This window comes from Cobetia sp. 1CM21F (assembly GCF_023161745.1).
In the GTDB taxonomy this organism is placed as follows: domain Bacteria; phylum Pseudomonadota; class Gammaproteobacteria; order Pseudomonadales; family Halomonadaceae; genus Cobetia; species Cobetia amphilecti.
Window position 1 is genome coordinate 57,672 of the sequence record NZ_JALNTQ010000004.1, and the last position, 229,420, is coordinate 287,091.

204 protein-coding genes and 1 other RNA gene (2 of these 205 only partly in view) are annotated in these 229,420 nt (G+C 63.5%); 95 read left to right on the forward strand and 110 right to left on the reverse strand.

The genetic code is table 11. From position 1 onward, the window contains the following. Window positions 1-11, reverse strand: the 5' end (the start) of a protein-coding gene (gene pyrE, locus MSG32_RS13465; RefSeq protein ID WP_107335804.1) for an orotate phosphoribosyltransferase. 664 nt of this gene lie to the left of the window's left edge; 11 of the gene's 675 nt are visible here — the first part of the coding sequence; its start codon is at window positions 9-11; the stop codon falls past the left edge of the window. A gap of 86 nt (window positions 12-97) precedes the next feature. On the opposite strand from pyrE, the gene MSG32_RS13470 reads away from it, so the two are divergent. Next, a complete protein-coding gene (locus tag MSG32_RS13470; RefSeq protein WP_043331765.1) occupies window positions 98-865 on the forward strand; it encodes an exodeoxyribonuclease III in 768 nt (255 codons plus the stop codon). 213 nt (window positions 866-1,078) lie between these two features. Here MSG32_RS13470 and rph read toward each other — a convergent pair whose 3' ends face one another. Next, a complete protein-coding gene (gene rph / locus MSG32_RS13475; protein WP_043331764.1) occupies window positions 1,079-1,825 on the reverse strand; it encodes a ribonuclease PH in 747 nt (248 codons plus the stop codon). A 195-nt stretch (window positions 1,826-2,020) separates the two neighbouring features. On the opposite strand from rph, the gene MSG32_RS13480 reads away from it, so the two are divergent. The 3 genes from MSG32_RS13480 (at window position 2,021) to MSG32_RS13490 (ending at window position 4,294) form a co-directional block, all read left to right on the forward strand. Further along, complete coding sequence (locus tag MSG32_RS13480) at window positions 2,021-2,884, forward strand: YicC/YloC family endoribonuclease (RefSeq protein WP_248380235.1); 864 nt, start codon at window positions 2,021-2,023, stop codon at window positions 2,882-2,884. 24 nt (window positions 2,885-2,908) lie between these two features. After that, window positions 2,909-3,766, forward strand: a complete 858-nt coding sequence (locus tag MSG32_RS13485; RefSeq protein WP_248380237.1) for a DUF3883 domain-containing protein — start codon at window positions 2,909-2,911, stop codon at window positions 3,764-3,766. Window positions 3,767-3,865: 99 nt separating this feature from the next. Then, window positions 3,866-4,294 (forward strand): organic hydroperoxide resistance protein, encoded by a 429-nt coding sequence (locus MSG32_RS13490; RefSeq protein ID WP_054556341.1) that lies wholly within the window; start codon window positions 3,866-3,868, stop codon window positions 4,292-4,294. 93 nt (window positions 4,295-4,387) lie between these two features. On the opposite strand, the gene MSG32_RS13495 is transcribed toward MSG32_RS13490, so the two are convergent. Then, window positions 4,388-5,968 carry a BCCT family transporter gene (locus tag MSG32_RS13495; protein ID WP_153636711.1) on the reverse strand — a complete coding sequence of 527 codons (1,581 nt, stop codon included), beginning with the start codon at window positions 5,966-5,968 and terminating at the stop codon, window positions 4,388-4,390. A 254-nt stretch (window positions 5,969-6,222) separates the two neighbouring features. Beyond that, window positions 6,223-7,878, reverse strand: a complete 1,656-nt coding sequence (locus tag MSG32_RS13500) for a BCCT family transporter (protein ID WP_248380238.1) — start codon at window positions 7,876-7,878, stop codon at window positions 6,223-6,225. 265 nt (window positions 7,879-8,143) lie between these two features. Here MSG32_RS13500 and MSG32_RS13505 point away from each other — a divergent pair, with 265 nt between their 5' ends. Further along, entirely contained in the window at window positions 8,144-9,181 is a 1,038-nt protein-coding gene (locus tag MSG32_RS13505) for a GlxA family transcriptional regulator (RefSeq protein WP_248380239.1), read from the forward strand. 136 nt (window positions 9,182-9,317) lie between these two features. Here MSG32_RS13505 and MSG32_RS13510 read toward each other — a convergent pair whose 3' ends face one another. Further along, window positions 9,318-10,505, reverse strand: a complete 1,188-nt coding sequence (locus tag MSG32_RS13510) for an MFS transporter (protein WP_043331757.1) — start codon at window positions 10,503-10,505, stop codon at window positions 9,318-9,320. 610 nt (window positions 10,506-11,115) lie between these two features. On the opposite strand from MSG32_RS13510, the gene gmk reads away from it, so the two are divergent. The 4 genes from gmk (at window position 11,116) to MSG32_RS13530 (ending at window position 15,404) form a co-directional block, all read left to right on the forward strand. Continuing rightward, window positions 11,116-11,772 (forward strand): guanylate kinase, encoded by a 657-nt coding sequence (gene gmk, locus MSG32_RS13515; RefSeq protein ID WP_052384319.1) that lies wholly within the window; start codon window positions 11,116-11,118, stop codon window positions 11,770-11,772. A 421-nt stretch (window positions 11,773-12,193) separates the two neighbouring features. Beyond that, a complete protein-coding gene (gene rpoZ, locus MSG32_RS13520) occupies window positions 12,194-12,445 on the forward strand; it encodes a DNA-directed RNA polymerase subunit omega (RefSeq protein ID WP_043331755.1) in 252 nt (83 codons plus the stop codon). A gap of 112 nt (window positions 12,446-12,557) precedes the next feature. Then, complete coding sequence (locus tag MSG32_RS13525; protein WP_248380240.1) at window positions 12,558-14,723, forward strand: bifunctional (p)ppGpp synthetase/guanosine-3',5'-bis(diphosphate) 3'-pyrophosphohydrolase; 2,166 nt, start codon at window positions 12,558-12,560, stop codon at window positions 14,721-14,723. 291 nt (window positions 14,724-15,014) lie between these two features. Then, window positions 15,015-15,404, forward strand: coding sequence for a RidA family protein (locus MSG32_RS13530; protein WP_043331752.1), 390 nt, complete (start codon window positions 15,015-15,017; stop codon window positions 15,402-15,404). Between the two features lie 239 nt (window positions 15,405-15,643). Here the strand turns inward: MSG32_RS13530 and MSG32_RS13535 are convergent, their stop codons facing one another. Continuing rightward, the gene (locus MSG32_RS13535; RefSeq protein WP_043331750.1) at window positions 15,644-16,531 is read right to left on the reverse strand and encodes an SDR family oxidoreductase; all 888 of its coding nucleotides are present in this window, start codon (window positions 16,529-16,531) and stop codon (window positions 15,644-15,646) included. A gap of 71 nt (window positions 16,532-16,602) precedes the next feature. Between MSG32_RS13535 and MSG32_RS13540 the strand changes: the two genes are divergently transcribed. Further along, entirely contained in the window at window positions 16,603-17,568 is a 966-nt protein-coding gene (locus MSG32_RS13540) for a hydrogen peroxide-inducible genes activator (RefSeq protein ID WP_052384315.1), read from the forward strand. Beyond that, entirely contained in the window at window positions 17,565-19,706 is a 2,142-nt protein-coding gene (recG, locus tag MSG32_RS13545) for an ATP-dependent DNA helicase RecG (protein ID WP_248380241.1), read from the forward strand. The genes MSG32_RS13540 and recG overlap by 4 nt, the downstream gene beginning before the upstream one ends. Window positions 19,707-19,855: 149 nt before the next feature. Here recG and yccS read toward each other — a convergent pair whose 3' ends face one another. Next, window positions 19,856-22,108, reverse strand: coding sequence for a YccS family putative transporter (yccS, locus tag MSG32_RS13550; RefSeq protein WP_248380242.1), 2,253 nt, complete (start codon window positions 22,106-22,108; stop codon window positions 19,856-19,858). 190 nt (window positions 22,109-22,298) lie between these two features. Between yccS and MSG32_RS13555 the strand changes: the two genes are divergently transcribed. Further along, window positions 22,299-22,715, forward strand: a complete 417-nt coding sequence (locus tag MSG32_RS13555; protein WP_054556347.1) for a DUF2780 domain-containing protein — start codon at window positions 22,299-22,301, stop codon at window positions 22,713-22,715. Window positions 22,716-22,855: 140 nt separating this feature from the next. Here MSG32_RS13555 and MSG32_RS13560 read toward each other — a convergent pair whose 3' ends face one another. The 3 genes from MSG32_RS13560 to MSG32_RS13570 form a co-directional block, all read right to left on the reverse strand. Next, window positions 22,856-23,212: a hypothetical protein gene (locus MSG32_RS13560; protein WP_054556348.1), complete on the reverse strand. Its 357-nt coding sequence runs from the start codon at window positions 23,210-23,212 to the stop codon at window positions 22,856-22,858. A 173-nt stretch (window positions 23,213-23,385) separates the two neighbouring features. Next, window positions 23,386-23,661, reverse strand: coding sequence for an HU family DNA-binding protein (locus MSG32_RS13565; protein WP_024952843.1), 276 nt, complete (start codon window positions 23,659-23,661; stop codon window positions 23,386-23,388). Between the two features lie 250 nt (window positions 23,662-23,911). Beyond that, entirely contained in the window at window positions 23,912-25,111 is a 1,200-nt protein-coding gene (locus MSG32_RS13570; protein WP_248380243.1) for an FAD-dependent oxidoreductase, read from the reverse strand. Window positions 25,112-25,429: 318 nt separating this feature from the next. Here MSG32_RS13570 and MSG32_RS13575 point away from each other — a divergent pair, with 318 nt between their 5' ends. From MSG32_RS13575 to phoR, 4 genes are all read left to right on the forward strand, one after another. Then, window positions 25,430-26,008 carry a chorismate lyase gene (locus MSG32_RS13575; RefSeq protein ID WP_248380244.1) on the forward strand — a complete coding sequence of 193 codons (579 nt, stop codon included), beginning with the start codon at window positions 25,430-25,432 and terminating at the stop codon, window positions 26,006-26,008. A 67-nt stretch (window positions 26,009-26,075) separates the two neighbouring features. Continuing rightward, window positions 26,076-26,966 carry a 4-hydroxybenzoate octaprenyltransferase gene (gene ubiA, locus MSG32_RS13580; RefSeq protein WP_175088885.1) on the forward strand — a complete coding sequence of 297 codons (891 nt, stop codon included), beginning with the start codon at window positions 26,076-26,078 and terminating at the stop codon, window positions 26,964-26,966. Window positions 26,967-27,189: 223 nt separating this feature from the next. Next, window positions 27,190-27,879 carry a phosphate regulon transcriptional regulator PhoB gene (gene phoB, locus MSG32_RS13585; protein WP_248380245.1) on the forward strand — a complete coding sequence of 230 codons (690 nt, stop codon included), beginning with the start codon at window positions 27,190-27,192 and terminating at the stop codon, window positions 27,877-27,879. Between the two features lie 7 nt (window positions 27,880-27,886). Beyond that, window positions 27,887-29,209, forward strand: coding sequence for a phosphate regulon sensor histidine kinase PhoR (phoR, locus tag MSG32_RS13590; protein ID WP_043331740.1), 1,323 nt, complete (start codon window positions 27,887-27,889; stop codon window positions 29,207-29,209). A gap of 202 nt (window positions 29,210-29,411) precedes the next feature. On the opposite strand, the gene cysZ is transcribed toward phoR, so the two are convergent. From cysZ to MSG32_RS13620, 6 genes are all read right to left on the reverse strand, one after another. Next, on the reverse strand, window positions 29,412-30,140 hold the full coding sequence (cysZ, locus tag MSG32_RS13595; protein ID WP_107335789.1) for a sulfate transporter CysZ: 729 nt from the start codon (window positions 30,138-30,140) through the stop codon (window positions 29,412-29,414). Between the two features lie 196 nt (window positions 30,141-30,336). Then, window positions 30,337-31,062, reverse strand: a complete 726-nt coding sequence (phoU, locus tag MSG32_RS13600; RefSeq protein ID WP_043331737.1) for a phosphate signaling complex protein PhoU — start codon at window positions 31,060-31,062, stop codon at window positions 30,337-30,339. Between the two features lie 219 nt (window positions 31,063-31,281). Then, window positions 31,282-32,127, reverse strand: coding sequence for a phosphate ABC transporter ATP-binding protein PstB (gene pstB, locus MSG32_RS13605; protein WP_248380247.1), 846 nt, complete (start codon window positions 32,125-32,127; stop codon window positions 31,282-31,284). Continuing rightward, window positions 32,124-33,920 (reverse strand): phosphate ABC transporter permease PstA, encoded by a 1,797-nt coding sequence (gene pstA, locus MSG32_RS13610; RefSeq protein ID WP_248380250.1) that lies wholly within the window; start codon window positions 33,918-33,920, stop codon window positions 32,124-32,126. Before pstA ends, pstB begins: the two co-directional genes overlap by 4 nt. Further along, the gene (locus tag MSG32_RS13615) at window positions 33,917-36,193 is read right to left on the reverse strand and encodes an ABC transporter permease subunit (RefSeq protein ID WP_248380252.1); all 2,277 of its coding nucleotides are present in this window, start codon (window positions 36,191-36,193) and stop codon (window positions 33,917-33,919) included. Before MSG32_RS13615 ends, pstA begins: the two co-directional genes overlap by 4 nt. Before the next feature lie 113 nt (window positions 36,194-36,306). After that, entirely contained in the window at window positions 36,307-37,320 is a 1,014-nt protein-coding gene (locus MSG32_RS13620; RefSeq protein WP_248380254.1) for a phosphate ABC transporter substrate-binding protein, read from the reverse strand. Between the two features lie 541 nt (window positions 37,321-37,861). Here MSG32_RS13620 and MSG32_RS13625 point away from each other — a divergent pair. Further along, window positions 37,862-38,296 (forward strand): acyl-CoA thioesterase, encoded by a 435-nt coding sequence (locus MSG32_RS13625; RefSeq protein ID WP_054556356.1) that lies wholly within the window; start codon window positions 37,862-37,864, stop codon window positions 38,294-38,296. A gap of 142 nt (window positions 38,297-38,438) precedes the next feature. Here the strand turns inward: MSG32_RS13625 and MSG32_RS13630 are convergent, their stop codons facing one another. The 3 genes from MSG32_RS13630 to hexR all read right to left on the reverse strand — a co-directional run bounded on the left by MSG32_RS13630 (window position 38,439) and on the right by hexR (window position 43,005). Further along, a complete protein-coding gene (locus MSG32_RS13630; RefSeq protein WP_043331733.1) occupies window positions 38,439-39,539 on the reverse strand; it encodes a TRAP transporter substrate-binding protein in 1,101 nt (366 codons plus the stop codon). A gap of 203 nt (window positions 39,540-39,742) precedes the next feature. Then, window positions 39,743-41,965, reverse strand: coding sequence for a DNA helicase II (gene uvrD, locus MSG32_RS13635; protein ID WP_043331731.1), 2,223 nt, complete (start codon window positions 41,963-41,965; stop codon window positions 39,743-39,745). Between the two features lie 173 nt (window positions 41,966-42,138). Then, a complete protein-coding gene (gene hexR / locus MSG32_RS13640) occupies window positions 42,139-43,005 on the reverse strand; it encodes a transcriptional regulator HexR (RefSeq protein WP_043331730.1) in 867 nt (288 codons plus the stop codon). 167 nt (window positions 43,006-43,172) lie between these two features. Here hexR and MSG32_RS13645 point away from each other — a divergent pair, with 167 nt between their 5' ends. After that, window positions 43,173-43,397: a hypothetical protein gene (locus MSG32_RS13645; RefSeq protein ID WP_043331728.1), complete on the forward strand. Its 225-nt coding sequence runs from the start codon at window positions 43,173-43,175 to the stop codon at window positions 43,395-43,397. A 611-nt stretch (window positions 43,398-44,008) separates the two neighbouring features. Here MSG32_RS13645 and MSG32_RS13650 read toward each other — a convergent pair. Both MSG32_RS13650 and MSG32_RS13655 read right to left on the reverse strand, forming a co-directional pair. Continuing rightward, complete coding sequence (locus tag MSG32_RS13650; protein WP_248380256.1) at window positions 44,009-45,376, reverse strand: sodium-dependent transporter; 1,368 nt, start codon at window positions 45,374-45,376, stop codon at window positions 44,009-44,011. A gap of 350 nt (window positions 45,377-45,726) precedes the next feature. Next, the gene (locus MSG32_RS13655) at window positions 45,727-46,629 is read right to left on the reverse strand and encodes a DUF72 domain-containing protein (RefSeq protein WP_248380258.1); all 903 of its coding nucleotides are present in this window, start codon (window positions 46,627-46,629) and stop codon (window positions 45,727-45,729) included. A 230-nt stretch (window positions 46,630-46,859) separates the two neighbouring features. On the opposite strand from MSG32_RS13655, the gene MSG32_RS13660 reads away from it, so the two are divergent. Next, the gene (locus MSG32_RS13660; RefSeq protein WP_082388683.1) at window positions 46,860-47,546 is read left to right on the forward strand and encodes a YitT family protein; all 687 of its coding nucleotides are present in this window, start codon (window positions 46,860-46,862) and stop codon (window positions 47,544-47,546) included. Here MSG32_RS13660 and rluF read toward each other — a convergent pair. From rluF to argC, 23 genes are all read right to left on the reverse strand, one after another. Next, complete coding sequence (rluF, locus tag MSG32_RS13665) at window positions 47,543-48,898, reverse strand: 23S rRNA pseudouridine(2604) synthase RluF (RefSeq protein ID WP_248380260.1); 1,356 nt, start codon at window positions 48,896-48,898, stop codon at window positions 47,543-47,545. The genes MSG32_RS13660 and rluF overlap by 4 nt on opposite strands. A gap of 169 nt (window positions 48,899-49,067) precedes the next feature. Continuing rightward, window positions 49,068-50,915: a glutamine--fructose-6-phosphate transaminase (isomerizing) gene (gene glmS / locus MSG32_RS13670; RefSeq protein ID WP_043331725.1), complete on the reverse strand. Its 1,848-nt coding sequence runs from the start codon at window positions 50,913-50,915 to the stop codon at window positions 49,068-49,070. Between the two features lie 11 nt (window positions 50,916-50,926). After that, window positions 50,927-51,706: a DeoR family transcriptional regulator gene (locus MSG32_RS13675; RefSeq protein WP_043331724.1), complete on the reverse strand. Its 780-nt coding sequence runs from the start codon at window positions 51,704-51,706 to the stop codon at window positions 50,927-50,929. Between the two features lie 221 nt (window positions 51,707-51,927). Beyond that, the gene (gene glmU, locus MSG32_RS13680; RefSeq protein WP_248380262.1) at window positions 51,928-53,298 is read right to left on the reverse strand and encodes a bifunctional UDP-N-acetylglucosamine diphosphorylase/glucosamine-1-phosphate N-acetyltransferase GlmU; all 1,371 of its coding nucleotides are present in this window, start codon (window positions 53,296-53,298) and stop codon (window positions 51,928-51,930) included. Window positions 53,299-53,625: 327 nt separating this feature from the next. After that, a complete protein-coding gene (locus tag MSG32_RS13685) occupies window positions 53,626-54,048 on the reverse strand; it encodes a F0F1 ATP synthase subunit epsilon (RefSeq protein WP_054556360.1) in 423 nt (140 codons plus the stop codon). Window positions 54,049-54,077: 29 nt separating this feature from the next. Continuing rightward, window positions 54,078-55,451 carry a F0F1 ATP synthase subunit beta gene (gene atpD / locus MSG32_RS13690; RefSeq protein WP_175088900.1) on the reverse strand — a complete coding sequence of 458 codons (1,374 nt, stop codon included), beginning with the start codon at window positions 55,449-55,451 and terminating at the stop codon, window positions 54,078-54,080. A gap of 56 nt (window positions 55,452-55,507) precedes the next feature. Next, window positions 55,508-56,374 carry a F0F1 ATP synthase subunit gamma gene (atpG, locus tag MSG32_RS13695; protein WP_043331714.1) on the reverse strand — a complete coding sequence of 289 codons (867 nt, stop codon included), beginning with the start codon at window positions 56,372-56,374 and terminating at the stop codon, window positions 55,508-55,510. A gap of 67 nt (window positions 56,375-56,441) precedes the next feature. Then, on the reverse strand, window positions 56,442-57,986 hold the full coding sequence (gene atpA / locus MSG32_RS13700; RefSeq protein ID WP_043331712.1) for a F0F1 ATP synthase subunit alpha: 1,545 nt from the start codon (window positions 57,984-57,986) through the stop codon (window positions 56,442-56,444). A gap of 16 nt (window positions 57,987-58,002) precedes the next feature. Then, complete coding sequence (locus tag MSG32_RS13705; RefSeq protein ID WP_043331710.1) at window positions 58,003-58,545, reverse strand: F0F1 ATP synthase subunit delta; 543 nt, start codon at window positions 58,543-58,545, stop codon at window positions 58,003-58,005. Between the two features lie 13 nt (window positions 58,546-58,558). Then, on the reverse strand, window positions 58,559-59,029 hold the full coding sequence (locus MSG32_RS13710) for a F0F1 ATP synthase subunit B (protein WP_043331708.1): 471 nt from the start codon (window positions 59,027-59,029) through the stop codon (window positions 58,559-58,561). 64 nt (window positions 59,030-59,093) lie between these two features. Beyond that, entirely contained in the window at window positions 59,094-59,342 is a 249-nt protein-coding gene (gene atpE, locus MSG32_RS13715) for a F0F1 ATP synthase subunit C (RefSeq protein ID WP_011508579.1), read from the reverse strand. Between the two features lie 101 nt (window positions 59,343-59,443). Continuing rightward, entirely contained in the window at window positions 59,444-60,307 is an 864-nt protein-coding gene (gene atpB / locus MSG32_RS13720) for a F0F1 ATP synthase subunit A (RefSeq protein WP_043331706.1), read from the reverse strand. Window positions 60,308-60,316: 9 nt separating this feature from the next. Then, window positions 60,317-60,721, reverse strand: coding sequence for an ATP synthase subunit I (locus tag MSG32_RS13725; protein ID WP_043331819.1), 405 nt, complete (start codon window positions 60,719-60,721; stop codon window positions 60,317-60,319). Between the two features lie 405 nt (window positions 60,722-61,126). Then, window positions 61,127-62,074: a ParB/RepB/Spo0J family partition protein gene (locus MSG32_RS13730; protein WP_043331703.1), complete on the reverse strand. Its 948-nt coding sequence runs from the start codon at window positions 62,072-62,074 to the stop codon at window positions 61,127-61,129. An 18-nt stretch (window positions 62,075-62,092) separates the two neighbouring features. Beyond that, a complete protein-coding gene (locus MSG32_RS13735; RefSeq protein WP_043331702.1) occupies window positions 62,093-62,860 on the reverse strand; it encodes a ParA family protein in 768 nt (255 codons plus the stop codon). Between the two features lie 149 nt (window positions 62,861-63,009). Further along, window positions 63,010-63,660 (reverse strand): 16S rRNA (guanine(527)-N(7))-methyltransferase RsmG, encoded by a 651-nt coding sequence (gene rsmG, locus MSG32_RS13740; protein WP_043331700.1) that lies wholly within the window; start codon window positions 63,658-63,660, stop codon window positions 63,010-63,012. Then, complete coding sequence (gene mnmG, locus MSG32_RS13745; RefSeq protein WP_054556362.1) at window positions 63,657-65,579, reverse strand: tRNA uridine-5-carboxymethylaminomethyl(34) synthesis enzyme MnmG; 1,923 nt, start codon at window positions 65,577-65,579, stop codon at window positions 63,657-63,659. Before mnmG ends, rsmG begins: the two co-directional genes overlap by 4 nt. Window positions 65,580-65,596: 17 nt before the next feature. Continuing rightward, window positions 65,597-65,881 carry a hypothetical protein gene (locus MSG32_RS13750; RefSeq protein ID WP_248380264.1) on the reverse strand — a complete coding sequence of 95 codons (285 nt, stop codon included), beginning with the start codon at window positions 65,879-65,881 and terminating at the stop codon, window positions 65,597-65,599. A 1,075-nt stretch (window positions 65,882-66,956) separates the two neighbouring features. Further along, a complete protein-coding gene (locus MSG32_RS13755) occupies window positions 66,957-67,703 on the reverse strand; it encodes an amino acid ABC transporter ATP-binding protein (protein WP_282460374.1) in 747 nt (248 codons plus the stop codon). A 109-nt stretch (window positions 67,704-67,812) separates the two neighbouring features. Continuing rightward, window positions 67,813-68,484 (reverse strand): amino acid ABC transporter permease, encoded by a 672-nt coding sequence (locus tag MSG32_RS13760; RefSeq protein WP_043331697.1) that lies wholly within the window; start codon window positions 68,482-68,484, stop codon window positions 67,813-67,815. A 150-nt stretch (window positions 68,485-68,634) separates the two neighbouring features. After that, window positions 68,635-69,342, reverse strand: coding sequence for a transporter substrate-binding domain-containing protein (locus tag MSG32_RS13765; protein WP_248380463.1), 708 nt, complete (start codon window positions 69,340-69,342; stop codon window positions 68,635-68,637). A gap of 304 nt (window positions 69,343-69,646) precedes the next feature. After that, the gene (gene erpA, locus MSG32_RS13770; RefSeq protein ID WP_043331693.1) at window positions 69,647-70,000 is read right to left on the reverse strand and encodes an iron-sulfur cluster insertion protein ErpA; all 354 of its coding nucleotides are present in this window, start codon (window positions 69,998-70,000) and stop codon (window positions 69,647-69,649) included. Window positions 70,001-70,146: 146 nt separating this feature from the next. Continuing rightward, window positions 70,147-71,190, reverse strand: coding sequence for an N-acetyl-gamma-glutamyl-phosphate reductase (gene argC / locus MSG32_RS13775; protein WP_248380266.1), 1,044 nt, complete (start codon window positions 71,188-71,190; stop codon window positions 70,147-70,149). Between the two features lie 253 nt (window positions 71,191-71,443). On the opposite strand from argC, the gene MSG32_RS13780 reads away from it, so the two are divergent. The 6 genes from MSG32_RS13780 to MSG32_RS13805 all read left to right on the forward strand — a co-directional run bounded on the left by MSG32_RS13780 (window position 71,444) and on the right by MSG32_RS13805 (window position 78,481). Beyond that, entirely contained in the window at window positions 71,444-73,195 is a 1,752-nt protein-coding gene (locus MSG32_RS13780) for a chloride channel protein (protein WP_152965405.1), read from the forward strand. Between the two features lie 169 nt (window positions 73,196-73,364). After that, window positions 73,365-73,796, forward strand: coding sequence for a protoporphyrinogen oxidase HemJ (hemJ, locus tag MSG32_RS13785; protein ID WP_248380268.1), 432 nt, complete (start codon window positions 73,365-73,367; stop codon window positions 73,794-73,796). A gap of 14 nt (window positions 73,797-73,810) precedes the next feature. Next, window positions 73,811-74,671, forward strand: coding sequence for a hydroxymethylpyrimidine/phosphomethylpyrimidine kinase (locus MSG32_RS13790; RefSeq protein ID WP_248380270.1), 861 nt, complete (start codon window positions 73,811-73,813; stop codon window positions 74,669-74,671). Between the two features lie 250 nt (window positions 74,672-74,921). Further along, window positions 74,922-76,214: a glutamate-1-semialdehyde 2,1-aminomutase gene (hemL, locus tag MSG32_RS13795; RefSeq protein WP_043331681.1), complete on the forward strand. Its 1,293-nt coding sequence runs from the start codon at window positions 74,922-74,924 to the stop codon at window positions 76,212-76,214. A gap of 211 nt (window positions 76,215-76,425) precedes the next feature. Further along, window positions 76,426-77,946 (forward strand): bifunctional aminoglycoside phosphotransferase/ATP-binding protein, encoded by a 1,521-nt coding sequence (locus MSG32_RS13800; protein ID WP_248380272.1) that lies wholly within the window; start codon window positions 76,426-76,428, stop codon window positions 77,944-77,946. A gap of 124 nt (window positions 77,947-78,070) precedes the next feature. Next, window positions 78,071-78,481, forward strand: a complete 411-nt coding sequence (locus MSG32_RS13805) for a hypothetical protein (protein WP_043331675.1) — start codon at window positions 78,071-78,073, stop codon at window positions 78,479-78,481. Window positions 78,482-78,631: 150 nt separating this feature from the next. On the opposite strand, the gene MSG32_RS13810 is transcribed toward MSG32_RS13805, so the two are convergent. The 7 genes from MSG32_RS13810 to MSG32_RS13840 all read right to left on the reverse strand — a co-directional run bounded on the left by MSG32_RS13810 (window position 78,632) and on the right by MSG32_RS13840 (window position 84,665). Beyond that, window positions 78,632-79,738: a hypothetical protein gene (locus MSG32_RS13810; RefSeq protein WP_248380274.1), complete on the reverse strand. Its 1,107-nt coding sequence runs from the start codon at window positions 79,736-79,738 to the stop codon at window positions 78,632-78,634. A gap of 312 nt (window positions 79,739-80,050) precedes the next feature. Next, on the reverse strand, window positions 80,051-80,539 hold the full coding sequence (locus MSG32_RS13815) for a hypothetical protein (RefSeq protein ID WP_248380276.1): 489 nt from the start codon (window positions 80,537-80,539) through the stop codon (window positions 80,051-80,053). Window positions 80,540-80,896: 357 nt separating this feature from the next. Continuing rightward, entirely contained in the window at window positions 80,897-81,730 is an 834-nt protein-coding gene (locus tag MSG32_RS13820; protein WP_054556370.1) for a CsgG/HfaB family protein, read from the reverse strand. A gap of 26 nt (window positions 81,731-81,756) precedes the next feature. Further along, window positions 81,757-82,170 carry a curli assembly protein CsgF gene (locus MSG32_RS13825; protein ID WP_054556371.1) on the reverse strand — a complete coding sequence of 138 codons (414 nt, stop codon included), beginning with the start codon at window positions 82,168-82,170 and terminating at the stop codon, window positions 81,757-81,759. Window positions 82,171-82,246: 76 nt separating this feature from the next. Continuing rightward, on the reverse strand, window positions 82,247-82,750 hold the full coding sequence (locus tag MSG32_RS13830) for a CsgE family curli-type amyloid fiber assembly protein (protein WP_043331669.1): 504 nt from the start codon (window positions 82,748-82,750) through the stop codon (window positions 82,247-82,249). A gap of 11 nt (window positions 82,751-82,761) precedes the next feature. Next, on the reverse strand, window positions 82,762-83,445 hold the full coding sequence (locus tag MSG32_RS13835; RefSeq protein WP_043331668.1) for a LuxR C-terminal-related transcriptional regulator: 684 nt from the start codon (window positions 83,443-83,445) through the stop codon (window positions 82,762-82,764). Window positions 83,446-84,026: 581 nt separating this feature from the next. Further along, window positions 84,027-84,665, reverse strand: a complete 639-nt coding sequence (locus tag MSG32_RS13840) for a LuxR C-terminal-related transcriptional regulator (RefSeq protein WP_052384307.1) — start codon at window positions 84,663-84,665, stop codon at window positions 84,027-84,029. Between the two features lie 482 nt (window positions 84,666-85,147). Here MSG32_RS13840 and rdgB point away from each other — a divergent pair, with 482 nt between their 5' ends. The 4 genes from rdgB to rlmJ all read left to right on the forward strand — a co-directional run bounded on the left by rdgB (window position 85,148) and on the right by rlmJ (window position 89,651). Next, a complete protein-coding gene (gene rdgB, locus MSG32_RS13845) occupies window positions 85,148-85,768 on the forward strand; it encodes an RdgB/HAM1 family non-canonical purine NTP pyrophosphatase (RefSeq protein ID WP_248380278.1) in 621 nt (206 codons plus the stop codon). Further along, on the forward strand, window positions 85,768-86,967 hold the full coding sequence (gene hemW, locus MSG32_RS13850; RefSeq protein ID WP_043331665.1) for a radical SAM family heme chaperone HemW: 1,200 nt from the start codon (window positions 85,768-85,770) through the stop codon (window positions 86,965-86,967). Before rdgB ends, hemW begins: the two co-directional genes overlap by 1 nt. Window positions 86,968-87,052: 85 nt before the next feature. After that, window positions 87,053-87,715 carry an OmpA family protein gene (locus MSG32_RS13855; RefSeq protein ID WP_043331663.1) on the forward strand — a complete coding sequence of 221 codons (663 nt, stop codon included), beginning with the start codon at window positions 87,053-87,055 and terminating at the stop codon, window positions 87,713-87,715. A gap of 226 nt (window positions 87,716-87,941) precedes the next feature. Further along, window positions 87,942-89,651, forward strand: coding sequence for a 23S rRNA (adenine(2030)-N(6))-methyltransferase RlmJ (gene rlmJ, locus MSG32_RS13860; RefSeq protein ID WP_248380279.1), 1,710 nt, complete (start codon window positions 87,942-87,944; stop codon window positions 89,649-89,651). A 175-nt stretch (window positions 89,652-89,826) separates the two neighbouring features. Here the strand turns inward: rlmJ and MSG32_RS13865 are convergent, their stop codons facing one another. The 6 genes from MSG32_RS13865 to rpmH all read right to left on the reverse strand — a co-directional run bounded on the left by MSG32_RS13865 (window position 89,827) and on the right by rpmH (window position 97,636). Then, window positions 89,827-91,644 carry an ABC transporter transmembrane domain-containing protein gene (locus tag MSG32_RS13865; RefSeq protein ID WP_248380280.1) on the reverse strand — a complete coding sequence of 606 codons (1,818 nt, stop codon included), beginning with the start codon at window positions 91,642-91,644 and terminating at the stop codon, window positions 89,827-89,829. Continuing rightward, window positions 91,641-93,536, reverse strand: a complete 1,896-nt coding sequence (locus MSG32_RS13870) for an ABC transporter transmembrane domain-containing protein (protein ID WP_248380281.1) — start codon at window positions 93,534-93,536, stop codon at window positions 91,641-91,643. The genes MSG32_RS13865 and MSG32_RS13870 overlap by 4 nt, the downstream gene beginning before the upstream one ends. Window positions 93,537-93,687: 151 nt before the next feature. Beyond that, on the reverse strand, window positions 93,688-95,106 hold the full coding sequence (gene mnmE, locus MSG32_RS13875; protein ID WP_248380282.1) for a tRNA uridine-5-carboxymethylaminomethyl(34) synthesis GTPase MnmE: 1,419 nt from the start codon (window positions 95,104-95,106) through the stop codon (window positions 93,688-93,690). Window positions 95,107-95,316: 210 nt separating this feature from the next. Continuing rightward, window positions 95,317-96,981: a membrane protein insertase YidC gene (gene yidC / locus MSG32_RS13880; protein WP_248380283.1), complete on the reverse strand. Its 1,665-nt coding sequence runs from the start codon at window positions 96,979-96,981 to the stop codon at window positions 95,317-95,319. A 119-nt stretch (window positions 96,982-97,100) separates the two neighbouring features. After that, on the reverse strand, window positions 97,101-97,490 hold the full coding sequence (rnpA, locus tag MSG32_RS13885; protein WP_052384306.1) for a ribonuclease P protein component: 390 nt from the start codon (window positions 97,488-97,490) through the stop codon (window positions 97,101-97,103). 11 nt (window positions 97,491-97,501) lie between these two features. Next, window positions 97,502-97,636 (reverse strand): 50S ribosomal protein L34, encoded by a 135-nt coding sequence (gene rpmH, locus MSG32_RS13890; protein WP_043331656.1) that lies wholly within the window; start codon window positions 97,634-97,636, stop codon window positions 97,502-97,504. An 887-nt stretch (window positions 97,637-98,523) separates the two neighbouring features. On the opposite strand from rpmH, the gene dnaA reads away from it, so the two are divergent. From dnaA to gyrB, 4 genes are all read left to right on the forward strand, one after another. Further along, complete coding sequence (dnaA, locus tag MSG32_RS13895; RefSeq protein WP_043331654.1) at window positions 98,524-100,011, forward strand: chromosomal replication initiator protein DnaA; 1,488 nt, start codon at window positions 98,524-98,526, stop codon at window positions 100,009-100,011. Window positions 100,012-100,156: 145 nt separating this feature from the next. Continuing rightward, window positions 100,157-101,260 carry a DNA polymerase III subunit beta gene (gene dnaN / locus MSG32_RS13900; protein WP_043331653.1) on the forward strand — a complete coding sequence of 368 codons (1,104 nt, stop codon included), beginning with the start codon at window positions 100,157-100,159 and terminating at the stop codon, window positions 101,258-101,260. Between the two features lie 176 nt (window positions 101,261-101,436). Continuing rightward, on the forward strand, window positions 101,437-102,522 hold the full coding sequence (gene recF / locus MSG32_RS13905) for a DNA replication/repair protein RecF (RefSeq protein WP_153636738.1): 1,086 nt from the start codon (window positions 101,437-101,439) through the stop codon (window positions 102,520-102,522). Window positions 102,523-102,541: 19 nt separating this feature from the next. After that, complete coding sequence (gene gyrB / locus MSG32_RS13910; RefSeq protein ID WP_153634997.1) at window positions 102,542-104,959, forward strand: DNA topoisomerase (ATP-hydrolyzing) subunit B; 2,418 nt, start codon at window positions 102,542-102,544, stop codon at window positions 104,957-104,959. Window positions 104,960-105,118: 159 nt separating this feature from the next. Here gyrB and MSG32_RS13915 read toward each other — a convergent pair whose 3' ends face one another. The 5 genes from MSG32_RS13915 to glyQ all read right to left on the reverse strand — a co-directional run bounded on the left by MSG32_RS13915 (window position 105,119) and on the right by glyQ (window position 110,906). After that, the gene (locus MSG32_RS13915) at window positions 105,119-106,066 is read right to left on the reverse strand and encodes an alpha/beta fold hydrolase (protein WP_248380284.1); all 948 of its coding nucleotides are present in this window, start codon (window positions 106,064-106,066) and stop codon (window positions 105,119-105,121) included. Between the two features lie 155 nt (window positions 106,067-106,221). Then, window positions 106,222-106,734: an S-ribosylhomocysteine lyase gene (gene luxS, locus MSG32_RS13920; RefSeq protein ID WP_043331647.1), complete on the reverse strand. Its 513-nt coding sequence runs from the start codon at window positions 106,732-106,734 to the stop codon at window positions 106,222-106,224. A 137-nt stretch (window positions 106,735-106,871) separates the two neighbouring features. After that, window positions 106,872-107,501 carry a D-glycero-beta-D-manno-heptose 1,7-bisphosphate 7-phosphatase gene (gmhB, locus tag MSG32_RS13925; RefSeq protein WP_153634999.1) on the reverse strand — a complete coding sequence of 210 codons (630 nt, stop codon included), beginning with the start codon at window positions 107,499-107,501 and terminating at the stop codon, window positions 106,872-106,874. Window positions 107,502-107,877: 376 nt separating this feature from the next. Continuing rightward, entirely contained in the window at window positions 107,878-109,947 is a 2,070-nt protein-coding gene (gene glyS / locus MSG32_RS13930) for a glycine--tRNA ligase subunit beta (RefSeq protein ID WP_107335757.1), read from the reverse strand. A gap of 2 nt (window positions 109,948-109,949) precedes the next feature. After that, the gene (glyQ, locus tag MSG32_RS13935) at window positions 109,950-110,906 is read right to left on the reverse strand and encodes a glycine--tRNA ligase subunit alpha (RefSeq protein ID WP_107335756.1); all 957 of its coding nucleotides are present in this window, start codon (window positions 110,904-110,906) and stop codon (window positions 109,950-109,952) included. 169 nt (window positions 110,907-111,075) lie between these two features. Here glyQ and rfaD point away from each other — a divergent pair, with 169 nt between their 5' ends. From rfaD to MSG32_RS13950, 3 genes are all read left to right on the forward strand, one after another. After that, window positions 111,076-112,032, forward strand: coding sequence for an ADP-glyceromanno-heptose 6-epimerase (gene rfaD / locus MSG32_RS13940; RefSeq protein WP_248380285.1), 957 nt, complete (start codon window positions 111,076-111,078; stop codon window positions 112,030-112,032). Between the two features lie 162 nt (window positions 112,033-112,194). After that, on the forward strand, window positions 112,195-113,214 hold the full coding sequence (waaF, locus tag MSG32_RS13945; RefSeq protein WP_248380286.1) for a lipopolysaccharide heptosyltransferase II: 1,020 nt from the start codon (window positions 112,195-112,197) through the stop codon (window positions 113,212-113,214). Continuing rightward, complete coding sequence (locus MSG32_RS13950) at window positions 113,211-114,122, forward strand: hypothetical protein (RefSeq protein ID WP_248380288.1); 912 nt, start codon at window positions 113,211-113,213, stop codon at window positions 114,120-114,122. Before waaF ends, MSG32_RS13950 begins: the two co-directional genes overlap by 4 nt. Window positions 114,123-114,299: 177 nt before the next feature. Here the strand turns inward: MSG32_RS13950 and MSG32_RS13955 are convergent, their stop codons facing one another. The 4 genes from MSG32_RS13955 to MSG32_RS13970 all read right to left on the reverse strand — a co-directional run bounded on the left by MSG32_RS13955 (window position 114,300) and on the right by MSG32_RS13970 (window position 119,325). After that, window positions 114,300-115,433 (reverse strand): glycosyltransferase family 4 protein, encoded by a 1,134-nt coding sequence (locus MSG32_RS13955; RefSeq protein WP_248380290.1) that lies wholly within the window; start codon window positions 115,431-115,433, stop codon window positions 114,300-114,302. A gap of 2 nt (window positions 115,434-115,435) precedes the next feature. Further along, window positions 115,436-116,281, reverse strand: a complete 846-nt coding sequence (locus MSG32_RS13960; RefSeq protein WP_248380292.1) for a glycosyltransferase family 2 protein — start codon at window positions 116,279-116,281, stop codon at window positions 115,436-115,438. Window positions 116,282-116,353: 72 nt separating this feature from the next. Next, window positions 116,354-118,360: a DUF3413 domain-containing protein gene (locus MSG32_RS13965; RefSeq protein WP_248380301.1), complete on the reverse strand. Its 2,007-nt coding sequence runs from the start codon at window positions 118,358-118,360 to the stop codon at window positions 116,354-116,356. A gap of 176 nt (window positions 118,361-118,536) precedes the next feature. Further along, the gene (locus MSG32_RS13970; RefSeq protein ID WP_248380303.1) at window positions 118,537-119,325 is read right to left on the reverse strand and encodes a 3-deoxy-D-manno-octulosonic acid kinase; all 789 of its coding nucleotides are present in this window, start codon (window positions 119,323-119,325) and stop codon (window positions 118,537-118,539) included. Between MSG32_RS13970 and MSG32_RS13975 the strand changes: the two genes are divergently transcribed. Genes MSG32_RS13975 through waaA form a run of 3 tightly spaced genes read left to right on the forward strand, consistent with a single transcriptional unit; the run spans window position 119,324 to window position 123,242 of the window. After that, complete coding sequence (locus MSG32_RS13975; protein ID WP_248380305.1) at window positions 119,324-120,487, forward strand: glycosyltransferase family 9 protein; 1,164 nt, start codon at window positions 119,324-119,326, stop codon at window positions 120,485-120,487. The two genes, MSG32_RS13970 and MSG32_RS13975, sit on opposite strands and share 2 nt — an antisense overlap. Further along, window positions 120,487-121,917, forward strand: coding sequence for a bifunctional D-glycero-beta-D-manno-heptose-7-phosphate kinase/D-glycero-beta-D-manno-heptose 1-phosphate adenylyltransferase HldE (hldE, locus tag MSG32_RS13980; protein ID WP_043331637.1), 1,431 nt, complete (start codon window positions 120,487-120,489; stop codon window positions 121,915-121,917). The genes MSG32_RS13975 and hldE overlap by 1 nt, the downstream gene beginning before the upstream one ends. Window positions 121,918-121,919: 2 nt before the next feature. Continuing rightward, window positions 121,920-123,242: a lipid IV(A) 3-deoxy-D-manno-octulosonic acid transferase gene (gene waaA / locus MSG32_RS13985; protein WP_248380314.1), complete on the forward strand. Its 1,323-nt coding sequence runs from the start codon at window positions 121,920-121,922 to the stop codon at window positions 123,240-123,242. A 150-nt stretch (window positions 123,243-123,392) separates the two neighbouring features. On the opposite strand, the gene MSG32_RS13990 is transcribed toward waaA, so the two are convergent. Then, the gene (locus MSG32_RS13990) at window positions 123,393-124,169 is read right to left on the reverse strand and encodes a DeoR/GlpR family DNA-binding transcription regulator (RefSeq protein WP_054556386.1); all 777 of its coding nucleotides are present in this window, start codon (window positions 124,167-124,169) and stop codon (window positions 123,393-123,395) included. Between the two features lie 319 nt (window positions 124,170-124,488). Here MSG32_RS13990 and MSG32_RS13995 point away from each other — a divergent pair, with 319 nt between their 5' ends. Then, entirely contained in the window at window positions 124,489-125,757 is a 1,269-nt protein-coding gene (locus tag MSG32_RS13995; RefSeq protein ID WP_043331634.1) for a NupC/NupG family nucleoside CNT transporter, read from the forward strand. A gap of 350 nt (window positions 125,758-126,107) precedes the next feature. Next, window positions 126,108-126,962, forward strand: a complete 855-nt coding sequence (locus tag MSG32_RS14000; protein WP_082388693.1) for an outer membrane protein OmpK — start codon at window positions 126,108-126,110, stop codon at window positions 126,960-126,962. 133 nt (window positions 126,963-127,095) lie between these two features. On the opposite strand, the gene MSG32_RS14005 is transcribed toward MSG32_RS14000, so the two are convergent. Then, a complete protein-coding gene (locus MSG32_RS14005; protein ID WP_248380316.1) occupies window positions 127,096-127,806 on the reverse strand; it encodes a DUF3157 family protein in 711 nt (236 codons plus the stop codon). 9 nt (window positions 127,807-127,815) lie between these two features. Continuing rightward, window positions 127,816-128,487 carry a ribose-5-phosphate isomerase RpiA gene (gene rpiA, locus MSG32_RS14010; RefSeq protein ID WP_054556388.1) on the reverse strand — a complete coding sequence of 224 codons (672 nt, stop codon included), beginning with the start codon at window positions 128,485-128,487 and terminating at the stop codon, window positions 127,816-127,818. A 237-nt stretch (window positions 128,488-128,724) separates the two neighbouring features. On the opposite strand from rpiA, the gene ilvA reads away from it, so the two are divergent. Beyond that, window positions 128,725-130,248: a threonine ammonia-lyase, biosynthetic gene (ilvA, locus tag MSG32_RS14015; RefSeq protein WP_263643043.1), complete on the forward strand. Its 1,524-nt coding sequence runs from the start codon at window positions 128,725-128,727 to the stop codon at window positions 130,246-130,248. A gap of 780 nt (window positions 130,249-131,028) precedes the next feature. Here ilvA and MSG32_RS14020 read toward each other — a convergent pair. The 3 genes from MSG32_RS14020 to MSG32_RS14030 all read right to left on the reverse strand — a co-directional run bounded on the left by MSG32_RS14020 (window position 131,029) and on the right by MSG32_RS14030 (window position 132,401). Beyond that, a complete protein-coding gene (locus MSG32_RS14020; RefSeq protein WP_248380318.1) occupies window positions 131,029-131,745 on the reverse strand; it encodes a 5-formyltetrahydrofolate cyclo-ligase in 717 nt (238 codons plus the stop codon). A 22-nt stretch (window positions 131,746-131,767) separates the two neighbouring features. Continuing rightward, window positions 131,768-131,950: non-coding RNA, 6S RNA (ssrS, locus tag MSG32_RS14025), on the reverse strand. Between the two features lie 73 nt (window positions 131,951-132,023). Further along, entirely contained in the window at window positions 132,024-132,401 is a 378-nt protein-coding gene (locus tag MSG32_RS14030; RefSeq protein WP_064503224.1) for a cell division protein ZapA, read from the reverse strand. 260 nt (window positions 132,402-132,661) lie between these two features. Between MSG32_RS14030 and MSG32_RS14035 the strand changes: the two genes are divergently transcribed. From MSG32_RS14035 to MSG32_RS14050, 4 genes are all read left to right on the forward strand, one after another. After that, on the forward strand, window positions 132,662-133,303 hold the full coding sequence (locus tag MSG32_RS14035; RefSeq protein ID WP_064503223.1) for a UPF0149 family protein: 642 nt from the start codon (window positions 132,662-132,664) through the stop codon (window positions 133,301-133,303). A 179-nt stretch (window positions 133,304-133,482) separates the two neighbouring features. Beyond that, entirely contained in the window at window positions 133,483-134,826 is a 1,344-nt protein-coding gene (gene pepP, locus MSG32_RS14040; RefSeq protein WP_248380320.1) for a Xaa-Pro aminopeptidase, read from the forward strand. Window positions 134,827-134,830: 4 nt separating this feature from the next. Further along, on the forward strand, window positions 134,831-136,093 hold the full coding sequence (gene ubiH / locus MSG32_RS14045; RefSeq protein ID WP_248380322.1) for a 2-octaprenyl-6-methoxyphenyl hydroxylase: 1,263 nt from the start codon (window positions 134,831-134,833) through the stop codon (window positions 136,091-136,093). Window positions 136,094-136,259: 166 nt separating this feature from the next. Then, window positions 136,260-137,585 carry a UbiH/UbiF/VisC/COQ6 family ubiquinone biosynthesis hydroxylase gene (locus tag MSG32_RS14050; RefSeq protein ID WP_248380324.1) on the forward strand — a complete coding sequence of 442 codons (1,326 nt, stop codon included), beginning with the start codon at window positions 136,260-136,262 and terminating at the stop codon, window positions 137,583-137,585. Window positions 137,586-137,774: 189 nt separating this feature from the next. Here MSG32_RS14050 and MSG32_RS14055 read toward each other — a convergent pair whose 3' ends face one another. The 3 genes from MSG32_RS14055 to gpmI form a co-directional block, all read right to left on the reverse strand. After that, the gene (locus MSG32_RS14055) at window positions 137,775-139,169 is read right to left on the reverse strand and encodes a S41 family peptidase (RefSeq protein WP_282460376.1); all 1,395 of its coding nucleotides are present in this window, start codon (window positions 139,167-139,169) and stop codon (window positions 137,775-137,777) included. A 227-nt stretch (window positions 139,170-139,396) separates the two neighbouring features. After that, the gene (locus tag MSG32_RS14060; RefSeq protein ID WP_248380326.1) at window positions 139,397-140,566 is read right to left on the reverse strand and encodes a peptidoglycan DD-metalloendopeptidase family protein; all 1,170 of its coding nucleotides are present in this window, start codon (window positions 140,564-140,566) and stop codon (window positions 139,397-139,399) included. A gap of 118 nt (window positions 140,567-140,684) precedes the next feature. Next, a complete protein-coding gene (gene gpmI / locus MSG32_RS14065; RefSeq protein WP_043331623.1) occupies window positions 140,685-142,247 on the reverse strand; it encodes a 2,3-bisphosphoglycerate-independent phosphoglycerate mutase in 1,563 nt (520 codons plus the stop codon). 444 nt (window positions 142,248-142,691) lie between these two features. On the opposite strand from gpmI, the gene MSG32_RS14070 reads away from it, so the two are divergent. From MSG32_RS14070 to MSG32_RS14120, 11 genes are all read left to right on the forward strand, one after another. After that, window positions 142,692-143,111: a rhodanese-like domain-containing protein gene (locus tag MSG32_RS14070; protein WP_043331622.1), complete on the forward strand. Its 420-nt coding sequence runs from the start codon at window positions 142,692-142,694 to the stop codon at window positions 143,109-143,111. A 118-nt stretch (window positions 143,112-143,229) separates the two neighbouring features. Next, entirely contained in the window at window positions 143,230-143,733 is a 504-nt protein-coding gene (gene secB, locus MSG32_RS14075) for a protein-export chaperone SecB (protein WP_043331620.1), read from the forward strand. A 165-nt stretch (window positions 143,734-143,898) separates the two neighbouring features. After that, the gene (locus MSG32_RS14080; RefSeq protein WP_084589228.1) at window positions 143,899-144,645 is read left to right on the forward strand and encodes a 16S rRNA (uracil(1498)-N(3))-methyltransferase; all 747 of its coding nucleotides are present in this window, start codon (window positions 143,899-143,901) and stop codon (window positions 144,643-144,645) included. A gap of 212 nt (window positions 144,646-144,857) precedes the next feature. Continuing rightward, complete coding sequence (gene gshB, locus MSG32_RS14085; protein WP_248380328.1) at window positions 144,858-145,829, forward strand: glutathione synthase; 972 nt, start codon at window positions 144,858-144,860, stop codon at window positions 145,827-145,829. A gap of 107 nt (window positions 145,830-145,936) precedes the next feature. Further along, entirely contained in the window at window positions 145,937-146,851 is a 915-nt protein-coding gene (locus tag MSG32_RS14090; RefSeq protein ID WP_248380330.1) for a TonB family protein, read from the forward strand. A gap of 15 nt (window positions 146,852-146,866) precedes the next feature. Continuing rightward, on the forward strand, window positions 146,867-147,424 hold the full coding sequence (locus MSG32_RS14095; protein ID WP_043331610.1) for a YqgE/AlgH family protein: 558 nt from the start codon (window positions 146,867-146,869) through the stop codon (window positions 147,422-147,424). Then, window positions 147,417-147,872 carry a Holliday junction resolvase RuvX gene (gene ruvX / locus MSG32_RS14100; protein ID WP_054556397.1) on the forward strand — a complete coding sequence of 152 codons (456 nt, stop codon included), beginning with the start codon at window positions 147,417-147,419 and terminating at the stop codon, window positions 147,870-147,872. Before MSG32_RS14095 ends, ruvX begins: the two co-directional genes overlap by 8 nt. Before the next feature lie 98 nt (window positions 147,873-147,970). Further along, on the forward strand, window positions 147,971-148,504 hold the full coding sequence (gene pyrR / locus MSG32_RS14105; RefSeq protein ID WP_248380332.1) for a bifunctional pyr operon transcriptional regulator/uracil phosphoribosyltransferase PyrR: 534 nt from the start codon (window positions 147,971-147,973) through the stop codon (window positions 148,502-148,504). Beyond that, the gene (locus MSG32_RS14110) at window positions 148,501-149,553 is read left to right on the forward strand and encodes an aspartate carbamoyltransferase catalytic subunit (RefSeq protein ID WP_248380334.1); all 1,053 of its coding nucleotides are present in this window, start codon (window positions 148,501-148,503) and stop codon (window positions 149,551-149,553) included. The genes pyrR and MSG32_RS14110 overlap by 4 nt, the downstream gene beginning before the upstream one ends. Next, window positions 149,550-150,815, forward strand: a complete 1,266-nt coding sequence (locus MSG32_RS14115; protein WP_248380336.1) for a dihydroorotase — start codon at window positions 149,550-149,552, stop codon at window positions 150,813-150,815. Before MSG32_RS14110 ends, MSG32_RS14115 begins: the two co-directional genes overlap by 4 nt. Window positions 150,816-151,129: 314 nt before the next feature. Next, window positions 151,130-151,315, forward strand: coding sequence for a tautomerase family protein (locus tag MSG32_RS14120; RefSeq protein ID WP_043331603.1), 186 nt, complete (start codon window positions 151,130-151,132; stop codon window positions 151,313-151,315). Window positions 151,316-151,606: 291 nt separating this feature from the next. Here MSG32_RS14120 and serA read toward each other — a convergent pair whose 3' ends face one another. After that, window positions 151,607-152,857 carry a phosphoglycerate dehydrogenase gene (serA, locus tag MSG32_RS14125; RefSeq protein ID WP_043331602.1) on the reverse strand — a complete coding sequence of 417 codons (1,251 nt, stop codon included), beginning with the start codon at window positions 152,855-152,857 and terminating at the stop codon, window positions 151,607-151,609. 321 nt (window positions 152,858-153,178) lie between these two features. On the opposite strand from serA, the gene xseB reads away from it, so the two are divergent. The 5 genes from xseB (at window position 153,179) to MSG32_RS14150 (ending at window position 159,171) form a co-directional block, all read left to right on the forward strand. Beyond that, window positions 153,179-153,463: an exodeoxyribonuclease VII small subunit gene (gene xseB / locus MSG32_RS14130; RefSeq protein WP_043331600.1), complete on the forward strand. Its 285-nt coding sequence runs from the start codon at window positions 153,179-153,181 to the stop codon at window positions 153,461-153,463. Further along, window positions 153,463-154,395 (forward strand): farnesyl diphosphate synthase, encoded by a 933-nt coding sequence (locus MSG32_RS14135; protein ID WP_054556401.1) that lies wholly within the window; start codon window positions 153,463-153,465, stop codon window positions 154,393-154,395. The genes xseB and MSG32_RS14135 overlap by 1 nt, the downstream gene beginning before the upstream one ends. A gap of 12 nt (window positions 154,396-154,407) precedes the next feature. Then, entirely contained in the window at window positions 154,408-156,330 is a 1,923-nt protein-coding gene (gene dxs, locus MSG32_RS14140) for a 1-deoxy-D-xylulose-5-phosphate synthase (protein WP_248380338.1), read from the forward strand. Window positions 156,331-156,569: 239 nt separating this feature from the next. Then, window positions 156,570-157,199 carry a glutathione S-transferase family protein gene (locus tag MSG32_RS14145; RefSeq protein WP_248380340.1) on the forward strand — a complete coding sequence of 210 codons (630 nt, stop codon included), beginning with the start codon at window positions 156,570-156,572 and terminating at the stop codon, window positions 157,197-157,199. Window positions 157,200-157,869: 670 nt separating this feature from the next. Then, the gene (locus MSG32_RS14150; protein ID WP_282460377.1) at window positions 157,870-159,171 is read left to right on the forward strand and encodes a DUF4172 domain-containing protein; all 1,302 of its coding nucleotides are present in this window, start codon (window positions 157,870-157,872) and stop codon (window positions 159,169-159,171) included. Window positions 159,172-159,329: 158 nt separating this feature from the next. Here MSG32_RS14150 and MSG32_RS14155 read toward each other — a convergent pair whose 3' ends face one another. Beyond that, window positions 159,330-160,139, reverse strand: a complete 810-nt coding sequence (locus MSG32_RS14155; protein WP_248380353.1) for a hemolysin III family protein — start codon at window positions 160,137-160,139, stop codon at window positions 159,330-159,332. A gap of 134 nt (window positions 160,140-160,273) precedes the next feature. Continuing rightward, entirely contained in the window at window positions 160,274-160,909 is a 636-nt protein-coding gene (ribA, locus tag MSG32_RS14160) for a GTP cyclohydrolase II (RefSeq protein ID WP_043331593.1), read from the reverse strand. Window positions 160,910-161,233: 324 nt separating this feature from the next. Between ribA and hemE the strand changes: the two genes are divergently transcribed. The 7 genes from hemE (at window position 161,234) to MSG32_RS14195 (ending at window position 168,866) form a co-directional block, all read left to right on the forward strand. After that, the gene (gene hemE / locus MSG32_RS14165) at window positions 161,234-162,331 is read left to right on the forward strand and encodes a uroporphyrinogen decarboxylase (protein ID WP_248380355.1); all 1,098 of its coding nucleotides are present in this window, start codon (window positions 161,234-161,236) and stop codon (window positions 162,329-162,331) included. A 154-nt stretch (window positions 162,332-162,485) separates the two neighbouring features. Further along, window positions 162,486-162,872 (forward strand): VanZ family protein, encoded by a 387-nt coding sequence (locus MSG32_RS14170; protein ID WP_248380357.1) that lies wholly within the window; start codon window positions 162,486-162,488, stop codon window positions 162,870-162,872. 287 nt (window positions 162,873-163,159) lie between these two features. Next, window positions 163,160-164,023: a polyamine aminopropyltransferase gene (gene speE, locus MSG32_RS14175; protein ID WP_043331591.1), complete on the forward strand. Its 864-nt coding sequence runs from the start codon at window positions 163,160-163,162 to the stop codon at window positions 164,021-164,023. Window positions 164,024-164,452: 429 nt separating this feature from the next. Next, window positions 164,453-165,478 carry an amino acid ABC transporter substrate-binding protein gene (locus MSG32_RS14180; RefSeq protein WP_153635024.1) on the forward strand — a complete coding sequence of 342 codons (1,026 nt, stop codon included), beginning with the start codon at window positions 164,453-164,455 and terminating at the stop codon, window positions 165,476-165,478. Window positions 165,479-165,733: 255 nt separating this feature from the next. After that, on the forward strand, window positions 165,734-166,924 hold the full coding sequence (locus MSG32_RS14185) for an amino acid ABC transporter permease (RefSeq protein WP_043331589.1): 1,191 nt from the start codon (window positions 165,734-165,736) through the stop codon (window positions 166,922-166,924). Between the two features lie 10 nt (window positions 166,925-166,934). Beyond that, window positions 166,935-168,059: an amino acid ABC transporter permease gene (locus MSG32_RS14190; RefSeq protein WP_043331588.1), complete on the forward strand. Its 1,125-nt coding sequence runs from the start codon at window positions 166,935-166,937 to the stop codon at window positions 168,057-168,059. 78 nt (window positions 168,060-168,137) lie between these two features. Further along, window positions 168,138-168,866, forward strand: a complete 729-nt coding sequence (locus tag MSG32_RS14195; protein WP_043331784.1) for an amino acid ABC transporter ATP-binding protein — start codon at window positions 168,138-168,140, stop codon at window positions 168,864-168,866. 143 nt (window positions 168,867-169,009) lie between these two features. On the opposite strand, the gene MSG32_RS14200 is transcribed toward MSG32_RS14195, so the two are convergent. After that, entirely contained in the window at window positions 169,010-169,558 is a 549-nt protein-coding gene (locus MSG32_RS14200) for a hypothetical protein (RefSeq protein ID WP_248380359.1), read from the reverse strand. Window positions 169,559-169,893: 335 nt separating this feature from the next. Here MSG32_RS14200 and MSG32_RS14205 point away from each other — a divergent pair, with 335 nt between their 5' ends. Beyond that, complete coding sequence (locus tag MSG32_RS14205) at window positions 169,894-171,837, forward strand: methyl-accepting chemotaxis protein (protein ID WP_248380360.1); 1,944 nt, start codon at window positions 169,894-169,896, stop codon at window positions 171,835-171,837. A 256-nt stretch (window positions 171,838-172,093) separates the two neighbouring features. After that, window positions 172,094-172,522 (forward strand): host attachment protein, encoded by a 429-nt coding sequence (locus tag MSG32_RS14210; protein ID WP_043331587.1) that lies wholly within the window; start codon window positions 172,094-172,096, stop codon window positions 172,520-172,522. Window positions 172,523-172,668: 146 nt separating this feature from the next. Here MSG32_RS14210 and MSG32_RS14215 read toward each other — a convergent pair whose 3' ends face one another. Next, window positions 172,669-173,616: a LysR family transcriptional regulator gene (locus MSG32_RS14215; RefSeq protein WP_107335730.1), complete on the reverse strand. Its 948-nt coding sequence runs from the start codon at window positions 173,614-173,616 to the stop codon at window positions 172,669-172,671. Window positions 173,617-173,902: 286 nt separating this feature from the next. Between MSG32_RS14215 and MSG32_RS14220 the strand changes: the two genes are divergently transcribed. Beyond that, complete coding sequence (locus MSG32_RS14220; RefSeq protein WP_043331585.1) at window positions 173,903-174,679, forward strand: ferredoxin--NADP reductase; 777 nt, start codon at window positions 173,903-173,905, stop codon at window positions 174,677-174,679. Window positions 174,680-174,840: 161 nt separating this feature from the next. Here the strand turns inward: MSG32_RS14220 and glnK are convergent, their stop codons facing one another. The 3 genes from glnK to MSG32_RS14235 all read right to left on the reverse strand — a co-directional run bounded on the left by glnK (window position 174,841) and on the right by MSG32_RS14235 (window position 176,946). Continuing rightward, window positions 174,841-175,179, reverse strand: a complete 339-nt coding sequence (glnK, locus tag MSG32_RS14225) for a P-II family nitrogen regulator (RefSeq protein ID WP_024951507.1) — start codon at window positions 175,177-175,179, stop codon at window positions 174,841-174,843. Between the two features lie 149 nt (window positions 175,180-175,328). Continuing rightward, complete coding sequence (locus MSG32_RS14230) at window positions 175,329-176,576, reverse strand: ammonium transporter (protein ID WP_043331583.1); 1,248 nt, start codon at window positions 176,574-176,576, stop codon at window positions 175,329-175,331. A 31-nt stretch (window positions 176,577-176,607) separates the two neighbouring features. Then, complete coding sequence (locus tag MSG32_RS14235; RefSeq protein ID WP_043331582.1) at window positions 176,608-176,946, reverse strand: P-II family nitrogen regulator; 339 nt, start codon at window positions 176,944-176,946, stop codon at window positions 176,608-176,610. Window positions 176,947-177,383: 437 nt separating this feature from the next. On the opposite strand from MSG32_RS14235, the gene MSG32_RS14240 reads away from it, so the two are divergent. After that, window positions 177,384-177,758 (forward strand): accessory factor UbiK family protein, encoded by a 375-nt coding sequence (locus MSG32_RS14240; protein ID WP_107335729.1) that lies wholly within the window; start codon window positions 177,384-177,386, stop codon window positions 177,756-177,758. A 94-nt stretch (window positions 177,759-177,852) separates the two neighbouring features. Here MSG32_RS14240 and MSG32_RS14245 read toward each other — a convergent pair whose 3' ends face one another. Further along, window positions 177,853-178,131 (reverse strand): hypothetical protein, encoded by a 279-nt coding sequence (locus tag MSG32_RS14245; protein WP_197738695.1) that lies wholly within the window; start codon window positions 178,129-178,131, stop codon window positions 177,853-177,855. Window positions 178,132-179,304: 1,173 nt separating this feature from the next. Here MSG32_RS14245 and MSG32_RS14250 point away from each other — a divergent pair. After that, complete coding sequence (locus MSG32_RS14250; protein WP_131431108.1) at window positions 179,305-180,849, forward strand: YifB family Mg chelatase-like AAA ATPase; 1,545 nt, start codon at window positions 179,305-179,307, stop codon at window positions 180,847-180,849. A 34-nt stretch (window positions 180,850-180,883) separates the two neighbouring features. On the opposite strand, the gene MSG32_RS14255 is transcribed toward MSG32_RS14250, so the two are convergent. From MSG32_RS14255 to MSG32_RS14270, 4 genes are all read right to left on the reverse strand, one after another. Next, window positions 180,884-181,969, reverse strand: a complete 1,086-nt coding sequence (locus MSG32_RS14255; RefSeq protein ID WP_248380362.1) for a DUF4105 domain-containing protein — start codon at window positions 181,967-181,969, stop codon at window positions 180,884-180,886. Between the two features lie 24 nt (window positions 181,970-181,993). Then, window positions 181,994-183,145, reverse strand: coding sequence for an aminotransferase class I/II-fold pyridoxal phosphate-dependent enzyme (locus tag MSG32_RS14260; RefSeq protein WP_213114154.1), 1,152 nt, complete (start codon window positions 183,143-183,145; stop codon window positions 181,994-181,996). A 98-nt stretch (window positions 183,146-183,243) separates the two neighbouring features. Beyond that, the gene (locus MSG32_RS14265) at window positions 183,244-183,771 is read right to left on the reverse strand and encodes a hypothetical protein (protein ID WP_248380364.1); all 528 of its coding nucleotides are present in this window, start codon (window positions 183,769-183,771) and stop codon (window positions 183,244-183,246) included. Further along, a complete protein-coding gene (locus tag MSG32_RS14270) occupies window positions 183,768-184,706 on the reverse strand; it encodes an alpha/beta hydrolase (RefSeq protein WP_225348087.1) in 939 nt (312 codons plus the stop codon). The genes MSG32_RS14265 and MSG32_RS14270 overlap by 4 nt, the downstream gene beginning before the upstream one ends. A 462-nt stretch (window positions 184,707-185,168) precedes the next feature. On the opposite strand from MSG32_RS14270, the gene MSG32_RS14275 reads away from it, so the two are divergent. Continuing rightward, window positions 185,169-187,349, forward strand: coding sequence for a malate synthase G (locus tag MSG32_RS14275; RefSeq protein WP_248380366.1), 2,181 nt, complete (start codon window positions 185,169-185,171; stop codon window positions 187,347-187,349). A 197-nt stretch (window positions 187,350-187,546) separates the two neighbouring features. Then, window positions 187,547-187,963: a PaaI family thioesterase gene (locus tag MSG32_RS14280; protein WP_043336979.1), complete on the forward strand. Its 417-nt coding sequence runs from the start codon at window positions 187,547-187,549 to the stop codon at window positions 187,961-187,963. Between the two features lie 38 nt (window positions 187,964-188,001). Here MSG32_RS14280 and MSG32_RS14285 read toward each other — a convergent pair whose 3' ends face one another. Then, the gene (locus MSG32_RS14285) at window positions 188,002-188,421 is read right to left on the reverse strand and encodes a DUF423 domain-containing protein (RefSeq protein ID WP_043336980.1); all 420 of its coding nucleotides are present in this window, start codon (window positions 188,419-188,421) and stop codon (window positions 188,002-188,004) included. 99 nt (window positions 188,422-188,520) lie between these two features. On the opposite strand from MSG32_RS14285, the gene thiS reads away from it, so the two are divergent. From thiS to MSG32_RS14305, 4 genes are all read left to right on the forward strand, one after another. Continuing rightward, window positions 188,521-188,721, forward strand: coding sequence for a sulfur carrier protein ThiS (thiS, locus tag MSG32_RS14290; protein WP_175088996.1), 201 nt, complete (start codon window positions 188,521-188,523; stop codon window positions 188,719-188,721). A 79-nt stretch (window positions 188,722-188,800) separates the two neighbouring features. Further along, window positions 188,801-189,634 carry a thiazole synthase gene (locus MSG32_RS14295; RefSeq protein ID WP_052384900.1) on the forward strand — a complete coding sequence of 278 codons (834 nt, stop codon included), beginning with the start codon at window positions 188,801-188,803 and terminating at the stop codon, window positions 189,632-189,634. Window positions 189,635-189,694: 60 nt separating this feature from the next. Further along, window positions 189,695-190,534 (forward strand): tRNA (guanosine(46)-N7)-methyltransferase TrmB, encoded by an 840-nt coding sequence (gene trmB, locus MSG32_RS14300; protein WP_248380369.1) that lies wholly within the window; start codon window positions 189,695-189,697, stop codon window positions 190,532-190,534. A 189-nt stretch (window positions 190,535-190,723) separates the two neighbouring features. Continuing rightward, window positions 190,724-191,641: a putative RNA methyltransferase gene (locus MSG32_RS14305; RefSeq protein ID WP_248380371.1), complete on the forward strand. Its 918-nt coding sequence runs from the start codon at window positions 190,724-190,726 to the stop codon at window positions 191,639-191,641. Window positions 191,642-191,911: 270 nt separating this feature from the next. Here the strand turns inward: MSG32_RS14305 and MSG32_RS14310 are convergent, their stop codons facing one another. Beyond that, a complete protein-coding gene (locus MSG32_RS14310) occupies window positions 191,912-192,841 on the reverse strand; it encodes an AEC family transporter (RefSeq protein ID WP_248380373.1) in 930 nt (309 codons plus the stop codon). A 267-nt stretch (window positions 192,842-193,108) separates the two neighbouring features. On the opposite strand from MSG32_RS14310, the gene MSG32_RS14315 reads away from it, so the two are divergent. Both MSG32_RS14315 and MSG32_RS14320 read left to right on the forward strand, forming a co-directional pair. Then, window positions 193,109-193,702 carry a hypothetical protein gene (locus MSG32_RS14315; RefSeq protein ID WP_052384509.1) on the forward strand — a complete coding sequence of 198 codons (594 nt, stop codon included), beginning with the start codon at window positions 193,109-193,111 and terminating at the stop codon, window positions 193,700-193,702. Between the two features lie 64 nt (window positions 193,703-193,766). Further along, entirely contained in the window at window positions 193,767-194,513 is a 747-nt protein-coding gene (locus MSG32_RS14320) for an SCO family protein (RefSeq protein ID WP_248380375.1), read from the forward strand. A 538-nt stretch (window positions 194,514-195,051) separates the two neighbouring features. Here MSG32_RS14320 and MSG32_RS14325 read toward each other — a convergent pair. Then, window positions 195,052-195,759, reverse strand: a complete 708-nt coding sequence (locus MSG32_RS14325; protein WP_043333314.1) for an FKBP-type peptidyl-prolyl cis-trans isomerase — start codon at window positions 195,757-195,759, stop codon at window positions 195,052-195,054. 139 nt (window positions 195,760-195,898) lie between these two features. Beyond that, window positions 195,899-196,504, reverse strand: a complete 606-nt coding sequence (locus MSG32_RS14330; RefSeq protein WP_248380377.1) for a TIGR02444 family protein — start codon at window positions 196,502-196,504, stop codon at window positions 195,899-195,901. Between the two features lie 183 nt (window positions 196,505-196,687). Between MSG32_RS14330 and MSG32_RS14335 the strand changes: the two genes are divergently transcribed. Together MSG32_RS14335 and MSG32_RS14340 are read left to right on the forward strand one after the other, a co-directional pair. Beyond that, the gene (locus MSG32_RS14335) at window positions 196,688-198,622 is read left to right on the forward strand and encodes an ATP-binding cassette domain-containing protein (RefSeq protein WP_107335718.1); all 1,935 of its coding nucleotides are present in this window, start codon (window positions 196,688-196,690) and stop codon (window positions 198,620-198,622) included. A 3-nt stretch (window positions 198,623-198,625) separates the two neighbouring features. Beyond that, window positions 198,626-199,390, forward strand: a complete 765-nt coding sequence (locus MSG32_RS14340; protein WP_248380379.1) for a pseudouridine synthase — start codon at window positions 198,626-198,628, stop codon at window positions 199,388-199,390. 121 nt (window positions 199,391-199,511) lie between these two features. On the opposite strand, the gene MSG32_RS14345 is transcribed toward MSG32_RS14340, so the two are convergent. Further along, complete coding sequence (locus tag MSG32_RS14345; RefSeq protein WP_192839066.1) at window positions 199,512-200,744, reverse strand: patatin-like phospholipase family protein; 1,233 nt, start codon at window positions 200,742-200,744, stop codon at window positions 199,512-199,514. Window positions 200,745-201,110: 366 nt separating this feature from the next. Next, on the reverse strand, window positions 201,111-201,542 hold the full coding sequence (locus MSG32_RS14350) for a YqaA family protein (RefSeq protein ID WP_054556479.1): 432 nt from the start codon (window positions 201,540-201,542) through the stop codon (window positions 201,111-201,113). Window positions 201,543-201,685: 143 nt separating this feature from the next. On the opposite strand from MSG32_RS14350, the gene thiD reads away from it, so the two are divergent. Both thiD and MSG32_RS14360 read left to right on the forward strand, forming a co-directional pair. Beyond that, on the forward strand, window positions 201,686-202,486 hold the full coding sequence (gene thiD, locus MSG32_RS14355; protein WP_192839067.1) for a bifunctional hydroxymethylpyrimidine kinase/phosphomethylpyrimidine kinase: 801 nt from the start codon (window positions 201,686-201,688) through the stop codon (window positions 202,484-202,486). Window positions 202,487-202,578: 92 nt separating this feature from the next. Continuing rightward, window positions 202,579-203,262: a chalcone isomerase family protein gene (locus MSG32_RS14360; RefSeq protein WP_248380381.1), complete on the forward strand. Its 684-nt coding sequence runs from the start codon at window positions 202,579-202,581 to the stop codon at window positions 203,260-203,262. 249 nt (window positions 203,263-203,511) lie between these two features. Here the strand turns inward: MSG32_RS14360 and dctP are convergent, their stop codons facing one another. Further along, entirely contained in the window at window positions 203,512-204,603 is a 1,092-nt protein-coding gene (gene dctP, locus MSG32_RS14365) for a TRAP transporter substrate-binding protein DctP (RefSeq protein ID WP_234368071.1), read from the reverse strand. A 496-nt stretch (window positions 204,604-205,099) separates the two neighbouring features. On the opposite strand from dctP, the gene MSG32_RS14370 reads away from it, so the two are divergent. The 3 genes from MSG32_RS14370 to dtd all read left to right on the forward strand — a co-directional run bounded on the left by MSG32_RS14370 (window position 205,100) and on the right by dtd (window position 207,690). Further along, the gene (locus MSG32_RS14370; RefSeq protein ID WP_052384515.1) at window positions 205,100-205,762 is read left to right on the forward strand and encodes a TRAP transporter small permease; all 663 of its coding nucleotides are present in this window, start codon (window positions 205,100-205,102) and stop codon (window positions 205,760-205,762) included. 78 nt (window positions 205,763-205,840) lie between these two features. Next, window positions 205,841-207,115, forward strand: coding sequence for a TRAP transporter large permease (locus MSG32_RS14375; RefSeq protein ID WP_054556427.1), 1,275 nt, complete (start codon window positions 205,841-205,843; stop codon window positions 207,113-207,115). Between the two features lie 125 nt (window positions 207,116-207,240). Beyond that, window positions 207,241-207,690, forward strand: coding sequence for a D-aminoacyl-tRNA deacylase (gene dtd / locus MSG32_RS14380; RefSeq protein WP_248380383.1), 450 nt, complete (start codon window positions 207,241-207,243; stop codon window positions 207,688-207,690). Between the two features lie 100 nt (window positions 207,691-207,790). Here dtd and MSG32_RS14385 read toward each other — a convergent pair whose 3' ends face one another. From MSG32_RS14385 to MSG32_RS14410, 6 genes are all read right to left on the reverse strand, one after another. Beyond that, window positions 207,791-208,837, reverse strand: coding sequence for a TRAP transporter substrate-binding protein (locus MSG32_RS14385; RefSeq protein WP_248380467.1), 1,047 nt, complete (start codon window positions 208,835-208,837; stop codon window positions 207,791-207,793). A 253-nt stretch (window positions 208,838-209,090) separates the two neighbouring features. Beyond that, entirely contained in the window at window positions 209,091-210,497 is a 1,407-nt protein-coding gene (locus MSG32_RS14390; RefSeq protein WP_248380385.1) for a TRAP transporter large permease subunit, read from the reverse strand. Then, entirely contained in the window at window positions 210,497-211,066 is a 570-nt protein-coding gene (locus tag MSG32_RS14395; protein WP_043333327.1) for a TRAP transporter small permease subunit, read from the reverse strand. The genes MSG32_RS14390 and MSG32_RS14395 overlap by 1 nt, the downstream gene beginning before the upstream one ends. Before the next feature lie 624 nt (window positions 211,067-211,690). Further along, window positions 211,691-212,428 carry an endonuclease/exonuclease/phosphatase family protein gene (locus tag MSG32_RS14400; protein ID WP_225996620.1) on the reverse strand — a complete coding sequence of 246 codons (738 nt, stop codon included), beginning with the start codon at window positions 212,426-212,428 and terminating at the stop codon, window positions 211,691-211,693. Window positions 212,429-212,520: 92 nt separating this feature from the next. Continuing rightward, a complete protein-coding gene (locus MSG32_RS14405) occupies window positions 212,521-213,165 on the reverse strand; it encodes a thiol:disulfide interchange protein DsbA/DsbL (RefSeq protein WP_043333328.1) in 645 nt (214 codons plus the stop codon). Window positions 213,166-213,442: 277 nt separating this feature from the next. Next, entirely contained in the window at window positions 213,443-214,090 is a 648-nt protein-coding gene (locus MSG32_RS14410) for a c-type cytochrome (RefSeq protein WP_282460378.1), read from the reverse strand. Window positions 214,091-214,499: 409 nt separating this feature from the next. Here MSG32_RS14410 and yihA point away from each other — a divergent pair, with 409 nt between their 5' ends. Then, window positions 214,500-215,189 carry a ribosome biogenesis GTP-binding protein YihA/YsxC gene (yihA, locus tag MSG32_RS14415; RefSeq protein WP_054556430.1) on the forward strand — a complete coding sequence of 230 codons (690 nt, stop codon included), beginning with the start codon at window positions 214,500-214,502 and terminating at the stop codon, window positions 215,187-215,189. Between the two features lie 142 nt (window positions 215,190-215,331). Here the strand turns inward: yihA and MSG32_RS14420 are convergent, their stop codons facing one another. From MSG32_RS14420 to argH, 8 genes are all read right to left on the reverse strand, one after another. Next, window positions 215,332-215,742: a hypothetical protein gene (locus MSG32_RS14420; RefSeq protein ID WP_248380387.1), complete on the reverse strand. Its 411-nt coding sequence runs from the start codon at window positions 215,740-215,742 to the stop codon at window positions 215,332-215,334. A 204-nt stretch (window positions 215,743-215,946) separates the two neighbouring features. Further along, window positions 215,947-216,666 carry an HAD family hydrolase gene (locus MSG32_RS14425; protein WP_248380389.1) on the reverse strand — a complete coding sequence of 240 codons (720 nt, stop codon included), beginning with the start codon at window positions 216,664-216,666 and terminating at the stop codon, window positions 215,947-215,949. Continuing rightward, window positions 216,663-217,757, reverse strand: a complete 1,095-nt coding sequence (locus tag MSG32_RS14430; protein WP_248380391.1) for a tyrosine recombinase XerC — start codon at window positions 217,755-217,757, stop codon at window positions 216,663-216,665. Before MSG32_RS14430 ends, MSG32_RS14425 begins: the two co-directional genes overlap by 4 nt. After that, window positions 217,754-218,545: a DUF484 family protein gene (locus tag MSG32_RS14435; RefSeq protein WP_131431130.1), complete on the reverse strand. Its 792-nt coding sequence runs from the start codon at window positions 218,543-218,545 to the stop codon at window positions 217,754-217,756. The genes MSG32_RS14430 and MSG32_RS14435 overlap by 4 nt, the downstream gene beginning before the upstream one ends. Before the next feature lie 80 nt (window positions 218,546-218,625). Next, complete coding sequence (dapF, locus tag MSG32_RS14440) at window positions 218,626-219,456, reverse strand: diaminopimelate epimerase (protein ID WP_248380400.1); 831 nt, start codon at window positions 219,454-219,456, stop codon at window positions 218,626-218,628. Beyond that, a complete protein-coding gene (lysA, locus tag MSG32_RS14445) occupies window positions 219,456-220,727 on the reverse strand; it encodes a diaminopimelate decarboxylase (RefSeq protein ID WP_248380402.1) in 1,272 nt (423 codons plus the stop codon). Before lysA ends, dapF begins: the two co-directional genes overlap by 1 nt. Before the next feature lie 60 nt (window positions 220,728-220,787). Next, entirely contained in the window at window positions 220,788-221,009 is a 222-nt protein-coding gene (locus tag MSG32_RS14450) for a lipoprotein (protein ID WP_240548660.1), read from the reverse strand. A gap of 80 nt (window positions 221,010-221,089) precedes the next feature. Further along, entirely contained in the window at window positions 221,090-222,484 is a 1,395-nt protein-coding gene (gene argH, locus MSG32_RS14455; protein WP_043333338.1) for an argininosuccinate lyase, read from the reverse strand. A gap of 275 nt (window positions 222,485-222,759) precedes the next feature. Between argH and hemC the strand changes: the two genes are divergently transcribed. From hemC to MSG32_RS14480, 5 genes are all read left to right on the forward strand, one after another. Continuing rightward, window positions 222,760-223,707, forward strand: coding sequence for a hydroxymethylbilane synthase (hemC, locus tag MSG32_RS14460; RefSeq protein WP_043333340.1), 948 nt, complete (start codon window positions 222,760-222,762; stop codon window positions 223,705-223,707). Between the two features lie 10 nt (window positions 223,708-223,717). Next, complete coding sequence (locus MSG32_RS14465) at window positions 223,718-224,602, forward strand: uroporphyrinogen-III synthase (RefSeq protein ID WP_248380404.1); 885 nt, start codon at window positions 223,718-223,720, stop codon at window positions 224,600-224,602. Further along, window positions 224,603-226,174 carry a uroporphyrinogen-III C-methyltransferase gene (locus MSG32_RS14470; RefSeq protein WP_248380406.1) on the forward strand — a complete coding sequence of 524 codons (1,572 nt, stop codon included), beginning with the start codon at window positions 224,603-224,605 and terminating at the stop codon, window positions 226,172-226,174. Then, on the forward strand, window positions 226,171-227,394 hold the full coding sequence (locus MSG32_RS14475) for a heme biosynthesis HemY N-terminal domain-containing protein (RefSeq protein ID WP_043333341.1): 1,224 nt from the start codon (window positions 226,171-226,173) through the stop codon (window positions 227,392-227,394). Before MSG32_RS14470 ends, MSG32_RS14475 begins: the two co-directional genes overlap by 4 nt. Before the next feature lie 522 nt (window positions 227,395-227,916). Next, a complete protein-coding gene (locus MSG32_RS14480; protein WP_159055812.1) occupies window positions 227,917-228,501 on the forward strand; it encodes a DUF2780 domain-containing protein in 585 nt (194 codons plus the stop codon). A gap of 139 nt (window positions 228,502-228,640) precedes the next feature. Here the strand turns inward: MSG32_RS14480 and MSG32_RS14485 are convergent, their stop codons facing one another. After that, window positions 228,641-229,420: the end of a mechanosensitive ion channel domain-containing protein gene (locus MSG32_RS14485; protein ID WP_248380408.1), read on the reverse strand. 1,605 nt of this gene lie beyond the right edge of the window; 780 of the gene's 2,385 nt are visible here — the last part of the coding sequence; its start codon lies beyond the right edge, outside the window — the gene reads right to left on this strand; its stop codon occupies window positions 228,641-228,643.

Genomic DNA, 229,420 nt, shown 5'->3' on the forward strand with positions numbered 1-229,420 from the left:
TAGTCCTGCATCCGATATCACCTTTGAATTCGTTAGCCATTTACCAAATCGTCTAAAGCTCGGGTATCATACAGGCGCGACGAACCAGGGACCACGTATGAAAATCGCTACAGTTAACGTCAATGGTATTCGAGAAGCGGTCAGCCGCGGCTTCCTCGACTGGCTTGCCAGTCAGGACGCCGACGTCGTCTGCATCCAGAACCTCAAGGCCAAGAGCTTCGAGCTCGACGACAGCATCCTCTACCCGGAAGGGTACGAAGGCTACTTCCTGGACGCCGAAAAAGACGGCTTCTCAGGGGTTGGCCTCTATTGCCGCCAGATTCCCAAGGCCATCATGTATGGGCTGGGCTTCGAGCAGTGCGATAACGAAGGCCGCTACCTGCAGGCCGATTACGACCGCTTCAGCATCTGCTCTTTCCTGATGCCTGACGGAAGTGATCCGGCTGCCAAGGGCGCCTTCATGGAGCAGTATCAGGAATACCTCAGCAAGCTGCGCCGCAAGCGTCGTGATTACATGATCTGCGGCACCTGGCATGTGGCCCACAAGACTGTCGACCTCGCCAACTGGTCCGACAATCAGATGACGCCGGGCTTCAAGCCGGAAGAACGCGCATGGATGGATCAGGTCTTCGGCCCGATCGGCTTCATCGACGCCTTCCGCGAAGTCAACCGCGATGCCGACCAGTACTCCTGGTGGCCAGCGCTGGACAGTGACCAGCCGCGCGCCCGTCAGGAAGGCTGGCGCCTCGACTATCAGGTCATCGACCCGAACCTGCGTCGTCACATCAAGGACGCCTGGATCGACACCGATGCCACCTTCAGCGAGTTCGCACCGGTCATCGTCGAGTACGACCTCGAGCTGTGATGCACGCTGTCACCCCTTGAGCGTTCGGCCTCGGGCCACCCTGCCAGTCGCATGATGTGCCTTCGGGCACTGACGAAAACGCCCCCACCGCTTGCGCGATGGGGGCGTTTTCTGTCTGGCATCAAGCGCTCATGTCGCAGAACTCATGACATGACACTCACGACACAGCACTCATGACATGGCACTCATGGCACAGCGGCCGTGCCGCAGGGCTCAGGCGTCGGCCGGCATGCCGAGTGCGGCGCGCTGCGCGGCGAACAACTGCTCACCGGTGCGCTCGGCGAGATCCAGCAGGGCATTGAGCTCGGCGCGATCGAAGGCCGCGCCTTCGGCCGTGCCCTGCACCTCGATCAGCCCCTTGCCTTCGGCCATCACGACATTCATGTCGGTATCGGCCTTGCTGTCTTCCGGGTAGTCGAGATCGGTGACCGGCACACCCTTGTAGATGCCGACCGAGACGGCGCTGACCAGACTCACCAGCGGGTCGGTCTTGATCTTGCGCTCACGCTGCAGGCCCTGCAGCGCATCCACCAGTGCCACACAGCCGCCGGTGATCGCCGCGGTACGCGTGCCGCCATCGGCCTGCAGCACATCGCAATCGATGGTGATGGTGTATTCGCCCAGCTTCTTCAGGTCCACCGCGGCGCGCAGCGCACGGCCGATCAGACGCTGGATCTCCACCGTGCGGCCACCCTGCTTGCCACGCGCCGCTTCACGATCATTACGGGTATGGGTCGCACGCGGCAGCATGCCGTACTCGGCGGTCAGCCAGCCCTTGCCGGAACCGCGCAGCCAGCGCGGCACGCCCGCCACGACAGAGGCGGTACACAGCACGCGGGTCTCCCCGAACTCCACCAGCACCGAACCCTCGGCGTGACGAGTGAACTCACGGGTCAGGCGGATCTCACGCGGCTGCTCCGGGGTACGGCCACTGGGACGGGTCACGTTGGCTTCGCTCATGGGGATTCCTTGTTGCAGTATTCGGGAGGCCAGAGTCTACACGCCGCAGCCACGGGCGACGACCTTCGCGCCGCGCGGGCCAGACCTGCTCCTGATCACTGGGCGCTCAAGAGCGGCACGCGTACACTTCAGGCTATCAGCGCGGTCGCTCATGCGCCGCCCCTCTTCTGACAGCCAACCGACAAGGAGCACGTCATGGTCCACAGCATGACCGCCTTCAGCCGCCAGACCCATGAAGCCGACTACGGCACCCTGACGCTGGAGCTGCGCTCGGTGAACCAGCGCTATCTCGAACCGCACTTCCGCCTGCCTGACAGCCTGCGCGAACTCGAAAGCGCCTTCCGCGAAGGCCTGCGCAAGCGCCTCAACCGCGGCAAGGTCGAACTCACGCTGCGCTTTGACGCCGAAGCCGGTGCCGACAGCCTCGCCGTCGATGCCAGACGCCTGGGTGAACTCAGCCGCGTGCTCGCCGAAGTCGGCCAGCACTGCCCGGACGCCCCGCAGCCCTCACGCCTCGCCCTGCTCGACTACCCCGGTGTGCTGGTGCGCGAAGGCGCCGATCAAGAGCGCATCAAGGCCGATGCCCTCAGCCTGTTCAAGCGCGCACTGGACGAGCACATCGAAGGCCGCGCCCGCGAAGGCGAACGCCTCGCCGAGCTGATCAGCGCACGCCTCGATGGCGTCGACACCCACGTCGCCGAAGTCCGCCGCCTGATGCCCGACATCCTCGCCCGTCAGCGCGAGAACCTGCTCGCTCGCCTCGAAGAAGTCCGCGCCACCCTCGACCCGCAACGCCTGGAAGCCGAACTGACCCTGATGGCCCAGAAGGCCGACGTCGACGAAGAGCTGGACCGCCTCGACACCCACGTCAGCGAAGTCCGTCGTCAGCTCACCCAGAAAGGCCCCATCGGCCGCCGCCTCGACTTCCTGATGCAGGAACTCAACCGCGAAGCCAACACCCTCTCCTCCAAGTCCGTCGTTGCCGACACCACCCGCTGCGCCGTCGAGCTCAAGGTGCTGATCGAGCAGATGCGCGAGCAGATTCAGAATATCGAGTGATATCCCGCCAAAGGAGTTAGCTGGATGAGCAGACCCGAACCATGGAGTGGTGAAGAAGTCACAGCGATTGTCGAAACGTACAAGAAGATGCTGGTTGCAGAACTTTGCGGCCAGCATTACGTGAAAACGGACCACAATCGTGAGCTTGCCGAGAAATTAAATAATCGCTCAAAGGCTTCTATCGAATTTAAGCATCAAAATATCAGTGCCGTGCTGCGCGATGCCGACTGCCCCTATATCAACGGCTACAAGCCGATGAGTAACTATCAGGGCATGCTGGTCGATGTTGTTGAGCGCCACCTACTGCGTACTGAGCTATTCGATCAGGCAGCACGCAATGCAGCAGACCGGCCTGTCATTGATGCGCCGGCCCCCAAAGATACCTCCATCATTGTCACGCCACCGCAATCCAAGGCACCTCAGACCAGCGTGCAAGAAGCCAAGCAGGGTTACGCGACGCCCACGCCGGTTAAGCGCGACTACCTGGCGCGAGAAGCCCGCAACCATGCACTGGGGAGTGCCGGCGAACGCTTTGTGGTGGCCTTTGAGAAGATGCGCCTCAGAAAAGAAGGCCACACATCGCTGGCCGAGAAGGTCGAGCATGTGGCGGAAACCCAGGGCGATGGCTTGGGCTATGACGTCCTGTCCTTTGATGCGGATGGACGAGAGCGTTGGATCGAGGTGAAGACGACGGTATTTGCCAAAGAGTGCGCTTTTTTCATCACGCCAAATGAACTCAAGTGCTCGCAAGCCAATCCTGAGCACTACCATCTTTTCCGCATCTTTAGCTTCTTAACCCAGCCCAACATGTACTGCTTGAGGGGCGACCTCTACCCGCAATTGACGCTCAATCCGCAAAGCTATCGCGCGCACCTGCTGTGAATGTCTGGCGCCCGCCGCTCAGCAATTGAAACTCTGCCCGACAGCCACCATCTTGTTTCCACCCCTCGACTGAGGGCTTTTCCGCTCAAGGAGTCAGGCATGTCTATCGAACAAGTGCTGTACCGTGCAGAAGCCACTACCACTGGGGGTCGTGAAGGCAAGTCGCGTTCTTCCGATGGGGCGCTGGATGTCACCCTGAGCACGCCGAAGGAGCTGGGCGGTGGTGGCGGTGAAGGCACCAACCCGGAGCAGCTGTTCGCGGCGGGTTACTCTGCCTGCTTCATCGGTGCCATGAAGCACGTGGCCAGCACTGACGGCGTGACGCTGCCGGAAGGCCTGGAGATCACCGGCAAGGTGGGCATCGGCCAGATTCCGGCCGGTTTCGGTATCGAGGTGGCGCTGGATATCAGCCTGCCGGGCATGGACAAGGCCGAGGCGGATGCGCTGGTCGAGAAGGCGCATCAGGTGTGCCCGTACTCCAACGCGACGCGTGGCAACATCGATGTGACGCTGAACGTCAGCGTCTGATGACTGACGACTGATCGCCAGACACGAAAACGCCGCCCCTAGGGGCGGCGTTTTTGATGGTGCGACACGCTCATGGCTTTCGAACGGAGTCGATCAGACGCCCTGCTCGCGCGCCATGCGGCGGGCAATCAGCGGAGCGTTCCACAGGCTGGGCAGCAGAATCAGCGACACCGGCACGGCGGTGACGACGATGAAGGATTGCAGCGCGTTGATGCCGCCATCGCCCATCGAGATCAGCAGCGCCGCGACCACGCCCATCATCAGGCTCCAGAACACGCGCACGCCGCGCGGCGGATTGTCGTGCCCGCTCATCACCATCGAGACCGCATAGGTCATCGAGTCACCGGTGGTGGCGACGAACAGCGTGGTCAGCACCAGGAACAGCACCGAGATGGTGAAGCCGAACGGCAGCTGCTGGGTGATGGCAATCAACGCTGCCGGCAGGTTGAAGCCGGTGAACGGGCCGGAGACGCTGCCCGGGTTGCTCAGCTCGAAGGCCAGACCGCTACCACCGATGATGGTGAACCACAGGCAGGTGACCAGCGGCGAGATGACCGCGATCAACAGCACCATCTGACGCAGGGTGCGGCCACGCGAGATACGCGCGACGAACATCGCCATCAGCGGACCATAGCCGATGAACCAGCCCCAGAAGAACAGCGTCCAGCCATTCAGCCAGCCATCGTCACCCCGGAAGGAAGACATGGCGACGAAGTCACCGACGTAGCGCACTAGGCCCTGCGGGAAGGCTTCGAGCAGGAAGCCGGTCGGGCCCATGATCAGGATGAACAGCAGCAGCGCGCCGCCGAGCAGGACGTTGGTGCTGCTCAGGAACTGGATGCCACGGGTCACGCCGCTGACGGCGGACAGGGTGTAGATGACCGTCAGCACGAGCAGCAGCGTGAGCTGGGTCGCGTAGGTATCGGGAATGCCGAACAGCGCATTGAGGCCATAGCTGACCTGCAGACCGAGGAAGCCGATGGGGCCGACGGTACCGGCCACCACTGCCAGCACACAGCAGGCATCGACCAGCGCACCGATGGGGCCACGCATGACGCGGTCGCCGAACAGCGGATAGAGCAGCGTGCGCGGCTTGAGCGGCAGGCCCTTCTCGTAGTGCAGGTACATGAAGATGATGCCGGTCAGGCTGCCGAGCATCGCCCAGGCCAGAAAGCCCCAGTGCATGAAGCTCTGCGCCAGCGCGTTGTAGGCGGCATCGGCATTGCCCGTCGGAGCGTCCGCGCCGAACACCGGCGGCGGCGAGGTGAAGTGAGCGATCGGCTCTGCCGCTGCCCAGAAGACACCACCGCCCGCCAGCAACGTGCACAGGATGATGGCCATCCAGCGCAGCGTCGAGATATCCGGCGCCGCCAGCCCGCCCATGCGCACCCGTCCGGTACGGCCGATGGTCAGCACGATGGCGATGACGAAGGTCGCCAGCATCAACGCTTGCCAGTAGGCACCGAAGTATTGGGTAGAGACACCGAAGGCACTCTGGATGAGCGCGGAGACAGCGTCGAGATCCACCAGTGCGGCGATGGCGAACACTGCCAATACGCCACCACTGATGATGAAGACGGGCCAGTCGATACCTTGCGGGGTGTGGGCGGGTTCAGCGGGGGGATTTACCGGTGTGGCGGAGCCGGACGAAACAGTCCGGGAAGAATCCGTCATTAGTCAGCCTCTGGGCATGATCTGAGTGACGGTGCAGTGTATCAGCCGTAAAACGCTGAACTATGACACAAGCCGTTGTTTTTACACCTATGTAACGCGACGTATCACCAAGCCTACAGCCGTTTTACATCCGGGCATCGGTGATAACAACTCATGACCTCCCTCGGCTGCCATCTTCGGGCCATGCCAGACTGATCCGTGCATGACGACATGCAAAGGCCGCCCGAGTGGGCGGCCTTTTTCACATCAGCCAGTTACAGCCCTTGCTCACGCGCCATCTGCCGCGCGATACGTGGGGCATTCCACAAGCTGGGCAACAGCACCAGCGAGACAGGCACCGCAGTCACCACGATGAAGGATTGCAGCGCATTGATGCCGCCATTGCCCATGGAGATCAGGATCGCCGCCACGACCCCCATGATCAGGCTCCAGAACACACGCACGCTGCGTGGCGGGTTGTCGTGCCCACTCATCACCATCGAGATGGCGTAGGTCATCGAATCCCCGGTCGTGGCCACGAACAGCGCCGACAGAATCAGGAACAGCACCGACATGATGAAGCCGAACGGCAGCTGCTGGGTGATGGCGATCAAGGCCGCCGACAGATTGAAGCCGCTGAACGGGCCCGAGACGCTGCCCGGGTTTTCCAGCTCGAAGGCCAGGCCGCTGCCGCCGAGAATGGTAAACCAGAGACAGGTCGCGAGCGGCGACAGGATGGTGATCAACAGCACCATCTGACGCAGGGTGCGCCCCCGCGAGATACGCGCGACCAGCATCGCCATCAGCGGACCGAAGCCGATGAACCAGCCCCAGAAGAACAGCGTCCAGCTATCCAGCCAGCCGCTGTCACCGCGGAAGACCGCCATCGGCACGATGTTGTCCAGGTAGTCGACCATGCCCAGCGGGAAGGCCTTGAGCAGGAATTCGGTCGGCCCGAAGAGCACGATGAAGAACAGCATCGCGCCGCCGATCAGCACGTTGGCACTGCTCAGGAACTGGATGCCGCGCATCACGCCACTGACGGCGGACAGGGTGTAGACGAGGGTCAGGATGGCCAGCAGCACCAGTTGCGTCGCATAGGTATCGGGAATGCCGAACAGCGCATTGAGCCCGTAACTGACCTGGATACCGAGGAACCCGACCGGCCCCACGGTGCCCGCGATGACGGCCAGTACGCAGCAGGCATCGACCAGCGCGCCGATCGGCCCACGCATCACGCGTTCTCCGAGCAGCGGATAGAGCAAGGTGCGCGGCTTGAGCGGCAAGCCCTTCTCATAGTGCAGGTGCATGAAGACGACGCCCGTCAGACTGCCCAGCACCGCCCAGCCGAGAAAGCCCCAGTGCATGAAGCTCTGCGCCAGCGCATTGTAGGCCGCATCGAGATTGCCGACCGGTGCATCCGGCCCGAAGACGGGCGGCGGCGAGGCGAAGTGCGCGATGGGCTCTGCGGCGGCCCAGAACACGCCACCACCGGCGAGCAGGGTGCACAGGATGGTCGCCATCCAGCGCGGCGTGGAGATGTCAGGCGTCGCCAACCCGCCCAATACCACGCGCCCCGTGCGCCCGAAGGTCATGCCGACGGCGACGAGGAAGGTCACGATCATCAAGCCCTGCCAATAGGCACCGAAGTAGGTGGTCGAGAAGTCGAAGGCGTGATTGATCAGGGCCGACACGCCGTCCAGGTCGATGAGCGCGGCGGCGACGAACAGCGCCATCACGCCTCCACTGAGGAGGAAGACCGGCCAGTCCAGACTGCGGGAGCTGTTGAGCGCGCTGAGCTCGGAATCAGGAAGTGATGCGGCTTGATCGGGAGAGGATGTGGTGTGATCAGCAAGAGATGCGGCGTGATCGGAAAGGGGAGCTGCTTGGGTTGCGGAGCCGGACAAGGCAGTCCGGGTGGTATCCGTCATTAGTCAGCCTCGGGGCATGATCTGAGTGACGGGGCAGTCTAACAGGCGAGAAAGCGCCGAATATGACACAAGTGATTGTTTTTACACCCATGTAACGCGACGTATCATCAAGCCAACAGCCTCATTACATGCCTGCCACCCCGTAACCGCCAGCGAGAGGCTCGCCGCGGGAGCGCGCAGCTGCGAGGATGGAGTCTCACGGCGGCCAGCCTGCCGGTCGCCTTCGATCCACTGCCGCTCGCGGCCCCTGCAACGAACGCAAGCCATGACCTCGCCCCGTCGCCGCGACTTCACCCCCGCGATGAAGCGTCGCAATCAGCATCTGCTCAAGGACGTGACCTGTGCCCAGAGCGCACCGCTCAATGTCGCCTTCATTTTACTGGAGCACTTCTCGATGCCCGCCTTCACCAGCGCCCTCGATGTGCTGGTCACAGCCAATCTGCTCCGCGATATCCCCTTCTATCGCATTCACACCTTCGGGGTGACGGCGGGCAGCGTACGCAGTGATCTGGGCATCGACATCATGGCCAGCGCCGGGCTCGAGTCGCTGGGGCAGGCGCAGATCGACATGATCATCGTGTGTGGCGGCTACCGGGTGCAGCTGGACGAGATTCCCTTGCTGAGCGAGGTCTTGCGGCGAGCCGACCACCAGGGCTGTCGCCTCGGCAGCCTGTGGAATGGCAGCTACTTCCTGGCGGCCGCCGGCGTGATGGCGGGCCATCGCTGCACCATCCATCCCGAGAATGCGGCGCTGTTCAGCGAGTCATTCCCCCAGCTGGAGCTGTCACGCGCCCCGCTGGTGGTGGAAGCGGCGCGCTTCAGCTGCACCAACGCCGGCAGCGCCCTGAACATGATGCTGGAAGCCATGCGCCAGCGTCACGGCGATGACCTGGCGCGCAGTGTCGAGGAAATCCTCGCCTGCGAGCGCCCCGCGACGCCCAGCCCCTGGCATCCGGACCAGACGCTGCCCGCGCCGGACAGCCAGCACCCGGAGGCACTGCGCACCATCCTCGAGCTGATGAGCAACAACCTCGAGGAGCCTTTGAGCATGAGCGAGATCTCGCACTGCGTGACGCTGTCACGCCGCCAGATCGAGCGCCTGTTCACCCGCCATCTGGATACCACGCCCTCGCGCTACTATCTGGAGCTGCGCCTGACCCGGGCACGCCAGCTGCTGACACAGGGCAGTGCCAGCATCACCGAGGTCACCGTGGCCTGTGGCTTTGTCAGCACCACCCACTTCAGCCACTGCTTCCGCGATTACTTCGGCATGTCGCCGACGCGCGCGCGTCAGCAGCGCTGACGCTGCCCTATCGCTGACGTGCCGGTGCCGTTCCACAGACTTTCCGCCACCGAAACGCAAGACGCCGCCCCGAAGGGCGGCGTTGTTTCGTTGCGGCTTGTGCTCACGGGGGGGCTTGCCCCGCTTCCGACCCACATCAGGCAGAAGCCGTCTGCAGCTCGCGGCGCTCATGACGCTGACCGAGCAGGAAGACGATCAAGCCCGCGATGGCCATCGCCACCCCGACCAGGCCGATGGAGGAATGCGACGGGCCATAGGCGAAGGCCATGCCACCACACCAGGCGCCCAGCGCATTGGCGATGTTGAAGGCCGCATGATTGAGCGTCGCCGCCATGGTCTGGGCGTCTTCCGCCACATCCATCAGGCGCATCTGCAGCGCCGGTGCCAGCCCGATGCCGGTACCGACCAGCCCGACGAACAGGATGCCGCTCCAGACACCATCGGCGGCGAAGTAGAAGCCGCCCTGCACCAGCGCGCTCCAGATCAGCACGGCAGGAATGGTGCGCATCAGGTCGATGTCCGCGGCACGGCTACCGATCAGGTTGCCGATGATGGTGCCTACCCCGAAGACGGCCAGCACCATCGGCACCAGATTCTGGGACAGCCCGGCCTGGACGTTGAGCGTCTCCACCGCATAGCTGTAGACACTGAACATGCCACCGAAACCGATACAGGCGATGCCGAGGGTATAGAGCACCCGCGGCTTGATCAGCGCGGCCAGCTCGGTCAGCGGGGTCGCGTCCTGATTGCCGGCCTGATAGGGCACGAAGCCACGCACCAGCACCGCCGTGGCCAGCGCCAGCAGGCCGACGACGAGGAAGGCGGAATGCCAGCCGAACAGGCTGCCGAACCAGGTCGCCGCTGGCGCCCCGATCAGAATCGCCACCGTCAGGCCCATCATCACGCGACCGACGGCCCGCCCACGCTCGCCGGCGGGGGCAGCATCCGCCGCCACCAGGGCCGCGACGCCCAGATAGACACCATGCGGCAGGCCGGCGATGAAGCGCAGCGCGGCAAAGCTGGTCAGCGACGGTGCCAGCAGGCTGGCCACGTTGCTGACCGCGAACAGCAGCATCAGGCCGATCAACAGCCCGCGACGCGGCAGGCGTGCGCCCAGCGCCGAGATCAGGGGCGCACCGACCACCACGCCCATCGCATAGGCACTGATGGCGTAGCCGACCTGTTGCGAGGACACATTGAAGTCCGCCGCGATGTTGGGCATCAGGCCCATGATCACGAATTCGGTAGTGCCGATGGCAAAGGCACCGAGCGCCAGCGCCAGTTCGGCGATGCGCGGATGGCGCGCAACGGGGGAGGCAGACATGTCCGGGTCTCCTGAAACTTGAAAAGGGGGTATCACCCGTGGCCGTACTCAGCCGTGGCGCCGCTGTCAGGGCAGGCCACGGCTGACATTGCCCGCGCATGGCTGGCGCTACGCAGGGCAAAAGACCGCGCGCCATTCATCATCAGCCGGAAGGCGGGAATGAATGGCGCGCGGGACAGGTAACGGGTGATGCGCTCGTGCGCGGCCTCTCTGGCGGAGGCCTGCGGCACGTCTGGCGCTGCTCTATCGACTTATGTACGCGACTTGCGAAGGACGGTTCACGAACCTCTTCTGGCAAGGCGCGTTGGGAATCACGGAAGTGCGCAAGCTCAGGCCAGCGTGGCGAGGCGGCGGCAAACCCTGTGTCCCTTCAAGACCCCAGGCCGGCGCGAGAACTGGCTGACGCGAGAACTGGCCGACGCTTGAGTGATAACTGAAATATACGACCATTGTTGCAGATAACGCCACGCCGACCCAGCCACTTCGCGACGACAACTGTGATGCCCGAGCTGCAACATTGCATCACGGGACTGTCATGCGCGCGTGCAGCGGAAGCGGGGTGGATTATGCGATAATGCCGCGATTCAGCGACAGCAAGCGGATCACTTCCATGTCTTCGACTTCTTCAGCATCTTCCTCGGCGGCCAGCAACGCACGTGGCACGCTCTACATCATTTCCGCGCCGTCCGGCGCCGGCAAGACCACCCTGGTCAAGGCACTGCTGGAGCGCATGGACGGTATCGGCGTGTCCGTCTCGCACACCACCCGCGGCCAGCGCCCGGGCGAGCAGGATGCCGTCAACTACCACTTCGTGGATGTCGATCACTTCAAGACCATGATCGAGCAGGGCGACTTCTTCGAGCACGCCCAGGTCTTCGACAACTTCTATGGCACCTCGCGTCCGGCGGTCGAAGCTCGCCTGAGCAAGGGCGAGGACGTCATCCTCGAGATCGACTGGCAAGGCGCCCAGCAAGTGCGCGCCCAGGTGCCGGAAGCCGTCTCCATCTTCATCCTGCCGCCGTCGCGTGAAGCGCTGCTCGAGCGTCTGTCCGGCCGTGGTACCGATGGCGAGGACGTGATCGCGCGTCGCATGCGCGATGCGGTCAGCGAGATGTCCCACTACGACGAATACGACCTGATCGTCATCAATGATGACTTCGAGCAGGCTCTCGACGAGCTGTGCGGACTCGTCAATGCCCAGCGTGCGCGTCTGCCGCGCGTGCAGCATCGTCACGCGGCACTGCTCGATTCCCTGCTGGCCGACTGATGACGGCGGCGGGAATCCCGCTGCTCGATCAGACGCTCAGTCAGCCGCTCAGTCAGCCGCGCGGTCGGCCGTTCTGACAGCAGTTCGGACAGCCTGACAGTCGGGCAGGACTTGCCGGCTTTCGTCCTGATCATGCGCGCTGTGGTCGCGTACGCCGCCGACAGACGCGCCAGGCGAAGGAGTTGATCGCGCCTGACTTGTCATGCAACGACGGCGTCGAGTAGACTCGATTCCCTTTCAGAATCATTGGCCGCTGAGCCGTCTCGCCCCTGGCGGGCCGGCTCAGCGGCATTGTGCTTGCGTCGTGTGCGAGATACTGTCAGATGATCAGGGTAAGTGACCCCTAGCGGTCGCGGCACTCTGCGCTGATTACACGCCGACAGCGAACCCCGAATATCCCGCTATTGATAGGTGCACCGCCATGGCTCGCGTAACCGTAGAAGATTGCCTCGAGAACGTCGACAACCGCTTCCAGCTGGTGATGATCTCCACTCGTCGTGCCCGTCAGCTGTCACGCGGCAGCCGCAACGCCCAACTGCCGTGGGAAAACGACAAGCCCACCGTCCTCGCCCTGCGCGAAGTGGCAGCCGGTCTGGTCGGTCGTGACATCCTGAACGAGCCGGTCGAAGCTCCGATCCAGCGCAAGCCGGTAATGCCGCAGATCGAAGACTGAGCCCACGCTCAACCTGCCGACTGCATGTGTGCTTCCGCACCTCTGCCACTCCCGCCCTCGCGGCCGGAGCACGGGGTGCGGGCCCGGAATCACTCTGAGCCAAGGCCGCTGAATGTTCACGATCGATGACCTGGCAGACCGCCTGGGCGGTTATCTTCCCGAGGAAGAGATCCGTCAGGTTAGGCGCGCCTTCTATTACGCCGAGCAGGCCCACGATGGCCAGCGCCGGCGTTCCGGTGAGCCCTATGTGACCCACCCGCTGGCGGTGGCGAACATTCTCGCCAACATGCACATGGACCATCAGAGCCTGATGGCCGCCATGCTGCACGATGTCATCGAAGACACCAGCGTGACCTTCGAGGCACTGGCAGGCCAGTTCGGCGAACCCGTCGCCCTGCTGGTGGATGGCGTCTCGAAGCTGACCCAGATCACCTTCGAGGACAAGGCCGTCGCCCAGGCCGAGAACTTCCAGAAGATGGTGCTGGCGATGTCCCAGGACATCCGCGTCATCATCGTCAAGCTGGCCGACCGTCTCCACAACATGCGTACCCTCGGCGCCCTGCGCCCCGAGAAGAAGCGTCGCATCGCCCGTGAGACGCTCGAGATCTACGCCCGCGTCGCCAACCGTCTTGGTATCAACACCATCCGCGTCGAGCTGGAAGACCTCTCCTTCCAGGCGCTGCACCCGATGCGTTCCGAACGCATCAAGCGTGCCGTCACCGCCGCGCGTGGCAATCGTCGTACCCTGATGCGCGAGATCCAGGCCAGTCTGCAGAACGCGCTGGAGCGCGATCAGCTGCCCGGCTCGGTGATCGGCCGTCAGAAGCATCTGCTGTCCATCTATCGCAAGATGCGTGACCAGCAGAAGCCCTTCAATGAATTGATGGACGTGTTCGGCTTCCGCATCATCACCGATGACGTGGACAGCTGCTATCGCATCCTCGGCGTGGTGCACAATCTCTACAAGCCGGTGCCGGGTCGCTTCAAGGATTACATCGCGATCCCCAAGGCCAACGGCTACCAGAGCCTGCACACCACACTGTTCGGCATGAACGGCATGCCCATCGAGGTACAGATCCGTACCCGCGAGATGGAAGCGATGGCCAACAACGGCATCGCGGCGCACTGGCTGTACAAGGCCGGCCAGACCGACCGCCCCATCGGCGCCGGCAGCCATGCGCGTGCCCGCGAATGGGTGCGGGGTCTGCTCGAGATGCAGCGCCATGCCGGCAACTCGCTCGAGTTCATCGAGCACGTCAAGAACGACCTCTTCCCCGACGATACCTACGTGTTCACCCCCAAGGGCGACATCATGGAATTGCCGCGCGGCGCGACGGCGGTCGATTTTGCCTATGCGGTGCACACCGATGTCGGCAACAGCTGTATCGCCTGCCGCATCGATCGTCATCTGGCACCGCTATCCTCGCCGCTGGAGAGTGGCCAGACCGTCGAAGTCATCACCGCGCCGGGCGCCAAGCCCAATCTGGCGTGGCTCAACTTCGTCACCACGGCCAAGGCGCGCTCTGCCGTGCGCCATTATCTCAAGCATCAGCAGCGCAGCGAATCCGTGACCCTGGGCCAGCGTCTGCTCAACAAGGCGCTCTCCGGGCTGGACTCTTCCCTCGAGCAATTGCCGGCCAGGCGTCTCGATACGCTGGCCGCGGAGCTGGAGCTGGAAGGCGGACGTGATGATCTGCTCGAGTCCATCGGACTCGGCACCCGCGCCGCCTACAGCGTGGCCCAGAGCCTTCTGAGCGACACGACCAGCACCACGGCACAGCAGCCCAAGTTCTCGGCCAAGGACGGCAACGTCCAGGCGGAGAACAGCGGCAACAGCCCGATGCAGGTCAGCGGTGGCAACAGCATGGTCACCAGCTATGCGCGCTGCTGTCACCCGCTGCCCGGCGAGCCGATCATGGGTCATCTGTCGGCCGGCAAGGGGCTGGTGGTCCATCGTCAGGAATGCAGCAACATCACCGAACTGGCCAGCGACCCGGAACGCGTCTTCCCGCTGACCTGGGCCGATCAGGTCGAAGGCGACTTCACGGTGGCGCTGCGTATCGAGGCACAGACCCAGCGCGGCCTGATCGCCGAGCTGGCCGAGCTGGTCACCGATGCCGAAGCCAATATCGAGCGCATCGGCATCGAGGAACGCGACGCCCATCTGGCCATCGTCAATCTGACGCTGGCCGTGCGTGATCGCATTCATCTGGCGCGCATCATCAAGCGCATGCGCAACCTGTTGCACGTGGAGCGAATCACCCGCGTCCTCAGCTGATCTACCGTACTGGCCGCGTCGTCCGCCACTGGCGGGCGGCGCGGTTTTTGTTTTCAAGGCTGCCGCAGAGCGGCCATCGGACACGTTCTTCTGAACACCCGTGTCGCGGCCAAGGCCATGCACGTCAACTCGACGGTACGTCAGCTCAACGGCAGTGCAGGACCTTGACCGCGACCGAACTCGCCTTGGACGGCGAGACCCTATAACCACAATCGTAACCCGCTGCTGAAGGCCGCCACCGCACAACACTCGCAACCGGCAAGGCTTGAGCGCAGTCACAAGGAGCATGTCATGAGCAATCGCGCGATCATCAACACCGACAAGGCCCCTGCTGCCATCGGTCCGTATTCCCAGGCGATCAAGGCGGGCAACACCGTCTATCTGTCCGGCCAGATTCCGCTGGACCCGCAGACGATGGAAGTCGTCGAAGGCGGTATCGAGGCGCAGGCGCGTCAGGTCTTCACCAACCTGAATGCCGTGTGCGAAGAAGCCGCCGGCAGCCTGGGCGACATCGTCAAGCTCAACCTCTACCTGACCGATCTGGACGACTTCGCGCGCGTCAACGCGGTGATGGAAGAGTTCTTCACCGCGCCCTTCCCGGCGCGTGCCGCGGTCGGCGTCAAGGCGCTGCCCAAGGGCGTGGCCTTCGAAGCCGAAGGCGTGATGGTCATCGGTGACTGAGCACCCGCTCACTGACGATGGCAGGTCACCCGCGAGGAGTGGCTGAGGCAGAGACGACAGTGCCCGCCCCGGGATTCCGGGGCGGGCACTGTCAGTTGGCGCTTCGCCTGGGCACTTGACCAGCCGCTTCATCACTCGAGAACTGGCCGCTCGTCAGCCAGTCTCGGCGAGCAACTTATCCACACCCGGTCAGGCGACTCAGTACGCAACCGCATGTGGATAAGTGAAGGCGGCGGTGATCAGCGGCCCGACAATTCGCTCTTCGGCACCGTCACGCCGTGCTCCTTGAGCACCTCGGCATAGCCCTCGCGGAAGGTCGGGTAACGGAAGGTGTAGCCGCTCTCGAGCAACAGGGCATTGCCGCAGCGCTTGCTGGAACGCCGCCGCAGCGGTGACTGGATCACCTCGGTGGACTCGACCTTGAGCTGACGCGCCAACCAGGCCATCACTTCGTGCAGCGGTGCGCCATCGCAGTCGGTGGCCAGATAGATCGGCTCGACCGGCTTGCCCTCGAGGCTCAGCGCGATCAGGTGTGCCAGCACGCCCGCGCAGTCGTCACGGTGGATGCGGTTGGAGTAGAGTGGCGGGTTGCTGGCGGCGATGCGACCATCACGCGCCTGGCGGATCAGCATGTCGCGGCCCGGCCCGTAGATGCCGGAGAAACGCACCACGGTGCCGTTGAGCGAGGAATCGAGCAGTGCCTGCTCGCCTTCGCGCATCAACTGGCCCGAGAAGCTGGTGGCATCGGTGGGCGACTGCTCGTCGACTTCCTCGCCATCCTTCTGGGCGTAGACGGAGGTCGAGGACACGAACAGCACGCGGGTCGGCGGTTTGGCGCGCGACTCGAGCTCCGTCACCAGCGCCCGAATGCCATCGACGTAAGCGGCGCGATAGGCCTCTTCGTCGAAACGGTCGGCGCTCAGCACATGTACCACCGTGTCGGCATCTGGCAAGCTGGCCAGTGCACCTTCGGCAGTGATGTCCAAGGCCAGCGTCTCGATGCCGAGATCCGCAAGCTTGGACACATCGCGCCTGACACCAATGACGTGCTGACCGGCCTTGAGCAGTTCGCGCGCCAGCGCGCTGCCAACGTCGCCACAACCGAGGATGAGACTCGTCTTCTTCACCTTTGCCGTGCTCCTTGGTAAAACGAATCGGTACCCACCGCATCCCAGGATGCCAGTTCCGGGCAGGAATCATGACTCTAACAGAACTCCGCTACATCGTAACCTTGGCCCAGGAGCGTCATTTCGGACGCGCCGCAGAGCGCTGCTTCGTCTCGCAGCCCACCCTGTCGGTGGCCGTCAAGAAGCTTGAGGAAGAGCTGGGAGTCGCACTGTTCGAGCGTTCCAAGTCCACCGTACAGGTCACACCGCTCGGCGAGAAGATCGTTCAGCAGGCTCAGCGCGTGCTGGAGCAGTCCAGCGTGATCAAGGAACTGGCCAATTCCGGCAAGGATCAGCTCTCCAGCCCGTTGCGCATCGGCGCCATCTATACCATTGGACCGTATCTTTTCCCGCACCTGGTGCCGGAACTGACGCGGCGTGCGCCGAAGATGCCGCTCTACATCGAGGAAGGCATGACCGGCGACCTGCGTCGCAAGCTGCGCAATGGCGAGCTGGACGTGATCATCGTCGCGCTGCCGTTCACCGAGACCGACGTGCTGACCAAGATCCTCTACGAAGAGCCCTTCGAAGTCCTGCTGCCGGCCGGCCACCCCCTGCTCGAGCAGGACAGCATCGCCAAGGAGCAGTTGATCAACGAGCGTCTGCTGATGCTCGGCGAGGGCCACTGCTTCCGTGATCAGATTCTCGAGGCCTGCCCGGCCATCGGCAATCAGATCAACAACCCCGAGAATACGCTGATCGCCGAAGGCGGCTCGCTGGAAACCATTCGCCACATGGTCGCCTCCGGCCTCGGTATCACCGTGCTGCCCTACTCGGCGACCGGTACCGGTCATTACGAGAGCGGCGTGCTCGAGACGCGGCCCTTCAAGGACCCGGCGCCCAGCCGCAGCGTGGCGCTGGCATGGCGTGCCAGCTTCCCGCGCCCCAAGGCCATCGACGTGATCAGCCAGGCGATCGCCGAGTGCTCCAATCGTGCGCGCCAGAGCAATGAGAACGGCATGCAGGGCTCCGCTTCCCAGAGCCACGAACCGGCATGAGCAGGGCGGGCACGGAAGCCTCATCTGCCGGGCCCGCCAGCGCCGGTGTCTTTGCCACCGGCGCGCTGGCCCAACCGCTGGACAGCCTGAGCGGCGTCGGCCCCGCGCTGAGCGAGAAGCTGTCGCGCCTCGGACTGGAGCGCGTCGCAGACCTGCTGTTCCATCTGCCGCTGCGCTATCAGGACCGGACCCGCGTCACGCCCATCGGCACGCTCAAGAGCGGCATGGAGGCGGTGGTGGAAGGCGAGGTGACGGCCTGTGACATCGTCAAGGGCCGTCGCCGCAGTCTGCTGGTGCGCCTGCGCGATGGCAGCGGCATCCTCAGCCTGCGCTTCTTCCACTTCTCTCCCGCCCAGCAGCAGCAATTCCAGCGTGGCCATAGCGTGCGCTGCTTCGGCGAGGCACGCGCCGGGGCCACCGGTCTCGAGATCTACCATCCGGAATACCGCCTGCTCGGCCAGGGTGCCGCGTCGGTGGAAGACCACCTCACGCCCATCTATCCGGCCACCGAAGGCCTCAATCAGGCGCGCCTGCGTGCCCTGATCGCCCAGGCGCTCAAGCAGCTCGAGGAAACGCCCCATGAGCTGCCGGACCTGATTCCCGAGGCGCTGCGCACGCGCTTTCGCCTGCCCGGCGTGATCGAGTGCCTGCGCTTTCTGCACGAGCCACCGCCGGATGCGCCCGTCGACCAGATGAGCGACGGCGTGCACCCGAGTCAGCGGCGTCTCGCCCAGGAAGAATTGCTCGCCCACCAGCTGAGCCTGCGTCAGGTGCGCGCGCGTATCCAGCAGGATGGCGCGCCCTCGCTGAGCGCCAGTGGCGGCCTCAGCACGCGCTTTCTCGCCCAGCTGCCCTTCTCGCTGACCGGCGCCCAGCATCGCGTGCTGGAAGATGTGCGCCGTGACCTGGCGCGCGAAGTGCCGATGCTGCGCCTGGTGCAGGGCGATGTGGGCTCGGGCAAGACGGTGGTCGCCGCGCTGGCGGCGCTGATCGCGATCGGCGGCGGCTGTCAGGCGGCCTTGATGGCGCCCACCGAGATTCTCGCCGAGCAGCACTATCGCAACTTCCGCGAATGGCTGGAGCCATTGGGCATCGAGGTGGCGTGGCTGGCCGGCAAGCTCAAGGGCAAGGCGCGGCTGGATGCCAAGGCTGCCATCGCCGATGGCCGGGCCCGCATGGTGGTCGGCACGCATGCGCTGTTTCAGGCCGACGTGACCTTCCAGCGTCTGGGGCTGGCGATCGTCGATGAGCAGCACCGCTTCGGCGTGCATCAGCGCCTCGCATTGCGGGCGAAGGGGGAAGCCGGTGGCCTGACACCGCATCAGCTGATCATGACCGCGACGCCGATTCCGCGCACCCTGGCGATGAGCGCCTACGCCGATCTCGACCTGTCGGTGATCGATGAGCTGCCACCGGGACGCACCCCGGTACAGACCGTCGCGGTGGCCGACCCGCGCCGCCCCGAGGTGGTCGAGCGCATCCGCGCCGCCTGCTCCGAGGGTCGTCAGGCCTATTGGGTGTGTACGCTGATCGAGGAATCCGAGGTGATGACCTGCCAGGCCGCCGAGGTGACGCGTGACGAGCTGACCGAGGCGCTGCCGGAGCTGTCCATCGGCCTGGTCCATGGCCGCATGAAGGCAGCCGAGAAGGCCGAGGTGATGGCGGCGTTCAAGGACGGCGAGCATGACCTGCTGGTGGCGACCACGGTGATCGAGGTCGGGGTCGATGTGCCGAATGCCAGCCTGATGGTGATCGACAATCCCGAGCGTCTCGGCCTGTCGCAGCTGCACCAGCTGCGTGGCCGTGTCGGGCGTGGCAGCACCGAGAGCTTCTGTGTGCTGCTCTATCATCCGCCGTTGTCGCAGCACTCCAAGCAGCGCCTGGCGGTGATGCGCGAGACCACCGATGGCTTCAGGATCGCCGAGAAGGACCTGGAGCTGCGCGGGCCCGGCGAAGTGCTGGGCACGCGTCAGACGGGGCTGGCGGGGATGAAGATCGCCGATCTCGAGCGTGACAGTGACCTGATCGCCCCGACCACCACGCTGGCCGATGCCATCCTCAGCGAGGCCCCGCAGGCCGCGGAGCCCTTGATTCGCCGCTGGCTGGGCGAGGCGGCCGGGCAATACGGCGCCGTCTGAGCGCGCCGTCCGCTGCTTCTCTGTTCATCCAGGTACTCGATCACCCAACCAGCCGCGCCAGTCGCTCAGACAGCACTTGTCTTGCAGTACAGGTCAGTCAGTACTTGTCTTTCAGTACCGGTCAGTCAGGACAGATCAGTCAGGACAGATCAGCTGGCGCGGCTGGCCTTGATCAGCTGGGTGCCGGCGCTTTCCAGCGGCTGCAACAGCCGCAGCACCAGAATCAGCTGTGACAGCGCCAGGCGTCCGGTGGTGGATTCGACCTGCTCGACCTCGGCTTCCAGTGCCGCGATCTCATCTTCGCTGTCCAGCGTGACGGCGATCTCACCGCCCGCCTCCAATTGCTCTCCCAACGCCGTCAGCTGCTGACTCAGGCGCTCGCCATGGCGCAGCAGCGTCTCGATGCCACTGCTGGCCGAGGCGGTCGATTCCAGTTCGCCACGATGCGCTGCCAGCGCCGAGAGATAGCCGAGCACGGTGTGCGCGTGGAGCAGGAAGCCGAAGCCCGGCTCGACATCACGACGGAAGTGGCCGGGCTCCTTGCGGGCCGTGGCCAGCAGATTGGAGAAGGCCGCGTCGGCGTTGTGGGCATTGCGCCGCGCCAGACGGTAGGCCAGATCATCGCGCTTGCCATGGCGGTACTGGGACAGCACCTCGCCCAGATAGCGACCGCTGGTCTTGAGGCTGACGCCGGCCTGACGATAGAGCTTGCGGCCCTGCCAGTCCGGCAGGATCAACACCACCGACAGCCCGGCCAGCAGGCCACCGACCAGCGTATCGAACAGGCGCGGCCAGATGAGATCGAAGCCATCGCCGACCTGATTGAAGCACGCCAGCACCATCAGCGTGATGGCGGCGGTGGCCAGGGTATAGCGCGAGCCACGCGTGGCGAAGAACAGCACCCCCGCGACCACGGCGATCCCGGCCTGGATCGTGGGCGCCGGGAACAGACTGATCAGCGCCCAGCCGGCGACCAGACCGATCAGCGTGCCCAGAATCCGCTGCGCCAGCGTGCGGCGTGTATCGCCGTAGCTGGGACGACACACGAACAGCCCGGTCAGCAGAATCCAGTAGCCCTGGGTCGGGTGTACCGCCAGCAGCACGCCATAGCCGGCCACCAGCGTCGCGGTCAGGCGCAGCGCATGGCGAAAGATCGGCGAGCGCGGCGTCAGGTGGTTGCGGATACGCTCGAACATGTCGCGCGTGCCGTGGGGCGAGCGGTCCAGCAGGCTGTTGTCGCTTTCATTGCTGATGGCTTCGAGATCATTCAGGCGCGCGATCTGGCCTTCGATCAGGCGCAGGTTGCTGGCCAGTGCCTCCAGCGCCTGCATCAGATGGTGCCACTCGGGCCGCTGCTGTTGCTTGAGATAGACGAGCGAGGCGTTGAGATCTTCCAGCGCCTGCTGGCTGTCACTGGCATCGAAGGGCTGGCGCATCAACAGCGCCTTGCCGAGCCCGCGACAGGCGCGCCCCTGCTGCTCCAGCAGGCGCTGACAGCGGAACAGGATGTCGTGATGGAAGAAGGCGTCGGTGAGCTGGCCGTAGGGATAATGGCTGGAGCTGGCGCGCTCGTGGAGGTCCTGGGCGATGAAGTAGAGGCGCAGGTAGCGGTCGAGCTTGGTGGTATCGCGTCGTCCGGCGAGGCGCCGGAAGACCATCTCCTTGGTCTGGTTGAGTGCCACCACCACGCGACCGTTCTGCTCGGCCAGCGCCAGACGCCGGGCGGACTGATCGACATTGCGCAGCGGCTCGAACAGCTGCGCCTTGAGAATCAGGTAGCGCCCCAGCTCACGGTAGAGCGTCGCCATGCTGTGCTTGAGCGGCTGGCGCGAGAACAGCGCACACCACACGACCGAGAGCAGGCCATACCAGGACGCCCCGATCACCAGCAGCAACGGCTGAACCAGATTGATGCCCAGCCCCGGCTCACGCAGCCATTCGGGCAGGCTGCGCTCCAGCACCGCGATCTGACCATCTCCATGCTGCTGCTCGAGACTGATCATGGTGTAGACGGCCAGAATCAACGAGGCGCGCGCGATGGCGCCGTAGCGGGCATCGATGGCGCCCAGCATCGGCATCGCGAAGGTGGCCAGCGCCAGCCCGATCACGAAGGGCAGCGGCATGCCGAACAACAGCTCCACCGAGACGGCGGCGATGCTGAAGCAGGCCAGCGTCATGCCCAGCGCGCGCAGTCGGCCGCGCCAGTGATCATCGGTTTCCGCCAGCCCCGAGGCGATCACGCCCAGAAACAGCGGAATCACCACCGCCATCTCGTCGAGCCAGAACCCCACCGCCATCACGCCACCCAGCGCGATCAACATGCGTAGCGAATAGCTGAAGGCGTCCAGCGTCCACAGACGACGCAGGGAGTGCATGAGGGAGTCCAGGAGAGAGCGTGTCATGAAGTGTTCCGTGACCAGGGCGCCGGGCAGCGCATTAGACTTTAGATTTATATCGCTAGCATAACACCCCGTTCTGCCGTGTCCGAGAGCCATGGTGCATGCAAGCGTTGGCGGGCGCGTCGAATGTCGAATCGCCGCGACGTGCCACTCTGAAGACTCCTGACCTCATTGGCTTTCATGGAGAATACCGATGCATCCTCTTATCGAACGCGTCACTGGCTCCCTCGGGCTATCACCGGAAATCGCCGAGCAGGCGGTCGGCATGGTTCTCAAGTTCGTGCGTGAGCAGGGGCCGGATGGCCCGGCCGCTTCACTGCTGGGCGCCATCCCGGGGGCGGAAGGCCTGATCGGCAGCGCAGGCGAGGAAGCCGCCGAGTCCGGTGGCGGTGGCCTCATGGGCGGCCTGATGGGCGCCGTCAGCGCCTTCACCGGCGGCAGCGGTGGCGGTGCGCTGGAACTGGGCCAGAAGCTGATGGGGCTGGACCTGAACATGGACCAGGCGCGCGGCGTGGCCGATGAGACACTGAGCTATGCGCGCGAAGAAGCCGGCGATGGCGTGGTCGATCAGGTGCTCGAAGGCATTCCGGGCCTCAAGCAGTTGCTGTGACGCCTCGAGGGCGTTGAGAGGGTCTTCTCGAACAGCCCCTCGCAAGTAAAGGCTCGCGACAACTGCTCGTGACAAAACAACGCCCCGCTGATTCTCTCAGCGGGGCGTCTTTCGTTCATGCAGGCACGGCACAGGGTCATTCAGCGAATGCGCTTGAGCAATGACTGCAAGCGGTTGAGCTGGGCCGAATCGCCGACCAGCCGCACGCGCTGGTCCATCAGACCTTGCAGGAAGGCACGCGGCGAAGGCTTGAGCAGAAAGGCCACCGCACTGTCGCTATCGGCGAAGCGCAGCTCAAGCTCGGTATCCACCGGCAGGCCACTGCCCGTGGTGACGCCCGCGTGGGACATGCGGTAGTGACGCGCGATGCTCATGTCTTCGGTCGCGACACCCCAGTCCAGCGGACGCTTTTCCAGCTCGGCACGAAATTCGGGGTCACGCTTGAAGGCCCGCTTGAGCAGCAGACCCAGCACCCACAGCAATATCTTGAGCTTCATGGTGTCATTCCTTGAATCGCGAAGCGTCGGTCACGCAGGCCATATGAAAATGCCACCGGCCCCGCAGGGCGGAACCGGTGGCATCAGCATGACAGCCGACAGGGCTTTTTATGACGACGATTGAAAGCCATGGCGACAGCCACCCCGGGTCTGCGCTGAAGCACGAGCCGAGGTTACTTGGTCACTGCATCCTTCAACGACTTGCCGGGTTTGAAGGCAACGGTCTTGCTGGCCGGGATGGTCAGCGGCTTGCCTGTCTGAGGGTTCTTGCCGGTACGCGCCGCACGCTGGCGCACGGTGAATGACCCGAAACCGATCAGTGAGACGTCATTGCCTTTGGCCACGGTATGAGTGATCTCGTCGAGAATCACGTTCAGTACCTGACTGGCCTTGTCCTTGGATAGATCCGCACGCTCGGCGATGGCCGCAGCGAGTTCTGGCTTGCGCATGAAAAGCCCTCCTGGTTTGGCATTCTGCACGGGCGGCCAAGCCGCCGTTTCCATTGTTGTTCTTGCACTTGCTAGCGGTGGCGTATGGCGGCGACGCAATCCGCTCCCGGCAAGCTTTGCCGTATCAAACCTGTCGATGGCAGCAACCTGTCAGACGACGCCCGCTGAGCAGCATGTCTGACGGAGCATTCACTATCGTGCCTGACCGCGCTGGCAGCAAGGGATTTACGACCATCGATCATGGCATCGCCTAGCCTAGCAACGGCGGCGCCTGCCGCGCTAGCTCGACTTTCCTGCGAACGGCGACGCCTGTCAACGCATATCCAATCAAGCGTTCGTTCATATCCAGTGCACGCGCTTCGAGGTCATCGCCTTCACCGGTGATTTCCCAGCGTGCCACGGCCGAACGCGGCGGATAGGCCACCACCGGCAAGGCCGGTGTCTTGACCAGCACCGGCCACGCCTTCCAGTCGAGCACGCTCGGCTCACCACACAGGTTGGCTGCCAGGGTGCGCGCGGCCATCTGCAGCGGCTGAACGTACATGGCATTGACGCCCTCGACACTGGCGCAATCGCCCAGCGCCCAGATATGCGGCTGTGAGGTGGCCAGGTGGCGGTCGACACGGATGCCATCACCGCCGGCGCTCAGGCCCGCGGCCTGCGCCAGACGAATGCGCGGCGCCAGCCCGGTGGCCAGCAGAACCACGGAGCCCGTCAGGCGACGACCGCTCTGCAGACGCACCTCGACCGGCGCGGCCTGGCGCTCGGCCTCCTCGCCTGAGCTGGCGGCGATGGTCTCGACCATCTCGCCCTGGCGACGCGTCACACCGAGTCCATCCAGCGCCACACCCAGACGCTGCCCCAGCGCTTGCGGCAGCAACCCATCCAGCGGAGTTTCCTCAGGCGCGACCAGCGTGACGCAGTGGCCGGCGGCCGTCAGATCATTGGCGTATTCACAGCCGACCAGTCCGGCACCGACAATTACCACGTGCCCGTTTTCCCCGCGCTCGCGGGCCTTCGTCAGCGTCGCGCAGAAGGCCGCATAGTCGTCGAGGTCATTGATGCTCTGCACGCGTGAGGCCACTTCCGCGGCGACGGGGAAGGGACGACGCGGCGCGGCGCCGAGTGCCAGCACCAGCTCGTCATAGGCCAGACATTCCTCGCCCAGCCATAGCTGGCGGGCATCACCATCGATGGCAGTGACGCGTTGATGGGTACGCAGCTCGGCATTCAGCTCGTCCACCAGCGCCACCGGCGCCTGACGCGACAGATCGGTGGCCGACATCTTCTTGGCGAAGGCGGTGGACAGCATGGGCTTGGCGTAATCGTGGCCGCTGTCCTGGCTGATGAGTATCAGCCGGCTGTCCTTGTCACGCGCACGCAGCGCGCGCGCCAGACCAATGCCCGCCATGCCGGTACCAATGATGACAAGGGTGCGAGGGTCGCGCATGGCACCATCTCCTGAGATCGATCCGAGGGAAGCGCTGATGAAAGAGCGCCAGCAGCGTCCGTCATGAACGCCGATGAATGCGCCCAGCATACCAGCCCGCCAGCAGTGCAGGCATGCCTGAGCGGGAGGCCTTGCCGCCCGGCCATGCTAGACTCGCCATTTCGTCATCCTGACAGGGAATTCACCGTGGTCCGATGCCCAGCAGGCGAGCCTCATCACGCAGCGCTCACGCCACAGACCTCCACCTGTGAGGCGCCTCATTCGTCAGCCGAGTCCCTGTGCCAGCCTGCGCCTCGCTGGCCTTTGCCCACGCGCGTCATGCCCGCTGCTTCGGCGGCGGTGCGCCGCCATTGGCAGCCGGCTGCCGCACTGCAGGGTGTCATGCCGGCCGGCTGGTGGGCGTGGCTCTCCTCGACGGACTCGCTGACCCAGCGTCTTGCCAGCGCCATGCAGCAGCAGGATGAACGCGATGGCCAGCCCATTCAGGGCCTGCGCGTGCGCCTGCTGCTGCAGGACACCGGCCCCGCGCGGCTGGATGAGGCGCGCCTGCTGGGCATCGGCCCACGCCGGCATGTCTGGCGGCGCGAAGTGGCACTCTGTCATGGCGATACGCCATGGGTGATCGCACGCTCGCTGGCGGCGCTGGACCTGGCCCACGGTCACCGCCTCTCGACGCTGGGCGAGCGCTCGCTGGGCCATTGGCTGTTTCGCCAGCCCGACCTGACCCGCAGCGCCATCGATGTCAGCCGCGCCCCGCTGGTGCTTTCGAGCCCCAGGCCGCTGGCCCGCACCACCAGCCTGTGGATGCGCCGCTCGATGTTCTCGCATGGTCGCTTCAAGGTGCTGGTGCAGGAGGGCTTCACACCGGCCTTCCAGCACGCGCTGCAGCTGGCCTGAGCCTTGCGGCCGACTGGCCTCGTTTCTCTCTCTTCCCTTGCCCACTACCATCCGCCCAGGAGCCCCGATGACCGCGTCATCCACTTCCGCCGCTTCGCGTCCTTCCAGACTGGCCGACTACCTCGCCCTGACACGGCTGGACCGCCCCATCGGCACCTGGCTGCTGATGTGGCCGACCCTGTGGGCACTGTGGCTGGCGGCAGATGGCATTCCCGAGCGCACGACCCTGCTGATCTTCATCGCCGGGGTCTATCTGATGCGCGCCGCCGGCTGCGTCATCAACGACTACGCCGATCGCCATTGGGACAAGCATGTCGAGCGCACGCGAGACCGGCCGCTGACCTCGGGCCGCATTTCGGAACGCGAGGCGCTGACGCTGTTCGGGGGGCTGGTCGCGGCCGCCTTCGTGCTGGTGTGCTTCACCAACCTGACCACGGTGCTGCTGTCGATCGTCGCCGTGCTGCTGGCGGCCAGCTATCCGTTCATGAAGCGCTTCCATCATCTGCCCCAGGTGGTGCTGGGCGCCGCCTTCGGCTGGGCGATTCCGATGGCCTTCGCCGCGACGCTGGAGGAGGTGCCGACCTACGGCTGGTGGCTGTTCGCGGCCAACCTGATGTGGACGGTGGCCTACGACACCGCCTACGCGATGGTCGATCGCAACGACGACCTCAAGGTGGGCATCAAGTCCACCGCCGTGCTGTTCGGGCGTGCCGACAAGCTGATGATCGGCCTGTTGCAGCTGGGCATGCTGGTGGTGTTGATCGGCATCGGCCTGCAGCTGGCGCTGGGCATCTTCTACTGGCTGGGGCTGGCCGCCGCCGCCGTCACCTTCGTCTGGCAGCAACGTCTGATCCGGGAGCGTGAGCGTGCGCCCTGCTTCCAGGCCTTCCTCAACAATCATTGGACGGGTTTGCTGATCTTCGCCGGTATCGCCCTGGCGACCTGGCCGATGAGCTGACTCCTGCATAAACATTAGTATTATTTAATTTAAAGCGACCCCTGCCCTCTGTTGCTCCCCAGCCCACGGTTCATGCCTGCCTGCCGCGCCTCCAAGGCGGCTGGCAGGCTTGCGTGCAAGCTGCCATGCTGGCAGTTGTCATCTCGTTGTCATATAAGCGGGTTGTAATCGTCATCGACTTGTCATTCTGGCGCGTGCGCCGACTGCTGCATGGGATCTAGCGATGAGCTCCAAGACCGTACTGATTGTCGACGATGAATCCTCGATTCGCGAGATGATCGCCGTTGCCCTCGAAATGGCGGATTACCGCGTGCTGGAGGCAGACAATGCCCGGGACGCCCACGCCATCGTCGTCGATGAAAAGCCCGATCTGCTGTTGCTGGACTGGATGATGCCGGGCACCAGTGGCCTGGAGCTCGCGCGGCGTCTCAAGCGTGACGAGACCACCTCGGAGCTGCCGATCATCCTGTTGACCGCCAAGGGCGAGGAAGACAACAAGATTCAAGGCCTGGAAGCCGGTGCCGACGACTACATCACCAAGCCCTTCTCGCCGCGCGAGCTGGTCGCCCGTCTCAAGGCCGTGCTGCGTCGCACCACTCCCAAGGGAGTCGAGGAGGCGGTGGAAGTCGAAGGCCTGATGCTCGACCCGGCCAGCCACCGCGTCACCGCCCACGGCAACTCACTGGATGTCGGCCCGACCGAATATCGCCTGCTGCAGTTCTTCATGACGCATCAGGAGCGTGCCTACACGCGCAGCCAGCTGCTCGATCAGGTATGGGGCGGCAACGTCTATGTCGAGGAGCGCACCGTGGACGTGCACATCCGTCGCCTGCGCAAGGCGCTGGGCACAGGCCATCAGCATCTGATCCAGACCGTCCGCGGCACCGGTTACCGCTTCAGCGCTCAGGCCTGAGGGATTCATGCGCTATTGGACCAACGAGCTATGGCGCCTCGGCTACCTTGCCGGTGGCTTCGGCCTGATCGGTGGCCTGCTGGGCCATCTGGGCTGGGGCCTGGCGCTGGGTCTTTCGCTGTATCTGTTCGTCCATCTCAAGCACTTGAAGAGCCTCTACACCTGGCTGATCACCAATCCCCATGAAGAGCCGCCGCCCGGCGATGGCGTCTGGGGAGACCTGCTCGATCGTCTCTACCGCTACCAGAAGGGCCAGCGTCAGGCTCAGGAGCGACTGCGCAGCATCCTCAACCGTATCCAGGAATCCTCCGAGGCCATGCGCGACGGCCTGGTGATGCTGGACAACCACGGTGACATGGAATGGTGGAACAGCGCTGCCGAGCAGCTGGTCGGTCTCAAGGCCAGCCACGACCGCGGTCAGCACATCACCAACTATCTGCGTGACCCCGTCTTCATCGACTACTTCAATCGGCTGGCCTACCGCGAGCCGCTGACGCTCCAGTCGCCGCTGTCTGACAACCTGACGCTGCAGATCTCCATCACCCTGTTCGGTGACAACGAGCGCCTGGTCATGCTGCGTGACGTCACCCGCCTCTATCGCCTGGAAGAGATGCGCCGCGACTTCGTGGCCAATGTCTCCCATGAGCTGCGCACGCCGCTGACGGTACTGGCCGGCTATCTCGAGACCTACTCCGATTACGCCGATGACCTGCCACCGCGCTGGCAGCGTGGACTGGGCCAGATGCAGAGCCAGACCGACCGCATGCAGCATCTGGTCGAGGACCTGCTGACCCTGTCACGCCTGGAAACCGACGAACTGTCCGACAACGGTCGCTGCATCGACATGAGCGCCCTGCTCGGCCATATCCGCGACGACGCCGAAGGCCTGTCCCAGGGGCGCCACACCTTCTCCATCGAGGCCGATGCCAGCCTGTCTCTGCGCGGTGAGGAGCAGGAACTGCGCAGCGCGATCTCGAATCTGGTCTTCAATGCGGTGCGCTACACCCCCGAAGACTGTCATATCACCCTGCGCTGGAAGGCGGATGACCAGGGCCTGCTGGTCGAGGTGGAAGATGATGGGGACGGGATCGACCCGGTCCACCTGCCGCGCCTGACCGAACGCTTCTATCGCATCGACAAGGGCCGCAGCACCGCCACGGGAGGCACCGGCCTCGGGCTTGCCATCGTCAAGCATGTGCTGATTCGCCATCAGGGCCATCTGGAGATCGACAGCCACCCCGGCGAGGGTGCGCGCTTCCGCTGTCACTTCCCCGACGAGCGCGCCTGTCAGGCGAGCGCTCCCCAGGCCAGCAGTGCGCTAGCCCAGTGATGGGCTGATTCCGTGATGATCTGACCCGAACGCCAGCCCAACGCAGAACGCCCCGCAGCCACCTCGAAAGGAGGCGACTGCGGGGCGTTTCGTTTGGTCAATCAGACGACGCTGCGGCTATTTCAGCGACGAGCCAACTTAGCGACGAGCCAGTTCAGCGACGAATCAGTTCAGCGACAAGCCAGCTCTGCGACAGGCTGTCTCAACGACGCGGCGCCGGCAACTGACGGTAGTGGCTCTGCCACATCAGTACCGCCCCGGCGACGGCGCCCGGGATGAACAGCAGATTGGCCAGCGGCACCAGCGTCATGACGAACACCGCGGCGCCGAAGGTCAGTGAGGGCCACCAGCGCGCCTTGAGGCGCTGCTTCATGTCACCGAAGCTGACCTGATGGTTGTCCATCGGGTAGTCGAGGTACTGGATCGACATGCTCCAGGCCGAGAACAGCCCCCACAACAGCGGTGAGAGCAGGTTCAGGCCCGGGATGAAGCCGATGATGAACAGCGCGATCATGCGTGGGATGAAGTAGCCCAGCTTGGCCATTTCACGCCCCAGCGAGTCGACGCCGATCTTCATCAGGCCGCGATCATCATCGATCAGGGTGCCATCCAGACGATGCTCGACCTTCTCGGCCAGAATGCCGTAGAAGGGCGCGGCGATCAGGTTGGTCACCAGGCTGAAGGTGAAGAACACCACCAGCAACAGACTCACCACCAGCACCGGCCAGATCAACCAGCTGAGCCAGTCCAGCCACGCCGGTACCTTGAGCATCCAGTAATCGATCCAGCCACCGAACTGGTTGAACAATACCCACAGCGTGATGCTGTAGAGCACCAGGTTGATCGCCAGCGGTACGAATACGAAGCGGCGCAGCCCGGGGGTATAGACCATGCGGGTCCCGCGGACCAGCGCCGATACGGCATCAATCATGCGACGTCCTCGTCATCTCAAAAGAACCGGTCAGCCAGCGGGCTGACCGGAGCCACACCCTAGCACTCCCGCCTGCGCGGCGCAGCTGTCGGCCGCCTGACATCGCTCGCGCTCCCACGACGCAATCGCCCCGCGACCTGCCGGTAAGCAGGAGCGGGGCGAAAGACGCTACACAGGGGCAGGGAAGCGCGTCAGCTCACTTCTTGTCCAGGTCCTGCGGCTTCAGGTCATGGGTATCGGTGTGACGCACGTCCACGCCCTTGACCAGGAAGATGACGTACTCGGCCAGGTTGTCGGCGTGGTCACCGATGCGCTCCAGCGCACGTAGAATCCACATCACGTTGAGCACCGGCGTGATCTGGCGCGCGTCTTCCATCATGAAGGTCATCAGCGAGCGCATCGCGCTCTGATATTCCAGATCCACCGAGGCGTCTTCACGCAGTACCTTGAGGGCAAGGTCGGTATCGAAGCGCGCGAAGGCCGTCAGGGAGTCACGCACCATGCTGCGCACGTGCTGGCTGAGATGACGCACCTCGACCATGCCGCGCGGGCTCTGGCCGTTCTCGACCAGCGAGATGGCGTTGCGTGCGATCTTGCTCGATTCATCACCGATACGCTCGAGATCGGAGGTGGCGCGGATGACGGCCAGCACCAGGCGCAGGTCGGAGGCCGCCGGCTGACGGCGGGCCAGCACTCGGGTGCACTCGTCATCGATCTTGAGCTGCATGTCGTTGACAGCCTTGTCGTTGTCGCGCACCCGCGTGGCGGTTTCACTGTCGCCTTCCAGCAATGCCGTGACGGCATCCTGCAGCTGCTTCTCTACCAGTCCGCCCATGGCCAGCAGGTGTGTCTTCAGTGCATCCAGCTCGTGATTGAACTGCTCTGAGATATGCTTGCCGTGCGAATCGCTGGTGATATCCATTTCCCTCTCCCGGAAAGTCGCCCACCGAGTCAGGGGGCGTGACATGAATGACGTGACAAGTATGGCCCACTACTGACTGACACAGCGGGCTCCCCCTCAGCATGCCGACACTTGATTGCAGTTATGTTTCACCCATGGCGCAAAGGCGGTATCTGGCCGCCATCGTCAGCAATATCAGGGCGAAAAGGCTATCTGGCTGCACGTTCGCGCATGAGCGCGCTAACCGAAACGCCCCGTGATGTAGTCTTCCGTCTGGCGGCGCCGCGGGTTGGTGAACAGCTGATCGGTCGGGGAGAATTCCACCAGGCGGCCCTCATGCAGGAAGGCGGTATCGTCCGACACCCGCGCGGCCTGCTGCATGTTATGCGTGACGATGATCAGCGTCAGGCGCGAGCGCAGCGAACGGATCAGCTCCTCGATCTTGAGCGTCGAGATGGGGTCCAGCGCCGAGGCCGGTTCATCCAGCAGCAGCACCTCCGGCTCGACCGCCAGCGTCCGCGCGATCACCAGCCGCTGTTGCTGGCCACCCGAGAGCCCCAGCGCGCTGTCGTGCAGGCGGTCCTTCACTTCTTCCCACAGCGCCGCGGAGCGCAGACAGGATTCGACCTTGTCATCGAGGTGGCGCTTGTCATTCTCGCCGACCAGCCGCAGCCCGAAGGCCACGTTCTCGTAGACCGACATCGGAAAGGGATTGGGCGTCTGGAAGACCATGCCGATCCGGCGGCGCAGCATCGGCACATCCACGCCGCGCGCATGAATGTCCTCGCCCTCGAGCAGTACCTTGCCGGAAAGACGTGACTGTTCGTCGAGATCGGTCATGCGATTGAAGGTACGCAACAGGCTCGACTTGCCGCAGCCGGAAGGGCCGATGAAGGCCGTCACGCGCTTGCGTGCGATCTGCAGGCTGACGTCCTCCAGGGCGCGGCGCGTCTGGTTCTCCTTGCCGACACGTGCCTGATAATCGAGGCTCAGGTGGCGGGTTTCCAGGCAGATGTCCTCAGCCGGCCGCGCAGGCGTCTCCTGAAGAAACAACTGGGGCTTGGGCTGTTCAGAGTCACGCCTCATTCGGTGGCTCCCTTGTAACGTTGTGCCAGCATGTGACGCAGGCGAATGGCACTCAGATTGAGGCATAGAATCACGACCACCAGCACCAGCGCGGTCGCGTAGACCAGCGGCCGACTGCTGAAGGCGTCGCTGCTCTGGAAGGCCAGATCATAGACCTGATGCCCCAGATGCATGAATTTGCGGTCCAGATGCAACCACGGGAAGCTGTCATCCAGCGGCAGGTCCGGGGCCAGCTTGACCACCCCGACCAGCATCAGCGGCGCGACTTCACCCGCCGCACGCGCCACGGCCAGAATCAGCCCCGTCATCAGCGCCGGCGAGGCCGCCGGAATCACCACGCGCTTGAGCGTTTCCAGGCGTGTCGCCCCCAGCGCCAGCGCGCCTTCGCGCAGACGACGCGGCACGCGCGCCAGCCCCTCTTCCGTGGCGACGATCACCACCGGCAAGGTCAGCAGGGCCAGCGTCAGCGAGGCCCACAGAATGCCGCCGGTCCCGAAGGTCGGCGTCGGCAGCCGCTCGGAATAGAACAGCTCATCGATTCCGGCGCCCAGTCCATAGACGAAGAAGCCGAGACCGAACACGCCATAGACGATGGAGGGCACCCCGGCCAGGTTGCGCAGCGCGATGCGCGTCAGGCGCGTCAGGCGTCCCTGATGGGCCACCTCGTGCAGATAGAGCGCCGCCATCACGCCGAAGGGCATCACCATGATCGACATCAGTACCACCATCAGCACGGTGCCGAAGATGGCGGGCCAGACGCCACCGAAGCCCTCGGTAGGCGCGCCGGCCACGAAGTCACGGAAACGCTTGAAGGTCATCATCAGCCGGCCGCTGAAGCCCATCGCATTGGGCCGCCAGGCATTGCGGATATCATCGAGCGCGATGCGGCCTTCGTAGCCGCCATTGCCGCCCAGCAGCAACTGACCGCCCGCCAGCGCATCCCGCAGGGCACTCAGCTGATCTTCACGCTCGATGAAGGCGCTACGCACCTCCTCCAACTCCTCCTGCATCTGCTGCTCGAGCTCAGGGTCCTCATATGTCTGCGCCGCGCCACCATCAGCAGTGGCGCTGCGCCGGGATGCCAGAGACTGCTGCAGCGACTGATAGCGGCTGCTCAAGGCTTCACTGTCCAGGCGCAGTGCCTGCAGCTGGCGGCGCTCGCTCTCGATCATCTTCAGGCGGGCAAACAGTGGCTCGGCGTCTTCGGACAAGGGCCGGGCAGGCCCGTCGCCGACATCGGGCGTGTGGTCCATCTCCCCTGTCATCGGGTCACTCAGCGCCCGTGGCATGCCGTAGAGAGTGCGGCCGTCGCGCATTTCCAGCATCAGCGCCTGGCTGGGGAAGGTCATCCTGTCGAGCAGCGTCTCCGGCAGCCACTGCCAGCTGGCCGCGGCACCGTCACGCGAGGATGTCTGCAGCAACCACCATTGCTGGCGAGCGTCATTCCCCTCGCCCGAGGCGACACGGCGCATCTCCTCGTGCATCAGTTCGCCGAGCAGATGGCGATTGTCGGCCGCCGGCTCACCGCGCGTGGTGGTCAGGGCCGTGGGACTCTGGCCCGGCTGTGCCGTCAGCTCCACCTCGACCAGCCGTGAGGGCCAGAAGTGACTGAAGGAGCCCACCACCAGCAGGCTGAGCAGGCCCAGTACCAGCACCAGCGAGACACTGACCGCCATGGCATTCAGCCAGCCCCACGGGCCGCCGTCGCGCCAGTAGCGCTGCAGGCGCCCGACCAGCGGCTCGCGCGGGCGCAGTAGTGAGGAGCTGGCGCGATTGGTGTCAGGGTGACTCATCCCCAGCTCCCCTGATTGGGTGGCGTGAAGCGCTGTCGCAGCACTTCCGCCAGCGTATTGACCACGAAGGTGAAGACGAACAATGCCAGGGCGGCGAGGAACAGCAAGCGGTAGTGGCTGCTGCCGACCTCGGCCTCCGGCAGCTCGATGGCCAGGGTCGCGGCCAGTGAACGCAGGCCCTCGAACAGACTGGCATCTACCAGCGGCGTATTGCCGGCCACCATCAGCACGATCATCGTCTCACCGACGGCGCGCCCCATGCCGATCATCATCGCCGAGAACAGCCCGACGGCGGCGGCAGGCAGGATGACGCGACGCAGGCTCTGCCATGGCGTCGCGCCAAGCGCCGCGGAGCCTGCGGCCAGACCGCGCGGCACCGACGAGAGAGCGTCCTCGCTGAGCGTGAACAGGGTCGGCATCACCGCCAGCCCCAGCGCCATGCCGGTCACCAGGGTATTGCGCTGGGCGTAATCGATACCGTAGTGGCTGAACAGCCACTGACGGAGGTCGCCGTCGAACCACCACTGCTCGACCTGGCCGGCGATGGTCACATCCAGCCACAGCAGCACGAACAGCAGCGGCAACAGCCCGAAGGCCGCCATGTTTTCCGGCAGCAGATTGCGCCATACGCGCGGCGACAAGGTCCACAGGAAGCCGGCCACCATGGTGCCCAGCGGAATCAGAACCAGCCCCAGCAACACCGCCATCAGCTCACGCTCGATGAAAGGCGCGACCACCAGCGCGGCGATGAAGCCGATCACCACGGTCGGCAGTGCCTCCATCATCTCCAGCAGCGGCTTGATGCGGGAACGCTGGCGCGGCGCCATGAAGCAGGCGACATGAATGGCACAGCCCAGCCCCAACGGCACGGCAAACAGCAGCCCGACCAGCGCCGCCTTGAGCGTGCCCCACATGATGGGCACCAGCGACAGACGGGGTTCGTGGGTGCCGGTGCTCTCCAGCTGCCAGATCCACTCCGGCGCAGCGCGCCCCTCATACCAGACCTTGCCGAAGATGGCGTCGAGCCCGACGGCCTGATGCGGGTCGTGTATCGCAAGCCCGGCATAGGCCTTGCCGAGCGCCCCCAGCGGCGCTTCCTGAGCGAGCTGGCCGGGCAGCCTTGCCTCCCGGGACGCCGACGCCAGCAAGCGGCGGTCATCATTGTCAAATTCCAGCGTCACGCCAGCCGCGACCCGGGCGGCGTCCAGCCAGTCCAGCACCTGACGGCGACGCTCGCTGGTGGCCAGATAGAGGCCAAGGCGGCCGTTGGCGTCCAGCGCGGCAAAGCCGAGGCTGTGATGGGCGGCAGCCATCGTCACCACCGGCGCCGTCAGGTCACTGTCAAAGACGCCGGCCTTGACCAGCGGCTGCGCATGCGCCGGCAACAGGTAATGGGTCAGGCCACCGGCGGCGTCTCCGACGATCAGGCTTCTGCCGCCACGCAGGACGCTGATCGCGGTGATCGCCGGCGATGACGCGGAGGCAGAAGAGCTCACAGCGTGATGTGCCAGCTTGCGCGCCAGCGGCTTGGTCCCGGTGGAGGCCTCGCTCAGCTGCCACTGGGTGAAACCATCGCGGTCAGCGGTGACCAGCAGACGCCCCTGCTGCGAAGACAGCCTGGCCGGGCCCGGCAACCACTGCTGCTGCCACTCGGAGTGCGGCGTCTGACTGGCTGCATCGTCCTCCAGCTCGCCGGCGTCGGCGTGTGGAGATGACAAGGCCAGGCGCGCCAGCCACAGGCCATCGCCCTCCTCGAACGGAATGCGCAGCCACAGCTGGTCACGGCTGAGCACCAGGCTTGCCTGGCGGCGCTCAAGCCCTGCGGGTACCTCGATGGCACTGCCGCGCAGGCGTACGCCAGCGGCGGACTGCTGAACCACCTGCAGGCGATCATCCGCGAGCCAGACACCCGCCAGCGGCGAGGTGCGCGAATCCGCCGTCGAATCATCACTGGCCAGCACGGGAGGCAGCCCGTCACGCGCGGCAAGCGGCATGTCAGGCAAGGCGCTCAGCCCGTCAGGATCGGACAGCCAGTCAGGATCGGTCTGAGCGGCAGGCATCTGCTGGTCGCTCGCTTGCTGTTCGAGCGCCTGCTGAGGAAGCGACGTGACGCTGGCGGGCTTGAGCAGTGGCCACGACACGCTGACCAGATAGGCCAGCATCACGACGACGATGACCATCACGCCCAGCCCGGCCGCTGTCAGCCACAGACTGGCAAGACGGTCATGCCGCAGACGACGACGCTGCATTCGGGAGGCATCAACTGCCGACATGAAATATCACCACGAAAGGATTTGCGCGCTGGAGTGTCGACTCCGCAGACGCATGAAGCGGGTATGGCACCGAGATTATGTCCAAGTGATGACAGAGAGATGACAAAGGCGAATCAAAGGGCATCCACATCCTCCAGCCCCAGTTGCTGACGCCAGTGCAGCAGCTGCTTTTCCGGCAGCGGCACATAGCCACCGCGCAGGATGGCCTGTTGGCCCTGGCGCGACATGATCAATGACAGGAAGGCCTGCTCCAGCGCCGGGAGCGGCTCGTCAGGCACGCGATTGACGTAGATGTACAGCGCGCGGGTCAGCGGATAACGGCCATCGCGAATGCTGGCCCGGCTCGGGAAGACGGCGTGGCCACCCGCCTCACGGCTGACGGACAGCTGCTTCACCAGCGGCGAAGAGGTGCTGAAGCTGGCATAGCCGATGCCATTGGGTGAGGAGCCCACCGCACCGATGATGGAGGCCGAGCCCGGCTGTTCGCTGACATCGAGGCGGAAGTCGCCATCGCACAGCGCGATACGGCGGAAGGCGCCGTAGGTGCCCGAGGTGGCACTGCGCCCGAAGCGCGTGATCTGGCGGTCATTCCACTCATCGCTCAGCCCGAGCTGGCCCCAGCGACTGGCCGCCTGGCCACCACAGTTGTGCGTGGCGGAGAAGATGGCATCCAGCTGCGCGATGCTGATCTCCTCCAGCGGATTGCTGCGATGCACGATGATGCCCATTGCATCCAGCGCCACGGGCACACCCAGCGGCGGATAGCCGAATTCACGCGTGAAGTCCTGACGCTCCTGATCGCTCATCGGACGCGACATCAGCCCGATGCGGGTGGTGCCGGCGATCAATGCCGGCGGTGCCGTCGAGGAGCCCGCGGCCTGCAGCTGCACGCGCACCCCCGGATGATAGCGGCGCAGCTGGGCAGCCCAGCGCGTCACCAGCACCGACAGGGTATCGGAGCCCACCGCCGTCAGGTTGCCCACCACCCCGGACACCGGGCGATATTCGGGCACCTTGTCGGCCAGTGCCGGAGCCGAGAGCGTCGAGAGCCCCAGCAGGCAGGCAAGCGACATCAGCCGCAGCGACGGCAGCCCTGAGCGCAGGCGGATCGCGCATGAGGAGGACACATATGAGGAGGACGCGGATGACCCGCGACGCGACGCGAACACGGCGCGAAAGCCTGAACGGACAAGCGACCCGACGGAAACTGACATGGCGACTTCCCACCAGAGAATGAACAAGATGACGATGCGACACGGAGCTGGCCACGGCTTGCCACGCCCGTGGTGACGGGCAGGCGACGGTGGAACAAGGCGGCCCGTGCAGCATGGCGAAAGACAGCGAGTATCCGTCATTGCTGCGTTGAGTAACGATACTCCATGCTGCAGCGCAAAAAATCTCCTGACAGTCCTTGTCAGTGAGGACAGTGCTTTGTCCGCCGGAGTAGGATACAGGAGATGATGAAGCCGCTGCGGCTCATCCGCCATGGTCTGCGTCGCGCTGATGCTATCGATGGCACCCGGTGACTTTCTTCGGCGATTGCCGAAGTGTCCTGTATAAGGCCCCCTGTGCAAGGCAGCGCCCTGCGCCAAAAGACGCACCTTTTTCAGATGGAAGGGTGCAGAAATGAAATGACCATTTTATAACAACAAGATAGCGAGTCATGACATGCAAGCTCTGGATGATATCCCGACGCCGAACGGCACACTGACGCTCAAATTGATCGCCCAGCGCCAGGACACCAATCTCTATGGCGACATCAGCGGCGGCTGGCTGATGCACCGCATGGACGAGGCCTGTGAGCTGGCCGCCGGGCGCGTCGCCCACGGGCGCACTGCCACCGTGGCCGTCGAGGGCCTCGATTTCCTGTCGCCGGTGCGTATCGGCTCGGTGGTCAATATCTTCACTCAGGTGGCCGAGGTCGGGCGAAGTTCGATCAGGCTCGCCGTCGAGGTCTGGATCCGCCCGCCGCAGGAGCGCAATCAACACGCGCTGACCAAGGTGACCGAAGCCTGCTACGTGATGGTGGCACTCGATGACAATGGCCGCATCCGTGCCGTACCGGAGCAGGCCAGCACCGCCATCATCGAGGAGCAGGACTGATCCTGAGCAGGACTGAGCCTGGCGCCTCGCCTCTCTTCCTGTCAGCCACACGCCAAGAAAAAGCCGCCCTCGAGGGCGGCTTTTTCGTCAACAATCAGTCACGCGCTCAGACAGTCCGGCAGGCAGTCCGAAAGAGACTCGCTCAGGCTTCGCCGAGCACCCGACCACGCGCATCCAGATAGGCCTGCTCACCGATACGCGACCAGGGCGCGACCTGCTGCTGGAAGGCGCGGTAGGACTCATAGACGCGCCTGGCGTCCTCATCCTTGGCGATGAACTCGTCCAGCACCTCGTTGGAGGCATCGAACAGCGCCGCATAGACATCCTGGGGGAATTCACGCAGTTCCACACCGTGCTCCTCGACCAGCGAGGTCAGCGCGGTGGCGTTGCGCAGCGCGAATTCATCCACCATGGCGTGATTGGCGATTCTGGCCGCCTGGATCACCACCTGCTGCAGGTCTTCCGGCAGTGCCTGCCAGGCCTCGAGATTGACGGTGCCTTCGAGGATGGCGGAAGGCTCGTTCCAGGCCGGCGAGTAGTAATACTTGGCCACCTGATGCAGCCCGAAGGCCAGATCATTGTAGGGGCCGACCCAGTCGGTGGCATCGATCACGCCGGTTTCCATCGCGGTGAAGATCTCGCTGCCCGGCAGATTGACCGCGCTGGCGCCGATGCGATTCATCACTTCGCCCGCCAGCCCCGGCAGGCGGATCTTCAGGCCCTTCATGTCCTCGAGACTGTTCACTTCCTTGTTGAACCAGCCGGCCATCTGGGTGCCGGTGTTGCCCACCGCCAGCGGCTTGAGGTTGTGGCGCGAGTAGATCTCGTCCCACAGCTTCATGCCATCGCCGTGATACAGCCAGGCGTTGGTCTCGGTGGTGTTCATGCCGAAGGGCACGGCGGTGAAGAACTGGGCCGCGGGCACCTTGCCCTTCCAGTAGTAGGAGGCCGAGTGGCCCATCTGGGCGGTACCGGAGGACACAGCATCGAAGACTTCCAGCGCCGGCACCATCTCGCCGGCGCCATAGACCTTGACCTGCAGGCGACCACCGGAGAGCTGACCGATCAGGCTGGCAAATTCATTGGCACCGGTGCCCAGTGCCGGGAAGTTCTTCGGCCAGGAGGTGACCATCTTCCAGTGGATGGTCTCGCCCTCGGCGGCATTGGCGGTGGACACGAAAGGCGCGGCGGCGAGGCCGGCAGCACCGGCCCCCAGAGCAGAGAGAAAACGGCGGCGTTGCATGGGACTTTCCTTGTTCGAGTTGTGGGCAATGCATGACGCGGCATCAAGACAGCATGTCTGCCACTATGCCGCGACCCATGGATGGCCCACAACTGCACCAAGGCCGTAATGGCGAACGAATACCGCGCCCCCTGCCCCGCGCTACACCTCTTGCCAGCGCCTGCTGTCAGCGCCTCATGGCTGCGTCTGCCATCAATGCAGGATCAGCTCAGCACTTCCAGCTTGGCAAAGCCCAGCACCAGCCACTTGTCGCCTTCGCCCTCGAAGCTGATCTGCACGCGCGCGCGCTCGCCCTGGCCTTCGGCATTGATGACCACGCCTTCCCCGAACAGCGGATGGCGCACCAGGCTACCGAGCGAGAGTGCCGGCATGTCGCCATTGGCCTCGACACTCTCCTGACGCGGACCGGAAGGACGGCGATTCGGCGTGGCGCGCTGGGTCGAGACCGGACGCGAGACCTGGCCACGCAGACGCACCTCTTCCATCAGCTCTTCCGGCAATTCACGCAGGAAGCGCGACGGCCGCTGGAAGGTCTCCTTGCCGTGCATGCGACGCAGCTCGGCGTAGGTCAGGTAGAGGCGCTGCATGGCGCGGGTGACACCGACGTAGCACAGGCGACGCTCTTCCTCGAGACGCCCCGGCTCTTCCAGCGACATCTTGTGCGGGAACAGCCCCTCCTCGACCCCGGCGACGAATACCACCGGGAATTCGAGCCCCTTGGCGGAATGCAGCGTCATCATCTGCACGCATTCCTCGCCTTCGGCGGCTTCGTGATCGCCGGCATCCAGCGCGGCTTCGGCGAGGAAGGGTTCCAGCGCCTCGGCCCCTTCGCTGGGGGCTTCCGGGTCCATGCGCTCGCCCTGACTGAAGGCGCGGCAGGCGTTGACCAGCTCCGATAGGTTCTCGAGGCGCGCCTGGCCCTTCTCGCCCTTCTCGGCGGCGTGATGCTCACGCAGGCCGGAGACGTGGATGACGTGCTCGACCAGCTCATGCAGCGCCATGCCGGCGGTGTCGTTGTCGAGGCCATCGATGATGTCGGCGAAGGCTCGCACGGCGGTGGCGGCGCGTCCCTTGAGGGCACCATCGGAGACCGCATCGCTCATCGCCTGCCACATGGTCAGGTTGCCGTAGCGTGCACGCTCGCGCAGCTGCTCGACGGTGCGCATGCCGATGCCACGCGCCGGCACGTTGATCACGCGCTCCAGGGCGGCATCGTCCTCGCGGTTGTTCATCAGACGCAGATAGGCAAGCGCGTTCTTGATCTCGAGACGCTCGTAGAAGCGCTGGCCGCCATAGATGCGATACGGCATGCCCTGGCGGATCAGCGTCTCCTCCAGCACGCGTGACTGGGCGTTGGAACGATACAGGATCGCGATCTCGTCGCGGCTGTAGCCATGCTCATTGACCAGTTCACGGATGGTGTCGGCGATGTAGCGCGACTCGTCGATGTCATTGAAGCCGGCGTAGACACGAATGCGCTCGCCGCGTCCGCTGTCGGTCCACAGCTCCTTGCCCATGCGCCCGCCGTTGTGGCTGATCAGGGCGTTGGCGGCCTCCAGAATGGCGCTGGAGGAGCGGTAGTTCTGCTCCAGACGCACCACGCGGGTGTTGGCGAACTCCTCGGTGAAGCGCTGGATGTTCTCGACCCGCGCGCCACGCCAGCCGTAGATGGACTGGTCATCATCGCCGACCACGGTCATGCACTCGCGATCACCGGCCAGCAGCTTCAGCCAGGCGTACTGCAGGGTGTTGGTATCCTGGAACTCGTCGACCAGCAGGTGGGCGAAGCGCTCGCGGTAATGCGCCAGCAGGTGCGGCGTATCGCGCAGCAGCTCCAGCGAGCGCAGCAGCAGCTCACCGAAATCGACCAGGCCGCCGCGTTCACAGGCGAGCTGATAGAGCTCATACATCTCGACCATCTTGCCCATGTAGGCATCGCCGTGAGTCTGCACCTGATGGGCGCGCAGACCTTCCTCCTTGCAGCCGGCGATGAAGTACTGGACCTGCTTGGGCGGCCAGCGCTCGTCATCGACGTTGTGCTCCTTGAGCAGTCGCTTGACCATGCGCAGCTGGTCATCGCTGTCGATGATCTGGAAGTGCTCGGGCAGGCGCGCCTCCTGCCAGTGGGTGCGCAGCAGACGGTGACTGATGGAGTGGAAGGTGCCGACCCACATGTGGCGCAGGCTGCTGCCATTGAGCGCCTCGAGACGCGTGCGCATCTCCCGCGAGGCCTTGTTGGTGAAGGTCACCGACAGGATGGCGTAGGGCGAGAACTGGTATTGGTCCATCAACCAGGCGATGCGGTGAACCAGCACGCGGGTCTTGCCGGAACCGGCCCCCGCCAGTACCAGCATGTTGCCCGGCGGCGCGGACACGGCCTCACGCTGATGCGTGTTGAGGTGATCGAGGAGGGGCGATTCGGACATGCAGGGCTCACCACAGGGCAGAGGAGTCGAGGAGCGGAGCAGCGTGAGATTCGCTGCCCCTGTTCAGGCATCCACCTTATCACAGCGGCCTGCCCTGCTCTTCCCCGCGCCGGCCTTCCTTGCACATACGTACCTTGCACTTGCCTTCAAGACAGATGATGCCCGGGCGGTGCTCAGTGGGTATCGAAGTCGTGGTCGTCGATGCGCAGGGTGGCGAGGCTCTTCTTGACCGCCTCCAGCTGCTCCTTGAGCTTGGGTCCGCGCGCCTTGGCGACACCGACCGCCAGCGTATCGACGATCACCAGGTGCGCGATACGCGAGCTCATCGGGGTGTAGATCTCGGTGTCTTCGTGCACATCGATATGCAGCGGCAGCGTGACTTCATCCGCCAGTGGCGAACCACTCGGGCACAGCCCGATGACGGTCGCGCCGGCGTCCCGCGCCAGACGCACGCTGGCGATCAGCGCCTTGGTGCGGCCGGTCTGGGAGATGGCCACCACCACGTCGCGCGGCCCCAGCGTCACCGCTGACATGTTCTGCATATGCGGGTCGGTGTAGGCGGCGGTGGAGATCTGCAGGCGGAAGAACTTGTGCTGGGCATCGTGAGCCACGGCGCCCGAGGCACCATAGCCGTAGAACTCGACCCGGCTGGCGGAGGCCAGCGAGTGGATGGCGCGCGCGACGGCTTCGGCATCCAGGCGGTCACGCACCGACAGCAGGGTGCCGATGGTGGAATCGAACAGCGAGTGCGAGAACTCGGCCACGCTGTCGGAGTCATTCATGGAGAACTGGGCGAACTGGGTGCCGGTGGCGAGGCGTTGCGCCAGCTGCAGCTTGAAATCCTGGAAGCCGGCAAAGCCCATTGCCCGACAGAAACGCACGACCGTCGGCTCACTGACCGATGACTCGCTGGCCAGATCGACGATCCGCATGTGAATCACTTCCTCCGGATGGCGAAGGACATAGCGTGCGACCTTTTGTTCAGAGCGGCGGAAATTCTCCATCCGGCTCCTCAGGTCGTCGAAGATGGCATGGCTCACGGCACACTCCTTGCAGACTTCATGGGCATGCCTGAGCTTACGTCATCCCCCCCAGGGGTGTCGCCTGCACAGGCAGGCTATAGTCACAATTTTGTCAAGTGAGCTATAGTAAAACGGTGTGGCGCCAGTGAAAGCCCACATCCTTTGGATGCCATGGAGGTCGAATCATGCGTAATTCAGAGCAGGTAGATACGCTCAAGAAAGAGCTTCTCGATATTTTCATGACTCTCGGTGCCGACGAACATCAGGCCCGCAAGAAACAAAGCGCAGTCCGCCATCTCCGCGCCCGTCGTGGAATAGAATTGCACAACGAAATCAAGCGCCTAAGCGAGGATTTAAGCGACATCGAAGTGCTGGAAATGGATACTGAAAGCGATATCGACACCCACTGATTCCAGGCGGGGAGGCGATACGCTCCCCGCCGATCAGTGATGTTTTCACGCTCTGATCCGCCAGGGTTCTGGCTCCATGCGACACCCTCCACCATCTCTTTCGAGCATGGTCGTACCCCCCTCTCGCGCAATTTCAGCATCATCACCCCTGACTGAAGTGCCTTCTGCGCTGTCATGCCCGGTGTCCTGCACATCAATCCCGAAATATTCGTTTTTTCTCACCTCATTTTCCGCCCCACCGCTCTTCTTTTGTTTGTCACATTTCTCCTCTATCGCGTGCCGCCATCACCCTTGATGCACCATTTCAGTGCGTATCCGCCGTCATGCGCCTCTCACATACCTGAAACCAGGCTCACGCCTGATGGCGACTTTCCCTCTCGGAAAGGATGAATCTTCTACGTCAAACGCATGACATACGACGGCCACGCAGTGCTACCCGGCCATGACACCTGCCAGGCAAGCGCGCGACCGGGTTGAGATTCTCCAGGCTCAGAAACAGGAAAGGCCCGCCGGATGGCGGGCCTTTCGCATTGCCTGCCATGACAGGCCTGAGACATGTCATGGCAAGTGTTTCACGAGATCTCTCTATATCTCTCGAGATCTCACGAGACCTACAGGCTGGACGCGAACACCACGACCACACCGATCGGGGCGATAAAGCGCGCCACGAAGCTCCACAGCGAGAAGGCCGAGTCGCTCATGTTGAGCTGGCTGCGCACCTCGTCACGGCCCATGAACCAGCCGACGAAGACGATGGTCGCCAGACCGGTCAGCGGCAGCATCAGCTTGCTGGTCGCGTAGTCGAGCAGGTCGAAGATGGTCATGCCTTCGAACTTGGCGAACATGCCCAGCGGCGCCACGTCACTCCACAGGTTGAAGGACAGGATGGTGGCGATGCCCAGCAGCCAGGTGGCGATACCCGCGACCCAGGCCGAGCCGACGCGCGACATCGGCGTCTTCTCTTCGAGCCATTCGACGATGGGCTCCAGCAACGAGATGCCCGAGGTCCAGGCCGCGAATACCAGCAGCACGAAGAACACCACGCCGAAGACTTCACCGCCCGGCATGTGGCCGAAGGCCAGCGGCAGGGTCTGGAAGATCAGGCCCGGGCCCGCGGCGGCGTCGAGGCCGTTGGAGAACACCACCGGGAAGATGGCCAGACCGGCCAGCAGGGCGATGACGGTATCCAGCACCACCACGACCAGCGCGGTACGCCCGATGTTGACGTCATCGGACAGGTAGGAGCCGTAGGCCATCATGATGCCCATGCCCAGTGACAGGGTGAAGAAGGCATGCCCCATGGCCGCCAGCACGCCATCCTTGTCGAGCTTGGAGAAGTCCGGCGTCAGCAGCCAGGCGGCGGCATCAGCGAAACCATCGGTGGTGGCGGCGTAGCCGACCAGCACGATCAACATCACCGCCAGCAGCGGCATCAGGATCTTGGCGGCACGCTCCAGGCCACCGGCGACCCCGCCGGCCACGACCAGGATCACCATCAGCATGAAGGCACTGTGCCAGGCCAGCAGCGTGGCCGGGTCCCCCAGCAGACCGCCGAACAGGCTACCGGCCGTGTCGGAGGTCAGGGTTTCGAAACTGCCACTGGCCGCGTCGGCGATGAAGGCCAGCGCCCAGCCGCCGATGACGCTGTAGAAGGACAGGATCAGGTAGGCGCCGAGCACGCCGGCCACCCCGATCAAGACCCAGGCGGGACTGCGTTTGAGCCGGGCACTGATGTGACTCATGGTCGAGATGGGGTTCTTCTGCCCCAGACGGCCCAGCAGCCATTCCGACATCAGGATCGGCAGACCGATCAGCAGGATGCAGATCAGATAGACGAGGACGAAGGCACCGCCGCCGCTCTCACCTGTCATGTAGGGGAATTTCCAGATATTGCCCAGACCGACGGATGAACCGACGGCAGCCAGGGTAAAGGCCAGGCGAGAAGACCACTGTGCGTGGGAATGCGGTTTGGATGACATGTGAATCCCTGATTCGTCGCGAGGGTGCCAGTCGCTGGTAGCGACTTCGGGCACCTTGTTGTGCTTGTTGCATCATGCTGCCAATGCGGACGGATCATCCGTGGCCAACACGATGGCGTCGCAGGATCACTGCTGTGGTGCTCCCGGCATTCACGCTGACCGGGTAGGTCGTGGGGAATGACAGGCAAGTGCCGATAGGCACGCCGGAACGGGCAGACTGCCCATCTCCGGTAAATATCGCCGCGGTAACGGCAACATGTGGCTAAAGCTACTCGATTGAGGGGCCATCTGCCAGCAAGCCACCATCAGACCATGGCCTCACAGGAGAAACCTCACGGCCAGGTGGAGCGTCAGAACAGGCTGCCCTGCCCCTCTCCCGGAAAGGCCCCGATCAAGGGGCGCTCCAGTTTCTCCAGCACCTGGTTGGCCAACAGGCGTGCCAGCGCGGGTGCTGCCTTGTTGTCCGGTGTATGCACGAAGAGGAACGGGCTTTTCCCCTGACTTATCCACAAGAAAAGTCGCTCTACCCAGGGAGCGAACAGTGCCCGGTTGGTAGCTTCATCGTAATGACCGATGAAGCGCACCACGGGATGTTGTCCGCTGGAGAACACATGCAATGGGCGGTGAGGCTTTTCCGAGCGCGCCACCGCAAGGCCCGGATGCGCGGTGGTGGGGCCACTGAAGAGTGGACGCACATCCAGCATCACGCGATCGACTGCGTGAGTTATCAACAAGCGATTCAACTGTCGTTCCGCCTCGCCCTTGGCGAAGAATACCGGGTCGCGGGGCTCCACCGACCAGGCAAGCCCTGCTCCCTTCACCGACTGCAGAAATTGCTCGAGGCGTGGCAGGACTTCCGCCCCGAGGTCACGCGGCAGCTGAATCATGATCGGACCGAGGCGGTCCTTTATCGGTGCCAGGCAATCGAGAAATTCCGCCAGCTCCTGCTCGATGCCCTGCAGGCGCAATTCATGAGTCAGTCGGCCCGGCAACTTGAAGCAGAAGCGAAAATGGGCCGGCGCCTGACGTGCCCAGCTGGCGATGGCAGCAGGCGTGGGTTGGGCATAGAAGCTGGTATTGCCCTCGACGCTATCGAAGATCCGGGCGTAATCCGCCAGATGTTCCCGCGGGCCGCTGCCCGGCAGCAGGCTGCCGCGCCAGTCATCATTGGCCCACATCGCGAGCCCGAGATGAAGATGCCCCGCCGAGTGCGAGGCATCCGACGGTGCGGAGGCTGCATGAAAATGGTGCATGAAGAGGCCAGAACTAGAGGAATATAAGGGTCAAAGAGCCAACAAGCCGAAGAATATCGTCTGCCAGAGCGACGTAAGCACAATAAAAACTGTCATCACGGCGTGCTATGGTCCGCATCCTGCATGACACGTCAGCAGGCGGTCCACCCACCGCCCTGACTCCGCTTCCAGCCAGCCACAAGCCGCGCCGGAAGACACTCTTGTTGACTGCCCATACCCCGGAGCCTGTCATGACTGCTTTCCAACGACTCATTCTGCGCGCCAGCGGCAGCCGCTCTCGCGCGGCAAATGCCATCACCCTGCGCAGCCTGATCACGCTCATCGAGGGCTGCCTGCTGGTGGCGCTCGGCGTACGCCTGCTGCAGGCCGGTGGCCTGCTGGTCAGTGGCACTGCCGGCATGTCGTTGCTGGGTGCCGACCTGACAGCACTGAGCTTCGGCAGCCTGTTCTTCCTGATCAACCTGCCTTTCTACGGCCTGGCCTGGAAACAGCTGGGGCTGAATTTCACCCTGCGCACGCTGGGCTGCGTCAGCCTGCTCTCCGTGCTGTCCGATGTGTTGGCGGTCAGCTTGCCGCTGGGTGCCGTCAGCCTGCCGGTCGCAGCGATTGCCGCAGGCCTGTTGATCGGCCTGGGCATCACGCTGCTGTTTCGCGAGAACGCCTCGCTGGGCGGCCTGAACATTCTGGCGCTGCATCTGGAGCGACGCTTCGGCATCCATGCCGGTCGCACCACCTTCGCCTTCGACCTGCTGCTGATCGCGATCGCCGCGCTGGTCTACCCCTGGCCACAGGTCATCTGTTCGGCACTGGCATTCGCGACACTGTCCTTCGTGCTGGGCCGCTACCATCGCCGCACGCCTCAGACCGCACAGCCTGCCTCACCGGCGCATGACAAGCAGGTGCAGACGGCTCACTAGCGGCGACCGCGTCCCCCGTTGGAAGAACCGCCGCCCTTGTACGAGGCGCCCTTGCCGGCCGGGCTGTTTTTCCCCGAGCTCGTGTTGCCGTAACTCTTGCTGCTGCCGCCCTTGTTGGCAGCGGTCTTGCTGTTGGCAGAGCCCTTGTTGACAGAGCCCTTGCTGTTGGCCGCGCCACGCTCATTGCGGCCATCGCTGGCATTGCCACGCGTGCGCGGCTTGAGGCCGCTGGCAAGCTTGCCGGCACCTCCCGCACTCTTGGTGGCATTCCTGCTGGAATTCCTGCCGTCGCTTCTGCCTTCCTGATTGCCACGCCCCGTGGTGCGCTCGTCAGAACGCTCGCGACGCCCTGTACCCTCTTGCTTGGCCCCTGCCTGAGAAGCGCCCGAACGCTGGCCCGGATGGCGTTGATCAGCACCGCGCTGACGTGTCTCGCGCTTATCAGGGCTGCGCTGATCTGAACTGCGCTGACGTGTGTCGCGCTGGCCGGATCCGCTCTTGCCGCCTTCCTGGCGCCGAGTCCCGCTACGCCGGCCAGCATCCGTATCCTGGGCGGCGCGCTGATGGCGCGCGGCCGTCGCGTGCTGGGAAGGAGGCGGTGCCGCCGCCAGGCGCGAGGCCTCCTCAGTGCCGCTGGAGCCCTCGATCATCTGCTGGATATCCGCCATCTCGCGCTGGGTGAGATACCGCCATTCGCCGACCCCCAGCCCGTCCAGGCTGACATTCATGATGCGCACCCGCTTGAGCTTGAAGACCTCATAGCCCAGCGCCTCACACATGCGACGGATCTGACGGTTGAGGCCCTGGGTCAGGATGATGCGGAACACATAGGTCGAGATCTGCTCGATGCGACACGGCTGGGTGATGGTGTCCAGAATCGGCACGCCAGCGGCCATGCGCTTGAGGAAGTCGCCGTTGATCGGCTTGTCGACCCGCACCACGTATTCCTTCTCGTGGGCATTGCCGGCACGCAGGATCTTGTTGACGATATCGCCGTCACTGGTCAGGAAGATCAGGCCATCGGAGGGCTTGTCGAGGCGACCGATCGGGAAGATGCGTTTGGGATGACCGATGTAATCGATGATGTTGCCGTCGACATGGCGCTCGGTGGTACAGGTGATGCCAACCGGCTTGTTGAAGGCCAGGTAAACCGCTTCCTGCTTGGCTTTCAATGGCTTGCCATTGACCAGCACCTCATCGCCCGGCGCGACCTTGGTGCCCATTTCGGGCACGACACCATTGATGGTCACTCGTCCTTCGGCGATGTAGCGATCCGCCTCGCGCCGCGAGCAGAAGCCCGTTTCGCTGATGAACTTGTTGAGGCGGGTAAGCGATGCGTCGCGATCAGTCATGGCAGGTCACGTGCGTGCGCCGGGCGATGAACGCGCAGCGGACGGAAGGGGATAAGAAGGCAGGCGCACAGGATACCAAAAACGGCAGCCCTGAGGCTGCCGTTGGCACAATGAGACTGGGCTCATCTGCTGCTGCGCCAGACATGACGCAGCCGTCTTGCATCGCAGATCACTCGACCGTGACACTCTTGGCCAGGTTGCGCGGCTGATCGACATCGGTGCCCTTGAGCACGGCGACGTGATAGGACAGCAGCTGCAGCGGCAGGGTGTAGAGGATCGGCGCCAGCACTTCACTGACATGCGGCATGCGCAGCACGCGCACGCCTTCGCTCTCTTCAAGGCTGATGTTCTCGTCGGCGAACACGTAAAGCTCACCGCCACGCGCGCGCACTTCCTGCAGGTTCGACTTGAGCTTCTCGAGCAGCTCGTCGTTCGGCGCCACCGCCACTACCGGCATGTCAGCATCGACCAGTGCCAGCGGGCCGTGTTTCAGCTCACCCGCCGGATAGGCCTCGGCGTGGATGTAGGAGATTTCCTTGAGCTTGAGCGCGCCTTCCAGTGCGATGGGGAACTGGGTGCCACGCCCGAGGAACAGCGCATTGTGCTTGTCGGCGAAGGCCTCGGAAAGACGCTCGATCTCGCTGTCCATGGCCAGTGCCTTGGTGACCAGCGACGGCAGCTGACGCAACTCACGCACCACCTCGGCTTCACCGGCCTCATCACCGCCACGCACACGACGCAGCGACAGTGTCAGCAGCATCAGGCCGACCAGCTGGGTGGTGAAGGCCTTGGTGGAGGCGACGCCGATTTCCGGGCCGGCCATGGTCATCAGGCTGAGGTCTGACTCACGCACCAGCGAGCTGCCCGGGACGTTGCAGATCGCCAGACTGCCGAGGAAGCCACCCAGCGACTGGGCATAACGCAGCGCGGACAGCGTATCGGCGGTCTCGCCGGACTGGGACAGGGTGACGAACAGGGTGCCATCGGCGACCACCACCGGGCGGTAGCGGAACTCGGAGGCAACCTCGACCGCTGCCGGAATGCCGGCCAGACGCTCGATCCAGTAACGCGCGACCATGCCGGCGTGGTAGCTGGTACCACAGGCGACGATCTGCACCTGCTTGACCTGACGGAAGAGGTTTTCCGCCTCGCTGCCGAAGCTGCGTACCAGCACGTGATCACCGTTCAGGCGGCCTTCCAGCGTGGCGGCCAGCACACGCGACTGCTCGTGGATTTCCTTGAGCATGAAGTGACGATAATCGCCCTTGGAAGCGGCATCCTGCGCGTGCTCGAAGGTCTGCACCGGACGCTCGTTGGCCTCGGTGACCAGACGCTCGCCCTGCTCGAAGATCTCGATCTGCTCGGCGGTCATGCGCACCAGATCGCCTTCCTTCAGGTAGATGAAGCGATCGGTGACCTGCAGCAGCGCCAGCTGATCGGAGGCCAGGAAGTGCTCATCGATCCCGACACCGATCACCAGCGGGCTGCCCTGACGCGCGCCGATCAGCACGTCCGGCTGGGCGCGATGCACCACGCCCAGCGCGAAGGCGCCATCGAGCAGCGCCACGGCTTTCTGCACCGCGGTCAGAAGGTCCTGACTCAGGGTGTATTCCCGCGCCAGCAGGTGGGCGACCACCTCGGTGTCCGTCTCGGAGGTGAAGACATAACCCTGACCTTCCAGCTCGCGCTTGAGTGTCTCGTAATTCTCGATGATGCCGTTGTGGACCACGGCCAGGCTATCGCCGGACTGGTGCGGGTGGGCATTGGCTTCGCTCGGCGCGCCATGCGTGGCCCAGCGGGTGTGCGCGATGCCGACACGGCCCTTGAGCGGGGCTTCCTCGAGGCGGCTCTGCAGCGCCCCGACCTTGCCCAGCGCGCGCACGCGGTTCAGGCGGCCTTCTTCGGAGAGGACGGCCATGCCCGCGCTGTCGTAGCCACGGTATTCGAGGCGATGCAGGCCCTCGAGCAGGATGTTCTGGACGTTACGACTGGCGACGGCGCCGACGATGCCACACATGAGCGATCTCCTTATGCAGTTGCTGGCTCGATGAGCGGGGCGATCAACACCTCGACGCCATGAGCACGAATCTGGTCACGCGCAGCATCAGGCAACGCGTCATCGGTTATCAGGGTACTGACGCTGGACCAGGCCAGCTCCAGGTTGGGAATGCGGCGGCCCAGCTTGTGGGATTCCGCCATCACCACCACTTCACGCGACACCTCGGCCATCACGCGCGACAGGCCGATCAGCTCGTTGAAGGTGGTGGTGCCACGCTCGAGATCGAGACCATCCGCGCCGAGAAACACCTGATCAAAGTCATAGCTGCGCAGCACCTGCTCCGCCACCTGACCCTGGAAGGAATCGGAGTGCGGGTCCCAGGTGCCACCGGTCATCAGCAGCACCGGCTCATTTTCCAGCTCGCGGATGGCATTGGCCACGCTCAGCGAGTTGGTCATCACGATCAGGTCATCCCGGCCCTTGAGCTCGGGAATCAACACCACCGTGGTGGTGCCGCTGTCGATGATGATGCGCTGGTGCGCGCGGATACGGCTCGCGGCGAGACGGGCGATGGCCTGCTTGGCGGCGCTGACCGGCTCGTCATGCACCAGCAGCTCACGCGGCATGGCCACGGCGCCGCCATAGCGTCTGAGCAGCAGGCCACTCTTCTCGAGGAAGGCCAGGTCCTTGCGGATGGTGACCTCCGAAGTGGCAAGCTCCCGCGCCAGTGCCTCGACACTGACTTCACCGTCACGCGCCAGCTGATCAAGGATCTGGTGACGCCGTTGTGGTGTCAGTCGCTTTGACATCGGGGACTCCCATAAAGTTTCGAACCGAAAGATAAGAGAGATGAATCGAAACATCAAGTGAAAGACGCTAGAGGATGAGGCGATTCACTCCCGGCAGGTCGTCCAGCACAATCGGCCGTGACGAAAAACGGGGAGACACCTGTCGGTGCCTCCCCGCCGGTGATGCTCATCTCCCCTCAGGGGCAAGCATCGCTACCACTCCTGCCGATCACTGCAGCCGATCACTTCTTGGTCGGACGCGGCCATTCCGGCTTGTCGATACGCTTGCCACGCGCCACGCTCAGCGCGCCCTCGGCGACATCGCGGCTCAAGGTAGAGCCGGCACCCACGGTGGCACCGGCGCCGATCTTGAGCGGTGCCACCAGCGCCGAGTTGGAGCCGATGAAGGCATTGGCGCCGATTTCGGTGCGGAACTTGTTGGCACCATCGTAGTTGCAGGTGATGGTGCCGGCACCGACATTGACGGCCTCACCGAGGGTGGCATCGCCGACATAGCTCAGGTGATTGATCTTGGCATCGACACCGACCTGGGCATTCTTGGTCTCGACGAAGTTGCCGATGCGTGCGCCACGCGCAAGCTCGGTGCCCGGACGCAGACGCGCGAACGGACCGACGTTGTTGTCGCCTTCCAGCACGGCGCCGTCGATGACGCTGTGCGGCGCGATGTTGGCACCGGCACCGATGGTGGCGTTGCGGATCACGCAGTGGGCACCGATGACCACATCATCCGCCAGGGTGACGTCGCCTTCGAAGATGCAGCCGACATCGATGCTGATGTCAGTGCCGATGGTCAGATTGCCGCGCACGTCGATGCGTGACGGATCGGCCAGGCTGGCGCCTTCAGTCATCAGGCGGTTGGCCTCACGACGCTGGAAGGCACGCTCGAGATCGGCCAGCTGCAGGCGGTTGTTGACGCCCTGCACTTCCTCGACTGCCGCCGGCTGGGCGGTGGCGATGTTGACGCCTTCGCTGGCCGCCATGGCGATGATGTCGGTCAGGTAGTACTCGCCCTGGGCATTGTCGGCGGACAGCGCCGGCAGCCAGCGCTTGAGCTGGGCACCGGTGGTGGCGAGGATACCGGTGTTGCCTTCCTGGATGGCCAGCTGCTCCGGCGTGGCATCCTTGTGCTCGACGATGGCGCTGACGCGGCCTTCGGCGTCACGCACGATACGGCCATAGCCTGTCGGGTCTTCCAGAATCACCGTCAGCAGGCCCAGGGTCTGCTCACTGACTTCGGCCAGCAGCGCCTCGAGGGTCTCGCGACGAATCAGCGGCACATCGCCATACAGGATCAGCACCTTGCCATCACCGATGGCGTCCAGTGACTGGGCCACGGCGTGGCCGGTGCCCTTCTGCTCTGCCTGCACCGCGAAGCTGGCGCCGGTATCGGCCAGCTGCTGCTGGACGCGCTCACCACCATGACCGATGACGACATTCAGATGCGCACCGTCCAGGCCTGCAGCGGTGTCAGCCACATGACGCACCATCGCCTTGCCTGCCAACGGGTGCAGCACCTTCGGCAATCTGGAACGCATGCGGGTGCCCTGGCCTGCGGCAAGAATGACGACGTCGGTACGCTCTGCGCTGCTCATCGGTGAACTCCTGTAGAAAGCGGGTCTTCATACCTGAAGCCCTGAAAATAGTGGCGCCATGATAGCAGCTGATCCGTGACCTGCCAGTGACGAGGTTTACCCACGGGACTGTCGCCGAGAACAGACCCGAGAAAGTAGCAGTGCTCCCGCAAGAGCTCTCAGCCAAGCGGCCCAGTACTCAAGGCACTGGCGGATGAGCACGCTCAGCCCTGAATCGCGCCAGGCTGCCCCAGTGGCAAGACGGGTCATCCCCTGGTGACGAGCACAAAAAAAGGCGACCCGAAGGTCGCCTCTTTCCTGTCACTGGCCATCATGGCCCAGTGCATCTCAGCGCGTGTGACGACGCATCTGCTGCACGGTGCGCAGCTTGGCCATCGCCTCGGCCAGTTCGGCCGTGGCGCGTGAGTATTCCAGTTCGGAAGCCTGGTCGTTCATGGCCTTCAAGGCCACTTCCTTGGCTTCCTGGGCTGCCGCCTCATCCAGATCGTCGGCACGTACTGCGGTGTCGGCGAGGACTGAAACGAGGTTCGGCTGCACTTCGAGGAATCCGCCACTGACGTAGTAGATTTCCTCGGCCCCACCCTGACGCTGAACGCGAATCGGGCCGGGTTGCAGCTCGGTCAGCAGCGGAGCGTGACCCGGCATGATGCCGAGGTCACCTTCGCTGCCGGCAGCCACGAGACGCTCGACCAGGCCGGAAAAGATGCCTTTCTCAGCGCTGACGATGTCGCAATGGACGCTCATAGCCATACCTGTTTCCTCATGCCTGAACAGGGAAATTACATGCCCTTGGCTTTCTCGACAGCTTCGTCGATGGTGCCGACCATGTAGAACGCCTGCTCCGGCAGTGCGTCATATTCGCCGTCCAGGATACCCTGGAAGCCGCGGATGGTGTCCTTGAGGGACACGTACTTGCCCGGCGCGCCGGTGAAGATTTCCGCAACGAAGAACGGCTGTGACAGGAAGCGCTGGATCTTGCGCGCACGTGCCACGGTCTGCTTGTCTTCGTCAGACAGCTCGTCCATCCCGAGGATGGCGATGATGTCTTTCAGCTCCTTGTAGCGCTGCAACACACCCTGAACGTTACGGGCAGTGTTGTAGTGCTCTTCGCCAACGACCAGCGGGTCGAGCTGACGAGAGGTGGAGTCGAGCGGGTCAACGGCCGGATAGATACCCAGCTCGGCAATCTGACGGGACAGTACGACAGTCGCGTCAAGGTGCGAGAAGGTGGTCGCCGGAGACGGATCGGTCAAGTCATCCGCGGGGACGTAGACGGCCTGCACGGAAGTGATCGAGCCAGTCTTGGTAGAAGTGATGCGTTCCTGCAGGACGCCCATCTCTTCCGCCAGAGTCGGCTGATAACCTACCGCGGACGGCATACGACCCAGCAGTGCGGACACTTCGGTCCCCGCCAGGGTGTAACGATAGATGTTGTCGACGAACAGCAGAACGTCACGACCTTCGTCACGGAACTTCTCGGCGATGGTCAGACCGGTCAGTGCCACGCGCAGACGGTTACCCGGCGGCTCGTTCATCTGGCCATAGACCAGGGCAACCTTGTCGAGAACGTTGGATTCCTTCATTTCGTGGAAGAAATCGTTACCTTCACGAGTACGCTCACCCACGCCCGCGAACACGGAATAACCGCTGTGCTCGGTGGCGATGTTGCGGATCAGCTCCATCATGTTGACGGTCTTGCCGACACCGGCGCCGCCGAACAGACCGACCTTGCCGCCCTTGGCGAACGGGCAGACCAGGTCGATGACCTTGATGCCGGTTTCCAGAAGCTCGCTGGACGCTGCCTGTTCCGCGAAGCTCGGGGCTGCACGGTGAATCGGCATGTGCTCTTCAGCACCCACGTCGCCAGCTTCGTCGATCGGCTGACCCAGCACGTTCATGATGCGACCCAGAGTCGCCGTGCCGACCGGCACGGAGATCGGAGCACCGGTGCTCTCAACTGCGAGACTGCGCTTGAGGCCTTCGGTCGAACCCATTGCGATAGTACGGACCACGCCGTCGCCCAGCTGCTGCTGGACTTCGAGTACGGTCTCGCTATCGGCGACGTTCAGGGCGTCGTAGACCTTGGGCACTGCGTCCCGCGGAAACTCGACGTCAATCACCGCGCCGATGATTTGTACGATACGTCCGCTCATTCCTGGTTCCTCTTAAACCTGCGATTGAAACCTGCTTGCCTGTTGCCACGCTGTCATCAGACGGCGGCGGCACCGGATACGATCTCGGAGATTTCCTGAGTGATCGCTGCCTGGCGGGCCTTGTTGTAGACCAGCTGAAGGTCGTCGATCAGGTCGCCGGCGTTATCGGTCGCACTCTTCATTGCGATCATTCGCGCTGCCTGTTCGCAGGCGATGTTCTCGACCACGGCCTGGTAGACCTGGGCCTCGACATAGCGCTTGAGCAGCTTGTCGAGCAACGAGACGGCATCCGGCTCATACAGGTAGTCCCATGTAGTGGGACCGGTTTCTTCGTCATTCAGATCAGCTTCGAGAGGAAGCAGCTGACGCACGACCGGCTTCTGCGTCATGGTGTTGACGAACTCGTTGAACACCACGTACAGACGGTCGAGGCTGCCCTCGTCGAATGCGTCCAGCATGGCCTTGACGCTACCGATCAGATCCTGGGTACCCGGGGAATCCCCGAGACCGGACTTGGCGGCAAGCAGGTTGCCACCGTAGTTGCGGAAGAAGGTACCGGCCTTGGAGCCGAGGGCACAGAAGTCCACCTCGACACCCTGGTCGCGCCAGCTCTTCGCATGCTTGGTGACAGCCTTGAACAGATTGGCGTTCAGGCCACCACACAGGCCGCGATCACTGGAGACCACGATATAACCGACACGCTTCACATCGCGTTCCATCAGATACGGATGGCGATATTCCGGGTTGGCCCGGGCGATGTGTCCTACAACCTTGCGGATCTGATGAGCATAAGGCTGGCTGGCCGCCATGCGATCCTGCGCTTTACGCATCTTGGACGCAGCCACCATTTCCATGGCGCTGGTGATCTTTTGCGTATTTTTGATGCTCCCGATCTGGGAGCGAATCTCTTTTGCAGCTGCCATAGCGATCTGCCTTATTCATGCCACCCGAAGGGAAACGACAGGGCCCGGACTGGCCGGGCCATGCCACTTACCAGCTTTGAGTCGCCTTGAACTTCTCGACGCCAGCCTTGAGACCATTCTTGATCTCGTCATCGTAGCCGCCGGACTGATTGATCTTGTCCAGAAGATCCGCGTGCTCGGAGCGCATGAAGTCCAGCAGCGCCTTCTCGAAGCCCAGTACCTTGGCGACGTCGACGTCATCCAGGTAGCCTTCGTTGGCCGCGAACAGCGAGATCGCCATGTCGGCCACGGACATCGGAGAGTACTGCTTCTGCTTCATCAGCTCGGTGACACGCTGACCATGCTCGAGCTGCTTGCGGGTCGCTTCGTCCAGATCAGAGGCGAACTGGGAGAAAGCTGCCAGCTCACGGTACTGAGCCAGTGCCAGACGCACACCACCACCCAACTTCTTGATGATCTTGGTCTGCGCAGCACCACCGACACGGGAAACAGACAGACCCGCGTTGATGGACGGACGGATACCGGAGTTGAACAGGCTGGTCTCGAGGAAGATCTGACCGTCGGTGATGGAGATCACGTTGGTCGGAACGAACGCAGACACGTCGCCACCCTGGGTCTCGATGATCGGCAGCGCAGTCAGGGAGCCGGTCTTGCCTTTCACTTCACCCTTGGTGAACTGCTCGACATAATCGGCGTTGACGCGTGCGGAACGCTCAAGCAGACGGGAGTGGAGATAGAAGACGTCACCCGGGTAGGCTTCACGGCCCGGCGGACGCTTGAGCAGCAGGGAGATCTGACGATACGCCCATGCCTGCTTGGTCAGATCGTCATAGACGATCATCGCGTCTTCACCGCGGTCGCGGAAGTACTCACCCATGGTGCAACCGGCGTACGGTGCCAGGAACAGCATGGCAGCCGGGTCGGAAGCGCCAGCAGCGACGATGATGGTGTGTTCCATCGCGCCGTGCTCTTCGAGCTTGCGCACGACGTTGGCAATGGTGGACTGCTTCTGGCCGACGGCGACGTAGACGCAGGTAATGCCCTTGCCCTTCTGATTGATGATGGCATCAATCGCGATGGCGGACTTACCAATCTGACGGTCACCGATGATCAGCTCGCGCTGACCACGGCCGATCGGCACCATGGCATCGATGGACTTCAGACCTGTCTGCACCGGCTGGTCGACCGGCTCACGGGCGATTACGCCCGGAGCGACCTTCTCAACCGCGTCAGTCAGCTTGGCGTCGATCGGGCCTTTGCCGTCAATCGGGTTACCCAGCGCGTCGACCACACGGCCGACCATTTCCGGGCCTACCGGCACTTCGAGGATACGACCGGTGCACTGCGCGGTCATGCCCTCTTCGAGCTGGAGGTAGTCACCCAGAACGACAGCACCGACGCTGTCGCGCTCAAGGTTAAGCGCCATACCAAAGACGCCACCCGGGAATTCAATCATCTCACCGAACATGACGTCTGCGAGGCCGTGGATCTGCACGATGCCGTCGGAGACGCTGACGATGGTGCCCTGATTACGGGCTTCGGATGCGACGTCAAGCTTTTCGATACGCTGCTTGATGATGTCGCTGATCTCGGAAGGATTCAGTTGCTGCATGCCATGTCCCTCGGACTCAGGAGTTCAGTGCTTCGGAAAGCCGGGCCAGCTTGCCGCGCACGGAGCCGTCAATGACGGTATCTCCGGCACGGATGATGACGCCGCCGAGCAGCGTACTATCCACCTGAGTGGTAATGGAGATGTCGCGGTTCAGACGCTTGCGCAGGGCAGTGGCGAGCTTTTCTTCCTGCTCACTCTCCAGTGCAAAGGCAGACACCAGGGTCACCTCGACACGCTGTTCCTGCTCGGCCTTCTGGGCCTCGAACAATTCGGCCACGGAGGGCAGGGCCGCAAGGCGGTCCTGCTCACCGAGAGTCCGGATGAAGTTGCGGGCGCTGTCATCCAGCGCCTCACCGCACACGTCCAGGAAGGTGCCAACCTTGTGCTCGGTGGAGAGCTTGGGGTTGTCGAGCACCGCCTTGACGTTTGCGTCGACAGCGACGAGCGCCGCTGTCGACAACATGCCGGACCAGGCCTCTAGCGCCTGCTGGCCGCGTGCAAACTCGAACGCCGCCTTGGCGTACGGGCGAGCCGCGGTGGAGGTAGACGTTTCAGCCATGGAATCAGTCTCCTCAGAGCTCGGCAGCGAGCTTGTCAATCAGCTCGCGGTGCTTGGCTTCGTCGATGGAGGATTCCAGGATGCGCTCGGCGCCGACCACTGCAAGAGCAGCGACCTGACCACGGAGCTCGTCCTTGGCCTGGTTGATCTCCTGGGAGATTTCGGCACGGGCCTGCGCAACGAGACGCTCGCCTTCCGCACGTGCAGTTTCACGTGCTTCCTCGATCATCTGGTTGGAGCGCTTATGGGTCTGCTCAATGATGCGTGCTGCTTCATCCTTGCTTTCCCGCAGAGTCTCGGTGGCTTTTTCCTGCGCCAGTTCGAGGTCACGGGTAGCACGGCTGGCAGCATCCAGACCATCTGCAATCTTCTTCTGACGTTCTGCCAGAGCCTGTGTGACCGGCGGCCAGACATACTTCATGCAGAAATAAACGAAGACCGCAAAGGCGATGGCCTGACCAATCAGGGTTAAGTTCAGATTCACGCCAGCACCTCTCGCTTCACGATTGTTGGGTCAAAAACACGGTAGGCCGGAGGCCAGCCGATGTTTAACCGACAAACGGGTTGGCGAAGGTGAAGAACAGCGCGATACCAACACCGATCATGGTCACGGCATCCAGCAGACCAGCGACGATGAACATCTTGACCTGCAGCTGCGGGATCATTTCCGGCTGACGCGCTGCGCCTTCCAGGAACTTGCCACCGAGGATACCGAAACCGATGGCGGTGCCCAGGGCGCCCAGGCCGATCAGCAGGGAGACGGCGATAGCGGTCATGCCAAGAACTTGTGCTTCCATTGTGGAACTCCAGTTTTAGTCAAGTTTAAGTCAAGGGTTGAGGGTGTGAGCAGAGCTCGGAAATCTTGCCCCACGCCACGGATGACGTGGGGCGAATTACATCAGTGGTCTTCGCTGGCCATGCTCAGGTAGACGATGGTCAGCATCATGAAGATGAATGCCTGCAGGGTGATGACCAGGATATGGAAGACCGCCCACGGGAAGTGCAGGGGCAGCTGCCAGATACCGACCAGCGAGATCAGGATGAAGATCAGCTCGCCTGCATACATGTTACCGAACAGACGCAGCGCCAGAGAGATCGGCTTGGCGATCAGCGTCACGAACTCAAGCAGGAAGTTGACCGGAATCAGCGCGATCTGTGCCAGCTTGTTCGGGGTGTTGAACGGGTGCAGCGTCAGTTCGGCCAGGAAGCCCTTGAGGCCCTTGACGCGAATGGAATAGAAGATGATCAGCGCGAACACGGACAGTGACATGCCCAGCGTGGCATTGATGTCAGTGGACGGCACCACCTTGAAGAACACGTGAGCCGGATCGGCGCCGAACATCTCACCGACCTTGGCAGCAACGCCAGGCAGCCAGTCGACGGGGATCAAGTCCATCAGGTTCATCAGGAAGATCCAGCAGAAGATCGTCAGTGACAGCGGTGCGATCAGGCGTGAACGACCGTGGAAGGTCTCACGCACGGACTGATCGACGAACTCGACCATCAATTCGACGAAGTTCTGCAGACCGCTGGGAACGCCAGTGGTGGCGGACTTGGCGACCTTGCGGAACAGGCACAGGAAGATCAGGCCCAGACCGATGGACCAGCCCATGGTGTCCAGGTGGATGGCCCAGAATCCCATGTCGGCCGCTTCCTGAGCGCTGTGCGCCAGTGACCATCCGTGTTCCGGGTGGTTGCCGTACGTCAGATTCTGCAGGTGGTGCTGAATATATTCGGAGGGACTCGGGTTGGTGCCTGCCATGACTCTGCCTCAGGTTCGTGTGTACGGTGTTCGCTTCACCAGCCAGGGGCCCAGCCAGTGAACCGCCATTGCCGCCACGTAAGCGCAAAAAAATAAAGCGGGGTTTGAGGGCGGCACTGCAATGAAGAAGAACGCAAACAATACGGCCGTCAAACCGAACTTACCGGCCTCGGCCTGATAGAAGGCCTTGACCATTGCCTGGGCGTAACGTGCACCGGTCACACGCAGTGAACGCCAGGCGAAAAACAGATTGGGCAGCAGGCAGACCAGCCCACCACACAGCGCGGAAAGCGCCGCACCACTGCCTTTCATTACTCCCGCCAGCAAGACGGCAATCACGATGACCAGCGCCTGGCCCCAGAGCAATCGAGCCACCTGAGGGCGTTGTAGAGCAGCGGGTGTCGTCTTGTGCATCTTGGACCTGTGTCTCGCAATGATGGCCTTCGCCATTTCTGGCGCTGCGCTGGACACAGCCCGGGAGCAAACTCGCCGGATTATAGGGGAGCGCTTCACCGCCATCAACCAAACGACAAGCTAAATTCCTTGATCTTTCGCAAGCTTACGACCAAAGCCTCACTATCTTGCGGGAAACCGATGACAGTTTGCTTACGTTGACAGTCGCTTGCGGTGCGAGCGACACAGGGTTGCATGAATCACAACCTGGCGTCAGCAACATCCTTCAATATCTTGAATGTCAGATGCATTTCGCGCCCCTGCGACAATGAGTCACAGGGGCGCGAAAGAGGATCGTGATCCGTCATGCGGAAAATTGCCGCCCGGGGAGGTGTGACGCATGGTCAACCCTCCCCTGCTCGTCCACTAGTGGATATGGCCAAGAATGCCGTCCAGCTCATCCAGACTGGTGTAGGAGATGGTGACCTTGCCCTTGCCGCTCTTGCCATGACGGATATTGACGGCGGCGCCCAGTTGCTCCGAGAGGCGCGTTTCCAGACGCTGGATGTCGGCGTCCGGTCGCGCCGGTGCCGGCTTGGGCTGCTCACCCTTCTGCACGCTTTTCACCAGCGCTTCGGTCTGGCGCACGGTCAGCTCGCGCTCGACCACTTCATGGGCCAGCTTGCGCTGACGTGCCGGGGTCAGGCCGATCAGGGCACGCGCGTGCCCCATGTCGAGCTCACCGCGCTCCAGCAGGGTCTGCACTTCCTGTTCCAGCGTCAGCAGCCGCAGCAGGTTGGTGACCTGGGCGCGTGAACGCCCGACCGCGTCGCCCACCTGCTGCTGGGTCAGCTCGAATTCCTCGAGCAGGCGCTTGAGCGCCAGGGCTTCCTCGACCGGATTGAGGTTCTCGCGCTGGATATTCTCGATCAATGCCAGCGCGAGCGCGATCTCATCGCTGATGCCTTCGCGGACGACGGCGGGAATGGTATCCAGCTCCGCCAGCTGCGAGGCACGCCAGCGGCGTTCGCCGGCGATGATCTCGTAGCGCCCCTCCCCCACCGGACGCACCACGATGGGCTGCATCACGCCCTGAGCCCGGATGGAATCCGCCAGCTCCTCGAGCGCTTCCGGCTGAATGTCACGCCGTGGCTGATACTTGCCACGCTGCAGCTGCCCGAGCGGCAGGCGCTCGAGGCGCTCGCTGGGCAATTCCGCCGTGGCAGCGGCCGGATTCGCGGCCAGCGCGGCATCCGGTGACGCATCGATGGCGTCGCCATCGACAGCTTCTATATCGGCTTCGACATGGCGGCGGCGGTTTCCGGCGCCAATCAGGGCATCCAGGCCCCTTCCCAGGGCACGCTTACGCGTCATGGACCTTCCTCGGTGAAGTTACAGCGAGAGACGACGAATCAATTCCTTGGCGAGCACCCGATAGGCCTGGCTGCCACGCGACAGACGCGCATACTTGGTCACCGGCAGGCCGTGGCTCGGCGCTTCCGCCACCCGCACGTTGCGCGGAATGGTCGCCTTGATCAGGGTATCGCCAAAGTAATCGGAAAGTTGCTTGCTGACATCGCGGGTCAGACTGTTGCGAGCGTCGTACATGGTACGCACGATCCCGAACACGTCGAGGGCCGGATTCACGTTGCCTTGAATCTGCTCGACGGTATCGAGCAGCGCTGACAGACCTTCCAGTGCATAGAACTCGCACTGCAGCGGGATCAGCACGCCATGGGCGGCGGTCAGGGCATTGACGGTCAACATGTTGAGCGAGGGCGGGCAGTCGATCAGTACCACGTCATATTCCGCGGCGATCGGCGCCAGAGCTTCCGTGAGACGGCGCTCACGCCCCTCGACACCGAGAAGATCGACCTCGGCGGCAGTAAGGTCGCCATTGCCGGGCAACAGGGCGTAGCCGGCATCGGGACAATCGAGAATCACGTCACTGGCACGCAGCTCGCCCAGCAGCACATCCAGCACGCTGCCTTCGAGGTCGTGCTTGTCGATGCCGCTGCCCATGGTGGCATGGCCCTGCGGGTCGAGATCGATCAGCAGAACGCGGCGATCGAGTGCCGCCAGCGACGCCGCCAGATTGACGGCAGTGGTGGTCTTGCCGACGCCACCCTTCTGGTTGGTCAGCGCGATGATCTTGGTCACGAGCGACTTCCTTGGTTCCTTGAGAAGCGGGGCCATTGGCACCAGCCACATGCTCACGAGGACAGATCAATGATCTGCCCTCGTGAAAACATCAGGCTGCCTGCCTTTTGCGCCCGGCACAATCCCTGCGCACGCCTTGAGGCGCTTTATCAGTCGCGCTTGAGGCGCAGAAGGTGACGCTCCCCTTCCTCGCCCGGCACTTCCAGCACCAATGTCTCGACCAGCGAGACACCCATCGGCAGGCGGGCAATCTCATCACTGGGGATGCGCCCTTTCATGGCCAGCCATTCGCCGCCCTCGGCGAGCACGGCCGCCGACAGATTGACGAAGGCATCGGTATCGGCGAAGGCACGCGAGATGATCTGTTCGAACGGCGCGCCATCATAGGCTTCGATACGGACCTGGGTCGGGCTCAGATTCTTGAGGCCCAGTTCATGGCCGGCCTGAATCTGGAAGCGCACCTTCTTGCCATTCGAATCCAGCGGCACGACGGCGATGTCGGGACGCATGATCGCGATCACGATGCTGGGCAGGCCAGGGCCGGCGCCGACATCCAGAAGACGTGGCCCACTGATATAAGGCAGCACACTGAGGCTGTCGAGCAGATGGCGAGTCACCATCGCCTCCGGCTCACGTACCGCGGTGAGGTTATAGGCGCGATTCCACTTGTGCAACAGCACCAGCAACGTCATCAGCTGGGCGTGCTGTTCCTCGCTCAGCGCCACTCCCATGGCGCTGGCACCACGACTGAGCAGCTGAGCGCAACGTTCACGCTGTGTCTCGTTGAGCGTCTGGCTCATTGCGCGGCTCCCGTGTCAGCCGTTGCGGCATCTGCGGGTGTCTCCGCCTTGATCAGCTGACGCTTCTTCAAGTGAATCAACAGGATAGAGACAGCTGCCGGCGTGACACCGGAAATGCGACCGGCCTGGGCCAGCGTCGCCGGGCGCGCTTCGTTGAGCTTCTGCTTGATCTCGTTGGAGAGACCATCGACGGAATCATAGTCGAGGCTGGTCGGCAGTTCGGTGTGCTCGTGACGGCGCAGACGGTCGATCTCTTCCTGCTGACGCTGGATATAGCCTGCGTACTTGGCAGTGATCTGTACCTGTTCGGCGATGCGCCAGTCGTCGACCCCTTCCCCTTTCAGGCCTGCCACATCCGGATACTCGAGCTCCGGACGCTTGAGCAGCTCCATCAGGCTGGCTTCGCGCTTGAGCGGCGAGCTGAGCTTGTCGCTCAACGGGGCCAGCTCCGGGCTCTTCGGCGTCAGCCAGGTGCTCTCGAGACGCGCGGTCTCGCGGGCGATGGCTTCACGCTTGCGATCGAAGGCTTCCCAGCGGGCGTCATCGATCAGGCCCAGCTCGCGCCCCTTGGCGGTCAGACGCAGATCGGCATTGTCCTCACGCAGCAGCAGGCGATATTCGGCACGCGAGGTGAACATGCGGTACGGCTCACGCGTGCCGAGAGTGATCAGGTCATCGACCATCACACCGGTGTAGGCCTCGTCACGCAGCGGATGCCAGGACTCGTCGTCAGTGGCGCGCAAGGCGGCATTGACGCCCGCCAGCAGCCCCTGGGCACCGGCTTCTTCATAGCCGGTGGTGCCGTTGATCTGACCGGCGAAGTACAGGTTCTTGATGAAACGCGTCTCCAGGGAGTGATGCAGGTCCTGGGGATTGAAGAAATCGTACTCGATGGCGTAGCCGGGACGCGTGATGTGCGCGTTCTCCATGCCACGGATCGAGCGCACCACCTCGAGCTGCGTATCGAAGGGCAGCGAGGTGGAGATGCCGTTGGGATACAGCTCATGGGTATTCAGGCCTTCCGGCTCGATGAAGACCTGGTGGCTGTTCTTGTCGGCGAAGCGATGCACCTTGTCCTCGATGGACGGGCAGTAACGCGGCCCGATGCCATCGATGACGCCGGAGTACATCGGCGAGCGATCGAGATTGGCGAAGATGATCTCGTGAGTGCGCTCGTTGGTGTGCGTGATGTAGCAGTTGACCTGCTCCGGCTGCATCTCACGGCTGCCCATGTAGGACATCACCGGACGCGGAGTGTCGCCCGGCTGGGCTTCCATCTTGCTGAAATCGACGCTCTTGGCATCGATGCGCGGCGGGGTGCCGGTCTTGAGGCGATCGACCCGGAACGGCAGTTCACGCAGACGCGATGCCAGGCCATTGGCGGGCGGATCACCGGCACGGCCACCGGCATGGTTGTCCAGGCCGATGTGGATTACGCCGCCGAGGAAGGTCCCGGTCGCCAGCACCACCGTGGTGGCATGGAAGCGGATCCCGGTCTGGGTGACGACACCCCGCACGGTCTCGCCTTCGACGATCAGGTCTTCCGCACCCTGCTGGAACAGCGTCAGGTTCGGCTGGTTTTCCAGCACGTTGCGGATCGCGGCCTTGTACAGCGCCCGGTCAGCCTGTGCACGAGTGGCACGCACTGCCGGCCCCTTGCGGGCATTCAGGGTACGGAACTGGATACCCGCCATGTCGGTGGCCAGGCCCATGGCACCGCCCAGCGCATCGATCTCCTTGACCAGATGGCTCTTGCCGATCCCGCCGATGGCGGGATTGCAGGACATCTGGCCCAGCGTCTCGATGTTATGGGTCAGCAGCAGGGTCTGACGGCCCATGCGGGCAGCAGCCAGTGCGGCTTCCGTACCGGCATGACCGCCGCCGATGACGATCACGTCAAAGCGGTTCGGGTAATCCACGTTGGCACCTCGGGGTATCACGAAACTTGGGTGAAGCGCTGTTCGCTGGTTGGCGAAGCAGGCAAATCGGCCAGGCAGGGCGATGAATCGATGCCTGGATGAATCAAGGACTGCCAGACGGCATGGCGAATGATGTCCGTCGCCGAAGGCATGTGCTCGACCGGTGAGGGAGCTTGCAAGCCAGCAGGATGACGTCCGGGCCGCACAGTATAAACCGCCTGTGGGTAAGCGTCAGGAGTTTTCCACAGCGCCTTGCCCTGGCAGCCCATGAGCGAATGCCCGGGTTGTTTCTTCTGGGGCATCAATCCACGCCGCGGCGATTCACGAGTCTTGCGGATACGACGCGTCGATTTTCCGGCGAGGGATGCGCTATCCAGACAGCCGTTCGTTATCCCGAACACTTCGGGTTCGGCGAGTTCACGTCAGGTCGATCGTGAGGTCTCGGTCCGTCCTTCGGGTTTCCGGATAACAAGATTATATAAAGAAAAGAAAAAGGGGTTCTGTTGATGTTGTAACTACTGTTGTGGACAAAATCAGTGGGAAATCGACTTTATCTGTTACAAATCAAAAGCTTACGATGTTGATATAGTTGGGGAGAAAATGCGGAGTACCTGAGGACGCCACCGGTCGCTTCCTGTGGATGAAATGCGCCCTTGTCCACAGCCCCGATTATCCCCTGATTCATACCGAGCTGGTACCCGACTTTTCTGCCCTGCTGTGCACAAGTGGCGTTGTTACCCACAACCCCTAGTGCTGCATGGCCTGACGGCAAGAAGGCCGCGGATAATGCCGGAAAATGTCCACAGAGGCAAATGTCGATTTCCTGCGCTGCCCAAGGCTGTAGACAGTCATGGGATAAGTGGTGCGTGAATGGCTACAGCCCTCGCCAATGGTGCCAATGACGCGACGCGACCCAGCCTGTGGATACTTTTTCGCTTGTTTTGCCCGTGTCGGCCGCTGAGATTGCCTGAACGCTGTCCCGGCGGCTCACGGTGCACGTTATCCTCGTGTGGTTTTCCGGCTAGGCCCCTGATTTATCCTTGTTTTTCACACGCTCAAGCGACGCCTCAGTGGGGACTGCCAGGCGGGGAAAGCGTCATTCCTTCGAGCGCCAAGGCGTGTTTGCGTGACCTGGCAAGGGGGTGGCCGGGGCCAAAAAAATTCGTTTTTTTCTTCTCGAAATGCCGACAGATGGTGCGGAGGGAGAAGATTTTTCATCGTTTGGCGATCCGCAGGGCTCGCGAGGGCCTCTGAGGACAAAAAAAATGCCCCGACCTGACGGTCGGGGCATGCCCGCTGCACGCATGGCAGCGGGTAGGGTCATCACGTGCTCAACGTTTGTCTGACCAGTGGCTCAGCGAGCCTTGTGGAAGGCGCTCAGTGGGACAGTACGCGGGCCAGGAAGCTCTGGGTGCGTGGATGTTGCGGCGTATCGAAGACCTCCTCTGGCGTGCCTTCCTCGACGATGCTGCCCTGATGGATGAACACCACCCGGTCTGCCACTTCACGGGCAAAGCTCATTTCATGGGTGACGATCATCATCGTCATGCCTTCGCGGGCCAGCTTGCGCATGACATCTAGCACCTCGCCGATCATTTCCGGGTCCAGCGCCGAGGTGGGCTCATCGAACAGCATCAGGCGCGGTTCCATCGCCAATGAGCGGGCAATGGCCACGCGTTGCTGCTGGCCACCGGAGAGTTGCCCCGGGTACTTGTCGGCCTGCTCGAGGATATTGACCCGCTCGAGCAGCGTATCGGCTTGCTGCTCGGCCGCCGGTCGCGAGGTACCGCGGACCTTGATGGGGGCCAGGCTGACGTTGTCACGCACGCTCATGTGCGGGAAGAGATTGAACTGCTGGAAGACCATGCCGACTTCGGTGCGTATCTCCTTGAGCGCCCGGTGGCTCTTGCCGTGGGGGATCAGCGAATGCCCATCCACCTCGATGTTGCCGTCCTGAAACTCCTCCAGGCCGTTCACGCAGCGAATCAGTGTCGACTTGCCGGAGCCACTGGCGCCGATGATCACCACCACCTCCCCCTGGGCGACCTCGAGCTCGATGTCCTTGAGGACATGCAGGCTGCCGAAATGCTTGTTGAGCTTGTGCATCTTCACGATGGCAGTCATGGGGCACTCCGAACCGGCGCTGCATGCCGGAAGGTCGTCAGAGGAATGAGGTCAGGCAGAAGGAGAGATGGCGCGGCTATATCCGTCGCGTGTGGGGGGCAGAGAGACATCATTGGCCCACCAACCCGCGGCGCTCGAGCATCCGCAAGCCAAATGACAGGCTGAGGGTGATCACCAGATACAGCAGCGCCACCATGAAGTAGGTTTCCAGCGCATTGAAGGTCGTGGCGATGTAGATCTGCCCCTGACGCACCAGCTCACCGACGCCGATCACCGAGAACAGCGAGGTGTCCTTGATCGAGACGATGCCCTGGTTGCCCAGCGCAGGGATCATGCGGCGCAGCGCCTGGGGCCAGATGACATAGCGGAAGGTCTGCGGGGTGGAAAGGCCGAGTGACAGGCCGGCTTCTCTCTGGCCCCGCGCGATGGACTGCACGCCGCCGCGCACGATTTCCGAGATATAGGCCGCCGAGTTCAAGGCGATCGCGGCGATGCCGGCGGTCAGGGCATCGATGGGGCCACCGATGATCTGCGGCAGGCCATAGAAGATGAAGAGCACCTGGACGAGCACCGGGGTGCCACGGAAGATCTCGATATAGGCGGTGGCGACCCAGCGCAGGATGCGGCTGGGAGACAGGCTCAGCAGTCCGAACAGGATGCCGAGCACGAAGCCGATGGCGAGGCCACCGAAGGAAATGGCGAGGGTCCAGGGAATGCCCTCGAGCAGGTAGGGCACCGAATTGAGTGCGGCCTGCCAATCAAACTGGAACTGAACGTCCACGGGGGGCTCCTTGGCACGAACCTCTCAAGCACCGCTGGGCGCGCCGGAGATTCGAGACGACCGACATTCCGGCAGGCTGTCGCTGCCGAAATGTCGTGATGATGATCTGCACTACGCGACGTGGGGCGTCTGAGGCGAGTCGAAAGCGGCTTACTGGCTGTCGCCGGGCATGGCGCCGAACCACTTCTGGTAGATCTCGGCATAGCTGCCATCGGACTTCATCTCGGCCAACGCCTTGTTGGCGGCCTCGGTCCACTCGCTGCCTTCGGTGAAGGCGATGCCGTATTGCTGGCCTTCATAGAGCGGCCCCACCGTCTTGACGCGTCCATTGCCCTTGGTCTTGGCGAAGTAGCCGACGTTGGGGGCATCGTAGAAGACGGCATCGACGCTGCCGGACATCAGGGCCATGTACATGTCGGCGCTGCCCGGATAAGGCGTGATGGTGGAGTCACCGAGGTTGGCGGTGAGGTAGTCGTAACTGGTGGAGCCGATCTTGGTGCCGATCTTCTTGCCTTCCAGGCCCTCGATATCCTCGATGTCGCCGTTGTTGGACGAGGTCAGAATCTGCAGGCCGGAGTCATAGTAGGGATCGGTGAAGTCGACGATCTTCTCGCGCGCCTCGGTGATGGTGATGCCGGCGATGGCGACATCGACACTACCGGTCTGCACGGCCGGGATGATGCCATTGAAGTCCATGGTCTTGAGGTCGATATCGAAGCCGGCGCGCTCGCCGATGGCATTGAGGATGTCGATATCGAAGCCGACCATCTCGCCGCTTTCCTGGTCGAGCATCTCGAAGGGCACGAAGCTCGGGTCGGTCGCCGCCTTGAGGGTGACGGCATGGGCAGCGCTGGCCATGAAGGTGGCGGCCGCGAGGCCAGAGAGAGAGGCCAGCAGGTGAGATCTGCGCATTTTACATTCCTCTTTATATTTAGATTTTAGGATGTATAGCGTTTTTAGATTGACGAGCACACCGGACCCCGTCAAGTCTCCCTGCGCTGCCATGCGGCGAAGGGAAGCTTGCAAGCCACTGAGATGACGAAAAAAAATCGCCCCCTACCGGGGACCGGTAGGGGGCGATCAGGCGCCAGCAAGGCGTCAATGTCGTGCGCGGGCGTGTCAGCCCTGACGGTCAGACACACTCTGGTCAGACCCTCAATGATCAGACCATGAAGGAAGACCCGCAGCCACAGGTGCTGGTGGCATTGGGGTTCTGGATCATGAAGCGGGCGCCCGCCAGACCTTCCTCGTAGTCGATCGTCGAGCCGACCAGATACTGGTAGGACAGCGGGTCGATCACGATGGCGGCTTCGCCCAGCTCGACCACGGTGTCGTCATCGGCCAGGTCGGTGGCGATATCGAAACCGTACTGGAAGCCGGAACAGCCGCCGCCAGTGACGTAGACCCTGAGACGCAGCTCCGGGTTGGCTTCTTCCGCGCGCAGCGCTGCAATCCGGGCACTGGCGCGCTCGGACAGGTACAACGGCGTGGGGATGAAGCTTTGTGCTTCGCTCATGCGGGCCTCCTGGAAGGAGTCGGAGGCCGGACGCTGAAGACAGCGCCCGGCACGGTATAGAGAACGGAATGACGCCTATTATCCCTATATCCGAGCAAAAGGGTCAACTTTGTCTGACGTGCTGCCTTGCGGGCGACGCTGGCGGTTCAGGGCATCATCGCCGGCGCACCGATGCCCATCATCTCATCGAGACCGAACATCAGGTTGAGGTTCTGGATGGCCTGACCTGACGCGCCCTTGACCAGGTTGTCGATCACCGACAGCACTACCAGGGTGTCGCCGTTGCTCGGACGATGCAGGGCGATGCGGCACAGGTTGGTGCCCCGCACACTGCGCGTCTCCGGATGGCTGCCCAGCGGCATGACATCGACGGCGGGATGATCGGCGTAGCGCTGCTCGAACAGCGCCTGCAGATCTTCCAGCGTGCCGCTGAAGCCGCTCAGACGCGGATAGAGGGTGGAGTGGATGCCGCGGATCATCGGCGTCAGGTGCGGGACGAAGGTCAGGCCGACCGTGCTGCCGGCTGCCAGGTCCAGCCCCTGGGTGATTTCCGGCAGGTGGCGGTGGCCGGAGGCGCCGTAGGCCTTCATGGACTCGCCGGCTTCACACAGCAGCGAGCCGACCTTGGCACCGCGACCCGCGCCGGAGACGGCGGACTTGCAGTCGGCGATGATGTTGTCGGTCTCGATCAGGCCGGCTTCCAGCAGCGGGATCAGCCCCAGCTGCACGGAGGTCGGGTAGCAGCCCGGCACCGCGATCAGGCGCGCTTCGCGGATGGCATCGCGATTGACTTCCGGCAGGCCGTAGACGGCCTCGCCGAGCAGCTCCGGCGCGCCATGCGGCTGGCCATACCACTCGGCCCAGACGTCGGCGTCCTTGATGCGGAAGTCCGCGGACAGGTCGATGACACGCGTGCCGCGTGCCAGCAGATCGCCGGCCAGGGCGTGAGCGACACCGTGAGGCGTGGCGAAGAATACGGCGTCGCAGGCGGCCAGCACGTCGGCATCCGGCTCGCTGAACGCGAGGGTGTCGTAGTGGCCGCGCAGATTGGGGTACATCTCGTCGACACGCACGCCCTTCTCGCTTCGCGAGGTGATCACGGTCACTTCCACCTGCGGGTGGCTGGCCAGGAGCCTGAGGAGTTCCACTCCGGTGTAACCGGTGCCGCCGACGATACCTACCTTGATCATGCTGCCTCCCCGCCTTCGGGCGGTGTCCTGTTGATGCGAGATGTAATCTTGTGTCCGATCTGCTGCTGCGACCTTTGGTGGCCTGTGCGCGAGACAGGCGTTGCGCCATGCTGTGCCGAGGTTGTCGGATTGCGCACGGTCGCGACGGTTCGCAATCGATATGATACACAGGTGTCAGGCGGGCAGTAATGCGCTGCCGACATGGATGTCCTCTGTCATTGCCAGTGCCTTCAAGGAGTCGTGAGTGTCACGCCTGACGCGTCCGCATCTGCCTCGTCCCAGTCTCGACAATTTTCGGCGCAAGCTGGCGGCGGTCGATGCACTCCCGCAACTGTGTCTGCTGGGGCTGGTGGCAGGGCTGCTGACCGGCTCATTGATGGTCGGCTTCCGCCTGCTGTTGAGCGCCGGTGCTCTGGGCTTCATGCCCGATGACAACCCGGAGAACTTCGAGGGGCTTGCTCCCTGGGTGCGCGCCTCGCTGCCGCTGCTGGCGGTGCTGGTGATCGGCATCGTGCTGGGGCGACAGCATCCGGCGCAGCGCAAGCTGGGCATCGGTCATGTCATCGAGCGCCTGACCTACCATCAGGGCAAGATGCCGTTGCGTGCCTGGCTCAATCAGGTCGTGGTCGGGGTCGTGAGCGTGCTCGGTGGTCTGTCGGCGGGACGTGAAGGCCCGGCGATCCACCTGGGTGCCGGCGCCTCGAGCTGGATCGGCGAGCGCCTCAAGCTGCCCAACAACAGCCTGCGCGTGCTGGTCGCCTGTGGCACGGCGGCGGGCATCTCCGCCTCCTTCAATACGCCGATCGCGGGAGTCATCTTCGCCATGGAAGTGGTGATGATGGAGTACACCCTGATGGGCTTCATGCCGGTGATTCTGGCCTCGACCACCGGCGCGGTGGTCACGCAGATGGTCTACGGCTCGGCGCCGGCCTTCGCGGTGCCCTCCCTGCTGCTGCATTCCCTGCTCGACCTGCCCTGGGTCATCGTCACGGCGCTGGTCATCGGCCTGCTGGCGGGGGGCTTCGTGCATCTGGCGCGTCAGCAGGCGCGCGTGGCACACCTGTCATGGGGGATGCGCATGGCGCTGGTCGGGGTCTCGACGGCCGTCGTGGCGTGGTGGTATCCCCAGGTGCAAGGCATCGGCTATGACAGCCTGGCTCAGCTGCTCGACGGCCAGCTGGCGCTGGATATCCTGTTGGCGCTGGTGATCGGCAAGCTGGTGCTGTCGGCACTGTGCGTGGCCTGTGGCGTGCCGATCGGCATCATCGGTCCGGTGGTGGTGGCGGGCGCCGCTGCCGGGGCCTTGATGGGCATGCTGGGCGGCTGGCTGTTGCCGGACCAGGCCTCGGACATCGCGCTTTACGCCCTGCTCGGCATGGCGGCGATGATGGGCGCGGTGCTTCAGGCGCCACTGGCCGCCCTGATGGCACTGCTCGAATTGACGCATTCTCCGAATATCATCCTGCCTGGCATGCTGGCGGTGGTGGTGGCAGGCCTGACCTGTCGCCAGCTGTGTCACTGCCAGGGCTTCTTCATCTCGACGCTGACGGCGCAGGGCCTGCATCCGCTCCAGCAGCCATTGATGCAGGCGCTGTCGCGGGTGGCGGTGCCGGCGGTGATGGAGCGCTCGCTGGTCAGCGTGCCGCGCCGCATCACGCGTGAGCGTGCTCGCGCCCTGCTCGACAGCAAGCCGGTCTGGCTGGTGGTCACGCGCTCGACGCCGGAAAAGCCGATGGTCGCACTGCCGGCGGCGGATCTGGTGCGTGTGCTGATGGATGAGCACTGGCGGGAGCAGGAGGAGCTCGACCTGCTCGAGATCCCCGCTCAGCGTCTGGATCTCGCACCCATCCACCTGCAGGCTACCTTGTCCGAGGCCTATGAGCGGCTGCTGCCCAGCGATGTCGATGCCCTCTATGTCGAGCACACCACGGCACCGATGATTCGCAAGATTTCAGGTATCATCACGCGGGATGCAATAGAGAGCTACTATCGCTATACGCCCTGAAACGTGGCGTGGCAGCTGTCTCCTCGGCGCGAATTCGCTCTGCGCGCGCCTGGCCGCGACTGCATACCGCATGGGCCTTGGCGGTGTCACATGCCATCGTGGCGATCCGATTGCTTCATCCGCGCGTCCACTTTCTGACCTTCCCGACCCTGACTGACGGAGCTCCCTCATGTATCTGTGGATCAAGGCTTTCCATCTGATTGCCGTAGTGTGCTGGTTTGCTGCCCTCTTCTATCTGCCGCGCCTGTACGTCTATCACGCCCAGGCGCGTGATGCCGGCGACCACAAGGCCATCGATTACTTCAAGACCATGGAGCGCAAGCTCTATCGCGGCATCATGATGCCATCGATGATCGCGACCCTGGTGCTGGGGATCTGGCTGCTGGCGCTGGTGCCGAGCTTCATGAGCATGGGCTGGATGCACCTCAAGCTGACCATGGTCGTGCTGCTGGTCGGCTATCACCATGCCTGTGGCCTGTATCTGAAGCAGTTCGCCGCCGATACCTGCAAGAGAACCTCGCGCTACTTCCGCTTCTTCAATGAAGTGCCGGTGCTGATGCTGGTGGTGATCGTCATCTGCGTCATCGTCAAACCGTTCTGAGGGATGGTTCAGCCATGACCGAGTGCTCAGCGCAACTGCCCTACGTGCTGGTATTGGCGGGGCATGATCCCAGTGGCGGCGCGGGTCTGGTCGCCGACAGCGAGGCGATCCGCGCCGGTGGCGGCTGGGCGCTGACGGTGCCGACGGCACTGACGGTGCAGAACTCCTGCAATGTGCAGGCGGTGATCCCGCAATCGGGCGAGTCGATGCTCGCCATGGCTCGCACCCTGTGTGAGGACTTCCGCCCGGGCGCGCTCAAGATCGGTCTGCTCGCCAGCGAAGCGGCGCTCACGACGTGCGTGACGCTGATCGAGGAACTCCGGCAGCGCTGGCCGGGGTTACCCGTGGTGTGGGATCCGGTGCTCAAGGCGGGCGGTGGGCTGGAGCTTTCCACCGAGTCGCTGATCCATCAGGCGCGTGAGAGCTTGCTGCCGCATGTGGATGTGCTCACGCCCAACCGCGCGGAGCTTGCGCGGTTGGCGGCCTGCCCCACGGGGACGGGCGACGGCCAACTCGCCGAGCATCTGCTGGCGGCAGGCGCCGGGGCCGTGCTGGTCACCGGTACTGATCCTGTCGAGCGCGATGCTGACCCGCTGGGACACGGCGCTGATTCGCTGACTGAGCCGTCGGTGATCCATCGTCTGTATCGCCGTGACCACGCCACGCTCGCACTGGACTGCCCGCGACTGACGGGCAGCTTCCATGGCAGCGGCTGCACGCTGGCCTCGCACCTGGCGGTGCGTCTGGCACGCGGCATGACATTGCCATCGGCATGGCAGGCTGCCCAACAGGCCACCTGGCAGAGTCTCGTCGATGGCCAGCAGCGTGGGCGGAAAGGTGCGCTGCCTGACGCCCAGTTTCTGCCCTGGCGATAGCGCTATTGCCCCTTTCGATGCCGGCACCCCTTGCGCTCACGCGGCTGCAACTCACCCGTGAGTCGCGTTAAGCTGTCGCCATCGACGGCATTCGGGTTATCCACACCCCCCTTGCCGCCCCGAGGCTATCGGGCCATTTCATCGCCTGTGGACAAGCTGCATTCACGTTATCCACAGCGTCTTAGTGTCTGATCCCTTTTTCTCCATTTTCGCGGCCGATGGCCGCTCGCCGCTTATCAAGAGGTATGTCATGACCACGTCCGCTGCCCAGTTCGAACGCGCCAGCCGTCATATTCCCGGTGGCGTCAACTCGCCGGTCCGCGCCTTCAAGGGACTGCATCGTCCGCCGGTGTTCATCGACCATGCCAAGGGCGCGTATCTGTTCGATGTGGAGAACACGCGCTATATCGATTACGTCGGTTCCTGGGGCCCGATGATCACCGGTCACGCCGATGAAGATGTGCTCAGCGCCGTGCGCGAGCGTCTCGAGAGCGGCCTGTCCTTCGGTGCGCCCACCGAGATCGAATCCGAGATGGCCGAGCTGATCTGCGAGATGCTGCCGAGCCTCGACATGGTGCGCATGACCAACTCCGGCACCGAAGCCACCATGTCGGCGATCCGCCTGGCGCGGGGTTTCACCGGTCGCGACAAGATCGTCAAGTTCGAGGGCAACTATCACGGTCACTCCGACTCGCTGCTGGTCAAGGCCGGCTCCGGCGCGCTGACCCATGGCGAGCCCAGCTCCCCGGGCGTGCCGGCCTCGCTGGCCGAGCACACCATCACGCTGGACTACAACGACGCCGAGGGCGTGCGCCGTTGCTTCGCCGAGCTGGGTGACGAGATCGCCTGCATCATCGTCGAGCCGGTCGCCGGCAACATGAACTGCATCCCGCCGGTTCCGGGCTTCCTCGAAAGCCTGCGTGAAGTGTGCGATGCCCACGGCAGCGTGCTGATCCTCGATGAGGTTATGACGGGCTTCCGCGTCGCCCTGGGCGGCGCTCAGGCGCATTACGGCATCACGCCGGACCTGACCTGCCTGGGCAAGATCGTCGGCGGCGGCATGCCGGTAGGTGCCTTCGGCGGCAAGCGCGAGATCATGCACCACCTCTCGCCGCTGGGGCCGGTCTACCAGGCCGGGACGCTGGCAGGCAATCCGCTGGCGATGGCCGCTGGCGTCGCGCTGCTGCGCAAGCTCAAGGCGCCCGGCTTCCACGCCGAGCTTTCACGCAAGGTCGAGATGCTGTGTGAAGGTCTGGAAAGCCGTGCCAAGGCGGCAGGCATCCGTCTGATTACCCAGCATGCCGGTGGCATGTTCGGTGTCTTCTTCACCGATGACGCAGAGGTCAGCAATTTCGCCTCCGCCACGCGCTGTCGTCAGCAGGATTTCGTGACCTTCTTCAACGCGATGCTCGCCGAAGGCGTCTATCTGGCGCCGTCCGCCTATGAAGCCGGCTTCATGTCCGCGGCACACACCGATGCTGATATCCAGGCCACGCTGGATGCGGCTGAGCGGGTCTTTGCGCAGATGTCCGCATCGAACTGAGGGTGACGCAAAACAGTACCTGAGTCCGCGGGTTGGCCAACGCAGACAGGAACCCGCTCGGCAGGCTGCCGGGCGGGCTGCCATCCGGTACACTTGTCGCCAACGATAGCGATTGCGCTAATGACCTTATAGCCAGCTTGCCTTAGCGGAGACGACCTTGAGCCAGGCCTTGATTCGAGCCCTTCACACAGCCGATTGCTTCGATCACCCCGTGAAGGATATCGAAGTGCACGAGACGCATATCTCGTGGATCGTGCTGACCGGCGACTACGCCTACAAGATCAAGAAGCCGCTGGATTTCGGCAGCTTCCTGGATTTCTCGACCCTTGAGCGCCGCAAGCTCCTGTGTGAACAGGAAGTGCGCCTCAACCGCCGTCTGGCACCGACGCTGTACCTGGATACCGTGGCGATCTCGGGCACGCCAGAGGCTCCGCGCATCGGAGACGACAGTAATGTCTTCGAGTACGCGGTCAAGATGCGCCAGTTCTCCAATCGCCATCTGTTCAGCGCCCTGCAGGCCAGTGGCGAGCTGTCGCTGGAATTGCTGGATGATCTGGTCGACCAGCTGGTGGCCTTCCACGAGCAGGCCGAGCGCATCCAGGGCGATAGCGAGCTGGGTAGCCCGCAGATGGTCAGTCGTACCATCGACAACGAGTTCGAGCTGATTCGTCCGCGCCTCGGTGATGATGCCGAGGCCATCAAGCGACTCGCGCTGCTCAAGCAGTGGACCGAAGAGACCTTCCAGCGCCTCAATCCCGAGTTCGAGCGTCGCTGGCAGGAAGGCTTCGTGCGTGAGACTCACGGCGATATCCACTTGGGTAACGCCGTGCGCCATGAAGGTCGTGCCCTGTTGTTTGACGGCATCGAGTTCAATGAAGAGTTGCGCTGGAATGATGTCGGTTGTGATCTGGCCTTCCTGGTGATGGATCTCGAAGCGCGTGATGAGCAGGCCTTTGCCCATCATGCGCTCAACCGTTATCTCGAGCTCTCCGGCGATTACTCGCTGGTGCGTCTGCTGCCGTACTACAAGATCTATCGCGCACTGATCCGTGCCAAGGTGGCGATGATTCGCTATCACCAGCCGGACCTGTGTGAAGCGGATCGCGCCGATGTGCTGGCTGAGTACGAGCGCTATATCGGGCTGGCGGAGCGCTATAGCGAGATCCGCTTCCCTTACATGATCATCGGTGTGGGTGTCTCCGGCAGCGGCAAGAGTCGCTTCACCGAAGAGATGGTGCGCGAGCTGGGTGGTGTACGCATTCGCAGCGATGTGGAGCGCAAGCGCCTGTATGGCTTTGCGGCGGATGCCGATACCGAGTCCGGGCTCAATGGCGGCATCTATACCCCCCAGGCCACCCATGCGACCTACGAGCGACTCTCGAATCTGTCAGCCACGCTGCTGGAATCGGGTATCCCCGTCTGCATCGATGCCACCTGCCTGAAGAAGGTGCAGCGTGATCGCCTGCGTCATGAGGCAGAAGCCCGTGGCCTGCCGGTACTGATGATCAGCTTCGAGGCCGATGACGAGACGCTGCGCAAGCGCATCATCAAGCGTAGTCAGCGCAGTGGCGAGGCTTCCGAAGCGGGTCTGGAAGTGCTCGACAAGCAATTGGCCAATCGCGAGCCATTTGCGCCAGAAGAGCATGGTCAGCTGGTCCATATCGACACGACAGCGCCCAACGCCAATGTCACCTTGGCTCGCCTGATTCGTGAGCAGCTCAGGCTGCACTGAGACGAGCGATCGTTGTCATGGGGCATGGCGGAATGACCGCCATGCCCTTTTTTGTATTGCATAGTGCGCTCCCGAGTGAGCCTTGGCTTTGGTTGGGAAGCTATGCATCTGGAAAGGAAATATCATGCGCCAACAATGGGTAAATACCGCCGCCGCTGCCATCAGTCTGGCACTGCTCGCGGGCTGCTCCAGCCAGCCGACAACCGCTGATCTCATGCGCGGTCAGGCTGAGGAAGCCAAGGCCGTCGCCAAGGTGCGTGATCAGCTGGCCGATAATTGGGAGAGCGGCAAGTCTCTGGTGGCCGCGGGTGAGAAGCAGATCGTCAGTGGTGAGAATCTGGTCAATGATGGTGAATCCAATATCGCCAAGGGCCAGGCGCTGATCGACAAGGGCAATGGTCAGATCAAGAAGGGCAAGGCGCGGATCGCCAGCGGTAACAAGCAGGTCAGCAAGGGCCGCCAGATGGTGGATGAAAGCCTTGAGAGTTATCGCAAGTCCTTCCCGGAGAATTCCGTGACACCACCAAAGAAGTAACTTGCCGCTGCGATAGACGTTTCGCAGCTGGTACTGGAAGGCCGCTGACAACCCTGTCAGCGGCCTTTTTCATGATATGGATCCACCGGGTGGAAAAACGAAAAACCCCGCTTGCGCGGGGTTCTGTAAGACATCCTGGCTGGGGCGTGATCAGTACTGCATCACGTTGGCTACGTTGCCACCGCCAGTCTGGGTCACGCTGGAGGTATTCATCGCACCTGACTGTGTCACGTGGGCACTATTGGTCGCGAAGCTCAGGAAACCTCCACCCTGTTGGAGAATTTCTGAACGATGGCCACTGCCTGACTGAATGACGTGGGCATGATCATAGGCGCCGCTCTGGGTGATCAGAGAATCGCTGTTGCTGCCAGTTTGAACAACGATGGCCGCATTTTTGTAGCCACTCTGAACATTAATGGCCAGGTTGTTTTCTCCGCTCTGACTGATATCGGAGTACTGCAGCATATCGGACTGTGTCACTAGTGCGGTGTTTTGCATCCCGCTCTGATTGATCAGAGAGTCGTGTGAGCTACCCTCCTGAGTCACACGTGCGACCTGTAAATCACCTGCTTGAGTAACGGTAGAGTCACTGCGCGAACCGGCCTGGTCGACGACGGCAATACCCATAGTGCCTGTCTGTGTCACGGTCGAGTTATGGAAGCGCCCATCCTGGGTGACACGAGCGCGGTTATATTCTCCTACCTGCAGGACATCAGAATCATGCTGGTAGCCTGTCTGAGTGACACGTGCGATGGCATGGCTGCCCTGCTGGGTAGCGCTGGATTTGTTGAACACGCCCTCTTGTGACACGACTAGCAAGTTTTCACGCCCAGCCGGCGAGCCACTGGCGCCCTGCCAAGAGGAAGATTTGTTTGCAAGGCCTTGCTGCGTGATACGCGCGGTATGCTTGTAACTTTTCTGGTTCATATCGACAGTGTTACGGACACCCTTTTGATCCACGATGCCAGTATTTGTGCTGCTATATTGGGTGGTTTTTGCGCGGTTACCACCACCGACCTGATTGATGCGGATAACATGATTGACACCGTTCTGATAGGTCTTGGCCTTGTTGAAAGCACCTGTCTGATCGATATCACTGTTGTGGTTGCTATCGAGAGACCCGCCATTACGTGATGTCTGGTCAACATTGGCCATGTTCATGAAGCCAGTTTGATCGACATCTGCGGTGTTGTTGTCTGCCATCGCTTGAGAGGAAAAAGCAATCGCGATAGCCAGCAAGCTCATTTGAATTTTCATGGTTTGTTCCCTTGTGTAGATCATTTTTTGAGTTGTGTTTTTATTATTGACTTGCTTCTGGTCATGCATCCCCTGACATGATGGCGGTCTGGTTTTCGTGATCCGCGACATCATGTTGTACTGCTACTGCTCTTTTATGGCCTTGCCAGAAGGTTGTTTTCGTCATGCAGGACTCTTGACTACATGTAAGTGAGAACCTCTCCTGGCCAGGCAAAATTCGTATTGGCGATTCGACGAAAGCGAATATTCAGCCACCACCTTCACAAGCATCATCGTCATGGAGCGATGTCATGCGAGCCATCGTGGCAAAGATCACTGTTGTATGACCTGGACACGCATATGGCCCCGTGAATATTGAGTGATACTTGCCGGTACCTGACTACTGGCCTGTTGTAGAAGCGTGGCGCTTCCCCCGATGCCTGTCTGCTGAATGCTGGCGCTTTGCCCAACGCCTTGCTGAATGATCAACGCATCATGATATTGGCCATGCTGAAGGATGCTGGCTTCATGCAGGGTGCCTTCTTGCAGCGTATATGCCGTGTTTCCATTGCCATATTGATCGACCCCTGCTTCATTCAGGACACCGCTCTGGTCAATCAATGAGGCGTTGCCATTGCCCTGCTGAACGATCATCGCCGAGTTATAAGCGCCAGATTGCTCGATGACCGCTACTGAGTGGCTGCTCCCCAATTCGGAGGTGGTCGCCAGGTCATTGGCCAACACCCACAAGCTGAGTGTCAGTGATGAAAAGAAAAGGCAGGCCTGTAGCATTCTTCTTTGTTGATGCTTTGCCGAAGCCATGGCGTGAGTCCATCCAGGTGACCGTCTAAGTGCACTAACTATTGGTCTTTATCGAGGCCATCACCATCAGTCCTTTTCGGGTTTATGAGGGCTAGAGATTGCTACTCATAATGTCTTGGACAATAGCGGTGAGTAATGACAAAGGGTGGCCAGATTTTCAGCACCGTTCAGGGAGGTATTACTGTTGACGGTATTAGGCGCATGATATTTCATGCTTTGTTGTTTTATTTATTTCTTATGTTTTGCGCAGACACGAAAAAAGGCAGCCACCTCTTGTGAGGTGATTGCCTTTTAAGGAAGAGATAAACACCGCGAATACCACGATGCTCTCTACGGGGGCTTGAATGTGGCCTGGCTCTACAACATCGGGGTCGGGGCTTGCAGGTAATCCATCAGCTCTGATGTCTGAAGGCTGTCCGGGTCCTGGAGAACCCAGAGCTGGCGTTCGACGCCTTGCGCAATCAAGTGAATCACGGCAGATTCGATGGCGGACATGACTGCCATCTGTACGGGTTCATTGCTGGTATACCCCGCCTCCATCTCCAGCAAGCGACTGAAATCGATGAAGCGATAGACGCCCGCCCTCAGCTCGCGTGAGTAGATCGTCTTGCTGGTATTGACGTTGGCGATGACCTGCCCCGTGGTGATATCGACAGCGCGCAGATTGACCGTCACCTGGTCCACCTGATACTGACCAGAGGCACCGATACCGAAGTATTCCGCACCCGCCCCGCCTGTTCTGACATTGGAGTCGAAGGCAATGATGCCACCCTCGAACAGCAGGTTGGCGGCTTGCAGCGCGGCAAGATCATTCTGGCCTGTGCGTTCCATGTTGGCGCGGATGATCTTGCGCTCTGTCAGCAGGTTCTGCAGTCCCACGCGCTCGAGGGGGATGAACCAGCCGGAGTCCGACAATGCGGCACTCAGCATGGCGGCGCCGCCCTGGGTGACCGCCGTAGAGAAGGTACTGGCAGGGGCAGGCCGGTACTGGCCCGTCTGGTCACGGAAGTCATAGATGGCGACCGGAATACGTCCGGCGGGAGGCGGCAGACTGATCAGATCCTGATAGGTGGCGGTTCTTGGCATCAAGGTGCTGGGCACCCCTTCAAGACCCTGGGTATTGGCGACCATCGGCGCACAGCCAGCAAGCGCCAGGCTGGCAACGGCCAGCATGGAGGTGAGTGTCTTCATTGAGCGAACCCTTCATCAGTAGCGGATCAGAATGTATTGCCTGATGTGCCGAGGTTGATGACGGTGGTTTCACCTGTGGCGCGGTCAAGCACCTGCATGGAGAAACCGCCATTGCCGTTACTGATGACTTCGACACGCAGCTGAGCGCTGTCGATCACGCTGGAACGGCCGGGCTCTGTGGAATCGACAGCATCGGTGATGGCATCGGATACCAGGCTATTGCGCAGGTCGCTGATGAAAAGTTCTGTTTCGGAAAGACTATCGAAGGAGTAGGCATCAGGATCCTCGTGGGTGTCCTGGGCCTGGGCCTTGCCAAGCAGGTAGCTGCCATTGAGAGGGTTGCCACCGAAACTCGGGTTGATGGGCTGATAGATGAGTTCACCGGCATATAGCGGCATCGCCGATAACAGCAACGACACCGCGAGTGTCTGATGCTTCATGATGTTCCCCTGTTCCCTTGCGTATTGTCAGGGTCTCCGTGTCTGGAGCCCATTTATTATGTCGGCCTTCAATACATTAGAATTCGTCACCGGCCATGTCCGGGTCGTTGCGCAGGGCTTCCATGACCTTGCGACGCAGGAACTGGTCGGAGACGCTTGATACCGCGGCGCTGGCGTACATATCCACGTCATTCAGGCGCGGAGGGAGCGTCGCTTCGTACAGAACGTTGTTGCCTTCGGTGATCCAGATGAGGCTGCCCCAGCGTGCAGAGGGGCGTTCATGGATGCTGAGGGATGTGTTGCGGATGGCTGGGCTATCGAGGCGTTGCTGGCTGAACTGGCGGAAGAAGGTCTTGCCGATCATGGTCATGGTGCGATCGATCATCACGCCGCTGAGACCGTCGGAGAGCGTGGGACGAGTGCGCTGGATGGCGACCCCATCTTCCCCCTGACGGCGAGCCTGCTGCTCTTCACTGGCAACGGATACCTCGGGTCGCACCGCCTCCGGCGCGGATTGCGCGAAGGCGGGCGACAGACTGAAGCATGTCAGTCCCCAGGCGACCACCTGGCGGCTTGTCATGCCCCGACCGTTCACGACATCTGTGCTCTGCGAGCGATGCGTGGGGTGCGCGAGACAGGCATTGCCAGGTTCTGACGTGCCCAGTTCATGGCCTGAATGCGGTTATGCACCTTGATCTTGCGGAAGATGTTGTAGAGATGTGACTTGACCGTGTGTTCACTGACGAACAGCTGGTCAGCAATCTCGGTATTCGAGGCACCCGTGCCCAGCAAGCCGATGATTTCCACCTCACGCTGGGTCAGACCACAGACCGGGCGATAGGCGTTGAGCTGCTGACGGCGATAGAAATCCAGCAGGCGGGTCATCAGCGGTCGGGACATCCACATGTCGCCTTCCAGCAGTTTCGCGATGCCCTTGCTGATCAGTGAGAGGCTGTCCTGTCGGTAGAACACGCCTTGAAGATGGGTGCTGACCAGCAGGCTGGCAGCTTCCTCTTCATCACTGATGTTGATAGCGGCCAGCTCTGCGCTGGCATCCTGGCTGGCATCTGCATCCCAGCGTTGCATCGTGCCTTCATCGACGTGGTCGGTGTCCAGCAGCACTATCGTTCTTTCTGCCTGCCCGGGTGTGTAATCCTCGTCGGGGCTTGCGGAAGCCACCTGACACTCAAGCTGCTGGCGAATGTAATCCATGAAAAGCGCTGACTGCGGATTGCAGTCAGTCACCAGCAGCACCATTGCGTTCCCTGTAATCATGGTGCGAGACCTCTGAGTTGTCGTACCGATTTTCTTGGCGGAGCCATATCTGAAGTGTGGTTGGGTGAGTCGTGTAGCACTGCACTCATTCACGTCGGGCATTACGCGCTGAGCACCTTTATAGGATTGCGCGATAGTGGGGATAAGGCAACCTCTAATCAGTGCTTGCTAAAATAACCAGTTTATCCTTCCCCTCCAGTCCTGATTTGACCCAGAAAAAGAATAGGAAAAACAGTACGTAAACCTGATGAAATTAGCGCTGGTCATGATGACCCTTCTCGAGAGTGCAATGAAAACCAGACCTTTGCGCTTTTTTTACCAAGCTTTCCACTGGTTCAAAGGTACCACAGATCTAATGCTGGAAGGCTTCTCTTCAATGTCATTATGTAACCGGTCTTGTCTTTTTGTATCCCCGCATTCGAGGGGTGTCAGGAATGCGACGCAGTACTGCGCATGAGTCATTTCACTCTTGAAAAGTGAAGCGCTTACTACGCGTAGCCGACGTGAGACATGCTCTGTCGCTGTGGTGGCCTCACAGATCCATCTGCTGGAAGAGATGCTCGTCCAGCGTCACCTGAGCCTCAGGATTCCGGCTCCGTCGTGCGCTTGGGGATGTAAAGGTTGAGGTGCTCGTGGGCCCACTGGATCGCCTGATGGCGGTTGTGGACTCTGATCTTGCGAAAGATGTTATATAAATGAGACTTCACGGTGTGCTGGCTCAACATCAATCTATGCGCGATATCTGCATTACTTTGCTGTGACGCAATGAGTGACAATATTTCCAGTTCCCGTTGTGTCAGTCCCATGACAGGCTGGAAGGCAATCTGTTGTTGTTGACGATAATGACGAATCAACGTCTGCATGATATTGCGAGTCAGCCAGTTTTCATTCTCGAGTATCTTGCCGATACCCTTGCTGATTTGTTCAAGGCTGTCCTGGCGATAGAAGATCCCGCTGAAAGGAATATTCAGAAGTAGTGAGATGGCATCGTCTTCATGTTCGACATTGAAGGCAGCGATCTTGTCGATATGGCTCCATCGCATCATCTGGGCCAGACTGCACTGGGTGCTGTCGATCAGCACCAGGCAGGGAGATGACGGCAGTGGGGCTTCATGGTGGCAGGCCTCGACGACACATTTCAGTGTCTCTTGCAGGTACTCGACGAACAGTTCGGTCTGCGGTGAAGGGCTTGTCACGAACAGGACTCTGGTAGCAGTCATGGGGCGCTCCTGTCGCAAGCGTTTTGGGGGGCTCATCATCAGCAGGCTGAGGCGGAGACATGAATCCACGGTGATTCGATGGTTGTCTTGAAGTCTAGTCGAGTGACACCTGAGGGCTGGCGCTGCGCATAGTGTTAGATGGCATAACGCACATTTCTTTTATTTCCCACTTAAAGGCTATACAAAACATCGCGTTACGGGATTTTTTCGGTTGATGTTTACTTGCTTGAGCCGCGAGGCACAGACAAATCCTGCACAGGCATTAGCCCGCGCTGAGGCAGATAGCCTGTATCGGCCTGTCAGTCATCAAGTTGAGCACATGAGTGACATCGGCCCATGACATCATGGATCTCAGTCGTGCCTGGCGCAGACCCCTCGCGTGTACGCACCGGACTCACGCGCTAGAATGGGGTGCTGCAAGCGCCTTGCCCGTGTGACTCACACGCGGCCGCATTCTCGTTGTTCCTATCCCGGAGATTCACATGTCCGCTTCTTCTCTCGTACTGGCCAGTGGCAATGCCGGCAAGCTACGTGAATTTTCCCACCTGCTCGCACCGCTGGGGATCGAACCGATGCCTCAAGGGCAGCTGGGAGTGAGTGACGCCGAAGAGACAGGGCTGACCTTCGTCGAGAATGCGTTGATCAAGGCGCGCCACGCCGCACAGGTCACCGGCCTGCCGGCGCTGGCAGATGATTCCGGGATCGAAGTCGATGCGCTGGGCGGGGAGCCGGGCATCTATTCCGCACGCTTTGCCGCGCGGTGTCAGCAAGGTAGCGGTGATGGTGACAACAACGCCGCCCTGTTGTCAGCGCTTGAGGGCGTGCCTGAGCAAGCGCGTACGGCGCGCTACTGGTGCGTGCTCGTCTATCTGCGCCATGCGGCAGACCCGGTGCCGATCATCGTTCAGGCCAGTTGGGAGGGGCGTGTCCTTGACGCGCCACAAGGCGAGGGTGGCTTCGGCTATGACCCGCTTTTCTGGCTGCCGGAACATGGCATGACCGCCGCGGCCCTGGATGCCGAGACCAAGAACCGTCTCAGCCACCGGGGGCGTGCGATGCAGCAGTTGCTCGAGGCGCTTGCCGCGCAGAGCGGTCAGGCGTGATGTCCGCCGCGAACCTGCCGCCTCTGTCGCTCTATATTCACGTGCCATGGTGCGTGCGCAAGTGCCCCTACTGTGATTTCAACTCCCACGGGGTCGGGCGTGATGCCGGCTTGCCTGAAGAGGAGTACATCACGGCGCTGCTGGCCGATCTCGATCAGGACCTGCAGTTGCTGCAGGGCCAGCCCGAGCGTGAGTTGCACAGCATCTTCATCGGCGGCGGCACGCCGAGTCTGCTGAGCGGGGCGGCTTACCAGCGACTGTTCGATGGCCTGCGGGCGCGCATGACGTTCTCTGCCGATTGCGAGGTCACGCTGGAGGCCAACCCCGGCACGCTGGAGCAGGGCCGCTTTGCCGCCTATCGTGCCGCCGGCATCAATCGCTTGTCATTGGGCGTGCAGACCTTCCAGCCGGAGCAGCTTGAGGTGCTGGGGCGCATCCACTCCGCTGAAGAAGCCGGGCGCGCGGTGGCCAGCGCACGGGCGGCGGGCTTCGACAATTTCAATATCGATCTGATGCATGGCCTGCCGGGCCAGACATTGGAGACGGCGCTGGATGATATCCGGCGTGCGCTGGCACTCAAGCCGACCCATCTGTCCTGGTATCAATTGACGCTGGAGCCGAATACCGAGTTCTATTCGCGCCCGCCGGTACTGCCGGAAGATGACCTGCTGTGGGATATCCAGGATCACGGTCACGCCGAGCTGGAGGCTGCCGGTTTCCGTCGTTACGAGATTTCCGCCTATGCCCTTGAAGGGCGCAGCGCGCGTCATAACCTCAATTACTGGAAATTCGGTGATTACCTGGGCATCGGAGCGGGCGCGCATGGCAAGTTGACGTTGTTGAAGACTGACTCGGCAGGGAACTTGAACGGCGAGTTGCAACTCCAACGCCGTTGGAAAAGTCGTCAGCCTGAAGCGTACTTGCGCAGGATGCAGGACCCTCGCGGGTTCGTGGCGGGTCAGCAGGAAATTGACCGCGATGAGCTGGCGCTGGAGTTCATGATGAATGCACTGCGCTTGACCGGGGGTGTCAGCTTCGAGGATCTGCGTCGCACGACCGGGCTGGATCGCGAGGCATTGGAGCCGGGCCTGAGCCAGGCGCGCTCGCGCGGGCTCATCGTTGAGGATGACGTGCTGTTGCGCGCCACGCCGCAGGGCTTATTGTTCCTCAATGACCTGCTGGCCATGTTCGACACCTGATTGATCAGGCATTATCGGAGGCATGACGATTATTTGCGCAATTGTCGTCTTGCCTTTAATGAGTGTGTAGATAGGGAGCGTTACCATGAAGAAGTCTGTACTCCTGGCCCTGCCGTTGGCAGCCGCCGTCGCGATGGCGGGTTGTTCCACGACCAACCCGTATACCAATGAGCAGCAGACCTCCAGTGCGGCGAAGGGTGCCGGCATCGGTGCGGTCGTCGGCGCAATCGCCGGGGCGACCAAGAGTGGTAACCATCGTCTCGACAAGGCGCTGATCGGCGCCGCTGCGGGTGCCGCCGCGGGCGGTGGTATCGGCTATTACATGGATGTTCAGGAAGCCAAGCTGCGTGATCAGCTGCAGGGCACCGGTGTCAGCGTGACCCGTGTCGGCGACCAGATCATCCTCAACATGCCGTCCAACGTCACCTTCGGCTCCGACTCCAGCACCCTGTCCGGCCAGATTCAGCCGGTCATGGATGGTGTCATCACCGTGCTCAAGGAATACGACGAGACTCGCGTCAACATCGCGGGCTATACCGATTCCACCGGTGCCAGCAACTACAACCAGAACCTGTCCGAGCTGCGTGCCCAGGCTGTCGGCAACTATCTGGCCAGTGGTGGCATCGCCTTCAACCGTCTGAACATGCGCGGTTATGGTGAAGCCAGCCCGGTGGCATCCAACGATACCGCCTCCGGGCGCGCCCAGAACCGTCGCGTCGAGATCACGCTGACGCCGATGGAAAGCTGAGCCCCATCAGCTGTCATGGCGACATGACGGTGAATGACCGCGAGGCCTGCGCATTTGCGTGGGCCTCGTTGCTTGGCAAGCACGGCTTTTGGGGTGACAAGTGATCATCTCTGCTATCCTTCAGCCCCTTCGGCGGCCTTGTCTGGTTTTCCTCTCGTCGCCGCCCCCGATTTCTATCTGCTGCCTCGCTGGATGTGGCAGATATCGCCGTATCAAGGAGGCGCTCTTGCTCGCCTATCAGCACGCCTATCACGCTGGCAATTTTGCCGACCTGCACAAGCACCTGCTCGCCACCACCCTGGCCGAGCAGCTATTACGTAAAGAATCCCCCGTTACGTTTATCGACACTCACGCCGGTCGTGGCTGGTATCCGCTGGCGGCCCGCGAGACGGAACAGCTGCGCGAATACGAGCAGGGCGTTCTGCCGTTGTGGCAGGTGCGTGATCGCTGGTTGACCGATGCGGGTGAGCCGAAGTCCCCGTCAGCTGACAAGCCGCTGGCTCGCTGGCTGGCACGGCTGGCGGACATGCAGCCGGATGCCGCCAAGGGCAGCGCCAGCGAGCTGAGCGTCTATCCCGGTTCGCCCTGGTGGCTGAGCCAGTCGCTGCGCCGTGGCGATCGCCTGTTGGCCTATGAGCTGCATCCGGGCGAGATCTACCACTTCGATCAGGCGCCGGTGCAGCGTGACAGCCTCGGCAAGGTCATGCGTCGTCAGCAGGATGGTCTGTCCGGTCTGTTGGCAGCCGTGCCGGTCACCACGCCGCGCGTCGCCGTGCTGATCGACCCCAGCTATGAGCTGAAGAATGATTATCGTGATGTCGCCGAGGTCGTGGTCGAGACCCTGCGCAAGTCACGTCATGCCACCATCATGATCTGGTATCCGCTGCTGCCGGCGGGCCGTCAGCATGATCTGCTCGAGCGTCTCAAGAAGCATTCGCCGGCACCGATGTGGCGCAGTGAGCTGACGATCGATTCGCCGGAAGGCGAGCACGGCATGTACGGCTCCGGCATGCTGGTGATCAACCCGCCGTGGCAGTTCGACCGTCAGTTCTCCACCGCCATGCAGGAAGTGGTCGAGGTGCTCAAGGGCGCGCTGCCGGCTCCGCAGTCGGTTGCCGTCGAGCACAAGGGCCTGTGGTGGCTGTCGGAGGAAGTCGCCCGCGAACGCAACGAGCCCAAGCCGATGCCGCGTGAGCGCCTGCTGTCGCTGCGCAAGCTCAACCAGAAGGTCAAGCGCGACAGCGATGTCGAGGTGACCCAGGCCAAGCCCAAGCGCGAGAAGCTCAAGCGCGGTGAAGGCTGGGCCAAGCCTCGCGTGCGCAATGACAGTGCGACGCCCAAGGCCAAGGGCAAGCGTCATTCCGCGACTGCCAAGCCCAAGACCAGCATCAAGGCGCAGGTCAAGGATGAAGTGCATGGGCATTCCGCGCCGAGCCAGAAGCGTGTCAGCGAGAAGCCTGCCGAGCGCAAGTCGACGGCCGCTGTCGAGCCGACTCGTCCGCGTGGCAAGGGCGAGACGGCAGGCAAGGGAGCGGGCAAGGATTCTGCCAGCTGGAGTGACTGGTCCTCCAGCGTGCCGGGCAAGGGCCGCCGCGAAGGTTCCACGCGGGTCAGCATGCGCAGCACGCCGGCGATCGGTCGTGATGGTCAGGTCAACCCGAACAGCACGACCAAACTGCCCAGAAAGTACGCGGCCAAGCAGCGTCCTGAAGACAACAAGGATGTCGGCAAGCCGCTGGATGCGCGTGAAGCGCGTGCCCTGCGTGAGAAGCAGGAAAGCAATGCCATGAGAGGCAAGGCTGCCAAGGGCGGCGCCAGCAAGGAAAGCTCTGGCAAGTCAGCAGCTGGCAAGACGAATTCAGGCAAGTCAGCGCCTGGCAAGGACAGCTCTGGCAAGACTCAGAGCAACAAGCCACGCGGCCCGCGCAAGCCGTGATGGCTGAGGTGAACGCAGAACGCTGAGCGCCATATCAAGAGCTCGGACTGACAACGCCCCCACAGGCCATGCCTGTGGGGGCGTTTGCATTGTGGGGCGTCTAGATTGTGGGGCGCCTAGATCGCGGGGCCGTTTGCATCGTGGGGCGTTTGTATTGTGGTGACCAGTGGCCTGATCAGTGCGCGATGTCTTCTCGCCATAACCGCCGATAGAGGCCGGATTCTGCCATCAGGGCATCATGGGCCCCCAACTGGGTGATGCGGCCCTGTTCCAGCACCAGCAGGCGGTCCGCATCGCGCACCGTGGCAAGCCGGTGTGCCACCACGATCAAGGTCACTTCGCCACGCAGCTCATGCAGTGCCTGCTGCAACAGGGCTTCGGTATGGCTATCGATGCTGGCGGTGGCCTCATCCAGCAACAGCACGCGTGGTGTCGTGACCAGTGCGCGTCCGAGCGCCAGCAATTGGCGCTCACCCGTGGAGAGACTGAGGCCGCGCTCGCCCAGCAAGGTGTCGAGCCCCAGCGGCAGACTATCGACCAGCGGCGCCAGGTGCGCTTTGTGCAGAACCCGTGACAGGTGCTGCTGGCTGATCTCACGGCCCAGCAGCAGGTTGTCGCGCAGTGTCGTGGCGCGGATGAAGGGCTCCTGCGGGACGACGGCTATCGCGGTAGCGCGTTGTTGAGCCGACCACTCCATCAGCGGACGACCATCCAGCAGCAGCTGAGGCGCCGGGGCAGGGCGTTGCCCGCTGAGCAGGTCGAGCAGGGTGGACTTGCCGCTGCCCGTCGGGCCGACCACGCCGAGAAACTCACCGCTCTCGATGGCAAGCGTCAGGCCATTGAGGGCCGGGCCCTCCGCACCCTGATGGCGGAAACTCAGCTGCTCGAGCTGATAGTGACCACTCGCTATCACGACATTGTCCGTGTGCCCACTTGTGGCGGCCTTCGCGGCGCGCGTGTCTGGCTCAGGCGTCTCGCGTGGCCGGTCCAGCACCTCTTCCAGCCGGCCTGTCGCCACCAGCGCCGACTGGAAGACCTGCAGTCGCTGCGTGATCTGGATCAGGGGCTCGCTGATGCGCCCCAGCCAGGCAATGAACGCGTAGAGCACCCCCAGTTCCGCACCGCCCCCCAGTTCGCGCAGCCCGAATACGGCGACCAGCGAGAGCGTGATCAGCATCGCCATCAGGTCGATGGCCGAACGCAACAGCAGCCCCGACACACGCACCGTGCGCATCCGCGCCTGATACTGGGAGACGTTGAGGTGGTGATAGCGCTGACTGAAGCGTTCGGTCTGGTCGCTTGCCTGCAGCACACTCATGCCGCCGATCGCCTCGGCGATCCTGGCATTCTGCAAGGCACGCAGGCGGCGCACCTCGCGTGCAGCGCGCCCGGAGAAGCGCTGATACAGCCAGATCATGCCGATGGAGAGCGGCACCAGCGCCGTCGCGATCATTGCCAGGGTGCCATCCATCAGGGCCATCGCCGACAGGATGCCGATCAACAGCACCACATTGCCGATCAGTGTCGCCAGCACCCCGATATACAGCTCCTTGAGCGACTCGGTGTCGTTGGTCACGCGGGCCACCAATTCACCGGCGGCGATATTGTCGAGGGTCGATAGTGGTTGATGCAGCAGGTGTGTGAAGACTCGCTCACGAATATCGCGCACGCTGGCGAGGGCCAGACGGGCAAAGCGCAGCTGCTGGAAATAGCGTCCGGCGGCGGCGCCCAGCTGGGTGATCACGTAGATGGCCACCAATCCGGCCAGGGCCTCGGGAGCGAGGTTGCCGGGAATCAGGTAGTCATCCAGATAGCGCTGGGTCAGCCACGGGCCAAGCACATCCAGTACGGTCGCCGCGATCAGGATCAACAGCGCGCGCAGGACCTCTGCGCGGCGCCTGCCCAGCGGTTGCCAGAGCAATGCCAGCCGCCGTCGGCTGAGCAGGCGAGTGCCGCTGAGGGAGTCGGGGCGTGTCGCGGCATCGTGGCTCATGAGCGCTCCGCCTTGGCATCGTCTTCGCGGTTGACCTGCTGGGCCTGCCAGAGGCGCCAGTAAGCGCCGCGGGCGGCCAGCAGGCCGGCGTGATCGCCCTGTTCCAGGATGCGCCCATCCTCGAGCACCAGAATCTGCTGGCAGGCCTGTACGGCAGACAGACGATGGGAATTGATGATCAGCGTGCGCTTGAGGCCGTGGTGATTGGGTTGCTGCAGGCGCGCGAGAGTCTTCAGCAGGGTGCGTTCGGTGACCTGGTCGACCGCCGACAGGGTATCGTCCAGCAGCAGGATCGGCGCCTCGCTGAGCAGGCTGCGTGCCAATGCCAGCCGCTGACGCTGGCCGCCGGAGAGCGTGATGCCTCGCTCACCCACCAGCGTCTCCAGCCCCTGGGGGAGGCGGCGCAGATCTTCCTCGAAGGCTGCCGCGCACAGCGCCTCTCGAATTCGCTCGTCGGAGGCCTCGGGGCAGGCGAGGGCGACATTGTCGGCTACCGAGAGCGCAAACAGGAACGGGTCCTGGGGGACCAGTGAGAACTGCCGGCGCCAGATAGATAGTGTGTACTCACTCGCTTCTCTGCCGCCGAGCGTCAGGACCCCTTGCTCAGGCGTCAGAGGCCAGCTGCGCGACAGCAGACGCAGCAAGGTGGACTTGCCACTGCCGGTCGCGCCGACGATCCCCAGGCTGCCCCCTGCCGCCACCTGCAGGGAGAGGGGGCCGAGGGCACGTTGCTGGCTGCCCGGATAGGTGAATTCATTGATCTCAAGGCGTAGTGAATGGTCACTGACCTCATCCAGAGTGCCGCTGTCCTCAAGGGCTTCTGGCGCGGCGTGGAAGGTGGCCAGCCGCCGTGCGGCTGCCGCGCCGCGCTGCAGGATATTCAGGCACCAGCCAAGCGCGAACATCGGCCAGATCAGCTGCGCCAGATAGAGCGTGAAGCTGGTCAGTTGGCCCAGGGTGATGGCGTCATCCAGATAGCGCCAGCTGCCCACGCCCAGCGTCAGCAGCGTCGCCGCCGAGAGCGCAATGAACACCACCGGATCAAAGGCCGCCTCCAGCTTCTGGACGCGATAATCGACGGCTTCGGCGGCGGCGGCACGCTGCGAGAATCTTGCGCCTTCATCCTCCAGCAAGGCATGGCTTCTGAGCATGCGAATGCCGGCGAAGGCTTCCTGGGTCTGGTCATTCAGGTCCGAGAAGCGCTCCAGCGATTCGCGGAAACGCTCTCCGATCCGTCGCGAGATACGTGCGAAGGCCCAGGCCATGAAGGGGAAGGGCAACAGGGCGAGCAGCGTCAGTGGTACATCGATGGCGATCAGCATGATGCCGAGCACCAGCACGAAGGTCATGGCGCCATCGACGCTGGACAGTACGCCTTCCGCGGCGGCCATCTCCACGGCATCGATGTCCTGACTGGCGTGCGCCATCAGGTCTCCGGTGCGGTGGCGCTGATAGAAGCCGGGGTCCAGGCGCGTCAGCTTGGCATGGAAGGCATCACGCTGCTCCGTCCCCAGCTGATAGGCGGTGCCGAACAGCGTCACGCGCCAGGCATAGCGCAGTGCATAGAGCGCGAGCCCCGCGCCTACCAGCCACAACAGGCGGCTCAGCAAGGCCTCGTGGTCGAGGCTGCCATCACGCAACGCATCGATGGTGGCGCCGATCGCCCACGGCAACAGCAGATTCAGCCCCGCGACCCCGATCAGGAACGCGATGGCCAGCAGATAGCGGGGCCAATGGCGGGTGAAGAAGTCGAGCAGCAGGTGGCGCAACGGGGCCTCGGGGAGAGGCCCGGTGCTCAGTTCGGCGGCGGGGGCCGGCGGGAGAGAGGCGCTGGAGTCACGGGACTCGCGATGGGCATCCTGCGGTCTGTTCGATGTCGCGCGTCCCGCCATGTCGGCTCCCGGTCTGCCCCTGCCCGCCTCCGCCACTCGGAGGGGTCGGCAGAGGCAGTATAACGAGAGGGAGACAGCCAGACGCAAGCACTGTCGGCAAGAGAGGCCGGCTGTGGACGGGAGTCAGCTCGGCGCGATCACTTCGGTGCGATCACTTGCCGATGCAGAAACTGCCGAAGATTTCCCCGAGCAGATCATCGGCGGAGAATTCGCCGGTGATCTCGGACAGCGCCATCTGGGCGGCGCGCAGGTCTTCGGCCAGCAGCTCGCCGGCACCGGCGCCATGCAGCTGGGCCTCACCGTTGTCGAGAGATTCGCCAGCGCGCTCCAGCGCATCCAGGTGGCGGCGGCGGGCGCTGAAGCGACCCTCTGCGGTGCCGGTGAAGCCCATGATGTCCTTGAGGTGATCGCGCAGCGCATCGAGGCCCTGATTGTCGCGCGCCGAGATGCGCACCACGCTGGCCTGGTGGCGTGCCAGCTCGGCATCGCCATCCTGTGTTGCGGTGATGGCGGTCAGCCCCGGCGTCTCGCCGCTGGTGTCGATCTTGTTGCGGACCAGCGTCAGGCGGGACGGGTCCGGCAGGCGCGCGACGAATTCCGGCCAGATCTCCATCGGGTCCGTCGCCGAGGTGGTCGCGGCATCGACCAGCAGCAAGACGCGGTCCGCCTTCTCGATCTCGTCCCAGGCGCGCTGCACGCCGATGCGCTCGACGGCGTCCGGCGTGTCGCGCAGCCCGGCGGTATCGATGATATGCAGCGGCATGCCGTCGAGATGGATGTGCTCACGCAGCACGTCGCGGGTGGTGCCTTCGATATCGGTGACGATGGCGGTGTCCTGCTCGGTCAGCGCATTGAGCAGGCTCGACTTGCCGGCATTCGGGCGGCCGGCGATCACCACCGTCATGCCCTCGCGCATCAGAGCGCCCTGGTTGGCAGCGGCTCGCACGCCCACCAGCTCGGCCTTGACCTCATCGAGGCGCGCCGCGACATGGCCGTCGGCCAGGAAGTTGATTTCCTCTTCGGGGAAGTCGATGGCGGCCTCGACGTAGATGCGCAGCTCGATCAGGCGCTGTACCAGCGCGCTGACGCGCGTCGAGAACTCGCCCTTGAGCGAGCGCAGCGCATTCTCGGCCGCCGCGCGTGAGCTGGCGTCGATCAGGTCGGCGATGGCCTCGGCCTGGGCGAGATCCAGCTTGTCGTTCAGGAAGGCGCGCTCGCTGAATTCGCCCGGACGCGCCAGACGTGCGCCCAGCTGCACGCAGCGCTCCAGCAGCAGGTCCATGATCACCGGGCCGCCGTGCCCTTGCAGCTCCAGCACGTCCTCGCCGGTGAAGGAGTTCGGGCCCTGGAAGTAGAGCGCGATGCCTTCGTCGAGGGCGATGGGGTTGCCCTGGGTATCGAGTCCCATGAAGGGACCATAGTGGGCGCGGCGTGCCGGCGGGCATTGGCCCAGCATGGCCTGGGCGATGGCCTGACAGGCCGGACCGGAGACACGGATGATGCCGACGCCACCACGGCCGGGCGGAGTGGCCAGGGCCGCGATGGAGTCAGGCTGGTAGGCGGTAGACATGCACAAACCTCGGGCGCGAAGCCGGAATGAAGATGAAGGAGATGGCCGCTATTGTCGCGGCTGGAGGCCCGTGACAGCAAGCGGGGTGACGGGAAAGGCGCCTTGCGGCGGGAGTGTCGGCGCAGCCCCCGGAATCAGGGCCCTGAAACGCCACGACCCCCGCCGAGGCGAGGGTCGTGGGTGAGTCATGTCAGGCGAACCTGAAAGGCATCATGCGCCTTTCTTGGTTGGCTCGGCATTCTCGATCTGACGGGTGATGACGTACTGCTGAGCGATCGACAGCGTGTTGTTGACGATCCAGTACAGCACCAGACCTGCCGGGAACCACAGGAAGAAGAAGGTGAAGACGATCGGCAGCATCTTCATGATCTTCGCCTGGGTGGGGTCCGGAGGCGTCGGGTTCAGCTGCTGCTGGATGAACATCGTCAGGCCCATGATGATCGGCAGGATGAACAGCGGGTCCTTCACTGACAGATCCTGGATCCACAGCATGAACGGCGCGTGGCGCAGTTCGACGGATTCCATCAGCATCCAGTACAGGGCGATGAAGACCGGCATCTGGATCACGATCGGCAGACAGCCCCCCAGCGGATTGATCTTCTCCGTCTGGTAGAACTTCATCATCTCCTGCGAGACCTTCTGGCGGTCGCTGCCGTACTTCTCCTTGATGCGCTGCATCTCGGGGCCCATCTTGCGCATCTTGGCCATCGAGCGGTACGCGGTCGCGGACAGCGGGAACAGCACGACCTTGACCAGAACGGTCAGCAGGATGATGGAGGCACCCCAGTTGCCGACCAGCGCGTGGATGTGCTCCAGCAGCCAGAACAGCGGGTTGGCCAGGAACCACAGCCAGCCGAAGTCGACGACCAGTTCCAGGTAGGGAGCGGTCGCTTCCAGCTGGTCCTGATCCTTCGGGCCGACGAACAGGGTCGCGCCGAGCTCAGCCTGCTGACCCGCGGCGATCTGGGTCGTCGGGCTCGCGAAGGCGGCGACATTGCGGTTCTGCTTGTCGACGTTGGCGTAGTAGAGGTTCTTCTGGTTGTCAGCCGGCACCCAGGCAGACACGAAGTAGTGCTGGATCATGGACACCCAGCCACCCTGGACGTCGACATTCTTGAAGCTGCCGTCCTGGATGTCTTCGAAATCGACCTTCTGGTAGTGGTTCTCTTCAGAAGAGAACGCCGCACCCAGATAGGACTTCATGCCCATGCCGCCACCGGAGGTCGGGTCCGCGCTGTTGTCGCGGGCCAGCTGACCGATGAAGCGAGCATTGACCGGCTGCTGGGACTGGTTGTCCAGCAGGTAGTCGACCTTGATCTGGTAGCTGTCCTGGCTGACGGTGAAGCGCTTGATGACCGCAACACCATTGATGTCGGCCTTCAGGTCCACTTGCAGGCTGTCATCACCCTCGGCAAGGGTGTAGCTGTTGCTGTCGGCAGAGAAGGCGATACGGCCCTTGTGGCCATCCAGCTGCAGGCCGGACTTGGCCACGTAGCTGCGTGACTGATTGTCGGACAGCAGCACGAAGGGCGACTCGGAAGCGTTGTTTTGCTTGTGCTCGAGCAGCGCTGCATAGACCACGTCACCGCCCTGCGGATCGATACGCAGGTCCAGCACGTCAGTCTTGACTTCAATCAGGTTGTTGCTCGGGGTGCTTGCTGCGCTATCCGGCGTGGAGAGGCCGGTATCGCCATTGGTAGTCGTGCTGCTGCTTGGGGCTTCAAGGCCTTGCGCAGTGGCATTGGCGGCCTGAGAGGCAACCTGGGGAGCCTGTGTTTCCGCAGCCGGCTGGTCGTAGTCCTTGTTCCACTGGACCACCATCAGATAGGCGACAACCGCAAGCGGAATCACGAGGAGTAATCGTTTGACGTCCATGGTGTATACCCGTTGGAGGGTGAATCAATCTGGCGGGGAGTCAGATGAGTCCGGTCACGAACGGTAGGGCGTATAACGAAAAAAACGCCACATGCCGGACGCACCGGGCAGGTGTCGCGTCAGGCAGGTGGCGTTGACTTGGCCGCTTTCTGGCGTCTGGCGTCCTTCTCCAGACGAGCCCACATGCCGTCCAGCTGGCGATGCAGAGTCTCGTTGTCCAGCTCGGTCACGCCTCGCTTGGCCAGTACGACGATGTCGACGGCCGGAAGGCGCTGCTGGCGGAGGCGAATGGATTCGCGCGTCAGACGTTTGAGGCGGTTGCGATCTACGGCACGGCGCACGTTCTTCTTGCTGAACACCAACCCCAGGCGGGCATGTCCCAGGTCATTCGGACACGCCAGGGCCAGAAGCCCCTTGCCGTGTACCTTGAGGGTGGTGTGATCGAAGACGTGCCGGTAATCCCCGGCAGTCAGCAAGCGAAGCTGCCGGGGAAATCCCTGACGGGACATCCGGGCCTCGATCAGGCGCTCAGACGCTTACGGCCTTTCGCACGACGACGCTGGATGACCTCACGGCCACCTTTGGTCGCCATACGAGCACGGAAACCGTGTGTGCGCTTGCGCTTCAGGACGCTCGGCTGAAATGTGCGTTTCATAGCTGCTTCTTCCCACGTGGTTGTTTGGAAAAGGTCAACGAATGTTGCCCTGTATCCACATGAGGACAGGGCAGATTGGTCAGGGGCAGGGATTCTAGTGAATCTGCAAGTGGCTTGCAATGTCGCGTTGGAAGTTGTCCACAGCCCGTTCGCGGCATTTGACGACAGATATCGTCTACGCCGCCCGCCATATGGCGCTTCGTGTCTCACGCGGATCACGTGCAAGACAGGCCTTCGGGCACAAAAAAATTCGATTTGGCGTCTTTGAGCCTACAGGCACCGCTCGCCAGGCAAGCGATCAGCGCTTTTTCAGCGCTCAGTGGGGCTGAGTGAATGGCATCGCCCGCCATGGCGATGCGCGGGAAGGGGGCAAGTCCTGTGTTCGGTCGTGAGCCTCAGGGACTCGCGTTTCTGACGAGCGGTTGTGCACTTCCGTCCCTGACGTGTCAGGCGCGCCGAAAAGTCGCAGTGGATAACCCGAGATTCTGCCGACGCGATCACAGCCCCTCACACCTCGCGTGATTCGAAGATCGCGGGTCTGCTGTCATTACTACAAGGAAGTAGTTCTGAATAACAAATAACTATTAAGGAAGGCAGTTGCTGTGGATAACCTGTTTTTTCCTATCTTGCTCAATTGCATGTCGATAGGACAGCTCTGGCGATAAGTGGTGGGCAACCTGCGTTCAGCCTGTGCATGGCCATGTGCATAACTGTCGTCTTGTCCACAGTCGAAATCTTGTGCGCGGATGCTCCCCAGCCTGTCCCGATGCGGATACTTGAAGAATACCGATGTTGTCCACAGTGCTTTTTGCGGCAGATGTCGTGTGGATAACTCGTGGCTTGGCCTATACAATGGCCGCCCCTTCGACAACTGGATGTGAGGTCGCGTGTCGCTCGCACTTTGGCAACAATGTCTTGACGCCCTGCAAGACGAGCTGAATTCACAGCAGTTCAATACCTGGGTTCGTCCCCTGCAGGCTGAGGAAGGCGACAGCGGAGAGCTGTGCCTGCTCGCCCCCAACCGCTTCGTGCGTGATTGGGTCAATGACAAGTACCTCAAACGAATTCACGAGCTGCTGCGTGAGCTGGCACCGGGCAAGCCGCCCAAGGTCGAGCTGAGCGTCGGTAGCCGCCGGACCGTCTCGAACCCGCGTCCGGAAGGCGCGGCTGCGTCGCCGGTATCTGCCCAGGCGCAAGCGCCGGGCCAGATGCCGAGCCCGCGTGCCCCTTCCGTGCATACGCCGCCGCGGGGCAATTTCGCGGAAGAGCGTGAGATGGCCGGCGATGGCGCCCGGGAACAGGCACCGCGTCGCAACACGCGCCAGGTGCAGGTAGAAGGTAGCCTCAAGCATTCCAGTGGCCTGAATCCGAACTTCACCTTCGAAACCTTTGTCGAAGGCAAGTCCAACCAGCTGGCCCGCGCGGCCTCGCGTCAGGTCTCCGAGAATCCCGGCGGCGCCTACAACCCGCTGTTCCTGTATGGCGGCGTGGGTCTGGGCAAGACCCACCTGATGCACGCGGTGGGCAATCATCTGGCCAAGCAGGGCGGCGAGAATGCCAAGGTGGTCTACCTGCATTCCGAGCGCTTCGTGGCGGACATGGTCAAGGCGCTGCAGCTCAATGCCATCAATGACTTCAAGCGTTTCTACCGTTCGGTGGATGCGCTGCTGATCGATGACATCCAGTTCTTCGCTGGCAAGGAGCGTTCCCAGGAGGAGTTCTTCCACACCTTCAATGCGTTGCTCGAGGGTGGTCAGCAGATGATCCTGACCTCGGACCGCTATCCGAAGGAGATCAATGGGGTCGAGGAGCGTCTCAAGTCACGCTTCGGCTGGGGGCTGACCGTCGCCATCGAGCCGCCGGAGCTCGAGACGCGCGTCGCGATCCTGATGAAGAAGGCCGATCAGGCCAAGGTCGATCTGCCTCACGATGCCGCCTTCTTCATCGCGCAGAAGATCCGCTCCAACGTGCGCGAGCTCGAGGGTGCCTTGAAGAAGGTCATCGCCGACTCCCACTTCATGGGGCGCGCGATCAATCAGGACTTCATCCGTGAATCCCTGAAGGACCTGCTGGCACTGCAGGACAAGCAGGTGGGTGTGGACAATATCCAGCGCACCGTGGCCGAGTACTACAAGATCAAGATTTCCGATCTTCACTCCAAGCGCCGCTCGCGCTCCGTCGCCCGTCCGCGTCAGGTCGCGATGGCGCTCGCCAAGGAGCTGACCAACCACAGCCTGCCGGAAATCGGCGATGCCTTCGGTGGGCGAGACCACACCACGGTGCTGCATGCCTGTCGCAAGGTGGCCTCGCTGCGTGAAGAGAACGCCGATATCCGCGAGGACTACAAGAATCTGCTGCGTCTGTTGACCAGCTGATCGAATTGCAGCGGCAGGTCGGGTTGGCGACAATCACGCTATCGGCCTGCTGTGCTCCGGGCTTGCCTGTCGCGGCCCCGAATTTCTTTTGCGTGCGCGCTGCCTGTCAGCGAGCATTGCCCCGTTTCCAGAGAGTGGAGTCTCCATGAAATTTGCCATTTCGCGTGAAGCCCTGCTGCGCCCGCTGTCCCTGGTGGCGGGTGTCGTCGAGCGTCGCCAGACACTGCCGGTGCTGTCCAATGTGCTGCTTGAAGTGTCCGATCAGCAGCTGTCGCTGACCGGGACTGACCTTGAGGTCGAGCTGATCGGGCGCGTCGAGCCCAGCCGTGTCGATGAGCCGGGTTCCGCGACGGTGCCGGCGCGCAAGCTGATGGATATCTGCAAGTCACTGCCCGAAGGCAGCGAGATCATTCTCGCGCTGGAAGAAGGGCGTGCCATTCTGCGCAGCGGCCGTTCACGCTTCACCCTGTCGACCTTGCCGGTGGCCGAGTTCCCGAACATCGATGATGGTCAGGGCGATATCACCGTCAGCCTGCCGCGCGGCACCCTCAAGCATCTGATCGACGCGACCTCCTTCGCGATGGCGCAACAGGATGTCCGGTATTACCTCAACGGCATGCTGCTGGAACTGACCAGCAACCTGGTGCGTACCGTGGCGACCGATGGTCACCGCCTGGCCGTCTGCGAGCAGGCCGCTGACATCAGCGTGCCGGAAGCGCAGAAGCTGATCATTCCGCGCAAGGGTATCCTTGAGCTGACGCGCCTGCTCGACGGCAGCAACGAGCTGATGACATTGACGGTCAGCGGGACGCACGTGCGTGCCCAGACCGGCGACTTCACCTTCACCTCCAAGCTGGTGGACGGCAAGTTCCCGGATTACGAGCGCGTTGTCCCGCGTGGCGGTGACAAGGTCATCGTGGCCGAGCGTGCCGAGCTGCGTCAGGTACTGTCGCGCACCGCGATCCTCTCCAACGAGAAGTACCGTGGCGTGCGCCTCTATCTGGAGGCCGGCAACCTGCGTGTGCTGGCCAACAACCCCGAGCAGGAAGAGGCCGAAGAGAATATTGCCCTTGATTATCAAGGGGCTGGCCTCGAGATCGGCTTCAATGTCGGTTACCTGATCGATGTGCTGGGAGTGCTGGATGCCGATCGCGTACAGCTGACGCTTTCCGATGCCAACAGCTCGGCGCTGTTGGAAGAGCCGGGTGGTGGCGATGCGCGTTACGTAGTGATGCCGATGCGTCTGTAATATCGTAATTGCTATTTAAATCAGTACCTTGAGTCGTAATTGTGGCGCGATTGACGCGCGCAATCGCAGAATGAGCCTCGACAACACCCGCCATTTTCACTCCTGAATGGCGGGTGTTGTCGTATTTGAGCCCCGAAGGCGGCCATGGCTCTATTTCTCTATCGAATGAGGCCGTCATGGCGCTTGAACGACTTCAATTCCAGAATCTGCGCAACCTGGCGACAGTCGATATGGCGCCGGGAAAAGGGGTGAATCTGGTCAGTGGTGCCAATGGCAGTGGCAAGTCGAGCCTGCTGGAAGGTATCCATGTGCTGGGGCTGGCGCGCTCTTTCCGCACGCACAAGCTCAAGCATGCCATTGCGCATGACACGGCGGGAATGACGCTGTTTGGCCGCTTGGCAGGCGATCCACCGCGCCCCCTGGGGGTAAGGCGTGATCAGGCTGCAGATGGGCTGGAGATGCGGCTGGATGGCGAGAAGGTAGAGCGAGTCGCCCAGCTGGCTCAGGCCTTGCCGTTGCAGCTGATCAATCCGGATGCCTTCCGGTTGCTGGAGGGGTCGCCCTCTGCCCGACGTGAGTTCCTCGATTGGGGTGTGTTTCACGTGAAACACGACTTCTTCGACGTCTGGCGCCGTGTGCGTCGGGCGCTCAAACATCGGAACGCACTGCTCAGGCATGGTAAGATGGACGTTCAGGCACTTAACGTCTGGGATCGAGAGTTTGCTCACTGGAGCGAGCGTCTTGATGCCCTGCGCATGGAATATATGCAGGCGCTGGCGCCTCTGTTTCAAGCCACGCTTGCCGAGCTGATTGATTTACCCGAGCTGACTCTGCGCTATCAGCGCGGTTGGGATGCCAAGCGCCCTCTGGGCGACGTGCTGGCAGCAGGGCGCGACAGTGATAGCCATATGGGCTTTACCCAGACTGGCCCACAACGCGCCGACTTGCGTATTCGCCTGGGGCGACGCCCTGCAGTCGAGGTGTTGTCTCGCGGCCAGCAGAAGCTGGTGGTCAGCGCTCTCAAGCTGGCTCAGGGTCGCTTGCTCGAAGAAATGAACGGACGTACCTGTGTCTACCTGATCGACGATCTGCCGGCGGAACTGGATGGCGAGCATCGCCGTCTGTTCTGCCAGCTGTTGGCAGGCCTCGAGTGCCAGGTCTTCGTGACCTGCGTCGAACCCGAAACATTGGATCGGGTATGGTTGCCGAACACTGATGTCAGGATGTTTCACGTGGAACACGGGCGACTGCACACGGAATGATTTCACGACGGAGAAGCCAATGAGCGAACAGGCTTACGACTCATCAAGCATCAAGGTCCTCAAGGGCCTGGATGCCGTACGCAAGCGCCCCGGCATGTATATCGGTGATACCGATGACGGCACGGGGCTGCATCATATGGTGTTCGAGCTGGTGGATAACTCCATCGACGAGGCGCTGGCCGGTCACTGTAGCGAAGTCCGGGTCGTTATCCATGCCGACGAGTCAGTTTCCGTCAGCGACAACGGTCGTGGTGTGCCGACCGAGATCCATGAAGAGGAAGGCGTCAGCGCAGCGGAAGTCATCATGACCGTGCTGCACGCAGGCGGTAAGTTCGATGACAACTCCTACAAGGTCTCCGGCGGTCTGCACGGTGTGGGTGTCTCGGTCGTCAACGCGCTATCCGAAGAGCTCAAACTGACCATCTGGCGTCAGGGCAATGTCCACGAGCAGATCTATCGCCATGGCGAGCCGCAGTCACCGCTGGGCATCGTGGGCCAGACCGAGAAGACCGGTACCCTGGTGCGCTTCAAGCCTTCCCCGCTGACCTTTGCCAATATCGAATTCCACTACGAGATTCTGGCCAAGCGTCTGCGCGAGCTGTCCTTCCTGAACTCCGGTGTCGCCATCCGTCTGATTGACGAGCGCAGCGGCAAGGAAGAGCTGTTCCATTACGAAGGTGGCCTCAAGGCGTTTGTTGACCATATCAACACCAACAAGGCGCCCTTGAATCCGGTGTTTCATTTCGAGATGGAGCGCGAGGATGGCATTGCCGTCGAAGTGGCGATGCAGTGGAATGAAGGCTTCGCCGAGAATATCTTCTGCTACACCAACAATATTCCTCAGCGCGATGGCGGGACTCACCTGGCCGGCTTCCGTGCGGCACTGACGCGTACGCTCAATAGCTATATTGAGGCGGAAGGTCTGCTCAAGAAATCCAAGGTCGGTACGACCGGGGATGATGCCCGTGAAGGTCTGACCGCGATCATCTCGGTCAAGGTACCGGACCCGAAGTTCTCCTCGCAGACCAAGGACAAGCTGGTATCGTCCGAGGTCAAGACAGCCGTCGAGCAGGAAATGGGCCGTCTGTTCTCCGAGTATCTGATCGAGAAGCCCAACGAAGCCAAGGGCATCGTCAACAAGATGCTGGATGCGGCGCGGGCGCGTGAAGCCGCACGCAAGGCGCGTGATATGACGCGTCGCAAGGGCGCCCTGGATATCGCAGGTCTGCCGGGCAAGCTGGCTGACTGTCAGGAGAAGGACCCGAGTCTCTCTGAACTGTACCTGGTCGAGGGTGATTCCGCTGGTGGCTCCGCCAAGCAGGGGCGTGATCGTCGTACCCAGGCGATCCTGCCGCTGAAGGGCAAGATCCTCAACGTCGAGAAGGCGCGCTTCGACAAGATGCTGTCGTCTGCCGAGGTTGGCACGCTGATCACCGCGCTGGGTTGCGGTATCGGTCGTGAAGAGTTCAACCCCGACAAGCTGCGCTATCACTCCGTCATCATCATGACGGATGCCGACGTCGATGGTTCGCACATCCGTACGCTGCTGCTGACCTTCTTCTTCCGTCAGATGCCGGAGCTGATCGAGCGCGGTCATATCTTCATTGCCCAGCCGCCGCTCTACAAGATCAAGCGTGGCAAGCATGAGCAGTATCTGAAGGACGAGCAGGCGCTGCAGGACTATCTGACCGCCACGGCGCTGGACGGCGGCAAGCTGCACGTCAACGCCGATGCCCCGGGTATCGCCGGCGCTCAGCTGGAAGCACTGGTCAACCAGTATCGTGGCGTGATGAAGCGCATCGATCGTCTGGCGCGTGTCTATCCGTCTGCCGTGCTGCGCAAGATCGTGCACGCTCCGCATCTGGATGAGGCCGCTCTCGCGGACCAGTCTCAGGTGCAAGGCTGGATCGATGGTCTCCAGAAGGAAATGGATGACCTGATTGCCTATGAGGGTGGCCCGCACTACAGCTTCACTCTCAGCCACGACGGCGAGCGCAATCTCTATCTGCCGGCGGTGACGCTGACGGCACATGGTGTCAGCAGCGATTACCTGTGGGATGTCGACTTCTTCAAGTCCGCCGACTACCGCGAGATGAGTGAGCTGGGCAACATGCTGGAAGGCCTGCTGGAAGCTGGCAGCTACGTCTCGCGCGGTGAGCGCAAGAAGGAAGTCGTCACCTTCTACGAAGCCCTCGACTGGCTGATGAAGGAAGCGGCACGTGGCTTCAGCATCCAGCGCTACAAGGGGCTGGGTGAGATGAATCCGGATCAGCTGTGGGAAACCACCATGGATCCGGAGTCCCGCCGCATGCTGCGTGTGACCGTCGAGGATGCGATCGGTGCCGATCAGATGTTCAACACCCTGATGGGTGACGAAGTCGAACCGCGCCGTGACTTCATCGAGCGCTTCGCGCTGGTGGCCAACCTCGACGTCTGATGGCGTTGAGCTAGCGCTTGGCGGATGTCTTGCCAAGCCGGGCTAGAAAAACGGCCCCTGATCTTCGATCAGGGGCCGTTTTTGCATGTGCGTGTTGCCGCAACCAGAGGCAAGGATAACAGCGAGGGGCTCGGCTCGGTCACGGCCGAGCGTGTCGTCTCAGCCGGGCGTGTCGTCCTGATCGGCGCGTTGCTCGGTCAGCCAGGCGGTGATTCGCTCTGCCGTGATGGAGGCCGTCGCAAGCCCCAGGTGATCGATTGTCTCGAGGACTTCCACCTGCGCCGCGGGGTGGTGGGGTTGCAGACATTGAGCAAGGCGCTCGGCATGAAACGCCTCGTCATGCTCGCCGATCAGCGCCAGCACTGGCAGCTGATGATGGGCGAGCACCTTGAGGTCACTTTGATAGTCGCGAGGATTGAGGCCCGTCATCAAGCGCCACGAGTAGGCGTCGGTGGTATGTGCATCGCGGTACTCTGGCGGGATATTGAAGCCAAGGACCTCAATATGATCCAAGCGATGGATGCCGAGCCGATTCAGGAGTGCGCAGGCCAGCATCCGCGCGATGCGTGGCTGTGCCCAGCGCGAATCACGGCGCATGTTGGGCGCGAGATGATGCAGGTACGGCGCCAGCAGTATAACGCCGTGCAACGGAATATCGGCACGCTGGCGCTGGCAGACAGCGGCCGAGAAGCGCAGTGCCAGGCCGCCTCCGGCAGAGTGGCCAGCGACAATGACTCTGGCATCGGCTGGTAGCTCGAGCGACAGGATCAGGTCCTCGAGATCTTCCTCGAGCTGAAGCAGGTGGTCGATGTCGCCACGTCGCTGCGGGGCTGGGCCGTGGCCGCGCAAGTCCGGCGTATGCACATGATGACCGGCCTCAGCCAGGCGCGTTGCCAGCGATGCGAGATAACGGCTGTCAGCGCTGGAGCCATGCAGCAGGATGAGGTGTGAGCGGCTCCCTGACATGCCTGCTGCGGGATAATGGCGACAGCCCAGGCTGCTGTCATCGCGGCAGCGGTAGGGGACGAGTTCATTCGGCGCTGACCACGCTGCCTTGTCTGCCAGGAAGGTCGTGAAATCAAAGGCATGGCTGCTGGAATCTGGCATTGGCTACACTCGCTCGGATGTCACTTCATGAAAAAAGCCCGCTATCTGATCCGGTCAGATAGCGGGCTTTTTCGTTCAAGTGCTCGGCGCACTCGACAGGCTGATCAAGCTCGGTGCCTCAAGGCTCGATGTCTCAAGGCTTGCTGTCTCAAGGCTCAGTGCGCCTGATTGAGGAAGCCTTCATCCAGCTTCAGCTCGTCATTGCGATTGACGCCGATATCGCGGGACAGGATGTTGCTGGCGATCTGCTTGGCTTCTTCCAGAGAGTGCATCTGTGCGGTGCCGCACTGATAGACGTTGAGCTCCGGAATCTCTTCCTGACGCGCCACGTTGAGCACGTCCTGCATGGCAGCAGACCAGGCTGCGGCAACGCGAGCTTCTTCCGGTTCACCGATCAGGCTCATGTAGAAGCCGGTACGGCAACCCATCGGTGAGATATCGATGATCTCGACGTCATCACCGTTGAGGTGCTCGCGCATGAAGCCGGCGAACAGGTGTTCAAGGGTGTGAATGCCTTTCTCGGAGAGAATCTCTTCATTCGGCACGCAGAAGCGCAGGTCGAAGACGGTGATGTTGTCGCCTTTCGGGGTGCCCATCTTCTTGGCCACGCGCACGGCAGGCGCCTTCATGATGGTGTGATCGACAGTGAAGCTATCCAGCAGTGGCATGTGAAGCCTCCAGCATGAGGAAGTGAGACAGGCAGGCAGTTGCCCGCCCGGATTCATGTCTGAAGGGTAGCATATCGCCGCTACTGATTAGAGAGGCAAGCGCGCCGTGCGCAGGGTTATCAGAGGGCAGGCGCGCCTCACAGATAGCTTTCGGCAGCGGCTTCACAGCTCACGCAGCGGCGCTGGGACTTTCCCGGCTCACCATCCGACATGGGGTGGTTGAGCTCACCATCGAGCAGGCGGTTGGTGAAGTCGGCCAGGTTGGCCACTACCAGCACGTCCTTGAGTCCCTCGCCATCTGCCAGCGTCTTCTGGCCCTTGCCGGTCATCACCAGCGCGGCGCGACAGCCAGCCTTCTGGCCCGCGATGAGGTCACGCAGGCTGTCACCCAGCATCCAGGCACCTTCGAAGTCGGGAATCTGCAGGGCATCCTGGATCTGATGGAGCAGACCGGGTTCCGGCTTGCGGCAATCGCAGCCGTCGTCCGGGCCATGCGGGCAGTAGGCAATGTGAGCGATATCGCCACCGGCTTCCTTCACCAGTTGCATCATCTTGGTGTGCATCTGGTCGAGTTCGCGGTGGCCGAAATGGCCACGGGCGATGCCGGACTGATTGGTCGCCACGGCCACGGTATAGCCAGCGCGGGTCAGACGGGCGATGGCCTGGATGGAAGTGGGGTATTCGATCCACTCCTCGGCGTTCTTGACGAAGGCGTCGGAGTCTTCATTGATGACACCATCACGGTCGAGCACGATCAGTTTTTGCATGGTCAACTCTTCACTTCAGGGCAGTCAGGGGCGTCAGCCGGGCTGCTTGTCAGGGGTCGCCGCTTTGCCTGGAAAATTGTGAGCCGAGTCACAAGATGACGCTCGCACGTGGGGATGGGCAAATGGCGCCGAGTGGTCGAAGTACGTGGTGCGACAGGCTGCCGCGCTTTTCGAACACTGTTTCTATACTGGAATACTAGTGCGACCTAGGTAGGGGATCAAGGCAGAAATTGTGACATCGCTGCCGTGTTGCGTGAAATCCTGTCACGCAACACGGCATTTCGGGACCCCGGATGCAAAAGAACCCCGCCGTGGCGGGGTTCTTTTGCAGCGACTGCGCGTTACCGATGTCAGGGACAGCGTGGATCGGCAGTTCTTATTGGGTCAGCAGACTGATGTCGGCCACACCCATGAACAGGCCTTGCAGACTGGCCAGCATCGCCAGACGATTGGCGCGCACGGCGGCATCGTCGGCGTTGACCATCACCTGATCGAAGAAGGCATCGACCGGCTCGCGCAGGCTGGCCAGTGCATCGAGGGCCTCCTGGTAGCGCGCCGCGGCGAACAGCGGTGCCACTTCCGCGCCACGTGCCGTCAGGGCGTCTGCCAGTGCCTGCTCGGCCGGCTCGCTCAACAGGCTCGCATCCACCTCGGTGCGACCATCGTGCTCGGCCTTGGCGAGGATGTTGGAGACGCGCTTGTTGGCTGCAGCCAGAGCAGCGGCTTCCGGGCGTTCGCCGAAGGCGTGCACGGCACGCAGACGACGTGCGAAGTCCAGCGGATTGCTGATCTTCAGGGTACGCACGGCCAGGTACAGCTCGGCACCCATGCCTTCATCGCTGGCCCAGGCGCGGAAGCGATCGAGCATGTACTCGAGCACGTCCTCGACCAGTCCTTCAGCCTTGGGCAGATCACGATGCTGCTCGGCGCTCACGGTCAGCAGCTCGCGCAGGTCGAGGTCCAGCTCACCCTTGATCAGGATGTTGAGCACCCCGATGGTGGCGCGACGCAGCGCGAACGGGTCCTTGGCGCCGGTCGGACGCTGACCGATGCCGAAGATGCCAGTCAGGGTGTCGAGACGGTCAGCCAGGGCAATCGCCATGCCGGCCTTGGTCGTGGGGATCGCATCGCCGGCGAAGCGCGGCAGATACTGTTCTTCCAGCGCGAGAGCGACGGTGGCATCTTCGCCATCGTGACGGGCGTAGTAGTGGCCCATGATGCCCTGCAGTTCCGGGAACTCCAGCACCATCTCGGTGACCAGGTCGGTCTTGGCCAGCTGTGCGGCACGTGCGGCGTGGTCGACATCGGCACCGATGCGTTCCGCGATGTGGCGTGCCACGGCTTCGCTGCGGCGGGCCTTCTCGGCCATGCTGCCCAGCTTCTGCTGGAAGACGACGCTCTCGAGCTTCTCGCGACGCGATTCCAGCGTGCTGCGCAGGTCGGTCTCGTAGAAGAAGGCGGCATCGCCCAGACGCGGACGAATCACCTTCTCGTTACCGGAGATGACCTGTTGCGGGTCCTTGCTCTCGATATTGGAGATGGTGATGAAGGCCGGCTTGAGCTTGCCGTCGTTGTCCAGCAGGTGGAAGTACTTCTGGTTGGCCTTCATGGAGGAGATCAGACACTCCGCCGGCACTTCCAGGAAGCGCTCGTCGAAGGTGCCCGTCAGCGCCACCGGCCATTCCACGAGGCCGTTGACCTCGTTGAGCAGGGCTTCCTCGATGACGGCATTGGCACCGTAGACTTCCGCCTCGGCCTGGACCTGTTCGCGGATACGCTCACGACGCACCTCACGGTTGGCCAGCACGCGGGCATCTTCCAGCGCGTCGAGGTAGTCCTCGGCGTGCGCCAGCGTGATGGCCTGCGGCGCATGGAAGCGGTGGCCGAAGGTGGTGCGACCGGAGTCGAGGCCGAGCACGCTGGCCTCGATCACTTCGCTGCCGTAGAGCGCGACCAGCCAATGCACCGGACGCGAGAACTCGATGCGTGAGGCACCCCAGCGCATGTTCTTCGGTACCGGCAGGCGAGCCACGACCTGCTCCAGCATGGCCGGTAGCAGGGCGGAGAGATGCTCGCCCGGCTGGGTGTGACGATAGCCGAGCCAGGTGCCCTTGTCGGTTTCCAGCTCGATCAGGTCACTGACTTCGACACCACAGGAGCGGGCGAAGCCCTGCACCGCACGGGTCGGTTCGCCATCCTTGAAGGCGGCGGCCTTGGCCGGCCCGCGCTTCTCGATCTCGCGGTCCGGCTGGCGCTCGGCCAGTGATTCGATCATCACCGCCAGACGACGCGGTGTGGCGTAGGCACGTACCTGACCGAAGGCGACTTCGGCGTCGCGCAGGCCATCGGCGAGGCCGTTGGCGAGGCTGTCAGCGAGTGCGTCGATGGCGCCCGGCGGCAGTTCTTCGCAGCCCAGTTCGATCAGCAGGGTATTCACGGAGGCCATGCTTACGCGTCTCCCTCGGTAGTAGTGTCATCGGCGGCGAGCAGCTCATCACGCAGCGCCTGCGGGGCCAGCGGGAAGCCGGCGGCCTTGCGCGAATCGTAATAGGCGTGGGCCACATCACGGGCGAGAGTGCGCACGCGCAGGATGTAGCGCTGACGCTCGGTGACGGAGATGGCGTGACGCGCATCCAGCAGGTTGAAGGTATGTGATGCCTTCAGTACCTGCTCGTAGGCCGGCAGCGGCAGGTTGGCGGTCAGCAGCTTCTGGCACTCGCTCTCGCAGTGATCGAAGGCAGCGAACAGCTCCGGCACGGCAGCGTGCTCGAAGTTGTAGGCCGACTGCTCCTTCTCGTTCTGCAGGAAGACGTCGCCATAGGTCACGACGGAGCCGTCCGGCGCGGTGGTCCAGATCAGGTCGTAGACGCTGTCCACGTCCTGCAGGTACATCGCGATGCGCTCGAGGCCGTAGGTCAGCTCGCCGGTGACCGGGAAGCATTCGATGCCACCTGCCTGCTGGAAGTAGGTGAACTGGGTCACTTCCATGCCGTTGAGCCACATTTCCCAGCCGAGGCCCCAGGCGCCCAGCGTCGGAGATTCCCAGTTGTCCTCGACGAAACGGATGTCGTGGACCAGCGGGTCGATGCCCAGACGCTCCAGCGAGCCCAGATAGAGCTCCTGCAGGTTGGCCGGTGACGGCTTCATCACCACCTGGAACTGATAATAGTGCTGCAGGCGATTGGGGTTTTCGCCGTAGCGGCCGTCGGTGGGACGGCGGGAAGGCTGCACGTAGGCAGCGTTCCAGGTTTCAGGACCGATGGAGCGCAGGAAGGTCGCCGGGTGGAAAGTCCCCGCGCCAACCTCCATATCCAATGGTTGCAGGATGATGCAACCCTGTTCGGCCCAGTATTGCTGCAGGGCCAGAATCAGGCCCTGGAAGGTTTTCACGTCTGGCTGTGTCATTGGTGAAGCCCGTTGGCCCATGAATTCGAGAACTGCCGAGTATACAATCCCCGCTTATCGGGTTATAGGCCGCAGACGTAACCGAGTGCGTGCCATTTCCAAATTCTGATGTGTCGCGTTACTGAACGCGCGCGTTGCCTACAAGCCTCTAGAGGCTCTGGGAGCTCAAATGATCGTCGTTACCGGAGGCGCCGGCTTCATCGGTGCCAATATCGTCAAGGCACTCAATGACCGCGGCCGTACCGATATCCTGGTGGTGGATGACCTGAGTGACGGCACCAAGTTCGTCAATCTGGCGGACCTGACCATCGCCGATTACCTCGACAAGGACGACTTCCTGATTCGCGTCCAGTCGAGCCTGATGGGCGAGTATGCCGAGTTGCCGAAGATCGAGGCGATCTTCCACGAAGGCGCCTGCTCGGACACCACCGAGTGGGACGGCCAGTTCATGCTCGAGAACAACTTCGAGTACTCCAAGGTGCTGCTCAACTTCTGCGAAGCGAACCGGATTCCCTTCCTCTACGCGAGCTCCGCGGCGACCTACGGCAACAGCCAGGTCTTCAAGGAAACGCCGGAGTTCGAAGGTCCGCTCAACGTCTACGGCTACTCCAAGCTGCTGTTCGATCAGCACGTGCGCCAGCGCTGGGACAGCCTGACCACCCAGGTCGTCGGCTTCCGCTATTTCAATGTCTACGGCCCGCGTGAGCAGCACAAGGGCAAGATGGCCAGCGTTGCCTATCACCACCACACCCAGGTGAAGGCGGGCGAGAATCCCAAGCTGTTCGGCGCCTACGATGGCTACGATGCCGGCATGCAGAGCCGTGACTTCGTCTATGTCGGCGATGTGGTCGACGTGAACCTGTGGTTCCTCGACCACCCGGAAGCCTCCGGCATCTTCAATCTGGGTACCGGTCGCGCCGAGCCGTTCAAGGCGATCGCCGAGACCGTCATCGAGTACTACGAGAAGGGCGAGATCGAGTACATCGACTTCCCGGAAAACCTCAAGGGCCGCTACCAGAGCTTCACGCGTGCCGATATCGGCAAGCTGCGCAAGGCCGGCTGCAACGTCGAATTCAAGACCGTTGCCCAGGGCACGCGCGCCTATCTCGAATGGCTGAATCGCTGAGTCCGAGCCCGTGTGGACCGAGCGCGTGGGGACTGAGCACGTGCGGACTGAGCGTGTGTGGACTGAGCGTGTGTGGATTGAGGGTGAGCGCCTGCCTCACAAGGGCGATGGGGCAGGGCAAGCGCACCCGCAAGGAGGATTGGCCGTGAAGAGGAGCAAGGCATGAGTGAGCGCATTCTGGTGGTCGGGCCCAGCTGGGTCGGCGACATGGTGATGGCGCAGAGCCTTTTCATGACGCTGAAGCAGCGCTCGCCCGGCTGCCGGATCAGTGTGCTGGCGCCCGCCTGGTCGCAGCCGATCATCGAGCGCATGCCCGAGGTCGAGGAGGCACTGGCGTTGCCGGCGGGGCATGGTGACTTCGCCCTCAAGGCGCGCTGGCAGCTCGGGCGTTCGCTGCGAGGGCGCTTCGACCGCGCCATCGTGTTGCCGCGCTCGTGGAAGGCAGCGCTGGTGCCGTTCTTCGCGCGCATTCCGGTGCGCGTCGGCTTCACCGGTGAGCAGCGCTACGGTCTGCTCACCGAGTGTCGCAAGCTCGACAAGTCGGTGCTCGATCAGACCGTCAAGCGCTTCACGTCGCTGGGCCTGCCCGTTGAGGAGGCCAATCCGCCGGTGGGCATCCCGGAGCCCGCTCTGGTCACTGACAGCGCCAATCAGCTGCGCTTGCGCGGCGAGTTGGGACTGGTGGCGCCGCCGGCGCCCATCATCGGCATGATGCCCGGGGCGGAATATGGCCCGGCCAAGCAGTGGCCGCTGGCGCACTTTCGCGCGCTTGCCGAGTCATTGACCCGCCAGGGGGCCGAGGTGCGCATCTTCGGTGGCCCCAAGGATGTCGCGGCGGGGGAGGAGATCGCCCAGGGGCTTGCGGGCGTTCACAACCTGTGTGGCAAGACGCGGCTGGCGGATGCGGTGGACCTGATCGCCGAGTGTCGGGAAGTGGTCAGCAATGACTCCGGCCTGATGCATGTCGCAGCCGCGGTAGGGGCCCGTATCCAGGGCATCTACGGTTCCTCGTCGCCGCATTACACGCCGCCGCTGACGGCCAATCGCGAGATCCACTGGCTGGCGCTGGAGTGCTCACCCTGCTTCAAGCGCGTCTGCCCGCTGGGGCATACCAATTGCCTGAACCATATTGCTCCCGAGCGACTGTTGACGGCGATCTCGCTGGATGAGGATGCGCGGTGAACCTGCCGAGAAACCGTACGACGGATGATCTGATCCACCCGCGCATGCGCGGGGCCATGCAGCGTGCTCAGCGGATCGAGGCGCTGCGTGCCTGGTGCGAGCACCACCTGATACTGCCGTTCAGTCGTTGCTGGTTGATGCGCTGGAAGCGCCAGCGTGCACGCCATCAGTCCCTTGAGCGCCGTGGCCTGCCGCGTCATGCGCTGGAAGACGTGATGGGGCAGGAGGCGTTGACGGTCTGGGTCAATCCGCGTGAGCTGGTGCGCGACGTCAACTTCGGGCGTGACAAGCGCAACCGGCCTTCCTCCAACGCCTTCATCTGGGATGGCGACTGGGACCTGCGGCGCGGTGCCTTCCGTTTCGGTTCACGCTCGCGTCTGATGCGGGACCTGATCGAGCATGGCGATGACCTGACGGTGACGGAGCGCTATCAGCACTTGAAGGCCTTGCTGGAGGCGGGCAAACCGTGGTCGTCACCGCGTGATGGGCTGTTGATGGACAGCGAGGAGCAGATTCTCGGCTATCTGCGCTGTTATCGCGGTTATCTGCAGGACATGGCCAGCAATGGCTTTCGTCAGGGGGTCACCAAGGACGAGATGGGCGTCGCGGTGACGCGTGAGGGTCGCCTGCTCAAGATCAACCGTGGCCTGCATCGTCTGGCCATGGCGCAACAGGTCGGTGTGCCCAGCGTGCCCGTCGTCATCAAGGCGGTACATCGTGAGTTCTGGGACAGAGTGACCGCTGGTGCCGAAGGCGGTGAGGCCCTGCAGCGGCTGCAGGCTGCGCTGCGTGAGTGTCGACCCGAAAGCGAACCAGGTCCGCTGGACCCCAGGACATATCCCGTGTTGGGTGTGGATGAAGGTTGGCCGGATCTGCGCGGCCTGGAGGACGCTGGTTCGCGCGTCTGAGTTGCTGACCTGCTGTTTGGAAAAACGAAAAAAGCCCTGTTTCATTGTGATGTTTCACATGAAACAGGGCTTTTTTATTCTCTAGCCGGGCGATAGGTACCTGGATGATAGGTGCCTGGACGATAGGTGCTTGTGGGCCAGGTACTGGGGCGATAAGTGTCTGAGATGAAAGGCGGTCTAGCGTGCCAGCCGCTGATAAAGCCCCAGATAGGCCTCGCCCATGGCGCTGGGAGTGAAGCGTGCCAGATGCGCACGCGCCCCCGCGACCAGCCGCTCCCGACGTGGTGCATCAGCGACGAGTGCCACGATGGCGGCAGCCAGTGCCTGGGCATCGCCGGTGGGCACCAGCACGCCGGTGCTGTCGTCATGCACGATATCGGGGATGCCATCCACATCGCTTGCGATGATCGGGGCGCCGTGATCCATCACGTCGAGCAGAATCGAGCCGAGACCCTCGTTGCGCGACGGGAAGGCGAACAGATCGAAGGCTTCCAGATAGTCGCCGACATTGGTGTGGAAGCCTTCCCAGACCAGATTGTCGAGATCGGCACTTTCCGCCTTGAAGGCCGCCTCGTCCTCGCCGGCGCCCAGACAGACGAACAGCAGCTGCGGGTGGCTGTCGCGCAGCCTGCGGGCCGCCTCGATCAGCACTCGCTGGCCCTTGTGGCGGTCCACCAGGGCGCCGACATGCCCGATGACAACGCGATCTCCTGCGGGCGTATTGCCGAAGCGCTGGCGTAGCTCGGCCACGGCTTGCTTGTCGCTGGGCAGGTGGGCGAGGGTGCTGGGGATCAACGCCGTCTCACCCCATTGGCGATCCCGCAGGTGAGATTCGATCACCGACGAAATCGCCACCCGGCAGGCGGCCGCGCGATAGGTCAGACGATTGAACGGCTTGTCCTTCACCGGCTGGGGCACCCGGCGTGTCAGCAGGTAGGGCGTGCCGGTGAGGCGCTGATGCAGCCATGCCCAGTGCACGGCCTTGGCTTCGTGAGCATGCACGATATCGGCGCGGGGCTGGCCTAGATGGCCCTTGAAGCGTCCGCTGATCTCGATCACTTCCACCGTGACGGCAAGCTCGAGTGCCGCCAGTTCGCTGATCAAGGGCGAGCCCCGTAGGCACACCAGTGACTGGCGGATCGGCGCACCGGCTTCGCCGTTCTCCCCCGGACTTGCGCGTCGCGCCAGGTCCGCGATCAGGTTGAGCGTCTGGCGCTCACCGCCGCGAAAGCCGCGTGCCAGATTGACATGGCGTACGTGAAGCGGGCGCGTCACACCTCGCGCGGCAGTCGGCTCACAGCTAGAGGTCATGGTCACCATACCTTGTTGAAATCTTCGGCCTCACGCACCTTGGCGTCGCGCTGGAATTCCAGCAGCTTGGCGTATTTCAGGTAGGCATTGACGCTGGCCGACAGCGCCACCGAGAAGCCATCGACGCCATCGCGGAAGCCAGCCTGGAAGACAAACTTGCGCATGAAGGCATTGCTGGCATGCAGGAAGGGAGTGAAGGCGTTGGCGCGTTTTCCCTTCTGATACATGATCTTGGCGGCGCGGTTCGAGAAACGGCCACTGGCCTTGACGAACAGTTCACCGAGATTGGCGAAGCTGTAATGCTCGAGATCGGCGTCCAGCTCGCAGGGATGGTTGGCCTGCACCGAGCTGTGCTGACGTGAATCGCGGAAGGCGAGTTTCTCGCGGTCATACAGGCGCAGGCAGTAATCGGGGTACCAGCCGGCATGTCGCACCCAGCGCGAGCCGATGAAGTTGCGACGGCGCAGCGTGAAGCCATCATGGGGCGTGCTGTCGAGTGCCAGCTCCCGGATGGCGCTGACGGCGCCGTCGGTCAGGCGCTCATCGGCGTCCAGTGACAGCACCCAGCGGTGGCTGGCATGGCTTGGCCCGACATTCTTCTGCGGCCCGTCGCCCAGATAGGGTTGATCGATCACCACGGCGCCCATGTTGCGCGCCAGCTCGCAGGTGGCATCGGTGGAGCCGGAATCGACCACGATCAGCTCATCGCAGACCTGAGCCAGCGAGCGCAGGCAGTCCTCGATGTTGTGGGCTTCATTGAGGGTGATGACACAGCCGGTGATGGGCACCGCGGTGCGCAGCTTGCCATCGGGTGAAGGGGCGGCCGAGGCCTCGTCGCTCGTGTTCATGACGGTCTCTGTCTGAAGAGCGCCTGCAGCACGACGGGGTGTGGCAGGCGCCGATGGGACTCAGTGGCAGGCTCAGTTCGCGTAGAAGCGGCGCATGGCCTCCATCACTTTCATGACGGGGTTGGCGCCTTCGCCGAGCGCCTGCCGACGATTCATCTCGCCATCGTACACTGCATAGCCGCCGGTGCCTTCCAGTGCGTAGATGCGATCGCGCTGAATGATACCGAAGTCCTGATAGCTACCGGAAAGCACCCATTCGTTGTCGACCTCTGGTTGATGGTCGAGAGTGCGCAGCAGGTCATGGCCCATGCTGTAGTCGCTGGGGGGATTGCTGATGCCCATCACATGGCGTAGCAGTGTCGGGACGACATCATAATGCGCGGTGACGGGCGGCAGGGGCAGCTGGCTTCCATAGTGGCCGGCAGGAATGCCGGGGCCGCGCAGAATCAGCGGTACCTGGGTCTGGTAGCGAGTGAAGTTGCCATTGTGTCCCCAGAAATTCTTGCCGCTGTCATTGAACTCCTGAGCATGGTCACCGGTGACGACCAGCACCGTATTGTCCCACTCGCCGTGCTCTTTCAGGTCCTGAATCACGCGCGCCAATTGCCTGTCCAGATGATACAGCGAGTTCAGATACAGGTTGCGCACAGGCGTCGGGTCGGTGTCGGGACCCAGTGTCAGATAGTCCATGCCGGTGGCGCTGGGCTGGAAGGGAGTGCTGGCACCTCTGGGCAGCGAGTAACCATGCGGAGCATCGTAGAACAGCACGCCCAGCCACGGTTTCAGCTCACGAGCGTCCTGCTGCAGCGCTGTCTGGCGGCGCTGGGCCTGCCAGGCGAGCCAGTCGGTCGTCATCACGCGGTCCCGCATGGCGGGGCTATCGCCCAGGGTGCGCAAGCGCAGATCTGGCACTTTCGGGAAGAGGCTGCGGTCCAGGCCGACACCATTGAAGCTTGCCGAGGAGAATAGCCCCAGCGGCCACTGGCGCTGCAGTGCCTGATTGACCAGCACGCTGCCCAGGCCGTCATTCTCCATCGGGGTGACGTAATTGGCGGTCAGGCCGGATAGCAGGCTGAAGAAACCGGTACGGGTACTGTTGCCACCGGAGATGTGATCCGGAAAGTGCAGACCATCCGTCAAGGCGGCGTGCAAGTGGGGCATCGTTTCGGCAGTGAAGCTATCGGCGCGCCAGGAGTCGATCACCACAAACAGGATGTTGGCAGGCTGGCCGTCGACACCTCTGCTGGTGATGACATCGTCATCCTGTTCAAGCGGTACGGCAGGGTAGGCCAGCGAACCCGCCCCGAAATTCTGGATATGCACCTTGGCCGCTTCTGCAGTCCGGGCATCCAGCCATCCGTGGTCTTCCATGAAGTCGCGCGCTGTGGCGGGGAACAGCAGCGGGAAGGCGGGCGCTTCGCGTGTCACCTGCAGGTTGTGATGGGCATCTGACACGATGTGCTGGATGTGGCTTGCCAGCAGCATGAGGAACAGCAAGGCGTGCAGCTTGTCTGTCGGCAAACGGTGAGCGCGCTTGACTGCCGCAGGCCCACTCAGTCGATAAGCCAGCCCGCAGCAGAGCGCGATCAAGCCGAGCAGGGTGCAGGCACCCAGTAACCAGGTCGTGGCATCGAACTCGAAGATTTCACCGTTGCTGTCATTGAGGAACATCGACAGCATGAAGCCGTTGAGATGGAAGCGGTACTGGGCATAGACGAGGCTGTCGATGATCAGTGCGCTCAATGCACTGCCGGCCAGAATGCCCGCAGGGAGCCACAGCCAGCGGCGAGCGCTGCGCGCGGGCAATATCATGCCGAGCAGGCCAACTGGCAGCCACAGTAGCTGGGCAAGCAGTCCGTAGTGACCCAGCCAGGTGGTGGCCAGGTAGGCCCAACCGCTCAGGCTGGCGGCACTCACTCCTTGCGGGAGTGGGGTAAAGGGCAGATAGCGGGTCGCGACCAGCCAGATCAACACCAGGATGGCGAGAGAGAAGGTGGCGCTGTCGCGAAGATAGCGGCGGCGGCTGTCACGAGGTCGGGCGTTGGCGGGCGCAGGCGAGTCAGGGGTCTTTGCGGTCATCGGTCATATCCGGCGGATAGGAAAAGCGCGATAACCCATCAAGCGTGGGAAGCGGCTAGATAGTTATCATGCATAATATATTGTTAGCATGATATCTTGTTTTGCGCGCCGGATGACCACTTTGTCAGTAATAGAGTTGAACGGAGCGTCAGCAAAGAGTGGAACGAAGCGGGCGCCTACCCGTGATAGGCGCTGCGGATGCGGGCCAGGCACGCCGCATGATGTGTCGGGGTGAATCGGGCCAACGAACGGCCCAGGCGGGAGAGATTGCTCTCGCGCCAGCGTGCATCCGTGGGAGCCTCGGCATGCAGCTGGCAGCGATCGAGATCGATCACGTAGACGCGTTCGCTTTCATCGATCAGCAGGTTGCGTGCGTTGAGATCGACATGCTCGAGCCCGGCGTCATGCACGGCGCGAATGGCGTGGCCTGTGGCGTCGAGCAGGCGGAGCAGGGCTTCGGGCAGCTCGGCCCCGCCAGGCAGGCGCTGTGCTTCGAGGGCGATCAGGTCATCGGCGAAGGCGCGTGCGCCGGGAATCAGCACCGTGATCAGGGCGGCCTCGTAGGTCAGGCCATGCCGCCACACGCAGGCACCGACGGGCTCTGGCACCGGCAGCCCCTGGCGATACAGGCGCTCTGTCAGGCGCAGTTCGGCGAAGGCGCGGGTGCGCTCAAGGCCGGTATAGAGGTAGCGCTGACTGGCGAGCTTCGCGATCAGGCCGCCGCGACGATAGGGGCGCAGTGCCCAGCGGCGAGCCGGTGTCGCGGTGGTATTGGCGGGTTGCAGTTCGGCGGGCAAACGACAGACATCAAGGAACAGACTCGCTCCGCGCCCCGGTGCTTCGCCGGTCACGGCGTCGTGTTCACGCCAGAACGATGGCATGAACCAGTCCGGCGTCATTTGTGGCGCTGTTTCGCCATCATATAGAATGTGGGCATTCTCATTTCGGAAAACTGCCATCCGCATGAAGCATCCTCTCCCTGCCCAGCCCGCACATATCTGCGTGCTCCGGCTCTCCGCTCTCGGCGATGTCTGCAATCTTGTGCCAACGGTACGCGCCTTGCAGCGTCAGTGGCCTGAGGCCCGCATTACCTGGATCGTCGGCAAGGGGGAGCACAGTCTACTGTCCGGCCTGACCGGGGTCGAGTTCGTGGTCTATGACAAGTCCACCGGTCTTGCGGGCATGCGCGCCATCTGGCGACAGCTCAAGGACACGCACTTCGATGTGCTGCTGCACATGCAGCAGGCACTGCGCGCCAGTGCGCTGTCGCTGGGCCTCAAGGCCAAGGTGCGCATCGGTTACGACCGTGCGCGTGCCAAGGACTGGCAGTACCTCTTTACCTCTCATCAGCTGGCCCCGCGAGAGCGCGCCCACGTGCTGGAGTCGTTCATGGACTTCGCGCGTACGCTGGGTGTCGAGGACTGCCGCCTCGACTGGCGCCTCGATGTACCGCCCGAGGCCTACACCGAAGCCACACGCGTCACCGGCGAGGCGCCGTATCTGATCATCAGCCCGTGTGCCAATCCGCGACTGCGCAACTTCCGCAACTGGTCGCCGGAAGGCTATGCGGCGGTCGTCGATCATGCCTGGCAGCAATATGGCATCCGCAGCGTGATGACCGGTGGCGGCAGCCCGCAGGAACGTGAAATGGGCGCGCGCATCAAGGCGCTGGTCAGCGAAGGCGCGGTCATCGATGCCATCGGAGGCACCTCGCTCAAGGGCCTGCTGGCGATGATCGATCGCGCCGTGGCGGTGATCGCGCCGGACTCCGGCCCGGTGCACATGGGCAATGCGCTCAACACGCCGGTGATCGGGCTGTACGCCACCACCAATCCCGAGCGCGCGGCACCGTACTGCTGGCAGCATCTGGTGGTCAATCGCTATCCGGACGCCGTGAAAACCTATCTTCACAAGCAGATGGACGAGATCAACTGGGGCCAGCGCGTGCGCCATCAGGACGCCATGAGCCTGATCCGCGCCGAGGATGTCATCGCGCGCCTCGCTGAGCTGCTGGCGGACACCGACGGCGTCATTCGCGGCCAGAGCTGCGAACGTCTGCCGGTCGCGGCTGTCTCCTCTACGGATACCACTTCTTCCCAATCCCCCTCTGCACGCGGAGACGCCTGATGAAGCTTGATCTGACTGCGCTTGAACAGGCTCGCCTGCTGGTCGTGGGTGATGTGATGCTCGACCGCTACTGGCACGGTGGCACCTCACGTATCTCGCCGGAAGCGCCGGTACCGGTGGTACGAGTCGGCGAGAGCGAAGACCGCCCCGGCGGTGCCGCCAACGTCGCGCTCAACATCGCCTCGCTCGGCGCACATGCCACCCTCGCGGGTGTCGTCGGTGAGGATGACAACGCCGCCATCCTGACCCGCGCGCTGGAAAACGCCAATGTCATCACGCGCTTCCAGGCCAGTGACAGCGTGCCGACCATCACCAAGCTGCGCGTGATGAGCCGCAATCAGCAGCTGCTGCGCCTCGATTTCGAGGAGCCGCTGCACGAGGTGGATACCAGCGCGCTGGTGAGCCAGGTCGAGGCCGAGCTGGGCGCCAGTGGCGTGATGATTCTCTCCGACTACGGCAAGGGCTCGCTGAATCAGGTCGAGGCGCTGATCGCCGCCGCGCGTGCGGCGGGCAAGCGTGTGCTGGTCGACCCCAAGGGCAGTGATTTCTCGCGCTATCGCGGCGCCAGCATCATCACCCCCAACCTGACCGAATTCGAGACCATCGTCGGGCCGTGCCGCAGCGATGAGGAACTGGCCGAGAAGGGCGAGGCACTGCGTGCCGAGCTCGAGCTGGAAGCCCTGCTGGTGACGCGCAGCGAGAAGGGCATGACCCTGATCCGTGAGGGCTATCAGCCGCTGCACCTGCCGACGCATGCGCGTGAGGTCTACGACGTCACCGGTGCCGGCGATACGGTGATCGGTGTGCTGGGTCTGGCGCTGGCGGCCGGTCACGCCTTCCCGGAAGCCGTGATGCTGGCCAATCTGGCCGCGGGCCTGGTGGTCGCCAAGCCGGGTACCGCGACCCTGTCGGTGGCGGAGCTCTACACCGCGCTGCACGGCGACAAGCTGGCAGAATTCGGCGTGATCCAGGAGTCCGCGCTCATCCCGGCAGTCAAGGCCGCCCAGGCACGCGGCGAGCGTGTGGTGATGACCAATGGCTGCTTCGACATCCTGCACGCCGGTCACGTGGCCTACCTGCAGGAAGCGGCACGCCACGGCGATCGCCTGATCGTGGCCGTCAATGACGACGACTCGGTGGCGCGCCTCAAGGGGCCGACACGCCCGATCAACCCGGTGCTGCGCCGCATGCAGGTGCTGGCAGGCCTCGGTGCGGTCGCCTGGGTGGTGCCCTTCAGCGAGGACACCCCGGCACGCCTGATCGAGGCCGTGCTGCCGGATGTGCTGGTCAAGGGCGGCGACTATCGTCCCGAAGAGATTGCCGGGGGAGAGGCGGTTATCGCCAATGGCGGCGAAGTCCGCGTGCTCGGTTTCGAGGACGGCGTCTCCACCACCGCGATGATCGCCACCATTCTCGATCGCGAGGACTAGGCGTGAGCCTTGCCCGCGGCCTCTACAGCACCGCGTTGACCCTGCTGTCGCCCCTCATCTGGCAGCGGGTCTGGCGCGAGCACGATGCCCAGCACCCGCGGATGGAGCGGCTGGGCATCATCCCGCCCACGCCGAACACCACGCCCGACAGTGAGCGCCCCATCTGGCTGCACGCCGCCTCGCTGGGCGAGGTGGTGATGGTGGCGAGTCTTGTCGAGGCACTGCGTCAGCGTTACCCACGGCGCCCGCTGGTGCTGACGACCATGACAGCCACCGGCGCTGCACAGGCCGCACGTCTGCTGCATACCCCGCAGGGCTCGCCCGAGCTTGCCCCGGCCCGTCACCATTATCTGCCGCTGGATTTCCCGCTGAGCGCGCGGCGCTTCGTGCGTCGGCTGCGTCCGGCGCTGGCGATCATGGTGGAAACCGAGCTGTGGCCCAACCTGATGGCGGCCTGCGCGCGGGATGACATTGCGCTGTGCGTCATCAATGGCCGCCTGTCGCCGCGCGCCTTCCAGCGCTATCGCAGGATCGGCGCCCTGATGCGCGACAGTCTTGCTCACGTCAGTGGCCTGTCGGCCAAGTCGCAGCAGGATCTGGAGCGTTTCATGGCGCTTGGCCTGCCGCCAGCGTGCGGCGCGGCCGTCGGCTCGCTCAAGTTCGAACTGGACATTGCTGAACAGGTCATTGCCGACGGCCAGTCGCTGCGCCAGTCATTCGCGCAGCGGCCGGTATGGATCGCCGCCTCGACGCATGACGGCGAGGATGGCCAGATACTCGCGGCGCATGCCGCGGTGCGTGACCAGCATCCTCAGGCCTTGCTGCTGTTGGTGCCGCGCCATCCGCAGCGCTTCGAGGCAGTGGCCGCTCAGGCGGCGCAGTGGTGTCAGGCGCGCGGCGAGAGCAGCCTGCGGCGCAGTGCCATGACAGAGAGCGGCACCGAGGTGGCTGACGCCGCATCGGTACTGGTCGGTGACAGTCTCGGGGAATTGCTGACGCTGTATGCGGCCAGTGATATCGCCTTCATCGGCGGCAGTCTGATGCCCATCGGCGGGCACAACCTGCTCGAGCCCGCCGCGTTGGGGCTGCCACTGCTGAGTGGCCCATCGCTGGACAACTTCAGCGAGATCGCCGAGGTGATGGCCGCGGAAGGCGCGCTTCAGGTCGTCGCGGATGACGCGGCATTGGCCGAGGCGGTGAATGCGCTGTTCTCGGATCAGGCCGCGCAGCAGATGGCAGGTCAGGCGGCCAGCCAGGTCGTGGAGCGCAATCGTGGCGCGCTGAGCGGCACCTTGACGATGCTCGAGCACCACCTGCCGCTGTGACGTCCCTGCGCACGCAAAGTGTGCATTGACTGTCTGGTCAGACAGAAAACGCCGCACAATCGTGCGGCGTTTTCTGTTTGGCAGTGGTCTGGCGCTGCGAGCGGCCTGGCTTTTTCCAGCAAGGCAATCTTCAGCTCAGCAGTCGACAGCTCAGCAGTCGACAAGCTCGGCCGTCACGCCCATTTCTGCCTCCAGCGCCCCCAGACAATCACGTGCGGCGGGGCTGGCATTGCTGATCACCACATCAAAGTCACTCAGCGGGGCGATGAAGGCGGGGCGCACCATCTCGAACTTGCGCGCATCGACGATCAAGAAGCGCTGCATCGCGCTTTCCAGAGCGGCCTGCTTGGCCGCGACCTCATGAAAATGGAAGCAGCTGACGCCTCTCTCGGCATGTACCCCGCCCGCCGAGAGAAAGGCCTTGTTGATGCCGAGACGGCGGATGGCCTCCGGCATGTCGGTGGCGGTGAATGACTGGGTGGCCGGGTGAAAAAGGCCCCCCAGCATCACCAGCCGCACCCCGGGCAGATGGCCGACCGCATTGGCCACGTTCAGGGCGCAGGTCACCAGGGTCAGTGTCTGCTGGCGGTCGATGGCGGCCGCCAGATGGACCAGCGTGGTGCCGCAATCCACGTACAGGGTGTCGCCGTCCTCGATATGACTGGCCAGCTGCTGGCACAGCGCTTGCTTGATCGGGGCGCTGGCGTCGATCTCGCGATCCAGGCGATAGACGCTGCCGGCGGATGAATCGACCAGCAACAGGCGGCCACCCAGAATTTCCAGCAGTCCGTTGCTGTGCGCCACGTCGCGACGAATGGTCATCTCCGAGACGGCGCATAGCTGTGCGGCGTCGCTCAGTTGCAGAGGGCTGCCTTCGCGCAGAATGGCCTGCAGGCGGTCGAGTCGGGCGGCGCTGTGATTGTTCATGCGGCTTTTGTCCTTTGGTGCCGGTTCCGATGAGGGAGCGTTGGCGAAAAACTGGGCTGAAGCGCCACGTCCCACGTCAGAAGCAGATGATAAACCACTGACACACAGGGAGAACCTCAAAAATGCCCCTGACATTGCCAGTCTGGCACTGGAAGACAAGTGGGCGTGAGGTAAAACGGACGTATTGACTATTTGGTCAGGCTGTGACTTTTTGAACATGGTGAGAATGCAGGATAACACTGCACGACGTTGAGAACGGGTCGTCGCAGCCCTGCACGCAGCACCCATAACAACCACAAGAACCCTCAGGATCTTCCCAATGAATCCCCTCATGAGTCTCGTCGGGATGGCTTCGCTCATCCTCATTGCCGTGGCGCTGTCGTCGAATCGACGCGCCATTCGCCTGCGCACCGTGGGTGGTGCCTTTGCCATCCAGTTGGCCATCGGCGCCTTCGTGCTCTACACCTCCTTCGGTCAGGGAGTGCTGGCCGGTGTCTCCGGTGCCGTCAGTCAGGTGGTCAACTATGCCGATCAGGGCATCAACTTCCTGTTTGGCAGCCTGGCCAATCCGGGCAGTGGTGTCGGCTTCATCTTCGCGGTCAAGGTGCTGCCGATCATCATCTTCTTCTCATCGCTGATCGCGGTGCTCTACTACCTCGGCATCATGCAGTGGGTGATTCGCCTGCTGGGTGGCGGCCTGCAGCGTGTGCTGGGCACGTCGCGTACCGAGTCGCTCTCGGCCACGGCCAACATCTTCGTCGGTCAGACCGAGGCGCCGCTGGTGGTCAAGCCGTATCTGGCCAGCATGACGCGCTCCGAGCTGTTCGCGGTGATGTGCGGTGGCCTGGCCTCCGTCGCCGGTTCGGTGCTGGGCGGCTATGCGGCGCTGGGCATTCCGATGGAGTACCTGGTGGCGGCATCGTTCATGGCCGCGCCCGGCGGGCTGCTGTTCGCCAAGCTGCTGTTCCCGGAGACGGAGAAGCCGGACGACTCGATCGCCCTCGCCGATGCTGCCCTCAAGGATGATGATGCGCCCTCCAATGTGCTGGACGCTGCGGCCTCCGGTGCGTCTTCCGGCCTCAAGCTGGCGGCCAATGTCGGGGCGATGCTGCTGGCCTTCATCGCGCTGATCGGCCTGATCAACGGCATTCTCGGCGGCGTGGGTGGCTGGTTCGGCATGGACACGCTGAGTCTCGACATGATTCTCGGCTGGTTGTTCGCGCCGCTGGCCTTCCTGCTGGGCGTGCCGTGGAGCGAGGCGACCCTGGCGGGTTCCTTCATCGGCCAGAAGCTGGTGGTGAACGAGTTCGTCGCCTACATCAATCTGGCGCCCTACCTCAGCGGTGACAGCATCGTCGCGGCCACCGGCGCGGTGATGACGCCCTACACCATGGCAGTGCTGTCGTTCGCGCTGTGCGGCTTCGCCAATCTGTCGTCGATCGCCATCCTGCTGGGGGGGCTGGGCAGCCTGGCACCGACACGCCGTCATGAGATCGCAAGCCTGGGGCTCAAGGCGGTACTCGCCGGCACGCTGTCCAATCTGATGTCGGCGGCGATTGCCGGTTTCTTCCTGGCGCTGGCGGCCTGATGCATTTCCTCGCACTCCGCCCGGTCAGTCGACGGGAGCCATCCTGCCGGCATGCGCCGGGCGGCAAGCGAGGAAACATCGGGACGTCATCTCGGGGAAGCCGGGGGTGACAAGGTGCCTGGCGAGAGTGTGAAAAGGTTCACATTGTCGTCGAAGGCACGTTGATCACCCCCGAAATGTCGCTCTGTCGTTTTTGCGAGGAAGTGCTAACATCGCCGCCTTTCCAGACTGGGCCCCGTGCGAGTTTCACTCCCGCGCCTTCGTCGGACTTCATAGCGACAAGACCCGCTCAGCGGGCAAGATCACAAGAATTCGAACAGTCTCAACATTCAGGACAGGATCGTTACGCGATGACCATGCTCAAGACCCTCGCGGCCAGCACTCTGGCTGCCACCACGCTGCTGACCGCTGCAGCACCGGCGCAGGCTACTGACTTCAATGGCGATATCCACGCCAATGATTACAAGTGGCTGACCTTCAACCTGATGCGCAGTGAAGACAACCGCCTGCCGTTCCGCAACAGCGAAGATACCTACCTGGAGATGGAGTTCGGCGGCCGCTCGGGCATCGTCGATCTCTACGGGTATGTCGACTTCTTCGACCTGCTGGACGACAGCTCCGATGACCTGAACGACGGCGACAACTTCTTCGCCAAGCTGGCGCCGCGCTTCTCGCTGGACGCCATGACCGGTTACGACCTGTCGTTCGGCCCGGTGGATGAGCTCTACATCGCCACCGTCACCAACATCGGTGACAACGGCGCATTCGGCGGTCTGTGGGAGCACTACGTCGGTCTGGGCAGCGATGTGCAGGTGCCGTGGTTCGGCAAGATGGGCTTCAACCTCTACGCGCGTTACGTGCGTGAGAACTACGGCGGTGAAGACGAGAGCAAGTGGGACGGCTACATGGCCTCCACCAACTGGTTCAAGCCGTTCGTCAACTTCGATGATGGCAGCTTCATCGCCTATCAGGGCTACCTGGACTACAAGTTCGATGCCGACGAAGTGGGCAGCCAGGCGGGCCGCAGCGTCAACAGCATGGAGTGGTTCAACGGCATCTACTACCACACCCAGCGCTATGCGATCGGCTATGGCCTGAAGTACTACAACAACATGGCGTTCTTCACCGATGGCTCCACTGCCACCGGCGTTCGCCAGGACACCACCGGCTTCGGCAACTACTTCAGCATCAACTACAAGTTCTGATCACCGCTTCGCTCTCGCTGAGCGACCGGCGTTAAAACAGAAACGGGAAGCCCCTCAGGGCTTCCCGTTTTTCGTCTGGCTGCTGTGGCATCTGACACCTGAAATCCGGCATCCGGCATCCGGCATCCGGTGATCAGCGGAACACCACCTCGGTGACTTCCACGCGCACCAGCTGGCGTGACCACTCGCCCTCCGGCAGCGAGACGCGTACCTCGCGGCTATCGCGTGTCTGGCCGGGGCGCAGGTAGGTCTGGGGCAGGCGATATTCACCGACCCACAGCGGCACCTCACGCGTCGCGAGCAGATGGCCATCATCGGCATACAGGCGCAGTCTGGCCTGCACGCCGATGACACTCTGGCCGGCCGTGTTGTCGAGGCTGAACTGCAGAAGCGCCTCGTCATCCTCTTCGCTCACCGAGGACAGACGCGCGACCAGACCATCGCGGTGGCCTTCACTCAACAGCCGCGGATTGGCCAGCGCGCTGCTGTTGAGGCGTGACGCGCTGTCAGGCGCTATGTTGCTGGCGCTGGCTGATGGTGAGGCCGAGTCGCCAGCCGGAGCGACCGCCGCCGTCACCGGCACGGCCGTCGAGGTCGGCACCAGCGCGTTGCCAGCGCCAGTTTCCACGGACGGTCGTGTGGCCGGGGGGGAAGCGGCCTGCACCTCATCCAGCTGATATTCCCAGCTGTGGTCCGGCTTGAGCAGGATCTTGACGCCACTGTCGAGCGTCACGGTGACTGGCTGGCTGATCGGCAGGCTATCGGCCAGCGCCAGCGGACTTGCGCTGGCTGCCAGCAGCAGTGCGGTCGCCAGGCGCAGTCGTGGGCGCAGATTCGTCGTCATGCCAGCTCCTCAGGCAGTGATGCGTTCGACGCCACTTTCGCGTCCCACCAGCAGCACATCGGCACCGCGTGCCGCGAACAGACCGTTGGTAACGACACCGACGATGGCGTTGATGCGCGCTTCCATGGCGATCGGGTCCTCGATCAGGAAGTTGTAGCAATCGAGGATGCGGTTGCCGTTGTCGGTCAGCACGCCATCGCGGTAGACCGGGTCTGCGCCCAGCTTGACCAGCTCACGCGCGACATAGGAGCGCGCCATCGGGATGACTTCCACCGGCAGCGGGAAGCCACCGAGAATATCCACCTGCTTGGAGCCATCGGCGATGCACACGAAGCGCTCGGCGCAGGCCGCGACGATCTTCTCGCGGGTCAGCGCGGCGCCGCCGCCCTTGATCATCGCCAGACGCGGGTCGATCTCGTCGGCACCATCCACGTAGACCGGCACGGTGCCGACATGGTTGAGTTCGAAGACGTCGATGCCATGGCCCTTGAGGCGCTCGGCAGTGGCTTCGGAGCTGGCGACGGCACCGGCGAAGTCGTGACGCACTTCCGCCAGCGCATCGATGAACAGATTGGCCGTCGAGCCGGTGCCGACGCCGATGATGGTGTCGCGGCTCAGCAGTGGGCGAATCTCGTCAAGGGCGGCGCGGGCCACGGCCTGCTTCAGCTCATCCTGGGTCATGTGATACCTCGGGTCGGTGGGGCGGTGGTGAAAGTGGGCATTGGCGCGGTCTTCCCCGCGTGGCCAGCAGTTTACCGCCGGCAGGCACTGGAAAACGGCTTGACGTGAAGCGCAACGCCGGAAAACGCCACATTATAACGGCAAACCCGGCGATGGCGCTGGACGCTCTCGCCAGCGGTCTGATAACAATGGGGGTTCGGTCGCGCTCATGCGGCCCGCGCTGTGACACATCAGGACATTCCTATAATGCTCGAACATTACGTCAAGAAAATCCTGTCGGCTCGTGTCTACGAAGCCGCCCATGAAACTCCGCTCTCGCCGGCACCCTTGTTGTCGCGTCGTTTCGGCAATCACATCTTCATCAAGCGTGAAGACCTGCAGCCTGTCTATTCCTTCAAGATTCGCGGCGCCTACAACAAGATGGCCCAGCTGACGGATGAACAGAAGGCGTGTGGCGTGATTGCGGCCTCGGCCGGCAATCATGCGCAGGGCCTGGCGATGGCGGCCAAGCTGATGGGCGTCAAGGCAGTGATCGTGATGCCGCGCATTACGCCGGAAATCAAGGTGCAGGCCGTGCGCGAGCGCGGCGCGCGGGTGATTCTCAAGGGCGACGCCTTCCCCGAGGCACTGGCCCACGCGCGTACCCTGATGGACGAGCACGGCTATACCTTCATCCCGCCCTATGACGACCCGGATGTCATTGCCGGCCAGGGCACCGTCGGCATGGAAATCCTGCGTCAGCACCCCGGCAAGATCGATGCGATCTTCGTGCCGGTCGGGGGTGGTGGTCTGATCGCCGGTGTCGCGGCCTACGTGAAGTACCTGCGCCCCGAAATCCGCGTCATCGGGGTCGAGGCGGAAGATGCCGCCTGCCTCAAGGCGGCCATGGAAGCCGGCGAACGCGTGGTGCTGGACCAGGTCGGCGTGTTCGCCGAGGGCGTGGCGGTCGCGCAGATCGGCGCGGCACCGTTCGAGCTCATCCAGCACACCGTCGATGAGGTCATCACCGTCAATACCGATGAGATGTGTGCGGCGGTCAAGGATATCTTCGAGGATACGCGTGCCGTCTCCGAAACCAGTGGCGCACTGTCACTGGCGGGCCTCAAGAAATACGTCCAGCAGTCAGGCGCGGAAGGGGAGACGCTGGTGTGCATCAACTCCGGCGCCAACACCAACTTCGATCGCCTGCAGCACATTGCCGAGCGCACCGAGCTGGGCGAGCAGCGTGAGGCGATTCTGGCCGTGACGCTGCCGGAGCGCCCGGGGGCCTACAAGCAGTTCTGCAAGGTGATCGGCAAGCGCATGGTCACCGAGTTCAACTATCGCTATGCCAACCCGGAGGAAGCGCATGTCTTCGTCGGCGTGCAGGTCAAGCCGGGCGGTGAAGACCGCGCCGCTGTGGTCGAGAAGCTGCGTGAGGCGGGCTATGCGGTGGAAGACCTGACCGACAACGAACTGGCCAAGCTGCACACGCGTCATCTGGTCGGTGGGCGCACGACCAGCGATCTCGAGGAAGAGGTCTATCGTTTCGAGTTTCCGGAGCGTCCCGGCGCCCTGATGAATTTCCTCACCCACCTGCCGGCGGACTGGAATATCTCGCTGTTCCACTACCGTAACCACGGCGCGTCGCATGGCCGGGTGTTGATCGGCATGCAGATCCCCAATGGCGACCGCGCGCGGGTCGAGGAATATTTCAATGAGATCGGCTATCGCTTCTGGAAAGAGAGCGACAATCCCGCCTATCGCCTGTTTCTGTCCTGAGCGAGACAAGCGGTGGGGCGATGATGGCTATATGAGTCATTGGCGTTGAAGGCGGCGAGCTGAGGCGCAGCTCATCATGCTTCATTGGTCATATTCGTGGATAGAAAAGCCCCGGCCTTCGCGTGGAAGGTCGGGGCTTTTTCATGCGTATCCGGCGGGCATGCCGCAGGAAATTCCACATTTCATGCCAAGCGCGAAAAAGAACGGTGTTTCTGGATGAAGCTCTTGTCGGCGGCTGGGGTGACCAGACATCAAAAGCTGCGTGGAAAAGCGTCCATTCAAACGATTGCATGGTGATTGTCATACAGAAGTCAGATGCCTATCATCTGGTCACTGTCAGGAAGACAGTCATCGACAACCGTCACGCGAAAGCCACTGACGATATAAGAAGAAGCCCGCTCTCATGAAACGTAAGCCCGATCTGGTCATGGCCCTGGTATTCATCTTCGGGATTGGTGTAGTGGCAACCGGCTACGCCCAGACCGTAATGGGTTCCTGAATCCTGCGCTGCTGCCCTCACCGGCGGTAGCGGTGCTGCTGGCGTCAGTCTCTCTGGCGCCACGCGCCCATGCCATGATCCTCCTGCCAGGCTTTCCAGCGTTTCTTCTCCCAGCTTTCCAGTTCCCCGACTCCCCTTAAGCTTGCCCCCGGCTGGCTTCACTGCGTTGCTGCTTCGCCTTCTCACCGATAGCCCCTTTCTGCCTGCTTTCACCCTCGTGCTCCGTCGTGTTGTGGTCGTTTCGCGGTCGTGCCATCGATCTCGTCATAAAGCCCAGCGCCTCATTCAGGGCGGACAGGGCGCACGACTTCGCGATCACTGACGATGGCGTCCAGCGGGACATCCCAGGGCTGTACCGGCAGGGCGGGGACCTTCTGACAGTGGTGGGCGAGACCGATCAACAGCGGCCGTGGGCCGGGACGGCGGGTAAAGGCGAAGCTGCGATCATAGAAGCCGCCGCCCATGCCGATGCGCGCCCCGCGCCCATCGAAGCCGACCAGCGGCATCAAGACGACATCCAGCGCCCAGGCAGGCAGGCGCCGTGCCCTGGAAGCACCGTGACGGGTGTCCGGTTCGGCGATGCCGAAGCGATTGCTGACCAAGGGTGTCTGATCGTCGTAGCGCACGAACCATAGCGAATTGGCCGCGAACGGACGCAGTACCGGCAGATAGACCTTCGCCCCTCGTCGCTGCAGCCAATCACACAGGCGCGTGGCATCGATCTCGCCATCGTAGGGCAGATACAGGGCGACGTGGCGGGCGCGCAACAGTTCCGGCAGCCGTTTCAGCTGACGCAGGAGCGCATCTTCGGCTTGCAGGCGAATGGCAGGTGGTAGCTGACGGCGGCGTTGGCGCAGCAGACGGCGAAGCGCACGGCGGTCGGCCTGAGGGTGATCGAGCTCGCTGGGCAGTGCCCAGAGCGTGGTATCGAGTGCTGCAGAAGGGAGTGGCGAGCGTGGGCTCGCGGGTGCGGCATAGACCGCGGGGGGCTTGCGCATGCCTGACAATCTCCGTCAGACAGGGTTCTCCAAGGTGCCGGTGTTACCGGGGGCCCTTGAACCCAGCGGTTCAAGGTGGGTAGTCCCGCGCAGCGCATCAGGCGTTCCGACGCACGGACATGCACACAGCACTGCGCAGTGGACTCCCTGGGAATAGCTTATAAGCTCGAGGGACATCGGCAACTGTCGTACACCCCAGAGAACTCATTCAGTCTACCAAACCCCGCCTGCCTGCCCAAGGGCTAATCCTGTCGGGAACAATCTGTTGCCTGAATGTATCAGTTGTTTGATTCTGAAGCGTTTTTACGCTCAGCAGCGCGCGCCTTCGCCTGATCGGCATAGTCGGCTGGCAGCTGACTGAGCGCGGCATCCAGTTGACGGTCCAGCGCGGTGAGGCGAGTCTCGAAGTCGCGCTGCAGGGCGCGCTCGCTGTCACGGCTGTTGATCAACTCATGCGAGATATTGAGCGCTGCCATCAGGGCGACCTTGTCGGCGCTGATGGTGTTGCCGCGCTGCTGGATGCCTTGCATGGCGAGATCCAGATAAGCCGCCGCACGGGTCAGGCCATCTTCCTCGCCGGGCTGACAGCTGACGGTATAGCTGCGGCCGAGCAGGCTGATCTCGGTGGTATTGCGTGGGGTGGCGGAATCGCTCATGTAGATCCTCTCGGGCCTTGTCCGGCGTCATCCAGATTGATGCCGACGTCCTGCTGTCAGTGCGTCACCGTCGCAGTCAGGACGGCAAGCCAGAAGGAGGGCCAGTGCGGTAAGATGGGGGCATTCTCGAGCCACTATAGAGAGCCGCTTCTGGAGGGTCAACGCGCCGCGCGGCGCGGCTGCCTTGTGCTGCAGCACATCCTTCAGATGCCATTCTCCCGCTACAGAACCACTTCTCACTGACTCAATGGGGCCGCATCATGGCGATCATCAACGATACCTTCGACTTCTCGCTCGTCGCAGACCACTTCCTGGCTCACGGCAGCCTCAACAATCCCTCCTTCCTCGATGGTCAGCTGGTAGCCGCACTGGCGCTGGATGACATCAGTGCAGAGGATTGGCTGGCGCGCGTCTGCGCCTCGCTGGGGGTCGAGCAGCCGGCCACCCGTGAGGCCGGTGAAGTCTTCCTCACCTGGCGCACGCGCAATCAGGAGCGTCTGGCCGCCAGCGAGATGAGCTTCGAGCCGCTGCTGCCGGATGACATGTTCTCGCTGGCCGAACGTGGTCAGAGCCTGCGCGAATGGACGCTGGGCTTCCAGGAAGAGCTGGCCGGTGCCGATGACGATGTCCGCAGTGGCTGGAGCCAGGCGCTCAAGGATGCGCTGAGCGATGTCGAAGCCATCTCGAGCGGCCTCGCCAATGCCGAAGACCTCGACGACGACAATGCCGAGGACGAGGCCGATCTGTTCGCGTTGGCTGACCATGTGCGCATGGCGGCCTTGCTGCTTTACACCGAGCAGCACCCGGGCAACCCGGACGTCGAGAAGCCCAGCGATGACCAGCTGCCGGAAGGCGGTCTCGAGGGCAGCCTCGGCGTCAGCTCACGTACCGATACCCACTGAGTCAGTATCTGTAGCACCAGTATCTGCTCAGTCGCTAGCCACTGAATCGATGGTCACCCACCGCTTGCGCCGCGTCTGACGCAAGGCTGGTACAAGAGGGCGGGTGGCCCCATCTACAGCATCACGCCTGTTTGTCACTCGAACGCGCCATGCCCGGCGGGTTCTCGACGGAGATTGCCATGACTGCACCAGCCATCCTGCCCGCACCTGCTGCCCTGACGGCAGAGGATTTTCGTGCACGCCGCCAGCGCCTGATCGCGCAGCTGCCGCAGGGGGCTGCCGCATTGGTGGTCTCGTCGGGCCTGGCCCAGCGCAACCGCGACAGTGAATACAGCTTCCGTCAGAACAGCGACTTCCACTATCTGACCGGCTGGCCGGAACCCGAGGCCGCCTTGCTGTTGCTGCCCGGGCGCGCCGAAGGGGAGAGCGTGCTGTTCTGTCAGGAGAAGGACCCGCTGGCCGAAGCCTGGACCGGCATCCGCATCGGTGCCGAGGGTGCCGTCGCCACGGCAGGCTTCGATCAGGCCTTCACCAATGAGGCCCGTGATGAAGTGATGGCCAGCCTGCTGGATGGCCGCGAGCGTCTCTATGTGCTGTTCGAGGATGATGAAGCCCTGGCGCTGGCTCAAGCGCTGCGCGATGAGCTGGCCGCCGCGGTGCGTCGCGGAGCACGGCCGCCGGCCGCCTTCGAGGATCTCGCGCCGCTGCTGCATGAGCAGCGCCTGATCAAGGATGAGCGTGAACTGGCACTGATGCGTCACGCCGCCGAGATTTCCGCGCGCGCGCATGTGCGTGCGATGCAGATCAGCCGTCCCGGCCTGCACGAGTATCATCTGCAGGCCGAGATCGAGCATGAATTCCAGTGGCAGGGGGCGCCGGCTCCGGCCTACACCAGCATCGTCGGGGCGGGTGTGAATGCCTGTGTGCTGCACTACATCGAGAATCGCGCGCCGCTGGAGGATGGTCAGCTGGTGTTGATCGATGCTGGCGCCGAGTATGCCCTGTATGCCGGCGACATCACGCGTACCTTCCCGGTCAATGGCCGCTTCAGTGAGCCGCAGCGCCGTCTGTACGAGATCGTGCTCAAGGCGCAGGAGCGCGCGGTGGCCGCCGTGGTGCCGGGTGCAACGTTGGTGGGCATTCACCAACAGGTGGTGCATGACCTGACCACGGGGCTGGTCGAGCTGGGCCTGTTGCAGGGTGAGGTCGAGGAATTGATCAGCAGCGATGCCTACCGTCGCTTCTATCTGCACTCCACCTCGCACTGGCTGGGGCTGGATGTGCACGACGTGGGCAGCTATCGCGAAGCGGGTGAGCCGCGTCCGCTGGTGCCGGGCATGGTGCTGACCATCGAGCCGGGCCTCTACATTCCGCAGGACGGCGACATTCCCCTTGAGTATCGCGGGATCGGCATTCGCATCGAGGACGACGTCGCGGTGACTGCCGCGGGCCACGAGGTGTTGAGTCATGGCGTGCCCAAGTCCGTCGAGGCCATCGAGGCGCTGATGCGCGCGGAGGCCTGACGCCATGAGCGAGCCTGAAGCCTTGAGCGGGCGTGATGCCGAACACTTCGACATCGTGATCATCGGCGGCGGCCTGGTGGGCGCCAGCCTGGCCTGTGCGCTGGCACCGCTGATGGCGCGTGTGGCCGACGAGAAGGGCCGTGAGGCCGCAGCGTTGCGTGTCGCCGTGATCGAGGCCAATGAGTTACCCGCGGCGACGGCAGACGCCCAGCGCTTCCAGCCCAGTTTCGATGCACGTGCCAGCGCCATCGCGGCGGGCTCACGCCAGCGGTTCACCGCCTTCGGGGTCTGGGAGGCGATGTGCGAGCACGCCACGCCGATTCGCACCATCCATGTCAGTGAGCGCGGCCACCTGGGCGCGACACGCATGCGGGCCTCCGAGCTCGAGGTGGCCGCGCTCGGCCACGTGATCCCCAATGCCTGGATGGGCCAGGTGCTGCATCGTCAGCTGGCCGAGCTGCCGCTGGCCTGGTATTGCCCGGCGCGCGTGGCAGAAATCGCCGTCACGGCGCAAGGCCATCGCCTCACGCTCGAGGATGGCCGTCTGATCGAGGCTGAGCTGACCGTGCTGGCGGATGGCGGTCGCTCCGGACTCAAGGAGCGTCTCGGCATCCACAGTGCGGCGCAGGACTATGAGCAGCATGCCTTGATCGCCACGGTGGAGATGAGCCAGCCTCACCAGGGAGTCGCCTACGAGCGCTTCACCAGTGAAGGCCCGATGGCGCTGCTGCCGCTGGCCGGCAAGCGCATGGAGCTGGTGTGGACGCGCTCCCCCGCTGACACGGAAAGCCTGATGACGCTGCCCGACAGCGACTTCCTGCAGGCGCTGCAGCGCGCCTTCGGTGAACGCGCCGGGCGCTTTCGCCGCGTCGGGCAACGCCACGCCTATCCGCTGTCGTTGGTGCGTGCCAGCGAAGGCACGCGTCCCGGCCTTGCGGTGCTCGGCAATGCCGCCCACGCCCTGCACCCGGTGGCAGGGCAGGGCTTCAATCTGGCGCTGCGCGGCGTGACTGACCTGGTCGCGGCCATCGAGGCGGGCCTGGCGCGTGGCGAGTCGCCGGGGGCCACCAGCGTGCTGAGTGACTTCGAGGAGCGGCGCGGCGCGGATCGCGACAATGTGGTGCTGTTCAGCGATGGCCTGATCCGCCTGTTCGGGGTCGAGAGTCGCTGGCTGGGGCATGCACGAGCAGCGGGCCTGATCGGGCTCAATTTGGTCTCGCCGCTCAAGCGCTTGTTGGCCAAACGCTCGATGGGCCTTGAGCGCTGAGATTGGTGGGCACTCACTGACTTGGCTCGTGGGCAGAGCCTCGCAGGCAGGGCGTCACTGACAGGGCCTCACTGATAGGGCCTCACTGACAGAGCCTTGATATCGAGCCACGAGACGGGGCTTCGAGATCAGGGCATGAGACAGAACTTCGAGACAGGGAGCAGGCATGAAGGACGGTCGATCAGCAGGTAGCGCTCATGACGCCGATGTCGCCATCGTCGGTGCCGGTATCGTCGGTGCCACCCTGGCACTGCTGCTGGGGCAGGCGGGGCTGCGGGTCATGCTGGTCGAGGGGCGTGAGTCCGCGACCCGCTGGCAGCCAGATAGCGCCCCCGAGCCACGGGTGAGTGCATTGACGCCGGTCTCTCAGCAGCTGTTGAGCGGTCTGGGTGTGTGGTCGACGATCGCCGCCAGTCGCCTGATGCCCTATACCGGCATGCAGGTGTGGGACGCGGAGGGCAATGGCGAGATCCAGTTCAGCGCCGAGGACAGTGGCGTGCCGTTGCTGGGGCATATCGTCGAGAACCGGGTCACGCTCGCCGCGCTGGAGCAGGCCATCGATGCCTGCCCAGAGATCACGCGCTGCTTCGGGGCGCGTGTGGCAGGCATGGCACTGCCACGCTCGGGGGCTACATCAGTAGTGAATGCTTACCAACTCGATGCGGCGGAAGCGACCAGCCTGACGCTGACCGATGGCCGGACAGTCACCGCGGCGCTGGTGGTCGCGGCGGATGGTGCGCGTTCACGGCTGCGCGAGCTGGCCGGGATCGCCACGCGGGAGCACGACACCGGCCAGGTCGCGCTGGTGGCCACGGTGCGCACCGAACTCGCGCATCAGGCCGTCGCGCGTCAGCGCTTCCTGCCGACCGGGCCGCTGGCCTTCCTGCCGCTGGCCGTCAATGACGCCCTGGCTCAGCCGGCTGAGGGAGCCTCGGCCGCAGAACGGCATTGCTCCATCGTGTGGTCGACTACGCCAGAAGAGGCCGAGCGTCTGCTGGCCCTGTCACCGACGGCATTCTGCGGCGAGCTGGAAGACGCCTTTGAAGGTCAGCTCGGCGCCATCGAATGGGCGAGTGAGCGCTTCAGTTTCCCGCTGCATCAGCGCCACGCCGAAGACTATGTGCTGCCGGGGCTGGCGCTGGTGGGGGATGCTGCGCATGCCATTCACCCGCTGGCAGGGCAGGGCGTCAATCTGGGCTTGATGGATGTGGCGGTGTTGGCAGACGAGCTGCTGGCAGGACATCGCCGCGGGGTGGCGCTTGGCGACGAGCGCTGGCTGGCGCGCTATCGCCGCCGGCGTCGCAGCGACAATGCCATGATGCTCAAGATGATGGATGGCTTCCGGCTGTTGTTCGGCAGCCGTCAGCCGGGCGTGCGGCTGCTGCGCAACTTCGGGCTTGGTTTCGTCGACGGCCAGGGCGAGCTGAAGCGTATCCTGATGCGTCAGGCGATGGGGCAGCGGGGCGAGTTGCCCGCCAGCTGCAAGCCGTAACAAGAGTGAAGATGATGTAGTGTCTGTGCCGTCGGGTATGTGAGCGCCAACTATCATTGCTTGGGTGCAGGATTGGCCGACCGCTGCCACACATGCCTTCAGTAAGCTTGGGTATACAACGACAAGGCCCCGCCAGATGGCGGGGCCTTGTCGTTGTGGCCTGATGATCGGCAGATCATGGCGTGATGCTTACTCGTCGCTTGTGGGCACGGTGGCCTTGAGTGCCGCGCTGCGCCCCAGCACGTTCATGCCCTTGAGCAGATTGAGCGCCTCACCCAGCTGGTAGTCGCTTTCCGCCACCACCGGGCTGTCGGGCGCCTTGCTGCTGGCGGACTCGCTGGCGGCGTTGGCATTGTCGAGGCGCCCGTCGAGGTCAGCCTCGCGCACGCTGAAGTCACGCCGCGTGTCGCGCTCGAGACGGCCTCGCACGACCTCGACATCCGGGCGAATGCCCTCGGCCTGGATCGAACGGCCGCTGGGCGTGAAGTAGAGCGCGGTGGTCAGCTTGAGTCCATCGCCATTGCCCAGCGGCATCACCGTCTGGACCGAGCCCTTGCCGAAGCTGTCGGTGCCCATGATGATGGCGCGGTGTTGATCCTGCAGCGCGCCGGACACGATTTCCGCTGCCGAGGCCGTGCCGCCATTGATCAGCACCACCAGCGGGGTGTCGCCCGCCGGGGTATCGGGCTTGGCCGAGAAGGACAGCTCGCTGTCGGGCAGGCGGCCTTCGGTGTAGACGATGCGGCCACTGGACAGGAACAGGTCGCTGATCTCGACGGCGGCCGAGAGAAGCCCGCCGGGGTTGTTGCGCAGATCCAGCACCAGCCCCTTGAGCGGCTCGCCATCGTTGTCTTCCCGCAGTCTGGAAAGCGCCGTGTGGGCCTCGTCACCGGTCGCGCTCTGGAACTGGCTGATGCGCAGATAACCATAGCCCGGGTCCAGCAGGCGCTGACTGACGCTGCTGCTCTTGATGATGGCCCGCTCCAGCACCACTTCGCGCGGCATGTCGGCGCCCTCGGACAGAATCAGCAACCGAATGCGAGAGCCTGCCTCACCGCGCATCAACTTGACCGACTCCGATATCGACAGGCCGTCCAGCGGCGTATTGTCGATCTTGAGGATGACGTCTCGCGGCTGCAGGCCCGCGCGCGCCGCCGGGGTGTCGTCGATGGGGGCGATGACGGTCAGCTGGCCATCGTCGCCAGTGCCGACCTCGATACCGATGCCGCCAAACTCGCCATCGGTATTCTCGCGCAGGTCCTGCCAGTCTTCCTGATCCAGGTAGGCGGAGTGCGGGTCCAGCCCTTCGAGCATGCCGCGCATGGCATTCTTGAGCAGCGTGCGGTCATCGACCTGATCGACGTAGGTGCGCTTGATGCGCTCGAAGACCTCGGCGAAGGTGCGCAGCTCATCCAGCGGCAGGTCCGTGCCCTGACGGGCATCCTGAGCGCTGTCGGATGGCGAGATGACATCTTCTGCACTGGCCGGCAGTCCGCCGCCCAGCAGGGCAAGGCTCAGCGGCACGCTGACCGCCAGCTGACGCAGGCGGCGCGGGGCAGGACGGAACGGCGACATTGCAGACATGCGATTTCCTTCTCGACGGATACTGACTCGACTGGTACCGAAATGCGCTGAGCGCCGGGGCCGGATGTCGAGGCATGGCCGGGGGGGACACCGCCCAGCATGCTCGCAGTCACAGGCTACTGCGAGCATATCCCGCGCGAGTGCCTGGCGACTAGCCCGCTGGCTAGCGGTGGCGTTCAGCGCTGACTGACAATCAGACCATGCGCGAGGTGCCGCTGCCAGGCACTTCAGCGGCGCGCGAGCCAGCGACTCGGGTCTGTCGGCTGACCGCTGCGGCGCACTTCGAAATAGAGCGCCGGGCCATCACGCCCGCCGCTGCTGCCGACACTACCCAGCTGCTGGCCGCGTGACAGGCTGTCGCCCGGGCCTGCGCTGAAGCTTGCCAGGTGGGCGTAGAGCGTCAGCACGTTGTCACCGTGATCGAGTATCAGCAGGTTGCCATAGCCGCGCATCCAGTCCGCGAAGACCACGCGACCGGCGTGCGGCGCCGTGACGGCGGTGCCCTGCGTCGCACGAATCAACACGCCATCACGGTTGACGCCCTCGCCACGCCCATAGGCGGAGATCACCTTGCCCGGCGCCGGCCAATCCATCTTGCCCATCGCACGCGTGATGCGGGTCTTGGGTGGCGGCGCGCTCTTGATCGACTTGAGGCGCTTCTCGAGGGTCTGGATCAGCTGATTGGCATGTGCGCGGTCCTGGTCCAGTTCGGCGATCTTCGCCTCATGGCTGGCATAGCGCGCATCCAGCTTGCGCAGCAGGGCGGCGCGTTCATTCTGTTGCGCGATCAGCTGACTGGCCTGCCGCTTGAGTCCTGCCTGCACGTCATCCAGGCGTGTCTGGCGGGCCAGCAGTTGTGCGCGGGTGTCGGCCAGTGACTGGTTCAGCTCGGCCAGGCGCTCCAGCGCCGCACGCCGTGATTCGCTCAGGTGGTTCAGATAGACCTGCAGGCGCTCAAGACGTGCGGGATCATCCTGATTGAGCAGCAATTTCAGTTCAGGCTGACGACCGAGGCGATAGAGGGCGGCCATCTCTTCGGCGACCGCCGCCTTCTGGGCTGTCTGCTGCTGACTGAGGGCTTCACGTTTGCGCGTCAGTGCCACCAGCTGCTGCTTGATGTCGTCACGCTCATCCTCGAGCTTGCCGGTCTGCTGGCGCGTGGCGTTGAGCTGGCGCTCGATCTTCTCCAGCCCGTTGCGGGTGTCGCTGCGCCGCGCTGCCGTGGCCTTGAGCTCGCCCTGCATCGCCTGGATCTCGCGCTTGAGGCGCTTGAGGTCTTCCTGGGAGGCCTGCTTCTTCTGGGTCAGGGTGGCGGTGTCGTCAGCGGCCTGCGCGGTGGTCGCCACCACGGGGCCGAGTGCCAGCGGGGCGAGACTCAGCAGCCAGGCAGACAGCACAACGCCGGAGACTCGGCTCCGGCGCTTGAAGATTCGGGGGCGGTCGCCCAGCCCGAGCGGCTTGCTCGGGCTGGGCGAGAGGCACGACGCACCGAAGGGTGCGCCATGCAGCCTGCTATCAGGCCTCGGCATAATCGACCAGCACCTTGCCATCCATCTCTTCCGGCACCGACTGGCCCATCATGGTCAGCAGGGTCGGGGCGAGATCGCACAGACGCCCGTCGGCGGCCAGCTTGGCATCGCGCTGCGTCACGTAGATCAGCGGCACCTCGAAGGTGGTGTGCGCGGTCTGTGGATTGCCGGTTTCCGGGTGCACCATCTGCTCGGCGTTGCCGTGGTCGGCGGTGATCAGGCATTCGCCTCCGACCTTCTCCAGCGCCTCGACCACGCGTGCCACGCACTTGTCGAGGAACTCGACGGCCTGGACGGCGGCGTCGAACTTGCCGGTGTGGCCGACCATGTCGCCGTTGGCGTAGTTGCAGACGATGAGGTCGTAGCCGCCGGACTCGATGGCTTCCACCAGCTTGTCGGTGACTTCGCCGGCGCTCATTTCCGGCTTCTCGTCGTAGGTCTTCACGTCCTGCGGGGAGGGCACGAGGATGCGCGTCTCGCCGGGATATTCCTCTTCGCGGCCACCGGAGAAGAAGAAGGTGACGTGCGCGTACTTCTCGGTCTCGGCGATGCGCAGCTGGGTCAGGCCACGGTCGGACACGACCTCGCCCAGGGTGTTGTGCAGCTCGGACGGCGGGAAGGCTGCCGGCGCCGGGATGTCGGCGGCGTACTGGGTCATCATCACCAGGCCGTCGTGGGCCAGCTTGGGCGGCGTGCGCTCGAAGCCTGCGAAGTCCGGCTCGACGAAGGCGCGGGTCAGCTCGCGGGCACGGTCGGCGCGGAAGTTCATGAAGATGGCCGCATCGCCTTCCTGCATGGCGACGGAATCGCCGATGCGGGTGGCGGTGACGAATTCGTCGGTCTCGTCGCGCTCGTAGGCGGCAGCCAGACCGGCGACGCCGGTGGCGGCTTCATGCTCGGCTTCGCCGTTGGCGATCAGGCGGTAGGCCTGCTCGACGCGGTCCCAGCGGTTGTCGCGGTCCAGTGCGAAGTAGCGACCGACCAGCGTGGCGACACGGCCGTCTTCCAGGCCCAGGCCCGCGAGGTGCTCATCGGCACGCGCGATGGAGGCCTCGGCGCTCTTGGGCGCGGTGTCACGGCCATCGGTGATGGCGTGGATATAGATGCGCTTGGCGCCCCGCTCGGCAGCCAGGTCGGCCATGGCCAGGGTGTGGTCTTCGTGGGAGTGGACGCCACCCGGAGACAGCAGGCCGATCAGGTGCACGGCACGTCCGGCCTTGACGGCGGCATCGATGGGCGCGGTCAGGATGTCATTGTCCTTGAGGGCATTCTCACGCACCGCCTTGGTGATGCGTGTGAAGTCCTGATAGACGATGCGACCGGCACCGAGGTTCATGTGGCCGACTTCGGAGTTGCCCATCTGGCCGTCCGGCAGGCCGACGAAGCCACCATCGGTGTGAATCAGTTCGCTGGGATATTCACGACGCAGGCGGTCCATCACCGGCGTGTCGGCGGCGAGGATGGCGTTGTCCTTCTCCTCTTCGCTGTGACCGTAGCCGTCCAGGATGATTAGGGCGACGGGACGCGGACCTTGTGCTTGAGCTGCCATGACTTCCTCGCTGTGATGACGAATGATCTGGGGTGAGCAGGGGCCGGGATGACAGGACGATGCTCGACGGGTGACGCATCATGCAGCTGTCATGTCCTGCGGCCATGCTGTGGCGCATCCGCGAGACAGAACCCTCGGCGGAGACGACATGTAGTGATAAAACTACCTGCTCGTTCTGCCCTCTATTAGAGGGGTGGTAAGGTGCCGAGTGCAAGTGCCGCAAGTGTATCGCCGGGATTGGGTTGCGCTATCGGTGGATCGCCCCGGCCCGGCTGAGCTGACAGCAGCCGGCGCATCGCCCGGCTACGCCTTTTTGATGCCATGCAGCGGCATTCATGCTTGGGCCTGTCATGTATAATGCTGGCTCCGTTACCTCAGGTAGCGGTCTATTTCCTTTGCCGCGTACGCGTCGGCATGCACGTCACAGCGGAGTTAGCCCGTCTCATGATCGAACAGCTGCTTCAGTTCGCGCAGAATCATCCCTTGCTGGTCGGCGCCTTCGTCGCCCTGCTGGTCGCCCTCATTGTCATGGAAACCATGCGTGGCAACCACGGCGTCAGCGTCAGCGAGGCCACGCGACTGGTCAATCGCGAAGAGGGTGTCTTCATCGACATCCGCGACAGCAAGGAATTCAAGGCCGGTCATATCGCCGGTGCCGTCAACGTTCCCAGCAGTCAGCTGACCAGCGAGACCACTCCGCTGGCCAAGTACAAGGAACGCCCGGTGATCATCGTCTGCAAGCACGGCCAGACGGCGGGACCGCTGGTGGCGCGCCTCGAGAAGGATGGCTTCAAGCAGGCCGTCAAGCTCAAGGGCGGCATGGGCCAGTGGGAAGCCGACAGCCTGCCGGTCGTGACTCGCTGAGTCGCAGACTCGCGCGTCTGCCAGCTGTCATTGCCCCGCTGGCTGGGCAAGTTTGCGGGTCTGCTGGAGGCCGGCTCGCAACCAAGAATAAATCTCCGAACCCTCAAGGATATGTCTCATGGCTGAAGAACAGAACGCACAGGCTGCAGCAGGCGCAGAACAGGCTCAGGATCAGCTCCAGTTTGCCCTGCAGCGCATCTACGTGAAGGACGTGTCCTTCGAAGCCCCGAATTCTCCGGCGGTCTTCTCCCAGCCGTTCCAGCCGAAGGTCGCGCTGGAGCTGGATACCGAGCACCAGCAGGTCGGTGAGGAGCTGTTCGAAGTCTCCATCAAGGTCACCGCTCAGGTCACCAATGGCGAAGACAAGACCACTGCCTTCCTGGCGGAAGTCGAGCAGGCTGGCCTGTTCCGTATCGCTGGCCTGTCTGCCGAGCAGCTGGACCACACCCTGGGCGCCTTCTGCCCGAACGTGCTGTTCCCGTATGCGCGTGAAGCCATCGACAATCTGGTCAACCGTGGCAGCTTCCCTCCGCTGATGCTGGCTCCGGTCAACTTCGAGGCCATGTACGCGCAGCGCAAGCAGCGTGAAGCCCAGGGCGCCGCCGAGGCGACCGCCCACTGATCAGTGAGCCGGCCTTGATTGGCCACATGACAGGTACGACCAGCGACGGGCCCCAGTGGCCCGTCGCTGCGTTTTTGGGCGACAATGACCGCCGCCTTGCCTGCGATGCTGCATCGACTCATCGCGGCCCACTTTCACTGCTTCTTAGTCCGCGAGACCCCGTCCATGGCCATCCGTCTGCACTGCCCCGATCTTGATCTCAATGTCAGCGCCGGGGCGTCCTTCGCGCTCCCCGAGGGGCCTGCACGCCACCTCGGGCTGGTGCTGCGTGCCAAGGTCGGCAGTGAGGCGCAGCTGTTCGATGGCCGTGGGCAGGAGGTGCGCGTGCTGCTGGAGGAGGTGACCCGCAAGGGCGTCAGCGTGCAGGTGATCGAGGCGGTGCCCAATGACCGCGAGGCGCCGCTGGCGGTGCATCTGGGGCAGGCGATCTCCAAGGGCGATCGCATGGATTACGCCATCCAGAAGGCCTGTGAGATGGGCGTGGCTGCCATCACGCCACTCTATACCGCGCGAGGCGACGTCAAGCTCAAGGGCGAGCGCGCCGACAAGAAGCTGGCGCACTGGCAGGGCGTGGCGGCCAGCGCCTGCGAGCAGTGCGGAAGAAGCGTCGTGCCGGTCGTGCATGCCCCGGTGGCGATGACGCAGTGGTTGGCCGAGCGTGATGAGCCGCTGCGCCTGATTCTGCAGCCGGGCGGTGCCGAGGCGCTGAACGTGGCCGAGGCCGAGGGCGGTGTGACCCGCGCCAGCCTGCTGATCGGCCCGGAAGGCGGCTTCACGCAGGAAGAGGTGGCAGAAGCCGCCGCCGCCGGTTGTGAGGTGCTCGGCCTGGGGCCGCGTATCCTGCGCACCGAGACGGCGCCGGTGGTGGCGCTGACCTTGCTGCAGCAGCGATTTGGTGACCTGCCGCGCTGATCTCCCATCATCGGGCACCCGGGCGGAATTGTTGATCTGCCGGCAACACAGCGTGAGCCGGCAAGGGCGTTTCGCCAGTGGTGAGCAGCACGGCGCTGCTGCATACTTGTCCCATCGCTCCCGCGCCATGGTGTCATGTCGCGACGGGAGTCTCCGTTATCCCCGCTGCCGGCCGCGTGCCGGGCTGGCAGTGTCGTCACAAGGTTGCCTCAATGACTGCTCGCAAGCTCAAGATCGGCGTGGTGATGGACCCGATGTCCAGCGTCGCCTACAAGAAGGACACCACTCTGGCCATGTTGTGGGCCGCCAGCCAGCGTGGCTGGTCGCTGCATTATCTCGAGCAGGAAGACCTCTATCTCGAGAATGGTCGCGCCATGGGCCGGATGCGTGATCTGGAGGTCTACCACGACCCGGACAACTTCTATCAGCTGGGCGAGGTCGTCGCGACTCCGCTGGCCGAGCTTGACGTGATCCTGATGCGCAAGGATCCGCCCGTCGACGAACACTTCCTGAATGCCGTTCACCTGCTGGGCTTTGCCGAGCGGGAAGGCGTGCTGGTGGTCAATCCGACAGCCGCGCTGCAGACCTGCAACGAGAAGCTCTTCGCTCAGCAGTTCCCGCAGTGCATCCCGCCGACCACCGTGTCGGCCAACGACAAGGTGCTGCGCGCCTTCCACGCCGAGCATGGCAACGTGATCTTCAAGCCGCTGGATGGCATGGGGGGCAGTGGCATCTTCCACGTCGCCGAAGATGGCCGCAATCTCGGCTCGGTGATCGAGCAGCTGACGCTGCGGGGCACCCGTCAGATCATGGCCCAGCGTTATGTGCCGGAAATCAGTGCCGGCGATACGCGCATTCTGCTGGTGGATGGCGAACCGGTGCCCTTCGGCCTGGCGCGCATTCCCAGCGCCGGCGAGACGCGCGGCAACCTGGCGGCTGGCGGACGTGGCGAATCGCGTGAGCTGACCGACCGCGATTACTGGCTGATCGAGCAGGTCAAGCCGGTGGTGAAATCATTGGGGCTGATGTTCGTCGGCCTGGACGTGATCGGCGACTACATCACCGAGATCAACGTCACCAGCCCGACCTGCGTACGCGAGATCGATACCCAGCGCGGCACTGATATCGCCGGTCTGTTGATGGATGCCATCGAAGCGCGTCTGGCGGCGCAGCCGTCCGCCTGAGCAACGTCGTGATGAGGTCGGCACCAGTGGCTGACCCGCGATGGATTCGCAGTAAGCGGCAGGGAAGCCGAAGCTGCCAATGAGGTTCCGTGGACAGGGAGTGGGGTATGGCAGCACCCGTCGAATGGTGGGCAGGCAATCATAGCGTCACCGACCCGATCACCTATGTACCGGTGACGCGGGTGCATCGCCGTGTGGTGGCATGGGGCGCGGCACTGGCCGTCCATGCCGTCATCGGCTGGTGGTTGCTGGGCAGCGGCCTGCTGACGCCGCCTGAGGTACCGCCGATGCCCAAGCCGGTGATGCTCGATGTGACGCTGGTCAGCCAGGCCAGCGCCACTGCCGTCGACTCGCAGGTGGTGGCCGAGCAGGACCAGCAGGCCAGTGGCAGCGGGCGCGAGGCAGCGGTGCAGGCCGGGCCAACCAACCAGGCGCCCCCGCAGCCGGGTGAGCAGAGTGCGTCCGAGGCCAGCGAGCCGGCCGTGGCGGAAGCCCTGGCTCCGGCCACGCAGGCACTGGTACTGCCCGAGCGCATCCCCGAGGTGATCGCGACCCAGCAGGCGTCGTCACAACAGGTGACGCGTTCCGAACTGCTGCCGGATACGCCGGACAACGAGCAGCAGGCCAGCGAGCAGGACGTCCAGCGAATCCAGGCCTCCGGCCAGTCGCGTGAGGTGGTGGGTGACACCGCCTCACGCAAGGCGGCGCGTGCCTCGGCCCGCGCGCGCTATATCAATGACTGGACCGGCACGGTGCAAGCATTCGGCAACCAGCACTATCCGGCGCCTGCCCACCTGAGCGGCGAGCTGCGGATTCGCGCCGTCGTGCTGCCCAGCGGTCAGCTTGAGTTCGCGGAAGTGTTACAATCCTCGGGACATGCTGAACTCGACCAGGCGGCTCTGGATACGGTCTACGGCGCGGCTCCTTATGCGCCCTTTGATGAAAGTCTCAAGGGGATGAGCCAGCTGACCATCACCCGCATCTGGCGATTCGGCCCCGGCAACGATTCTGGCGCGCCCTGACGCCTCGGGAGGACCATGCAAAGTCTGCGAGACTATTTCCTGCTGGCGATGCCGCATCTCGATGATGACAATTTTTCCGGCTCGCTCAGTTACCTCTGTGATCATGATGACAAGGGCACCCTCGGTGTCATCGTCAACAAGCCGATCAAGCTGACCATGCGCGGTCTGTTCGAGCAGCTCGAGATCGCTGCCGACAGCTGTGAGCGCCTCGATGAGGTGGTCTATTACGGCGGTCCCGTCCACAAGGACCGCGGCTTCATCCTGCATCGCGGCAAGGCCAGCGAGTGGGATTCCAGCCTGCAGGTCACCGACGAGCTGGCGCTGACCACCTCGTTGGACATCCTGAAGGCGATAGCCGGCAACGAAGGCCCTGATGACTTCATGGTCTGCCTCGGCTGCGCTGGCTGGGAGCCGGACCAGCTCACCAACGAGCTGAAGGAAAACAGCTGGCTGATCGTCGAAGGCGACAGCGGCATCCTCTTCGATGCCGACAGCGAGTCCCGTCTCGAAGCGGCTGCCAGCAAGCTGGGCGTCGACATGAATCTGATGTCGCGGGAGATCGGGCATGGCTGAGCGGCAAGTCAGCCGTACGGCGCTGGCGTTCGACTTCGGCACGCGCCGCATCGGTGTCGCGGTGGGCACCGAGATGCTCGGCACCGCGACGCCCCTGGTGCCGCTGCATGTGCGGGACGGCATTCCGGACTGGAATGTCGTCAATCGCCTGATCGAGGAATGGCAGCCCGACCTGTTCGTGGTCGGCCTGCCCCTCGAGCTGGACGGCAGCGAGACACTGATGTGCAGCCGAGCCCGCAAGTTCGGCAAGCGCCTGTATGGCCGCTACGGCAAGCCGCTGGAAATGTGGGATGAGCGCGGCTCCACCAAGGCGGCCAAGGGCTTGGCGCGCGAGCGCGGCCACCGCGGCAATTATCGCGATGATGGCGTGGACGGCCTCGCCGCTCAGCTGATTCTCGAGAGCTGGTTTGCAAGCCAGCGAGGCGAGGGCGACCTTGTCGGTTACTGAATACTCCACCCGCTTCCTTTCCGGAAGCGGGTTTTTTTTGTCTGTTTGCCGCCATCCGGCAGGGAAGATAGGAAGCGATATCCATGCAAGAGTCTGAGATGCACGAAGAACATGAGGCACTGCCAGAGGTCGAGGCACTGCTCGAGGCCATGACCGAGGAGCTCGAATTGCTGTTCGAGCGCCGTGAACTCGATCGTGAACGTCTGATTCCGGTCGGCATTCATACCGGCGGTGTCTGGGTCGCCCAGGCATTGCGTGAGCGGCTGGGGCTGGGAGAGCCCCTCGCGACACTGGATATCGGTTTCTGGCGCGACGACTTCGGCCACAAGGGCCTGCCGGATGGCGGCCAGGGGTCACAGCTGCCGGATATCGAGAACCGCGATCTGCTGCTGGTAGACGACGTGCTGATGAGCGGACGTACCGTGCGCGCGGCGCTCAATGAGCTGTTCGACTATGGCCGTCCGCGCCGCGTGCTGCTGGCCTGCCTGGTAGAGCTGCCGGGGCGTGAGCTGCCGGTGCAGCCGGACGCCCTGGGCGCCAACCTGGCGCTGGCGCCCGGCAAGCGCATCAAGCTGGAAGGCCCCGACAACCTGCGCCTGACACTGGTCGATACCGGAGAGGTGACAGCATGAACCTGTTTGATCTCTCGCAGGCCAGCGCGGACGTGCGGGCTGCCTCGCCGGCACAGGTCCAGCTGGATGAGCAGGGCCGGCTGCGTCACTTTCTAGATATCGAAGGCCTGCCGCGCAGCGTGCTGACCGAAATTCTCGACACCGCCGATCACTTCCGTGGCATCGGTGATGCCGAGGTCAAGAAGGTGCCGTTGCTGCGCGGGCGCACGGTGGCCAATCTGTTCTTCGAGAACTCGACCCGCACGCGTGCCACCTTCGAGCTGGCTGCCAAGCGTCTGTCGGCGGATGTGCTCAATCTGGACATCAAGACCTCGTCGGCCGCCAAGGGCGAGTCGCTGATGGATACCCTGGTAAATCTCGAGGCCATGCAGGCGGATGCCTTCGTGGTGCGTCATGGCGACTCCGGTGCGGCGCACTTCATCGCCAGCCAGATCACGCCGCATGTGGCGATCATCAATGCCGGCGACGGTCGTCATGCGCACCCGACCCAGGCGATGCTCGACATGCTGACCATCCGCCGCCACAAGGGTGAGTTCGCCAATCTGCGCGTCGCGATCGTCGGAGACATCCTGCATTCACGCGTCGCTCGCTCGCAGATTCAGGCGCTAAATACGCTGGGCGCAGCGGAGGTGCGGGTGGTCGCGCCGCAGACGCTGCTGCCCATCGGGATCGAGACGCTGGGCTGTCAGGTCTTCACTGAGCTGGCAGCAGGGCTGAAGGATGTTGATGTCGTCATCATGCTGCGCCTGCAGAAGGAGCGCATGGATGGCGCACTGCTGCCCTCGGAATCGGAATACTACCGCCGCTATGGCCTGACCCGCGAAAGCCTGGCACACGCGCACCCTGACGCCGTGGTGATGCATCCGGGGCCGATCAACCGGGGTGTCGAGATCGAATCCGCCGTCGCGGATGGCCCGCGTTCGCTGATACTCGATCAGGTCACCAACGGCATCGCGGTGCGCATGGCGGTGCTGTCGATGGCGGTCTCCGGACAGATGAAGGCGCGCGCCGAGCGCAGGGGTGAACGTTCACGAGGAGCTGGCGCATGAAACGCAGCCTGATCAATGCACGGGTGATCGACCCGACCAATGGCCGCGATGGCCAGTACGACCTGCACCTCGACGGCGGTCGCCTGATCGCGATCGGCGAAGCGCCGGCGGATTTCAGCGCCGAGCAGCGCGATGATATGGCGGGCAAGCTGGTCACGCCGGCCTTCATCGATCTTGGCGCGCACCTGCGCGACCCGGGTCCGCGCTACAAGGGCAGTCTGGTCAGTGAGTCGGCTGCCGCACTGGCGGGTGGCTACGCGACCATCCTGCCGCGCCCCGACACCAGCCCGGTGCTCGACAGCGCCTCGCATATTCGCACGCTGCTGGACCGCGCGCGTGATGTGGCGGGGGTGCGTCTTGCGCCGCTGGGGGCACTGACGCAGGGGCTGGAAGGTGATCTGCTCGCCAATATGGCCGCGCTCAAGTCTGCAGGCTGCGTGGCACTGACCAACCTGCGCCAGCCAATACGCGATCTCGGCGTACTGCGCCGTTGTCTGGAGTACGCGCGGACCTTTGATATCACCGTCGTGTTCCAGGCCCAGGAGGCCGCCTTGGCCGGGCAGGGCTGCGCCCATGAGGGCGCCATTGCCTCGCGTCTCGGATTGGCCGGCATTCCGGAATCTGCCGAGACGGTCGCCCTGACCCAGTGGCTGCTGTTGATCGAGCAGACCGGTGTACGGGCGCATGTGTCGCTGCTCTCCAGTGCACGGGCCGTCGAACTGGTACGTGATGCCAAGGCCAGAGGGCTGGATATCAGCGCGGATGTGTCGATGGCGCAACTGCACTGGACCGATGAGCAGCTGGAAGGCTTCAACGCCAATTTCCATCTGGAGCCGCCACTGCGCAGCGCGGTAGACCGTGATGCGCTGCGTGCCGGTGTGGTCGATGGCACCATCGACGCCATCGTCAGTGACCATCTGCCCCATGAAGCCGCTGCCAAGAGCGCGCCCTTCGCAGTATCCGAGCCCGGCATGACCAGTCTGGAAACCATGCTGCCGCTGGGGCTGGCGCTGGTGAAGGCCGAGCTTCTGAGCCTGCCTCGCCTGATCGAGACATTGACGTTCAGTGCCAGACGCTTCGGACTCAAGGGCGGCATGCTGGAAGTGGGCGAATACTGTGATCTGGCGGTGATCGATATGGAACAGGAATGGCGTGTCTCAAGCGAGACGCTGGTCAGTGCCGGCCATAACACCCCGCTGCTTGGCATGCTGTTGAAGGGCCGCGTTGAGGAAGTGCTGCTGGGCGATACCTGCTACGTCTAAGCGGTGTTTCACGTGGAACATGCTGCTTGAGATATTCAGCGCAGGCGCGCCAACATACTGATAACTGAGTGGTTTTTTGATGGCGTGTTGTGTAGGGATTGGCTGTTTTATCGTAAAGCAGCCAATCTCTTTATCAGCCTATGCATGCCGCAGAGTCGCATTACTGGGCAGCGCTTATTGTTGCCGGTTGATGTTTCACGTGGAACATCTGCCGTAGCGCCATAACTCATCTGTAGCAATAGCGGCATGGCGGCTGGTCAGCAGGCTGATCTGGCACGCAGGAAAAGAGATTTGAACAACAAGGAGAGAAAACCATGCCGATGATTCGTGCAGAATTTCTGACGGGCAAGACACAGGAACAGAAGCGGGAGCTGGTGGAGGCGTTGACGCGCGAGACGGCTCGCGTATTGGGCGTGCGTGAGCAGTCCGTCTGGGTGGTGCTGCAGGAAGTGGAGCCGGAAAACTGGGCCGTCGCTGGCACGCCATTGTCAGAGCGCTGAGAGAAGAAGTTTCAACTGGGGGCTTGTTCTCAACTATCTGATTCAGAGGGTGTTTTTACGAGGAATTGAGATGTTCCACGTGAAACACGCCCTTGGTCTTGGCCCGGCATTGCCAGTATTTGGAAAACCGGCTGAGGCATGACAGAGGCATGACAGAGGGGAGTGGGACGCAAGGCACGGGACGAGCAACGCGCCTGGTAATCCGGTACAAAAAAACGCCGCAGCCATTTCTGGCTGCGGCGTTTTCATTTGCCTGCCCTCTGCTCCACGGCCATGAAGCAGAGCACGGACTCAGTTCTCGAAATCAGCTTCCGAGTAGAGGGTCCGGATACGCAGGGTATGGTCGACGGTCTTGAGGGCTTCGAGCGCTTTCTTGCCGTAGGCCTTGTCGACATCGATGACCACATAGCCGACCGTGTTGTTGGTCTGCAGGTACTGGCCAGAGATGTTGATGCCTTCCTCGGACAGCACCTGGTTGATGCGTGACAGCACGCCCGGGACGTTGTCGTGGATATGCAGCAGACGGTGCTTTTCCGGGTGCGCCGGCAGGGCGACTTCCGGGAAGTTGACCGAGCCGATGGTGGTACCGTTGTCGGAGTAGGTCACCAGCTTCTCGGCGACTTCGACACCGATGTTTTCCTGGGCTTCCATGGTGGAGCCACCGACGTGCGGCGTCAGGATGACATTGTCGAACTCGCGCAGCGGAGACACGAACTCTTCGCCGTTGCCTTTCGGCTCTACCGGGAAGACGTCAATGGCGGCGCCCAGCAGCTTGCCGCTGGAGAGGGCTTCGGCCAGGTCTTCGATGACGACGGTGGTGCCGCGTGCCGCATTGATGAAGACGCTGTTCTGCTTCATCAGCGCGAACTGCTGCTTGCCCATCATCCACTTGGTTGAGGGGATTTCCGGCACATGCAGGGTGACGATGTCAGCGCGCGCCAGCAGCTCTTCCAGGCTTGCCACCTGACGGGCATTGCCCATGCCGAGCTTGGTGACGGCATCGTAGTAGATGACGTCCAGGCCCAGGGATTCGCTGAGCACGGACAGCTGGGAACCGATGCTGCCGTAGCCCACGATGCCCAGCGTCTTGCCGCGGACTTCATGGCTGTTCTTGGCGGATTTCATCCACTGGCCACGATGTGCCTTGGCGCTCTTCTCCGGCACGCCGCGCATCAGCATGATGGCTTCGGCCAGTACCAGCTCGGCGACCGAGCGAGTGTTGGAGTAGGGCGCGTTGAACACGGGGATACCGCGCTTCAGTGCGGCTTCCAGGTCGACCTGGTTGGTGCCGATGCAGAAGCAGCCGATGGCGGTGAGCTTCTCGGCAGCGGAGATCACGCGCTCGTTGAGCTGAGTGCGGGAACGAATGCCGATGAAGTGCACATCGCGGATCTTCTCGATCAGTTCTTCCTCGGCCAGCGAGGTCTGAAGCAGTTCGATGTTGGTGTAACCCGCGTTGAGGAAATTATCCACGGCGGATTGGTGGACACCCTCGAGCAATAGAATCTTGATCTTGCTCTTGTCCAGGGACGTCTTGGCCATTGTCGGATCAACCCTCTCGCCGGTCATGCCGGCGTTTCTGTTCGTTTGGTCTTTTTCATGACCTGCTGGCGTGTCACACCTCAAGAAAATGCCAGAGAAACAGCGGGGCGTGCTGTCAACAGGGGAGCAAAGAATATCACAGCCGACGGGGCCTCCGGATGAAATGTCCGCGTGCCGGGCATGAAAAATTCACAGCACAGCCGTTTGATGTGACTCTTCCTCCGTGCGCAGGGGGTGGGCAGCGTCGTGAAGCCCTTCGGGTTATACTGGCGCTCCACACAGAGACACCGGGCCCGCCCGGTCGGATGAGCGAGAGCACCCATGGCCGAAAAGGAAGTGCCACAGGATTTCGCCGCCACCCTGGCCCGTCTTGAAGGGTTGGTGACGCGGCTCGAAGCTGGCGACATGTCGCTGGAAGCGTCACTGGGCGCTTTTGAAGAGGGCGTGAGCCTGGCGCGCGAGGCGCAGCAGCGGCTCGACAGCGCCGAGTTGCGCCTGCAGGCATTGGTGGAAGGCCCGGAGGGAGCGCTGACGCCCACGGCGTTTACGGCGCCCGATGCCGCAGGCAGCATGGCGGGTGAAGCGGACGAGGAGAAGGACTGGTGATGTCAGGTGGATTGAATACGCAAGTCACGCCGACTGCATCGCAGGCCAGCGAGCTGATCCGCTCTGGACAGGCGCGCAGTGAGGCCGTGCTTGAGGCGTTGTTGACTCCCGGCAGTGCGGCGGTGAGTGAGCGTCTCGAGGACGCCATGCGCTACAGCGTTCTGGGTGGCGGCAAGCGTCTGCGCCCCGTGCTGCTGTATGCGGTGGGTCGTGCCCTGGGCTGCGATGAGGAGGCCGCTGACCGCGCTGCGCTGGACGCGGCGGCAGCGGCGCTCGAATTGGTGCATGCCTATTCGCTGGTCCATGATGACCTGCCGGCCATGGACGATGACGACCTGCGGCGTGGCCGTCCCACCGTGCATCGCGCCTTCGATGAGGCGACCGCCATTCTCGCGGGCGATGCCCTGTTGACGCTCTCCTTCGAAGTGATGGCGACGACCGGCCATGTACGGACACCTGCCCTGGTGCGTACCTTGGCCGAGGCCTCCGGGCGGCGCGGCATGGTGGCCGGTCAGGCGCTGGATCTCGAGGCAGTCGGGCAGTTCCGCGAGGTAGAGGCGCTGTCACGCATGCATGCCTACAAGACCGGCGCGCTGATTCGCGCCGCGGTCCGTCTGGGCGGATTGGTGGCAGTCGACGAGCAGGATTCGCGTCTGGCTGCCCTGGAGCGCTACGCTTCGGCTATCGGCCTGGCCTTCCAGATCCAGGATGACATCCTGGACGTGACGGGCGACACCGCAACGCTTGGCAAGACGGCCGGTGCTGACGCTGCGCGCGACAAGCCGACCTACCCCTCGCTGCTTGGACTCGAAGGTGCTCAAGAGCGAGCAGGTCAGCTACTGCAAGAGGCCCTGGATGCCCTGGCACCGTTGGGAGAGGCCGCAGAGCCACTCGCGGTGCTGGCGCGCTACATGATCGAGCGAGACCACTGATTCCTGACGCCTATGAAGCTGTTTGACGAGATACCTCAGGCGCGCCCCGCGACGCCACTGCTCGATGCGGTCGAGACACCTCAAGCGCTGCGCGCCATGAGCGCGGCACAGCTGCGCCAATTGGCTGACGAACTGCGCGCCTACCTGCTTTACAGCGTCGGCTGTACCGGCGGGCACTTCGGTGCCGGGCTCGGTGTGGTCGAGCTGACCGTGGCCCTCCATCATGCGCTGGAAACGCCCCATGACCGTCTGGTGTGGGACGTGGGTCATCAGGCCTATCCGCACAAGATTCTGACCGGCCGTCGTGAAGCCATGTACAGCATGCGCCAGTACAACGGCCTGTCTGCCTTCCCCAAGCGTGCCGAGAGCGAGTTCGACACCTTCGGGGTGGGCCATTCCAGCACCTCGATCAGTGCGGCGCTGGGCATGGCGCTCGGCGCCCGCACGGCGGGTGAGTCACGGCGCGCCTGTGCGGTGATCGGCGATGGTGCCCTGACGGCTGGCATGGCGTTCGAGGCACTGGCGCATGCCGGGCACGTGAAGGCCAATATGCTGGTCGTGCTCAACGACAACGAGATGTCGATCTCCGAGAACGTCGGCGGCCTGGCAAGCTATCTGGCACGTATTCTGGCCAGCAAGCCGTATACCCAGATGCGCGCCAACGGCAAGCGACTGCTGTCGCCCTTGCCGGGTGCGCTGGAGCTTGCCAAGCGTACCGAAGAGCACATGAAGGGCTTCATCAGCCCGGCGACGCTGTTCGAGGAGATGGGCTTCAACTACATCGGCCCCATCGACGGCCATGACCTGCCGGCGCTGGTGCAGACATTGCGCAACATGCGTGATCTGGATGGCCCGCAGTTCCTGCATGTGGTGACGCGCAAGGGCAAGGGCTTCCTGCCGGCGGAGCGTGACCCGATCGGCTATCACGCCATCACCAAGCTCGAGAAGGCCGCGCCTCAGGCAGCCGAGCAGGCGCCTGCCGTCACCGACGCGCCGGCTCCCAAGCCGCAGAAATACTGCAGCGTCTTCGGCAACTGGCTGTGTGATGCCGCTAGCGCTGATGCGCGCGTCATCGGCATCACGCCGGCCATGCGGGAAGGCTCGGATCTGGTGCGTTTCTCGAAGGAATATCCTGATCGCTACTACGATGTCGCCATCGCGGAGCAGCACGCGGTGACAGTGGCAGCGGGCATGGCCTGTGAGGGCATGAAGCCGGTGGTGGCGATCTATTCCACCTTCCTGCAGCGTGGCTATGATCAGCTGATCCACGATGTCGCGGTGCAGAAACTGGACGTGACCTTTGCCATCGACCGTGCCGGTCTGGTCGGCGAGGACGGCCCGACGCATCACGGCAGCCTGGACATGTCGTTCCTGCGCTGCGTGCCGGAGCTGGTGCTGATGGCGCCGGCCGATGAAGCCGAGTGCCGTGGCATGCTGAGCGCGGCACTGGCCCACCCCGGGCCGGCCGCGGTGCGCTATCCACGCGGTACCGGGCCGGGGGTGGCCACCGATGCCGACCTGACGCCAATGGCGATCGGCCAGGGGGAATACCGTCGTCGTATCAGTGGCAGCCCCGAGGTGCGTGTCGCCATCGTCGCCGTGGGCAGCATGAACACGCCGGTGGCCGAGGTCGCCGAGGCGCTGGACGCGACCCACTTCAATCTGCGCTCCATCAAGCCGCTGGACCGTGAGGCATTGCTCGAGATCGCCGCGGAGCACGACCTGGTCGTGACCGTCGAAGAGAATGCCATCGCGGGTGGCGCGGGAGCCGGCGTGGCCGAGCTCTACCTGAACGCGGGACTGACTCAGCCCATGTTGCTGCTGGGGCTGCCGGATGGCTTCGTCGAGCATGGCAAGCCGGTCGAGCTGCTGCGTGATTGCGGTCTGGATACCGCCGGCATCCGCGCCAGTATCGAGGCTCGCCTCGGCAGCTGATCCTGGTGACATGCAATACCGAAACGCCTGTGGATGACTCGAGAGTTCGAGTTGTCCACAGGCGTCTTTCGTTGCGTGACTGCCTGCGGCGAGACGGCGAATGATGCATGGAAACTCCGCGACTTCCCGCCCATGCTGGATGACCATCAAGCCCTCTGCTCAAGCAGCCAGGGCTTGGCTGGCGCGAAAGCCGTCACCTGCGCCAGTCACCACCGCAACGCCACGGAGTGCGCCCGACCATGTTGACTCTCTACAGCTACCCGAATTCCCGCTCGCTGCGGGTCGCCTGGACGCTCGAGGAACTGGGGCTCGATTACCGGATTCATAGTCTGGATCTGAAGGCCGGTGAGGGGCACAGCCCTGAATACCTGGCCATTCATCCCGATGGCAAGGCGCCAGCCCTGGTGGATGGTGAGCTGGCCCTGTTCGAGTCCAATGCCATCTGTCGCTACCTGGCGGCGCGAGAAGGGCGCCTGCTGCCACAATCGCTGGCCGGGCAGGCCCAGATGGATCAATGGCTCAGTTTCCTGACCACCGAGCTTGAGCAGCCGCTGTGGACATTGGCCAAGCACACCTTCGCGCTGCCGGAGGACCAGCGCTGTGATGCCATCAAGCAGACAGCCCAATGGGAATTCCAGCGTGCTCTCAAGGCACTTCAGCGCCGCTTCGATGGTCAGGGCTGGCTGGTGGCCGATGAATTCAGTGTCGCCGATATCTTCCTCGCCCAGACCCTCAGCTGGGCGCAGATGGCCGGGCAACCTCTGCCTACCGTGCTTGAGCAATGGGGCGAAGAGGTGCGGGCGCGTCCTGCCTGCGAGCGGGCCCGCCAGCGCGAGCAACAGGCCGCCGAAGAGCGTCAGCAACACTGAGCCTTGTTGCCGGAACCGTCATCGAACGCCGCCACAGGCCAAGCTGACGGGCTGATCTGGCCTGCATGTACTGCATGTACTGCAATGACGTCATGAAAGCGCGCTGAGAGCGCGCACACGCCACGAGGCGCCATCCTGATATCAGGGTGGCGCCTTTTGCGTTTCTGGGCCTCAGAGACGCTTGCAGGGCGCCTGACGAGGTTGAGAGGTCACCTTGCTCGTTCAGCGGCGTCAATCGTCTGGGGCGTCAATCGTCTAGGGCGCGCCCCAGGCTGTCTGGTGGCGGGCTGACTCAGGTCGGCTCGGGACAGGGCGGCGCGAGGCAGGCCATCGATCGAGGGCGGGTTTCAGGCATCCGGTGGTGAATGATGCGCTGTTGAATCTTTTGCGTATCCATTCATGATTCGGTAATTGGTTGTTTTCGTCATGGTGGTCAAGTGTTGATCGTGATGAGGTCGAGGGCAGCACTCATGCGATGTGAGTGGCTACATATCCGATGGAAATCATGGGGTTGAGAGGTTTATTAGATTTTCATGACATGATATTGATCGAATCAAGAGCGATGATCGCATCTTGCCTATTTTGCGCATCATTAAGTGATTCGATATATGGTTTATTGCGGATCTTTTTGATAGAATGTTGATGAAAACCTCAATGGGAATAACAACTTATGTGGATCTGGCAGCAGCCTGACTGGCCACGGGGGCGGTTGGAGGTCATGCCCTTGATGGGGCAGTTGGCGGCGACCCAGGCGGTGATGTCGCCACTGGTCGCTCAGGGACAGAATCTCTATCCCCGACAACGCCTGCGTCTCGAGGCGACGCTCCTCAGCGAAGAGATGGAAGCCAGTGCCCAGCTGTCCGGCGTGGTGCTCGGGCGGGCGGCGTTGCGTGATGCGCTGTATCAGGCGCTGGGGCTGGAGTCCGGCCATCAGGAGTCACCGCGCGGGCCGGCACCTGGCGTCGACGTCTTCGTGGATGTGACGCTGGAAGTCGTGCGCACGGCATTTCAGCCGCTGACCCGCCAACAGGTGCTCGAGTGGCATCGGCGTCTGGGGCCTTTCCTGCCGCGCAGCAGTGGTCAGCCACTCGGTGCATGGCGCGAGGCGCGCTACGAAGCAGTCAGCGGTCGTTATGGCCTCAAGCGCTTGCGCTATCGCGCCCCGGCGGAGAACTCCGATGCGCTGGACCGGGAGCTGGATGTCTTCTGGCAGCGTCTGGCGACGGAAGAACCGGATGTGGATAACTCAGGGGTGTTGAATGCCCTGCAGCTGCATGCGCACTGGCAGGCGCTCGCACCGCTGGCCTTGGGCAACGGCTTGATCGGGCGCTTGCTGCTGATGCGCTGGCTGACACGAATCGATGCCCTGGCCGCGTTGCAGCAGCAAGGCGAGTTTGTCGGCAAGGCCGCCGAGCGCTGGGAGCCGGAAGCGCTGGAGCAACTCTGCTGGCGCCGCCAGGCGCTGTTCTCGGTGGTGCTCGAGCATCAGGATGAATTGCGCGAGCTGGAGCAGCGTTATCTCGGCAAGCCCCAGACCTCGGCCAGCGGCCATCAGCTGCCGCCGCAGCTGGACCGCGCGCTCAATGGTGAGGGGGAGGATGCAGCGCCCGGTGACATGAATGTCTGGGCCGAGTGGTGGCTTTTGCGTCTGCGCGACGCCGGTCGTCGGACGGCCTTCCATTACCAGCGCGTCCAGCGTGCCGAGCGACTGTGGCTTGAGCACGCGCGTACGCCGTTGAATGCCCGCCAGCGCGAGCTGGTACTGACATTGTTGGAGCGAGATGACGAAGAGGGCGTGGGGCGCGCCGAATACCGCGCCCTGGTCGATACCTCCGACCCTACCGCCGCCCGCGATCTCGCCGACCTGACCGCCAAGCAGGTACTGGAAAGTTACGGTGTCGGGCGTGGCACCCGGTATCGCTTGCCGGTCTTCGCCCCTCAGGGAGATAGCCCTGTGAGAGACGAGCCCTGAAGCGTCAAAAAAATCGCGAAAAAAAGCGGGAAGGGTCATGACGACCCTTCCCGCTTTTTTGAGGTGGCTTGCCTGTGTTCTCAGTGCCGTGCTCTCAGTGCCGTGTTCTCAAGCCGGTGTGCTCAAGAGCGCCGGCCAGCGTGGCGGCCCCGATCACGTCATACGGAATACGGCAGCACTGCGGTATAGATGGCGAAGAAGTGGCAGGTACTGCCGCCAAGCACGAACAGGTGCCAGATGGCGTGGTGATAGCGCAGGCGCGTCATCAGAAAGAAGATCACGCCCAGGGTATAGGTGATGCCACCGGCGACCAGCAGGATGAGCCCCGTCTCGGAGAGCTTCTCGACCAGCATCGGCGAGGCGAACACGATCAACCAGCCCATCAGCAGATAGACGCTCACGCGCAGGGCGCTGAAGCGTTCAGGCCAGCGCAGCTTGAGGAAGATGCCGCCCAGCGCGAGCGACCAGATGATGGCGAACAGCGTCCAGCCGGTCGGGCCGCGAAGATTGACCAGCAGGAAGGGCGTATAGGTGCCGGCGATCAGTAGATAGATGGCGCAGTGATCCAGCAGCTGGAAGGCATGTTTCAGGCGTGGATGACGAATACCGTGATAGAGCGTCGAGGCCGCATACAGCACCACCAGGGTCAGGCCGTAGAGGCTGACGCTGACGATCTTCCAGGGGTCGACTTCGGCGGCGAGGCTGGTCATCACGATCAGCACGATCATGCCGACGAGGCCCATGACGGCGCCGATGCCGTGGCTGGCGCTGTGCAGCCATTCCTCCAGCCGGGTATAGAGAGCAGGCGTCGCGGAGGTGTCGCGTTTATCTGCGTCATCGGCAGGCGATGCGCTGGAAGAGGGTGATGCCTGAGGAGGTGTCGAGGCGGGCCGTGTTGACGCAGGCTGTGATGACTGAGGTTGCGATGAAGAAGGCTGTGATGATGCAGCCGTTGAGTCTTTGCGCATGGCGATGTCTCCGGCGCGGGTTCGACTCCAGCCTACTCCCTGGCGGGTGACGTCGTCATGTCACGCTCGCTGCGCTAGCCAGTCAATCTGCATATAAAGGAAGGAGGAGCCAGTCAGGCTCCCCCTTTGCGCGGCTACTCGCTGCGCTCGATATCCACGTCGCTTGCCTGGGTGAAATCATCCAGTGCCATCATGTGGCCCAGCTTGCCCGCCTTGGTCGAGAGATAGTGCTCGTTGTGCGGATTCAGGCCGGTGGTGATCGGCTGGCGCTCACTGATGGTGACACCATCACGGGTCAGGGCATCGACCTTGCGCGGGTTGTTGGTCATCAGCTTGAGAGTGCTGACGCCGAGATGCTCCAGCATCGGCACACAGATATCGTAGCGGCGCATGTCAGCCCCGAAGCCGAGGCGCTCATTGGCTTCGACGGTATCGGCACCGCCATCCTGCAGCTCATAGGCGCGAATCTTGTTGAGCAGACCGATGCCGCGGCCTTCCTGACGCAGATAGAGCAGCACGCCGCGACCTTCGGCGGCAATGCGCTTGAGCGCTTCCTGCAGCTGATAGCCGCAGTCACAGCGCATCGAGAAGAGGGCGTCGCCGGTCAGGCACTCGGAATGCACGCGGCCCAGCACCGGCGCGCCGTCATCGATGTCGCCCAGGGTCAGGGCGATGTGGTCCTTGCCGGTGGTCTCATCCTCGAAACCGTGCATGGTGAAGGTCGCCCAGGGCGTTGGCAGCCGCGAGGCGGCGATGAATCGAATGGTCACTGTTCACCTCGAACGCCCGGACAATCGCCGGGCTGAAAAAGCGCGGGCATGCGGTGGTCCGGCAATGTCTCGATGAGTCGCTCGAGATACCGGCGGCCAGCATGCAGTCATGTGGCGAGTTTACCAGCCTGTGGCCGATGACTCATCGCTCTGTATGGAAAAGCGTTGTTGCCGCCACCACCACAATGGTCGGATGACGCCAGCAAAGGAACTATAAAGGCGGGGCGATTTGCCAATGCATTTGTTGCATCACCACGATGGGCGGGATTTTTCTCAGGCTCTGATAGAATGCCGAGACATTCCCCGAGCTGATGTGTGATTCCGATGACCTTGAAGAATGATCGCTTCCTGCGCGCGCTGGCCCGTCAGCCGGTCGACCGTACTCCCGTCTGGATGATGCGCCAGGCTGGCCGCTATCTGCCGGAATATCGCGAAGTCCGCGGTCAGGCCGGTGGCTTCATGGACCTGTGCATGGACACCGCGCGTGCCTGCGAGGTGACGCTGCAGCCGCTGGAACGCTTCCCGCTGGATGCCGCCATCCTGTTCTCCGACATCCTGACCATCCCGGATGCCATGGGACTGGGCCTTTACTTCGAGACTGGCGAAGGCCCGAAATTCCGCAAGACAGTGCGGACTGCCGAGGAAATCGCGGCGCTGAGCGTGCCGAATGTCGAGCGTGATCTCGATTACGTCATGCGTGCCGTGTCCACCATCCGCCGTGAGCTGAACGGCCGCGTGCCGCTGATCGGTTTCTCCGGCAGCCCGTGGACACTGGCCACTTATATGGTCGAGGGCGGTTCCAGCAAGGACTTCCGTCACGTGAAAGGCCTGATGTATTCCAATCCGGAAGCCATGCATCAGTTGCTCGACACCCTGGCGCAGGCCGTTACCGACTACCTGAACGCCCAGATTGCCGCGGGTGCTCAGGCGGTGCAGATCTTCGATACCTGGGGCGGCACCCTGTCCACGCCGGCCTATCTCGAGTTCTCGCTGCGCTACATGGAGCAGATCGTCGCTGGCCTCAAGCCGGACAGCGAAGGCAACCGTGTACCGGTGATCCTGTTCACCAAGAATGGTGGCCAGTGGCTCGAGCACATCGCTGCCACCGGCTGTGATGCCGTCGGCCTCGACTGGACCACCGAGATGTCCAATGCGCGTGAGCGTGTCGGCCATCGTGTGGCCCTGCAGGGCAACCTGGACCCGAATGCGCTGTTCGGCACGCCGGCCGCCATTCGTGCCGAAGTCGGGCGTATCCTCGACAGCTACGGCCAGGGCCCGGGCCACATCTTCAACCTCGGTCACGGCATCAGCCAGTTCACCGACCCGGGCAACGTCAATGCCCTGATGGACGCGCTGCACGAGCTGAGCCCGGCCTACCATCAGGATGACGCCGCCAATACGACACCGGTCGCCCGCGGCTGATGGGAGAGCCCTTCATGGCCTTCTCTGTTGCCACCCCTGTTGCTGCCTATAGAAGGTGGCAAGCAGCAGGGCAGCAAGCAGAAGGGCGCCGGGCAGCGCGCCCGGCGCCATGGCAGGCCGGGCATGGCAATGGCCGCAAAGCGGGGTTGTCAGCATGACGCCGGTCGAGCAGCGTCTCATCCCGCGCCGCGGTTGGGCATTCGTGGCGCTGCTATGCCTGTTGCTGATCCTGTTCGGCACGCTCTCCCCGGGCGTGCCGCATCCGGAGCAGTCCTTTCCCTGGGACAAGCTGCAGCATTTCTCCGCCTTCGCGTTGCTGGCGCTGACCACACGTCTGGCGGGCTTGACCAGCCTGATCATCCTGCCGCTCCTGCTGCTGCTGGGCGTCGCCATCGAATGTCTGCAGCTGGCGATTCCCTATCGCGGCGCAGAGGTGCTGGATGCACTGGCGGACCTCGCCGGCATCCTCATCGGGCTGGGAGTGTTTCAGTGCGTCCGACTGATTCTGCATCTGGTCCGCCTCGGGCCGGCCTCTCGCTGAGCCTCTCCTCCGGGCCGCGTGTCATCGATACGCGGCCTGTCTGAAATTGTCATGCATCAACACTTTCCACTCCGGCCGTCTTTGGCTATGGTGCAGCGCCTGCGCCATGTTGGCGCTTGCCCGGCATGTCGCGTATCACGACATCACGCCGCATGGTCGTCATGCGGGCCGTGAACTGCCGGCCTGACGCTGGCGCAGTGCTGATTGGCGCAATTTCCGATGGCCATCGTGCCGTCTCTATCCATACCTTGATATCCCGTCTGTGATATCCAATGCGAGGGTCCCCCATGACCGAACGTCTCGATGGCTCCTGGTTTACCGAAATCTTCGATCGCCACGGCAGCGCCTTCTCGCTCAAGGTCAGCCACAAGCTGCATGACGAGCAGACTCCTTATCAGCACCTCGAAGTCTATGCCACCGAGACCTACGGCAACCTGATGGTGCTGGACGGCTGCGTGATGCTGACTGACCGTGACAACTTCCTCTATCACGAGATGATGTCGCACCCGGCGCTGTTCGCTCATGCAGACCCCAAGCGTGTCGTCATCATCGGCGGTGGCGATTGCGGCACCCTGCGTGAGGTGCTCAAGCACCCGGGCGTGGAGAAGGTCACCCAGATCGATATCGATCCGGCGGTCACGCGTGCCTCCGAGCAATTCTTCCCGGCGCTGGTCGAGTCCAATGACGACCCGCGCGCCGAGCTGCTGTTCGAGGATGGCGTCAAGTGGGTCGACAACTGCCCGGACGAGAGCATCGATGTGCTGATCGTCGATTCCACCGACCCGGTCGGCCCGGCGGAAGGTCTGTTCAAGACCGACTTCCTCAAGCGCTGCCATCGTATCCTCAAGCAGGGCGGCCTGATGGTGCAGCAGAGCGAGTCTCCGCTCTATCACACCGATTCCATCATCAAGGACCTGCGCAACGACATGGGCGAAGCGGGCTTTGATAGCGTCGCGACCCTGCCGTTCCCGCAGCCGGTGTATCCGTCCGGCTGGTGGAGCTGCACCCTGGCGGGCAAGGGCTGTGACGTGAAGTCCTTCCGCGAGGAAGATGCCGCTGCCGCCACCTTCGCGCGTGACTTCTATACCGTCGAAGGCCATCGCGCCGCCCTGGTGCTGCCGCCCTTCATGCAGCGCCTGCTGGAGAAGTGATCCGCATGCACCTTGCGGTGGCAAGCAAGCCCCATCAGGCACGAAAACGTGCCTGATGGGATGAACAAGCGTTGAGTCAGTCAGACCGAGACATTGGTCGCAATCTGCCACTCGCGCCACATCGCTGCACCGCCAACGGCCGTTTCGCAATGAAACGGCCGTTTTTATTTTGCACCGATATGAGGCGAACTGGTCTCGCCATGAGCCTAACTGCGCGGCAATCGCGCGGAATGATCCGCCGCCCACCCCGAGGCTTTGGCCTATAACACTGGGTTTTAGCGCTTTTTTCAGCGTTGAACGCAGCGGATCACGCGATAGGCGGAAATTGGAACGCGGCTTGCTATTGTCGATAGGTGCCATGCAATGCATTGCACCACTTCTGACTCGAGGCTGATCGAGCGGACTCCAGACTTTCGCGAGGGAATCACGATGCATAACAACAAGAAGCCACTGCTGATCGCTAGCGCCGCTGTCCTGGCCGCCTCCATGGCGACAGGCGCCAGTGCCGCGACCCTGGATAGCGTCAAGGAAAAGGGCTTTGTCCAGTGTGGCGTCAGCACCGGCTTGCCGGGCTTCTCGGCACCGGATGACGCCGGTAACTGGCAGGGCCTCGATGTCGATGTCTGCCGCGGCGTCGCGGCAGCCGTGCTGGGCGATGCCAGCAAGGTGCGCTATGTACCGCTGACGGCCAAGGAGCGTTTCACCGCGCTGCAGTCCGGCGAGATTGATGTCCTGTCCCGCAATACCACCTGGACGGCGACCCGTGACACCTCACTGGGCCTCAACTTCGCTGGCGTGAACTATTACGACGGCCAGGGCTTCATGGTCAGCAAGGACCTGGGCGTCTCCAGTGCCAAGGAGCTGGACGGGGCAGCCGTCTGCATCCAGTCCGGCACTACCACCGAGCTCAACCTGGCGGACTACTTCCGCCTGAACGACATGTCCTTCGAGCCGGTCGTCTTCGATACCTCCGACCAGACCGTCAAGGGCTTCGAAGCCGGTCGTTGTGACGTCCTGACCTCCGACCAATCCCAGCTCTACGCGCTGCGTATCAAGCTCTCCGATCCGGCATCCGCGATGGTGCTGCCGGAAGTCATCTCCAAGGAACCGCTGGGCCCCGTCGTCCGTCAGGGCGATGACCAGTGGTTCAACATCGTCAAATGGACCCTGTTCGCGCAGATCAACGCCGAAGAGATGGGTCTGAGCTCCGACAACATCGAAGAGAAGAAGTCGGACACCAACCCGAACGTCGCGCGCCTGGTCGGTGCCGATGGCAACTACGGGGAAGCCATGGGGCTGCCGGCTGACTGGGCCTACCAGGTCATCAAGCAGGTCGGTAACTACGGCCAGATGTTCGAGCGCAACGTCGGTACCGGCTCCGCACTGGGTATCGAGCGCGGCTTGAACGCACTGTGGACCGATGGCGGCGTCCAGTACGCCCCGCCGGTTCGCTGATGCGCGGGCTCGCCCTGTACTGCGGGTGGGCCTTGCCCCTCATGACAGGCTGAGCAAGGACGCTGGCCAGGGGAAGTGAGCGTCTTGCTCCACTTCCTCTGGCCAGCGTCATGTGGGGTCCAGTTAATGAGCCCCAGCCTGTGAGGCCCAGCCTGTCCCTCGTGACCCATTCATCGAGTGCCGAGAGATAACTGATCTGCCGTTCGATAGGACGGCAGGCGGAAGTCGCATAGCTTTCCGGCGGAGATTGCCTGTATGACACAACCTGCTTCTCGCCCGCCGGCCACGGTCAAGCCGCCATTCTGGCGTGACCCGGCCAAGCGGGCACTGATCTTCCAGCTATTGATGCTGGCAGGCGTGTTCGGTGTGTTGGCGATCATCGTCAGCAATACCCTGACCAACCTCGAAAGCCGTGGCATCACCACCGGCTTTGCCTTTCTGGACAACACCGCAGGCTTTGGCATCCTGCAGAGCCTGATCGACTATTCCGAGCAATCCACCTATGGCGATACCTTCATCGTCGGCCTGCTCAATACCTTGTTGATATCCGCACTGGGTGTCATCGCCGCGACCGTGATCGGCTTCGTCATGGGGGTCGCGCGTCTGTCCCCCAACTGGCTGATCTCACGGCTGGCGGCGGTCTATATCGAAGTCTTCCGCAACATCCCGCTGCTGCTGCAGATATTCTTCTGGTATTTCGCCGTCCTGAGAACCCTGCCAAGTCCGCGTGGCTCGCTGTCGCTGGGCGAGGCGTTCTTCCTCAATGTGCGCGGTCTGTTCGTGCCGGCCCCCATCACCTCCAGCGGTTTCTCGGTGGTGATTGCCGTGTTCGTGCTGGCCGTCGTCGCCAGCGGCATCTTCAGCTACTGGAACCGCCAGCGTCAGGCCCGTACCGGACAGCGCCTGCCGGCGGGCTGGATCTCGCTCGGCCTGATCATCGTGGCGCCGCTGCTGGCCTACTTCGCGATGGGCATGCCGCTGAGCTGGGAGCTGCCGGAGCTCAAGGGCTTCAACTTCCGTGGCGGCATCACGGTCGTCCCCGAATTCCTCGCCCTGTGGGTCGCGTTGTCGGTCTATACCGCTGCCTTCATCGCCGAGATCGTGCGTTCCGGCATCGAAGCGGTACCGCACGGCCAGACCGAAGCGTCACGGGCGCTGTCGCTGTCCGGTGGCATGACACTGCGTCTGGTGGTGGTGCCGCAGGCGCTGCGCGTCATCATCCCGCCGCTGACCAGCCAGTACCTGAACCTGATCAAGAACTCGTCGCTGGCCACGGCCATCGGCTATCCCGATCTGGTCTCGGTCTTCGCGGGTACCACGCTCAACCAGACCGGTCAGGCCATCGAGGTGATCGCCATGACGATGCTGGTCTATCTGACCATCAGTCTGCTGGTCTCCATGTTCATGAACTGGTTCAACGCCCGCATGGCGTTGGTCGAGCGCTGAGGGTCTGCCCATGTCGATTGAAAAGACCCTGTCACGGGTCACCGAGAAGATGATCGATTCCCGTCCGGCGCCGAGCGACAGCATCGGCGCGGTGGCCTGGTTGCGCAGCAACCTGTTCGCCGGACCGATCAATACGCTGTTCACGCTGTTCGCGCTGTATCTGGTCTACCTGCTGGTGGTGCCCAGCCTGCAATGGGCGCTGATCGATGCCAGCTGGAGTGGCACCTCACGTGAGGACTGCACGGGAGAGGGCGCCTGCTGGGTGTTCATCAGTGCGCGTCTCGATCAGTTCATCTACGGCTTCTACCCGAGCGAGGAAACCTGGCGGGTCGATATCGTCTTCGCCGTCTTTGCGGCTCTGATCGCCTGGCTGGCGATTCCGAAGCTGCCGGCCAAGGGTTGGGTCGCCATCGTCAGCCTGGCGGTGTTCCCCTTCATTGCCTACTTCCTGCTGCATGGCGGCAGCTTCGGCCTCGAGATCGTCGGTACCCACGAGTGGGGCGGCCTGATGCTGACACTGGTGCTGGCGGTGGTGGGTATCGTGGCGGCACTGCCGCTGGGGATCCTGCTGGCACTGGGGCGTCGCTCCGAGATGCCGATCGTGAAGAGCATCTGTGTGGTGTTCATCGAGTTCTGGCGCGGCGTGCCGCTCATCACGGTGCTGTTCATGGCCTCGGTGATGCTGCCGCTGTTCGTGCCTGGCGAGGTCAACCTCGACAAGCTGGTGCGCGCGCTGATCGGCATCACCCTGTTCCAGAGTGCCTACATGGCGGAAGTGGTGCGTGGTGGCCTGCAGGCGATCCCGAAGGGACAGACCGAGGCCGGCATGGCGCTGGGGCTGGGCTACTGGCGCAACATGGGGCTGATCGTGCTGCCCCAGGCGCTCAAGCTGATGATTCCCGGCATCGTGAACACCTTCATCGCCCTGTTCAAGGACACCTCGCTGGTACTGATCATCGGGCTCTTCGATCTGCTCGCCATCGTGCAGGCCGGTCTCGCCGACCCCAAATGGCTGGGCTACTCCATCGAGGGCTACGCCTTCGTGGCGCTGGTCTTCTGGGTCTTCTGCTTCAGCATGTCGCGCTACAGCCAGTATCTCGAGCGCCTGCTGCATACCGGTCACAAGAAGCGCTGATCACGGCGCCAAGGAATCTTCATCATGACAACGACAACATCCGCCTCGCAGGGCAACACCGGCGCCGATGAGCGCCCCATGATCGAGCTCAAGGGCCTCAACAAGTGGTACGGCGACTTCCACGTGCTGCGCGACATCAACCTGAGCGTGCGCAAGGGCGAACGTATCGTCATCTGTGGCCCTTCGGGGTCCGGCAAGTCGACGATGATCCGCTGCATCAATCATCTCGAGGAGCATCAGGAAGGCGATATCGTGGTCAACGGCATGCCGCTGACCCAGGACATCAAGCAGATCGAGGCGATCCGTCGCAACGTCGGCATGGTGTTCCAGCACTTCAACCTGTTCCCGCATCTGACGGTGCTCGAGAACTGCTGTCTGGCGCCGATCTGGGTGCAGAAGCGGCCGCGCCGCGAGGCGGAAGCCGAAGCCATGAAGTACCTGGAGCGCGTGCGCATCGCCGATCAGGCTCACAAGTTCCCCGGTCAGCTGTCCGGCGGCCAGCAGCAGCGTGTCGCGATCGCGCGCTCGCTGTGTCTGAGCCCGGAAGTGATGCTGTTCGATGAGCCGACCTCGGCGCTGGACCCGGAGATGATCAAGGAAGTGCTGGATGTCATGGTCGAACTGGCCAATGAAGGCATGACCATGCTGTGCGTGACCCACGAGATGGGCTTCGCCAAGACCGTCGCCGACCGCGTCATCTTCATGGATCAGGGCCAGATCATCGAAGAGAACGCGCCGGAACCGTTCTTCAACAATCCGCAGTCCGAGCGGACCCAGCTGTTCCTCAGCCAGATTCTGGGGCATTGAGGCCACGGACTGATCGGATGCTGTAAGCCGAAAAAGAAAACGCCCCGCGTGATTTCCATCACGCGGGGCGTTTTCGTGTGTGAGCCGAAAGGTAGTCAGTGGGTGCTCACTATCAACTCATTCCTCTGAATAAAGAGGCTCGCCTAGAGGCTGGGCTCGGTGCGGCGTACTTCGCTGCTGTGGGTGTCTGGCAGCTCTTCATCGCTGCCCAGGCTTGGCTCCTGCGGCTTGGCCGCGGCCTTGGGCGATGCAGCGGCAGGTGTATCGGCAGATGTCGCCGTCGCCGCTGTGGCAGCGGGCGCTTCTTCGCCTTCGCGCGGCCAGGTGACGCTGCGCGGCTTGCCGACCCAGCTGTCGTCATTGTCGTGCACTGCAGGGCGGCGCGAGATGGAGCGGGTCACCAGCGCCGCGGCATCCAGGGTGTGATTGCCCCCGCGAATGCTCAGCAGGTGATGCGGCGCCATCAGCAACTCGAAGAGCAGGCGCGTCATCACGAAGGCCAGCAGGAAGCCACCGACACCTTGCGCCAGTATCGGCCACTGCGCGACCAGCGAATTGTCAGGCCCGATGGGCGTCAAGTGCTGCAGCGTCCAGCCGCTGGCAGCCGCCAGCAATCCCAGCTGCAACATCAGGTGAGCGGTGACCAGCACGCGCCGGGGCAGCGGGCGGCGCATCAGGAGCAGATTGCGCATCGAAACTTCTCCGAGAAAAGACCACAGGATGAGGGGAGCGGTGGCAGACGGGCAGGCGGCACCCCGCGTTGGGCGGATGTTAGCACGCACTTCGCCATCGACGTCATGTCCGGGAGTCGCGACGCCAGTGTCGGTTCCGGCAACGATGGAGGAGCGTTGCATGCGGCTTGCGGGGTAAAGGAAAGGCCGGGCATGCCGATACAGAGGGCGGCACGTACCGATGATGACGCCGGTACACCGCATGCCTGCATGCCTTGCCACCGAGGGGCAGACCGACGCGCTCTGCGCTGGCGCCCCCGGCCCCCTTCCCGATGGATTTGAACCAAGGAGTGGCGATGTTTGCCTCGTTACGTGCGCGCATCACGTTAGCCTGTGTGGCGATAGTGCTGGTGGCGCTGGTGGTCGTCAGCAGCCTGAATGCCTGGACCACGTTCCGCAATACGCATGCCGATGAGAGCGACTACCAGCAACAGTTGCTGAGATCGAACGCCGCCCAGCTGAGCCAGTGGTTCAGCGTGCATATCAACGCGGTGAGCGGCATCGCGGCCAGTAGCCTCGAGAACTTCCCCGATGCCGCCTTGACCCAGGCGATGAAGCAGGGCGACTTCAGCAAGACCTATGTCGGCTTCCCGGATGGTCGCTTCCGTTACTTCGATGGGCGCCCGGGGCGGGCGGGTTATGACCCACGCCAACGTGGCTGGTATCAGGCGGCGGTGGCGACCGGCAAGCCCGTCATCACGGCGCCCTATGTCGGTGCCACCAGTGGCGAACTGGAAATCAGCGTGGCGGCGCCGGTCTATCGCGGCTCACGGCTGGTCGCCGTGGTCAGTGGTGATCTGCCGCTGGCGTTCATCACCCGCACGGTTGCCGAACTCTCGCCGACGCCCAACAGCTTCGCCTTCCTGATCGATGATACCGGCACGCTGATCGCCCACCCGGATGATGCCCTGGTGCTCAAGCCGATGAGTGCACTCGCATCGGTGCTGACGCCCGAGACCCTGGCCAGCAGCAATCGCCTGGTGGCCGCTGGCCAGTCGGCACTGGTGGTCGATATCCAGCAGCGTAACTACCGCATGTTCAGTGCCGAGCTGGATTCGGCAGGGCTGGGCGACACCGGCTGGCGTCTGGCGCTGGCCCTGGATGTGGCCGACTCGGATGCACCGCTTTATGCCCAGCTGTGGACCACGCTGGCCATGACGCTGCTGGTGTTGCTGGGGGCCGCCGCCGTGATGTCGTGGATCGCCAGCCGCAGTCTGCGCGGCCTGGCGCTGGTGCGTGATGCACTGGTGGATATCGCCGCGGGCGAGGGCGATCTCACGCGGCGCATTCAGGTCAGCGGGCGTGATGAAGTCGCCGAGATCGGCAATGCCTTCAATCGCTTCGTCTCGACTCTCAATGGCGTGCTCAGCGAGATTCGCCTCGCCAGCGGCGCGGTGCAGACCGCCGCCGCCGAGATCAGTCAGGGCAGTCAGGATCTGTCGTCACGTACCGAGCAGGCGGCGGCCAATCTGCAGGAAACCTCGGCCTCGATGGAGCAGATTTCCGGCACCGTCGCCCAGTCCGCGGACTCCGCACATGAAGCTGACGGGCTGGCCAAGTCGGCCAGTGAGGTCGCGCGTCGCGGGGGCGAGGTGATCGGAGAGGTCGTCACCACCATGCAGGGCATCGATGATGATTCGCGCAAGATCACCGAGATCGTCAGTGTCATGGACTCCATCGCCTTCCAGACCAACCTGCTGGCATTGAATGCCTCCGTCGAGGCGGCACGCGCCGGCGAGCAGGGGCGTGGCTTCGCGGTGGTGGCCGGTGAGGTACGTACCCTCGCCCAGCGCTCTTCCGAGGCCTCGCGGGAAATCGCTACGCTGATCAGCTCCGCCAACGAGCGCACGCGCAATGGTGCCGAACAGGTCAGGGTGGCCGGCAGCACCATGAACGAGATCGTCGCCAGCGTCATGCGTGTCAGTGAGGTGATCGGCGAGATCAGCCATGCCACCCAGGAGCAGAATCACGGTGTCGGACAGGTCTCCAGCGCCGTGGCCGAGCTGGACCAGGTGACACAGCAGAATGCGGCGCTGGTGGAGGAATCCGCCGCGGCAGCGGATGCGCTCTCCGAGCAGTCGGCGCGTCTGGCCGAGATGGTGGGCCGCTTCCGTCTTGATGGCCCTGCGCAGCCGCCCGCAATGGCGCCGCGCAGCGCAGGCACCCTGTCCGCACAGGGCTCCAGTCCCCGTGCTGCCAGCCCCGTCGCATCAGAGGAGCTGGATTGGCAAGCCTGGTAAGGCCGTCAGCATGCGAGCCTGTCAGTCGCCAGTGACAGGCATCAGACGCCAGGGCCGCCCTTCGGGGCGGCCCTGGCGTTTTTGGGTTATCTGCTTGCCTGTCGACCTTCAGGCGTCGGGCTGACAGGGTGGTGTGCGGGAAATGAGCGGCAAGGGTTGAATGTGCGCAAGGGTGCCAGCATGTAGTCAATTGAAAGCGAAGCGATGATCGTCATTCTTCATCAACGACGCCTCACGAGAGACAGGGAGTGTGTAAATGGTTACTTACATCGTTGCTGCCGACGCCGCACGTGCACGTATCTTTGCCCGTGCCGCTGGCAAGGTCACCGAAGTGGAAAGCCTCGTACATCCTGAAAGCCGCCAGCATACCGGTGACCTGAGAACCGGTGGCAAGGGTGAATCCAGCGGCGGGCACGGCAGCCTGCATCAGACTGGCGATGATGGCGCGACCTCCGACAAGCATCAGGACTTCTTCGCCAAGGAAGTCGCGCAATACCTCAAGCAGACGGCCAATGACGGCAAGTTCGATCAGCTGATCATCGCCGCCGCGCCCAAGTTCCTGGGGGCGCTGCGCGACAAGCTCGACAAGCCGGTCGCCAAGCTGGTGACGGAAACCGTCGACAAGGACCTCTCCCACGAGAGCGCTGATGAGATCAAGGCACGTTTCACCGGCCTGACTCACTGATCACACCCCCGGCATGCAGAGACCAGGACGCCGCCAGCGGAAACGCTGGCGGCGTCTGTGTGTGAGCGGTCACTATTCCTGTGGGGCTCATGACGTGAGGTGGTAGTGTCAGCAGGCTCGGTTGCTGAAGGCCGTGCATGTGCGAATCACGGCACCTGCGGCAGGATGATCTCGTCACTGCGTGAGGCGCTGCCGCTCAGGTTGCGGCAACCGGCGACGAATTCGCGCATCGCCTGGGTGATGAAGCGGTCACGATGGTGGACGAAGCGATAGGCGCGCGTCAGCTCCAGCCATGGAGTGGGCAGCTCGACGAGGCTGCCGCGCCGAAAGGCATCTCTCAGCGCGAGACGCGAGATGCAGCCGATGCCGAGCCCCGCTTCCACGGCGCGCTTGATGGCTTCGGTATGTTCCAGCTCCAGCATGATGTCGAGGCGCTGGGAGACGCTGGTCGAAGGCCCGTCCAGATGTGGGCGCAATGCCTGCTCGAAGGTGCCGCGTGTGCCGGAGCCACGCTCGCGCATGATCCAGCGAGCCGCCAGCAGGCGCTCAAGCGTGACCTCGCCCTGTGCCAGCGGGTGTGATGGCGCACAGAAGATGCTCAGCCGATCACTGACCCAGTGGGTCGCCTCCAGCAGCGGGTGCTCCACCTCGCCCTCCACCAGCCCGATGTCCAGTTCGAAGTGCACCAGTTTGTCGATCAGCTGATGGGTGTTGTGCACGTGCAACTCGACGCGGCTGGCGGGGTGATGATGCAGAAAGTCACCGATGATCTGAGGCGCCAGATAGTTGCCGATGGTCAGCGTCGCGCCGATCTCCAGCGAGCCGGTGGCGTCCTGCTGACCGAGCAGCTGCTCCAGTTCCTCGGCCTGGTCCAGCAGCGCGATCGCCTTGGGCAGCAGCTCACGCCCCAGACCATTGAGCCGCAGGCGCTTGCCATGGCGATCGAACAGCCGGCAATCGAACTGACGCTCCAGCTCGGCCAGTGCCGTGCTGGCCGCTGATTGCGACATGGCCAGACTGTCGGCGGCCAGCGAGACATTGTCATGCCGCGCGACCGCCACGAAGACGGCCAGCTGGCGAAGGCTGTAGCGCATTCGACCTCCCGGGGCATGCAGTGAAGGGGCAGAGATGAGGAGGCGAAAGTGAACGCAACGCAGGATTCGCCGTCAGAGCGGGCAGACCCTGCACGATCGAGGTTGAAATGCGATTCATTCGCAACCAATATTGGTAAACTAGATAACCTATATCCAGATAAACCATTTAACGCATAACCCTGCAGTGACTACAATCGCTGCATAGTTCATTGGGTCATAAGCTGTTATTTGTTTATGCCAATAGAGAATATCGAATTCGAGGGGCCACGCCCCGGGAGGCCATCAGGTGAGCAGTCTGACCACAACCGAAGTCATCGACGTCCATCACTGGAACGATTCGCTGTTCAGCTTCCGCACTCAGCGTGAAGACAGCCTGCGCTTCAAGAACGGCCAGTTCGTGATGATCGGCCTGGAAGTCGAAGGCAAGCCGCTGATGCGCGCCTACTCGATCGCCAGCCCGAACTACGAGGAGCACCTCGAGTTCTTCTCCATCAAGGTGCAGGACGGCCCGCTGACCTCACGTCTGCAACACCTGCAGCCGGGCGATCAGATCATGGTCTCTCGCAAGCCGACAGGCACGCTGGTACTGGACGACCTGCTGCCGGGCGAGAACCTTTACCTGTTCTCCACCGGCACTGGCCTGGCGCCGTTCCTGAGCGTCATCCAGGACCCGGAAACCTATGAGCGCTATGACAAGATCATCCTGATGCACGGCGTGCGCCATGTCTCCGAGCTGGCCTATGCCGACATGATCGCGGAAGAGCTGCCCAAGCACGAGTATCTGGGCGAAGAGATCGCCGAGAAGCTGATCTACTACCCGACCGTGACGCGCGAGGAGTTCCGCAACCAGGGCCGCATCACGGATCTGGTCGAGAACGGCAAGCTGTTCGAGGACATCGGCCTGCCGCCGCTGGACCCGAAGCGCGATCGCGCCATGATCTGCGGCAGCCCGGCGATGCTCGACGACATCAGCGCCATGCTGGATGCGCGCGGCTTCGCCATCTCGCCGAAGATGGGCGTGCCGGGTGACTACGTGATCGAGCGTGCCTTCGTCGAGAAGTAAGCTTGTCGAGCAGTGAGGCTCAGCAGAGCATGATCCGCGAGCATCACGCATGAGCGACAATTGCTGAAACGAAAAAACCGCAGGCCGATGGCCTGCGGTTTTTTTGTGCTCATGTCACCCGTGGGGGCAGCACGTCAGTGCCAGGGGCTTGCGCCAGAGGCTCAGACGGCGTCCTTGCCGGTCTCGCCGGTACGGATGCGAATGACCTGCTCCAGCGGCGAGACGAAGATCTTGCCGTCGCCGATCTTGCCGGTGTTGGCGACATTGGTGATCGCCTCGATCACGGAATCGATCATGGCGTCATCCACCGCGACTTCCAGCTTCACCTTGGGAAGGAAGTCGACCACGTACTCGGCACCCCGATACAGCTCGGTGTGGCCCTTCTGGCGGCCGAATCCCTTGACCTCGGTCACGGTGATACCCTGCACGCCAATCTCCGACAGGGATTCGCGCACGTCGTCGAGCTTGAATGGCTTGATGATGGCAGTGACCAGTTTCATCGTGTCTCTCCTTGGGTGATGGTGCGGGTAACGAGGCCTGCTCGTCACGCCGGTCTCTGACTCAAGCATACACCGCTTATCCAGTCAGGAAAAAAGACTCCCGCCAGGTGGCGGGAGTCTTGATGCTGCAGGTGCTGTCGCGTCCAGGCTTACTTGCGGCTGGAGGTGAATTCCGGATAGGCCTCCATACCACATTCGGCCAGATCCACACCTTCGTACTCTTCTTCCTCGCTGACGCGAATCCCCATGATGGCCTTGATGATCAGCCACACCACGAAGCTTGCGATGAACACCCAGGCGAAGATGGAGGCGGCGCCCAGCAGCTGTGCGGAGAAGGTGGCATCGTCATTGGTCAGCGGCACGGCCAGCAGACCCCAGAGGCCAACCACACCGTGCACGGAGATGGCGCCGACCGGATCATCGATCTTCAGCTTGTCGAGACCGACGATGGAGAACACGACCAGCAGACCGCCGACGGCGCCGATCAGGGTGGCAGCACCGACGCTCGGAGCCAGCGGACCCGCAGTGATGGCGACCAGGCCAGCCAGCGCGCCGTTGAGGGCCATGGTCAGGTCGGCCTTGCGGAACCACAGACGGGCGAGGATCAGCGCGGCGATGACACCACCACAGGCGGCGGCATTGGTGTTGACGAAGACCTGAGCGACCGCGTTGGCCTCATCGATGTTGGACAGCACCAGCTCGGAGCCGCCGTTGAAGCCCAGCCATCCCAGCCACAGGATGAAGGTACCCAGCGTGGCCAGCGGCAGGTTGGCGCCCGGGATGGCATTGATCTCGCCATTCTTGCCGTACTTGCCCTTGCGAGCGCCCAGCAGCAGCACGCCTGCCAGTGCGGCGGAAGCGCCGGCCATGTGCACGATGCCGGAACCGGCGAAGTCGCTGAAGCCCGCTGCGCTCAGGAAGCCGCCACCCCAGGTCCAGTAACCCTGCACCGGATAGATGACGCCGGTCATGACCACGGCGAAGGCCAGGAAGGCCCACAGCTTCATGCGCTCGGCGACCGCACCGGAGACGATGGACATGGCGGTAGCCACGAACACCACCTGGAAGAAGAAGTCGGAACGTGCGCTGTAGTAGATGTCGCCACCGGAAGCGAGCGCTTCCTCAGCGGTATTCTCGGCACCGATCAGGAAGCCCAGGCTCGGCAGGAAGCCGCCTTCGGCGCTCGAGTACATGATGTGGTAACCGACGACCATGTACATGGTGCAGGCGATGGCGAACAGCGCCACGTTCTTGGTCAGGATCTCGGTGGTGTTCTTGGCGCGGACCAGACCGGCCTCGAGCATGGCAAAGCCGGCTGCCATCCATAGCACCAGGGCGCCACAGACCAGGAAGTAGAAGGTATCAAGTGCGTACTTGACCTCGATGATCTCGTTCATGCGGGGTTCTCCTTGTTATTGTGCGCGGGGCTCAGACAGCGTCGGCGCCGCGTTCACCGGTGCGGATACGGATGACATCGTCCAGCGGAGTGACGAACAGCTTGCCGTCGCCGATCTTGCCGCTGTTGGCCGCCTGGGTGATGGCGTCCAGTACCGATTCCACACTGCTGTCATCGACAGCCACTTCAATCTTGACCTTGGGAAGGAAGTCGACGACGTACTCGGCACCGCGATACAGCTCGGTGTGCCCCTTCTGACGTCCGAAGCCCTTCACTTCGGTGACGGTAATCCCCTGCACGCCGTTGTCGGCCAGTGCTTCTCGCACGTCGTCCAACTTGAAGGGTTTGATGATGGCGGTGATCAGTTTCATGTGCTGCCCCCGTTCGCTACCGGAATGATCATTCTTGTTAAGCATGGCCAGTCAGATGAGCTGGCGGCCTGTTCCTGACAAGTGCATCGCACGAGATGTGCCATGCGGCTGAAAATCCTTGTAACTCATCTGGTTATCGCAGGATGGCTGACAGTCTTTCGGCCTGTGCAAAGATGGCTGAATCCGAAGGTCACCTGGCATGCACCGTAATGGTGCTGTTTCTGCGCCTTTGGGTGTGGGGGAAAGTGCTAATGTGGTGCAGGTGTGTGCCTGCCGATGAGGATTGTCTGGTGCAGGACGATGCGGGGCATGCACCCGACTCCAGGGTTGCGTATCCTTGCAGCAGGACACGACGGCCCCATGTACAGGGGTGTCATCATTTTCTGACCGGCAGTCCGCACGACGCGGCCGCCGGCCCGCAACGGCTGAGGTGCAGCATGTTCAAGAATGACGTCATCGGGCGTATGGCCCAGCAGATCGGTGAGCGCCTGCAGGATGCCTCGCATGGCCCGGAAGAGCTGCAGAAGTCCGTGCAAGGGGTGATGCGCGGTGCCTTCGACCGCATGGAACTGGTCTCGCGTGAAGACTTCGACATCATGATGGATGTGCTGACGCGTACGCGCAGCCGCGTCGAGTCGCTGGAAAAGCAGGTCATCGCCCTCGAGGCACTGCTGGAAAAGCAGGGGCTGGTGGCGGGCAATGCACCGGCTGCCGAGCCCACCACGCCAGTGGATGACGAGGGGGAAGCCGCGGTAGCGAAGCGTGAAGCCGCCAGTCACGCCGCGGAAATCGAGCGCCAGCGCGACGCCTGATCCCGTCAGGTGACGGCTGAACCAAAACCGCCACGCCCTTTCGGGGCGTGGCGGTTTTTTGCGTCATGGGCGCCGCTGATTCTGAGGGGCGGCCTCAGGCAGTCTGGGGACGAGTGCCCAGCATCCAGCGCACCAGACCTACCAGTGAGGCGATGATCCAGAAGATCTCGATCACGAAGCTGGCGAGGTTGAAATTGATGCACAGGCTGATCAACAGCAGGATCGCCCCGCTCAGATTCATCAGGTTGTAGGTCAGGCTGCGGGCATCGAGTCTGCCGATCTGCAGCAGGAAGAAGGCGCCGACGACCAGAGTGGTGCCTAGCATGCCGATCACATCCGCCAGGGATGCCAGCGGGGCAAGCATGTCTTGCATGGGTAGTGCTCCTGAAACAAGCCGAAGTCGTCCTGAATGGCTGGCCCTTTCCGTGGGTTGGACGATTCTCTGCCGCGCAGCGGCGGCGTTCCGTGAGACAGCTTGGCGGTCATCCCGGCAAGGCCGGGACAACCGATCAAATATACAGCAGTCCCCGTCCGGCGGCACTCTTGTGGCTCTCTCGAGGACGCTATCGCCCCTGTATGAGCACTTTCTTGGTGCAGGCAGGTATCGAGTCGGCCTTACACCATGCCCATGTGACGAATGGTGGCGCTGAAATGCGCCAAAACAGGCGCTTTTGCGTGGAAAATGCTGCCAAAACCGCTACTTTTAACTCGCCGCGAGCGTTTGTCGGCAATGCTGGCAGCATAAGCGTCATGCCGGCGAGAGACCCGCAGCGTCAGCACCCAGGCGCGTCGCGGCGCGTGAAGCTGAAATGGCAGCCGCAGCTGCAGCCGCAGGGCGCCAGACGCTCTCAATCACCAGGCAGCAATAAGCCGCACCCAGCGCCAGGTCCTCAGGCGCCAATCCCCGAGTATCAACGACCCGATGCTCGTGCAAATTCCTCGAGCGCAGCGCATGCGCCTCGCTGATCTCTCCCTGACAGGCGCCTCATGAGCTCCTCTGGCTCAATCTCTGATCTCTGACATGGCTTTCATCACTCGACTGAGTCGATAGTCCAAGCACCCTGCCTGCAGTTATTGGGTTTAATTTCTGTTGGTTGGTGCTTGTGAGTTGAGATCGGGCTGTGGGTGTCCTGGTCCGACGTTGGCTCGCTTGATCATCGATGGCATCAGTGCCTCGAATGATGAAGTTTTGAGCGCTCAAAAAATGTCCACAAGCGATGATTATGTAATCTTATCCACAGCCTGCCTGTTTGTTACGTATCCAGTAATTGCGGGAGTCTGGGGCGTAAAGAAATTTACGTTATAGACGCAAGAATCGTCACCTGAACACGTATTTCCAGGCGGCGCATGGAAGTGTCGTGGGGGCATGCGAAGCCTTGCGGCAATTGTCGAGCGCCAGAGCGTTGAGGCGCTCGCCTTCTGGGGAGTATGAGGTTTGCCATGCTGGGAGGGTTGGCAGCGGTGTGTGCCTTCGCGCTCATGGCAGGCCAGTGCCTGCTCCGATTGCGCCGTGCAACTGAGAGGCGGCATCACGCAGGGAAGGCTCATGTCATTGGCAATGTTGCGCACGCGCGCGTCACTTGGTCTCGAGGCACCGGAAGTTCAGGTCGAGGTACACCTTTCCAACGGCTTGCCGGGGCTGTCCATCGTCGGCTTGCCGGAAGCGGCGGTGAAGGAGAGTCGCGAGCGGGTGCGCAGTGCGCTGCTCAATGCCGGGTTCGAGTTTCCGGCGCGCCGTATCACCCTCAATCTGGCGCCAGCGGATCTCCCCAAGGAAGGCGGGCGCTTCGATCTGCCCATTGCGCTGGGGATTCTGGTTGCCTCCGGGCAGATACCGGAAGAGGCCGTGGCAGCGATGGAGTGTCTTGGCGAGCTGGCGCTGGATGGCAGCATCCGCGCCGTGACCGGTGTGCTGCCAGCTGCACTCTGCTGTCGCAAGGCGGGGCGGACGCTGGTGGTGCCGCGCGGCAATGCCGACGAGGCGGCACTCGCCGAGGAGTTGGAAGTACTGGCGGTGGGCCATCTGCTGGAGCTGGTGGCTCACCTGCTGGGGCGCGAGCGCCTCACGCCGCATGTGTGCTCGATCATTCCCCAGGCGCGCCTGCCGGAGCCCGACCTGAGCGAGGTGCGTGGCCAGCATCAGGCACGCAGGGCATTGGAGATCGCCGCGGCCGGCGGCCACAACCTGCTGTTCGCTGGTCCGCCGGGCACCGGCAAGACGATGCTGGCCAGTCGCCTGTCCGGCATCTTGCCGCCACTGGGCGAAGGCGAGGCGCTGGAAGTCGCGGCGGTGCGTTCGGTATGTGGTCTGCCGATCATGGAGCGCTGGGGGCAGCGGCCATTCCGTGCCCCGCACCACACGGCCAGTGGGGTCGCGCTGGTGGGTGGTGGCTCCAAGCCGCGCCCGGGCGAGGTGTCGCTGGCGCATCATGGGGTGCTGTTTCTGGATGAGCTGGCGGAGTTCGACCGTGGCGTGCTGGAAGTGATGCGCGAGCCGCTGGAGAGTGGCCGTATCCTGATCTCGCGCGCCAGCCATCAACGCCGTTTCCCGGCGCGCTTCCAGCTGGTCGCGGCGATGAATCCCTGTCCCTGCGGCTACCTCGGCGACAGTCGCCGCAATTGCAGCTGCACCCCAGCGCAGATCCAGCGCTATCAGGCGCGTCTGTCCGGCCCGTTGCTGGACCGCATCGACCTGCAGGTCGAGGTGCCGGGCCTGCCCGCCGAGGAGCTGACGTCCGCCACTCCCGGCGAGGCCTCGGCCGGCGTGCGCGAACGAGTGCTGGCCGCTCGCGCGCGCCAATTGGCACGCGGCGGCCTGAATGCCCATCTGGATACCCACGCGCTGGAAGCCGCCTGTCAGCTGGAAGACGGCGAGCGCCAGTGGCTGGCCGGCGTACTGTCACGCCTCAATCTCTCGGCGCGCGCCTATCACCGGGTGCTGCGGGTCGCGCTGACACTCAGTGATCTGATCGATCAGGACGGTGTGCAGCGGCCGCAGCTGATGGAGGCCATCGGCTATCGCCAGCTGGACCGCATGATGGGCAGGGACCCGGCTCGCCCGGGGGCAGGCGCCCAGCAGCGCAGCGCCTGATGTCGGCGGGTCAGGATGTCAGCCCTGTTCGGGCTCAGTAGGAGGGGCTGTTCGCGCCGGGAATGCCTGCACGAATCAGGCGTGAGAAGTCGCCGTCCGGATGCTCATCGGCGGCGATGGCGGCGGGATTGATCAGGCTGCTGGCCTTGAGTTCCGCGAAGGGCGCAGCGTCACTCAGGGCGTCCTGGTCCGCGACATATTCCGGCAGATAGCCGGAGAGCAGCAGACGGTAGTCCAGCGGCAGGCCGTCGGTCAGGCGCGTCATCATCGCGTAGACGAGGGTGGTGCAGTTGCTGGTGGCGGTGTTGTAGAAGCGTGGCTGAGTACGCAATGTCTCGGCTTCGTCGACGTAGGCCAGCAACAGCTCGCGGATCATCTCGCGCGGCATCTGCACCCGATAGAGGTGTACCTGCTCGCCGCGCACGTTGCTGCGCACGCGGATGATGTCGCGTTCGTCGGCGGCGATCACCGCCAGTTCGTACTGCTTGAACATGCCGCCGAGGGTCGAGAACTGCTCGGTGCGCTCCTTGCGGATCTCCACCGAGAAGGCCAGATAGCGGCCATCGGCAAAGCCGAAGCTGACCAGCGTATGGGCGATCTGCGGGCCCATCCAGTGACTGGTCAGCAGGTCCACCGAGGTCAGCTCTTCCAGCAGATAGTCACGGCTTTCCCAGCGCGGCGTGTAATCCTCGGCGCTGTGCCACACGAAGTTGCGTACCTGCTCGAGATGCAGCACTTCACCCTGCGTGGCAGCCTCGGCCCTGGCGCTTGCCGTCGATGCCTCGTCCCGTGCTGGCGTGACCACTTGCCCCTCGACCAGATGCGCCACCTCCGGTGCCCAGTCGCGGTCCGCCCGTGGCGTGATGCTGGCCCACCAGGCAAGGCTTGCGACCAGCAGCATCAGGTAGCTGCCCATCAGCCGCCAGCGAATCGCGCTGGCCTGCGGCCACCACAGGACAATCACGCACACGAGGCCTAGCACCGCTGCGAGAGCCGCCACGGTGGTGCGCAGCCCTTCCGGCCCCGGCAGGCGGAACCACAGTGCGGGCACCAGCCAGAGGCTCGCGCCCACCACGGCGAGGCTGCTCAAGGCGCGGGCCGCGAGGCTGACCAGGGTCATCGCGAGGCCCTCACGATAAATCGTTCATGAACGGCGCTCTTCGGCGATGGCCTGCTCGAGACGCGCGAGACGGCCCGGCACCAGACTGTCTTCGAGAGTCGAGATGCGCAGGATGTGGCCAAGCGAAGGATGCGGAGAGCGAGTGATCAGTACGCCTTGAGCCATCAGCTGCTGCTGCACCTGCGCTGCCAGCTCGGCGCTCTTGAGGCGCACGCAGAGGAAGTTGGTCGCGCTGGGCAGCACTTCCGCGCCCAGCGAGCGCAGATGCTCGGCAAGACGATCGCGACAGTCGATCACGCCGGCGACGTGCGCTGCCGCCTCTTCAGGGTGCGCCAGCAGCAGTTCACCTGCCGCCATTGCCGGGGCGCTGACCGCGAAGTGAATCCGCACCTTGGTCAGCATGGCGACATCGTCAGGCTCGGCGATCATGAAGCCGAGACGCAGGCCCGCCAGCCCATAGGCCTTGGAGAAGGTACGCAGGCGGAAGGTGCGTGCCATCGGCGCATGGTCGGCGTGGGCGGCGTCCGGGCGGAAGTCGTGATAGGCCTCGTCCAGCAGCAGGCTGCAGTTCTCCGGCAGGGCGTCGCGCAGAGCGCGCACATCGGCGTCAGAATGCAGGTGGCCGCTGGGGTTATCGGGGTTGGCGAGATAGACGACGCGGGCATCATGCTGCCTTGCCGCGGCGAGCAGAGCCGCGAGGTCCGGTGCCAGTCGCGACGATGAGGCGTCATCGGCCGTGGCGAAGCTCTCGCTGTAGGGCACCTCGATGACCTCGGCACCCAGCCCGCGGGCGAAGTACGCCAGGGTCGGATAGGTGCCGGCGCTGGTGATCACGCGCTCGCCCGCACAGACAGTGGCGCGCATCACCAGTGCCAGCAGGCTGTCGGCACCGGCGTCGACCAGCAGATTCTCGTACGCGACTCCCAGACGCTCAGCCAGTTGCTGGCGCAGTTGCCAGGCATCGGCGTCGGCATAGCTGCGGCTCAGGTCGGCCAGGGCAGTGCCCAGCGCGCCGCCCAGCGTGTGGTGGGGCATGTCGAGCCCTTCGTTGGAGCCATACTGATACGGCAGCGCGTGTCCCAGCCTGCGTTCCAGCGCCTTGATGCCGGGGAACGGGTTATGCGGCCCATCCTGATAGAGGTGGGCAAGAAAGCGACGGGGACTGGCGGTGGTCATGTTGGCTCCGGAAAAGCAGAAAGCGGTAAAGGGTGAATCAGGGGTGGCGGGGGCCACGGCGCAGCCGGGCGCAAGACTCTGGACTCAAGACCTGGAGCTCAGGGCGCGGGGGGATTGCGCGCCAGCGACTCGAGGGCCGCCTGGTCGAAGGCGCCGCTCAGGGTGAAGGTGCGCGTCTCATTGCGCTCGGCACTGGCGCTGCGGACCAGCGTCAGCTGCAGCTGATACGGCTGCAGCGTGCGGTCTGACAGGGTCAGTGCGACGCCACTGGCCTCGAGAGTGGTCTCGAGACGCCACTGACGGCTATCGACGGCGGGGCGGTCAGTGCTCCAGTTGAGCACCTGAGGCCCGTTCTTGAGCGCCAGCAGTGCGCGGGTCAGCGCCTCGTTCAGCGCGCCCGGGTTGGCCTGCAGCGTGGCATCCACCTCGGGCGGCGCGAGCAGCAATACCTGTTGTTCGAGCGGGGGTGTCCAGGGCTGCTCGGCGATCAGGCGCGCCGCGCTCTGGCCGAGACCATAGATGGGGTCGCGTTCGGCACGCGGCACCTGGTCCAGGCTCATGCAGCCCGCCAGCGTGGAGAGTAGCAGGGTCGCGGCCAGCATGCGCAGGCGATGCATGGCCATCATGCCGTGCGCCCCTGCTGCGGCAGGTCTGACGGGCGCTGCGACAGGGCATCGAGAAAGGCGTCCAGCTCGGCAAACAGCTCCTTGCGAATCGGCTCGGCTTCATTGACCAGATGGTGCTGGGCCTCGGGATGGCGGTAGATGCGCGCATTGGGGAACTTGCTGGCCAGTACGCCGAGATTCCACTGCCAATCGACGGTGGTGTCCTGCTCGCCCTGCAGGATCAGGGTCGGCAGTGAGCAAGGGGGCAGGGCGCGCAGACGGGGAATCCACTCCCGCATCGCCGTTACCCACTTCACCGCGAGGCGATCGGCCTGCAGCGGATCATTGGTGCTGAGAAACTCGTAGAAGGCCACGTCATTGGTATTCGCGCGGTACTTGCGCGGAATGGAATCGATGAAGGGGCGCGCCATGCTGTGCAGCCAGCGTGACTGCGACCAGCCCCACGGCCTTACCAGCGGTGCGAGCAGGGCGATTCCCTGCCAGCGCGATTCATCGCCGCGCATCAGGGCATCGGTGGCCAGCACCGAGCCGCCGGTGCTCTGGCCAATGCCGAACCACGGGTGCGGCGCCAGGCTGTGGTCTTCCAGGTAATCCTGGAAGGCCTGCAGGCAGCCGACATAGTCGCCGAAGTCATCGATGGAGGCGGGCTCGCCGGATGACAGACCATGGCCCGGCAGGTCCCACAAGGCGACCTGCCAGCCGTTGCGCAGCAGGTGCGCCAGCAGATGGCGATAGAGGGCGAGGTGGTCGAAGTAGCCGTGGACCACGAAGACGGTGCCGCGCGGCTTGCGCGGTGTCCACAGCTGGGCCCACAGGCGAAAGCCCCCGGCCTCCAGGTGGCCGGCATGCACGGCGATGTCCTCGCTGCGCAGCGCATCGAGACCATAATGGCCCAGGTAACGCTCCAGTGGACTGGACGTCTGGCCCGGCAGCATGTCAGGCAGGCGGATAAAGGGGCCGTGGTCGAGCAGTTCACTGAAATCGGGCATGGTCATCTCCATAATGCTGCCATGCTAGCGGCTGGCGCGGCTGCGAGCTACACAAAGAACAGTGTTTCTTCACTGTTTTCCCCGCCTGTCGCCGAGCAACAACAGCGACGCGGAATCAACGCTGGGCGGGTAATCGGGCTCCATGAGCTTGTTCATTGGTCATAGCAGTCCTTTCGCCGGCCTCGCCATCGGGTATGGTGATGGGATTCGTCCCCGCCCGGCAGGTGACAGCGTCTTCCTGCCCGGCGCCTCGATGGCTCACGCTTGTCTGGCAGTCGCGCGTCAGCAGTCGCGTCAAACGCCGCGCCAGTGAGTGCCGTCTGGCGAAAATCCTTTTGAACACCACTGCTTGCAGTGTTGTCAGCCGTTGAGGGTTTCCAGCGATTCGTTTTCAGGGAGAGCAAACGCATGACCGACCGTATTCAACTTCAGCGCCTGGCCATCGACGCCAGCCTGCACCGCTTCATCGAGCAGGAAGCGCTGCCGGGCACAGGGATCGCGCCGGAGACCTTCTGGGCGGGTGTCGATTCACTGCTGCACGAACTGGCACCGCGCAACCGCGAACTGCTGGCGACCCGGGAGCAGCTGCAGAGCGAGATCGACGCCTGGCACCGCGAGCATCCGGGCAAGGTAGACCTCGAGACCTACAAGGCGTTTCTGCACAGGATCGGTTATCTGCTGCCGGAGCCGAATACGGTCGAAGCCAGCACCGCCTTCGTGGATAGCGAGATCTGCCAGCAGGCCGGCCCGCAGCTGGTGGTGCCGGTGATGAATGCCCGCTACGCCCTGAATGCCGCCAATGCGCGCTGGGGCTCCCTCTATGATGCGCTCTACGGCACCGACGCGATCAGCGAGGAAGATGGCGCCGAGCGTGGCAAGGACTACAACCCGGCGCGCGGCGCCAAGGTCGTCGCCTATGCGCGCCAGGTGCTGGATACCATCGCGCCGCTGGCCGGCGGCAGTCACCACGACAGCGAAGGCTACACGATTCGTGATGGTCATCTGCTGGTGCGTGCCGGAGGGCGTGACCTCAGCCTCAAGTCGCCGGAACGCTTCCTCGGTTATCGCGGCGATGAAAGCGCGCCGAGCGCGATCATCTTCGCCCACAACGGCCTGCACGCCGAGCTCGTGATCGATGCCGAGCACCCCATCGGCAAGACCGATCCCGCCAACGTCAGTGACCTGATCATGGAGGCCGCGCTCTCCACCATCATGGACTGCGAGGACTCGGTGGCCGCCGTCGATGCCGAAGATAAGGTGACGGTCTATCGCAACTGGCTGGGCCTGATGAAGGGCGACCTGACCGAGACGCTGGAGAAGAATGGCCGCAGCATGACGCGCAAGCTGAATGCGGACCGCGAATACACCGGCGCCGATGGCACCACGCGCGTGCTGCATGGTCGCTCGCTGATGCTGATTCGCAACGTCGGTCATCTGATGACCAACCCGGCCATCCTGCTCGAGGATGGCAGCGAAGCGCCGGAAGGCATCATGGATGCCATCTTCACCAGCCTGATCGCGCTGCACGACCTCAAGGGCGACAAGCAGGACCGCGGCGGCATCTGCAACTCGCGCACCGGCTCCGTCTACATCGTCAAGCCCAAGATGCATGGCCCCGAGGAAGTCGCCTTCGCCGATGAGCTGTTCGCGCGGGTCGAGCAGCTGCTGGGGCTGCCGGACTCCACGCTCAAGATGGGCATCATGGATGAGGAGCGCCGCACCACCGTCAACCTCAAGGCCTGCATCGCGGCCGCCAGCTCACGCGTGGCCTTCATCAACACCGGCTTCCTGGACCGCACCGGTGACGAGATGCACACCTCGATGGAAGCCGGCCCGATGCTGCGCAAGGGCGACATGAAGGGCGCCGCCTGGATTCAGGCCTACGAGAAATGGAACGTGGATGTCGGCCTGGAATGTGGCCTGCGCGGTCGTGCCCAGATCGGCAAGGGCATGTGGGCCATGCCCGACCTGATGGCCGCGATGCTCGAGCAGAAGATCGGCCATCCGCGCGCCGGTGCCAACACCGCCTGGGTGCCGTCACCGACCGCCGCCGTGCTGCATGCGCTGCACTATCACCAGGTCTCGGTGAAGGACGTGCAGCATGATCTGCTCAGCCGTCCGCGTGCCAGCCTCGATGACCTGCTGACCATCCCGCTGGAGCTCGACTCCCAGTGGAGTGCCGAGGAGATCCAGGCCGAGCTGGACAACAATGCCCAGGGGATTCTCGGCTATGTGGTGCGCTGGATCGATCACGGCACCGGTTGCTCCAAGGTGCCGGACATCCACGATGTCGGCCTGATGGAAGACCGCGCCACGCTGCGCATCTCCAGCCAGCACATCGCCAACTGGCTGCATCACGGCATCGTCGACAGTGCCCAGGTGCAGGACACGCTGGAGCGCATGGCCGGCGTGGTGGACCGCCAGAATGCCGCGGACCCCAGCTATCAGGCGATGACGGATGACCTCGAGGGCTCCATCGCCTTCCAGGCCGCCTGCGAGCTGGTCTTCCAGGGGCGCGTGCAGCCGAGTGGCTACACCGAGCCGGTCCTGCATCGCCGTCGTCTCGAGAAAAAGCAGCAGGCGCGCTGATCGCAGGGCGGCTGACGACAGGAAACACTGAACACGACAACGGCGACCCTGGGTCGCCGTTGTCGTCTGTCGGCGAGCAGGAATTGCCCGGCCACTATTTTGCCAGGCGCATGTTTCCCGAGACCGCATTTGCCGCTAGCCTTGCCCCAGAAACCGCGTAACCGCGCGATCGGACCCAGTGTGTCGAGGAGAATGTCATGCCCGTGATGAGCGCCGCCGCCATCGAGGATTTCCTCGATGAAGTCTTCCCCCAGCGTCTGGGTACCATCGAGGCCGTCGGCGATCGCTGGGCGACCATGGGGTTGGCCATCGAGGACGAGCATCTGCGTCCCGGCAGCTGTGTGTCCGGGCCGACGATGATGGCGCTGGCGGATGTCTGCCTGTATGTCGCGATTCTCGGCGAGATCGGCCCGGAGCCGATGGCCGTCACCAGTGACCTCAGCATCCACTTCCTGCGTCGCGCGCGCGGCGACCGCGATCTGATGGCCACCGCGCGTATCCGCAAGCTGGGTCGGCGGCTGGCCGTCGGCGAGATCGAGCTTTTCAGCCACGGTGACACCGACCCGGTCGCCATCGTGACCGCGACCTATACCTTGCCGGACAGCGATGACTGACCCCGGGACGGTCGTGGGCAACGCCTTGGGCCAGTCCACTACAGCTTGTTGATGTCCTTCTCTTCGCTGCCGCGCTGACGCCAGCCGGTGACGGCCAGGCTCAGCCAGCCGGCGATCAGCAGCAGGCCGCCGATGGGCGTGATGATGCCCAGCTGGGTGCGCGCCGTGGTCGCCAGGGCATACAGCGACCCCGAGAACATCAGGATGCCGGCGGCCCACAGCCCCAGCGTCAGCATCTGGCCGCGCAGTGGCTGCACCGAGCGCCAGGCGAGTACCCCGACCGCCGCCAGCACGTGCCACATCTGATAGCGTACGCCGGTCTCGAACACGCGCAGCATGTCCGCGCTCAGGGTGCCGCGCAGGCCATGACTGGCGAAGGCACCCAGCGCGACGGTGGACATGCCGGCCAGTCCCATGGCCAGCCACCAGTGGCGGGAGTGGGAGTCGTTGTGACGCATAGACAATAATTCCTTGAGGGCAGGTGGCGCGGCACGATGTGCCTACGCCTGTCCACGTAAAGCCGCTACAATAGCGGCCTCTTTTCGCGGGAGGACAGCATGCAGATACAGCTCAACGGTGAAGACCACGTGGTGGAGGACGCCACGACGATTGCCGCTCTGGTCGAGAGTCTCGGTCTTCAGGGCCGCCGACTGGCAGTGGAACGCAATGAAGACATCGTGCCACGTAGCGCGCACGCCGACACCCGTCTGCATGCCGGTGACCGCATCGAGATCGTCCATGCCATCGGTGGTGGCTGATCCGTCCTGTTTCCAGGATTGACACTTTTCACTACTCGCTCGCGCTCAGCGCGTTCACGTCCAGCTCGATGAGGTCATCATGACAGACAGTTCTGCCCCGACATTGAACAACCCCGTCACCCAGGTCGCCGGCGACAGCCCGTTGATCGTCGCCGGCCGCGAGTTCTCCTCGCGCCTGCTGGTCGGCACCGGCAAGTACAAGGACATGGACGAGACACGCTCCGCCATCGAGACGTCCGGCGCGGAAGTGGTCACCTTTGCGGTCCGCCGTACCAATCTGGGTCAGAACGCTGACGAGCCGAACCTGCTCGACGTGCTGTCACCGGATCGCTATACCTTCCTGCCCAACACCGCCGGTTGCTACAACGCGCGTGACGCGGTGCGTACCTGCAAGCTGGCCCGTGAACTGCTGGATGGCCACAACCTGGTCAAGCTGGAAGTGCTGGGCGATCAGGACACGCTGTATCCCAATATCGTCGAGACGCTCAAGGCCGCTGAAGAGCTGGTCGCCGATGGCTTCGACGTGATGGTGTATACCTCCGACGACCCCATCGTCGCGCGCCAGCTCGAGGAAATCGGCTGCTGCGCCATCATGCCGCTGGGCTCGCTGATCGGCTCCGGCCTCGGCATTCTCAACCCGCACACCCTATCGCTGATCATCGAGCGCGCCAATGTGCCGGTGCTGGTCGATGCTGGTCTGGGTACGGCGTCAGAAGCCGCCTTCGCCATGGAGCTGGGCTGTGATGGCGTGCTGATGAACAGTGCCATTGCCCACGCGCGCCAGCCGCTGTTGATGGCAGATGCCATGCGTCAGGCCGTGATTTCCGGCCGTGGTGCCTTCCTGGCCGGCCGCATGCCGACTCGCCTGACGGCACGTGCTTCCTCACCGGGCGCTGGACTGATCACCGGCTGAGCCCTGAAACATTCGAATCCGATGCTCGCGCATCGTTCATGCAAAGACCAAGACGACCCCATGACTGACGAGACTTCCAAGCCGCAGGACGACACGTCCACTTCTGCTCCCGCTGACGATGCGCAGCAAGAGAGTGTGCAGAACGAGCGCGCGCAGCCCGAGAGCGTGCAGACCGATAGCGCGCCAGCGACCCCTTCCGTTGCCGATGAAGCCGTCGCCCGCAAGCGTGGCATCAAGAGCTACGTGATTCGTGGTGGCCGCATGACCCAGGCCCAGACCCGCGGGCTCGAAGAGGTCTTCCCGCGCCTTGGCCTGCGTCACGAGCAGGGCGAGCTGGATCTCGAAGCGCTGTTCGGGCGTCGGGCGCCGCTGGTGATCGAAGTCGGCTTCGGCATGGGCAAGTCACTGTGTGAACAGGCCCAGGCCAACCCGGACACCGACTTCATCGGCATCGAAGTGCACGCGCCGGGCGTCGGCAAGCTGCTGGATGATGTCGACAAGCTGGGCCTGACCAACCTGCGTGTCTATCGTCACGACGCGCTGGAAGTGCTGGCGGATTGCGTGCCGGCCGGTTGCGCCGACACCTTCCAGCTGTTCTTCCCGGACCCGTGGCCGAAGAAGAAGCACCACAAGCGTCGTATCGTTCAGCCGGCCTTCGTCGAGCTGGTGCGTCGTGTGCTCAAGCCGGGCGGCCACTTCCACATGGCCACCGACTGGGCCAACTACGCCGAAGCGATGGCGGAAGAGATGGCCGAAGCGCCGGGCTTTGCCAACACCGCTCCGGCGGAAACCGCGCCCTACGTGCCGCGTCCGGACTACCGTCCGCTGACCAAGTTCGAACAGCGCGGCGAGCGTCTCGGCCACGGCGTGTGGGACCTGATCTTCGTCAAGCAGGACTGATCAGCGCCTCGTGCGCAGTGGCGGCGTCTTCATGACGCTGCATCGCGGCCGCCTTCGGGTGGCCGCTTGCGTGTGAGGCCCATCGCCATGGCGCGGTTCTGCGTGCCAAGGCCATTTGCCTGCGTGGCGGCCTGTGCCGCTTGCCGTGTTTGCTGTCCCTTTCTTTCCTCGTCCCGAGAGTTGCTGACCATGACGACGCCTACCGCCGACTCGGCTGATCGCCCGACCATGACCCCGCTGATGGCCCTGACCTGTCCGCTGGATGCCCAGCTGCTGGTACGTGATGGCCAGAGCTGGTGCTGTGCCGACGGGCATCGCTTCGATATCGCACGCCAGGGGCATGTCAATCTGCTGCCGGTGCAGCGCAAGCGCAGCCTGGACCCCGGCGACAGCAAGGCGATGGTGAGCGCCCGTCAGCGCCTGTTCGCGCTGGGCGGCTATCAGCCTCTTGCATCAGCCTTGGCCAGTCGTGTGCTGGCATTGGCAGCGGCCCAGACGTCTCAGGCGCCGCTGGCCGTGCTGGATGCCGGCTGCGGCGAAGGCTTCTATCTGCGTCAGCTGGCGTGCGCTGCCGGTGAGCAGAATCTCTCGCTGACGGCGGCGGGGCTGGATATCTCCAAGCACGCGGTGCTGGCCGCGGCGAAGCAGTCACGTGATGCCGCCTGGCTGGTGGGCACCAACGCCGCTCTGCCGCTGGAAGATGCATGTGTGGATGTCGTAATCTGCGCCTTCGGCTTCCCTGTCTGGCAGGAGTTCGCGCGTGTCCTCAAGCCCGGTGGCCACGTCGTGTTGCTGGAAGCGGGGGCCGAGCACCTGCTGGCGTTGCGCAAGATTCTCTACCGCGAGCTGAAGCCCGCGCGTGGCGAGGCCGGGCTGAGCGCTGCCGAGTCTGCTGGCTTCGTCATCAGTGGCGAAGTCGAGCATCTGCATGCGGGGCTGTCATTGACCAGCAATGAGCAGATTCGGGACCTGCTGACCATGACCCCGCACCTGTATCGCGCCGAGCGTGATGGCCTGGCGCGTGCGGAAGCCATGACGGCGTTGGAGGTCGAGCTGCATGCGGAGCTGAGGGTGTTCTCGCTCGAGGATGCACAAGATAAAGCTTAAATAGAAATTCTTCGCATTTGCCTTGCAAAAGCAAATGAGAATGATTATCTTGTCTGTGCGGTGTCCGGGCAGACATCGCAGGGCGCAAGCCCAGCCGTAGCGGCGGAGTCAGGCCCCCGCTACGGTGTTTCTCCTCATCAAGCTAGTCACGGTCTTGGGCATCCTCATCTGGGGATGCCCTTTTTGTTGTGCGCTACGCACGCTGCGCGCTCTCACGTCGCGTTCGGATATGCGGTCGTCAGCTCGATAGATCGTCAGCTCGACAGGAGCTCAGGTCGCCAGCCACAGGGGCAGGGTCAGCATCGCCAGCAGCGTCTGGGCGGTGATCAAGGCCGCCATCAGCTCGGCATTGCCGCCCAGCTGGCGGGCCAGAATATAGGCGGAGGTCGCGGTGGGCAGCGCCGCGAACAGAATCGCCACATCGCGCGCCACTCCTTCAAGGCCGAACCACCGGCAGAGCACGACCACCAGTGCCGGCATCGCCAGCAGCTTCAGCAGGCTCGCCAGCCACGCCACGCTGCCACTGCTCACTAGTACACGCGGGCGCAGCGCCACGCCCACCGCGACCAGGCCGAGCGGCAAGGCGGCGCGCCCCAGCAGGCTGATGGCGTCGCCACTCCAGCCCGGCAAGCCGATGCCGCTCAGGTTGAGCGCCGTGCCGGCCAGACACGCCAGCACCAGTGGATTGCGGGTCAGCGCCTTGAGCGAGCGCAGCAGGCCGCCTTCGCCCAGGGTGCCAGCCCCGATGAAGGCCATCACGCACAGCAGGTTGGCGGCCGGCACCATCAGCGCCAGCGCCACGGCCGCGACGGTCGCCCCGGCACTGCCATGCAGCGCTGCTGACCCGGCCACACCGACGTAGCTGTTGAAGCGGATGCTGCCCTGGAAGAGCGAGGTAAAGGAGGCGGCGTCGCCCATATGACGGCTCAGCCAGGCCGGCGCGTGACGCCAGCTCAGCCATAGCGCGGCGGCGAACAGCAGCATCGCGCCCAGCATCACGCTGGCCAGTGCCACGACCGGCACGCTGGCCATGTCGGCGCGTGCCAGCGTGGACACCAGCATGGCGGGGAACAGCACGTAATAGATCAGGCGTTCCAGTTCGCTCCAGAAGCCTTCGCCGGGGAAGCGCTTCCACCCGAGTAGCGCCCCCGCGAGGATCAACAGGAAGAGGGGGCCGAGCGCCTGCTGTACACTTGCCATGCTGACTCCTTGTCGGGGCTGAGTGCGAATGCCTTGAGAGCGATGTGGCGTGCGCGTGACATGATGTCTCGCCTGCTGCCGCGGTGAGGCGGGCTGGTAAGCTTGTCATGACTCGCTCAGCGCTGCACTTGGACTCAGGTCTTGTTCGCCGGTCACGCGCTGGCGTCATGTCGTGGCTGAGCGCAGACCATTCCCATCACGTCACTTTCTTTCCCATTCGGGGCGCCTTGCCTGTCGATGCGCTGCCGGACCGTTGCCGGAACTGCCATGTATCGCGTAGAAGAAGACAATGCCCGCCCGCGGCTGCTCAATCTGCTGATCATCGTCACGCTGATCACCATCGTGGTCTCGCTGTATTACCTGATCGACTATTACCTGGTACGCGACGGCAGCAACGGCAAGGTGACCTGGTTTGCGCCCAATCAGTCCTGCGAGCTCAATCATGCCCCCTGTACTGCCGAGCTGGGCCGCTTCGGGCGTATTACCCTGGCGCTGGAGGGCGATATCAGTCCGCTGACGCCGCTGGGCATTCGCGTGATGACGGAAGGCGTCTCACCGGAGGGGGTCGAGGTGGACTTCATCGGCCGCCACATGGACATGGGCGTGAAGCGCAGCGTGCTGAACACCACCGATGCCCAGAGCCTCGAGCGCCAGCATTGGCAGGGGGAGGGGCAGCTGGGGTTCTGCAGCAGCGCGACCATGGCGTGGCGTGCGCAGGTGATCGTGACCACCGAGCGTGGCCGACTGGGCAGCTGGTTCGATTTCGATAGCCACCCGCAGGCCACCACGGCAGAGCAGCTCGAAAGCTCGGTCGATCAATTGTTTCGCAGTGATACCCGCCCGACGCATCAGGGCAGCTAGCCGCTGGCGCTGAGCCCGGCCGGCAGGGACGTCGTTTCAGGCATGAAGGCTCCGGGAGGCAGGGATGGGCGCAGAGCGAAAGTCACAGGACGGGCAGGCAGGCACTCGCCGACAAGAGAGCCATCAGCTGGACAATAGTCGACAAGAAAGCCATCAGCTGGACAAGGGCGTCGCCAGACGCTGGTGGCTGCTGGGCGCCGTCGGTCTGGCGGCCGTGATCGGTGCCGGTGTTGCCTGGCAGCAGGCGCAGCAGGATCTGGCACCGGTCGCGGGGATGCAGGCCTGGGCCAGTCTGGGCGGCCCCATCCAGCTCGAGTCACAGCAGGGTGACTTCACGCTCGCGGAGGTGACGATGGGCGAGGCCGCAGACGCGCAGGCCACGCCGGTCGTCGCGCTCTACTTCGGCTATACCCAGTGCCCGGATGTCTGCCCGATGACGCTGGCGGCGCTGCGTCAGGTGATGTCTGAACTGCCACCCCAGGCGGCGGCGCGCGTGGTGCCGGTGATGGTGTCGCTGGACCCCGAGCGCGACACCCCTGCCCGGCTGGCCGAATACACCGGGCACTTCGGGCCGCGCTTTCAGGGCATCACCGGCAGTCAGGCGGCACTCGCCGATGTGGCGCGGCGCTATGGCGTCAGCTATCGGCGTGTCGAGGCGCAGGACTCCGCGCTGGGTTACACCATCGATCATGGCGCCGCGCTCTATCTCGTCTCTGCCCAGGGGCGCATCTACGATCGTATTCCGTTCACGCCGGGGCCGGCCGGTGTTCGCGCTGGCGTGACGCGTGTCCTGAGCGCGACCGCTGATTGAGCGCTGCGTGGCACCCGTTGATCGCGCCGCGTCTTGAGCCCTTTCTCAGGGGTGAAATACACATTGTCCACAAGTTGGCAAGCGCTCAAGGAAAATTTTGTGGATAATCATGACGCCTCGAACACGCAACGCAGTGCCGTCAAGTGCTGATTTATAAAGACTAGTAAAAACAAACTGTTACGCGATATCGACTAAAAATATCAAGTCAGTGGTTGCTTTGCGTTCAACCAGCATCACTGCCGCGACAGGCACCGGAAAGGCCGGTTGTCAACCTGTGGTCAATAGCTTCCCCACAGATTTATCCACAGGCTGGCGGCGTCCGCACAGCGCTTTCTGGAGGGGAAAATCAGCGGACATCAGCCATTGCCGTAGTGATGGCATGCCCCGTTGTCCTGTGCGCAGCATGCGCCTGGATGAGCTTGCCACTGGCCCTCATCCAGCCTTGCCAGAAACGCAAAGAGCCGCCCGATGGGCGGCTCTTTCGTTGCTACCTGCAGCAGTGCTTGCCGGTTACCAGCAGGGGAGGCTCACGCCGCCATTACTGCTTGGCGTCGGCCTTGGTCACGTCGAGCAGCTCGACCTTGAAGGTCAGCGTCTCGTTCGGACCGATCGGGCCACCGGTGCCAGCCTTGCCGTAGGCAAGCTCGGCCGGGACGTAGAGCATCCAGGTGTCGCCGACGCTCATTTCCTGCAGTGCTTCCTGCCAACCCTTGATGACCTGGTTGACCTTGAAGCTGACCGGCTCGCCACGCTGATAGGAGCTGTCGAAGACGGTGCCGTCCAGCAGCTTGCCTTCGTAGTTCACCTTGACGGTATCTTCAGCGGACGGGGTCGCGCCGTCACCGGATTCCAGCACCTTGTACTGCAGGCCGGAATCCAGCGTCTTCACGCCGTCCTTCTTGGCGTTGTCGGCGAGGAACTTGTCACCCTCTGCCTTGTTGTCGGTCGCTTCCTGCTCGACCATCTTCTTCTGCTCTTCCATCTTCTTCTGCTGGAAGCGGGAAAGCGAATCCGCGATTTCCTGGTCGCTCATCTTCATGTCGCCCTTGGCGTAGACATCACGAACGGCTTGAGTGAAGGCGTCGAGATCCAGATCGGTGATGTCCTGGGAGAGGCTCTTGCCCAGAGTTGCACCGATGCCATAGCTGAGCTGTGCCTGCTCGTCTGCGAGGCTGTCATCGGCGGCAAAGCTGAACGGGGTGACCAGGAGGGCGCCGAGCGCGACGGCACTGACCAGCTGTTTCATGAAAACTCCTTCAGGATGGAATGGGCCTGAGACGGGCCCGAAACACGCAATTGGCACCGAGGCGGCATGGCCTGCCTCGGGCACTAGTGTTACTCCGACTCTACCAGCCGCGTACAAGTTCCGCATCTCGCTGGCGTTGTCAGGCGCCGGCGGGCACGCGGGCCAGTGCCAGGCGGCGCAGGGCACGTGCCGATGGGTGATCCCCCACGGCGAGCGTCGTCTTGCCGCTGAGCAGGGCCAGCGATTGCTGAAAGGCCTGCAGCGGGTCCGCGACATGCGCGAAGGGCGCCCGCAGGCCGGTTACGCCTTCGGCTGACGACAGCGCAGGACTCAGCTCTTCCAGCTGAGCGAGGGTCTCCTGTTCGGCGGAAAGCTCGCAGGTCTTGAGCTGCTGATAGAGGCGTTCCAGGCGTTGCACCGCTGCCGGGGCCTGGGTCGCGGGCAGCGTCGTCAGCTCCTGCTTCAGCTGGCGGCGGCGCTCGCGCAGCATGCCGGTCATCCAGTCCTGCCAGTCGCGCACATCTTCCAGCAGGCGAGTGGGCGAGGCGGCCAGGGCGATGCCGTGGGCGGACAGCCAGTGAATCCACAGCAGCTCGCAGACATCGAGGCCCGCCTCGTCCTGCAGCAGCAGGCAGGTACTCATCATGTCCGGCGTCGGCTGAGGGTTGCCCGCAGAGCCGACCTCGCCGGGCAGGGCATACAGAGACAGCGCGTAGTCCCACAATCCGATAGAATATGCGCCCATCAAGTCGGCCTCTTCGTGTGTCACGGATGATGTCTCTTCATGTGTCACGGATGATGTCTCTTCACGTGCCACCGATGATGTCTCTTCACGAGTCGCGCCCAGCAGCTTGCTGAGTCGTAGCGCTCGTGTCGGTGGCGGTGAACGGGAGTCCGACGTCCCCCGTATTTTCTGATCGAGGTTGTCATGATTGCACTGCGCCAGCTCGCCCTGCAACGCGGCGGAGCACCGCTGATCGACGAAGCGGACCTGACGCTGCATGCCGGTCACAAGGCCGGTATCGTCGGCCCCAATGGCGCCGGCAAGTCGAGCCTGTTCGGCCTGATCCTCGGCGAGTTGACGCCCGACAGCGGCACGGTATCGCTGGCCGGTGGCGTGCGTGTCGCGCACATGGCGCAGGAAATCGATGCGCTGGAGCGTCCGATCGTCGACTACGTCATGGACGGGGACCACGCGCTGCGCGAGACCGAGCGCGCCCTGGCAGCCGCCGAAGAGAGCGGCGAGCACCAGCGTCAGGCCGAGCTGCACGCCCACTTCGACACCCTCGATGGCTACACCGCGCGGGCACGTGCCGAGCAGCTGCTGGTCGGCCTCGGCTTCAGCCAGGCGCAGCTCAGTCAGCCGCTGGCGGCCTTCTCGGGTGGCTGGCGCATGCGTGCCAATCTGGCGCGTACCCTGTTCACGCCATCCGACCTGCTGCTGCTGGATGAGCCGACCAACCACCTGGATCTCGATGCGCTGCTGTGGCTGGAGCAATGGCTGGCGCGTTATCCCGGCGCGCTGCTGCTGATCTCCCACGACCGCGACTTCCTCGATGCGGTGTGTGATCACATCATCCACTTCGATCGCCGCAAGCTGGTGGTCTACAAGGGCAACTACAGCCGCTTCGAGCGCACGCGTTCCGAGCGCCTGGTGCGCGAGCAGGTCGAGCACGAGAAGACCATGGCCCGCCGTGCCGAGATCGAGGATTTCGTGCGTCGCTTCAAGGCCAAGGCCACCAAGGCGCGTCAGGCCCAGAGCCGCATGAAGATGCTGGAGCGCATGGAAGAGACGGCGGCGGTCAAGGCCGATTCCCCGTTCCACTTCACCATCCCGTGCTCCGACAAGATCTCGCATCCGCTGCTGGGGCTGGACCGCGCGGTGATCGGCTATCCCGGTCAGCCGCCGCAGCTCTCCGGGGTGCGCTTCTCGCTGCTGCCGGGGCAGCGCATCGGTCTGCTCGGCCCCAACGGCGCCGGCAAGTCGACGCTGATCAAGGCGCTCACCGGCGAGCTTGCGCTGGTCGAGGGTCAGCGGACCGCCGGCGAGCATCTGGCCATCGGCTACTTCGCCCAGCACCAGGTGGACGGGCTCGACCTGTCCTCGACGCCCTTCAATCATGTGCTGCGCCTGTCACCGTCGGCGGGTGAGCTGGAGATCCGCACCTTCCTCGGCAGCTTCGGCTTCCACGGCGATGAGGTCTACGCCACGGTGGAGTCGTTCTCCGGTGGCGAGAAGGCGCGTCTGGCGCTGTCGCTGATCGCGTGGCAGAAGCCCAACCTGCTGCTGCTGGATGAGCCGACCAACCACCTGGACCTCGACATGCGCGAGGCGCTCACCGATGCACTGGCGACCTTCGAGGGCACCGTGATTCTGGTCTCCCACGACCGCCACCTGCTGCGTGCCTGCGTCGATGAATTCTGGTGCATCGCCGATGGCCGCGTGACGCCCTTCGATGGTGACCTGGATGACTACCGTGCCTGGCTCAAGGCACGCGTCGAGGGCGAGCGGCGGGAAGCGCGCGCCCAGAAGGATGCCGATGCAGGGACAGACAGCACGCGCACGCCGGACCGCAAGGAAGCGCGCCGCCAGGCGGCTGAACTGCGCGAGAAGCTGCGTCCGCTCAAGAAGGTCAGCGACAAGGCCGAGCAGAAGATGAGCAAGGCGCAGGGCGAGCTGGACAAGATCGAGGAAGCGCTGGGCGATGCCACGCTCTACGAGGCGGACCGCAAGGCGGAGCTGACCAAGCTGCTGGCCAGCCAGGGCGAGATCAAGAGTCGCCTCGATGAGGCCGAAGCCGAATGGTTCGAGGCTCAGGAAGCGCTGGAAGAGATGGAAGCCCAGCTCAAGGCGGCGGACTAGGCCATGCGGCTGGACCGCTGGCTGACACGTCAGCCACAGCTCAACCGTCGTCATGCGCTCTCGGCGCTGGCGGCGGGGCGCGTGCGGGTCAACGGCGCGACGATCAGTGACCCGCTGCATGAAGTCGGCCCCTTCGATGACATCCACCTGTCAGCGAGTGACGCGACCGTCTGCCTGCAGGTCGCGCGGCGTCCGCGTCATATCCTGCTCAACAAGCCTGCCGGGGTCGTGACGGCCTGTCATGACCCCGAACACCCCACCGTGATCGATGTCCTGCGTGACACGCTGAAGGCACGCGGCGAGAACAGCGGCTGGCTGGCCGAGATCCACCATGTCGGGCGCCTCGATCGGGCGACGACCGGTGCCCTGCTGCTGACCAATGACGGCGATGTCTCGGCGCGCATCAGCGATGCGGGGCTCGAGGGGCCCGCCAAGCGCTATCGCATGGGGCTGGAGCGGCCCCTGACGGAAGCCGAACAGGAAAGCGCCATCGCACAGGTTCGCCAGGGGGTGCTGCTCGAACATGATCCGCGCCCGACACTGCCGGCCCAGCTTGCGTTTCTCACCGCGGATCAGGCACGCCTGACGCTGCACGAGGGCCGCCATCATCACATCAAGCGATTGTGGCGCAGCCTGGGCAATCGCGTGGTGTGGCTGCACCGTGAGTCGGTGGCGGGCTTGAGTCTCGAGGGGCTGGCGCCGGGGGAGTGGCGCGAGCTTACCCGCGAGGAGTGTTCACGGCTGGGGGCCGCGCAGCCTCGCGGGTGAGGCCACCCGGCGGGTGGCGTCTTGTCGACACCGGGTTATCCACGCCCGCCTGGCGCGCCGCCAGCGCGAGACGGCTGCGATGGGATGTGGATAGATCGTTCTGAATCGTCGTCAGCGCTGCTCAGCTGCCGGTCGCCTGGCTGGGCAGGTCCTCTGCCGTGATGCTCGCCTCGTCATCGTCGCTGGAGCTTGCCTCCGGCGTCGACAGGCTGACCAGCTCGCCCTCGGCGTTGCGCGTGAAGTTGCGCACGATGACCCCGATATCCTCCGGCAGCGGCGCAAACTGGCTGCAGCGGCTCAGCACTTCCTGCATGTCCTGATAGCCACTGTCGCGACGCGAGTCGATGGTCGCGCGCGAGAAGTCGATATCCTTCAGTGAGGTCTCGCCCGGGCGCGCCGAGGCCAGCAGACGCACCACGTTGATCGAGGGCTGCTGGGTCATGGCGAGGATGCGCTGGATCTTCGGCGACTGGCGCAGCTCCTCCGGCAGATGATCGGCGAGATTCTCGATCCCCATGCGCAGCGCCTGATTCTCCTCCAGCAGATTGAGGTGCTCGCCGGCACGGCTGGAATACTGGATATCCTTCTCGCGCAGCTGCGCCTCCTGCAATGTCTCCGGCACCTTGCCATCGGCACTCCACAGGTCGATCACGTAGCAGTTGACCACCGTCTCGCCATGCGGACGCTCCGACAGCACCCAGCTGACGGGCGTATTGGAGTACAGGCCACCATCCCAATAGGCTTCGCCATCGACCCACACCGGCGGGAAGGCCGGTGGCAGGGCGCCGCTGGCCAGAATATGGCGGTGGTCCAGCGCTTCATGCGAGGAGTCGAAGTAGCGCAGCGCGCCGCTGCCGATATTCACTGCCCCCACCGACAGGCGAACGTTCTCCGGGTGGCGGGCATCCAGGCGCTCGAAGTCCACCAGCCGATTGAGCGTGTCGCCCAGCGGTTCGGTGTCGTAGAGGCTGGGCGGCTCGCCGAAGAAGCTCTGCCAGATCGGTACCGTCCACAGCGGGCGCGGGCGGAAGAAGCCCGGAATGCCCCACAGCATGGCGGAGGTGCGCGCGACACTGCGCTCCCATGGATGAAAGGCGGGGCCCATGCTGGCAGCGGGTTGGGCGATGCCATACCAGAATGACTCGAGGGCCTTGAGGCGCTCGCCCTCCGGATTGCCGGCGATCAGGGCACCATTGATGGCGCCGACCGAGGTGCCGACCACCCAGTCGGGCTGGATGCCGGCTTCGGCCAGCGCCTCGAAGATGCCGATCTGGTAGGCGCCGAGCGCGCCACCGCCTTGCAGCACCAGAATATTGAGCGCATCGGCGCAGAAGTCGCAGGATGTATCACGCATGAAACCTTCTCCTCTCTAGCAGTGCAGCACTCCGCCGGGGAATGCCCGAGGTCAGGGGGACCGTCGCGAGCGAGACGCCATGTGATGGGGGAGGCGTGGACTCGTGGAGGCGGCGCAAGGGTGACGAGGTGCATATCAAGGGCAGCAAAGCACCTGATCAAGGCAATGAGACACTGGTGAAAAGCAATCGAAGTGCTTTTATTGTGCAGTGCAGCATGGCGCTTGTCAGCATAGCACGCATCCTCGCCTTGCGTGTCTGCGATCTCATTCAAGCGACTGACTGAGGCGGCAGGGGAAAAGACGAGGGAGAGGTCAGGAACAGGAACAGGAACAGGAACAGGAGCAGGGGCAGCAGCCGTGCTGCGGTCATTGGCACCAGGGCGTCAGCCACAGGTCGGCTGCCAGCAGCAACAGGGCATAGCGTCCGCCCTTGGCGATCACGATCAGGACGATGCTTTTCCACCACGCCAGCCGGAAGACCCCCGCCAGCACCGTCAGCGGGTCGCCGATCAGCGGGGCCCAGCTCAGCAGCAGGCTCCAGGCGCCGAAACGGCGATACCACAGGGTGCCGCGCGCCAATGCGCGTCGCGAGACCGGAAACCAGCGCCGTGTGCGCAGACGGCGGGCGCCACGCCCCAGGGCGACGTTGATCAGGCTGCCGAGCGTGTTGCCCAGCGTCGCCGCGATCCATAGCGCCCAGGGCGCGTGCCCCTGGCACCAAAGCCCCGCGAAGGCCGCCTCCGATCCGCCGGGCAGCAGGGTGGCGCTGGCCAGCGAGATCACGGCGAGCGAGGTCAATGCCGGCAATGACAGTAGGGCCACTTCACTCATATCAATTTCTTCTGTTTTTCACGGTGGCAGGGCGCTGGGGGTGGCTTTCTTCCCTCCTCAGCTCGGGTATGCTGTTGGCACGTCAAAGCCATATTTCGGGAGCTTCCTGCATGCATATTCCGTGCGTCCTGACGATAGCGGGCTCAGACCCCTCCGGGGGAGCCGGCATTCAGGCGGACCTCAAGACATTCTCTGCGCTGGGCGCCTACGGGGCCAGCGTGATCACGGCGCTGACGGCGCAGAATACCTGCGGCGTGCGCAGCGTGGAGGCGGTCTCGCGGGAATTCATCGCCGCACAGTTGGACGCCGTGCTGGATGATCTCGATATCCGCGCCGCCAAGATCGGCATGGTGGCCGATCCGCTGGTGGTGGAAATGCTCGCCGACCGCCTTCAGCAGCGTCGCCCGCGCTGGGTCGTGCTCGACCCGGTGCTGGTCGCCAAGAGTGGCGATGCGCTGGTCAATGATGCTGCCATCCAGTCGGTGGCCGAGCACCTGGTGCCGCTGGCCGACATCATCACGCCCAACCTGCATGAAGCCGCGGTGCTGCTGGGTGAGCGGCGCCTGATCGGGCGCTCCGACATGCCCGAGGTCGCCCGCGAGCTGCGTGCCAGAGGCGCGAAGGCGGTGTTGATCAAGGGTGGGGCGCTTGAGGGACAGGCCTGCGATGACCTGCTGGTCAGCGATGCCGGTGAGCAATGGCTGTGCGCACCGCGTATCGAGACCGACAACCTGCACGGCACCGGCTGCTCGATGTCTTCCGCCATCACGGCGCGACTGGCGAACGGTCTGCCGTTGCCGCAGGCGGTGGTCGAGGCGCGCGAATGGCTGCTGGGCGCGTTGCGCGCTTCCGACCAGCTCAGCGTCGGCAAGGGCCGTGGGCCGGTGCATCATTTCCACGCCCTGTGGTAAGCCAGCGAGAGCCAGGCCTGTGAAACCCGGTCTGCAGGAGTGATGAACCCCGCAAGCTCCCCTTGATCCCTGCCAGCCAACGAGTAGATGCCATGCCTATATCGCCGCTGTATCGCTTGTCCGTGTCAGCTGTCCGTGGCGCCGCTTGCAGCCTGAACGCCGCCTGTCATGCCGTCAGCCTGCCGGTGGCGAGTGCGCCGCGCTGGCTGGCCGCGGGCGTGATGGGGGCGCTGCTGGCCACCACCAGCCCCGCGGCGCTCGCCGTCGAGATCAAGGGGGTGACCTTCGCGAATCAGGTGACCACGCAGTCCGGCCAGCCGCTGACGCTGATCGGCAGTGGGCTCTTCACCTACCTGCTGTGGGACGCCTATGTCGGCGCCTATTATCAGGATGCGCGTCGCCCGCGCCCGGCGCCGCTCAAGGATGTCTCGCGTCGCCTGGTGCTGGAGTACTTCCATGCCATCGATGCCGAGGACTTCGCCAAGGCGACCACCAAGGGTGTGCGCAAGAACCTGTCAGCGGCGGATTTCGCGGCGATCGAGCCTGAATTGGCGCGCTTCAATCGTGCCTATCAGGACGTCGTGCCGGGGGATCGCTATGCGCTGCAATGGCTGTCCGCCGGTGGCGGCAGCGGCAGCGGCACGCTGTCGCTGATGCTGAACGGGCAGGTCATCTTCGAAAGCGATTCACTGGCGCTGGCCAACGGCCTGTTCGCGATCTGGCTTGGCGATGAACCGGCCCAGCAGGATTTCCGTACCCAGCTGCTGGGGCAGTAGCGCGCGCGTTCCATCTGGCTCCTCTAGCCCCTCTCTGGCCCATCTAGCCCCTCTCTAGCCTATCTGGCCCATCTGTCGTGGTATCGCCATCGTCTTGCACCTCTTATCGCGCCTCTATCGAGACACCACGAAAAACGCCCCTGCCGGGAGTCCCGGCAGGGGCGTTTTTTCATGCTCGTTTTTCTATCTTTCCATCACTCTTTCGATCCTTGCTATCTACTTGGCGGGGTAGACGCGCGTGCCTGGGGCTTACTTGCCTTCGGCAGCCTTGATGTCGGCCTGCAGGGTGTCGAGGATCTTGCTGCCACGCTCACCGGATTGCTCACGGTAGACTTCCCAGCCCTTCTCGCCGACGGGGCGGAAGGCTTCGCGCTGCTCATCGGTCAGCGTGATGATCTCGATGTCACTGTCTTCCTTGATCTTCTCCAGACGGTCGGCGTTGTACTCCTCCTGCTTCTCGAAGATGTACGGACGCATCTCGTTGGTGACCTTGTCGAGCATCTGCTGCTGCTCGTCATCCAGTCCGGAATAGAAGTCACTGGAGGCCACCAGCGTGGTGATGAACTGCGCCTGCTTGGCCTGGATCATGTAGTCCTGAACTTCGTAGAAGCTCATTTCCTGGATGGCGAATACCGGGTTCACCTGGCCGTCGATCTGGCCCAGCTGCAGGCCGGAGTAGACCTCGGAATAGGGCATCGGCGTCGGGTTGGCACCGTAGCCGCGATAGCTCTCGACCAGAATCGGCGAGGTCATGGTGCGGATCTTGAAGCCTTCCATGTCCTCGGGTGTCTTGATGTCACGGTTGCCGGTCCACACCATCCAGCCTTCCGGAATCACGCCCAGCAGCTGGAGGTTCTGCTCGGTGTAGGCCTCGGACAGCATGTCGATGGCCTTGGAGTTGCCGAGCACCTCTTCATTGACGGCATTGTCGTCGGAGAACAGGAAGTGCAGCGTGAAGACGCCCGACTCCGGAATCACCGAGGCCAGGTGACCCGGTGAGGCAAAGGTCAGCTGGATGGCATCGCTCTGCACCAGTTCGGTGAGCTGTGAGGAGGTACCCAGTGCACCGTAGGGGTAGATCTCGACATCGATGTCACCACCGGAAGCCTCTTCGATGCGCTTCTTGAATTCCTGGGCGTAGGCATCCTGCACGCTGCCGGAGACCTCCTCCAGCGCGAAACGCCAAGTGTCCGCCTGCACGCCCGCGGAGGCCAGCGCCGCCATGCCCAGGCCGGACGCGAGGGCGCCTCCCTTGATGAACGCGGCGAGACGAGAAAGGGGAACAGGAGTCCTGGACGTCTCGCGATTCTGCTCGGGTGACGGGTTCCATTGCATCGTCATCTTGTTCTCCTTGTGTGATTTCCATCAGCGTCGGGCGGCTCTGGGCATACCCGGCGTGCAACTTGCATCATTTAGATAATATTGCCATTCTTAATATAATAAAAAAATTACCAAATTGGATAGTATGATTAGAATTTATTATGAATAAGCTGAGCCTGTGCGCATGAGGCTCTGGTACTCGAGCTCTGGTGCTTGAGTTCTGGTACCTGAACTCTGGTACTCGAGGACCTGCTCGTCGCTCGCCAGAGCTTCGCGCTCGGTCTTCACGATCTGCCTCGGCGCCAGACCGCCATGCCGCGCATCGGCCGCATACTGATTTCAAGCGCCGCTAATAAAGCTAGAACAAGAGTAGCCAAAGTGAAAATCACGGCGGCACCGCGGAAAATTTCAATGGATCGTACTGGCAAACGCAGGCTGTCTGGCGCAAACCACTGCGCTCATGACGTCTGGTAGAGAGCCTATCTGGCAGGATGCCACATCAACAGGAAGCCGCTTCATGAACTCGCCCCCCTCCAAGTCTCCGTCCGCTGACGAGACCCGCCCTGCCCCGGCCGAGACGAATGGCGGTCAGGACCCCCTCGCACATCTGCCCGCGCCGCTGCGCCGTCTGGCCGCCTGGTTCGAACGTGGTGACCAGGGCCTGGCGCATGTCGAGCGCTGGTTGATCGCCCTGTGCGTGCTGGGCATGGCGACGGCCAGCATCGCCAACGTCATCGGGCGCAACGTCTTCAACTACAGCCTGCCGTTCACCGAAGAGTTGATGCAGATCCTGCAGCTGTGGCTGACCTTCCTCGGCATCAGTTACGGCGCGCGCGCCGGGCGCCATATCCGCGTGACGGCGTTGCTGGACTTCATGCCGCCGTGGTTGCGCAAGGTGCTGCTGATCGCTGGACAGGTCATCACCTGTGCCTTGCTGGCCTACCTCGCCTGGCTGGCGGTGGATTATCTGCAGAGCCTGGCCAAGTCCGGGCGTGTCACGCCGTCGCTGCGCTGGTCGCTGGCGGCGCTCTATGCCGTGGTCCCGCTGGGACTGGCGCTCGGGGCTCTCCAGTACCTGATGGCGATCCTGCGCAACCTGCTGGCGCAGGGCGCCTGGTTGTCATGGCGTACGGCGGAGATGGACGAGAACGAGGAAGTCGACGGTAGCGGCGCGCTCTAGCCACTGCGTCTGGAATGTCTTCTCGATGCCTCGATAGACGATTGATCACACTTCATTGACCCAGGGACGGAAGCTGCGATGTGGATTCTGCTCGTGATGGTGGGGCTGCTGTTGCTTGGGGTACCCATGATGGTGCCATTGAGCGTCGGCACCTTTTTCTTGTTGTTCAGCGATTTTCCCTTCCTCAAGCCGGAGCTGGTGATCCAGCAGATGATCGGTGGCCTGCAGCCGGTGGTGCTGACGGCGGTGCCGATGTTCATTCTGGCGGCCGATATCATGCTCAAGGGCTCCACTGCCCAGCGCCTGCTGGATCTGGTCGAGCGCTTCGTCGGCCACTGGCGCGGTGGCCTGCCGGTGACCACCGCGCTGGGCTGCACCCTGTTCGGCGCGGTGTCCGGCTCCACCCAGGCCACGGTGGTGGCGATGGGGCGCCCGCTGCGCCCGCGGCTGCTGGAAGCCGGTTACAGTGACAAGTTCACCATCGCGTTGATCATCAATGCCTCCGATATCGCGCTGCTGATTCCGCCCTCCATCGGCATGATCATCTACGGCGTCGCGACCGGTACCTCGGTGGGTGACCTGTTCATCGCCGGTATCGGCCCGGGGCTGATGATCCTGGTGCTGTTCTCGCTCTACTGCATGTGGAAGTCGTGGAAGCTGGGCATCGCCCCGCAGCCCAAGGCGGACTGGCCCGCACGCCTCAAGGCCTTGAAGCGCGCCAGCCTGCCGGCGGGCTTCCCGGTGATCATCATCGGCGGCATCTACTCGGGCATGTTCTCGCCGACGGAGGCCGCCACGGTCTCGGTGATCTATGCGCTGATTCTCGAGATGCTGATCTATCGCGGCGTGACCCTCAAGGACCTGCCCAGTGTGGCCTTCTCCACGGGGCTGATAACCGCGGTGGTGTTCATCCTGGTGGCGGCGGGCGCGGGCTTCTCGTGGATGATCTCCTTCGCCAAGATTCCGGATGCCATCCTCGGCGGCTACATCCCCTACCTGTCGGAGCACGCGCTGGCGCTGTTGGCAGTGATCGCGGCGGCCTACTTCGTCGGTTGCATGTTCGTGGACCCCATCGTGGTGATCCTGATTCTGGCGCCGGTGTTTGCGCCGGCAGTCGATGCCGCCGGGCTGGACCCGGTGCTGGTCGGCACCCTGGTCACCCTGCAGGCGGCGATAGGTTCGGCGACCCCGCCCTTCGGCTGCGACATCTTCACGGCGGTGGCGGTGTTCCGAAAACCGTACATGGAGGTCATCCGGGGGACGCCACCCTTCATTGCCCTGCTGTTGCTGGCGACGGTGCTGCTGATGCTGTTCCCGCAGATCGCGCTGTTCCTGCCGAGCCTCGCCAACTAGCAGCTCGCCCACTCAAGTAGCACCTGTCGCGCCCCGCAGGCTCAGTCTGCGGGGCGTTCGCGTCTGGTATGCTCCCGAACACGAAATGTCATGAACATCATCCATCTCTTGAAGGAGCAAGCGGCATGCGAGCATTGATCCAGCGCGTCACACGGGCGGAAGTCGTGGTCGAGGACGAGAGCGTCGGCGCCATCGGGGGCGGTCTGCTGGTACTGGTGGGCGTCGAGAAGGGCGATGATGAGGCGCGTGCCGACAAGCTGCTGCACAAGCTGCTGCATTACCGGGTCTTCGCTGACGAGAACGACAAGATGAACCTCAACGTCCAGCAGGCGGGCGGCAGTCTGCTGCTGGTCTCGCAGTTCACGCTGGCGGCGGACACCGGCAGTGGCATGCGCCCCAGCTTCTCCTCGGCGGCGCCACCGGCGGAGGGCGAGCGGCTGTTCACCTACCTGGTCGACAAGGCGCGTGAGCGCGGGCGAGAACTCGGGGTGGGAATCGAGACCGGACGCTTCGGTGCCAACATGCAGATCTCGCTGCTCAATGACGGGCCGGTGACCTTCCTGCTCGAGAGCTGATCGCGCAGGCCCAAAAAAGCCGCCCCCGAGGGGGGCGGCTGCAAGCATTGGATGACGGGACTGCGCCGTCTCACGGGAGCGCGGCGCAGGTAACGCAGTCTTACTGCACGCCTTCCGGATTGCGTGCGTTCAGGTAGGCCTGCTCAGAGACCTCATGCCACTTCTCGACCTTGCCTTCGAAGGTGGTGTAGGACTCGTAGATGCGGCCGGCCAGATCGTTGGAGTCGCCGAGTTTCTTGACCACTTCGCCGGACAGCTCACGTGCCTTGTCGAGCACGTCCTGCGGGTAGCGGCGCAGCTCGACCTTGTGCTCGTTGAGCAGTGTCTCGAGGGCGTCGTTGTTGCGCGCGGTGTACTCGTCGAGCATGTCCTGGTTCACGTCACGTACCGCGGAACGCAGGATGGCCTGCAGGTCCTTGGGCAGCTCGGCCATGGCGTCGTCATTGACGATGGCCTCGAAGGTGACGGTCGGCTCGTGCCAGCCCGGATAGTAGTAGTACTTGGCGGCCTGATAGAGACCGAAGGCCAGGTCGTTGTACGGGCCGATCCACTCGGTGGCATCGATGGCCCCGGACTGCAGCGAGGTGAAGATCTCGCCGCCCGGCATGCTGACCGTCGCCACGCCCATCTGCTGCATGACATCGCCACCCAGACCCGGGATACGCATCTTCAGGCCATCGAGGTCGGCGACCGAGTTGATCTCCTTGTTGAACCAGCCGCCCATCTGCACGCCCGAGGCGCCGCCCGCCATGACTTCGACGCCGAACTTGTCGTAGACCTCGTTCCACAGCTCCAGACCGCCGCCGTAATGCAGCCAGGCGTTCATTTCCTGCGCGGTCATGCCGAAGGGCACTGCCGCGAAGAACTGGGCTTCCGGTGCCTTGCCCTTCCAGTAGTAGGAGGCTGAGTGACCGATCTGCGCGGTACCGGAAGATACCGAGTCGAGTACCTCGAAGCCCGGCACCAGCTGGCCTGCCCCGTAGACCTTGATCTTGAGACGCCCGTCGGACATCTCATCGACCAGGCGTGCGAGGCGTTCTGGCCCCTGACCGACCCCCGGGAAGTTCTTGGGCCATGAGGTGACCATCTTCCAGGTATAGGTATCCGCGGCATTGGCGACGGCCGGCAGGGTGCCCATGGCGGTCATGGTGCCGACGGCGATGCCGAAGGCGAGTTTGTTGAGTTGCATGGCATGCTCCTTGAAGTGCCCGATTGTTGTTGTGCACCGGTCATCGACCGGCGCTGGGCAAGAGGTGGGCCGCGAACGGCTCCCGTGCATCTGCATGAGCCGACTGGCGGCTCTCCCATCAGCTGGCGGGGCAGGCCCCGCCAATTCAGTTGCTGTTCTGTCCTTGTTCTGTTTCTTGTCCTGCTCTTGGTTCTGGCCCGTTAGTCGTCGTCTAGAACTGGGCCGGCAGCCAGGTGGCCAAGCCCGGGAAGGCGGCGAGTGCTCCCAGCATGCACAGCTGGATCAGGATGAACGGGATGACGCCCTTGTAGATCTGCTTGGTGCTGACTTCCTTGGGGGCCACGCCGCGCAGGTAGAACAGCGCGAACCCGAAGGGTGGTGTCAGGAAGGAAGTCTGCAGGTTGATGGCGATCATGATGCCCAGCCAGATCGGGTCGAGGCCCATGGCCAGCAGCACCGGGCCGACGATCGGCACCACCACGAAGGTGATCTCGATGAAGTCGAGGATGAAGCCGAGCAGGAAGATCACCAGCATCACCACCAGGGTGGCACCGATGACGCCGCCGGGCATGTTCTCGAAGATCTCGGTGACGACCTCTTCGCCGCCGAAGCCGCGGAACACCAGCGAGAACAGCGCCGCACCGATCAGGATCAGGAACACCATCGAGGTGACATTGGTGGTGGAGCGCACCACTTCCGTCAGGGTCTTCAGGCTCAGCTTGCGGTTGGCGAGGGCCAGCATCAGCGCACCGAAGGCACCCACGGCAGAGGCTTCGGTCGGGGTCGCGAGACCGCCGAGAATCGAGCCGAGCACACAGACGATCAGCACGATAGGCGGCACCAGGCCCTTCATCAGCAGCCAGAAGATGCTGCCGGTATGCCCCAGCTCTTCCATCAGCGCATCACGATCGACGGCCGGCGCCTTCTCCGGCTTCAGCCAGGCGACCATGGCGATGTAGACGATATAGGCGAGCACCAGGATCAGGCCCGGAATCAGTGCGCCGATGAACAGGTCACCCACCGAGACGGTCTTCGGGCTCCAGATACCCATCGACAGTTGCGCCTGCTGATAGGCGGAAGACAGCACGTCGCCCAGCAGGACCAGCGCGATGGACGGCGGAATGATCTGCCCCAGGGTGCCGGTGGCACAGATGGCGCCGGTGGCCAGTGACGGGTCATAACCGCGCTTGAGCATGGTCGGCAGTGACAGCAGGCCCATGGTGACGACGGTCGCACCGACGATACCGGTGGAGGCGGCCAGCAGCATGCCGACGATGGTCACGGAAATCCCCAGCCCGCCACGCAGCGAGCCGAACATCAGTGCCATGGCGTCGAGCAGCGTCTCGGCGACCTTGGACTTCTCCAGCAGCACGCCCATCAACACGAACAATGGCACGGCCAGCAGGGTCTGGTTGGTCATGGTGCCGTAGAGGCGGTTGGGCATCGCGGACAGGAAGCTGGCATCGAATACGCCCTGGGTAATGCCCAGCGCATCCAGCCCCATGCCGAGTCCGGCGAAGGCAAGCGCGGTGCCGGCCAGTGACAGCGCCACAGGATAGCCCAGCATCAAGACGATACAGATACACACGAACAGCAGCAGTGGCATGGTCTCGAGCATTACACCAGCTCCTCATCGTGGTCAGGGGTGTCATCGCTCGCATGCGGAGAGGGCAGGCGGCCCATCAGGAACAGCAGATGGCGGCCGGCTTCCGCCACGCCTTGCAGCATCATCAGGATGGCGATGGCCGGGATCAGGGTCTTGAGCAGGTAGACGCCCGGCAGGCCGCCGGATTCGGGTGAGGCTTCTTTGATGCCCCAGGAATCGCCCACGTAACCGAGGCTGGAGAGCAGGATGAAGGTCATCACCGGGAACAGCAGGAACAGGGTGCCGCCGAGATCGACCCACGACTTCCCGCGGTGCGACATGCGCTGATAGAAGATATCCACCCGCACATGGCCGTCGTGCTTGAGCGTGTAGCTGGCGGCGAGCAGGAAGACGGCCGCGTGCATGTACATCACGGATTCCTGCATGGGGATGCTGTTGATGTTGAAGGCGTAGCGCAGCATCACGATGGTGAATTCGACCAGCATCATGATGACGACCAGCCAGGACACGCAGCGTCCCAGCCCCTCGGTCATGCGGTCGAGCCCTGTGAGCCAGCCGGGGGTAGAGGCATTGGCAGACATGGAGTCCCCTTGGCCTGCGGGTAGCAGGTGATGATTGTTGGTGTTGTTGTTGCTTTGCCGACAGCGTCTGCTGTGTCTTTGCCAAGCGCTTGTGTTGCAAGCGATTGCTGGCAAGGTCGCCAATTCAGATGTTGCTCATGTTGTGGTCAGTCGCTGTGTCCAGCAAGCCGTGATGGCATCGCTTTGAACAACGCTATTCCACGCTTCATCCCTGTAAGTGACGTCGCTCGGATGCGGCATGCCATCAGTCATCGCTAAGTCAACGATTAATCCACGTCATTGGCAGACAAAGAGTAGCGAGCGGCGCCGCAACAACAAATGGATCATTGGTCTGACAGGCGGTTTTTGTCTTTGCTTACAGTGAGATAGGCGAAGAAATACCGGCAGGCAGGCAAGGAGACGGGCAAGTAAGGGCGCGGCAGATCGCGCCATGCGCATCAAGCAGCCCGCAAGCGATGCGCCGCAGACGCGGCGGCAGGGGTAAGCGTCATGGCGCAGACAGCTGCCGGCAAGCCGTAGCTGAGGGAAGCCTGGGTCGGGAAAGCCAGGCGGGAGAGCCAGGCAGTAGAGGGGGCGATATCCGGGGGGCAGGCGTCAGAGATGCCTATGCAAGAGAGACAGGCGTCAGGCGAGCCCGATCGCCTTGCGGCATGCGGCTGGCAGATGGACTTCTACCGCAAGCGGCAGATGGTCGGAGAACAGGTGCGACAGCGTGGTCGGGTGGCTCAAGCGCAGCGTCGAGGAGACCAGGATATGGTCGAGTCCACGGCGTGGTTGCCAGGCCGGGTAGCTGTTGATGGCCTTGCTGGGGCGGGAGTCGAGTGCCTCGCTGAACGCCTTGTGCTGACGAAGCTGGGCCAGCGTGCAATTGAGGTCGCCCATCACGATGACATGCTTGAGGGGCGCGATCAGCTCGCCGAGGTACTGCAGCTGACGATGCTGGATACGGGCACCGAGTGCCAGGTGGGTCACGAAGACATGCAGGGCGTGTTCGCCCTCGCCGAAGCGGGCATGGATGGCCCCGCGTCCCGGTAGGGTACCGGGCAGGCTGTGCTCTTCGAGATGGCTGATCGGCAGGCGCGACAGCAGGCCGTTGCTGTGCTGAGCCAGGCGGCCCAGATTGCGATTGAGCTGCTGATAGCGATGCGGGAATTCGGCCGTCTCGGCCAGTGAATCGACCTGATTGACGTTGCCGGAGCGGAAACTGCCACCGTCGACTTCCTGCAGCCCGACGATATCGTAGGGCGTGATGGCGGCGGCGATCAGCTCCAGACGCTTGCGGCGCATCGGGTGTGGCAGCACATGCTGCCAACCGCGGGTGACGTAGTGATGCCACGCCGCGGTATGGATACCGACCTGCATGTTGAAGGTCAGCAGACGCAGGGGAGGTGCCGTCTCGTCGAGTCCGGCACCTCCCGCGGCGCTGGCGGCCACTGGGTCAGCAGCCGCTGCCATCAAGCGGCGTCCTTGCTGCCGGCTTTCTCTTCACGCACCTGCTCGACCAGCTCGTCGGTGATCTTGAGCATGTTCTGCAGTGAGCCAGCCGTGCTCGGCGAGATGACATAGCGGCCATCCACGATCAGTGCCGGTACGCCCATGATCTTGTAGGCGCGCATCTGGGCGTGGGCCTGATTGACCTGGCTCTTCACGCCGAAGGACGTCAGAGACTTCTTGGCGTCTTCTTCGCTGACGCCGTAGTCGCTGTAGAACTTGGCGATATCATCCGGATCGGTCAGACGCTGGTGGTCCTGATGGATGGCATCGAAGAAGGCCTTGTGGGTCTCGTCGAGGATGCCCAGGTCCTTGGCGGCATAGAAGGCATAGGCGTGCTTGACCCAGTCCTGCCCCATGGTGGCCGGCAGACGGTTGAAGGTCACGTCACTCGGCAGCTCGTCGACCCACGGCTCGAGGCTGGATTCCAGCTTGTAGCAGTGCGGGCAGCCATACCAGAACGCTTCGACCACTTCGACATTGCCCGCCGGCGCGTCGGTCTTCACCGGCTCGTCGAGTACCTGATAGTCCTTGCCAGCTTCAGCGGCGAACACGCTTGCTGACAGGCCAAGGCCCGCCACCAGAGTCAGTAGGGGTTTCCACTTCATGGAACATCTCCATCGGATTGAGGCATGCCCGGGCATGATACCCGGCAACATTAGTGATGCATCGAGTATGCGTGTCAGCCACCACTGCTGTCGAGACTGCCGGGCGGGACACGGCGGATCACTGTCGGGCCAGCCTAGCGTGACAAGGTTGACCGTTGGATGAACGCCGTTCGATCACGCGCCGTACAAGGCGTCGCTCGATCACGCCCCGTGAATGGCGTGCTGGTGCCGGTCGTCATCAAGTCAGTCATACGCGACAACCGGATGAACGGATGCCTCAGCGCAGGCCGTGGAGATATTCGGCCACCTGCTGCATGTCGCTGTCACTCATGCGCGCGGCGATGCTGCTCATGATGGCGTTCGGGTCGTTGTCGCGGCTGCCGTCGCGGAAGGCCTTGAGCGCCGCCACGGTATAGGCGGAGAATTGTCCGGCCAGCGCCGGATAACCTGCCGAGTCGATGCCTTCACCACGCGGACCATGACAGGCTGTGCAGGCCGCGATGCCGCGCTCGAGCGAGCCGGCCCGATACAGCACCTCGCCTGCACGGGCCGCCTCTGGCTCGGCCTGGCCGCGATTGGCGGGCTGCGCGGCGTAATGGGCCGCGATATCGGCGATATCCTGATCGCTCAGGTTGTCGGCGATACCGGCCATCTGCGGCACCGAGCGGCGACCATCCCGGATGTCGGCCGTCTGCTTGCGCAGGTAGTGGGCCTGCTGGCCAGCAAGATGGGGGAAGGCCGGCGTCGGCGAGATGCCCTGGGCGCCATGACAGGCAGCACAGACGGCAGCCTTGGCCTTGCCTGCCGCGGCATCGCCGACCAGCGACTCGGCGGTGGCCCCCGTCGGCAAGGTGGCGGCCAGCGTCGTGGCAGCAACTGCCAGCAGCAGGCGCACGGGGCGCTCGGGGGTCTGCCTTGGTCTCATCAGCTCATCCATTTCACTGGTCCCTGTTTCACGAAGAGGCCCGTTCGGGGCTTGTATCATCCGGCGTGGATGGTGGCCTCTGTCATTTCCCCGGTGCCCGCGCCGTGCTGCGCGCGGTGAGAAGTGCACCCCACTCTCGCAGCCCGTGAGAGCGGGGTGGTACACTAGGCCTCATGATCGCCATGCTGACCTTGCAGGCAGTATAGCGAATCCCCTCAGGGCGCGTGAGCGTGCCTGTCGCCAGTCGTGTCATCGCAGTAATCCAGAGCATCTTCCCGCTGTCGTCGGCAAGTTGCAGCGCCGATGGCAAGGCATGCGGCACTCTTTTCGTTACACCGGTCGTTTCTTCTGCTCTCTCGTGATGTCGCGCGGGCGAGACGTCCGCCTTCAACAGGTATTCAGAACTCCCATGGCCGAATCAGCTCCTTCGACCCCCAAGCTCCATTATCGTCAGGCGCGCTTCCTGATCAGTGCCGCGACTCTGGCCCAGTGCCCGACGGACGTGGGTGCCGAAGTGGCCTTCGCGGGCCGCTCCAATGCCGGCAAGTCCAGCGCCATCAATGCGCTGACCTCGCAGAAGGCGTTGGCCCGTACCTCCAAGACCCCCGGCCGCACCCAGCTGATCAACTATTTCACCATCGGTGAAACGGGCCGCCATCTGGTCGATCTGCCCGGCTATGGCTATGCCAAGGTGCCGGACAAGGTGAAGCGCGAGTGGCAGTCACATCTGTCCAACTACCTGCGCAACCGCCAGTCGCTGCGGGGCCTGGTGCTGCTGATGGATGTGCGCCATCCGCTGTCCGAATTCGACCAGATGATGCTGGGCTGGGCCGATGAGGCCAAGATGCCGGTGCATATCCTGCTGACCAAGGCGGACAAGCTGAAGCGCGGGCCTGCTGCGGCAAGCCTGCAGAAGGTACGTCACGCGCTCAAGGAGTGGGAAGACCTGGTCACCGTGCAGCTGTTCTCGTCGCTGAAGTACTCTGGTGTCGAGCAGGTACATGCCAAGCTCGACGAGTGGCTGGCGGACCCGTCGGTGATGGACGGCGTGGAAGAGATGGCAGGCGATGAGGCACCGCAGGACCCCTTCGACGACTGACAGAAAGTGTAAGGCGATTTGGGGCGAAGCCTCGAACCACGCCACCTTGCATGACGAAACGGCCACCCCTCGGGGTGGCCGTTTGCGTTACGACAGGCACGCTGTCACTCACCTCTGCGCTTTTGCGCTTCCCCAGGGCTACTCACATGAATAGGCTGCGCGGCGCGCTGCTGATGGGGTCAAGGCGGGTCAGAGAGCTCGTCTCCCTGGGCGCCGAGAGAATATGCGGGACCTTTGCCGCGGGCTCGACGACTTCCGGCATCGTCACGGCCTCGCTGGGGACGAGCAGGTTGCGCATGGCCTCCTGTGGTGAGGCCGCCGGGGCCTCCTGCACGCCGGATTGCAGCGTCGCGAGGCTGGCACGCCCACTGTAGACCGCCACGATGACCAGCAACGCGGATGCCAGCACGATGGCCATGCCTTTCAGCAGGGCGCGGCTGGTCTGACGCGAGGGCGTCATGATCGGCGCACGCTGCTCGCCTTCACCATGCAGGGGCGGCCTCTGGGGAGAGGAAGATGACACATGGTAGCGCGGGAGTGAGTGGGTGCTCATGCTGGCCTCTCCTTTTGAGGTCGAGGTGGCAGGCATCTCCCAGCGCAGACTCAGGAACCCCGGACAGGGTTCAATATCGACGACGCTGAGAAACTTGTACATGAAATATGGTTGAGGCGTCATTTTTGTACAAGTTTTAATTCACTCAGCCATCGGGCACATCAGGCGCATCAGGCGCGCCACACCTTGAGCCTCAGCCGTCACTCAGTCATTCAGGCGTGCAATCAGCGCCGGCAGTTCGCGGATATGCGAGATGACATGTACGCCTGCCGGGACGGGGCCCGGGGCGCCCTGGCCCTTGACGTCGATCCAGGCGGCCTGCATGCCCAGGCGCGCGGCAGGCAAGGCATCTTCCTTCCATGAGTCACCGACATGCAGGGTGGTGGAGGGTCGGCTGCCCAGGCGAGCCATGGCGGCGAGGAAGGGGCGCGCATCCGGCTTGGGCGCCAGCCACTCGCCGGCGGCGATGCTGAACTCGAAATGATGATCCAGCGCTAGGCGAGCCAGGTCGACATTGCCATTGGTGATGGCACCAAGGCGGTAACCGCGGGCGAGGGAGTTGAGCAGCTCGCTGGCTTCCGGGAAGGGCGTCAATTCGTGGCGCAGCGCCAGGAAGCGCTCGATGGCGGCGCGTGACCAATGGCCCGCCTGCTCATCATCATGCCCGGCATCGCGCAGCATGGCGTGCATGGCCTCGCGCCGCAGCCAGGTGAAGTCACCGCGGCGCAGCGGGTGCTCCAGCCCCAGCGCCATGCGGCGACGCGTGTATTCCTCGAGGGGGAAGTCGTTGGCATGCCCGATCTCGCCATCCAGCCAGGCGTAATGCTCGGCCTCGGCGCGCTCCATCACCGCGCGATTGGCCCACAGGGTGTCATCGAGATCGAAGGTCAAGGCCGTCAGGCGAGGCGCATTGGCAGGCGTCACAGGGTGTCATCCTTGAGTGGAGCATCAATAGGGGAGGTGGCGTCGGTGTCTGACGTTGCCGTCGCTGACCCGCGCTGGCGGCGGGCGCGAGGGTGGGCCTGATCATAGGCGCTGGCCAGTTGCTGCCAGTCGAGGCGCGTATAGACCTGGGTGGTCGAGAGGTGAGCGTGTCCCAGCAGTTCCTGCACGGCGCGCAGGTCGCCGCTGGATTCGAGCAGGTGACTGGCGAAGGAGTGGCGCAGGCGGTGCGGGTGCAGATGCTCGGGCAGGCCACGTTCTTTCGCCTGCGTCACCAGCCTGAGCTGAACCCCACGCTGACCGAGGCGACGCCCCTGCTGGCCGACGAACAATGCCGGCTCGTCCCGGGCGGCGAGCTGGCCACGCACCACCAGCCAGGCATCCAGCGCCTGGCGGGCGCGTGAGCCGATCGGCAGCTGGCGGGGCTTGTCGCCCTTGCCGCGTACGCGCAGGCGGCGGGTTTCCAGCATGTCGAGGTCGAGGCTGACCAGCTCCGAGAGACGCAAGCCCGCGCCGTAGAGCAGTTCCAGCATCGCCTGATCGCGGATCGCCAGCGGCGTGCCGTCATGTGGGCAGTCGAGAAAGCGCGCCAGACTGTCGATATCCACCGGGCGTGGCAGGTGGTCCGGCAGGCGTGGTGTCTGCACCAGTCCCGCCGGGTTGTGTGGCAGCACATCCTGCTCGACCAACCAGCCACAGAAACGGCTGATCGCCGCGCGCCGCCGTGCCAATGAGCGCGGTGCGAGGCCACGGCTACGCTCGGCACCCAGAAAACGTCTGAGCGTCGGTACGTCCAGCGCCTGCCAATCCTGCGGCAGGGGCGGCGCATCCTTTGCACCAGCGGCGCTGCTGTCCGCCGCTGGACGCAGCATGAAGGCGGTCAACGCCTGCAGATCGCGCGCGTAGGCGCTGACGGTCGCGTGGCTGCTGTCGATGGCAAGCTCTGCCAGAAATTCCCGACAGGTCGCGGACAGCGCCTGCTCGGCGGCAACACGCTCGGCGCTGCTCGCTGAGGTGCCATCGGCGGATGTGTCGACGACCGAGGCGCCGTGGTCCGACTCGAGGCGGCTCATCGGCTGGCCTGGTCGTCACGGCTCGAGGAGCGCAGTGGCGCCTGGCCCGGGACATCGCGGCCCAGGCAGCGGGCCAGCACGTCACCGAGGTATTCGGGAAACAGGGTGTCGAGACCGGCACGGAACTGCTCGGCATCGGCACTCGCCACCACCAGATAGCCCAGGCACTCGCCACGGGTCAGGCGCACGATGACGGCGGAGCCGCGCGTGGCATCGGCCTGGCTGGCATCGACGAGGTCTGCGCAGTCGGCGCCGAGTGGCCACTGATGGTCGGGCAGCAGAGCTTCCCAGCGCGTGCGCGGCATGGCCAGGCAGCGACTGGCGCGACCCTCGAGCAGACGCTCGAACTGCTCGCCGCGCGCATCGTCGAGCGCCTGGCGCGGTGGCTGTGCCGAGGCGCCGGCGTCGCGCTGCCACAGACAGACGGCCGCGATGTCGAACAGCTCGCTGAGACGCGTGGCCAGCGTTTCGGCCAGCGCATCATCGGACTCGGCATCGAGCAGATCCAGCACCAGCTGACGCAGACGCTGATAGCGACTCTCGTTGTCGCGTGCGGCGGTCAACAGCTCCTCGAGGCGCTCTTCTGCCTGATCGGTCCGCCCGCGCAGGTCATGTACCAGCCGCTCCAGCAACGAGATGCTGCCGCCGCGCGCTTCCGGGTGTGGCACCCGCATGCGTTGCAGCAACCCTTCACGCCCCTCGAAGAAATCGGGATGCGTGGCCAGCCATTCGGCGACCCGATCCGGGTCCAGCGTGCGCGGGCGACGTGACACGGGTGACTCGGCCATGTGGGACTCCTTGCGGACGGTTGGCAGCGGGACGCCGTCGGCCATGTTTCCGGCAGCGTCTCTCGGCTGGGGCTGGCGATCTACAGGATGATGCGGCCTTCGAAGACGGTCTCGGCGGGGCCGGTCATGAATACCGGCTGGCCGTCGCCACCCCATTCGATGCTCAGGGTGCCGCCGGGCAGCGTGACGTTGACTGGGCTTGCCAGCAGGCCACGGCGAATGCCGGACGCGACCGCTGCACAGGCGCCGGTGCCACAGGCCAGCGTCTCGCCGACACCGCGCTCGAAGACACGCAGGCGCGCTTCATGCGGCGAGACGACCTCGAGGAAGCCGGCATTGACGCGCTTGGCGAAGCGCGGATGCGCCTCGATCAGTGGGCCCAGCGTCAGTACCGGGGCCTGTTCGACACTGTCGACCAGCAGCACCGCATGCGGGTTGCCCATCGAGACGACGCCGATTTCCAGCGTCTCGCCGTCGACATCCAGGGTGTGCACCGGCAGGTCGGCCTCGGCCTCGAAGGGCAGCGCGGCGGGAGCGAAGCGCGGCGCCCCCATGTCGACGCGTACACGGCCATCTTCGGCCACGACCAGGGTCAGCGGGCCGCCGGCCGTCTCGACGCGAATCTCGCGCTTGGTGGTCAGGCGCTGTTCACGCACGAAGCGCGCGAAGCAGCGCGCCCCGTTGCCGCAGTTCTCGACTTCACTGCCATCGGCATTGTAGATGCGATAGCGGAAGTCCATGTCCGGGTCGCGGGGCGGCTCGACCACCAGCAGCTGATCGAAGCCGATGCCGAAGTTGCGGTCCGCCAGACGGCGGATATCGGCATCGCGCAGGCGACTGCGCTGCGAGATCAGGTCAATGACCATGAAGTCATTGCCCAGTCCGTGCATCTTGGTGAAGTTCACCAGCATCAGGCACCACCTTCCGGCAGCAGTTGCTCACCGGTCCACAGTTCTTCGAGGCGCTCGCGACGACGCACTAGGTGCATCTCGGGGCCATCGACCATCACCTCGGCAGGACGGCAGCGGCTGTTGTAGCTCGAGGCCATCACGAAGCCGTAGGCACCGGAAGAGCGCACGGCGAGCAGGTCGCCCGGCGCGATGGCCAGTTCGCGGTCCTTGCCGAGGAAGTCACCGGTCTCGCAGACCGGACCGACCACATCGTAGCTGGCGGACTTGCGTGTCTCGCGCGTGTCGACGGTGACGATGTTCTGCCAAGCCTGATACAGAGACGGACGGATCAGGTCATTCATGCCGGCATCGATGATGGCGAAGTTCTTCTCTTCACCGGGCTTGAGGTATTCGACACGGGTCAGCAGCACGCCGGCGTTGGCGGCGATGGAGCGGCCCGGTTCGAACAGCAGCGTCATCTCGCTGCCGTGCTCATAGCGGGCCAGACGCTCCAGCAGGGCGCTGGCGTAGGCGAAGGGCTCCGGCGGAGTCTCGTTCTGGTAGGGCACGCCGAGGCCGCCGCCGAGATCGAGGTGCTCGATGACGATGCCGCGTTCCCGCAGGCGATCCAGCAGGACCAGCAAGCGTTCGAGGGAATCGAGGAAGGGCGCCAGCTCGGTCAGCTGGGAGCCGATATGGCAGTCGGCACCGACCACCTGCACGTGCTCCATGGCGTTGGCGATCTCGTAGACCTCTAGCGCCTGTTCGACCGGAATGCCGAACTTGTTGGCCTTGAGGCCAGTGGAGATGTACGGGTGAGTGCCGGCATCGACGTCGGGATTGATGCGCAGTGACACCGGTGCGACGCGTCCGAGACGGCCCGCGACGGCGTTGAGGCGCTCAAGCTCCGGCAGCGACTCGACGTTGAAGCACTTGATGCCAAGCTCCAGTGCACGCTCCATCTCGCCGGCCTGCTTGGCGACGCCGGAGAACACCACCTTGGCGGGGTCGCCGCCGGCCTTGATGACGCGCTCCAGCTCACCGGCGGAGACGATGTCGAAGCCGGCGCCCAGACGTGCCAGCACATTGAGCACCGCCAGGTTGGAATTGGCCTTCACGGCATAGCAGATGAGATGCGGGTGGTCGCCCAGCGCATCCTGATAGGCCTTGAAGTGGCGCTCGAGCGTGGCACGGCTGTAGACGTAGCACGGCGTGCCGAACTGCTCGGCCAGCGTGGCGAGCGAGACGTCTTCGGCGTGCAGCACGCCATCCTGATAAACGAAGTGATCCATGATCCGGCCTGCAAGATGTCGCGCCGGCGGGCATCACCCGCCGGAGATGAATAAGGGGGCTCAGGCGTCGCTGCCGGAAGTCTCGGCAGCGGCGGTGCTCTCTGTCTCGGAGGCGTCAGCTGCCGGTGCGGGAGCTTCGGCACGCTGACCGCCGGCATCGGCGTCCGCCGGCAGATAGAGCGGGCCTTTCTGGCCGCAGCCGGCCAGCAGGCCAGCACCCAGCAGCAGCGCCGCGAGGGTGCGAAGGGTATGACGGGCGGACTGGCTCATCAGATGACGCATCGGGCGGCCTCCTGGCAGCAAGCGATAGAGCGATGCGGGCCCGGTTGCCATGGGTGGCGACCAGGCCCGAAAGAGGATGATCAGGCGCGCGAGGCCAGGGCGTCACGCGCACGCTGCACGGCAGCGCGGACCTGGTTCGGCGCGGTGCCACCGATGTGATTGCGCGCCGCGACGGAGCCTTCCAGCGTCAGCACGTCGAAGACGTCCTGTTCGATGGTGTCGGAGAACTGCTGGAGCTCTGCCAGGGTCATCTCGGACAGGTCACGCTGCTGCTCGATGCCGAAGGCGACGGACTTGCCGACGATCTCGTGGGCATCACGGAAGGCGACGCCCTTGCGCACCAGGTAGTCCGCCAGGTCGGTCGCGGTGGCGAAGCCCTTGCTGGCCGAGGCGTACATGTTGTCGGACTTGGCGCGGATCGCCGGAATCATGTCGGCGAAGGCACGCAGGCTGCCGCGCACGGTATCGATGGTATCGAACAGCGGCTCCTTGTCTTCCTGATTGTCCTTGTTGTACGCCAGCGGCTGGGACTTCATCAGGGTCAGCAGGCTCATCAGGTGGCCATAGACACGACCGGTCTTGCCGCGCACCAGCTCCGGCACGTCCGGGTTCTTCTTCTGCGGCATGATGGAGGAGCCGGTGCAGAAGCGGTCAGGCAGGTCGATGAAGTCGAACTGGGCGCTGGTCCACAGCACCAGCTCTTCGCTCATGCGTGACAGGTGCATCATCAGCAGGCTGGCGAAGCTGGTGAATTCGATGGCGAAGTCACGATCGCTGACCGAATCGAGGCTGTTCTCGGTCGGACGGTCGAAGCCGAGCAGCTCGCTGGTGACGTGACGGTCGATGGGGAAGGTGGTGCCGGCCAGCGCCGCGGCGCCCAGCGGCAGCACGTTCATGCGCACGCGGCAGTCACGCAGGCGGTCCTGGTCGCGGGCGACCATTTCCTGCCAGGCCAGCAGGTGGTGGCCGAAGGTGACCGGCTGAGCGCTCTGCAGGTGAGTGAAGCCCGGCATGATGGTGTCGGCTTCCTGCTCGGCCAGCCCCAGCATGCCTTCGCGCAGACGAGTCAGTTCAGCGTCGATGGCGTCGATCTCGTCACGCAGATAGAGGCGGATGTCGGTGGCGACCTGGTCGTTGCGTGAACGGCCGGTGTGCAGCTTCTTGCCGGTGATGCCGATCTTGGCGGTCAGGCGTGCCTCGATGTTCATGTGCACGTCTTCCAGTGCCACGGACCACTCGAATTCACCCCGCGCGATCTCTTCACTGATTTCCTTCAGTCCCGCGATGATGACGTCGCGTTCTTCTTCGCTCAGCACGCCGACACCGGCCAGCATGGTGGCGTGGGCGATGGAGCCCTGGATGTCGTGCTGCGCCATGCGCTGATCAAAATCGACGGAGGCGGTGAAACGTGCCACGAAGGCATCGGTCGGCTCGCTGAAGCGGCCGCCCCAGGACTGATTGGTAGATTCGCTCATCGGGATCTCGAATTGTGGTGACGTGTCCAGAGTTCGGCGTCCGGTGCACGGTCGCGCAGCCGGTATCGTTGACCTTGGAGTGTACCAGACTCCTGCGCGTGGGCGAGGGGCCGCGGCCAGTCCGGCGGATCGCAGGAAAGCGTGCCACGGATTTTCCCCCTGAGGTGACTGGCTTTATGATAAGTGTCATCAGAGGGCAGCGCTGTTCGTCAGTCAGGTTTGCTCAACAACTTCGAATCAGATGGCGTGCGTTGCGCGCCAGCAAGGAGAATGCCGTGCCCCGCCGTGAGATTCTGCGTATCGCGACCCGCAAGAGCCTGCTCGCCCTGTGGCAGGCCGAACACGTCAAGGCGCGACTCGAGGCCCTGCATCCTGGCTTGAGCGTCGAGCTGGTGCCGATGTCGACGCGTGGTGACAAGATTCTCGATACCCCGCTGGCCAAGATCGGCGGCAAGGGGCTGTTCGTGAAGGAGCTGGAAGAGGCGATGCTCGATGGTCGCGCCGATATCGCCGTGCACTCCATGAAGGATGTGCCGATGCACTTCCCGGAGTCGCTGGGTCTGGCGGTGATTCTCGAGCGTCACGCCCCGACCGACGCCTTCGTGTCCAACACCTGTGCCAACTTCGATGCCCTGCCGCAGGGCGCGCGCCTGGGCACCTCCAGCCTGCGTCGTGGTCTGCAGGCCAAGGCGGCACGCCCGGACCTGGAAGTGCTGAGCCTGCGCGGCAATGTCCAGACGCGTCTCGGCAAGCTGGATGCCGGCGAGTTCGACGCCATCATCCTGGCCACCTCCGGCCTGCAGCGCCTTGAGCTGGATGCGCGCATCACCGCCGAGATGGATGCCGAGACCTGCCTGCCAGCCTGTGGTCAGGGCGCGCTCGGCATCGAGTGCAACCTGCAGGACGAGGAGATTCTAGCGCTGCTCGAGCCGCTGGCCCACGAAGACTCCAGCCGTTGCGTGTTGGCCGAGCGCGCCATGAACACGCATCTGGAAGGTGGCTGTCAGGTGCCGATCGGCGGCTATGCCGTGCTCGAGGAAGGCGGCAGCCAGCTGTGGCTGCGCGCGCTGGTCGGCAACCCCGACGGGACGGTCATCCTGCGCGCCGAAGCGCGTGGTCCGTCCGATGCGCCGGAAGCGCTGGGCGTCGCCGTCGCCGAAGACCTGCTCTCCCAGGGTGCCGGAGAGATTCTGGCGGCGGTCTACGGCGACGCTCGTGGCTGAGGTGTCAGCGATGGCAAAGGCGTCGCGTCTTGAGGTGTTGACGACGCGGCCGGGCTCGCGCGGAGCGGTTCTCGATGCGATGCTGAGTGAGGCCGGCTGCGAGGTGGAATGCCTCAAGCTGATGGCGCTCGAGGCCTTGCCGCTGGAACCCGCCGCGCGCCAGGCGATCATCGATGTCGATCTGTATCGCGGCGTGATCGTGATCTCGCCCCAGGCCGCCGGCTATCTGGCCGATTGGCTGGAGGAGTGGTGGCCACAGCTGCCTGAAGGCGTCAGTTTCTATGCCGTCGGCGCAGCCACGGCCGAAGTGCTGCATTCGCGGCTGGGCGTGCCGGTGCGTGTCCCGCCGCGCGCCACGCGTGGTGAGCATGCCGAGCGCGATGCGCCGGTCGGCACCACCAGCGAAGCCTTGCTGTCGCTGCCATCGCTCAGGATGCTTGCGGGTCAGCGCTGGTTGCTGGTGGCTGGTGAAGGTGGGCGTCCGCTGCTGGAAGAGACGCTGGTGGCACGGGGTGCTCAGGTCACGCGTCTGGCACTTTATCGACGCCTTCCGTTGGCTTTGTCGCCGCAACAGGCTGGCCGTCTGGCGGCGGGCGCGTATGATGCAATGGTGGTGACCAGCAATGAACTGCTCGAGACGGTGATGGCGTCGGTGACGCCGCAGGCCTTGCACCAACCGCTAATCGTGTCGAGCCACCGTTTGGCTACACTGGCACACGCTCATGGTTTCGAGCGCGTGACGGTCGCCGAGGACGCTTCACCCGGGGCCCTGACGCAGGCAGTACTTCGCGCCTGCGCCCCCATCAGCAAGACTCGCCATGCAGTGACCGGCGCCACTGCGCCTGGTCCGCGTGAGGCCATCGATTCCCAAGAATCCGGAAAAGGGCAAGCGTAGATGAGCAACCGAGAACACGATCAGGAAGATAACGGCTCTGCCGGCATGACGCCCGGCAAGTCGGGCGACAAGGATGCTGCCGCTCGCGCATCAGATGCTTCTTCCGCTTCCGGCGTTTCCGCCGATGACACTGCCTCTGGCCGCCCTGGCGCCGAGGCCTCCCGTTCGTCCTCTTCCTCGTCATCCGACACGGCTGATGCCCCGCGCGAGCGCCGCTCGCGAGGTGGGCGCAATCGTCGTGGGCGTGGCAAGGGGCAGGGCAGCTCCTCCTCTTCAACCTCATCCTCCACTGCCAGTGAGTCCACGCCCGTGAGCCAGACTTCAGACGACAACGCATCGACGCCTTCCGGCGCAAAATCGCCGCTTCCGGAGCGTAGCGAACCCGCCAAGGAGGCGTCTGCCGCCAAGCCGAGTGCTGACAAGGCCTCTTCCAGCAAGGCGACTCCCGGCAAGCCCTCCACGCCGGCTGGCAAGACGGCCAGCGCGGGTGGTGCAGGCCTGGGTGGCACGACGGCACCCGGCACGCCGCCGCCCGGCGAGCCGCAGGGCAAGAAGAGCAAGGCCGGCAGCATCGCGCTGATTCTCGTCATCGTGCTGGCCATCGTGGTCGCGGTGCTGGCGTGGTTCGGCTGGCAGCGTCTGAATGCGCTGCCGGATGCCCAGGGCCTCGACAAGCAGGTCAGCGAGAGCGTGACCCAGCAGGTCGGCCAGGTTTCCAGCAAGGTCGATGGCCTGTCGAGCACGCTCGAAAAGAATGAATCCCGCGTCAGCGAGCTCGACAAGCGCCTGTCCAGCGAGAGCCAGGACACCGAGCAGGCCCTCAACAAGGTGCTCGAGGAGCTCAGCAAGTCCCAGCAGACCGACGCGCGTGACTGGCACTACGCGGAAGCCGAGTATCTGCTGCGCCTCGCCAACCAGCGTCTGCAGCTGGAGCGTGACGTGAACGGTGCCGATGCGCTGCTCGAGAACGCGGATGCGCGTATCGCGGCGGCCAACAACCCGGCGCTGCTGCCGGTACGCAAGGCCATCCAATCCGAACTGGCCAGCCTGGACAGCGTGCCGCGCGTCGACCGCAGCGGTATCTATCTGGCGCTGCTCGCCGAGCAGGAACAGCTGGCGCGTCTGCCGCTCAAGCAGGACGTGGCCGAGATCGCCGCCAAGGTCGAGAACGACGCAGCGCCGACAGGCGGTTGGCAGCAGCAGCTGGCCCGCTTCGGCAACGAGCTGAAGGACCTGGTCACCGTGCGTCGTCATGACGAGGCACTGGAAGCCCTGATCACGCCGGAGCAGGAATCCTACCTGCGTCAGAACGTGCGTCTGGTGCTGGAGCAGGCGCAGCTGGCGCTGCTCAAGGAGGAGCCGAAGCTCTACCAGGCCGCCATCGACAAGGCCATCACGCTGGTCAATGGCTACTACGACACCAAGACCGATGGCGTGCAGAATGCCGTCGCCAAGCTGGAAGAGCTCAAGAGCAAGACCATCCGTCCGGAGCTGCCTGACATCTCCGCCTCTCTGAGCAAGCTGCGTGAGCTGATCGAGCGTCGCGCCCAGCAAGGGGGTGGCAACGCATGAGAGTCCTGATACTGCTGATCATCATCGGGCTGGCCATCGGTGCCCTGTTCGGGCAACTGATGCAGGCCTTCCCGGGCTACTGGCTGATTCGCGTCGGCGATACCTCGGTCCAGACCTCCTTCTGGTTCGGCTTGATCCTGCTGTTCGCGGGCTTCGTGGTGCTGCACTTCGGTCTGCGCCTGCTGTCGCGCTTCGCGCATCCGTTCTCCCGCCTCAAGGTGTGGAACAGCCGTACCCGTCACCGCAATGCCACGCGCAAGACCGTACGGGGCCTGGTGGCGCTGGCCGAAGGCCGCTGGAAGCGGGCCGAGAAGTCGCTGACCCACTCGGCGGAAGATTCCAGCACGCCGCTGGTCAACTACCTGTCCGCCGCCCTGGCCGCGCACTATCAGGGACGTTTCGAGCAGGCGGACACGCTGCTCAAGCGGGCGCACGAGTCCACCCAGGGCTCCGAGAGTGCCGTGGGTCTGGTGCAGGCGCAGCTGATGCTGGACCGCCAGCAGCACGAACAGGCACTGGCGACCCTGACGCGTCTCGACAAGCAGCTGGGCGAGCACCCGCAGGTGCTCAAGCTGCTCAAGCAGGCCTATCTGGCGGTCAATGACTGGGATGGTCTGCGTCGTCTGATGCCGCGTCTCGACAAGCAGGACCTCATCTCCCCCGAGGAGAAGAAGGAGCTGGAACAGCGTGCCTATGTGGCGCTGATCCAGCAGGCCGCGCGCAATCCGGAAGACATCGAGCGCGTGCGCAACCTGTGGGCCGACATGCCGGACCACCTGCGCACCGACGTGAATCTGGTCGCGCTCTACGCCGAGGCGCTGATCGCCGGTGGCCAGGAAGGTCTGGCCGAGCGTCTGCTGCGTCACTCCCTCAAGGAGTGCTGGGATTCGCGTCTGGTGCTGCGTTACGGCCTGCTGGACGTGGATGCACCGCGTCAGCTGGTGTATGCCGAGAAGTGGCTGCAGGAGCGTCCGAATGATCCGGACCTGCTGCTGTCGCTGGGCCGTCTGGCACTGCGCAACGCCAGCTGGGGCAAGGCTCAGGAGTACTTCGAGGCTAGCCAGCGCCAGCGTCCGAGCGGTACGGTGTGTGCTGAACTCGCGCGTCTGTTCGCCAACCTGGGCGAGCACAACAAGAGTCAGCTCTACTACCGTCAGAGCGTCGAGCTGCTGGATCGCTCACTGCCGGCCCTGCCGCAGCCGAGCAAGGACAACGCCTGAGGGGCGGCCGCCGAGTGTCAGTCAACCGTCGAGCTACAGCCGTCTAGTGCCAACCAGGGCATGCCAGGCGTCATGAAGAAGGCTGGCGGACAAGGCACTCGGCGGCTTGCACGATGTTTCCTTGTTTGATGAAAGGTATTGCCCAATTGCACCGGTCGCGCTGTCGGCCGGTGATGCAGGTTTCTCTCCGGGGTATCCACGTTCGCACGCTGTGTGACGGGATGCCCTTCTTTTTGCCCGTATGACGGGCGCTGTGGGCATTCTCGCCCAGGCTTTCGCCCTGTCAGCACGCCGCCGTGAGATGTCGGCGGGTGCATGCTGGCGTGGGCATGGCCGGTGCCGGATTTCTCGTTGCTGATCCGGCAACGATGCGTCCGGGTCTGCACGGCCGGAGCGTGAGCGTGTGGCGCTGGCTGGAAGCGATTCCTCCGTGCGATGATTCTGCGTGTCGGATGCGCCCATGCACGTGGCGCATCTACGGGCCGAGTCCGGTCCGTTTCCCCAAGCGATGATGGAGTCTGCATGTTGCATAAGTCCCTGGCCCTGATGGGCGCCTCTGTACTGGCCGTGTCACTGGCCGGTTGTGCCGCTACCGGTAACAGCTCTTCCAGCAACGCCGCCAGCTCCTCCAGCTCGTCCAGTTCCATGATGAGCCTCGCCAGCAGCATGCTGAGCAGCCAGACAGGCCAGTCCCTGCCGGCGGCCGACCTGATGTCCAGCCTGACTTCCCAGCTGGGTGTGTCCTCCACTCAGGCGCTGGGTGGCTCTGCTGCCATGCTGGCGCTGGCCCAGTCCCAGCTTGGCACCAGCGCGACCTCCGAGCTGTCCACCGACGTGCCGCAGCTGTCCAGCCTGACCAGCAGCAGCTCGCTGTCCACGCTCTCCAGCCTGGCGAGCCTGAGCGGCAACGACAATGCCACGGCATTGGCCAGCACCGTCGGCAATGTCGATGACAGCGCGTCTCTGGACAGCGCCTTCTCCGCGCTGGGCATGGACAGCAGCATGGTCTCCCAGTTCGCGCCAGTGCTGCTCAGCTACATGGGCGGCGAAGGCGTCAGCTCGACGCTGCTGAGCTCGCTGTCCAGCATGTGGGGCACCGGCTCCTGAGCCAGCCTCGTGCATGAGGTGTGAGGCAGTGTTTTATGCCCGCACATGAAAACGCCCCCGAGCCACTGGCTCGGGGGCGTTTTCGTTTCAGGACGGCTGCCTGCGCAGGCAGCCGTGTCGGGATAGTGCAGGCGCTTGATCAGTCGCCGTCGGCATCCGGTTGGGTGGTCTGACGGATGCGCTGTTCCTCGGCATCCACGACCTCCCCGTCTTCGGTGGCATGACGCGTCAGCGGATTCTCCTCGCGACGCTTGGCGACCTTGGCGGCTGCCTCGCGCTGCTCGGGAGTCTTCGGCTGACCGGCGGCCGAGCCATCGATCACGAACGGCGCCTGCATGGTGCGCACGTTGGCCGGCGGCGCGCCACCGTCCTTGTCCTGACCGAAGTACATGGTCATGTGCGGGAACGGGATCTCGATGCCTGCGGCGTCGAAGTGCTGCTTCACGAGCTTGTTGTACTCGCGGCCGATAGCCCACTGGTTGCCCGGGCTGGTCTTGATCATCACGCGGATGTTGACCGAGCTGTCGGCCAGGGCCGAGACGCCGGCGATGGTGACCGGTTCGAGAATCTCCGGACCATAGCTGCCTGCCTCGAGCTCATCGAAGGCCGCACGCAGGTGCACGATGGCGTGGTCGACATTCTCGCGATAGGAGATGCCGTATTCGCCGACATGGTAGGCGAAGTCACGCATGTAATTGGAGACGGTATCCACCGACGAGAACGGCACGATATGGAAGGTGCCGGACAGGTCGCGGATGCCCACCGAGCGGATGGTCAGGCGTTCCGCAGTACCGGTCACGCCACCGGCAGAGACCACATCGCCGGTGTTGATGGCGTTCTCCAGCTGGATGAACACCCCGGTGATGATGTCCTGCACCATCTTCTGGGCGCCGAAGCCGATCGCCAGACCCAGTACGCC

Bases quoted from the DNA above. Each gene is read 5' to 3' on its own strand.
- MSG32_RS13470 (WP_043331765.1), top strand. From the start codon at position 98: ATGAAAATCGCTACAGTTAACGTCAATGGTATTCGAGAAGCGGTCAGC.
- rph (WP_043331764.1), bottom strand. From the start codon at position 1,825: ATGAGCGAAGCCAACGTGACCCGTCCCAGTGGCCGTACCCCGGAGCAG.
- MSG32_RS13480 (WP_248380235.1), top strand. From the start codon at position 2,021: ATGGTCCACAGCATGACCGCCTTCAGCCGCCAGACCCATGAAGCCGAC.
- MSG32_RS13485 (WP_248380237.1), top strand. From the start codon at position 2,909: ATGAGCAGACCCGAACCATGGAGTGGTGAAGAAGTCACAGCGATTGTC.
- MSG32_RS13490 (WP_054556341.1), top strand. From the start codon at position 3,866: ATGTCTATCGAACAAGTGCTGTACCGTGCAGAAGCCACTACCACTGGG.
- MSG32_RS13495 (WP_153636711.1), bottom strand. From the start codon at position 5,968: ATGACGGATTCTTCCCGGACTGTTTCGTCCGGCTCCGCCACACCGGTA.
- MSG32_RS13500 (WP_248380238.1), bottom strand. From the start codon at position 7,878: ATGACGGATACCACCCGGACTGCCTTGTCCGGCTCCGCAACCCAAGCA.
- MSG32_RS13505 (WP_248380239.1), top strand. From the start codon at position 8,144: ATGACCTCGCCCCGTCGCCGCGACTTCACCCCCGCGATGAAGCGTCGC.
- MSG32_RS13510 (WP_043331757.1), bottom strand. From the start codon at position 10,505: ATGTCTGCCTCCCCCGTTGCGCGCCATCCGCGCATCGCCGAACTGGCG.
- gmk (WP_052384319.1), top strand. From the start codon at position 11,116: ATGTCTTCGACTTCTTCAGCATCTTCCTCGGCGGCCAGCAACGCACGT.
- rpoZ (WP_043331755.1), top strand. From the start codon at position 12,194: ATGGCTCGCGTAACCGTAGAAGATTGCCTCGAGAACGTCGACAACCGC.
- MSG32_RS13525 (WP_248380240.1), top strand. From the start codon at position 12,558: ATGTTCACGATCGATGACCTGGCAGACCGCCTGGGCGGTTATCTTCCC.
- MSG32_RS13530 (WP_043331752.1), top strand. From the start codon at position 15,015: ATGAGCAATCGCGCGATCATCAACACCGACAAGGCCCCTGCTGCCATC.
- MSG32_RS13540 (WP_052384315.1), top strand. From the start codon at position 16,603: ATGACTCTAACAGAACTCCGCTACATCGTAACCTTGGCCCAGGAGCGT.
- recG (WP_248380241.1), top strand. From the start codon at position 17,565: ATGAGCAGGGCGGGCACGGAAGCCTCATCTGCCGGGCCCGCCAGCGCC.
- yccS (WP_248380242.1), bottom strand. From the start codon at position 22,108: ATGACACGCTCTCTCCTGGACTCCCTCATGCACTCCCTGCGTCGTCTG.
- MSG32_RS13555 (WP_054556347.1), top strand. From the start codon at position 22,299: ATGCATCCTCTTATCGAACGCGTCACTGGCTCCCTCGGGCTATCACCG.
- MSG32_RS13560 (WP_054556348.1), bottom strand. From the start codon at position 23,212: ATGAAGCTCAAGATATTGCTGTGGGTGCTGGGTCTGCTGCTCAAGCGG.
- MSG32_RS13565 (WP_024952843.1), bottom strand. From the start codon at position 23,661: ATGCGCAAGCCAGAACTCGCTGCGGCCATCGCCGAGCGTGCGGATCTA.
- MSG32_RS13570 (WP_248380243.1), bottom strand. From the start codon at position 25,111: ATGCGCGACCCTCGCACCCTTGTCATCATTGGTACCGGCATGGCGGGC.
- MSG32_RS13575 (WP_248380244.1), top strand. From the start codon at position 25,430: ATGCCCGCTGCTTCGGCGGCGGTGCGCCGCCATTGGCAGCCGGCTGCC.
- ubiA (WP_175088885.1), top strand. From the start codon at position 26,076: ATGACCGCGTCATCCACTTCCGCCGCTTCGCGTCCTTCCAGACTGGCC.
- phoB (WP_248380245.1), top strand. From the start codon at position 27,190: ATGAGCTCCAAGACCGTACTGATTGTCGACGATGAATCCTCGATTCGC.
- phoR (WP_043331740.1), top strand. From the start codon at position 27,887: ATGCGCTATTGGACCAACGAGCTATGGCGCCTCGGCTACCTTGCCGGT.
- cysZ (WP_107335789.1), bottom strand. From the start codon at position 30,140: ATGATTGATGCCGTATCGGCGCTGGTCCGCGGGACCCGCATGGTCTAT.
- phoU (WP_043331737.1), bottom strand. From the start codon at position 31,062: ATGGATATCACCAGCGATTCGCACGGCAAGCATATCTCAGAGCAGTTC.
- pstB (WP_248380247.1), bottom strand. From the start codon at position 32,127: ATGAGGCGTGACTCTGAACAGCCCAAGCCCCAGTTGTTTCTTCAGGAG.
- pstA (WP_248380250.1), bottom strand. From the start codon at position 33,920: ATGAGTCACCCTGACACCAATCGCGCCAGCTCCTCACTACTGCGCCCG.
- MSG32_RS13615 (WP_248380252.1), bottom strand. From the start codon at position 36,193: ATGTCGGCAGTTGATGCCTCCCGAATGCAGCGTCGTCGTCTGCGGCAT.
- MSG32_RS13625 (WP_054556356.1), top strand. From the start codon at position 37,862: ATGCAAGCTCTGGATGATATCCCGACGCCGAACGGCACACTGACGCTC.
- MSG32_RS13630 (WP_043331733.1), bottom strand. From the start codon at position 39,539: ATGCAACGCCGCCGTTTTCTCTCTGCTCTGGGGGCCGGTGCTGCCGGC.
- uvrD (WP_043331731.1), bottom strand. From the start codon at position 41,965: ATGTCCGAATCGCCCCTCCTCGATCACCTCAACACGCATCAGCGTGAG.
- MSG32_RS13645 (WP_043331728.1), top strand. From the start codon at position 43,173: ATGCGTAATTCAGAGCAGGTAGATACGCTCAAGAAAGAGCTTCTCGAT.
- MSG32_RS13650 (WP_248380256.1), bottom strand. From the start codon at position 45,376: ATGTCATCCAAACCGCATTCCCACGCACAGTGGTCTTCTCGCCTGGCC.
- MSG32_RS13655 (WP_248380258.1), bottom strand. From the start codon at position 46,629: ATGCACCATTTTCATGCAGCCTCCGCACCGTCGGATGCCTCGCACTCG.
- MSG32_RS13660 (WP_082388683.1), top strand. From the start codon at position 46,860: ATGACTGCTTTCCAACGACTCATTCTGCGCGCCAGCGGCAGCCGCTCT.
- rluF (WP_248380260.1), bottom strand. From the start codon at position 48,898: ATGACTGATCGCGACGCATCGCTTACCCGCCTCAACAAGTTCATCAGC.
- glmS (WP_043331725.1), bottom strand. From the start codon at position 50,915: ATGTGTGGCATCGTCGGCGCCGTCGCCAGTCGTAACGTCCAGAACATC.
- MSG32_RS13675 (WP_043331724.1), bottom strand. From the start codon at position 51,706: ATGTCAAAGCGACTGACACCACAACGGCGTCACCAGATCCTTGATCAG.
- glmU (WP_248380262.1), bottom strand. From the start codon at position 53,298: ATGAGCAGCGCAGAGCGTACCGACGTCGTCATTCTTGCCGCAGGCCAG.
- MSG32_RS13685 (WP_054556360.1), bottom strand. From the start codon at position 54,048: ATGGCTATGAGCGTCCATTGCGACATCGTCAGCGCTGAGAAAGGCATC.
- atpD (WP_175088900.1), bottom strand. From the start codon at position 55,451: ATGAGCGGACGTATCGTACAAATCATCGGCGCGGTGATTGACGTCGAG.
- atpG (WP_043331714.1), bottom strand. From the start codon at position 56,374: ATGGCAGCTGCAAAAGAGATTCGCTCCCAGATCGGGAGCATCAAAAAT.
- atpA (WP_043331712.1), bottom strand. From the start codon at position 57,986: ATGCAGCAACTGAATCCTTCCGAGATCAGCGACATCATCAAGCAGCGT.
- MSG32_RS13705 (WP_043331710.1), bottom strand. From the start codon at position 58,545: ATGGCTGAAACGTCTACCTCCACCGCGGCTCGCCCGTACGCCAAGGCG.
- atpE (WP_011508579.1), bottom strand. From the start codon at position 59,342: ATGGAAGCACAAGTTCTTGGCATGACCGCTATCGCCGTCTCCCTGCTG.
- atpB (WP_043331706.1), bottom strand. From the start codon at position 60,307: ATGGCAGGCACCAACCCGAGTCCCTCCGAATATATTCAGCACCACCTG.
- MSG32_RS13725 (WP_043331819.1), bottom strand. From the start codon at position 60,721: ATGCACAAGACGACACCCGCTGCTCTACAACGCCCTCAGGTGGCTCGA.
- MSG32_RS13730 (WP_043331703.1), bottom strand. From the start codon at position 62,074: ATGACGCGTAAGCGTGCCCTGGGAAGGGGCCTGGATGCCCTGATTGGC.
- rsmG (WP_043331700.1), bottom strand. From the start codon at position 63,660: ATGAGCCAGACGCTCAACGAGACACAGCGTGAACGTTGCGCTCAGCTG.
- MSG32_RS13750 (WP_248380264.1), bottom strand. From the start codon at position 65,881: ATGCCCCAGAAGAAACAACCCGGGCATTCGCTCATGGGCTGCCAGGGC.
- MSG32_RS13755 (WP_282460374.1), bottom strand. From the start codon at position 67,703: ATGACTGCCATCGTGAAGATGCACAAGCTCAACAAGCATTTCGGCAGC.
- MSG32_RS13765 (WP_248380463.1), bottom strand. From the start codon at position 69,342: ATGGCCAGCGCTGCCCATGCCGTCACCCTCAAGGCGGCGACCGACCCG.
- erpA (WP_043331693.1), bottom strand. From the start codon at position 70,000: ATGAGCGAAGCACAAAGCTTCATCCCCACGCCGTTGTACCTGTCCGAG.
- argC (WP_248380266.1), bottom strand. From the start codon at position 71,190: ATGATCAAGGTAGGTATCGTCGGCGGCACCGGTTACACCGGAGTGGAA.
- hemJ (WP_248380268.1), top strand. From the start codon at position 73,365: ATGTATCTGTGGATCAAGGCTTTCCATCTGATTGCCGTAGTGTGCTGG.
- MSG32_RS13790 (WP_248380270.1), top strand. From the start codon at position 73,811: ATGACCGAGTGCTCAGCGCAACTGCCCTACGTGCTGGTATTGGCGGGG.
- hemL (WP_043331681.1), top strand. From the start codon at position 74,922: ATGACCACGTCCGCTGCCCAGTTCGAACGCGCCAGCCGTCATATTCCC.
- MSG32_RS13805 (WP_043331675.1), top strand. From the start codon at position 78,071: ATGCGCCAACAATGGGTAAATACCGCCGCCGCTGCCATCAGTCTGGCA.
- MSG32_RS13810 (WP_248380274.1), bottom strand. From the start codon at position 79,738: ATGAAAATTCAAATGAGCTTGCTGGCTATCGCGATTGCTTTTTCCTCT.
- MSG32_RS13815 (WP_248380276.1), bottom strand. From the start codon at position 80,539: ATGGCTTCGGCAAAGCATCAACAAAGAAGAATGCTACAGGCCTGCCTT.
- MSG32_RS13820 (WP_054556370.1), bottom strand. From the start codon at position 81,730: ATGAAGACACTCACCTCCATGCTGGCCGTTGCCAGCCTGGCGCTTGCT.
- MSG32_RS13825 (WP_054556371.1), bottom strand. From the start codon at position 82,170: ATGAAGCATCAGACACTCGCGGTGTCGTTGCTGTTATCGGCGATGCCG.
- MSG32_RS13830 (WP_043331669.1), bottom strand. From the start codon at position 82,750: ATGACAAGCCGCCAGGTGGTCGCCTGGGGACTGACATGCTTCAGTCTG.
- MSG32_RS13835 (WP_043331668.1), bottom strand. From the start codon at position 83,445: ATGATTACAGGGAACGCAATGGTGCTGCTGGTGACTGACTGCAATCCG.
- MSG32_RS13840 (WP_052384307.1), bottom strand. From the start codon at position 84,665: ATGACTGCTACCAGAGTCCTGTTCGTGACAAGCCCTTCACCGCAGACC.
- rdgB (WP_248380278.1), top strand. From the start codon at position 85,148: ATGTCCGCTTCTTCTCTCGTACTGGCCAGTGGCAATGCCGGCAAGCTA.
- hemW (WP_043331665.1), top strand. From the start codon at position 85,768: ATGTCCGCCGCGAACCTGCCGCCTCTGTCGCTCTATATTCACGTGCCA.
- MSG32_RS13855 (WP_043331663.1), top strand. From the start codon at position 87,053: ATGAAGAAGTCTGTACTCCTGGCCCTGCCGTTGGCAGCCGCCGTCGCG.
- MSG32_RS13865 (WP_248380280.1), bottom strand. From the start codon at position 91,644: ATGAGCCACGATGCCGCGACACGCCCCGACTCCCTCAGCGGCACTCGC.
- MSG32_RS13870 (WP_248380281.1), bottom strand. From the start codon at position 93,536: ATGGCGGGACGCGCGACATCGAACAGACCGCAGGATGCCCATCGCGAG.
- mnmE (WP_248380282.1), bottom strand. From the start codon at position 95,106: ATGTCTACCGCCTACCAGCCTGACTCCATCGCGGCCCTGGCCACTCCG.
- yidC (WP_248380283.1), bottom strand. From the start codon at position 96,981: ATGGACGTCAAACGATTACTCCTCGTGATTCCGCTTGCGGTTGTCGCC.
- rnpA (WP_052384306.1), bottom strand. From the start codon at position 97,490: ATGTCCCGTCAGGGATTTCCCCGGCAGCTTCGCTTGCTGACTGCCGGG.
- rpmH (WP_043331656.1), bottom strand. From the start codon at position 97,636: ATGAAACGCACATTTCAGCCGAGCGTCCTGAAGCGCAAGCGCACACAC.
- dnaN (WP_043331653.1), top strand. From the start codon at position 100,157: ATGAAATTTGCCATTTCGCGTGAAGCCCTGCTGCGCCCGCTGTCCCTG.
- recF (WP_153636738.1), top strand. From the start codon at position 101,437: ATGGCGCTTGAACGACTTCAATTCCAGAATCTGCGCAACCTGGCGACA.
- gyrB (WP_153634997.1), top strand. From the start codon at position 102,542: ATGAGCGAACAGGCTTACGACTCATCAAGCATCAAGGTCCTCAAGGGC.
- MSG32_RS13915 (WP_248380284.1), bottom strand. From the start codon at position 106,066: ATGCCAGATTCCAGCAGCCATGCCTTTGATTTCACGACCTTCCTGGCA.
- luxS (WP_043331647.1), bottom strand. From the start codon at position 106,734: ATGCCACTGCTGGATAGCTTCACTGTCGATCACACCATCATGAAGGCG.
- gmhB (WP_153634999.1), bottom strand. From the start codon at position 107,501: ATGCAAAAACTGATCGTGCTCGACCGTGATGGTGTCATCAATGAAGAC.
- glyS (WP_107335757.1), bottom strand. From the start codon at position 109,947: ATGGCCTCCGTGAATACCCTGCTGATCGAACTGGGCTGCGAAGAACTG.
- glyQ (WP_107335756.1), bottom strand. From the start codon at position 110,906: ATGACACAGCCAGACGTGAAAACCTTCCAGGGCCTGATTCTGGCCCTG.
- rfaD (WP_248380285.1), top strand. From the start codon at position 111,076: ATGATCGTCGTTACCGGAGGCGCCGGCTTCATCGGTGCCAATATCGTC.
- waaF (WP_248380286.1), top strand. From the start codon at position 112,195: ATGAGTGAGCGCATTCTGGTGGTCGGGCCCAGCTGGGTCGGCGACATG.
- MSG32_RS13955 (WP_248380290.1), bottom strand. From the start codon at position 115,433: ATGACCTCTAGCTGTGAGCCGACTGCCGCGCGAGGTGTGACGCGCCCG.
- MSG32_RS13960 (WP_248380292.1), bottom strand. From the start codon at position 116,281: ATGAACACGAGCGACGAGGCCTCGGCCGCCCCTTCACCCGATGGCAAG.
- MSG32_RS13965 (WP_248380301.1), bottom strand. From the start codon at position 118,360: ATGACCGCAAAGACCCCTGACTCGCCTGCGCCCGCCAACGCCCGACCT.
- MSG32_RS13975 (WP_248380305.1), top strand. From the start codon at position 119,324: ATGAAGCATCCTCTCCCTGCCCAGCCCGCACATATCTGCGTGCTCCGG.
- MSG32_RS13970 (WP_248380303.1), bottom strand. From the start codon at position 119,325: ATGCGGATGGCAGTTTTCCGAAATGAGAATGCCCACATTCTATATGAT.
- hldE (WP_043331637.1), top strand. From the start codon at position 120,487: ATGAAGCTTGATCTGACTGCGCTTGAACAGGCTCGCCTGCTGGTCGTG.
- MSG32_RS13990 (WP_054556386.1), bottom strand. From the start codon at position 124,169: ATGAACAATCACAGCGCCGCCCGACTCGACCGCCTGCAGGCCATTCTG.
- MSG32_RS13995 (WP_043331634.1), top strand. From the start codon at position 124,489: ATGAATCCCCTCATGAGTCTCGTCGGGATGGCTTCGCTCATCCTCATT.
- MSG32_RS14000 (WP_082388693.1), top strand. From the start codon at position 126,108: ATGACCATGCTCAAGACCCTCGCGGCCAGCACTCTGGCTGCCACCACG.
- MSG32_RS14005 (WP_248380316.1), bottom strand. From the start codon at position 127,806: ATGACGACGAATCTGCGCCCACGACTGCGCCTGGCGACCGCACTGCTG.
- rpiA (WP_054556388.1), bottom strand. From the start codon at position 128,487: ATGACCCAGGATGAGCTGAAGCAGGCCGTGGCCCGCGCCGCCCTTGAC.
- MSG32_RS14020 (WP_248380318.1), bottom strand. From the start codon at position 131,745: ATGCGCAAGCCCCCCGCGGTCTATGCCGCACCCGCGAGCCCACGCTCG.
- MSG32_RS14030 (WP_064503224.1), bottom strand. From the start codon at position 132,401: ATGAGCGATTCCGCCACCCCACGCAATACCACCGAGATCAGCCTGCTC.
- MSG32_RS14035 (WP_064503223.1), top strand. From the start codon at position 132,662: ATGGCGATCATCAACGATACCTTCGACTTCTCGCTCGTCGCAGACCAC.
- pepP (WP_248380320.1), top strand. From the start codon at position 133,483: ATGACTGCACCAGCCATCCTGCCCGCACCTGCTGCCCTGACGGCAGAG.
- ubiH (WP_248380322.1), top strand. From the start codon at position 134,831: ATGAGCGAGCCTGAAGCCTTGAGCGGGCGTGATGCCGAACACTTCGAC.
- MSG32_RS14050 (WP_248380324.1), top strand. From the start codon at position 136,260: ATGAAGGACGGTCGATCAGCAGGTAGCGCTCATGACGCCGATGTCGCC.
- MSG32_RS14055 (WP_282460376.1), bottom strand. From the start codon at position 139,169: ATGTCTGCAATGTCGCCGTTCCGTCCTGCCCCGCGCCGCCTGCGTCAG.
- gpmI (WP_043331623.1), bottom strand. From the start codon at position 142,247: ATGGCAGCTCAAGCACAAGGTCCGCGTCCCGTCGCCCTAATCATCCTG.
- MSG32_RS14070 (WP_043331622.1), top strand. From the start codon at position 142,692: ATGATCGAACAGCTGCTTCAGTTCGCGCAGAATCATCCCTTGCTGGTC.
- secB (WP_043331620.1), top strand. From the start codon at position 143,230: ATGGCTGAAGAACAGAACGCACAGGCTGCAGCAGGCGCAGAACAGGCT.
- MSG32_RS14080 (WP_084589228.1), top strand. From the start codon at position 143,899: ATGGCCATCCGTCTGCACTGCCCCGATCTTGATCTCAATGTCAGCGCC.
- gshB (WP_248380328.1), top strand. From the start codon at position 144,858: ATGACTGCTCGCAAGCTCAAGATCGGCGTGGTGATGGACCCGATGTCC.
- MSG32_RS14090 (WP_248380330.1), top strand. From the start codon at position 145,937: ATGGCAGCACCCGTCGAATGGTGGGCAGGCAATCATAGCGTCACCGAC.
- MSG32_RS14095 (WP_043331610.1), top strand. From the start codon at position 146,867: ATGCAAAGTCTGCGAGACTATTTCCTGCTGGCGATGCCGCATCTCGAT.
- ruvX (WP_054556397.1), top strand. From the start codon at position 147,417: ATGGCTGAGCGGCAAGTCAGCCGTACGGCGCTGGCGTTCGACTTCGGC.
- pyrR (WP_248380332.1), top strand. From the start codon at position 147,971: ATGCACGAAGAACATGAGGCACTGCCAGAGGTCGAGGCACTGCTCGAG.
- MSG32_RS14110 (WP_248380334.1), top strand. From the start codon at position 148,501: ATGAACCTGTTTGATCTCTCGCAGGCCAGCGCGGACGTGCGGGCTGCC.
- MSG32_RS14115 (WP_248380336.1), top strand. From the start codon at position 149,550: ATGAAACGCAGCCTGATCAATGCACGGGTGATCGACCCGACCAATGGC.
- MSG32_RS14120 (WP_043331603.1), top strand. From the start codon at position 151,130: ATGCCGATGATTCGTGCAGAATTTCTGACGGGCAAGACACAGGAACAG.
- serA (WP_043331602.1), bottom strand. From the start codon at position 152,857: ATGGCCAAGACGTCCCTGGACAAGAGCAAGATCAAGATTCTATTGCTC.
- xseB (WP_043331600.1), top strand. From the start codon at position 153,179: ATGGCCGAAAAGGAAGTGCCACAGGATTTCGCCGCCACCCTGGCCCGT.
- MSG32_RS14135 (WP_054556401.1), top strand. From the start codon at position 153,463: ATGTCAGGTGGATTGAATACGCAAGTCACGCCGACTGCATCGCAGGCC.
- dxs (WP_248380338.1), top strand. From the start codon at position 154,408: ATGAAGCTGTTTGACGAGATACCTCAGGCGCGCCCCGCGACGCCACTG.
- MSG32_RS14145 (WP_248380340.1), top strand. From the start codon at position 156,570: ATGTTGACTCTCTACAGCTACCCGAATTCCCGCTCGCTGCGGGTCGCC.
- MSG32_RS14150 (WP_282460377.1), top strand. From the start codon at position 157,870: ATGTGGATCTGGCAGCAGCCTGACTGGCCACGGGGGCGGTTGGAGGTC.
- MSG32_RS14155 (WP_248380353.1), bottom strand. From the start codon at position 160,139: ATGCGCAAAGACTCAACGGCTGCATCATCACAGCCTTCTTCATCGCAA.
- hemE (WP_248380355.1), top strand. From the start codon at position 161,234: ATGACCTTGAAGAATGATCGCTTCCTGCGCGCGCTGGCCCGTCAGCCG.
- MSG32_RS14170 (WP_248380357.1), top strand. From the start codon at position 162,486: ATGACGCCGGTCGAGCAGCGTCTCATCCCGCGCCGCGGTTGGGCATTC.
- speE (WP_043331591.1), top strand. From the start codon at position 163,160: ATGACCGAACGTCTCGATGGCTCCTGGTTTACCGAAATCTTCGATCGC.
- MSG32_RS14180 (WP_153635024.1), top strand. From the start codon at position 164,453: ATGCATAACAACAAGAAGCCACTGCTGATCGCTAGCGCCGCTGTCCTG.
- MSG32_RS14185 (WP_043331589.1), top strand. From the start codon at position 165,734: ATGACACAACCTGCTTCTCGCCCGCCGGCCACGGTCAAGCCGCCATTC.
- MSG32_RS14190 (WP_043331588.1), top strand. From the start codon at position 166,935: ATGTCGATTGAAAAGACCCTGTCACGGGTCACCGAGAAGATGATCGAT.
- MSG32_RS14195 (WP_043331784.1), top strand. From the start codon at position 168,138: ATGATCGAGCTCAAGGGCCTCAACAAGTGGTACGGCGACTTCCACGTG.
- MSG32_RS14200 (WP_248380359.1), bottom strand. From the start codon at position 169,558: ATGCGCAATCTGCTCCTGATGCGCCGCCCGCTGCCCCGGCGCGTGCTG.
- MSG32_RS14205 (WP_248380360.1), top strand. From the start codon at position 169,894: ATGTTTGCCTCGTTACGTGCGCGCATCACGTTAGCCTGTGTGGCGATA.
- MSG32_RS14210 (WP_043331587.1), top strand. From the start codon at position 172,094: ATGGTTACTTACATCGTTGCTGCCGACGCCGCACGTGCACGTATCTTT.
- MSG32_RS14215 (WP_107335730.1), bottom strand. From the start codon at position 173,616: ATGCGCTACAGCCTTCGCCAGCTGGCCGTCTTCGTGGCGGTCGCGCGG.
- glnK (WP_024951507.1), bottom strand. From the start codon at position 175,179: ATGAAACTGGTCACTGCCATCATCAAGCCATTCAAGCTCGACGACGTG.
- MSG32_RS14230 (WP_043331583.1), bottom strand. From the start codon at position 176,576: ATGAACGAGATCATCGAGGTCAAGTACGCACTTGATACCTTCTACTTC.
- MSG32_RS14235 (WP_043331582.1), bottom strand. From the start codon at position 176,946: ATGAAACTGATCACCGCCATCATCAAACCCTTCAAGTTGGACGACGTG.
- MSG32_RS14240 (WP_107335729.1), top strand. From the start codon at position 177,384: ATGTTCAAGAATGACGTCATCGGGCGTATGGCCCAGCAGATCGGTGAG.
- MSG32_RS14245 (WP_197738695.1), bottom strand. From the start codon at position 178,131: ATGCAAGACATGCTTGCCCCGCTGGCATCCCTGGCGGATGTGATCGGC.
- MSG32_RS14250 (WP_131431108.1), top strand. From the start codon at position 179,305: ATGTCATTGGCAATGTTGCGCACGCGCGCGTCACTTGGTCTCGAGGCA.
- MSG32_RS14255 (WP_248380362.1), bottom strand. From the start codon at position 181,969: ATGACCCTGGTCAGCCTCGCGGCCCGCGCCTTGAGCAGCCTCGCCGTG.
- MSG32_RS14260 (WP_213114154.1), bottom strand. From the start codon at position 183,145: ATGACCACCGCCAGTCCCCGTCGCTTTCTTGCCCACCTCTATCAGGAT.
- MSG32_RS14265 (WP_248380364.1), bottom strand. From the start codon at position 183,771: ATGATGGCCATGCATCGCCTGCGCATGCTGGCCGCGACCCTGCTACTC.
- MSG32_RS14270 (WP_225348087.1), bottom strand. From the start codon at position 184,706: ATGCTGCCGGGCCAGACGTCCAGTCCACTGGAGCGTTACCTGGGCCAT.
- MSG32_RS14275 (WP_248380366.1), top strand. From the start codon at position 185,169: ATGACCGACCGTATTCAACTTCAGCGCCTGGCCATCGACGCCAGCCTG.
- MSG32_RS14280 (WP_043336979.1), top strand. From the start codon at position 187,547: ATGCCCGTGATGAGCGCCGCCGCCATCGAGGATTTCCTCGATGAAGTC.
- MSG32_RS14285 (WP_043336980.1), bottom strand. From the start codon at position 188,421: ATGCGTCACAACGACTCCCACTCCCGCCACTGGTGGCTGGCCATGGGA.
- thiS (WP_175088996.1), top strand. From the start codon at position 188,521: ATGCAGATACAGCTCAACGGTGAAGACCACGTGGTGGAGGACGCCACG.
- MSG32_RS14295 (WP_052384900.1), top strand. From the start codon at position 188,801: ATGACAGACAGTTCTGCCCCGACATTGAACAACCCCGTCACCCAGGTC.
- trmB (WP_248380369.1), top strand. From the start codon at position 189,695: ATGACTGACGAGACTTCCAAGCCGCAGGACGACACGTCCACTTCTGCT.
- MSG32_RS14305 (WP_248380371.1), top strand. From the start codon at position 190,724: ATGACGACGCCTACCGCCGACTCGGCTGATCGCCCGACCATGACCCCG.
- MSG32_RS14310 (WP_248380373.1), bottom strand. From the start codon at position 192,841: ATGGCAAGTGTACAGCAGGCGCTCGGCCCCCTCTTCCTGTTGATCCTC.
- MSG32_RS14315 (WP_052384509.1), top strand. From the start codon at position 193,109: ATGTATCGCGTAGAAGAAGACAATGCCCGCCCGCGGCTGCTCAATCTG.
- MSG32_RS14320 (WP_248380375.1), top strand. From the start codon at position 193,767: ATGGGCGCAGAGCGAAAGTCACAGGACGGGCAGGCAGGCACTCGCCGA.
- MSG32_RS14325 (WP_043333314.1), bottom strand. From the start codon at position 195,759: ATGAAACAGCTGGTCAGTGCCGTCGCGCTCGGCGCCCTCCTGGTCACC.
- MSG32_RS14330 (WP_248380377.1), bottom strand. From the start codon at position 196,504: ATGGGCGCATATTCTATCGGATTGTGGGACTACGCGCTGTCTCTGTAT.
- MSG32_RS14335 (WP_107335718.1), top strand. From the start codon at position 196,688: ATGATTGCACTGCGCCAGCTCGCCCTGCAACGCGGCGGAGCACCGCTG.
- MSG32_RS14340 (WP_248380379.1), top strand. From the start codon at position 198,626: ATGCGGCTGGACCGCTGGCTGACACGTCAGCCACAGCTCAACCGTCGT.
- MSG32_RS14345 (WP_192839066.1), bottom strand. From the start codon at position 200,744: ATGCGTGATACATCCTGCGACTTCTGCGCCGATGCGCTCAATATTCTG.
- thiD (WP_192839067.1), top strand. From the start codon at position 201,686: ATGCATATTCCGTGCGTCCTGACGATAGCGGGCTCAGACCCCTCCGGG.
- MSG32_RS14360 (WP_248380381.1), top strand. From the start codon at position 202,579: ATGCCTATATCGCCGCTGTATCGCTTGTCCGTGTCAGCTGTCCGTGGC.
- dctP (WP_234368071.1), bottom strand. From the start codon at position 204,603: ATGACGATGCAATGGAACCCGTCACCCGAGCAGAATCGCGAGACGTCC.
- MSG32_RS14370 (WP_052384515.1), top strand. From the start codon at position 205,100: ATGAACTCGCCCCCCTCCAAGTCTCCGTCCGCTGACGAGACCCGCCCT.
- MSG32_RS14375 (WP_054556427.1), top strand. From the start codon at position 205,841: ATGTGGATTCTGCTCGTGATGGTGGGGCTGCTGTTGCTTGGGGTACCC.
- dtd (WP_248380383.1), top strand. From the start codon at position 207,241: ATGCGAGCATTGATCCAGCGCGTCACACGGGCGGAAGTCGTGGTCGAG.
- MSG32_RS14385 (WP_248380467.1), bottom strand. From the start codon at position 208,837: ATGACCGCCATGGGCACCCTGCCGGCCGTCGCCAATGCCGCGGATACC.
- MSG32_RS14390 (WP_248380385.1), bottom strand. From the start codon at position 210,497: ATGCTCGAGACCATGCCACTGCTGCTGTTCGTGTGTATCTGTATCGTC.
- MSG32_RS14395 (WP_043333327.1), bottom strand. From the start codon at position 211,066: ATGTCTGCCAATGCCTCTACCCCCGGCTGGCTCACAGGGCTCGACCGC.
- MSG32_RS14400 (WP_225996620.1), bottom strand. From the start codon at position 212,428: ATGCAGGTCGGTATCCATACCGCGGCGTGGCATCACTACGTCACCCGC.
- MSG32_RS14405 (WP_043333328.1), bottom strand. From the start codon at position 213,165: ATGAAGTGGAAACCCCTACTGACTCTGGTGGCGGGCCTTGGCCTGTCA.
- MSG32_RS14410 (WP_282460378.1), bottom strand. From the start codon at position 214,090: ATGAGACCAAGGCAGACCCCCGAGCGCCCCGTGCGCCTGCTGCTGGCA.
- yihA (WP_054556430.1), top strand. From the start codon at position 214,500: ATGGCCGAATCAGCTCCTTCGACCCCCAAGCTCCATTATCGTCAGGCG.
- MSG32_RS14420 (WP_248380387.1), bottom strand. From the start codon at position 215,742: ATGAGCACCCACTCACTCCCGCGCTACCATGTGTCATCTTCCTCTCCC.
- MSG32_RS14430 (WP_248380391.1), bottom strand. From the start codon at position 217,757: ATGAGCCGCCTCGAGTCGGACCACGGCGCCTCGGTCGTCGACACATCC.
- MSG32_RS14435 (WP_131431130.1), bottom strand. From the start codon at position 218,545: ATGGCCGAGTCACCCGTGTCACGTCGCCCGCGCACGCTGGACCCGGAT.
- dapF (WP_248380400.1), bottom strand. From the start codon at position 219,456: ATGCTGGTGAACTTCACCAAGATGCACGGACTGGGCAATGACTTCATG.
- lysA (WP_248380402.1), bottom strand. From the start codon at position 220,727: ATGGATCACTTCGTTTATCAGGATGGCGTGCTGCACGCCGAAGACGTC.
- MSG32_RS14450 (WP_240548660.1), bottom strand. From the start codon at position 221,009: ATGCGTCATCTGATGAGCCAGTCCGCCCGTCATACCCTTCGCACCCTC.
- argH (WP_043333338.1), bottom strand. From the start codon at position 222,484: ATGAGCGAATCTACCAATCAGTCCTGGGGCGGCCGCTTCAGCGAGCCG.
- MSG32_RS14465 (WP_248380404.1), top strand. From the start codon at position 223,718: ATGGCAAAGGCGTCGCGTCTTGAGGTGTTGACGACGCGGCCGGGCTCG.
- MSG32_RS14470 (WP_248380406.1), top strand. From the start codon at position 224,603: ATGAGCAACCGAGAACACGATCAGGAAGATAACGGCTCTGCCGGCATG.
- MSG32_RS14475 (WP_043333341.1), top strand. From the start codon at position 226,171: ATGAGAGTCCTGATACTGCTGATCATCATCGGGCTGGCCATCGGTGCC.
- MSG32_RS14480 (WP_159055812.1), top strand. From the start codon at position 227,917: ATGTTGCATAAGTCCCTGGCCCTGATGGGCGCCTCTGTACTGGCCGTG.